The sequence below is a fragment of the Okibacterium sp. AC114 genome (assembly GCF_979253355.1).
In genome coordinates this window covers 2731918-2957944 of sequence record NZ_CEEDBR010000001.1, presented here as the reverse complement: position 1 = coordinate 2957944, position 226027 = coordinate 2731918, and the positions used below count along the sequence as shown (strand labels likewise).

The window sequence follows — 226027 nt, the reverse complement described above, 5'->3', positions numbered from 1 at the left end:
GACCGCCACGGACCAGTCAGCGGCGGCCGTGCGCTCGGCCCGCGAGACCGCCCGCCTGAACGGCGTCGCCGACCGCGTGGAGGTGGTGCGCGACGACGCCCTCGTCTCTCAACCCGACGCGTCGGCCGACCTGATCGTGCTGAACCCGCCGTTCCACGTGGGCTCGACGGTGCACGCGGGCATCGCGCTCAAACTCTTCGCCGACGCATCCCGCGTGCTGAAACCCGGCGGCGAGCTCTGGACGGTCTGGAACACCCACCTCGGCTACCGCCCGGCCCTCGAACGCCTCGTCGGCCCCACGGAGCAGCGCGGCCGCAACACCAAGTTCACGGTCACGCGCTCGCGCGCGGTCGGTGAGCGAGCCTAACCGGAAGACCGCGCACGGCCGGTCGAAACCCTGCCCGCCACGGCGAACATGGTAAGAACTACTGTGTTCTCCCTCTCTCATCGCGTGCGCCTGCTGATCGGTCTTCTGGGTTCCCTGGCCGTTCTCGCGGGCTCGATGGGGGTCGGATGGCTCGCTCCCGCCTCGGTGCTGCGCACCCTGCCGCTCTTCGATCTCGTGCGCACGTCGCGCACCGCCGTCGTGCTCTGCACGTTCCTCCTTGCCGCGGGGCTGCTGCTGCTTCTCTTCGCGTGGCTGTCGCTCGGGCTCGCCCTGCGGCCGAATGCCCGCACGCGCGGCCGCGCGAACGCGCCCAGCCCCCTCCGCCAGGTCGTCGCATCCACCATCGTCTGGGCGGCACCGCTGATCGTCGCACTGCCGCTGTTCAGCCGCGACATGTTCGCCTACCTCGGGCAGGGCCGCATCCTCATCGCGGGCCTCGACCCCTACACCGACACCATGGCCGATGTGCCGGGCTGGTTCGAGGCGGGCGTCGACATCAAGTGGGCCGAGACGGTCACGCCCTACGGCCCGCTGTTCGTGTTGTTGGCGCGCATCGTGGTGGTCGCGACATCCTGGTTGCCCATGGAGGCGGCGCTCATCGGTGTGCGGCTGCTGGCCGTGGCGGGCTTGGCCATGATCGCGTATTACGGATGGCGCATCGCCCAACTGCGTGGTTTCAACGAGGCCGCGGTGCTCTGGGCCGTGGCGTGCAGCCCGCTCGTGCTGATGAACTTCGTGCTCGCCGGCCACAACGACGCGCTCATGCTGGGTCTCATCGTCGCGGGCGTCTACTGGGCGATGCGCGACCGGCCGATTCTCGCGACCGTGTTGGTGACGGCCGCCATCGGCATCAAACCGATCGCCATGATCGCGCTGCCCATCATCGGCATCATTTGGGCGGGGTCGACCGCAACGTGGGGCGCGCTCATCCGCCGTTGGGCCGCCGTCGCCGGGCTCGCACTCGTGGGCCTCTTGGGGCTGGGCCTCGGGCTGGGCGTGGGCATCGGCTGGGTGGCCGGCCTCGGAACCCCCATCGAGATCGGCTCGTGGTACTCGATTCCGCGCATCGTGTCGCTGTTCGCGCGCGACTTCGGCCCGGGACTGGGGCTCGACGGCGATGTGGCGCGCACGGCCGTGGTGCGAATCTTCCTCTTCCTCGGATGCCTCGTCGCCGCCTACCTGGTCACGGTGAAGCGTCGCTCCGACCCGCTCTGGTTGCTCGCCGGCGTCTTCTCGGCGCTCGTGCTGTTCTCGCCGCTGCAGCACCCCTGGTACGGCCTGTGGCTCATCACGCTCTTCGGCATCGCGGGCCTCGGTCGCGCGTGGCAGGTGCGCCTCCTCATCTATGTCACCGCGTTCCTCATGTTCGTCGGCATCTCGGGGGAGCAGGTCGATCTCATCGAGAGACTGCGGGCGGATGCATCCATCCCCATCGTCTATGGCTGGATCGGTGTGATCGGCATCGTGTTGATCGTCGCGGCGTTCGAGTTCGAGCTGTTCCGGCGCTACACGCGACCGGGTCTGCCGCTGCCCATGCTGGCGCGTGCGACACCGGTCGGCTCGGATGGGGATGCGGATGCGGCTGCGGCGGGAACGCAACCCGGTCGCGCCGTTCCGCCGACCGTGCAAAGCTGAAGACATGGATTTTGCCACGCCCGACCTCGACACCGAACAGGGTGTCGACCTGGCCTCGGCGCTCTCGCGGCCGTGGCAGGTCGTGGTGTGGAACGACCCGGTCAACCTGATGTCCTACGTCTCCTACGTGTTCCGCAGCTATTTCGGCTACAGCCGGGAGCAGGCCGAGGCCCTCATGCTGGCCGTGCACAACGACGGCCGCGCGGTCGTGGCCACGGGCAACCGTGAAGAGATGGAACGTCACGTCGAGGCGCTGCACGACTTCGGCCTGTGGGCGACGCTGTCGCGGGTCGAGGAGTGAAGGGTTTCAGCGCCCTCGCCGACGGGCTGCTCGCGGCCGAGTTGACGCCGGGCGAGGTCATGTTGCTGGCCGACCTGGGCATGCAGTTCCGGTCGCTGCTCGAGGCCGTCAGCGAGCGGGCTCGGGATGACTCGGGCGACGGTTTTCACGAAGACGAAGCGGCGCGCATCCTGGGGTCGCGGGGCTGGGGTTCCGGATCGGCGGGCTCGAATGGCGCGGCCCGCGCAGACGATGAAGCTGGCGCGGACGGTGCAGATGGTTCGGCGGGTGCATATGGTTCTGCCGACGCCGACGCCGACGCCGACGCCGACGCCGACGCCGACGCGGATTCCGGCACATTCTTCGACCCCGACGCCGAATTCGGCGACGATGACGGCCGCATCTTCGCGGATGTCTCCGAGGGGGACCTCGACCCGGTGTGGGACGACCCGGCCGTGCGGCGACTCTTTCCCGACGCCTACCCGGAGGACCCCGAGGCATCCGTCGACTTCCGGCGCTACACGATCGAGGCTTCGACCGATCGCAAGCTGCAGAACGTGGAAGACCTGATCGCGTCGCTCGTGAACGGGCGCGACCCTGAGGCGATCGCGGCGACCCTGTCGGGCGCCGACGATGTGCTCGTGCGGCTGAACCCGGCGCAGGTGCAGGCGTGGATTCGCTCGCTGACCGACCTGCGGCTGACGCTCGCCGCGCGCCTCGGCATCGAGGAAGACGGCGACGAGCCCGAGCCGACCGACGAAGACGCCGCGGCGATCTTCGACATCTACGACTGGCTGGGCTGGGTGCAGGACTCGCTGGTCACGGCGCTCTCTGAGAGCCTGCCGGCCTGACTCGGCCCCACGAAAACAGGGGCCCGGCGAGCACTGATGCCCGGCAAGCCCCTGTGGCGTCATGAGCCCTGCGGCTCAGACATCCGATTACATGTCGCGGTAGCGCTTGGCCTCGGCGAGCTTCGGGTGGACCTCTTCGGCCGTCATGGGCACACCGTAGGAGGGGGTGTCGCGCTGGAAGCGCCATCCCTCGGCCAGCGGGCCCGCGTCGACGACGTCGAAGCCGAGCTTCTCGATGAAGGTCACGACGCTCGCCTTGGAGTCCTCGTCGTCGCCCGCGATGGGCAGCGCGCGGCGGTCGTCGGCGTCGGCCGGACGGGCGTCGGCGGTGAGGTCGGCGGCCGCGATGTTGTTGAACGCCTTGACGACGTAGCTGCCGGGCAGGAGCTTCTGCAGCATCTCGGAGACGGTCGTCGACTCGTCGTCGAGCTCGGCGATGTTGCCGTCGCGCTGCGGGTAGTAGTTGTTGGTGTCGATCACGATCTTGCCCTCGAGCTGCTCGACGGGCACCTGGTCGATGGCCTTCAGAGGGATGGTGACCACGGCGATGTCGGCGGCCTCTGCGGCCTCGATCGGGGTGGCCGCGCGGGCGTTGTCGCCCAATTCGTGGATGAGGTCGCTGAGCGTGTCGGGGGTGCGCGAGTTGCTGATCACGATGTCGTAGCCGTTGGCCGCAGCGAGGCGGGCGAGCTGGGAACCGATGTTGCCTGCGCCGATAAGTCCGAGAGTAGTCATGTGGGGTGCAACACGGATGTCGCGCAGGGTGTTCCCGCTAGGCTGGCGAGGTCTTCCGGAGGTTCTCGATGCACATTCTGATCGTCACCGATCAACACGCCGATTCACTCGGGGGCGTGCAGGTCTCCATCCGGTTGCAGAAGCGTTTTCTCGAGTGGGCGGGGCACACCGTCACGGTCGTGGCGCCGCGCATGCATCGCCAGCATCCGGGCGATGCGGGTTATCTCGACCTGCCGTCGGTGCCCGTGACGGTCGATCGCGAATACTCGCTTACGCTGCCCGGGCGCGGCACCGACCGATTCATCGACGCGCGCATCCCGGCCCACGCGCCCGTCGATCTGGTGCATGTGCAGGGCGACTTCTGGGGCGCGTTGATCGGCTATCGCTTCGCCGAGCGGCACGGGCTGCCGGTGGTGCACACCATGCACAACCACATGGAGTTCGGCATCGAACAGGTGGTGCCGTTCCCGCGCCTCGCGATTCGGGGGCTGCTGTGGTGGCAGCACCGGGTGTTGCGCAAGCGGTCGACCCTGGCGCCGTCGGCGTGGAGCTATCTCAACGAGTTGGCGTTGCGGGCGGATGCCGTGACCGCGCCGTCCGGCCACTTCGCGCGGTTGCTCGAGCAGAAGGGTGTGGCCCCGCACGTCGAGGTCATCTGGAACGGCGTCGACGACGAGGTCGTGGAGCAGGTGTTGGCGCGGCGTGTTGAAGGCGAAGCGGCGGGGTCGGCCGGATCCGAGCCCGAGCCCGAGGCTGAGCCCGAGTCCGAGCTCGCCGGCGCGGCTGCGGTCGTCGGGGCGCTCGTCTCCCCGCGGGAGCGCCGCCCGGTGTTCTTGTGGACCGGGCGCATGAGTGCCGAGAAGCGTTTGATGGAGTTCCTCGAGGCCGTGCGGCTGGCCGATGCGGATGCCGAGTACCGCCTCTACGGCGGCGGGCTGCTGCTCGCCAAGGCGCGTGCGTTCGTCGAGCGGGCCGAGGCGGCGGGTCTGCGCTCGACCGTGCAGTTCATGGGCAAGGTGCCCTACGCCGATTCGCTCGCGGGCATCCGAGCGGCCGACGCGCTCGTGCAGACGTCGATCGGTTTCGAGACGCAGGGCATGACGGTCTTCGAGGCCGCCGCCGTGGGAACGCCCTCGATCGTGAGCGACCCCAACATCGCGGGCGAACTGCCCCCGGGCGTGTTCCGGCAGCCGCGGGATGGTTCGGTGCGCGCGCTCGCCGATGCGCTGGTGGCTGCGGCAGCCGACATCCGCTCGGGTTCGTGGCCCACGATCGTGCCGGCCGAGGCCATCGAGTTCCGCCAGAGCTACCAGACGGGCCGGATGCTGCGCCTCTACGAATCCGTTCTCCACAGTCGCTGATCCCGCGATCTCTCCACAAACCGCTCTCCCGCCCCCGCGGCAACCTCCCGTCGAGATAACTTGAGCCTCTCGGACTCAGGTTTTCTTCGCGGCGCTACCATTCTCGGTCGTCGCGAGGTAAAATTGAGTCACAACGACTCAACTTATCTCTGGGAGGAGATCAACCACATGCAAGCTGGGCAGATGCCGCCGCAGGAAGACCAGAAGAGCGCGCTCGAGCAATATGGCGTCAATCTCACCGACGTCGCGGCATCCGGCAAGCTCGACCCCGTCATCGGGCGAGACGCCGAGATCCGGCGCGTCAGCCAGGTGCTCACGCGGCGCACCAAGAACAACCCCGTGCTCATCGGTGAGCCCGGCGTGGGCAAGACGGCCGTGGTCGAGGGCCTCGCGCAGCGCATCGTCGCGGGCGACGTGGCCGACTCACTCAAGGGCAAGCAGATCGTCTCGCTCGACCTGGCCGCGCTCGTGGCCGGCGCGAAATACCGCGGCGAGTTCGAAGAGCGCCTCAAGGCCGTGCTGAAAGAGATCAACGACGCCGACGGCCAGATCATCACGTTCATCGACGAGCTGCACACGCTCATGGGCGCCGGCGCGGGCGAGGGCTCGGTCGCCGCCGCCAACATGCTGAAGCCGATGCTGGCCCGCGGTGAGCTGCGGCTCATCGGCGCCACCACGCTCGACGAATACCGCGAATACATCGAGAAAGACGCCGCCATGGAGCGACGCTTCCAGCAGGTCTTCGTGGGTGAGCCTTCGGTCATCGACACCGTCGCCATCCTGCGCGGTCTCAAGGAGCGCTACGAGGCGCACCACAAGGTGACGATCGCCGACTCGGCGCTCATCTCGGCGGCCTCGCTGTCCAATCGCTACATCCCGGCCCGCCAGCTGCCCGACAAGGCCATCGACCTCATCGACGAGGCCGCGAGCCGGCTGCGCATGGAGATCGACTCGGCGCCCGTCGAGATCGACGAGCTGCGCCGCAGCGTCGACCGGCTGAAGCTCGAAGAACTCGCGCTCAAGAAGGAGAAAGACGAGGCATCGAAGCAGCGCCTCGAAACGCTGCGCGACGACCTACGCACGCGCGAAGCCGAGCTGCTCGAACTCGAGGCGCGGTGGGATCGCGAGCGGTCGCAGCTCAACCGCGTAGGTGAGCTGAAAGAGAAGCTCGATGCCGCGCGCATCAAGGCCGACCGGGCTCAACGCGAGGGCAACCTCGAGCAGGCGTCGCGCCTGCTCTACGGCGAGATCCCCGTCATCCAGCGCGAGCTGGCCGAAGCCGAGCTGGTCGAGAACACCGAGCCGCGCATGGTCAACGACCAGGTCACCAGCGAAGACATCGCGGCCGTCATCGCCGCGTGGACGGGCATCCCCGTCGGCCGCCTGCTGCAGGGCGAGACCGAGAAGTTGCTGCACCTCGAACAAGAGCTCGCCAAGCGATTGATCGGGCAGAAGCGTGCCGTGCGGTCGGTGTCCGACGCCGTGCGCCGCACGCGCGCCGGCATCTCCGACCCCGATCGGCCCACCGGGTCGTTCCTGTTCCTCGGGCCCACCGGTGTGGGCAAGACCGAACTGGCGAAGGCGCTCGCCGAGTTCCTCTTCGACGACGAGAAAGCGCTCGTGCGCATCGACATGTCCGAATACGGCGAGAAGCACTCCGTGTCGCGGCTCGTCGGTGCCCCTCCGGGATACATCGGCTACGAGGCGGGCGGCCAGCTCACCGAGGCCGTGCGTCGCCGCCCCTACTCGGTGGTGCTGCTCGACGAGGTCGAGAAGGCACACCCCGAGGTGTTCGACATCCTGCTGCAGGTGCTCGACGACGGTCGGCTCACCGACGGTCAGGGTCGCACGGTCGACTTCCGCAACACCATCCTGATCCTGACGTCGAACCTCGGCTCGCAGTTCCTCGTCGACCCGACGCTCGACCCGGCCGCGAAAGAGGAGGCCGTGCAGCAGATGGTGCGCCAGGCCTTCAAACCCGAATTCGTCAACCGACTCGACGACATCGTCGTGTTCCAGACGCTCAGCGAAGAAGACCTCGGCCAGATCGTCGAGCTCTACATCGAGCGTTTGCAGCGCCGCCTCGGCGAACGCCGGCTCGAGCTCGCCGTCACCCCCGACGCGCGTAGCTGGCTGGCCGAGCGCGGCTACGACCCCATCTACGGGGCCCGGCCGCTGCGACGCCTCATGCAGAACGAGATCGACGACCGGCTCGCCACGGGCATCCTCGCCGGCCAGATCCGCGACGGCGACACCGTGCGCGTCGACCTCGACCCGGTCGCCGACGCCCTCACCGTCTCGGCGGTCGCGCCCGAAACGGTCGGCTAGTCGGAGGAACGGCGGCGTCATCCCCCACGGGAGACGCCGCCGTTCTGCTTACCGTGTCGACGACTCTTTCCGGCACGCACCGCAGGGCGTGGACTCTGCCGAGGCGTGCCCTGCCCGAGCCACACCGTCTCGCGGCGGAAGTCAGACCGTGCCGCGGCGGACGACCGAGGTGGGCACGAGCGAGCCGTCGAGCGAGACGTCCTCGCCGCGCAGCTGGGCGAGCAGCACCTCGGCGGCACGCTGGCCCACCGCGGCGGCCGGCTGGTGCACGGTCGTCAGAGGGGGATGGCAGCGCAGCGCCCACGCCGAATCATCGAAACCGACGAGCGACACATCGTCGGGAACGCGGCGCCCCGACACCCGCAGCGCCTCGAGGGCACCCGCGGCCACGGCATCCGATGCGGCGAACACGCCGTCGATCGACGGGTCGCGGCCGAGCAACACGCTCATGCCCTCGAAACCGTCGTCGTAAGAGTAGAGGGGGACGTCGACCACGAGGGAGTCGTCGAAACGGTCGCCCAGGGCATCCCGAAAACCGGCGAGGCGGTCGGAGCCCGAGTCGCGGTCGAGCGCCGCGGCGATCATGCCGATGCGACGACGGCCTCGGCCCACGAGTTCGGCCGTGACATCCGCCGCGGCCTTGCGGTTGTCGATGCCGACGAAGGGGAGGGCGCGCAGATCGGGCGGGTGGCCGACGAATGTGGCGGGCAGGCCCAAGCGCTCGATGACGCGCGTGATCGGGTCGTTCTCGCGCGCCGACACCATGATGACGCCGTCGACGAAACCGCCCGAGAGGTAGCGCGTGATGCGGTCGGTGTCGCGCTCCGAATCGACGACCAGGCACACGAGCTGATGGTCGGCCTCGCTCAGGGCTTCGTTTGCACCCAGCAGGATGTTGCCGATGTTGGGGTCGTCGACGAACAGGCTATGCGGTTCGTGAACCACGAAACCGACGGCCTGCGTGCGCTGCATGACCAGGTTGCGGGCCGCCGTGTTGGGCACATAGCCGACCTTGGCGATCGCCGACTCGATGGCCTCGCGCGCCTCGGCCGAGACATATCGTTCACCGTTGACGACGCGGCTGACTGTGCCGCGAGACACCCCCGCCTCGATCGCGACATCGTGAATCGTCGCGCGTTTGCGGCGAATCGGCGGGGTGCTCACGGCTCCACCCTAGCGCGGGGGTCGAGCCGCCTGGCCGACACGGTCAGCGCAGCATCCGATCGGCCGTGCGCAGCGACAGGGCCATCTGAACGAGGCCCGGGTTGGCGCTGAGGGCGCTCGGGAACGTCGAGTTGTCCGAGATCCAGAGGTTCGGGATGTCGTGGCTGCGACCGTCGCCGTCGATGACGCCCTCGGCGGGGTCGGCACTCATGCGGCACGTTCCGAGCGTGTGCGCGGTGCGGGCGAGAACTCGCGTGTCGAGGGCCCCGGCCGCCTCGAGGATGCGGGTCATCGTCGCCGTGGCGTGCTCGTCGATGGCCTTCTCGTTGTCACCCGGCGTGAACGACACGATGGCGCGGGGAACACCCCAGTCATCCCGCTCGTCCGACAAAATGAGGCGGTTGTCCTCGGAGGGCAGGCACTCGGCGTTGATGCCGATACCCGCCGAGTAACGGGAGGCATGCAATGCATCGACCAGCTCGTCGCCCCACAGGCCGCCGCCGCGCACGAGCGAGGTGGCATAGGTGAGTGGCATGGCGCCGAGGCTCTGGATGAGGTAGCCGCCCGCGAAGTCCGCGTCGGACGGGCGTACGAAGTCCTCGCTGATCAGGGCGGACGGGTAGCCGCGATAACCGCGAACCTGCTCCTCGAAACGGCCCCACACCTGCACCGCGCCGTGGGCCAGGAAGTTGCGCCCCACCTGTCCGCTCGAGTTGGCGAGGCCCGTGTTCAGCAGCAGCCGCGGCGTCTCGATGCCGCCGCCCGCGAGCACGAGGGTGGCGCAGCGCTGACGGTGTTCGCGACCATCCTGGCGGTAGACGACGGCCGACACGCGGCCGAGTGCGTCGAGTTCGATGCCGTGCACCATGGCGTCGGGCCGGATCTCGGCGCCGTTCGCGACGGCGGCCGGCAGGTAGGTGATGGCCGTCGTCGCCTTGGTGCCGTAGCGCTCGCCCTGGTGAATCGACCCCAGGTTGTTGCTCGCGGCCCGGGCCCCGAAGTGCGGCTGGTCGCGCTCGCGGCTCAGGATGGCGGCGGGTGCATCGGTGGCGCGGATTCCGAGTCGCTCGCAGCCGATGGCGACGAGATCGGCGGAGGCGTTGCGGTCGACGGGCGGCTCGAGGTATTCGCGCTCGGCATCCCACGGGTAGGGCGTGGGGCCGGAGACGCCGATGACCCGCTCGACCTCGGCGAGATAACCGGTCAGTTCGGCGGGATCGACGGGCCAGTCCTTGCCCTCACCCGTCTCGGTGTGCAGCGCCAGATCGCGCGGGTCGGGGCGCGGCGTGAAAGCGCCCCAGTGCAGGGTGCTGCCACCCACGCCGAAACCGCTGTTGTTGGGGCCGAACGCCGTCGGGGTGTCGCCGCCGCTCAGACGCTCCGACATCCAGTTGATGCGGGGCGCCTCGACCTCGTCGTTGGTGTAGGCGTTGGGGTCGAAGTTGGGTCCGGCCTCCAGCGCCACGACGCGCAGCCCGCGTTCGGCCAGGCGGGCCAGCAGGGGTGCGCCGCCCGCTCCGGTTCCGACCACGACCACGTCGACGACGTCGTCCTCGGCATAGGTGCGCATGTCGGTGAGGTTCATGCGGCGTTCTCCGTATCGGGGGTTTCGGATGAATCAGAGGTGCTGGCCGAGCGGGATGGCGCCACGTCGGCGTCGGTGTCGGCGTTCTCAGTGTTGCCGACCTTGCCGACCTCGCCGAGATCGCCCAGGTCGGCGGGTTCCCACGGGTCGCGTCGGCCGGCCGCGAGGGCGACATAGCCGGCGGGTTCGGCGTGATCGCCACTTGTCGCGAAACCGTCATAACCCACACGCGCGAGCGAGGCCGGATGCGCGAGCCAGAGCCGCGTCAGATCGTTGCGCACGTCTTCGAACCAGCGGCGCACGATGTCGCCCTCCCACGGCCCGCCGCTGATGCCGTCGCCGTCGATGATGCCGCGGATGAGGTCATCCTGCTCGGCTGCGGCGTGCGGCCACACATCGGCCAGGGCGCTGAGACCCAAGCGGTAGGCGGTCGGGTCGTCGGGCAGTTTCGCGGGGCGCCACCCGTCGGTGCGGCCGTCGGCCAGGTCGCGGTCGATGCGCGCTGCGAGGTCGATATGACCCGCCCCGTTTTGCGGCAACAACCGGTCGGCGAGCGAGCGCAACGTGTCGAGCTGCCGCGGCGTGAGGGCGCGCGGCCGGTAGTCGGGGTCGTCGGCGAGCATGCGGCGCGCGAGCAGTCCGCGGGCTTCGCGGCCCGTGCGGCCCGACGCGATCACGAGACCCCAATCGCGAGGAACCGTCGGGGATGCCGCGGCCACACCCTCCCAGAGGCGCACCACTTCGGCCGCCACCTCGGCGGGTCGTTCGTAAGGCAGCAGATGCCCGGTGTGGGCTAGCGACACGAACCGTGCCCGCGGGTAGACGTGTGCGACGAGACGGGACTGCGCGAGCGAACCCAGGTCGTCGTCATCCTCGCCGCCCAGCACGGTCACGGGCAGGTCGAGCGTGCCGACCTCGGCCGAGACGTCTTCGCGGCTGCCCTCGTCGAGCCAGCGGCGCCAGGACAGCGCGGATGTCTGGCGCACCTGTTCGATGGCCCGGCTCTCGTCGACGCCCGACAGAGCCGTCGCCACATTCTGCCCGACGAACTCGCGGGCAGCGGCCTCGTCGAGGGGGCCGTCGGCCGCCCACGCGAGCATCTCGGCGCGCTTGTCGTCGTCCATCGGTTCGGGCGTCGGCGGCGACGGTGCGAGCAGCACGGCGCCGGCGAGGCCGAAGACCTCGGCGCTGCCGTCGAGGGCCCGGGCCGCCACGAGGGCCGCGATCTTGCCGCCCATGCTGTGGGCGACGAGCATCCAGGGGCCCCCGTCGATCTCGGCCTCGATGGTCGCCACCGCGGCGTCGACCTGAGCGGATACCGAACCGTCGTCGGCGTCGGGAGCAGAGCCCTGCCCGGGAAGGTCGATTCCGACGACGCGGAAACGGTCGCCGAGTGCGGCGGCCAGAGGCGCAGCGGCGGCCGCGCTGAAACCGAGGCCGGGCAGGAAGAAGACGGTGCAGTCGTGATCGAGGTCGTTCGCGCCCGCGGTCACGGCGTGACCATGCCGCCGTTGACGTTCAGCGTCTCGCCCGAGACGTAGCTCGACTCGGCCGAGGCCAGGAACACATAGGCGGGCGCGAGCTCGGCCGGCTGGCCGGAACGCTGGTAGGTGCTCTCGTCGTCGAACGCCTTCATCTGCTCGTCCGAAACACCGCCCGACACCTGCAACGCGGTCCAGACGGGCCCGGGGGCCACGACGTTCACGCGGATGCCGCGCGGCGCGAGCTGCTGCGACAGGCCCTTCGAGAAGTTGTTGATGGCGGCCTTCGTGGCCGCGTAGTCGAGGCGGTCGGGGGCGGGCTTGTAGGCCTCGAGCGACGCCGTGTTGACGATGCTGGCGCCGGCGGGCAGGTGGGGGAGCGCCGCCTTGGTGAGCCAGAAGTTGGCGAACACGTTGGTGCGGAACGTCTGCTCGAACTGCTCGTCGCTCAGGTCTTCGAGCCGGTCGACGGCCACCTGCTTGCCGGCATTGTTGACGAGGATGTCGAGGCCGCCGAGCACGCTCACGGTCTCGTTGATGATGGCCCGGCAGCGGGCGGGATCGCTGATGTCGGCGGCGATCGCGTGACCGGTCTGGCCGGCCTCCTCGATCAGGGCGAGGATGTGGTCGGCGTCTTCCTGTTCGGCGGGCAGGTGCACGATCACGACATCCGCCCCCTCGCGCGCGAAGGCGATCGCAACCGCGCCGCCGATGCCCGAGTCGCCGCCCGTGATGAGCGCTTTGCGACCCGCGAGTCGGCCGCTGCCGCGGTAGGTCTTCTCGCCCAGATCGGGCACGGGCGTCATCTGCGCCTGCACGCCGGGCTCGGGCTGGTGCTGCACCGGCGGCTCGACGCGGCCGTAGCGTTCGACGGGGTTTCCGAAGGTGTACTGATCGCCAGAAGTCATACCTTCACACTAGGTTTCGTCGCCCGGCTGTGCCGGGCCTTGCGCTTCGCCCCGACGAGTATTAGCACCCGCGTAGAGTGGGGATGTCGTCACCACATCTTCGACGACCCTCTTCTTCCCCCACCGCTCCGGCCGATACCGGCCCCGGTGGGCTGCGCAATGGGGCGCCCCGACACGTTAATCACGGCCCCTCGCGAGGTGCCCCAGCATGAAGGAGCCGCAATGGCTATCACCCAGAAAAAGTCCCCGTCAGACGCCAACCGTTATCGGCCAGAGCCGTCCGTGCTCACAGCCCTGAAGACGCCCCGCATCCTGACGCGCGAGGTGCTCGCCGGCCTCGTCGTCGCGCTGGCCCTCATCCCCGAGGCGATCTCGTTCTCGATCATCGCGGGCGTCGACCCGCGCGTCGGACTCTTCTCCTCGTTCGTCATGGCGGTGTCTATCGCGTTCCTCGGCGGACGCCCCGCCATGATCACGGCGGCCACGGGTGCCGTCGCGCTCGTCATCGCGCCCGTCGCCCGCGATTACGGCATGGACTACTTCATCGCCACGGTCATCCTGGCCGGCATCTTCCAGGTGCTGCTCGCGGTGCTCGGCGTGGCCAAGCTCATGAGGTTCATTCCGCGCAGCGTCATGGTCGGCTTCGTCAACGCGCTAGCCATCCTCATCTTCACGGCGCAGGTTCCGCACCTGATCGGCGTGCCGTGGCTCGTCTACCCGCTCGTGGCGATCGGCCTCGTCATCCTGGTGTTCCTGCCGCGCCTGACCAAGGTGGTGCCAGCCCCGCTCGTCGCGATCGTGCTGCTCACGGTGGCCACGGTCGTCACCGCGCTCAACGTTCCGACGGTCGGCGACCAGGGCGAGTTGCCGCGCAGCCTGCCGTCGCTCTTCATCCCCAACGTGCCGCTCACGGGCGAGACGTTCGCGATCATCGCGCCCTACGCGCTCGCCATGGCCCTCGTCGGTCTGCTCGAATCGCTCATGACCGCCAAGCTCGTGGATGACGTGACCGACACGCACTCCCGCAAGACCCGCGAGGCCTGGGGTCAGGGCGTGTCGAACATGCTGTCGGGCGTCTTCGGAGGCATGGGCGGCTGCGCCATGATCGGCCAGACCATGATCAACGTGAAGGCGTCGGGCGCCCGCACGCGCATCTCGACGTTCCTCGCGGGCGTGTTCTTGCTCATCCTCGTCGTGGTGTTCGGCGACATCGTGGCCGTCATCCCGATGGCCGCGCTCGTGGCCGTCATGATCATGGTGTCGGTGGGCACGTTCGACTGGCACAGCATCAAGCCGTCTACGCTGAAGGCCCTGCCCAAGAGCGAGACGCTCGTCATGGTCGTGACGGTGGCCGTCGTCGTCATCACGCACAACCTGGCTATCGGCGTCATCGTGGGCGTGCTGGCGGCCATGGTGTTGTTCGCGCGGCGGGTGGCCCACTTCGCAACCGTGACGCGCGACATCCGCGAGGTCGATTCGGATGCGGGCAGCCACACGTTCGGCGCCGAAGCCGACGCTCGCTCGGGCGCCTCGTCCGCCACGGCGTATTATCGCGTCGAGGGTGAGCTCTTCTTCGCCTCGAGCAACGACCTCACGACCCAGTTCGAGTACGCCGACGACCCCGACCGCGTGATCATCGACATGTCGGGATCGCACATCTGGGATGCCTCGACCGTCGCCGCACTCGACGCCATCATCAGCAAATACGAGCGCCACGGCAAGACGGCGACCATCACGGGCCTCAACGAGGCGAGTACCTCGCTGCGCACGCGCCTGGCGGGCAACCTCGGCGGCGGTCACTAACCCCTGGCGCCGTTCGCCTCGATGTGGCCTAGTCGACGGATTTCGCGGCCGAGCGGGCTCGCGCCCGCGCCTTGATCTCGAGGATGACGTCGGTCTTGGCGTCGGCGTAGGCGTTCATGTCGTCCCACTGCTGCGACATGAGGGCGCGCTTCGTGCTCTCGTAGAGCGCGCGGTCGGCGGTGTCGGAGCGCAGATGATTGCGCAACAGCAGGTATTCGTCGATGGCCGCGTTGCCGCGTTCGTAGATGTGCACATGCACATCGCGTTCCGGGGTGCGCACCATCCGATGCCCGGGTTCCCGCACGCGCAGCGCGTAACCGGCCGCCAGCAGGGCGTCGAGGTAGTCCTCCTCGGCCGTGATGTCGGCGACGGCTACGACGATGTCGACGATGGGTTTCGCCGCCAGGCCGGGCACGGAGGTCGAGCCGATGTGGGCGATGTCGACGGATGCGGGGGTGAGGGCATCCGCGATGCGCCGGCGGTGCTGCTCGAAGATCTCGGGCCAGCGCTCGTCGTAGTCGTGCAGGCCCACGCGCAGGGCCTCGGGGCCGCCCACGAGCTCGAGGTCGGAGACATCCGCCCGACGAGGGCCCGAGCTCGGGCGAGTGCCTGATTCGCCCGTCATTCAGCGTGCCTCGTGCTCGCGCAGCGCCGCAACGATCTCGTCAAGGTAATCGTCGACCTGATTCTGGTCGTAGCCGGTACGGAACTTCGTCGGACTGAAACGCGAAACGACGACCTCCTCCCCGCTGATGGGGTCCACCGAGCGGCGCCGTTCATAGCCGGCGAGCGTCTCGCGCACGCGGTCCATCAACTCGTCGACTTCAGTGGGCTCGTAGCCCTCGCGCCACCGCGTCGTGCCGAACTTCTTGGCCGCGACATCCTCTGAACGCATGCATCCCCCTCTGGTCTTCCTCGATCCTGCCACGCGATGAGCGGAATGAGCGGGATGAGCGGAACGAGCGCCATCACCGAGGCGGGCGCGGTGCGGGCGCGGGCGCCGGGCCACACCGGTTCGATGCCCCTCGGCGGAGGCCGCTCCACCTGCCGGTGGAGGCGACGCGCGCGACGCGTCACTAGCGTCGAAGCATGGGGATCAACGACGACCGAGCGGGCCACGATCCGCGGCACGAAACCGCCATCGAGGTGCGTGCGCTGACCAAGAATTTCGGCGACACCGAGGTGGTGCGCGGCGTGGACCTCTCGATCGCGCGCGGCGAGGTGTTCGGCATCCTGGGGCCCAACGGTGCCGGCAAGACCACGACCATCGACTGCCTCGCCGGCCTCAGCGCCGCCACATCGGGCTCGGTGCGCGTGCTGGGCCTCGACCCCGTCGCCGACCGGGCCGCCTTCACCGCCCGGGTTGCCGTTCAACCGCAGGCAGCCAGCCTCTTCGACCACCTCACCGTGGCCGAGACGCTGCGCCTGTTCGCGTCCTTTCACGAGCGCCCCGCCGCCCTCGAACCCCTCCTCGCCGAGGTTGGTCTGACGGCCGATCAGAGCATCCGCGCCAAGCATCTCTCGGGCGGGCAGACGCGTCGACTTCTGCTGGCCGTCGCCCTCGTCGGCGACCCCGAGCTCGTCATCCTCGACGAACCGGCCGCGGGCCTCGACCCGAGCGCGCGCCTGCACCTGTGGTCGACCATCCGGGCTCTGCGTGACCGCGGCGTCACGGTTCTGCTGACCACGCACGACATGGAGGAGGCCACGGCCCTGTGCGACCGGGTGGCCATCCTGGTGCGCGGCGAGATCGTCGCGTCGGGTTCGCCGGCCGACCTCGTGCGTCAGAGCGCGGGCGAGAGCACGGTGCGCTTCGTGGTGGCGGCGGGCACCGACCTGGGCCCGGTCGAGCGGATGGAGGGGGCCAACGCGGTGTCGTCCGAGAACGTGGCTGGCGGCATCCGTGTCGTCGTGAAAACGGATGACCCGGACGGCCTGTTGCGCGCCATCACCTTCACTCCGGGGCTGCAGGCGCGCGAGTTCGCTGTGCACCGCAGCTCGTTGCAGGACCTGTTCGTCGAGCTCGCCGAGAACGGATCGGCCGGCCCCGCGCCGATCCACACCGCGTCGACCCATGCCGAGGGGAGCGCCGAATGAGCGCCGTCACGCCGCCCACCGCCCGCCCGCGTGCCGCCCAACCCGCGCGCCGATCGCCCTTTGTCGAGGTGAGCCGCGCGAGCGCCCTCGAGCTGCTGCGCAACGGCAAGATCGTGGCATCCATGATGTTCATGTTCGGGTTCTTCCTGCTGCTGATCGTGTGGCTCGACGCGGTGCTGGCCGACAGTCCGGATGTCCCGGGCGGCGACTATCTGCGCCTCAACCTGGCCACCTGCATCGTCGTCGGCTATCTCGCCATCGCCATCACGGGAACGACCGTGCCCCTCGTCGCCCTGCGCGAACGCGGAACCCTGCGCCTGCTCGGCACCACACCGCTCAAACGGCTCACGTTCCTGCTGGCGCAAACCCCCGCCCGTTTCGCGCTCGGAGCCGCCGAGGCCGTCGTCATCCTGGCGATCGCCATCGCGCGCGGCTACCTCGACCCGATGCAGACGCTGCGGCTCAGCGTCACGCTGCTGCTCGGCCTCGTCATGCTGTTCTCGTTCGGCTACCTGCTGGCGTCGCGGTTGCGCAATGCCGAGGTGGCGAACCAGTTCACGGGGCTCATCCCCATTATTGTGCTGCTGACGTCGGGCACCGTGTTCCCGCCGTCGCTCTTTCCCGACTGGCTGGTGCCCGTGCTGAACGCCATCCCCACGGCCTGGTTCATCCAAGCGGCCGGCGCCGACCTGTCGGGGTACACGCCCTTCGCGAGCATCTACGTGCTGTGGGGGCTCATGGCCGCGGCCACGGTCGTCGCGACTCTGCTCGCGGCTCGACTGTTCCGCTGGGACATTCGCGAGCGGTGAGGCCCGTGGGCCGGCGGAGGCCCGGAGGCGGGGGAGCGCGGGGGCTCGCCGGCAGGTTGCGCGGCCTGATCCAGCGCGCCCGTCAGCGGGCGGGGCGGTCGTAGCGCGCGGCGTAGGGGCTGCCGGGGAAGGCGGCGAAAACGAGGAGCGCGAGGCCGCCGATCGTGGGCACGAGGCCCAGCAGCACGAACCATCCGGACAGGTTGAGGTCGTGCAGTCGGCGCACGTTCAGAGCGAGGTTCGGGATGAGCGTGCCCAGCAGGTAGAGAACGACGATGAAGCCCGTGAGGCCGGCCGGGAACGTGATCTTCTCGCTGACCTCGCCGTACTGGTCGATGCCGGCGGTGAGCCGCTGCAGCACGACGGCGAGGATGGGGCCACCGATCAGGACGACCACGTTGAGCAGCGCGATCCACCAGTACTCGCTGCGGCTCGATCGTCCCGCGAAGGTGGCATAGCGGGCGAAGAAGCGCCCGATCGCAACACCCGGAGATGCGCCGGGTCGGGGCGCGTCACCGGGGCGTCCCGGCGGAATGGGCGCAGGCCCGGGTGCGGGGGCGCCGGCGGTGGTGGCGGGGTATGCGGGGTAGGTCACGGCGAGTCCTTCTGGTCGTTCGAGTCGGGCGGGTCGTGTCTCGAGACTAGGTCGGGTCGCCGACGGGAGCGATGGGGAGAAGTGCCCGCCGGGTGAGGACGAGTCCCGTCACGCCGAGCACGACGGAGGCGAGCGTGACGAGCGCGAGCGGCAGGAATGAGGGTTCTTCGCCGGGCATCTGGGCGCTGAGCCAGCCGAAGAGGATGGCGCCCGACAGGACGACGGAGGGCAGCAGCCACCGGGCGAGGTCGCGGGGGACGCCGCGGCGGAACACACGCGGGTTGCTCAGGGCGCCGGCGATCGCGGCGGCGAGACCGAGCACGGAGCCGAGGCCGCCGAGCACGAACACGGCGAGCGTTACCGCGGCTGCCGTCTGCTGCTCGGGTGTGCGCGTCTGTTCCGTGTTCGGGCGGTCGAACGTGCCGGCTGGGAAGTCGAGGGTTGCTCCCGCATCGTCATCCGTGAGCTCGGAGGGATAGCCCGACTCGCCATTTCGCCACAGGTCGAGTGCGTGCGTTTGGATGCCCTCCGCCTCCGAGGATTCCTCGACAGAGGGAACCTTCGTGCCGGGCGTCGCCTCGAACTCGCCGAAGGGGATGACCGCGTCGCCGGGGGCGCCGGAGGTGTCGGATGACGCGATGCCCGAGGTGTTCCAGCCACCGGAGGTCTGCTCGGCGGCGAGTTCGTCGGGCACGCGCAGCTCGAGCCGCAGCGGAGAGGGAGCGGGGTCGCCGCCCCAGTTCGCGTCGTTCGCCCATCCGGTCAAGAGCGCGCCCCACGCCATCCGATCGACCGCTATGCCTGAGGAATCTTCGGCAGCCACGATCGGTGACGTGAGGGCGTATTCGATGCGGATGTCGTGAGTTCCTGTCAGCACCTGGGAGAGCTCGGTGGCGAGCAGGAGGGTGTCGGCATCCGGGGTCACGGAGAACTTCGCGGGCTCGCCATCGACCTTCACGCTCGACACCTCGAGGCCCAGGTCATAGCCGTCGAGGCTGCTGCGCCATTGCTGGGCGAATTGGGGCACGCGGGCGCCTTCGTCGCCGAACGACACCGAGACCTCCTCGGTCACCGCGAGTCGGGCACCCCCGTCATCCGTGCGCGTGAGTTCGGCGACCGCCTCGAGGGACTGCACCTTCGTGTAGAGCGTGCCGGGCACGTCGCCGCTGTAGGACCGATACTCGACGGGGCCGGGGTAGGGGTTCGGCAGCACGGCGACGGCAACGATCGAACCGGCCACGAGGAGCAGCGAGAGGCCACGAATGGCCGTGCGGGCGCCCGCCGAGAGGGATGATGCCGACGAGAAGTCGCCCCGGGATTCGCGCGAGCGGGCCGTCTCGCCGATGCTGCCCTCGATGAGCGCACTGACGCGCTTGCCCGCCTGGCGCGGCGGGCCGAACAGCACGGCGTAGGGCAGGAGCCGGTCGCCGATGGGCCCGCGGGCGGTGAGCTGCGTGCGCTCGGAGTACACGCCCACGCCGCGCAGGTGCTGCTTGACCAGGGCGCCGCGCCGGGTGAGGGGCCGCGCCGACAGGGCGATGACCAGCACGAACACCGCGAGCACAGAGGACAGAACGACGAAGGCCACGGGCCACCACACCACCGAGAGCGTCGCTTGATAGGAGAGCTGCCGCAGCAGACCCCACTGCACCACCGTGAGCGCGAGCGGGGCCGCGATGAAGAGGTCGCGCACGAACCCGCGGGGGGTGCGGCGCAGGCCCATCGTCAGCTGGGTGCGGCGTTCCGTGGCGACGGCCGATCGCAACAGCGCAAGAGGGAGGTCGCCGATGGTGCCGGTGCCCCGGGCGACGCGGGCGGCGGCGGCAAAACGTGAGGTGCGCTCATCCGAATCGAGCCCGCGCCGTTGGGCGGCGCTGAGTGCTGCCGCGAGCTGCGCCGCACGGGGACGACGCAACACCTGGGCCGCCAGATGTGGGCTGATGCCGGGCGGCGGTTCGTACTGCGCCACGAACCACGGCCGACCGCGCGCGTCACTCCACGCCACGGCGCGCGCGGCGAAGGCGAGCAAGAAGGTCAGGGCGAGGAAGACGAGCGGCGCGATCGGGCCATAGACCTGCACCCAGTAGAGCGGCGTCTGCGGGGGCATCGCAAAGGCGCCGGGCTCGAACGACATCACGAAACCGGCGTGCGCGTGCGGCGGCACGTTCTCGTCCGAGATGAAGCGGTAGGTGACGTCGTCGGGTGAACCCGTCGCCGACTGCGGCTCCGGGTCGAGCCACACGCCGCCCGCCGCCATGAGCCACGTCAGGCTGCTGCGCGGCTGCCGGATGAGCTGCTCGTCCACGTCGCGCGGGATCGTGACCGAGACGTCGAGCCCCGAGAGCCCTTGCGGCCAGGACGGGCCGAAGACATCCCATTTGAGCAGATCGACCGGGCGGCCCGTGTCGGCGTCCGTCGACGAAAAGGCCAGGTCGTGCAGGCTATAGCGCAGCACGAATTCGTGGGTGCCCTGCAGGGTGTCGTCGCCCTCGAGCGTGAGCTGCACCTGGGTGGGCGTGTCCGATCGGCCCACGTCGAGTGTCTTGCCATCCATCGTGGCTGCGATGGCATCCGGTGTGAGGGCATGGCCCTGGTACTGACTCGCGAGAGTGCGCTGGATGCCGCGCTCGCCGCCCGCACCGCCACCCTCGTCGCCCGAGGCATCCGGAAATTGTGCGGTGATGCGCTCTTCGACCTGCACGTCCATGCGGCCGTCGTCGGTGCGCGTGACGCGGTAGTCGGCGGTGAACTGCCGCGCGATCCACGTGTCGGTCACGTTTGAGGCCGACTCGGTGATGTCGTCGAGGGTGAGGGGTTTGTTGATGACCGGCCCCACGAGCAGCACGATGCCGGCGAACGCCACGAGCGCCCAGAACCCGCGCAGGCTGTAGCGCAGCCAGGGGCCGCCCTTCGACCGCAACCAGGCCTCGAGCGCCAGCAGCCACCGCGACAACACGACCCACAACGGGCTGTGTTTCGGGGCCGGGTCGGGGATGCGTTCGTCTGAAGCGTCAGCCCCCGCCGCGTCTGCGGGCGGCTGTGCCGGTTCCTCGGTCGTCACCCTTCGAGTCTGGCACAGCGCTGGGAGCAGGTCGGGCAGCTCAGGCGAACCGGCGCCTCAGGCCGCGCGGCTGTCCGCTCGCTGGGCGGTTCCCGTGCCGGAACGCATCAACGGCGAGCACAAGGTGCCGCAGAGCGCCGCCCACGAGATGGAGACCGCATATTCTCCGAGGCTCAGAAAAAGTGACGAAGCGGATTGGTGAACGCCATTGAGGGGGCTCAGAGACAGCACCATGAACAACACAAACGGCAGGATGACCGTCACCCCCGAGACTGCTCCGGCGAACCAGCTCGGGCGGGTGAAGAGCAGCGGAATCGTGAACATGCCCCCGGCGTAGAAGAGCACGCCGAGCGCGCACCACCCGAGGAGCGGAATGAGCAGCAGGAAGCTCGCGAACAGAGGCGTTCCCGGGCTTCCGTCACCGGCCCAGCCGAAAAGGAGGACATTCCAGACGATCAGCCCGAGCCAGGTCGCCGCGGTCGCTGCCACGGCGAAAACAGACATGTTGACGAGTCGCATGAATTCCCCCTGCGCAATGGTTGCACGCGACTGCTCTATCGAGGGATCGTCGAGCGCGGCCGGTTGCGGGAGAACGTCCGCGCGTGCCGAGGGCTTCTTCTGCTTTAGAGGTCGTCAAAGCCCGACGTTTGATCGTCTTCGGCGCCCTCGCGGGGTTTGGGCGGCCGGAGGTTGCGGGTCTTCTCCCGCATCGATTCCAGTGCCGTCGGATCGTCGAGATCGACGGCCCGGTCGACTGCCGGCGAGGAGAAGAGTTGGCTCGCAGGGCCGAGAAGAAGGCGGGCTTCACCGCGCAAGGCTTCGTCCGAGAGGGCCGGAACGGTCACGAGGTCCGATTTGCCGACGTTGGCCAGGGCGCGCGCATACTCGACGACGGCCGTGCAGATCTCATCTCCCAAGATGACGTATCCGCTCGCGTAGAAGAGCTTCTGCATGGTCTTCGTCCCCCTCCTCGTGACTGGTTCTGAGGACGACGTTAGATGACCCCCCGGCGTGCGCGTCAGGGATTGACCTCACCGAATCCGCCCGCTAGTTTCCGGCCCGGGGCTTCTGTCGGCGGGATCGTTCAGTCCTCGGGGTGCAGGCTCTCGTCGGCCTCGACGACGCGCCACGACGTGAAGTGCACGGTGAGGTCGGCTCGGGATGGCGCGCAGCACATGGGGCCAGCGGTGACCGCCGCGTCGGGGTCGAGGGGTGCGACGCGAACGAGGCGCCAGGCTTCGTCGTCGACGCGGGCACGGATGGTGAGAGCATCCCCGGATCGGCTGGCGCGAATCGTGACGAGCCGTCCATGCCAGCCGGGGATGGGGGAGAGGGACCAGTCGGACATGCCGCGCGTGACGACCGCTCCGAGGCTGTCTTCGCCGTCGCTACGTTCGACGCCGGTCTTGATCCAGGTGGTGTCGTCGACCTTGACGAAGATGCCCGCCTGGTCGAACTGTGCTTCGAAGTCGAGGTGGAACGCGACCTCCATGGCCGAGTTTTGCTCGAATGGCACGAGCAGGGCGTGTTCGGTGTCGTGGATGAAGCCGTAGGACGTGATGCGCCAGGCGTCACTTTCTTCGACGGCGGTCACGCGCATGCCGTCGTCGCCGATATCTACGCGCGCCGGGGGCGTCGTCCAGGTGCCTGCGGTCCAGTCGATATCGGTCATGGCGGATGTCCTCTCCTCAACGCGGCCCGGCCGGCCACGGCCCCAGCGTACACTTGTACACATGATGATCGACCACTTCCCCGGAGATTCCCGCAGCAACTACGAGCGGATGCTCGCCGGTGACGACTACATCGCCGACGACCCCGAGATGGCGCGTCGGGCCGGGCGCGCGGATCGCCTGGCCGACGCCTACTATCGAGCCACGCTCGCGGATGAAGCGGCCGCCCGTCCCCTGCTCGTCGAACTCCTCGGATCGCTCGGCCCCGACGCCGTCGTGAAGCCGCCCCTCTTCGTGGACTACGGCGAGCACATCCACATCGGCGCGCGCACGTTCGTCAACTACAACCTGACGGCCCTCGATGTCGCCGCCATCACCATCGGCGAGGACTGCCAGATCGGCCCGAACGTGCAATTGCTCACTCCGACGCATCCCGTCGAGGCGCAGCCCCGCCGCGACAAGATCGAGGGCGCCAAACCCATCACGATCGGCGACAACGTGTGGCTGGGCGGCGGCGTCATCGTGTGCCCCGGTGTGACCATCGGCTCGGATAGCGTGATCGGCGCCGGATCGGTCGTCACGCGCGACATCCCGGCCGGTGTCGTCGCGGTCGGCAACCCCGCCCGCGTCGTCCGCGCCATCGACGAGTCGCGGTGACGTCGGCAGGCCCTGAGCGGGCCACGCGCCGCACCGACCCGCACCGGCGGGAGCGCGTCATCGAGGCCTGCCTCGACGTCATCGCCGACGTCGGGGTCGACGGCACGACCCACCGTCGTGTGGCCGCCGCGGCCGACGTCCCACTCGGGTCCATGACCTACCATTTCACCGGCATGGACGAGCTCCTGCGCGAAGCGTTCACGCTCTTCGCCGATCAGGTCGCAACGCAGTTCGCGCGCCGCCTGGACAGCGCGACATCCGACGATGAGGCCGAGCGCGCCGTGGTCGACATCATCCTGCACGACACCTTCGGCACCGACCGCGATCTGGTCCTCACCCACGAGCTCTACACGCTCGCGGCTCGCCGACCCGAATACCGCACGATCACGCAAACCTGGATGGCTCGCAGCCGCGCGGCCCTCGAGCGGCACTTCGACCCGTCGACCGCACGCTTGCTCGATGCCCTGATCGAGGGGCTCACCATCCACCGCGCCCTCGACGTGACGCGGCCGGATGATGCACTCGTCGTCGAGGCCGTGCGCCGCATCCTGCGCCCCTGATCGGCCGGGGCACGACAGCAGGGGTTCAGGCTGCGGTCGTGGCGTTGCGGTACTGAGGCTGCGCGCGGAGCAGGATGATCGCCGCGCCCTCGAGGGCCGCGACGGTGATGACCACTGCCGCCACGAGAACCGCCCCCGCGGGGTGCGCGACGGACTGGCCGACGAAAGCCTGATAGGTGAGCAACACGGTTGCCAGTGCATACGCTGCCGCGGCGACGGCCACGATCCGCGTCTGCGTGCCGGGTCTGCGCAGGCGTGGGATGCGCGCGCCGACGACGCTCACGAGCAGGGCGAAGAGCGGGAGGATCTGGAGCGCGTGCATGCCGACGAAGTGCGCGACACGGTAGTCGCCGCCGACGAGACTCCAGCCGAGGATCGGTAGGCCGGGCCCGCCGTCCGCGATACCGACCGCGTGGGCCCCGATGATTCCGGTGGGCTCGGTGAGTTGGCTCGGGGTCGGACCCGTCATGAGGAAGGCTACGCCGATGCCCACGAGCGCTATGGCGGCGCCGGCTCGAACGGCGAGGGTGAGCGCCGGGGTCGGCAGGCGAAGGAAGACGAGCGCCACCGAGGTGAGGAAGGTCGCCAAGTACATGATCGTGATCGAAACGGCCATGATGGCCCAGACGATGACGTGCACGCCATCCGACACGTTGAAGTGGCTCGTCGTGCCGGTCGCCGCGGCCCACACGATGAGCACCTGTTCGATCGCCAGGGTGACGGCGATGACGGTGCCGAGGCGCCGCGCAAACTTCTGCCAGCGCGGCAAGTGGGCGATGAGCCACGCCCAGGTCACGGTGTAGAGCAGGATCGACAACGAGAACTTGAGCGGCTTCGCCCAAGCCGGAGCACCGAGGATGACGCGCGGGTCGAGCCACATTCCCACGAGCGCGATGACGGCGCAGACGGCCATGAGGCCCGCGACCGTCATGAGCGGCGGATGCCAGGCGAAGGCGCGGCGCATGGCCGCGATCAAGGGATGGCCGCTGCTGGGGCCGGAGCCGGAACCGGGGCCGGCCCCGGCGTCGTCGCCCATGGGTGTGAGGGTGACGCGGGTCGTCATGACTGGGCGCCTTCCATGTCGGCGCCGGCGTTCGAAGCATGATCGCTCACCGGGAAGAGGTCGTGCGTCGCGTCCTGCTGCGCGAGGCGACGGAGCCCCGCGAACAGCGGATCGCCGAGCACGGTGCCGACCACCATCAACTCCGCGATCGCGTCGCGCTCCTGGCGGCCGTGCAGCGCGGCGACATCTGCCCGCGCGGCGGTCGCGGCCGCGTTCAGGTAGGCATCGAGGTAGGCGTCGGGGGCATCGAATCCGATCGTGCGAAGCCCGTCCAGCGCCCGGGCGGCCGCCTCGAGGCCGGGGTTGTCCGAGGTCGTGCACCAGCCGGCCGCCGACACGCGCCCCTCGATGCGGTCCCGCGACTCCTGGCTGGCGCCGTTGTCCTGTGATCGACTGCTCGTCATCGCATATTGCGCGGCGGCGAAGACTTCGGCGAGGGGAGCTGCGTCGGCATCGAGCACGGCCAGGATCTGCTTGGTCACGGCCACCGACAGGCCACCGGTCTCCAGGAGCGCGCGAACCAGTCGAACGCGCTCGACGTGTCGCGTGTCGTAGGTGGTCTGGTTGGGCGCGGACTTCTCGCCCGGGGGCAAGAGCCCTTCGCGTTGGTAGTACTTCACGGCCGTCAATGGGACGGAGGCGGCTTGGGCAACTTCGGATATTCGCACTCTCCGATAGTGGCACTATCTATTCAGGGGCACAAGAGGCAATGGGTCTGAACGTGCATGATTGTCAGTTTCTCTCTGCCGTCACCTCGGCCGTGAAACTCTTCGCCGGGCGACCGCAGGCGTCTCGCGATAGCTACTGATCGCCCAGGGCCTCGGCGGCCAGCCGCTGCAGCGCCAGGATGTGGGCGTCGAACGTGTATTGCCCGAGCGGCGTCAGGCTGAGCGTGGTCGTGAGGCGCTTGTCGGTGCGGCTCGAGGAGGTCGACTTCTTCACCGTCACGAAGCCCAGTTCGACGAGGCTGCGGACCGTCTTCGAGAGGTTCGCCTCCGACAACCCGAGCGTGTCTTTCAGAACCGAGAACTCGGCGCTGTCGACGGGGCGCAGCAGGCCGCAGATCCGCAGGCGGTTCGGTGCATGGATCGCTTCGGAGAAGCGCGCGTCATCGGCCACGCCGCAGCTCCCGGTCGAAGGCGCGGTCGTAGGCGCGGCCGCCCAGCCACATCACCAGGAACGCCGCGAGGGCGCTCGCAATGATCCACACGCCGTTCCCGGTGGCGGCAAGGGCGAACGACACCCCGAGCAGCAGCACGATGACGACACCCATGACGATGGCGACGGTCAGGCTGCGCGGTCCAGCCGTGTGGGTGATCGTCACGCCCGTCTTCTTTTGATAGGCCAGCGCGAGAAAGACGATGCCGAGCGAGGCGAACGTGACCAGCAGGGATTGCCAGATCGTCCCGGTGCCGATGGGCGAGCCGATGATCGCTGCGGTCGCCAAGCTGAGAAGCGGGTAGTACCAGCGCGGCGTGGCGACCCGATCGGCTAGGGCCGAACGGTCGGACTGGAGCGCACCCAGCGCCTCGCGAGCATCCCTATTGCGGTCGTCGGCAGGGTAGTGAGAGCCTTCGTAATGACTTTCCATGTTGGAAACCATTTCACATGCCATCCGGTTAAGCAAGAGGGTGGCGAAGTGATGTGGCCCGGCTGAGACTCCGCGCTAGTCAACCGCCGGCCTCATCCAGAACGGCGAGTAGTGGTAGCCATCCGGGTCGTCGAATTGGCGCTGGTACATGAAGGGGTAGTCATCCGTGTCGCCGATGCGGCCGCCCGCGGCCCCTGCACGTTCGATGAGCTCGTCGACGGCCTCCTGGCTGTCCAGGTCGAACGAGACCGTGACTTTGGAGGGGGTTTCGGGCCCGCCGATGAGGTCCTCGGTGGCGCCGACGCTGGCGTACATGGCCCGGCTGCCGAGCATGATGTACTGATCGGGCGCGATCGCGAAGCAGGATGCATCGGGCCCCGACATCTCATCGTTGCGACGCCAGCCGAGGGCCGTGTAGAAAGCGGTCGCGCGTTCGACGCTCTCGACCGGGCACGTGATGAATATGGTCATGCGGCCATGCTGATCTCGGTGGTGCCGCGCGTCAAGGTATTTGTGTGCGCACTACGCCCCGCGGATGCCGACGGCGTCCCAGCCTCAGCCTCGAAGCCGAGGTTTCATGTACTTGAGGACCATGGCCGCGCGGGGGGAGCGCGGGATAGGGTGACTGCATCCCGCCCGGTCGATCGCGCCTGATCGACTGCAACCGTTCGAGGCCGCACGAGCCTCACGGGGTCCTCCCGCCGAAGCTGCCGCCACGGACATCCTCATTTTCACGCCGCCCGCGTGCGGTCAAGAGAGCGCTCACATCGGATGCTTCATGAATCTCACTCCCGTTTCGATCAGAACCCCCGATCAACTCCTTCGCGTCTTCGTCAGCTCCACGTTGCGCGACCTGGCCGAGGAGCGTCAGGCCGTGCGCGGAGCGATCAAACGGATCCCTCGTCTTCTGCGCGGGCATCGGCCTCTCGCTCATCGCCTACGTCCTCTTCTACCTCTACAACGAACGCCGCAGCATCCGTCTGAATCGATGACGTCCTAACGGCAGTTCTGTACAGCTGTCCAGAAAAGGCGTACCATCACCACTATGAGCGCAGTCGCTGGGTCGAACGAGGAACTCCGTCGCACCCTGCAGGGCTCGCTCGATCCCCGCGTCGCCCGCACGCGCATGGCCATTACCGACGCAGTCACCGAGCTCTCGGCGTCCGATGGCGAGATCAGCGTGGCCGCCATCGTCCGCGCCGCCGGCATCAGCCGGGCCAGTTTTTATGCGCACTACTCCGACCTCGACGAGCTGGCAGACGTTCTGCGGCGCGACGCCTTCGTCGCCATCGCCGACCTGTATCAGCGCGACGAGACGCCCGATGCGATGCGCGCCTCCCAAGACCGCCTGGTCGCACATTTCGCCCGAAACCGTGTCCTGTACTCCGCCGTCGGTGCCTTGCCGGTCACCAAAGACGGATACCTGGCCGGGGTGCGGGCCATGGCCGCCGTGATCGAGGACGCGCTGCGCGATCATCCGCAGCGCCCCGAGGGGCTCGAACCCGAGCCGACCGCGCGCTACATCGCCGGTGCCGCATTCGGGCTCTTGGATGCCTGGATCACCGATGAGATCGTGCTCGGCGAGGAGGAGCTAGCGGCCCACCTGACCCGCCTCCTGCCGAGTTGGTTCAGCGGCATTCGCTGAGCCCTGCCCGAAGAAAGGAATACCCATGAAAGCCACCCTGGTTCGAGAAATCGGCGCGGGCTTCGTCACTGAAGACGTCGAGCTCGCAGATCCGGTCGGTCGCGAGGTGCTCATCGACGTCAAGGCGTCGGGGCTCTGCCACACCGACCTCACCTACTCGCGCAACGATCTGGGCAGCCCGCTGCCGATGCTGCTCGGCCACGAGGTCGCCGGCGTCGTCGCCGCTGTGGGCCCCGCCGTCACCGAGTTCTCGGTCGGCGACCACGTCGTCGGCTGTCTCGTGCAGTCGTGCGGAAAATGCGAGGCGTGTCTGACCGGCCGCACGTTCCAGTGCGAGCACCCCGAGGCAACCCTGCGCACCGGTGACGAGCCCGCTCGCGTCATCGACACCCACGGCGCGAAGGTCGAGCAGGTCTTCGGCCTGGGAGGTTTCGCGCAGCAGGCTCTCATCCACGAGAACCAGCTCGTCAAGGTCAGCGACGCCATCCCGTTCGCGCAGGCTGCTCTGCTCGGCTGTGGTGTCGTCACGGGCGCGGGCGCGGTCATCAACACGTCGAACACGCAGGCCGGTGACGCCGTGGTGATCATCGGTGCCGGCGGCGTGGGCTTGAACGCCATCAACGGTGCCCTCATCGCCGGGGCGACCACGATCATCGCGGTCGATGTGGCCGACGACAAGCTCGAGAAGGCCCGCCGTTTCGGTGCGACCCACGTCATCAACTCGACGACGACGGATGCCGTGGCCGAGGTTCTGGCGATCACCGGCCGCGGTGCCGACGCGGCGTTCGACTTCGTGGGCATCCCCGCGGTCACGGCTTCGGGCCTCGAGATGATCCGCCCCGGCGGAGGTCTCTACCTCGTCGGCATCATCGACCCGACCGCCACGCTGCCCCTCCTGACCATCGGGCTCATCGGCACACAGAAGCGCATCCAGGGCGTGTACATGGGCTCGACCACCCCGAAGCACGATATTCCTCTCTATGCGGACCTCTACCTGCAGGGGCGTTTCAACCTCGACGACCTCATGTCGCGAGAGATCGCGCTGACGGACATCGAGGCCGGCTATGAGGAGCTCAAGAACCCCGAGGTGACCCGCGTGGTCATCACGTCGGGCCTGAGCTCTTAGTCGGAGCCAACTGCTCTGGTCTGGTCTAGCGTTCCGTGGCGGGGTGGGCGGGTGACGTGGCGTGCGACTCCGCACCTGCCTGGCCCGCTCGCGGCTCGGCCGGGTGGTAGGCCAGGGGAGACGGTCAGCGCGGCGTTCTTTGCAGGAACGCCGCGAGGCTTTCCGGGGCCTCGCCGGTGATGGTCTCGACGGCGTCGCTCACGGGTGCCATGACATTGCTAGCTACGGCGGTGTAGGTGCTCACCCAAGCGTCAACTTGCCAATCGGGTGCCCCATAGGGCGCTCGCGATGCGTAGGCCTCCTCGATGCTTTCGTCGTAGAAGGTCACGTCTCGCCCGCGGATGCGGCTGATCGTGGCGGCGACGTCGGCGAAGCTCAGCGCCTCGGGGCCGGTGATGTCGTAGGTTCGCCCGGCGTGCGCGGCGGGATCGAGGAGCACCGCGTTAGCCGTGCGGGCGACGTCGGCGCGCGAGACGATGGCGACGCGGCCGGTGCCGCCGGGTCCGCGGATGACGCCGTCTTCGCCGACGAGGGCTTCCATGAAGTCGATGTAGAAGCTGTCACGCAGGAAGGTCCACGACATGCCGGATGCCTTGATGTGTTCCTCGGTGGCGAAGTGGTCGCGGGCGAGGGTGAAGATCGCGTCGGGGGCCGCGGCGACGAACGACGTGTAGACGACGTGACGAACGCCAGCCGAGGCGGCCGCGTCGACGAACGTGCGGTGCTGCTCGAGTCGATCAGCGCTCTCGGACGCGGACACCATGAAGAGGGTCTCGACCCCCTCCAGTGCTTCGGACGCCGCCGAGGCGTCGCCGTAGCTGGAGCGGTGCACGGTGCTTTTGGCCAACTGCGGTGCCTTCGCCGGGTCGCGCACCAGCAGGCGCTGGGGCACGCCGCGATCGGCGAGAGCGTGGGCCACGTATCCGCCGACCACCCCGGTCGAGCCGGTGACCGCCAGTGTTGCCGCAGCCGCATTCGTCTGGGTGTCGCTCACGTGAAGTCCTCCTCGATGGTGACGGCGGATGTCTCGCCGCCCTTAATGGCCGCGGCCTGGTAGCTCAACGGGCCCTTGCAAGCCTCCCGCGTCGGCGAGCGAGGTTCAAGGGCGACCGCCTACGCACTTTCAGGTAAGCGGTGCCTACATCAATGACGTCCCGTATCGGTGGCGTCTCATCGTGAACTTCTGACCGACACGTTGTTCGAGACGTCCCCCAGCCGACTCTCTCCAACTGGGGGATTCGTCTGCGGCCATTCGATACTCTCGAGGCAGATCAGTGTCAGTGTCAGTGTCAGTGTCAGTGTCAGCGTCACCGTCGACAGAGCAGAGGAGCACACCGTGAGTACAAGCCCCGGGCAGATGGACGTGACCTTCACCGCCCCCATCGGGGTCACGGTCAAGGGCGATCTCTGGTCCTGCGTCGAGGTCCCAGGCTCGGTCGAACTGTTCGGCACCGGCAAGTCGGTGAAGGTCGTCGCGACCGTCGACGGGGAGCCGTTGACAGCCGGGCTGATGCCAACCGGTGTCGGTGGGCACATGCTCTCGATCAGTGCGAAGCTGCGGAAGAAGCTCGGCAAGGACCTCGGCGATTCGGTCACCGTTCATCTGACCGAACGTCTCACCTGAACTCCGACCTCCAGCTCGAACGAACGGCCATATTGCCTCGGCCCACAACCTCGGGCTGGGTGGGCACAGGTGCCCATGGTGCGCGAGGTTGCCCGCCGATAGCGTTACTCACCATCATGGACAACATCGGAATCATCCTGCTCGCCGTCCTCATCCTCGTGATGCTGATCGGATGGCCCATCGCGCGGCCCTTCCTCAAACGTCGGGCTAACGCCGCCGGTCGTGAGGCAGGCGAGAAATATGCGGCCGGCAAACTGCCCGGCGTGCTCGAGGCCCTGGGCCGCACGGTCGTCATCCACGCCGACGAGGCCGCCGCGCATCACGTGGTCGACGCGGCCGTGGCGACGATGCCCCGCAAGGCCGGCGCGCACGTCGGCGGCGGCTGGGCGATCAAGTGGGTCGAGAAGGATGACGTCGTCGCGCAGCTCACCACCGAGCCGTCCTCGGGTGCGAGCGTGTTGAGCGTGAGCCGGTTCCGCGACTACCTGGGCTTCCCGCAGGGGGCGAAGGAGTGGACGGCCTTCGCGCGGGCCGTCGAACAGGCCGCTGCGGCATCAGGAATCGCCGTCTCGACCGGCTCCGTCACATTTGCCCGCGGCGCGCGCGTCGACGACAAGAACTGGGTGTGGGCGCCGGGCGCCGGGCGCCCGAGCGTCTGACGGACCACGAGTGGCCGGCGCCGCCCTCATGCGAGTCCGACACGTCGAGTCGTTCTCGTGGGCGGTCAGGCCATGCGTCGCGGCGCAACTTCCTACGCTCTATCTCAGGTTCCCGTCAATCCAGATCTGAATCGCAGCGCGGATGACTTCGGCATTGGCCTGGCCGCCGTATGTCGCCGCAAACCGTGAGTCGGTGACGTAAAGCTGAGCGAGCCCCGCGTACGAGTCCCGATCAGGCTTCCGCCCGTTCCACTGTTCCGTGACCCACTGGTGGTGGCTCCCGACCAGCGCCTGAAATGCATCCGATGCCGGGTCTGTGCCCGCATCGGCCGCCGCCCGCAGCGCAGCATTCACATCCAGGCTGCGTGCATCGCCAGCCCGGCGTTCGTCCTCCGTCATCCGGTCCCGGCGCCGCGCGCTGTCCTCCCATGCGTCGTCGCCCCAGCGCTGTCGCACTTCGGTCTCGTACTGGCTCGGGTCGAAGCCCGCAAACACCTCTTCGATGCTCATCTCTTGTCCTTTCTGCACCGCGTCCAGGGTTTGCCTGACGACGGCGATCTGTTGATTCGTTCGGTCTCGGCGCTCTTCGAGAAGCGCGAGGTGGGAGCGGATCGTCTCGGCCAACGACGCGTCGTCATCAAGCGCAATCGCGATGTCCGCGAGGGGCACATCGAGCGCACGTAACGACAGGATGCGATAAAGCCTCGACAGCTCGGCATCCCCGTAGAACCGATACCCGTTGCTCGCCACACGCGACGGCCGCAGCAACCCGATCTGCTCATAGTGCCGAAGCGTTCGGCTGGTCAGCCCGGTCGCGCGGGCCACATCTTTGATCGGCCAATCCCGCATGCCTGCTCCCTTCTCTCCCATATCTGCAACCATCCCAGTTGACGCAACGGCAGAGTCAAGCGAACCGAGTCAGCAGTAACGAATCAAGGGATGCGCGGGGTTCGGTCCACGCATCCCTGCTCATTCATCGGCGCGGACGCCACATGGCCATCGGTGCGCCTGAAGGCAGGCCCTCGATGATGCCGAGTTCGACGAATCCATGTCGGCGGTAGAGGGCCCGGTTCCGCTCGGTCGATGACTCCAGATACGCGGCATCCCGCGTGTGATCGATGAGTTCCAGGCGGTGTTCGAGAAGGAGGGTGCCCACGCCGAATCCGCGCGCTGCCGACGATACGCCGATTTCGGCCAAGTACCAGTGCGGTAACCGCGGGCGGGGATGCTGCAGAACGGCGCGGTGGCGGAGGGCGGCGATGGATCCTCGGAGGCCGAGGGCCCGGACATAGTTCGGGATCTGCTCGACGGTTGGCAGGATGGGCTCGCGTCCCGTGTGCGGTGCCTCCCAGACCGCGGTACCGACGATCGTGCCCCGTTCGTCGACGGCGACGTCCGTGGATCCGGACTGCAGTGGGCCTGAGCGCAGCATCGCCCAGAACAGGTTCTCCAACCGGCGGCGACGGTCGGGCCCGGCTGGGACGAATGTGGCCATCACGGGGTCGTCGCTGAAGGCTTCCGCCAGCGGGAGTGCCGCGGCCCGCTCGGTGGGATGCGCGCGCCGGATGGTGATGTGGCGAGCCTCGCCGGGGTGGTTCCGGTCGGTGGGGGAGTCGTTGAGAGTGGTCATGGATCGACCATACGGACAAACTCGGCCACTTGGCCAAGTGCGGCATGCGCAACAGGAAAGCCAGGGCAAATGTGGGGCTGTCACACAGACTTGGCCAACTGGCCAACTTGGGTTATGGTCGACGCATGACGACACCCCAAGAACACCGAAGCGTCGAGGAGCGGCGAGAGCAACTGGTCGACGCCGCCCTCGCCGTGATGACCGACGACGGGCTTCCGGCCGTCACCACGCGGGCCGTGACGGCTCGCGCCGGCCTGCCGCACGGTGCATTCCACTATTGCTTCGGCTCGAAGGCGGATCTGTTCCGCGCGGTTCTGGAACGGGAGCTTCGCCGCTCGATGGCGGCTGCTTTCGCCGTGGAGATCGACTCGCCGGCTGTCACCGCGAAGATCACGGCCGGCATCCGAGCGAATCTCGACCTTGTTCGGGCGCGACCAGACGCGGCCCTCGCGCTCACCGAGCTCATCTCGTTGGCGCGGCGCGACCCCGCGCTGCATGACCTCGCCCGGTGGGAACACGATTCCTACCTCCAAGAGGTCACCGCCAACGTGGAAGCGTGGTCGTCGGCACACGGCATCTCGTGGCGCAGGCCCGTGGTTCAGGTGTCCCGGGTGTTCATCGCCGTTTCCGAGGGCATCACCTCGTCGTGGCTCAGCGACCGGGATGATGCGGCGGCCGAGCAATCGATCGCTGTCGCAGCGGATACTCTCGCCACCCTGGCAGAGGAGGACGCAGCATGAAGTGGATCTATCTCGGCGCCGCGATCCTGTCCGAGGTTACGGCCGCGCTGTCTATGCAGGCCGCCGTCGATCAGCCGGGTTGGTATGCGCTCGTCGTCGCCGGATACCTCGCGTCCTTCGCGCTCCTCATCCGGGTGCTGCGTTCCGGCATGGCGATCGGCGTGGCTTACGGCATCTGGGGCGCCTCGGGTGTTGCGCTGACCGCTGTGATGGCGGCGGTTCTGTTCGGTCAGGCCCTCACACCGGTCATGCTCGGCGGCATCGCGCTCATCGCAGCCGGCGTGCTCCTCGTCGAAATCGGATCACAGCGGGCCCTCGCGGCGCGCGGAAAGGCGGCACGCTGATGGGCTGGCTCCTGCTCGCAATCGCGATCCTCACCGAGGTATTCGCCACGATCAGCCTCAAACTCGCAACCGACGGCAAGAAGCGCTGGTACATCGCCGTCGTCTCGGGATATCTCGTCGCCTTCTCGCTGCTCGCGGTCGCGCTCACCCTCGGCCTACCGATCGGCATCGCCTACGGCGTCTGGGCCGCAACGGGGGTCGCGCTGACCGCGATCCTCGGACGCGTCTTATTCAAGGACCCGCTGACGGGCACGATGCTCGCGGGTATCGGCCTCATTATCGCCGGCGTGTTCCTGGTCGAACTCGGCCACTAAACATCAGAGGGTTGTCATTCCTCCATCGACTCGGAAGAGGCTTCCGGTGGCGAACGACGATTCGTCGCTGGCGAGGTAGACCATGATTCCCTCGACGTCGGCCGCCGAGCCGGCCCGGCCGAGGGGGATGCGCGAGATGATCGAGCGTCGCGAATCGGTGTCCGTCGAGATCGCCGAGACCAGGGGGGTTTCCGTGTAACCGGGCACGACGGTATTCACCCGGATGCCGTCCGCTGCGTAGGCGGCCGCGACCGTCCGTGCCAGTCCGTGGATGCCCGCTTTGGAGGCGCTGTAGGCCGTGAAGTCCGCACCCTCGCCGTTGAGGCCGGTCGGCGAACCGGTCAGGATGATCGAGCCTCCCCGGCCGCGCATGGCACGCACGGCGTGTTTGACCGTGAGAAAGGTGCCGGTCAGGTTGGTGTCGATCGTGCGGCGCCAGGCCTCGAGATCGAGGTCGGCGATGGGGGCGTCGCGGCCGAAGAGTTGCACGCCGGCGTTGGCGACGACGACGTCGACCGTGAGTCCGCGGGCCGCGATGTCGGCGAAGGCCCGCTCGATGCTCGCTTCCGCTGTGATGTCGAGCTCGAGGGGAAAAGCTTCCGGATGCTTGTCGGCGGCCGTTCGTGCGGCGTCGATGTTCAGGTCGGAGAAGGCGACGGTCGCACCCTCGTGAGCAAACCTTGATGCGATGGCGAGGCCGATGCCCGACGCCGCGCCGGTGACCAGTATTGTCTTGCCGTCAAGTCTGACGCCCATGGTGGATCTCCTGCTCTAGTTGTTCCTTGATGAGGTTCATGCGTTCACTCCGCTCGCTGGCGGAATGTGCGTATCGCGGGTGTTCGGCCACGGTGAGACGAGGTGCGAAGGATTCGTCGAGTGCCGCGTTCCGGGCGGTTTCGAACAGATCCATGAGGTAGCGCTCGTCATGGATGACTCTTGACAGGCGCCCGATCAGGGACTCTGTGACGAGAGCGCGAAGTTTCAGGGCGGAGAGGTCTTGCCGTCGATAGTCGCTCGGCGATTCGGGCCAGCCGTATTTGTGGCGCACTCCCCGCATGACCTCCCGCAGGGCGCGCAGTTCCTCGCGCTTATCGTCGATCGTCTCTGAGATGTCGTCGCGCAAAAACTGCACGGTGTCTGTCACCGAGAATGCGGTGCCGGCGACCGGTCCCGTGAACGCCTGCATGATGAGCCGGTTCTTGGCGCGCATGCGCAACCCGGCGGCCACGATCATTAGGCCTTCCTCGCTCAGGTCGTCGGCACGCCGACGTGTGCGGGCCGACGGGCCGAAGAGTCTGCCTCGGGGGATGGTCGTGCCTCCCGTTCGTGTCAGGGACGGGTTTCGGCCGGCCGACTCAGCGAGGGCGTCAGCGACTCCAGGAAGCGGCGCAGCAGGGCTGCACTCTGCACTGATTCGCGGTCGTAGAGCCATTGAAGCTGCAATCCATCGCTCAGAGCGATGAACATCGCCGCCAGCTCCTGGTCGGTGAGACCGCTTTCGAGCTGCCCCATGCGCCGAAGCTCGCCGAACGACCGTTCGGCGAATTCTCGAACCAGTTCATAGCGTTGCCGGTAGTGCGTGTGGGCCGGATGGTCCGCCGAAGCGGCCTCGGCGGAGATCATGCTGTGCAATTCGACGATCGCGGGGTCGAGGCTGTCGGATTCCACGATCGCCACCATCGCGAGAAGCACGTCGGACCCGGCGACAAGGGGTATGCGGGCGGTGTTCTCGGCCTCACGCTTCTCGAGCACCGCCGCGAGCAACTCGGCTTTGGACGCGAAATGGTGCACGAGGCCTCGCTCGCTGATGCCGGCGCGTTCCGCGACTTCCTTCATCGTCGCAGCCGCGAAACCGGATGCGGCGAAGACAATCGCCGATGCTTCGAGAATGCGCTGTCGGACCTGTGCGGTCTTGGCGTAAGGTCCTCGCGGGCGAGGTGTGGTCGGTGCGGACGTCGTCATCATGCTCCCCAATATGCTGGCGCGAACAAAAATACCATCACAGCGCGATTTTGTGCTAACTTCATCGAAAGTCGCGCAGAAGCGGCATATTCATGCTGTCGATCGAGGAGGATCGGATGTCGAGCAACCACTCCGAAGAGCCGTCGGGCTCAACCGAGGAATCACAAGGAACCACCCAGGTGACCGACCGATCGGGCCGCAAACCGACGCGCGCCGAGCGCAAGGCGGACACGAGTCCGGTCATCACCGAACCGCAGACGCAGGGCATGTCACTGCAGTACCTGCGCGGACGTCCCCTGGTCACGTACAGCGTTCTCTTCGCGGCCGGGCTCGCCGCGACATCCGCGATCTTCAGCGGTGTCGGTGGAGTAGTCATTCCGAACCACATTCAGGAACTCGCGTTCAGCAGCTGGTTCACGGGGGCCGACGCCGGCACCAACCTGCAAGACCTCACGGCTCTCAAGGCGGCCGTCGACGCCGGCACGGCGACGGCGACCACCGATCAGACCCGCCTCCTCGGCATCCTCGGCCAATTCGAGGTCGCCCGGGCCTCGGCGTCATCGATCCTGAGCTCGCTGTCGGTCGTCCTCATCGCGTTCGTCGCGCCGATCATCGGTGTGCTGTCCGACCGCACGCGGTCGCGATTCGGCCGCCGAGCACCCTGGATCCTCTTCGGTGGGGTGGCGGGTTCCGCCCTCCTTCTCCTCATGCCTTTCGTGCCCACGCTCGCACTGCTCGTCACGCTCTACATCGTGATCTCCGTGGTGCTGAACTTCGCTCAGGGACCGCTCAACACCACGCTCGCCGACCGGATCCCCGAGCAGCGACGCGGTGGAGCGTCATCGGCCGGGTCCATCGGCAACTTCCTGGGCGGACTCGTCGGAACCATCGGTGCCAGCGTGCTTTTCCCCATTTTCGGTCTCGGCACCTATGCGGTCTTCGCCGTGCTGCCCGTGCTGTTCCTCGGCATGTTCGTCGTCATTCTTCGAGACCGCTCGTCGCTCACCCTGAATGTCCCCAAGAAGAGCTCGAAGATGACGCTCAGCGGGTTCCTCATCCCGCTGCGCACGCCCGACTTCCGGTGGGTCTGGATCTCGCGTGCCTTCCTCATGTTCGGATGGACCCTGTCCTCCGCCCTCGGCTTCTTCATGATGCAGAGCTACATCCGCCCGGCGCTCAGCCAGGCCGAAGCCACGTCGATTCTTCCGCTCATGTCGCTCGCCGGTCTGCCCGCGACGATGATCGCCATCGCCGTGGTCGGCAAACTTTCCGACAAGTTCGGGCGCCGCAAGCCGTTCGTCATGATCGCGTCGGTGCTCATGGCCCTGTCGATGCTCGTGCCGTTCGTCTGGCCGAGCCTGCCCGCGCTGTTCATCCAGTCGATCTTGACGAGCCTGGCCTTCGGCATCTTCCTGCCCATCGACCAAGCGCTCTTCATCGAGGTGCTGCCCGACCGTGAGAACTCTGCCGGGCGCGACCTCGGCATGGCCGGCATCGCCACCAACGTCGGGCAGGCGCTCGGCCCGATCATCGCGGGAGGTGTGGTCGCGGCGACCGGCTCCTATCAATTGATCTGGCCGATCGCGTTCGTCCTCGCCCTGGTGGCCGGGCTCGCGATCATCCCGGTCAAGGGCGCCAAGTAGCACCGAGATCCCGCACCGACCAGCGCCCGGATGTCCGGCCGCCACACATACGCAACCGAGGAGTACGACCATGAGCACCACCCAGACGACGGCAATCACCGACCTGAGCGTCGAGGAGCAGATCTCCCTGACCACGGGCGAGGGTTTCTGGCGCACCACGCCCGTCGGCGACATCCCGTCGATCATGATGACCGACGGCCCGCACGGGCTGCGCAAACAGCTGGATGCGACGGACAACCTCGGCATCGCGTCGAGCGTGCCGGCCACCTGCTTCCCGCCCGCCGTCGGGCTCGGTCAGACCTGGGACCGCGATCTCGCGCGTCGCATCGGTGAGGCCGTGGCCGACGAGGCTCAGGCCGCCGACGTGGCCATCGTGCTGGGGCCGGGCATCAACATCAAGCGGGACCCGCGGTGCGGGCGCAACTTCGAGTACTTCTCCGAGGACCCGCACGTGAGCGGCGAGCTCGGAACGGCCTGGGTGCGCGGTTTGCAGGGTCGTGGCGTCGGCGCATCGCTCAAGCACTTCGCGTTGAACAATCAGGAGCATGACCGGATGCGCATCAGCTCCGACGTCGACGCACGCACCATGCGCGAGATCTACCTCCGTGCCTTCGAACGCGTCGTGCGCGACGCGCAGCCCTGGACGGTGATGTGCTCCTACAACCGGATCAACGGCGTGCATGCGGGACAGAACCACTGGCTTCTCACCGAGGTGCTGCGCGACGACTGGGGCTTCGAGGGTGCCGTCATCAGCGACTGGGGCGCGGTCGTCGACAAGGTCGCCTCGGTCGAGGCAGGCCTCGATCTGCAGATGCCCGGGCCGGACGCCGACGCCGATGCAGCGGTCGCCGCGGCTGTCGAGGACGGCCGACTCGACGCTTCAGCGCTCGAGCGGGCCGCCCGCAAGATGGCTCGCGTCGCGCAGCTCGGCGCCGAGGGCCACCGTGCCGATGCGGTCTTCGACGTGGACGCGCACCACGCACTGGCCCGCGAGGCGGGCCGAGCCGCTGTCGTACTCCTCAAAAACGACAACGACCTTCTCCCTCTTCCGACGACGGGCTCGATCGCCGTCATCGGCGAATTCGCCTCGTCACCGCGTTACCAGGGCGGCGGAAGCTCGCACGTGAACCCCACGCGCGTCGACGTGCCCCTCGACGAGATCCGGGCGCTCGCTCCCTCGGCCGACGTCACCTATGCGCAGGGTTTCCGCACCCGCGGTGAACACGACGACACCCTGCTCGACGAAGCGGTCACAGCGGCCGGCCGGGCTGATCGGGCCGTCGTGTTCCTGGGCCTGAGCGCCCACCAGGAGTCCGAGGGCTTCGATCGCGACGACATCGATCTGCCCCAGGAGCAGCTCGACCTCCTGTCCGCGGTTCTGGGCGTGCAGCCCAACACGGTCGTCGTCCTCTCGCACGGCGGCGTCGTGCGACTGGCCGAGGTGACGGCCGCGCCGGCCGTGCTCGACGGTGCGCTCCTCGGTCAAGCCGGCGGAGGTGCCATCGCCGACATCCTCTTCGGCGAGGCCAACCCGTCCGGGCGGTTGACCGAGACGGTTCCGGAACGCATTCAGGATGTCCCCGCGTGGATGTCGTTCCCGGGCGAGCGCGGAAGCGTCCGCTACGCGGAAGGCCTGTTCGTCGGCTACCGCTGGTACGACGCACGTGACCTCTCGGTGACCTACCCCTTCGGACACGGCCTGAGCTACACCTCGTTCGACTACTCCGACCTCGTGGTGCGCGACGCCCGCGACGGCCTCTCCGTCAACGTCACGGTGACCAACACCGGCAGCCGGGATGGGCGCGAGATCGTTCAGGTCTACACGGGCCTCGCCGCATCCTCCGTCGCCCGACCGGTCAACGAACTCCGTGCATTCGCCGCCGTCGACGTGCCCGCCGGTGAGAGCCGCACCGTCGAGATGACCATCCGCCGCGACGATCTCGCCGTCTGGGACACGCGCGTCGACCGCTTCACCGTCGAGCAGGGCGAATACGCCGTGCGGGTGGGCTCCTCGAGCCGCGACATCCGTCTCGAGACCGTCGTGGAGGTCGACGGCGACGACGTCTTCATCCCGCTGACGATGGAGAGCTCCTTCCTCGAGGTCACCGAACACCCGGTCGCCGGACCGCTGTTCATGCAGAAGATGGTTGAAGCGGGCCTGGGTGGCGGAGATCAGGCCGATCAGGGCGGAGACGAGCTCGGAATGGATGTCGCGAAGATGGCCGCGTCCATCCCCGTCGGCCGCTACCTGGGCCAAGGACAGACGGGCCTGACGCGCGAGTTCGTCGAGCAGGTCCTCGCCGAGGCGAACCGCCGCTAGTCTTCGACCAAGGAATCACCGTGACCCTCTCCCCGAACGCCCGATTCATCGGTGCCGCCGCGCCCTCGGACGCCGGCGCTCCGGCCCCCTACCTGCGTCGAGAATTCGTCGTCCGGCCCGGCTTGAAACGAGCCGTCCTGACCGTTTCCGCGCTCGGAATCGTCGTGCCCATGCTCAACGGCGAACGCGTCGGGACGGAGGTCCTCGCCCCGGGCTGGACCTCCTACCGTCACCGTATGGGAGCTCGTGAGCACGACGTGACGGCCCGCCTGCACGCGGGGCCGAACGCCGTGGGGGCGGTCGTGGGCGAGGGCTGGGCCGTCGGCCGGCTCGGGTGGGAAAACACGCGCCACAACTGGTCGGATCGGCCGGCGCTGCTCCTCTCGCTGACCCTCGAGTACGACGACGGCTCCATCGAACACATCGTGAGCGACGAGTCATTCCGCATCGGTGAGGGCGCCACCCGAGCGCACGGTCTCTACGACGGCGAGCACCACGACGCCCGTGCCGAACCGGCCGGGTGGTCCCGTCCCGGTTTCGATGATTCCGCGTGGGATGTCGCGCACACCGTCGACTGGCCGGTCGAGGTCGTGCAGGTCGACGCGGCGCCGCCGATCGAACGCATCGAGGAGCGCGCACCGAGCAGCATCCGGCGCCTGGAGTCCGGCCGCCACCTCGTCGACTTCGGCCAGAACTTCTCGGGATGGCTGCGCATCCGCGTACAGGGGGATGCCGGTCGCACCGTCGTCCTCCGCTTCGCCGAATTGCTGACGCCGTCCGGGGACCTCGAACCGGACACGAACCGGACCGCCGAGGCGACGGACTCCTACACCCTCGCCGGCAGCGGCGTCGAAGTGTGGGAGCCCGAGTTCACCATCCACGGTTTCCGTTATGTCGAGATCGAGGGGTGGCCCGGCGACATCGAAGAGGGAGACGTCACCGGGGTCGTGGTGCACAGCGCCATGACGCGCACCGGGTGGTTCGAGACCTCCGACCCGATGGTGAACCGCCTGCACGACAACGCGTTCTGGTCGATGCGCAGCAACTTCGTCGGCGTTCCCACCGACTGCCCCCAGCGCGACGAACGGTTCGGCTGGACGGGTGACCTCAACGCGTTCGCGCCCACCGCGGGACTCTTCTACGACGTGCGAGGAGTGCTGCGTTCCTGGCTGAGCGACCTTGCCGCCGAGCAGCTCGAAAAGGGCTATGTGCCGTGGGCTGTACCCGATGTCCTGCCCACACCCTCGGCCCCCACCGCGATCTGGAGCGACGTCGCGATCAGCCTGCCGTGGTCCCTCTACCAGGAATACGGTGACGTCGAGATTCTGCGGGACAGCTACGACTCGATGACGACATTCATGCGTCAGGTCGAGGCGCAACTCGACTCCACCGGCCTGTGGAGCAGCGGCTTCCAGTTCGGCGATTGGCTCGACCCCGACGCCCCCTACGACGAGCCCGCCGACGGGAAGACGGACCGCCACCTGGTGGCCACGGCATTCCTCTGCCGAACGACCCGAGAGCTCGCCGACACCGCTGCGCTCCTGGGCCACGACGAGGATGCGCGACGCTTCGACGCCCTCGCCACGCGCGTGCGGGACGCGTTCCGGCGAGAATACGTGACGGCGTCGGGTCGTGTGATCGCCGAGACCGTGACGGCCTATGCCCTGATCATCTGCTTCGGCATCCTCGAACCCGGACAGCTCGACAAGGCGGGCGATCGCCTGGTCGCCCTGGTAGCCAAATCGGGTTTCCACATCACGACGGGCTTCGCCGGCACCCCATATGTCACCGAAGCGCTGACGCGGACGGGCCATATCGAGGAGGCCTACCTGCTCCTTCTGCAGAAGGAATCCCCGTCCTTCCTCTATCCGGTGACGCTCGGCGCCACCACCACCTGGGAACGCTGGGACTCGCTGCTTTCCGACGGGTCGTTGAAGGGCCGGGGGATGACCTCGCTCAACCACTATGCGCTCGGGGCGATCGTCACCTGGCTCTACACCACGACGGCGGGCATTCGACGGCTCGAGCCGGGCTATCGCCGGGTGCTCCTGCAACCCCGGCCCGGGGGAGGGCTCACGCACGCTCACGCGTCACACGACACCGTGCACGGACGTCTGAGCGTGGGCTGGCGCATCGACGGCGACGACATGACCGTCACGGCGTCCATACCCTCCGGGGTCGACGCCGAGATCGTCCTTCCCCGGCACCCCGACGATGCCCGGGAGACGTTGACGGCGGGCGAGCACAGCTGGACGTACACGGTGCCCGGCCTGAGCACGCCAACGGTGCACACCTTCGAGACGCCGCTCGCTGAGATCGCCGCCGATCGACCCACCTGGTACCGGGTGTCCGAGATCCTCGAACGGCACTTCCCGGGCATGGCCATCGACCCCGCCCAGCCCGAAGCGGGCGCACTCAGCCTCGACGCGTTGCTGGCATACATCCCGACCGCCACCGACGACGTGCGGATCGAGCTGCACGCGGCCCTCGGCGACACCGCCGCCCCCTGAACGGACCGGCACACCACACCGCACACCAGCGGCACACCACACACTGACGCTCGCGGCCAGCCGTCGAGCAGGCGCTTGCAGGCAAAGGAGACAACCGTGAAGAAGACATCCCTCAACGCTGGATGGCAGGTCCGCGAGAAGGTCAACCCGTTCGACGAGGCGTCCTCCCCGGCGGCCGCCTACGTCGACGTCGCCATCCCTCACGACGCTCTCATCGCCCGCGACCGGCAGCCGGAGGGGCGCGGAGCCAACGCCTACTTCCCGAGCGCCACCGTGCAATACCGGCGCAGCCTCGAGGTGCCGGCCGACGCGGGCGACGACCGGTTCGTCATCGAGTTCGAGGGCGTCTATCGCGACGCGATCGTCACCGTGAACGGGGCTTTCGCGGGCCAACGTCCCTCCGGGTACGCGGGCTTCACCATCGACGCGACCCCCTATCTGCACGTGGGCGACGACAACGAGATCGTCGTCGAAGCTCGCGCGCACGAAGACTCGCGCTGGTACACGGGCGCGGGCATCTACCGCGACACGTGGCTGCTGCGCGGAGGCGCCACACACATCGTCCCGAACGGCGTCGCGATCACGACCCCCGATGTCGCTGATGACCTCGCCGTCATCGAGGTGGCCGCCACCATCGCCACGACATCCGCCCGCCTGCAATCCGTTCACGTGGACGTCGAAGTGCGTGCGGAAAGTGGCGCGGTCGTCGCCACGGGGACGGTGCCGGCAACGGCCTCACCCGATGAGCCGCTCGCGGTGAGGCAACGGCTCTACGTGGCCCAGCCGGAACGGTGGAGCGCCGAACACCCTCGGCTCTACACCGCGGTCATCTCGCTGCGGCACGACGACGCGGTCATGGAGGAAGAGACGGTCGCCTTCGGCATCCGCACCCTGCAGCTCGACCCCCACAACGGCCTCCGGGTGAACGGCGAGACCGTGAAGCTGCGCGGCACGTGCCTGCACCACGACAACGGCATCCTCGGCGCGGCGACCTTCGCCGACGCCGAGGAGCGACGCGTGCGGATCCTCAAGGAGGCCGGTTTCAACGCCATCCGCTCCGCGCACAACCCCATCAGCCGAGCGCTGCTCGACGCCTGCGATCGCCTCGGCATGTACGTCATGGACGAGTCCTTCGACATGTGGACCTCGACCAAGTCCGGGTTCGACTATGCCCTCGCCTTCCCGACCTGGTGGCAGGCCGACATCCGTTCCATGGTGGAGAAGGACCGCAACCATCCATCGGTCATCATGTACTGCATCGGTAACGAGATCCCCGAGACGGGCTCGCCAGCGGGTGGCATCACGGGGCGCAAACTGGCAGAAGAGATTCGCCGGCTCGACCCCACCCGGTATGTGACCAACGGCATCAACGGGCTGCTCGCGGTCATGGGAGACCTCAAGCGTTTGTCGGCCGAGCACGGCCCGGGCGGGGCCATGGAGGCCATGGGAATCAACACGATGATGGCCGGCGCCGTCGACTACTTCAATGCTGTCGGCAGTTCGGATCTGGTCAGCGAGAAGACCGCCGAAAGCTTCGGACTGCTGGATGTCGCGGGCATGAACTACCTGGACGGCCGCTACGAACGCGACGCCGAGTTGTTTCCCAACCGTCTCATCGTCGGCAGCGAAACCTACCCGGCCAACATCGACCGCAACTGGGCGCTCGTCGAACGACTGCCCCACGTGATCGGCGACTTCACCTGGACCGGCTGGGACTATCTCGGCGAGGTGGGAATCGGTCGTTCTTCGGACACGCCCGGCGAAGACCTCTCCGCGCCCTATCCGTGGATCGCGGCCTGGTGCGGTGACGTCGACATCACGGGACACCGCCGCCCGTTCTCCTACTACCGCGAGATCGTCTTCGGGCTGCGTCGTGAACCGTATATCGCTGTGCTGCGCCCCGGCGTCACAGCCACGGGCCCGTACTCGAGCGCGTGGGCGTGGAGCGACAGCGTGTCGAGCTGGAGTTGGAACACGCAGGCGGGCACGAGCCTCGTCGTCGAGGTGTACAGCGATGCGGACGAGGTCGAACTCACTCTCAACGGGCGGTCCATCGGCCGAGTGCCGGCTGGCGCCGAGAACCGGTTCCGCGCGGTGTTCACCGTGCCCTACGAGGCCGGCCAGCTGATCGCCGTCGCCCATCGCAACGGCGAAGAAGCGGAACGCTTCACTCTGCGATCGGCGGAAGGGTCCGCACACATCACGACACGCCTCGAGGATGCGTCGGAGGCGCACACCGCCGACGGCCTTCATTTCGTCGCGATCGAGCTGAGCGACGGCCAGGACGTGATCGTCGTCGGGCAGGACGCGATGGTGAAGGTGGCGGTCAGTGGACCCGGCGAACTCCAGGCTCTCGGTAGCGCCGATCCGCAGACGAGCAACTCCTACGCGAACGATCGAGTACGCACCTTCGGCGGTCGCGCCCTCGCGATCATCCGCCGCACGGGCCCCGGGGCCATCTCCGTGGCCGTCTCGTCGGACACCCTCGCCGAATCCGTGCACGAGATCCCCGCCCGCTGACGGCACCCGTCTCCGCCCCCTCTCCGCCCCGGCTCCTACAGAAAGACGACCCACCATGGATGTAGCTTCGATGATCCCGCATGCCCCCGACGACGCCCCGATCCTCGTCACTTTCGCCCCGACGATCGACTACGACATCGACGACATCGACGGCGGATTGTTCATGCTCGACCGTGCGTTCGGCGGCGTCGTCTCGGCTCCCTTCTCGAAGGAGATGGACCCGACCATCCCCGGGTCGGTGCTCCTCGACGGGGAACCGATCGACTTCGTCCTCCGTCAAGCCGACTTCGGTCAGGTCCGCCCCTGGCTCCTGGGTGCCAAGGTCGCAACGCGGCTGCACGAGTACGGCACCGAGCACACACTGCACGTCGAGGGTTTCACGGACATCTATGGCAACCGCATGGAACCCCGCGATCTCGTCGTGACGACCCTTCCTCGAACAACAGCGCAACCGGAATTCGCAGAACACGAGCGCATCGCTCAGCGCATCGCCGAAGACGGCATCGTGCTGCTGAAGAACCTGCGCGGCGCGCTGCCCCTCGCGCCGGGGCGACTCAACATCTTCGGCAGCGCGCTGCACGCCTTCCGCACGTCGGTCGTCGGGGCCGGAAAGATCAACGCGCGCTACATCGTCGGCCTGCGCCGGGCCATCCAGGAGCACGAGCACTTCTCGCTGAACGAAGAGCTGGCGGAGTACTCCCGCCTCTGGGGCGACCTCGTGCCGCCACTCGACATGCTGCAGCGCGCAAAAGAGGGGTCCGACGTCGGGATCGTGGTGCTCACCCGCGCTTCGGGCGAGAACACCGACAACGGGTCGGGCGAGGGCGAGTATTCGCTCACCGCCGACGAAGAGACGCTGATCGAGACGGTGTCCCGCACGTTCGCCCGCACGGTCGTCGTCCTCAACACCCCCTATCCCATCGACGTGCAGTTCGTCAGCCGGCACGGCATCGACGCGCTCGTCCTCGCCGGGGTCGGCGGGATGCTGGCGGGCCCGGCTCTGCTCAACGTGCTGAGCGGTGCCGTCAACCCGTCCGGTCGTCTGCCGGATACGTGGGCCCTGGATTACACGGACATCCCGGCGAGCCGGAACTTCTACGACTGCTCGACCGATGGTGACCGCTTGGCCGGCAACGACCCGGTCTGGATCGACACCGTGTACGAGGAGGGCATCTACGTCGGCTATCGCTATTTCTCGACCTTCGGCGTCGACGTCGCCTTCCCGTTCGGCCACGGCCTGAGCTACACGAGCTTCGACATCAGCCGCATCTCGGTCACGGCACCTCCGCTGACGGGTGATGGTCTCGGTCGCATGAGCGCTGAGGCGACGGTGCGCAACACGGGCGCGGTCGCGGGGCGCGAGGTCGTCCAGGCCTACGTCTCGAAGCCCGGCGGCACCCTCGAGCAGCCCGCGATCGAGCTCGTCGGCTTCGAGAAGACCGCGCTGCTCGAGCCGGGTTCGGCCGAGACCGTGTCGTTCGACATCCCGTCGTCGGCCCTGGCCAGCTGGGATGAGAGCGCAGCGGCTTACGTGGCATTCCCGGGTGAATACATCGTCTCGGTGGGGCGCTCCTCGGCCGAGTTGACCGAGGCCGCGCGATTCACGCTGGATGCCCCCGTCACCGTTCGTTCCGCGCAGCACCGCATGCTTCCCGCCCAGCCGGTCACGGTGCTCTCGCACCACGACCCGCGCGGCACGTTCCCGACCGGCGCAGCGTCGGGCGTCCGGCCAGAAGCGACCGGATTCGCCCCCGGTCGAATCAGCCACGAGCGCGGCGCGGATCGCCTCGCCTCCGACCTGGGCTCGGCACAGGCAGCCGCGGGTGGCACCACCAGCGAGTCCCACCGCGTCAGCTTCCGCGACGTCGTCTCGGATGCGATGACGGCCGAGGCATTCGTCGCGTCGCTCACGGTCCCCGAACTCGCGCGACTCGTGGTCTGCGGGCAGGACGGCTGGGGGATGGAGGGCACCGGGGTCGCCGGGGTCGTCGCGCAGCTGCCCGGGCGCGACATCCCCCTGTTCCAGGTCGCCGACGGCAACTCCGGCGTCAACATGCGCACCCCCAACATCGGCATGCCCACCACGGTCGTTCTGGCATCGACATTCGACCGCCGACTCGCCGAGGACATGGGGCGGGTCATCGGAGAGGAGGCGCAGGCGTTCGACGTCAACCTCATCCTGGCCCCCGCGCTCAACCTGCATCGCAATCCGCTGAACGGTCGGCACCCCGAGTACTTCTCTGAGGACCCCCTGCTCGCCGGCTCGCTGGCCGGAGCCTATGCCCGGGGCCTCGAATCCGCCGGCGTGGGCGCGTGCTACAAGCACCTGGCGGCCAACAACGCCGAATCGGCGCGCAAACGGAACCAGTCGATCATCCCCGAACGCGCGCTGCGAGAGCTCTACCTGCGCGCCTTCGAGGTCGCGATCGACACGTATCCCGCTGCATCCGTCATGACCGCCTACAACGCGATCAACGGAGTTCCGACCGCCGCCGACCCCGAACTGATCCGCGGCTTCCTCCGCGACGAGCTCGGCTACGAGGGTGCAGTGATGACGGACTGGAGCACCTATGACACGTGCGATGTCGTCGAGATGATGATCGGCGGCAACAACTGGATCACGCCGGGAGGCGCCGACGACACCTATACCGCTCAGATCGTCGACGCCGTCGAATCGGGCCGGCTCTCGGCCGCCACCCTGCGGGACAACGCCGCGCACCTCGTGCGGCTCGTGACGGCGCTCACGAAGGCCGGACAGTGACCACGTCGCTGCGGACGAGGACCATCGTCTCGGCCGATCCCGAACTGGACGACCTCAATTCGATGATCCGGCTCATGCTCTACACCAACGAGATCGACATCGAGGGTCTGATCTATGCAAGCAGTCGTTACCACTGGAAAGGCGACGGTCAGGGCACAGCCTGTCTCCGGCCCGAGCGTGAGTATTCGACGCCGCAGACCTCGTGGCGGTGGGCGCCGGGCGAACGCTTCATCGACGACGTGGTCGACGCATACGAAGCCGTCCACGCGAACCTCGTCGTGCACGATCCCCGCTACCCGCACCCCGACGCGTTGCGTGGGGTGATCGCCGAGGGAAACGTCGCTTTCGAAGGCGACGTCTCACAGGTGACCCCGGGTTCGACGCTCATCGAGAAGGCGCTGCTCGCGGACGATCCTCGTCCGCTTCACCTGCAGGTGTGGGCCGGCACGAGCACTATCGCGCGCGCTCTGATGTCGATCGAAGAGCGGTTCGGGGGCACCGAGGAGTGGCCCGACATCCGCGATCGTGTGTCCCGCACGGCTCGCATCACGAAGTTCGACTCACAAGACGACACCTATGACGAATACATCCGGCCGCGCTGGCCCGACATCATGGTCACGGACGTCAAAACCTGGACGTGGGGTTACTCGGCGCGGCACCTCGTCCTGCCCACGGACCGTCATCTGCTCGGCGCCGAGTGGATGCGCGACAACGTGACGAGTGTGGGCCCCCTCGGCGCCCTCTATCGCACGTGGGGCGATGGCCGGCGCATGGTCGACGGTGATCCGACGGACTATTTCCACCTCTCCGGGCTCACCGCGGACGAGTTGGCCGCCCAGGGATTCCAGGTGTGGACCGACCCGCAGCCCGCCGGCGAATGGGTCTCGGAAGGCGATTCGACGAACCTGCTCCACCTCCTTCCCGACGGGCTGAGGAGCGCCGAGCACCCCGCTTTCGGAGGCTGGGGTGGGCGGGCCGAGCGCACCGCGGCGCCCTCGAACGAGTGGAGCGTCGAGCGGAGCGCCGACCGTGCACCAGATGGAAGCGCCCCTCCCGAATATTCGGTGACGCGCTGGTTTGCCGAGGCGCAGACCGACTTCGCCACTCGTCTGCGCTGGTCGGTGACCCCCCGATTCGACGACGCGCCCCACCATCCGAAGCTGTCGATATCTCCGGGCTGTGACCTCACGGTGCGGCCGGGGCAGGTCGTCGAACTGGGCGGGCGCGTCGAGTCGGCTCGCGATCACACCGACGTGACCTGGTGGGTGTACAACGAGGCCGGCACCGTGGCGGCTGATGTCGCCGTGTCTACCGACGAGGGGGAACGGACTACGCTCACCGTGCCGGCATCCGCTCGTCCCGGTGACACCATCCATGTCATCGTTCAAGCCACCGCGGCAATCGGTGGGCCGACGGCCTTCCGGCGGATCATTCTGACGGTCGGGGAGGGCTCGCCGGCAAGTTCGTGATCCTAGATCTCTCGGATCACACGGGCGGGGTTGCCGACCGCCACCACATTCGCGGGGATGTCTCGCGTGACGACCGACCCGGCGCCGATGACGCTGTTGTCGCCGATGGTCACGCCGGGGCAGACGGTGACTCCACCGCCCAGCCACACGTTGTTGCCCAGGGTGATCGGCTGAGCCGCCTCGAGCTTGTCGCGGCGCGGCCCGGGCTCGATGGGGTGGGTCGGCGTGAGCAACTGCACGTTCGGCCCGATCAGGCAGTCGTCGCCGATGGTGATCTCGACCACGTCGAGCGCGGTCAGGTTGTAGTTGGCGAAGGAGCGGGCGCCCAGGTGGATATTCGATCCGAAGTCGACAAAGAACGGCGGCTTGATAGACGATTCCTCGCCGATCGACCCGAGTAGCTCGGTGAGGATGCCGGGCGCCCGGCCGTCATCGGCGAGGAACGCCTTCTGGTATTCGTCCGTCAGGCGCACGGCCCGGTGTGCGAGTTGCGCGATCTCGGGGTCGTCAGCGATGTACAGATCGCCAGCGAGCATGCGCTCTCGCTGAGAACGGGGGTCGCCTGCAAAGAAATCGTCAGTCATGTGTACAAACGTACACGAGCTAGATCACTTCGTCGCCGGGGATGTCGGAGGCGCCGGCCGTGAGAGACGCGCTCTCCCATGTGGTGCAGGTCCAGCGATCGTCCGATAGCTCGAGCTCGACGACGCCGGTGTTTCCGAGCTGCCGACGGGCGATGAAGTCGCGGTCGAGGTTCTCGGCGCGCGCGCCGGCCCAGGCGCGGATCGCGGCACCGTGGGAAACGACCACCGCCGTGCGCGCACCCGTCTCGCGGATCGACGAAACCGCGGAGTCGAACGCGTGGAAGAACTCGTGCCCGTCCGGCCCGCCGGTAACGCGCAAACCCCGGTCGCCGCCCACCCAGCCCAGAACGACGCGGTGATACTCCGCACGAGCCTCCTCGTCGTTCCGGCCTTCATAGACGCCGGCCCTGATCTCGGCGAGTCCGTCGAGGACGTGTTCGTCGAGACCGCTCAGGCGCAGGAAGGGCGCGATCGTCTCCCGAGTCCGGGCGAGCGGAGAACGGAACACGGCATCGACATTTTCCTCGACGAGCCGCGAGGCCAACACATCCGCCTGCCCACGCCCCTCGCGAGTGAGCGAGGGGCCGGGCGGCACGGTGTCGAGTCGACCGTCGACGTTCGGGGGGATCTCTCCGTGCCTCACAAGTAGCATGCGCATAGTGCGACGATAGGACACGTCGGCCATCAGATCACGGACTGCCCGCTATCCGATGGCAGGATCACGCCGTTGAGGTTGATCGCGTCGTCGCTGAGGACGAAGGTGATCGCCGCAGCCACGCGTGCTGCCTCCACGGGCGCGGGCGCGAGGGCCAGTACGGGAAGGATGCGCTCACGGCCGAGCGCGGAGGCGAACGACGCCTGGATGTTCGTGACCGTGCTCCCCGGAGCGACACAGTTCACTCGGATGCCGCTCGGTCCGTACATGAACGCGGAACTCTTCGTCATGCCGACGACGGCGTGTTTCGCCGCGGTGTAGGCGAGTCCGGCCGAGGAGCCCCTGAGTGCGGCCTCCGAGGCGATGTTCACGACAGAACCGCGCCCGGCCGCGAGCATCAGAGGCAGGACGGCACGGGTGAGGGTGAAGAGGCCGGTGACGTTGATTCGGAAGACCCGCTCCCACACTTCGTCGCTCACCTCGTGGAGGGGGGTCATGTCGTCCATGATCCCGGCCACGTTGGCCAGGCCGTCGATGCGCCCGCCCGCTGCGTCCACGATCCGCTGCACATCGGCGGGGTTCGAGATGTCACCGGCGACGGGCACGAGATCCAGCTGGGGGTTTTCTTCCGCGAGGGCGTTCAGGCGGTCGGCGCTGATGTCGGCGGCGATGACGCGCCCTCCTTCTTTAGCGATTCTCAGCGCGGTGGAACGCCCGATGCCTGAGCCGGCTCCCGTGACGATCACGGTGTGTCCGGCGAATCTGTCGGCGACGATCTTCTCTTCCCAGCTCTGCTGCACCGGTCCTGGTGCGGCCTGTGCGGGGATCTCGACGGCCGTGCCTCCGACAGAGGCGACGAGCGCCGCAATGATCTCAGGCGTGATCGCGCCACTGCTGAGCGGAACGAGTTCCGCGAGTGTGAGCTGAACGGCCCCGTCGAAGGCGCCGGGTGCTGCTCCCGTCTGGCGAAGAAGCTGCTGCAGGGCTTCGGCGCCGGCGGGGTCGGCGAGCCATTCGCCGATGGTGGAGTGCGCGGAGAGTTCGGACTGGGTCATGACGCTACTTTCTGTCGAGGAGTGGTGCTGCGGAGGTTCTGGATGTGTGGGGTCAGTCCTGATCCGTGAGGGTCAGTTGCCACTCCCATTCGTAGGAATCACCCGTCAGGCGGAATGCGTGAGCGGTGTCCGGGCCGAGGGCGCCCGTGCCGAGCCCTCGGTGCGCGACGTCGAGGTGCACGACCGTGCTGGAGCTTGTCGGCAATTCCCACCAATGTGGTGCCGCTTCGAGTTGGCCGGGCGTGTAGCGCGAAACGTTGACCTGCAGGGGCGTCGAGTGGCGGGTGAGAACGGCGCGGCGCGCACCCGACAGGTGGAGTTCTGAGACGTCGCCTCGCCCGCCGTTCTCCTGGGGTGGCATGTACGTCACGGCGAGGTCGTCGATGTCGCTCTCCCATCGCCCCAGGCGCGCTGCGCTCCGTCGGTCGGGGTAGTTCTCGACCGGACCGAGGCCGATCCAGGATGCGCGCTGGAAACCGTCGACCAGGGTGAACGTGACCCCGACGCGCAAGCCGTCTGTCGTGCCCTCGGGGAGCTGCACGTTTTCGTGGAAGACGAAGGAGTTCGATGCGACCGCAGAGATGCGCTGGGTGTGGGTGACGGTGTCGCCGAATGCCGACGCGTAGGTGGTTGTCACGGTCTTCCGCTGAGCGTCTTCTATGATCTGCACGTCGACGGGTTCGAGGGCGAAGAACCCCGAGCGCACGAAGCGCTCGTCCAGCGGGGTCGCCTTGTCGTTATCGGTGAGCGCACGCCACAGGCACAGGTGAGGCCCGACCTGCAGGAGTGGGTGTTGCACGCGTCCGCCCTCGTCGAGCGGGGCCATGAACTCGGGGTGCGGTTGCGGCAGGGCCACGGGCATGACGGGCGCTTCGATTTGATGGGCTGCCAGGACCGTGCCGGCCTCGGCCCAGGAGGTCGATTCCTCGAGCGACGCGGTCAGTGTCACGCCGAGCAGGTCATCGGCGGCGAGTGCTGCGCGGATGGTCGCCGGAAGCTCGATGACCGCCTCTGTGCTCGCCGCTGCGGCACCGGCGACGGGCGCGGTTGCGAGGGTGCCGCTCTGTGCGTCTACGGACACCTCGAACGCGAAACGGTCGAGGTCGGCGAAAGATTGCCGATTGCGGATGCGCAGAACGCCGCGCGAGACATCCTGCCAGGTGGAGATGACCCGGACCGGTGCGCACACCTCCCGCACCTCGAGCATCGCGGGTTTGGGAGTCCTGTCGGCGAAGGCGATGCCGTTGAGCATGACGTCTCCGTCGTTCGGCCCGTCACCGAAATCGTCTCCGGACTTGTACCGGCCATCCCCCTCGGGATCGAGGGCGTGATCGAGGTACTGCCAGATGAAACCGCCCTGAAGGCCGGGCAGCGAGTCGAACAATTCCCAGTACCGCGCGAACCCGCCCGTGCTGTTTCCCTGGGAGTAGGCGTACTCGGAGAGGATCAGCGGCCGATCGCTTCGCGGGTCGGCGGAGTAGGACTCCAGGCTGCGGATCGACGGGTACATGGGGCAGGCGATATCGCTGGCTGCGTGCCCGCCGTGCCAGTTCTTCGACACGGCACCCTCGTATTGCACGGGCCGGGTGGGGTCGAATCGTCGCACCCAGGCGGCGACCGCATCGTGGTTGGCGCCGTAACCCGTTTCGTTTCCGAGGGACCAGGAGATGATGCTCGGATGATTGCGATCTCGAAGCACCATTCGCGAGACGCGTTCTGTGAAGGCGGGAAGGTAGAGGGGGTCCTCGCTCACCGTGTCCATGAATGCGTGACCTTCGATGTCGGCTTCATCGACGACATACAGGCCGAACCTGTCGCACAGGTCGAGCACGGCCGGATCGTTGGGGTAGTGGGAGGTGCGGATGGCGTTGACGTTGAAGCGTTTGAGCTGTGCCAGTTCCTGCGCCATCTCGTCGTGCGTCAACACGCGCCCGGTTCGCGGATGTACGTCGTGCCGGTTGACGCCCTGGATCAGGATTCGGGCGCCGTTCACGAGAAGATCCCGACCCACGACTTCGACGCGCCGGAAGCCCACCGAGACGCGAGTGCTGTCGACGACGCCGTCCGCGGAATCGATGAGCTCGACGAGAACTTCCTCGAGGTGGGGGGTCTCGGCCGACCACGGTTCCACATCCAGCTCGTCGAGGCGGTATTCGACGGTGCCGGGTGCGGGACGATGCGACAGATAGGTTTGCGTGATCATGTCGGCCGCCGCCGCCCACTCTTCGGGGATCTCGGCGCCGGACGGGATATCGCTGAAGAACTCCATCGCGTCCGGGGGGATGAGAGGCTCGGGTCGGACGCTGCGATCGACGCGTCGGGTCGACTCGGTCGTGTTGATCGTGGCATGTTCTGCGGACGCCGCGATCTCGAGAACCTCGCTGGTGCCGAGCGCGGTGATGCGGATGCGGTGAGCAGGCGCCGCCGCGTCCAGGTGTCCGGTCGTGGAGGCCACGACGGAGAGCGTGCCGGAACGAGTGTGAGGATCGAAGTCCGCCACCACCTGAACGTCGGTTAGTCGAACCTTCGGGACGACGAACAGCGACACCGAACGGGACAGCCCCGACTGCCACCAGTGGTCCTGGTCCTCGAGGTAGGTCTGCGAGCTCCACTTCGATACAGCCAGGACCAGCGAGTTCTCTCCGGCGTGAAGGTGACCACTGATATCGAAGTCCGCGGCCAGATGCGAGTCGCTACTGGTGCCCACAAGCGTTCCGTTGACGAAGACGCGGAGGAACCCTTCGGCTGCTCCGACGTGCAGGATGAGCGCGCCATCGGAGACGTCAGGTGCCGTGAAGCTCCTGCGATACACGCCGACCGGGTTGCGGGAGGGCACGGTGGGCGGTGTCTCGGGGAACGGCATCCGGACGTTCAGGTATTGAGGCGGGTCGGTCGGGTCGGTCATGGTCCAGAGGCTCGGCACGGTGACCGGTGACCAGGTTTCGGCGAGTGGAGCAGCAGCGCTCGAAAGCAGCTGAAACTCCCACGTGCCGTCCAAGACGGTGTGTGGTTCACGGCGGAGAGCGCTCATCGGGAGGCGACCGACGGACTGGAACCCCGAAAAATCGTCAGGCAGGGAACTGAGAAGTGTGCTGTCCATAGCTGCGTTAACTCCGTCGTCAGTGTGCGCGCGTTCGAGCAGTGATCGCGTCAAAGTCGCGCCGTAGTGCGACTTTCACCTCGAACGTAGCAGAATTCGCGGAGTAACGGCATATTCAGTCGGCAGCTGGAGACGACTTTGAGCACTACATGCGGGTGAGGAAAACCGCCGACGTCTAAGGGACCCGCTCCGACCTGGACTGGGTCATCGTTCGTCCGGGCCTGCTCCGCGACGACGTGGGTACCGGTCTCGTGACGGCTGGCCCCGCCACCGAGTCCTCATCGAGTCGTACTCGAGGGAGGCGGGGCGGTCGAGTTGGCCGCAGCAAAGACCACTTGCGTGATGAGTCCGCCACGCGGGCGCGCCGTCATGATGAGTTCTGCCTTGTGAGCATCGACAATGCTCGAAACGATTGCGAGCCCGAGGCCACTTCCGGACCTACGGCTCGTGCGCTCCTCCAGTCGGGTGAATGGTTGCGTCAACAACGTCAGGTCGTCGAGGTCTATCCGTGACCCATCGTTCTCGATCGCGAAAACTGTTGACGTTCCGCCGTGCAGTGTCACGGCCAGCGAACCACCGACATCGTTGTGGACGATCGCGTTCCTGATCAGGTTGGTGACCAATTGGCGCAACAGTGCATCGTGTCCTCGCACCGTGACGTCATCCAGATTGAGATGCAGCCGGACGCGGCGCTCGGATATCTCCGGCTCGAGAAGCGCGATCGTATCCGCGACGACCGCCCGAAGTTCAACATCGGCGATCGCGAACTCGTTTTCCGCGGCGGCAAGATCGAGAAGGGCTCCAGTAATTCCGATCATGCGGTCGTTCAGCTGGAGGAGGCGAGTGAGAACGCGCGTGGTCTCGTCATCCTTCGGTGTTTTCATCGCCACTTGCATCATGGTGCGCGATGCTGCCAGAGGGGTCCGCAATTCGTGGGAGGCGTTTGCCGCGAAACGTGATCCGTTGGCGAATCCGGTCTCCAGCCGCTCCAGCAGCTGCGCGACGACGTTTTCGAGGTCACGCTGCTCGTCTCGTGTGGCCGCAGGTGCGATGGTGTTTCCCGGATGACGTGCGTTCCAATGATCGACGTGCGCGAGAGACTCTCGCGTCGTCGTCAACGTCCAATGGGTCACGAACCAGCCAGCCAGGCCGATCAGAAGCGCGAGAAGAAACGCGAGGGGAATAGCGATTTGAAGGAAGGAGCCTGCCCCTTCCGATGGGAAGGAAGGGTCATACAGGTAGCCGCCAGATGTCGCGTCGTAACGTTGCGAACCACCGGCTTGCGCGATGGCGACATACGCGATCGAGAGCAGGATAGCTTCCGCCGCCAACGTTCCAACGCCCCAAATCGCTCCATTGAGAAGCGGGGGAGATACGGTCGAACGAGCGCTCCTCATGCGGGAAACTCCCGGTCTGAAAGTCGATATCCGACACCCGCCACGGTATGGATGACTGCTGGTTCACCGAGCTTCTTTCGCAGCGTCGAAACCGTCACCCGGATCACGTTTGTGAAGGGGTCGGCGTTCTCGTCCCACGCCTTTTCGAGAAGACGTTCCGCACTGACAACGCCGCCCTGCGATCGCATGAGCACCTCGAGCACAGCGAACTCCTTCTTCGTGAGGTGAAGATATCGACCGGACCGATACGCCTCTCGGCGGAATGTGTCGACGATGACATCTCCCAGCTCCATGACCGGAGGCTGTGCAGGTGCGCTCCGCCGGTAAAGGGCCCTCACGCGCGCCACCAACTCGTCGAACTCGAACGGTTTCGTGAGATAGTCGTCGGCGCCCAGTGCCAATCCGCCCACACGTTCTGTCAGCGTCCCCGACGCCGTCAACATCAAGATCCGCGGAGGCATTTCTCGTTCCACCAGCCGCTGGCAGACAACGTCGCCGTGAACACGCGGGACATCACGGTCGAGCACCACAACGTCATAGTCAACAAGTTCAGCTGCGTCCAAAGCTTGCTGGCCATCTGAGGCGAGATCTGACGCGATCGCCTCTTGCTTGAAGCCAGTCTGTATGGCCTCGGCGAGGTAAAGCTCGTCTTCCACGATCAGCACTCTCATTTTGGTCCGGCCTTTCGTTTGAAGGTCAACTTCACCACACCTGATGTCTGTTGAGCGTAAAGAGCAGAGCTCACGCTCCCATTACCGGGAACACGGTGTCATCGAAGAGACCAAAGGACTCTGATGACTTCTCAGCTGTACGTCACCGACGCCCCGCCGCAACGGCCTCCGCTTCACCTCCCATCGCTCGTCGGGCTGAGGGCCCTCGCTGCTGGCATGGTATTTATCTATCACTTGCGAAACATGTCGTACTTCACTGGTGTACCGCAGGACGTACTCACGGGCGTTTTTGGTGCCGGATCCTCGGCGGTATCTCTGTTCTTCGTTCTGTCCGGTTTCGTCCTCGCCTGGTCGCACGTCGCTGGCGCCGCGATCACAACAACGTGGTGGCGACGTTTCGTGCGGATCTATCCACTCCACATTGTCGGTCTGATGGCGGCGGCTGGGGTGGGCGCGACTGTGTACCCGTCCATCCAAACGAACGACGCTCACGCGCTCCTCGCGAATGCTGGTCTGGTCAGCGCATGGCGCGCTGACTGGTGGCAGGCAGGCAACCCGGTCAGCTGGTCGCTCGTGTGCGAGGCGTTCTTCTACCTTCTGTTCCCTTTTCTCATACGGGGAGTTCAGCGCCTCAGCACATTTGGCGTTGTCGCCATCACGATGATCAGTCTCGTCGCGACCTGGTGTGTTCCGTTCCTCTTGGCCGATCTCCTCCCGGAGATCAGCGCCTACAGCAATCCGGCGAGCCGGCTTCCGGAGTTCATTTTCGGTATCGGATTCGCGACCCTCATGCGTCACCACGGATGGGTGGGGCCCCGCTTGATCGTCGCGGCCCCCGTTGCGATCCTCGGCTACACGGTCGCATCACTGAACACGCAATCACCGCTCAGTGCTGCCGCGTTCACGCTCGTCGGGTTCGGCTTGCTCATCGCGGCTCTCGCTCGACGAGACCTCGAGCACAAGCAGGGCGTTCTATCGACCAGGGCGTTCGTCGTCGCCGGCAAAGCGTCGTTCGCGTTCTACGTCTTACATCTGCTCTGCTTACAAGCCGTCCTCGGCACTTTTCCCGGTGTCCGCGCCGATCTCCTCACCGCCCTGGCGGGCACAGCACTCGCGGCATTCGCGGCGGGGGCACTTGCGCTGGCACTTCACTATGGTGTCGAATCACCGATCGTGAAGGTCTTGAGCGGGCGCCACTGGCTGTCTCCATCCGGCTCGCGAGCTAGCGGTCGACCCATGCGCGCTGTGAGGAGCGGATCCGGGAACACTGAGGCGCAGCAGAGTTCGTCGAGACTCCATTTCGCCACCCACTCGAGTGAGGCCACCCCTGCGTCGACGGTCAACGGCAGCCAGACGGCCGGGGACGTGACCAGTGACGCTGGGGTCCAGCGATCTCCGATGTAGATGAACCGATTGCCCCTGGCCGTTTCGACCGGGAGAACGACGCTCACTTGCGATTCGAAGGTACGCGAACCCTCCGGGGCGAACCGCCGCCACGGCGTCCATGGTCCTGTGAGGGCGGGCGCGGTCGTATAGCTGTTGTCGTTGTGATTCCAACCGGTGAGGCTGGACCCGAAGAGGTAGTAGAGCCCGCCGTGTGCAATGAGGGAGGGGGACTCGAGACCAGAAGTCGCCGGGTCACCCGTGAGTGTTGTAACGACGCCGTCGATACCCAGGTAGTCAGGAGTGAGTCGGTAGATATGCAGGCCCTGGTCTCTGTCTTCTGAGAGCAGGAACCCGACACCGTCCTCTTGGAATACTCCGATGTCGCGACTCAGATTACCCAGCGGCCGCTCGCTGCCCAGATACTCGTAAGGCCCAATGGGGGACCTGGCAATGGCGAACCCGACCCGGGCTTCGGCGTAGTCGAGTGAGTCGATGTGCAACGCCATAACGAAGTAACCAGCCGGATGGGCTAGCACTTTCGGGCGTTCGATGATCCGGTTGTGTGCGAGGTCGCCACGCCCCGTTCCCAGCGAGATCCCCTCGAATCGCCACTGCGCGAGGTCTTCCGATGAATAGCAGGAGATTCCGGCGAAGCGGTCGCCCTCCCTCTTGTCCTCACCCCATGCAAAATATCGCCCGTCACTCTTCAGGATGCCGATCCCATGAAGCTGGGCGACTTCGCCGCGGTGGTCTCTAAAAACGGTACCCGGCACGATGGCGGCGTTCACGTCGTTCCACTCAGCCACGTGAGAATGCGCCCGATGACATCGCGGTGCTCGTCGACGTCGTATGACGCGGTGTCGTGCCCGTAAGCGTCGTAGGCGGAGCGGACACCACCTCTGTCCTGCAGCCAGATCGATGGATGCCGCGGGTTCTGCGGTGCGTCGTCGCCGTGGTGGCCGTACAGAATGGTCCTCGCCGGCGCATCCTGTCTGAGGTCGAGGTAACGTTCGTCCTCGAGCTCGAATGGAACGAGTGCGCCGATCGGTGAGCTGGATTCATACGCCGGCAGGGGCACGGCTTGAAATGTGCCGTAGTCGGGATGCCAGGACGTGCCGGGCACCCACCGCGCGCCGACGGCGGCAGCCCACGCCGAGGAGTCCGGGAACGATGACGCGGCGGCGTGCGCGGCGAATATAGGTCGCGTTTGGAGCAAGCGAGTGAGACCGGCGGTCGCGGCACCTGTGGCCGGTGACGCTGCCCCATCTCGGGGTCTGCCCAAATCGGCAATCACGAGATCTGGAAGCGGCCCGACGGCCAGCGCCGCGAGGGCGTCGTCTACATCGTCAGCCCTCGTCACCGACATGCCGCGCAGCCTGGCGATATCAGCGAGGGCATCACTGGTGCGGGCGAAGGGATGCCAGGGGTCCGCATATCTTCCAGAGCCCGACAACAGCAACACGGTGGGGGAGTCAGTCACGCACGACCCCAGGCGTCGATGAACGGAGAAGCGGATAACCCTCCAGGACAACGTAACGTCCGTCGGAGCGGTCGTGCTCGGCCAGCGAGAACGCCGCCTCGGCTGCTTCGATCCACGGCAGGTGCATCGTGGAGAGCGGCGGGTCGATGTCCCTCAAAGCGGGAATGTCGTCGCATCCGGCCACAGCAAGATCGGGTCCGATCGCGATCCCGGCTTCGCGCAGTCTCACGCAGGCCCCAATCGCCATCGCATCATTGACGCAGAACACGGCTTCGACGCTGGGCCGGCGCAGTAATTCTCCGGCGGCCCGATAACCACCGTCATGGTTGAAGTCCTGCCAGATGACTCGATCCGGCTGAAGCTCGATGCCGTGCTCTTTCAGGCCATCACGGAATCCGCTCACCCGATGAGGAGAGAGGAGGCCGTGTCCACCGCCCGCAAACACGGCGAATTCGCGGTATCCGACGCCGACCAGCGCCTGCGCCATGTCGGATCCGGCCTTGTGATCGTCGACGACCACGCTGTCGAACGGTGTTCCGCTGATGCCGATCATCACGACGCGTGAACCTTCGCTCTCGGCTCGTTCGAGCTCGTCGACCAGCTCGCTCACACCCTCATCTTCGGGCGCTTCCGTTCCGACGACGACGATGACGGATGCTCGCTGCCCACGGAGCTGTCGAACGGCACGCGTTGTGCGCTCGACATCGGCGATGGTTGTGATCGCGGTCGACACAAGGAGGTCCCGGTCCGCTGCCGCGCGAAAAACACCCGCGGTCACGGGGTTCTGATAGTCCTCAGGGATGCTTCCGACAATGAGACCGACCGATTGAGACCGCCCGAGTGCCATCGCCTGAGCGGCGAGATTGGGTGCGTATCCGAGGCGCAGTGCCACGTCGCGCACGCGGGCCTGGGTTGCTGCGCCCACCTTCGACGGCGTTCCGTTCAGAGTGCGCGATGCCGTTGACACAGAGACGCCGGCCTCGCGCGCGACATCCTCGAGGGTGACCATTCGTCGCGCGGTCATCGGTGCTCCCTTACTGTTCGCGGGTGAACCGAATGTTCGGCTCGCCTTCACTTTATGGCGCCAAGAGTCACCCCGGTGCGCCAGAAGCGCTGCATGCTGATGAGCACGACCGCGAGCGGAATGATGGAGATGAGCGCGCCGGTGAGGGTGAGGGCTGTCAGGTCGACGAAAGATTGGTCTTTGTCGACAAACCAGCTGTAGAGGCCGACGCCGATCGTCCACTTCTCAGAGCCGCGGAGCATGGTGAGGGGGAGGAAGAAATTGTTCCAGTTGGTCACGAAGAGCAGGATGAACACGGTGGCGGCCCCCGTGCGCATCATGGGCAAAACGATCTGTACGAAGATTCGAAACTCGCCCGCGCCGTCGATGCGTGCGGCCTCGAGAAGCTCGTCGGGCACTGTGCCGTCGACGTAGACCTTTGCGAGGTAGGCGCCGAACGGCGAGATGAAGAGCGGAATGAGTACAGCCCAAACCGTGTCGACGAGGCCGATCTGCGAGAACAGCAGAAATAGGGGAACTGTGATGAGGGTGCTGGGGACGAGGAATGAGCCGATCACGACGGCCAGTCCGAGCCCACGGCCGGGATAGGTGAATTTCGAGAGGGAGTACCCGACCGCGATCGAGATGATGGTGCAGACGATAGCGCCACCACCGGCGTAGAGCAGGGTGTTTCCCAACCACCGGAGGAAGATGCTGTTGTTGTACGTGAAAAGTTGGGTCAGATTGTCGAAGAGGTTGAATTCGCCGAACCAGAGGCCGTTCGTGTTGTAGAGGTCGCGACGATTCTTCGTTGCGTTGACGATCAACCACCACACGGGTGCAACGGAGTAGATGGCGAAGAGCACCAGCCCCACCGTGACAAGAAGTTGTCCGCGGCGGCGGGGCGCCTTGTTGTGCGGAACGGCGGAAGGTTCGCCCACGCCGTGATCCGAGTGCCGAGTTTTTTCGGGCAGAAGCGCGGTCATCAGTTGGCCTTCCGGTTGGTCAATTTGAAGAATCCGAAGGAGAAGATTCCGATGACCGCCGCAAGTACGACGGACAGGGCGGCGGCGTAGTTGTAGTTGTTACTCGTGAAGGCCTGGAAGTAAATGGACATGATCGGCGTGAAGTCTTTGGTCACGGTCTGTGGGGAAGCGCCTCGGAACAGGAGTGGCTCGTTGAAGACCTGGAGCATTCCGATGATCGAGATCAGGCCGGTGAGCACGAGAGAGCCGCGAATGCTTGGAATCTTGATGGACCAGGCGATTCGAAAACCCCCGGCGCCGTCCATGGTGGCTGCTTCGAGAACTGAGCGGTCAACCCCTCGCAAGGCGCTGTACATGATGAGCATGTTGAAGCCCAGCACCATCCACACGATGAGGTTGCCAATCGAAACCCACAGAAGTTCCGGGCTGAAGAAGTTGATATCCGCACCGACGAGGTCTCCGGCCGCCGTCAACGGTCCGGTGCGCGGGCTGTAGAGATATACCCAGATGAGCGTGGCCACGATCGCGGGCACCATATACGGCACCAGCAGCAGCGAGCGGAAGAGGCCTCCGCGTTTCTCGCTCGTAACGGCATCGAGCAACAGCGCCGCTGACAGACTCAGGCCGAGCGAGATGGGAATTTGAATCAGAGCGAAGAGCGCCACCCGCACCATCGAGCCCCAGAAGGCCGCGTCTCCGAAGGCCCTCGCGTAGTTATCCAAGCCTGCGAACACCGTGGTCGACTCGGTGAGCCCGAGCCCACCGTCGCCTTTCACAGCGAAGAGGCTTTGACCGACCGCATAAGCGATCGGCAAGACAAAGACGAAGGCGAAGCCGAGGAAGAAGGGGGCGGCTAGCAATGCGCCCGAACGATTCTGGCTCGGGCGCCAGAGCCCTCGTTTGGTGCGGGTGGCGCTGTTCACTGTCATGGATTCGTGTTACTCGCTTACCTTGAGGTTCTTCGATGTGAGGTCATTCACGGTCCACTCCTGCATGTGTTCGAGCACCTGCTGCACCGTGACCTCCTTCGTCAGTGCCTTGGCCCACCAGGTCGCCAGCTCTTCAAGGGCGGGCCCCTGGTTCGGGCCGTCCTTCATCGAACGGCTTGTGTCGACCGCATTCTGGATGACTTCCGGCGCGGCGGCCTTCGCATCGCCCAGAAGGTTCGCCGGAAGGAGAGCGTCGATGTAGCCCGACGGGTCTGCCACGACCGGGAAGGTTGCCGAGCCGTCGACGGTGTCGGCCAAAAGCTTCACCGCATCGGGATCGGTCGCCAACCAGCGCGCGAACTTCGTTGCAGCCTCTGGGTGCTCGGTCGTCGAGGTCACGCCATATGCGTTGTAGTAGCTCGGTGACACCAGCTCCGAAGCGCCTTCGAACGTCGGGTAAGGAGCGAGCGCCCAGTCCCCGACCGAGCTCGCGAAGTTCTGCTCGTAGACCGGCAACTGCCAGGTCGATGTTGTGAACTGGGAGAGCTTGCCCGAGCTGAAGAACTGCATCAAAGCATCGAATTCGATGTAGGTGTAGTTGCCGGAAATGTTGTCGTCGATAACCGTCTGCACCAGTTCGCCTGCTGCAAGTGATTCGGGCGACGTGAATCCGACCTTCCAGGCATCCCCTTCGGACTCCCACCACTCGGCTCCGGCCTGCGTTGCCCAGTCGCGAAGGTAGGACGGGTCTTCGCCCGGGAAGTTGAAGCTCTTGATCTCGCCCCCGGCACCCATCGTGACAGCTTGTTCAACGGCTTCCGGCCAGGAAGTCGGCGCGGAGAGTCCGAACTCCGCGAATGTCTTGGTGTTGATGGCGTTGAACGTGGGGTTTGTTCCATAGGGAACACCGGCTACGACGTCGCCGACATGCACAAAGTCGAAGGCACCCTGCGCGAACGCCTTGTCGTCGTTGTCGTACCACTGAGAGATGTCCTGCGTGACACCTTCGACAAGGAACGAAACCGACTGTCCCCGCGGTATCTGGAACAAATCCGGTGCGTTCTTGGCCGCGACAGCGTTCTGGATCGCGGTGGTGATGTCCGCGTCGCCGCCCTGCTCCACGTACGTGACCTGCGCGTCCGGGTTCTCGGTATTCCAGAGGTCGACCTGCGCCTGCTGGCCCTTCGTGTTACCCCAGAAGGTCAAAGCAACCTTCTCGCCGTCTGAGCCTGGCGTCTCGGATGAGCTGCATGCTGTGAATGTCAGTGCCATCCCGATCGCGACTGCGCCGGCGACCCACTTAATGCGACTTGCCATCTTCTCTCCCTTGATGAAGGTGCCCCACATCGTTGTGTAGAGCAAGCGCTCTCACCATAAAGTCCCTTCTTGGTTCGAGTCAAGCTAAATATGAGGTTTGATGGAAAGGACAGCGCTTGCGCGATTTGCACGCAGTAGGGCAAAGTGGAATCCATCATTCGATTCAGTGAGGAACTCAGTGACCCCCAGCAGTCTTGACGTGCCCGTAATCCTTGTCCATGGTTGGGCAGGCTCAGCACGGTCGTGGGATTCCGTCTTTCCCGCTCTCCGCGCCGAGGGGTTCGAGAATGTCGTCGCGGTGAAGTTGCCCGGATCACCGGGGGCGACGGGGCATTCGGATTTCACCGTGCGCGCTGCAGCCGACGACGTCGCCCGTGTGGCGGCGGAGTCCGAGCGCCCACCTCTGCTTGTCGGTCATTCGATGGGAGCCCAGATCACTCTTTTAGTGCACCAGATCATGGGCGCTGCCCTGGCCGGCGAGATCGTCATCGACCCTGCCTATGGATCGGATTCGACGCCGGCAGAAAATGCCTCATGGGCCGATCGCATCGAGATAGGCGGGCACGAGGTCGTCCGTGAATTCTTCCAGAGTGCTGTCGGGCACCGTATGCCGCTGCCCGATCGCAAGCGAGTCCTCGACGATGTCGCAGCAACGCCGGCCGACGTTATTGCCCGGTATCTCCGTTCCGAGTACGCACAAGCTGATTCGATCGGTCTCCGGGCGCGGACGGAGGAGGCGGTGAAGCGGCGAACCCGTCCCGTGCTCGCTGTGCATTCCACCCCGTCGGCGGCGGAGCGCGAGTCCAGGCTGTGGTCACCCGAAGGCTCCCGCGTGGAGGTGTGGGAGGGGCACGGGCACTATCTTCATCTGGAAGATCCGAAGAGGTTTGCCCGTTCCGTCGCCGCGTGGAGCGACGCGAGAGTCACGACATGACGAATTACGCCATCCTTCTCGGCTCATCGCTCCTGGCCGAGAAGCTGTTCGGTGAAGACCTGGATGCGTTCGCAAACGTTCCTGCACATCGCGTTGCGCCAGTAGCAACGTCTGTCGCCGAGCTTGACGCGCAGGCCGCGCTTACCGACATCGAGGTTCTGGTGACCGGATGGGGGACACCCTCGCTCACCCATGATGATCTGGCATCAATGCCGTCACTGCGGGCCCTCATCCACGCCGGTGGCGTCGCCTCAACTCTTCTGCCTCCCCACACTGAACGGCAGGTCGAACTCTCATCCGCGGCTGACATCAACGGCGTCCCCGTGGCCGAGTACACGCTTGCCATGATTCTGCTCGCAAACAAGCGGGTTTTCGCTTCGCAACAGCTGTACCGCAGCATACGCGGGCACATCGATCGCGAAGAAACCTACTCGGACGCGGGCAACTTCGGTCAAGTGGTGGGAATCGTCGGAGCATCGCGAATCGGTCGGCGCGTGATCGAGTTGCTGCGCCCCTTCGATGTGCGTGTGCTCGTCTTCGACCCATATCTTTCCGACGCTGATGCCGCGTCGCTCGGCGTGGACAAAGCCAGCCTCGAGCATGTGCTTGCAGAAAGCCAGGTCGTCAGTCTGCACGCTCCCGTCACTCCCGAGACCGAGTCGATGATCGGTGCCGAGCAGCTCGCCTCCCTTTCTTCGGGCGCCACCCTGATCAACACCGCACGCGGTGCACTCGTAGACATGGAGGCACTCACCGCCGAACTGACGTCGGGCCGATTGTCGGCGATCCTTGACGTAACGGACCCCGAGGAACCGATTCCTTCGCGCTCGGTCCTGTGGGATCTGCCGAACGTGGTCCTGACACCACACGTAGCAGGCTCTATGGGGACGGAACTACGCCGTCTGGGCAATCATGTCGCTGCGGAGCTCATGAGGTACGCGAAGGGGGAGCCATTCAATACCCCCGAGCGGAGATGAACCGAGGTTGTTTTCCGCTGTGCCGTGCTGTGCTGCTGGTCGGACCCGATCTGATCCAATCAGCGGTGTTCAAGAACGAACGTGCGCAGCAAGCCGTGCCATCCCGAGCCATCGAGATCGTCTGCGCGGACGCCGACGAATAATCCGGTGAAACGCAGCCCGTCTCCGTAATCGTCCGAGAGCTTCCACGCCGGGAGGGGGTCGCCGATTCGTCGAGGCTCCGAGTCGTCGACGGCGTAGGAGAAGGTGGCCGCGTCCCCTTGCACCGAAACGAGCAGGCGTACCGGGCCATCCTGAATTGCGGCGACCGACATCAAGGTGGTTGTGCCGCCGATTCGGCTTGTGAGTCTGACGACCCGGCCGAGCTCGGAGTCGCGCGTGACCGCGAGCGCAAACCATCCTCGCGTGTCGTACCAGAGGGTCAGGGCCATCGATTGGCGAAATGTAGGTGGGTCTGCCTCGACGATGGCCTCGGCGCGCATCGCGTGCTCAGTGACGCGCTGCCCAATGAGGCTTTGATTGAACAGGGATGCCGCCGACTCGCCGCCGAGTAGGCGCAAACCGGACCCGGGCGCCGGCCTCGCGAATGTCGACGCCTGCCGAAGCGAGCTCCACCGACGCCGGTCGATATCGTGGCCTCGCCAAAACTCGTCGATGATAGTTACAGGGGAGGCAGCCGGACCCTCGAGTTCTCCCGTAGCCTCGCCGTCTACCGAGAAAAGCGTGAAGGCGTGATGGCCTCCACCAGCGAGACGAGGCCAGCCGTCGGAGTCCAGTCGCATGCGTTGGAGGCAGGTCTCCCGACCCAGAGTGCTGTACCTGTGCCCCTCATGCAGAACGGGCCGGGCCGCAAGGTGAACGAGTACTAGCTCGCCGTTGGGGCCGTAGATCAACTCGCCGTGACCCGCTTTCTGGAGGGTCAGGCCGGGCGCGTCCCGCGAGGTGAGCACCGCGGACGCCGGGTCCCGCTGATAGGGGCCGGTCAGAATTGTCGATTGCGCGGCCGTGATGCCGTGGTTCCATCCGGTCCCCCCTTCCGCAAGGGTCAAGAGGTAGGTGCCGTCGATCTTGTAGAGGTTCGGGCCCTCAACAAGTCCTGGGGATTGAAAGATGACGTGTGATTCGCCGGACATCTTCTGCGCATCGACGAGAAACTCTTCGAGGACGATACCGGAGAAGCTCGGTTTGTCGGGTCTGTGATCCCAGCGAACCCCGACGAGCCAATGCCGGCCGTCATCGTCGTGGAAGAAAGAGAAGTCGAAGCCGCGGGAACCGAGAAAAACGGGCTGTGTCCACGGCCCATCGATCGAGTCGCTGGTTGTGAGGTAGTTTTTCGCGTCGAGGTCGTCGCCGTCCATCGTGTGGACCACCGAGTAGGCCAACCAAATGCGGTTGTCCACCACGGTGATGCTGGGGGCCCAGATGCCGCCCGAGTCGGGAATGCCGGCGAGGTCGAGGCCCACCCCTTCGTCGAGAGCGTGGCCAGCCGTCGTCCACTGCAGCAGGTCGGGTGAGCGGTGCAGGCGGATTCCGGGGAACCATTCGAATGTGCTCGTCGCAATGACGTATTCGCCCTGGAAGGTCGTAATCGACGGGTCGGGGTTGAATCCGCGGAGAACCGGGTTTTCAACCGTCGTGTCGTTGCCGCCATCGTTCGACATCCCGTTACCGCCCTCGTTGTGTGGAAGGTGGCGCCCCAGCCATCCCTCTATGATTGGACAACGCTATCCAATTCAGACGAAGGAGTCGACCTCATGAATTCGATCCACAGTGAAGCGGCCGTTCGCGAAGCGAAAAAACTCGGACTGACTCTGAGCATCGCTGAGGATCACCCGGTCTCCATTGCCGGGTTATTCGGCTGTCCGGGCTTTGGTCGGCAGGGCGTCGTTATGGTCGAAGTGTTCACGCTTCGAGAGCAGCGGGCCCGGACGAGTCAGGCGTATGTGCGGAGCGCGGTGGGGGAGCGCCTGCGATTCGAGGGGTTCGAAACGGGGGGTGCTGAGGGCTCGAGAACTCTCACGCTGATTCAGCGAGACTCCGACAGCGGGCTCGTCGTGCGCACTCAGCTCACGAGATTCGGTTCCGTTCCTGCGATAACGGTTATGAACACGATCAAGAATGAATCTGCCGCTCCCGTGACCATCACGATGCTCAGCTCCTTGTTGGTCGGAATTGGATCGAGTGAGAGTGACCTTGCAGAGACGACGTTGGCTCTCGGCGAGAGCGAGTGGTTGGCTGAGGGTCGATGGACCGAGCGGCCACTCAGGGAACTCCTCCCGTACCTGAACCTCGGCTTCCACGGCCAAGACGGGCGGGGTCGTTTCGCGCGAACGAGCCACGGCGCCTGGTCGACGGGCGAGCATATTCCCGCCGGGGTCGTCACTCGACATGATGATGGCACGGCGATGGCGTGGCAGATCGAAACAAGCGGGGCTTGGCACCACGAGATCAGCCAAGGCGCGGCGGGAGCGGTTCTCGGCCTGTTCGGACCGACGGATGCGGAGCACAGCTTCGCCCATGAGCTGGCGCCGGGCGCCTCATTCGAGAGCGTCCCTGCCACTGTCGCGGTCGCCGCTGGCGGGCGCGATGCCGCGATCGGTGCCCTCACGCAGTATCGGCGCGCTATTAGGCTGGCCCGACCCGCCGACGACGCTTTGCCGATCATCTACAACGACTTCATGAACACGCTGATGGGTGAACCCTCGACGGAGAGGCTACTGCCACTCATCGACGGCGCAGCGCGCGCGGGCGCGGAGCTTTTCTGCATCGACGCGGGGTGGTTCGCCGACCCGGCAATCGGCGACTGGTGGTCGGCAATCGGGGAATGGCGGGAAGCGAAGTCCCGATTCAGCGACGGCCTCGGCTCGGTCATCGACGCCATCCACGCCGCCGGCATGCGCAGCGGGCTCTGGCTCGAACCGGAGATCGTCGGCGCTATCAGTCCAGCCGCCACCGAACTGCCGGACGAAGCCTTCTTTCAACGCCAGGGCGTGCGCGTGCGGGAACACGACCGATTCCACCTCGACTTCCGCCATCCCGCAGCGCGGGCCCACCTCGACCGGACAGTGGACCACCTCGTCGGCAACTATGGGGTGAGCTATTTCAAACTCGACTACAACATCAACCCTGGTGTCGGAACCGACGTCGAGGGAACATGGCCGGGGGATGGTCTCCTCGGGCACACCCGCGCTTTCCGGGACTGGCTGATCGGCGCGCAGGAGCGCCACCCGGGAGTGCTGTTCGAAAACTGCAGCTCAGGCGCCATGCGGATGGATTCTTCGTTGGTCGCGGTGAGCCACCTTCAATCGACCAGTGACCAGCAGGACTACCGTCTGTACCCTCCGATCGCCGCGTCGGCACCGGTATCGATGCCACCGGAGCGGTGCGGAAACTGGGCATACCCCGCAGCGGGATGGAGTGAGGAAGAGACCGCGTTCTCTCTCGTCGCGGGAATCATGGGGCGTCTGTATCTATCCGGGTTCCTCACCGAGCTCGACGAGGAACAATTCGCTCTCGTTCAGGCTGCCGTGAACGTCCACCAGCACCTTCGAGACGACATTGCGGCGTCGCTGCCGTTCTACCCGACGGGTCTTCCCGGCTGGAGCGACGACGTCCTGTCCCTCGGCCTGCGACTCAGTGATGGCAGCGTGCTCGTTGCTATCTGGTCCCGCGGGGATGCCGGGTCAAACCTCACCTTGGATTTGCCTTGTGGTCAAACGTGGGCGGCAGAGCAGGTTTTCCCGCCGGTTGCTTCTCACCGGGAATGGGGAGTGACCTCGACGGAGGGCCAACCGGTCGTGGAGGTGACGGCGGGCGTTTCGGCACGGATCTTGCGTTTCCGTGTGAGCTAGCCTGGGAGCTGCCCATATCTGAGAGGGGGCGCCGTGGCCGACAGTTCTCGTCCGATCGGTGATCGACCCTCCCGTCCGCCCACTTTGTCCGATGTGGCGCAGGCAGCCGGGGTGTCGCTCATCACGGCATCGCGCATTCTCAATCCCGGTGTGCGTGGCGCCAGCAGCGGCTCAGAGGAACGTCGTCGCAAGGTTCATGAAGCCGCAACTGCACTGGGCTACGCCGTCAATCCGGCGGCCCAAGCGATCGCCGTGGGCGCGGCCCGCACCGTCGCGTTGATCGTCAGTGACATCCGAGACTTCGGATCGGCGACGATCATGGCCGGTGTGATGGCTGCAGCAGAGAGCCATGGTATGTCGGTTGCCGTGCGCACCACCCATGACGATCCGGCCCGCGAGCTGGAGATCGTGCGGACCCTGCGGGGGGAACGCCACCGCGGCGTCATCGTCGCGACGAGCCGCACGACCGATGAACCCCGTGAGGCGAGACTGAGCCGGGAATTGAGACGTCTCGAAGCCAGCGGTGCACGAGTTGTCATCATCGGAGACAGCCAACTGCCGTTCGCGCAAGTGACCGTCGACACCGTGTCGGCCGCTGCGGAGTTCGCCAACCGGCTCGCCGTTACTCATCGACGAATTGCTATCCTGGCCGGCCCGGAGGGAGAAGTGACGTCGATGGAGCGGGTCGCAGGCTTCGAAGCCGGACTCGAAACGGCCGGCGTCACGCCTGTGGCGGTCCTGCATCAGGAGTTCTCGCGCGATGGCGGCTACTCTGCCGTGCACGAGCTGTCGTCCCGACTGGGCGAGGTCGACCTCATCGCAGCAATGAGCGATGCCATGGCGGTCGGAGCGATCGCCGCGCTGAACGAGCATGGCTTTCGAGTCCCCGACGATATGACGGTATCCGGTTTTGACAACGTCCCCCTGCTGGCCGACCTCGTCCCAGGTTTCAGCACCGTTGCCATGCCGCTCGAGAAGTTCGGGGAAGCCTGCTTGCAGCTTGTTCTCGAGCAGGGCTCGGATGGCGGGGCCACGAAAACGGTGAGGCTTCCGGCCGAAGTTATCGTGCGCCCGAAGCCTCACCGCTCCCGTTAGCCTGAGGGACTAATCGGCCGTTCCGAAGAGGCGCAGCTCGGCGATATTGATCCAGTCGGTGCTGCTGACACGCAGATACCGGAACCCGGTGCTCGGGGTGGCGGAAGTGAGGCGTTGCCACGCCAACGTCCCGGTCGCATTCGGTGTGATCCGCGTCCACGTGTTCAGGTCATTCGATCCTTGGAGGTATGTGCTTCCAGCGCGACTGATGCCGTTGCCGTCCTGACGGACAAGGAGCTCCGCACGGTTCACCGTTGCTGTCTTGCCGGCGCCCAGATCGAGGATCAGGTAGAACTGACCGCCAACCGGGCCCACATCCGTGAACGTGCCGACCGAGCGGTCGAACAGCTTGGCAATGTGACTGTCCTTCGTCGGTTCCCGTGAGTTCGTGGGTGAAATGGCGACCGCCTGAGAAGCGAGACCGGTGATCAGGCCCTCATCGCGCGTCAGGTAGACGCTCGACGCATCCGTTGTGCGATTCGTTCCGGGGCCGGCTGCACCGGCCGCGTCGACGTAGCCGATCCGGAAATCGACCTTCTTGTTCGCCGCCCACGCTTCGTCGACGACCGTGGAAGCCGTCCAGGTGAGACCGTCGTTGCTGGCACCCGCGACCACGGAGCCCTCGATCGTCACCGACGTCGCTCTGACCGAGGTCGCGGTACTGAATGACACGGTAACTGTGTCACCGGGCACCGCGAGGTTCTGCAGTGCGTTCGAACTCGCCATGCTCACGCCTCTGATGGCGGTTGCCGGCGGTGGGGTGTGCTCACCGTAGAGGCGGAGTTCAGCGATATTGATCCAGTTGTTGTTGGAGATGCGTACATACCGGAACGGAGCGCTCGGGGTGACCGTGAGGTTCTGCCAGCCCATGGTCGCGGCAGCCGACGGGGTGATCTTGGACCACGTCTTGAGATCGTTCGATCCCTGAAGAGAGAGACCCGATGCTCGCCCAGGGCCGAATGCGTCCTGGCGGACCAGGATCTCGGCCCGGGTGAGGGCGAAAGACGCCTGCTCGCCGGTGTCGAGGGTGATGGCGTACTGGCCGTTCACCGGACCCACATCGCTGAACGTGCTCGGATTGCTGTCGAACATTTTCGCGACGTGCGGTGTGGTCGAGGGAGACGGTTCTCCGTCGAGGGTGACGGCGGTCACCTTCGAGGCGGCGTCAGGAATGAACCCCGTCTCGTCGGCGAGATACAGCGAGGTGCCGTCAGTGGTGACCACCAGTGCATCCGCCCTCACTCCCGCAGAGGTCGCGTAGTCCACTGTGAAAGCGACCTGACGGCCGAATTCACCGGTCTGGGGCAACACCCGGCTTGCCGTCCAGTCCCGAGGGCCGCCCGTCACCTGCGCGGGCCCGCCTTCGATCGACACCTGGACATCGGTGATGTCATCGGTGCTGGTGAATGCCACGGTCACGGTGTCGCCGTTCGCCGCTCGACCCGGCAGCGGATGAGATGAAGTGATGGTTGCGGTGGAGATTGCGTTCACGACTTCGGAGCGAACACCATCGATGTGCAGCTCGGAGAGGCTGAAGATTCCCGGGTAGTTCGGGTCGGTCGGAACTCCGGGGTCGTCGACCTGCACTTTGAAGAACCGGTACGGGGTCGACACTTCCGCATCGATCACGGCCAGTCGTTCCAGAGCGTCCGTATTCGTGGTGGGAGTGTCCGTCAGTCGTGCCCACACGACGTTGTCGTTGGAGCCGTAGACGTTCGCTCCCTGCGAGCGGTTACCGAACCCGATCCGCGCCTGCAGCTCGAATGCGGAAGCGATCACGCGGTAGCCCGCACCGAAATCGATCGTGACCGACGGGGTGAAGAGGTCGCCGGAGAAGGTGGCGTTGTCGTCGTCGGAGAGGTTCCCGATCACGTCTCCTCCGAGCGATGACGTGGAGATCTTCGCGTAATCGAGAGTCCCATCGGCTCGCACCGGGTTCAACAGGGCTAGCTGTTCTACCCGTTCCTGCACAACAGTGAGGGCCCGTTCGAACTCGTCAGCGCTGGCACCGGGGATCAACGCTTCGGCGGCGGTGACCGCGGAATCGCAGGAAGCCAGAGTGTCGCTCGTGTACTCAGCGTCGGCATCGAATCCGTCCTGAGCCAGCGTGATCGCGTCGGCCCGGTTCGCCGCGACGCGAAGACTCACCGCCAGGGCTGTGTCGGTCGTTCCGTCGCTGGTTTGCGCGACGAAGGCGCGGTCACCGACCTCGCTGGGCCGGGGTGTCCATGAGAACGCGCCGGTCCGCTTGTCCAGCGTCGACCGCTTCGGGGCGCCGACTGCCGTGTACGAGAGAGCATCGCCGCCGGCGTCGATCGCCGCCAGGTCGGCAGTGATCGCGCTGCCGACGACGCCGATGATCGTCGTCGCCGCTCCCTGCGTGAACCGCGGCGGGGTCAGTTGCGCGGGGGCGAGAAGGTTGACGAAATCGAAGTCGAGCTTCTTGCCTTTTCCGACAACGGTGTAGAACGCGATGTTGTTGTCGCCCATAGCTGACAACGGCACCACGTGAGTGTCCATGTCGTAGGTGATGTATCGCCACTGCCCGTCCGTGTTCGGGATGGTCAGGACCTGATAGGGGTTTCCGTCGAGCTTGCTGCGAATCTCGAGGGTTGCGGTGTCAGTCGTGCGCACCATGACTCCGACGGGGGAGTAGGAGCTTCGGGGCCCGTACGACATCGACCGCATTGAGATCGTGGTCCCATCGCGTGACGGATTTACGCGAAGGAAGGTGCGGTCACCTTCGGTCACGATCTTGGAGCGTTTGTCGATGGCTGCACCTTTGGTTTCGAACTGCAGGTTCGAGTCCGCCGGGGCCGGGGGAGTAGCGCCTGCGATGTCGGTCGGGAGGGAAAGCCAGTACTCGGCTCCAGGGTCGGTGCCACCCCAGAAGCTCCGAAGCCCATTGTCGCCGACCCCCGTGCCGATTTCGGCGCTGTTGCCGTTGTAGAACAAAGCGCCGTCAGCTTGCCGGTGTTGCTCGGCAATATAGGGAGCGACCTTCTCGACGTTCACACCGCGGTCCGTGTAAATCGTGTAGAGCTCGTTCAACGAGTTCGACCAGCGGCCGCGATACCACTGGGACAGTTTCGTCTCTCCACCCGATGTGTCCACCCACGGCACGTCGTGGCCCATCATGAAACCCGTGAAGACGTCGGCGCCCTTGAGGAGCCGGTTGTCGAGGAACCGGTAAGGGTCGACAGCCTTCTTTCCCGTGGAAGGTGCACCTGTGGTCGGATCGAGTTTGGTTCCTTGTGCGTCCACGAGTCGGGCCAGCGTGGTGAGGACGTTGACGTCGCCGCCAGAGTGAGCCTGGTCCCGCCCCATCTCTGTGTGCTGCACGAAGCTGTACCCGTACGAGTTGAGGGGGTCGGCTTTCTTGATCAACCGGAACATGGAGGCGAGGGCGCCGTTGGTGCTCTGGTCGGGGGCGCTGGCGTTGACAGTGAACCATTCGACTGCTTCGTCGTAGCGCGCGCGGTTGTCGGTGAAGATGTATCCGGCCATGGCGCCGGTTATCGGAAACGTGTGTTGGTTGAAGTAGTGGGTGTTGTCGTGCAGGAACGTCTCCGTCGCCGGCACGATCAAGTTCGTGGTCAAGGCATCCGTGTCGGCTTGCGACCACTCGAGTGGGTAGGCGCCCGTGCTGGGCACGACGCTCGTCGATCGCAGCAGTTCGGCGGCCGCTGTCATGCGGTAGAGGGGTACGCCTGTGTGAATGTGCGAGTCGGGGAACTTCGCGAAAGCACTCGGATCGAGGTGGCTCCAGACGCGAACGATCTTGAGCGCATTTTCTCGGTAGACGGGGTCGCCCGTGAACAGGTACATCAGTGACTGCGTGTAGGCCCCAAGTGAGTCGGGGACGAACTTGCTGTTTACCGTTTGGCTGTCGAATGCGGTCGAGGCCGGCACCCCGTCGCCCGTTCCCTGGTTCGCCGGGGTGAGCGTGCGAGAGGCATAACTCGTCATCGCCATGGCGTCGAAGTAACTGGCCCACGGCTCAGTGCGCTGCTGCACTGCGGTCTGCGCCGTGAGCAGGGATTCAGCGGTTACGCCGATACCCGGATGATGCATCCCCTCCGGACCCGTCGAAGTGAGGATCTCGACCAGCGGTGGGGTCGCCGCGGCGTGCGCCGACGGCGCGTCGCTTGTCGTCACAATCCCCGCCGACAGGATGCCTGCCGCCGCCGTGACTGCGACCCATCGTCGTAGTGAAAACCGTCGTCGTTGCACTCTCATCGTTTCTCCTTCATCGCAGAACCGCCCTGGACAGCGCTATCCGAAATGGAGTCTTCCACGGGATCGCAGCAAATGCAATCACTGTGCGCAGTGCCAGCCGAAAGACGCGCCCTGGTCGGTCTTGCTACTGTGAGGTGACCTGGTGTTGGTGAGTTCAGTGACTTCGACGACCGATTCGGAAAGGCTCTGGCAATGCGCAACACGGCACGGGGGGCCTCCCACCTCGACCCACGACCTGTCACGCTCTCCGACGTGGCTGCGCACGCCGGGGTGTCACTCGCCACGGCGTCGCGAGTGATCAACGGAAGCACGCGCACCGTCCGCCCCGAGCTCGAGGCCCGGGTGAAAGAGGCGGCCGAACATCTCGGCTATGTCGTCGACGCGCGTGCTCAGGCGATGGCTCTCGGCTCCGCTCAGACAGTGGCGCTGATCGTCGGCGATATCTCGGATCCCTATTTCGCCGGCATCGCGGCCGGGTTGACCGCGGCCGCCGAGGGGCTCGGCATCATGGTCACTCTCATCGCCACGGGCATGGATCCCGATGCAGAAATTCGCGCTGTCACTGCCCTTCGGTCGCAGCGGCCCCGCGCGATCGTGCTCGCGGGCAGTAGGCGCGATGACCCTCAGCGGGGCAGGCACCTCGTCCGTGAACTGACCGCCTATGCCGGGCGCGGAGGCCGGGTGGCGTTCGTCGGGTCGCGCCCGGTCGACGCTCCGTCTGATGGCGACGGCTCCTGGGGTGTCGTCGAGGTTGAGAACCGGAAGGGCGCGCGAGATCTGGCCAGCGCCTTGGTCGGCAGGGGGTACAGGCAGTTCGTCGTCCTGACTGGGCCCGTCGACTTGGCCACTCCCGGCGAGCGGGTGAAGGGCTTCGTCGAGGGGCTCGGAGCCGACGTGGCGATGGCTGTGGAACCGACCCTGATCGCAAGCGATCTCACTCGGGATGGCGCCTACGGCGCCATGCAACTGCTTCTCGCCGACCGCATCGAGCCGGAGACCTGCGTATTCGCCGTAACCGACGCCATGGCACTTGGCGCCCTGACGGCCATCCGGGATCATGGCCTCGTGCCGGGGCAGGACGTCGCGGTCGCTGGGTTCGACGACATTGCGCTGTTGCGAGACGTCGTCCCCAGCCTGACGACTGTCGGCATCTCCCTGCGCGAGATCGGAGCGCGAGCCCTGGCCGCCGCATTGGGTGCAACTGACGACGTCGGTGCAATCGATGAGCAGGTGCTCGCGGGCGCCGTGGCTGCGAACGTGCACGTTCGGGACAGTACGCCCGCCATCTGAATCGAGCTGAAGAACCCGCCCCCGAATAGCGCACGACCGCGCACGGCCGGATAAGTCGAGCTGACCCTCGGCTCGGTCGGCTCGGAGCCGGCTCTTGTGTCGCAGTATGCCGTCCGTTACTGTCATGGAAAGCGCTTTCCAACGGAGGGCCCCGACGATTGGACCCCGATGTCATCGCAGACTCTTCGCATCATCATGAATGGCGTGACTGGCCGAATGGGGTACCGCCAACATCTCGTGAGGTCGATCCTCGCGATCCGAGACGACGGTGGCATCCTGCTGGCGAACGGCGACCGCATCCACGTCGAGCCCATCCTGGTCGGGCGCAACGCGGACAAGCTGGCCGAGCTTGCTGCCCTGCACGGAATCGCCGAATACACCACAGACCTCGACGCTGCCCTGGCCGACGAGACGGCGACGATCTACTTCGACGCCCAGGTCACCAGCGCCCGCAAAGATGCCATTCTTCGCGCGATCGCCGCCGGTAAACACATCTACACCGAAAAGCCGATCGCAAACTCGGTCGCCGACGGGCTCGAGCTCGTCGCGGCAGCCGACGAAGCAGGCGTGATCAACGGCGTTGTGCACGACAAGCTGTATCTTCCGGGGCTCCTCAAGCTCAAGCGTCTGATCGACTCCGGGTTCTTCGGACGCATTCTCAGTGTGCGCGGTGAGTTCGGCTACTGGGTGTTCGAAGGCGATTTTCTTCCGGCGCAGCGACCGAGCTGGAACTACCGCGCCGAAGACGGGGGCGGCATGACACTCGACATGTACTGCCATTGGAACTACGTGCTCGAGAACCTGTTCGGCAGGGTCGAGGCCGTGAGCAGCAAGGCGGTCACACACATCCACGAGCGGTGGGACGAGCAGGGCCAGAGCTACACGGCAACGGCGGATGACGCCGCATACGGCATCTTCGAGCTCGAGGGCGACATCATCGCGCAGATCAACTCGAGCTGGGCCGTTCGGGTCGATCGCGGCGAGCTCGTCGAGTTCCAAGTCGACGGCACGCTCGGCTCTGCCGTCGCAGGTCTCTTCGGCTGCAAAGTGCAGCCGCGAGTGAACACCCCGAAACCCGTTTGGAATCCCGACCTCCCTACCGACCAGGACTTCACGACCCAGTGGAGTCAGATTCCCGACAATCAGGCGTTCACGAACGGTTTCCGGGCGCAGTGGGAGCAGTACCTGCAGGATGTCGTGGTCGGCCGGCCGCATCCGTATGACCTGGCAGCAGGTGTACGCGGTCTGCAGCTGGTGGATGCCGGCTTGCTCTCGTCGGCCGAGGGGCGACGCATCGAGATCGAGCAGGTCGCGCAGTGAGTCCCGCTACCGATCGCGCGCGCATTTCCCTCCCGACCACCGACGGGTGGCGCGAGGTCGAATTGAACACGCCGAGGGACTGGGTGGCACATCCTGAACCTTTCTCTTCGCGGGTTGCCTTCGCGGCGGCTCATGTCGTCGCCGACCCGCGCGGGAACAACGTGCCGGGGGCTCGAGCGGCCATTGACTGGGATGCGACTCTCGCCATACGTCGGGGCCTGTTCGAATATGGTTTCGGCGTGGCAGAGGCCATGGACACGGCGCAGCGCAACATGGGTCTCGACTGGTCGGCTGTGAAGGAACTCGTGTCGCGTAGCGCCGTCCAGGCCGCTGACTTCGGTGCCCGCATCGCATCGGGGGTCGGCACGGATCAATTGCCGGATGCCGCCTCTGCAACGACTTCCGTGACGCTCGAGCAGGTGCGGAACGCCTACCTGGAACAGCTCGAGTTCGTCGAGGGAACCGGCTCGCAGGCCATCGTGATGGCCTCTCGCCATCTCGCCCGAGCGGCGGGATCGGCGGAAGATTACCTCGAGGTCTATGACTACGTCCTCGGCCAGGCATCCCGCCCGGTCGTGGTGCACTGGCTCGGCGAGGCGTTCGACCCACAATTAGCGGGCTACTGGGGATCAAGCGATATCCCTGTTGCGACCTCCACCTTCCTGGAACTCGTGACTGCGCACGCCGCGAAGATCGACGGAGTGAAGGTGTCGTTGCTGTCGGCCGAGCATGAGATCGGGCTTCGTCGTGCGCTCCCGGAAGGAGTCCGCATGTACACGGGCGACGATTTCAACTACCCCCAGCTGATCCGCGGCGACGATCACGGGCACTCGGACGCACTACTCGGGGCATTCGCCGCGATCGCTCCCGCAGCATCCGCCGCCCTCACCGCACTCGACGAGGGCGACGTCCTCGGGTACGACACGGAGATGGCGCCGACGCTCGAGCTCTCGCGCCACCTCTTCGAGACGCCGACCTTTCACTACAAGGTGGGAATCTCGTTCATGGGATGGCTTACCGGCGCACAGAAGGGGTTCCAGATGGTCGGCGGCTTACAGTCGGCACGGAGCCTTCCGCATCTCGCACGAATCTTCGAGCTCGCCAACGACGCGCGCCTGTTGCCCGATCCGCACCTGGCCGCGCACCGTCTCGGACTCGTCACCGAAACGCTGGGTGCCAGCCGATGATCGAGGTCGACGTTCCGAGTGGACGAGCGGCCGCGGTAGCTACACCGCAACCGGGTGACCCTCGTCTCGCGCGACTCTCGTTGAATCAGCGCACCACCGCGAACTGGAGCCTGCGTCAGGCCATCGATGGCAGCGTCGCCGCCGGACTCGGCGCTATCGGCGTGTGGCGCGAGCCGCTCGCCGAGGTCGGACTCGCAACCGCTGCGCGATGGATCGCCGACTCGGGTCTGCGCGTGTCCTCCGTCTGTCGTGGTGGTTTCTTCACGGTGATCGACCCGGCCGCCCGTCGCGCGGCACACGACGAGAACCTGCGCGCCCTGGATGAAGCGGCCGCTCTCGGCGCATCTACACTCGTGCTCGTGCCGGGCGGGCTCCCGGATGCTTCGAGAGATCTCATCGGGGCCAGAAGCCGAGTGGCCGAGGCGATCGCCGAGCTCACACCTGCGGCGAAGCAGCGTGGTGTCGTACTGGGCATCGAGCCCATGAACCCGATCTTCGCCGCCGATCGCGGGGTCGTCTCGACCCTCGGCCAGGCTCTCGATATCGCCGAGCAGTTCGCCAGCGACGAAGTCGGAGTCATTGTCGACACGTTCCACCTCTGGTGGGAGCCCGGGGTGGAGACGCAGATCGCACGAGCGGGCGCGGGGAATCGAATCGTCAGCTATCAGGTGTGCGATTGGATCACGCCGCTTCCGGCAGACACGCTTCTTTCCCGGGGCATGATGGGCGACGGGCACATCGATTTCCCCCATTTCACACGCACCGTTGCCGCCGCGGGGTATGCCGGCGATGTGGAGGTCGAGATTTTCAACGCGGATGTCTGGGCTGCTTCAGGTGCCGACACCGTGGCCACAATGGCTCGCCGGTATGTCGAGCTCGTGCAGCCATGGCTCGAGGGAAAGCGTGGATAGTGCTCGGCCGAGAGTAGGAGTCAGGCGAGGGTCCGTGGACCTGGCGCGAGAGTAAGGTTGCGGGGTGCAACAGCAACTGAGCGGGATTCGGATGTCGGATGGCACCGTCATCTCGTACACCGTCTTCGACGGCGCCGGCCCAGCTGTCGTGATCCTGCATGGCCTCGCCGGAAGCAGCCGGGAGTTCGCCCCCACAGCCGAAGCGTTGCCGGGCCGCAAGGTGATCCTCATCGACCAGCGCGGTCACGGTCGCAGCACGCGGGTGCCGGCGGACGCATCCCGGGCGGCCTTCGTTGCCGACGTCGCGCGAGTCATCGAGGCCGAATCATCCGAGCCGGTCGATCTCGTCGGCCAGTCGATGGGCGCCCACACGGCCATGCTCGTCGCGGCCGCGCACCCGCACCTCATCCGCAAACTGGTGCTTTTCGAGGGCAACGAGGGCGGCGGTTCACCGGACGAGCACGCGGCCCTCGCACAGTTCTTCCACTCGTGGCAGGTCCCCTTCGCCACCCGCGAGCAGGCCCAGCAGTCTCTCGGCGGCGGCCCCCTCGCCCAGGCCTGGGCCGCAGACCTCGAAGCCCGCCCCGACGGCCTCCACCCCCGCTTCGACCCGGATGTCATGGCCCAAACAATCCGCCACCTGGCAACTCCCCGCTGGGAAGAGTGGACGCGCGTCCTCGCCCCCACCCTCGTCATCTACGCCGACGGCGGCATGTTCACGGAAGAACAAGAAGCTCGCTTCGTTGCCGGCCGAGCGGACGTCCAGCGGGTCGACCTCGTCGGAGCGTCCCACGACGCGCACCTCGACGCCTTCGACCAATGGATAGACGCGCTCGCCACTTTCATCTTCGAACGGTAGGTGTTCGACTCGTGCTCTCCACCGAGGCGTAGCGTCAGAAACAGTAGAGGGCGCGGGGCAGCTCGTGAACCCCTCCTTGACCCTTTATTCAGCTCCCCACTTCAGCTTCCTGTACTGCTTCGATAGCTTGCTGGCGCTGATACCGGCGTAGATAGCGGCAGGCACGCAGAACGCAAGAACTGCCCCCCAAACAATCCACGCCGTTGCTGATGCATCGCTCCTCAACGCTGACGCCAAGAAAGCTCCTTGAAGGAAGAAGCAGGCGACCATCACGAATATGTATACCCGGATGCGACTCGTCAAACGCTCGGTGCTGGCCATAGTTACTAGGGTGCAGCAAAGCGACCGGGTTCGCCATGACGAGCCCCAACTGGGGCTTCGGTCTGCACGCGGATAGGGCCCGAACCCTTCAGTGCGGCTGTGGGCAAGAGGTACGCGGGTCGCGCCACAGCGTCAGCAAGGGGAGGCGCTATCGAACAGGTCAGGCGTGAAAACGGCGCAGCGGTGACGCTGGTTTCACGAACCGCTCGCGCCGTGCTGTCACGTCTCGAGTAGGTTTGTGAGTCGCTGACCCCAGGATGGGTATTTCGCCGGCGCTGTCCGTCGAAAAGCGTCTGCGGTTTCAAGCAGCTTCAGCGTCATGAGCGCATGAAGTTCTGGGTCGTCGGGGTTGAGACGGCGGCCTTGGCCTTCTTGAAAAGCTGGCCATCCTGTTTCAAACGCGTTCGGGGTATGCGTGCGCACGAGCCAGATCCACCAGGCGGTGTCGAGTAGGGGGTGAGCGCGCCGAGCGTCTTCGAAATCTAGAAGGCCCGTTACGCGGCTGCCCTGAACCATTACGTTCTGTGGGCCGAAATCCCCGTGCGCGAAGATCAGCTCCGACGTCGGCACGTGCGGCGCATCGCGTATGACCGCACGGGCCGAAGAGAAGACCGACTCTGAAACGTGCGGCCGCAGGTGGGCGAGCCACGGTTCGGCGTGATCTCTCAGTGCATCGGTCGAGTCCCACGGACTAGCAGGAAGCGCGGAGTGAGGAACTGTCCGGAATTCGGCTGCTAGGCGGCCCATGTCGAGAGCGATATCAAGCCATGCCGCACCGGCGAGGTCTGGTCCAGCTGCGACATATGCGTTCTCTCCTTCGAGAAAATTGAATGCTGCCCAATCGTCGCCGCGAGCGATTAGCCTCGGCACGCTCAGCGCGGCGCCGAGTTGAGGCGTTTCTGCAACCAGGCGAGCGGCTAGGAGTCGAAGGTCAGCGGGACCGCGTTCGGGATAGTGCTGGATCACAACCCGACGTCCGTCGGTGAGCTCGGCGATGACGGTGTGGTTCTTGTTTCCCCACGGCGCCGCGCGTTCGCTCGTAATGGGCGAACCAAGCGCGATCCCGATATCCGCTGACATGAAGCCATTCAAACCGATCGCCGCCTTCGCTGCGCATTGTCCGATAGGGGATCCTTCACCGGACACGCTTCTCACCGAGTGGGATCCGCCTTCTGGCGTGTCCGTATACCCCGTCCGATATTATGTGTTGGATGGGTACCTCAACCGGAACAACTTAGGAGGCCGCGGTGCTGATCGGTTATGCGCGCGTATCGACGGATGAACAGGACACCACGGCGCAGACGAACGCGCTGCGCGCCCTTGGCGTCGACGCTGACAGGATCTACGTCGACCAGGGCCTCACCGGGCGTAATCGGAACCGGCCGGCCCTGACCGCTGCACTGTCGGCCTGTCGGCAAGGTGACACGTTCATCGTGACGAAGCTTGACCGGCTTGCTCGGTCGATGCCGGATGCTCGAGATATCGCCGATGAGCTGGCACGCGGGGGAGTACGCCTCAGTATCGGAGGCGAGAGCTACGACCCAACATCCCCTACGGGGCGGTTGTTCTTCAATGTGTTGGCGATGATGGCTGAGTTTGAATCGGACCTCATTCGTGCGCGAACTAGGGAAGGCATGGCAGTAGCTAAAGCTAAGGGACGACTCAAAGGCCGTGCGCCAAAATTGACGGCTCGTCAAGAAGCACATGCTCTCGCGCTGATTGATAGCGGCGACCACACCATGGGGGAGGTGGCTTCGCTGTTTGGTGTTTCTCGCGGAACGCTGTATCGAGCGCGTGATCGCCGGGTTGCCCGCGGAGATCGAACGGCAATCGTCGCTCTTCCACGCGTCGAGGGGGAGTGAGCTGTGGTGAGTCGACGGACATCGCCGGCTGATATTCGATCGCTGGCACCGGGGGAGGTGTTTGTGTTCGGTTCGAATGCCGAAGGGTTACACGGCGGCGACGCTGCACGGTTCGCCTATGAGAACTTCGGTGCGATCTGGGGCCAGGGCACAGGCCCTCAAGGTGACTCTTTCGGAATCAACACGATGTCGGGCATGAACCACATGATGGCCAGTATCGCGTCCTTCCTTGCTTACGCCCGAGCGCACCGGGACCAGACGTTCCTCGTCACCGAGATCGGATGCGGGATCGCCGGGTACACGCCCGATCAAGTCGCGCCGCTCTTCGCGCACGCGGGACCGAACGTGGCCCTGCCGCAACGCTTCATCGATGTGTTGTGACTCCGTTCAGTAGTTCGGCCGAATCCAATCGGTGATCGGCTTGAACGTGAAGGATTCCGGTCTGATGAGCGGGACGTTGACACGAACATTGGTGAGGATCGTGATCTCGCCCAGGTTCACCATTCGACTCGCGATGCCGGTTCGCTTGTCGATGGCCAGCGTGGGCCGAGTGGCCGGGTCGTCGGTGTGCTCGAAAGTGATCACCGAAGAGTGCTGTCCGATGTCCTGCGCCAGGATTGGGTAGAAGCTCGAATGGCCGCCCCACATGTGCAGGTGCCGCGGATCGAGCATCTGCATCTCGGATGGCATTCCGCGAGGGTAGTCGACCTCGATATCCGGGTCAGATGACCGGAAAACCCCGTCGGAGTAGCTGCGAGCCTGACCGCCGGCGACGTCACGGAAGTAGTACCAGCTCTCGTTCACCCGATCGAGTTCCGCATAGAACTGATAATGAACCGAGGGGCTTTCCTGCCTAACACCTCGAACCCGCACTGTTCGATAAGTCGGCAACGCGGCTACCTCCCGCAGGACGTCGTCAGTGTCAGTGCGGTCGAGAATCGTGTTCAGTTTCATGACTCCACTCTGCCTCACGGTGGGCGAACACACGATGGGCGAGGTAGCAGACATCTTCTGGGTGTCGCAAGGCACCCTGTATCGCGCCCGCGATCGTCGATCAGCTCGCGGTGACACGACAGCTGTTGGTTTACTCGGATGCCAGTGACTGGGTTGTGGGGTGCGGCCCGGGCGGGTCTGCGTGTTAGTGCGAGTTCGCAGCGTGCGTATGCAGTGCTGACGGATGGGGCCGAAAGCGACGGTCTCCAGGCCGTCAGTAAGAACGTGTACGTCCTTCAACGGTGACCTGTGGGGAGCGACCGGCATTGAGTGTTCAAGCTGAAGCCGACTTGGAAGATTCAGGGTCATAACTGCTGAGTCACGATTCCTCGCGGAGCAACTGCTTCCAGCAAAGTTCACGTCGGCGCGGCTGGGCACGAGACGGCGCGGTCCTAGGCGCCTATGAGGGGAGAGCGGAGCTGTTTCTTGCAAACCACCCGAATAGTTATCCCCGCCGCTAGAAGCGCTGTACCGAGTGGTAGCGCCGCCTCCCGCACAATGCGTAGCGCTAGATCGACGAGAACGCGGATTGTTTGTCCCTGACTCGTTGCTCCCGTATTCATCAGATCGAGGACTGCGGGCAGCGAAACTATGACAAGTACACCGACAGCTATCACGGCAATGCCGCTACCAATTAGCTTGTTGGCGGATGCGTTTTGTTCATGGTTCATGCGCTCATATTCGCAGGTACCAAGTACGAAGTGGCGACGATCCACGAATCAGGGAAGGGCGTCACAGCGCTTGGTGAAAGGCGAATGACGTTCACTTCGCTGTCTCGCAACACACTTCGCATATACCGATTCCGTCAGACACTTGCGAGACATAGCGATAGGAATTGTGTGGGGCGGATGTCCGCGGCGCGAGATTCGGGTGCGGGGGAGTGGTGAGACGTCTCGTAAGCCTAGCTTTGTGAGACGACAGGGCACCGAGCTTCAAGCAGGGCAATTACGGTTGCCGCTGCGGCGCTTATCATGGCGGTGACCTAAACACCATGCCTGACAGGCTGATGACCGACAGGGATCACGGTTGCGGGATGAGGAATGCCGCTACTGCGACGACGGCCGCGATCAGTACGGCGAGTGCTGTGATGAGTATCGCCCTGCGTTGGTCTTTGCGACGGTACTCGGCTTCGTGCACGGTCTCCTGCGTGCCGATATCGCCGAAGTTGAACAGCCCCTTGGTTCCGAAGTAGACGCAGAAGTGAAACGCCGCCTGAAGGAATCCGTTCGCGGTGAGCATGACAGGAATGGCGACCGGCAGGCGCACCCACGCGGGCCATTCGAGGGCGAAGACCACGATGAGAAACACCACGGACACCGCAAGTCCGATGTAGCCGGATGTGCGTCGTTGTCGGATTTCTGCGGGACCGATGTTGCACACACCGGGCTTGTAGACGTTGGCGGAACTCATGACCCCAGTCTCGACGGTATCGCTACGGTGCGCATCGGCGGCAGGTAGGGGCAGTTGCTCATTCGGCTCTTCCAGCGGAAGGCGTTGAGTCGATCTGGTCGAGTTCAGGGCGTGTCGAGGTGGCAGATTCAGACGGCGTGGACAAGATATCCAGCGTGTCGTCCGTGGGGGTGTCGAGGGTTGCCCGGAGGGGTGTTTCCTTGATGAAGATCACCAGGATGAGGCCGGCGATGAGCATAGGGATCAGCATCGCGAAGACGGGGGTGAGGGCGTCGTTGTAGGCGCCGACGATGACGTCGCGGATCTGGTCGGGCAGCGCGTTGACGGCAGCAGGGGTGAAGGAGTTCGTGTCCCCGCCCGTGCCGGCTGGAAGCCTGTCGGCGAGCAGGCTGGTCAGGCGTGAGGTGAACAGTGCGCCGACGATGGCTCCGCCGAGGGATGCGCCGATCTCGCGGAAGAAGTTGTTGGCGGCGGTGGCGGTGCCGACCTGGGAGTCGGGGAAGGAGTTCTGCACGATCAGCACGAAGATCTGCATACCGAGGCCGATGCCTGCGCCCATGATGAACAGGTAGCTCAGCAGCAGCCACAAGGGAGTTTCGAGGGTGAGGGTCGACAGCAGCAGCAGTCCGATCGCGATGACGATCATGCTCGCGATCGGCATCCACTTATAGCGGCCCGTCTTGGACGCGATCACTCCCGTGCTGATGATGGTGATCATCAGCCCCGCGATCATCGAGAGCAGCAAGAGGCCGGAGGTCGTGGCGTCCACGCCGGCGGCCATCTGCAGGTAAGTGGGCATGTACGCCAGGGCACCGAACATGGCGACGCCGATGAACAGTCCGGCTGCGGTGGCGAGCACGAAGTTGCGGCTCTTAAACAGGGGGAGCGGGATGATCGGGTCACTCGCGCGGTATTCCGCGGACACGAACAGCCCGGTGAAGAGTACGGCCGTCACGATGAGGGTGATGATTGTCGGGGAGACCCACTCGTGCTCGGTCCCGCCCCAGGAAGCGACGAGGATGATCGCGGTGACGGCGATCGCCAGGGTCAGAGTTCCCCACACGTCGAACGTGAATTTTGTCTTGTGCTTGGGGATCTTCAGGAAGATGACGGCGAGGATGATCGCGGCCACACCGAGGGGGATGTTGATCCAGAATGCCCACCGCCAACCGATGCCCCCAGTGAACCAGCCTCCGAGCAGGGGTCCAACGATCGCGGAAATGCCGAACACGGATCCCAGGACGCCCATGTACTTCGAGCGCTCACGGACCGGGACGACGTCGGCGATGATCGCCTGGGAGAGGAGCATGAGGCCTCCCCCGCCGATGCCTTGCACCGCTCGACCGATGATCAGCCAGGTCATGTCCTGTGCCAGGCCGCCGACGACTGAACCGATGAGGAAGATACCCAGCCCAGCGATGAACAGGCCCTTGCGACCGATCAGGTCGCCGAGTTTGCCGTAGACGGGCATCATGATCGTCGCCGCAAGCAGATACGCGGTCGTCACCCAGAGCATGTGGTCCACACCGTGCAACTCGCCGACGATCGTGGGCAGCGCGGTGGAGAAGATCGTCTGCTCCAGCGACGCCAGCAGCATCGCGACGAGGAGCCCGGCGAAGACAAGCAGGATGCGGCGCTTGTCCGTCGGCGGCTGGGCTGAGTGGAGTTCCGGGGTGGCGGCGGCAGTCGATTGAGTCACCATTCCATACTCACCGGGGGAGTTCGGGAGCGCGTCCCACGGATGCGGCATCTTCACGTACTGCGAACGCAGTACGTCCGCGTCAGCTGTGGGTGGTGAGGAGTCCGGATTCGTAGGCCAGGATCACAAGCTGGGCGCGGTCGTGGGCGTGCACTTTCGTCATGATCCGGTTCACATGGGTTTTCGCCGTGTGCGGAGAGATGACGAGTTCGTCAGCGATGTCTTGGTTGGATCGGCCCTGGGCGACCATCAGGAGTACTTCCTGCTCACGCTCTGTCAAAGCGGCCAAGACCGGTGAAACTTGTGCCGGTTCCGGTGGTGTTGCGGGGGCGGTGATGAAGCGGTCGATGAGGGCACGGGTAGCCAGCGGCGAAAGGAGAGCGTCGCCGGCGTGAACGGAACGGACTGCACGAACGATCTCGTCGGGTTCTGCTCCCTTGCCGATGAACCCGCTCGCACCGGCACGCAAAGCGGCGATCAGGTATTCGTCTTCTTCGAAGGTGGTCAGGATCAGTATCCGCGTGTCTACCAGCTCGGGTGAGGCGCAGATCTGTGCGGTGGCGGCGATCCCGTCGAGTTCCGGCATCCGGATGTCCATCACGATCACATCAGGTCTCAGCGTTTCTGCGAGGGCAACCGCTTCCCGTCCGTCGACAGCTTGTCCAAGCACGTCGATGTCATCCTGGGCCGTGAGAATGTCGATCACCGCCTGACGAATCATTGGCTGATCGTCCACAACGAGCACGGTCGTCATCGCGTTCCTTCCCGCACTAGTGGCAGTCGAGCTTCCACTTTCCAGCCAGCCGTTGCCGGTCCCGCGCTGACGGTCCCTCGAACGGACGCCACCCGCTCACGCAGTCCGACCAGGCCCAGGCCGGAGCTCGCCAACGGTTGACTGGGGTCGACGCCGTCATGCATGGGGTTCGTGACCGTGACGGTGACCTCGTCCGCGTTGACGTGAACGAGGACGTGGGCGCGGCCCTCGGCACCGTGCTTGTGGGCATTGGTGAGCGCTTCTTGCGCGACACGATAGGCGACCAGCGAGACCGCGCCCGTGACCTGATCCAGATCGCCTTCGATACGTGTGTGCACGTCCAATCCGGACGCGGCGAACTGCCCCACCAGCTCATCAAGGCGGTCGAGTCCTGCTTGCGGAGTTGGGCCCCCGTCACCGTTGCCGTCGGCGCGCAGCATAGCCATGAGGTCTCCGATCTCACCGAGCACCGTGCGGGCAGCCGCCCGAATCGTGGCCAGTGATTCTTTCGCTTTCTCCGGGCGCGCATCCACGGACGAGGTCGCGACGCCGGCATTCAAGCTGATGACGGCGATCTGGTGGGCGACCGCGTCGTGTAGATCGCGGGCGATGCGCAGTCGTTCTTCGCTGACCTGTCGGCGGGCCTCAGCATCCCGCGTCTGCACGGCACGCTCAGCACGTTCGTTGAGCGCTGCAATGTAGGCCCGCTGGGAGCGGGCGGCGTCACCGGCAGCACCGGCGAAGGCGACGATCAACCCGAACTGGAAGGCGCGCGGATCGAACTCAGTCGTGAGCGAATGCAGCTGGGCCAGCAGGACAATGGCGAGAATCGCACATCCGGCGATGATCACCGCCCGCCGGCGTGGCCCCAGAGAAGACACCTGGAACATTGCCAGGCCGACGGCGATCGCCAGCCCAGGCGAGAGGGTGCCAAGTGCAGCCGCCGCACCGAACACGGCCAGCAACACGGACAACACCAAGCGCGGCCACCGCCGTCGCCACGGCAGAATCGCGATCGGCAGCAGAACCAGGGCGGTCGCGACGGGCCCCTCCGGCTGAAGGTCGGGGAACGGGGTCGGCATGAACGCGGAGACCACCAGGATCGCACTCACGATCACATCAGGCACCCACCCCGGAGCCCGCGGACGCGGGTCCGCGGGGATCGCAGGTAGATCAATGGATCGTGTGGGCACCCCTCCAGTGTGCCCGCTGAAGCCGAGAACGCCATCCACCCACCGCGGTACCTCGCATACCACGAACGCAGTACGTGAAGTGTCTGCGGCTGCGGGACGCGCCATCGCCGCTAACCGGCGACTCTTGAGGAGTACCGAATCATGAACGGAGCCCTCTGATGCCCACCCCGATCCTGCAAGTCACTGACGTGCACAAATCCTACGGCCGCGGCCCCAACCGCTTCGACGCCCTCAAGGGCGTCAGCTTCGACATTCAGGAAGGCGAATCGGTCGCGATCATCGGCAAGAGCGGCTCAGGGAAATCGACCCTCATGCATGTGCTCGCGCTGCTCGACGCACCCGACACCGGCCGCATCCTTCTGGAAGGCGCCGACACCGAGAGCCTGCGCGGCGGCAAGCTGAACAAGACCCGCAACAAGACGTTCGGGTTCGTGTTCCAGCAGTTCTTCCTCACCGGCAACAACACTGTTCTCGAGAACGTCATCCTCCCTCTGAAGATCGCGGGCGTCGGTAGTGGCGAACGCAAGCGACGTGGCATCGCCGCGCTCGAGCAGCTCGACCTCGCCGACAAGGCCAAAAACAAGGCCGTCAACCTCTCCGGCGGCCAGAAGCAACGCGCCGTGATCGCACGGGCCTTGGTGAACAACCCGCGGATCATCTTCGCCGACGAACCCACCGGCAATCTCGACACCACCACCGGTGGCGTGGTGGAAGACATCCTCTTCACCCTCAACCGAGAGCACGGCATCACCCTCATCATCGTCACCCACGACGAGGACCTCGCAGCTCGCTGCGACCGCCGCATCGTCATCCGTGACGGTCAGATCATCGAAGACACCAACACGAAAGAAGCTGCGGCATGAAAACGACCGACCTGATCGGCACCGCCGTCGCCAACACCTTCCGTTCCAAGACCCGCACGATCCTCACGATCCTCGCAATCTTCGTCGGCGCGTTCACCCTCACCCTCACCAGCGGTCTCGGCACCGGCATCAACAACTACATCGACGACACCATCTCCGGCGTCGGTGCACCCGACGCGATGACCGTCACCAAAACCGACGAAAGCGCCACCGCGGGACCTCCCGGAGCATCCAGCGAACCCCGAGAGTATGACCCGGACGCCATCTCCGGCGGCTTCCCGGGCATGACCGTCATCACCCTCACTCCCGCCGACATCACCACCATCAAAAACACCGACGGTGTGCTCAGCGTCGACGCAATCCGCACCATCACCCCCGACTACATCCAGGCAGGTGATGGCACCAAGTTTGTCGCGACCATCGGCAGTCTCGTCCCCGGACAGAGCACCGTCCTGGCCGACGGCACCGAACCCGACCCCGATGCCACCACACTCCAGGTCGCTCTGCCCGTCGCCTACGTCGAGCCGCTCGGCTTCAGCAGCAACACCGACGCCATCGGCAGCACCGTCTCCCTCGCTATCACGGACGCCGAACGCACCCAGCACACCATCGACGCGGAAATCGTCGGCGTGACCGAGGCCGGTCTTGCCAGCCCCACCGGGTCCAGCATCCTTGTGAACACGGCCCTTAGCGACGCCCTGTTCAACGCCCAAACAACCGGGCTCCCCTCGGAGCAGGCTGACCGGTACGCGTCCGCGACCGTCTGGTTCAGCCCCGCCGCCACCGACGACGAGATCCAGGCGCTCAAGGACCGGCTCGCCGATGAGGGCTTCACCGGGAGTACGATCGCCGACCAGCTCGGCACGTTCACCGCTGTTGTGGACGGCATTGTCCTCGTCCTCAACGCGTTCGCGATCATCGCGCTCCTCGCCGCCGCATTCGGAATCGTGAACACCCTCTACATGTCCGTCCAGGAACGCACCCGCGAGATCGGGCTCATGAAAGCCATGGGCATGGGATCAGGGCGCATCTTCACCCTCTTCAGCCTCGAAGCCGCGTTCCTCGGATTCCTCGGCAGCGCCATCGGAGCTGGCATCGCCATCGTCGCCGGCACGGGCCTGAGCAGCATCCTCTCCGGAGGCCTGCTCTCAGACCTCCCAGGACTCACACTGATCGCGTTCGACCCCGTCGCGATCATCAGCATCATTGTCCTCGTCATGGTCATCGCGTTCCTCGCTGGCACCCTCCCCGCCGCACGTGCCGCGAAAGCAGACCCCGTCGAATCCCTCCGATACGAATAAGAACGCCGACCCATGCAACTGACCTCCCTCACCCACGTCAACACCACCACAGATGAGGCAGGCGGATCCCTGCTCTCCTTCACGGCGAACCACCCGTTTGTTCATAAGGCGGGACAGTTCGGCCTCTGGTTCTGTGGCGGCGCCTTGCGCCCCTTCAGCATTGCGTCCGCACCTCGCGACGAGTTCGTCCAGCTGGGAACCCACCTGCACAACGGATCCGCGATCAAACGCGGCCTCACCGCGCTCCGCCCCGGAGACCGCGCCCGCCTCCTCGCACCCTTCGGGAACGTGGCACCGCCGGACGACGGACGACCGATCGTGTTCGTCGCCCAGGGAATCGGCATCACCGTCGCCCGCTCCCTCCTCCGCGAACCCTCCACCCGAAGGCGCCACCTCATCCACGTCGGCCGTCCGTACTTCCAGGACGAACTCACCTCGCTCACCGACACCGCCAGCTACCCGTGGGACCGGGACACGTTCGCTACCGCCCTCAGTGTGAGTCTCAGCAATACTCCCGACGCTCATTGGGTCATCACCGGAAGCACCCCATTTGTCAAAACAACCGCTTCGACCCTGCGGGAATATGGGGTCCATGGTGACCATGTTCACACGGACGGATTTCTCGGCCTGCCCGACCAGAGCTAGGAACACCGGATGCGCACCATCGACCAGTACTCTGGGCTCGCGCGCAGAAACAGGGTCGCCATGAAGCACGCTTGTCATCGGACCAAGTGAATCGCAGGCGAGCACGCAAACGCGGACTTGATAAGCGTTGGCACAATCCGTACACCGGCTCGTACCCGGAGGGGTAGCTGCTGTCGGTCGGTATATCGAGGCTGGCTGCGCCATCGTCATTACAGACAAAACGGGCGGTTCGGGGGCTTCGATCTCCGGCAAGAGCGGGGGCTGATTGATGAAACGCTCATCGGTTCAAAGGCATGAATCCGGGTCTCGTGAGAAAAGAAGCACCCCTGCTGCCGCTTTTCGGAATCGGATTGATCCTCGCAGGGCACCTGCACGCCCGGCTAGCAAATCTATTGATAGCAATAGATGTCAGACGACACCGAATGAGATTTCCCCATTGATGATCTTCGGCCCGGTGACCTGTGTACGCCACCAATAGGTGGATAGCTACCTCGCTCCGAGTGGTTGGGGCCGAAGCCTGCATATGTAGGAATAGCCAAATCGTAGAGGGCGGGGAGGTTTAGGTGGGACCAACTTTTGTCTGTTCATCGCGTGTGCAGTTATGAGCTTGCGGCCTCGATGGCCAAGACGGCCCCCGGCTGGCCGCGCTTTACGGTCAGGCCCGGTAGGTCTCTGGGTGATAGCCGACCCGCTTGTCCAGGTGTCTCGCAACCTTTTTGTCTCGGGACCGATACTCAAAAAGGGGTTGCCTATCACGTGGCCGGCCTGCTGTATGAGCGCGAAGGCAAAGCAACGGTGCAGTCCTGGTTCCAGGGCATGAACCCGCAGCTGGACGACAATGCGCCGGCGCGTCTTCTGCGCGAGATCGTTTCGAAGCATCACGTTTATAAGATCTCTACAGTGCGGTATCCCACGAGAAACAACGCGCCCGGGGGATACCGGTAAATTGATCGCGCTCGTCGTGGTGGCGCAGTGGGTGAAGAGCGACGAGAAGTCGGCGAAACGCTACGACCGACGCGCCGAGCGGGATGGAGACGCGGAGCTCGTCGCGTACAACTCCCGGCTGCGGCGCCTCGGCGATGACGATCAGGGCTGAATAATCACGACCTTGCCGGAGCCGCTCTCGGCCACGGTGTGCGCCTCGACGATGTCGGCGAGGGGGAATTCGTGATCGACGCGCGGCGTGTAGAGGCCCTTCTCGCCGAGCGCGGCGGCGTATCGGAGGAGCGCCGAATCGTTGCGAGCGTCCACCTTGCGGAGGCCCAGTCGCGCAGCCCCCTGATCGTCGATGACCGTGACGACGCGCGACGGGTCCCCGACGATCGCGAGCAGATCCGGTAGCGAGTTCGACGGTGCGGAATGGAGCGCTGCGTGGACCCCGTCGGGTGCCAGCTGGCGCACCCGATCGGCGAGACCCGCTCCATAGGTGGTCGGGTGGATGCCGAGCGATTCGAGGTAAGCGTGGTTGCTCGGGCGACCCGTGCCGATGACGGTGGCGCCGGACGCGACAGCGAACGCGGCCGCGGCGCTGCCGACGGCACCAGAAGCGCCTTCGATGAGCAGGGTGCGCCCGTTCAGGTCTCCGAGGGTTTCGAGGGCCGCCGCCGCTGTCGCCGATGCGAGCCCGGCCGCCGCGGCCTGAGCCGCCGACCAGCCGCTCGGCACGTCGGCCCAGGCCGTGAGCACCGCGAATTCGCCCGTCGTGTCGCTGATCCCGCCGAGGCCGAAGACGCGGTCGCCGATGTGTGCGCCTGACACCCCCTGACCGACCTCGTCGATGATGCCGACGGCGTCGCGGCCGGGGATCGCGGGCAGGGTGAGAGGCAGGAACTGCTGCAGGTGGCCGGCGCGCAGGATGACGTCGATCGGGTTCACGCTGGTGGCCAGCACCCGGACACGAATGGAACCGTCACCCGCATGAGGTTCGGGCGCATCGTCGACGAGGAGAACGTCGGGGGAGCCGTACGTGTGAAAGCGCGCAGCAAGCATCGGATCAGACCTTTCGAGGGGGAGTGCAGCAAATGCTTGCTGTGGAAAGTAACGCTAACCCGGATTCCTTTCCGTGGCAAGTATCGGTATCGTGGTGTCGTGACCACCTCAGATCGCCTCTCGCCTCAGCAGGATCGCACCTGGTCGTTGTTCGTCGGCGTCATGATGTGGTTGCCCGCCGAACTCGATACGTATCTCGAACAGGCCGCGGATCTCAGTCATGCCGAGTTCGGCGTGCTTCGCTGCTTGGCTCTGGGGGAGGACCGTGAGATCCACATGAGCCGGTTGGCCGCCACGGCCAGTGTGACGCCGTCCCATCTGTCGAGAATCGTCGGGCGTCTCGAGAAACGAGAACTTCTCGCTCGAAGTGCCGATCCGACAGATGCGCGCAAGACGTTCGCGAGGCTTACGCCGGCGGGCGACCGGCTGCTGGCCGACGTCGAACCCGGATATGTGGCCGAGGTGCGTTCCCGGGTGTTCGACCTGCTCGGCGATCAGCAGCTGGATCAGCTCGAAGATCTCGCCGAAGCCATCCTGACGCCGCTGCGGGGAGAATGTGTCGACCTGTTGCCGCCTCGGTCGGCCCGCTGATTCCCTCCGCGACTTCGCTCACTGAGTTCGCCGGGCGGGGAGGGCTCGAAACAGCTTTGTTGACATAATAACCATTCTCGGCCTGGTGGCTTAGTGACAGGCGGGTTCCGTGCCCTCAATCGATGTTCAGATCGTGCCTGAACGGCTGGCTAACCTCGTAAACGCCCCAACCGTTCCCTGCTTGCATGTCCCCCATGTTGACACTCAATAAGAGATCTGCGTACTCTGTGTACGTTCACAGACTCTCAACGAGGAGTTGTCACTCCGTAATCTGTGCACGTTCACAGGACGCCGACGCGAGTCGGGGCGGAAGGATTCATGAGCACGCAGCATCCAGCATCAGGCGCACGGCCGGTGTTCTCGCACGACGGCATCGCGTTCGGCTGCGACTACAACCCCGAGCAGTGGGACCGATCGGTCTGGCGCGAAGACGTCGACCTGATGCGCGAGGCCGGCGTCGACCTCGTGGCCCTCAACATCTTCGGCTGGTCGCACATCGAACCGCGCCCGGGGGAGTACGACTTCGACGGGCTCGACGAGATTCTCGACCTGTTGCACGCCGCCGGCATCCGCGTGAACCTGGGCACGGGCACCGCCTCGGCCCCGCCGTGGTTGACCGCCCGGCACCCCGAGATCCTGCCGCAGGTCGAAGACGGCACCACACGCTTTCCGGGTGGACGCCAGGCGTGGTGCCCGTCATCCGCTGTGTTCCGCCGCTATGCGCTCGAGCTGGTCGAGAAGGTCGCCGAGCGCTATGGCCAGCACCCCGCCGTCGAGCTGTGGCACGTGTCGAACGAGCTCGGCTGCCACAACGCCCTCTGCTACGACGACGAAAGCGCCGAAGCGTTCCGCGGCTGGCTGCGCGCCCGCTACACAACGATCGAACGCCTCAACACCGCGTGGGGCACCTCGTTCTGGAGCCAGCAGTACAGCGACTTCGCCGAGATCCTGCCCCCGCGCCTGACGCTGTCGAGCCGCAACCCGAGCCAGGTCATCGACTTCCACCGCTTCTCGTCCGACGAACTGCTCGGTTATTACCGAGCCGAGCTCGAGGTGCTGCGCCGCCACAGCAGCGTGCCCGTCACGACCAACTTCATGGTCACCGCCCACATCCGCAACCTGGACTACTGGCAGTGGGCGCCCGAGATGGATGTCATCGCCAACGACCACTACCTCGACAACCGTCTCGCCGACCCCACCGCCGAGCTGTCGTTCGCCGCCGACCTGACCCGCGGCCTCGCACAGGGCGGACCCTGGGTGCTCATGGAACAGTCGACCGGCGCCGTCAATTGGCAGCCGCACAACCTGGCCAAGGCCCCCGGCGAGATGACCCGCAACTCGCTCACCCACGTGGCGAAGGGCGCCGACGCGGTGTGCTTCTTCCAGTGGCGGGCGTCGCTGCAGGGCTCGGAGAAGTTCCACTCGGCGCTGCTGCCCCACGCCGGAACCGACAGCGACCTGTGGCGCGAAGTGGTCGACCTCGGCCACACCCTCGACCGCCTCGACGAGATCACCGGCACGCGCGTGCAGGCCGACGTGGCCATGCTGTTCAGCTGGGAGAACTGGTGGGCCGCCGACGGCGAAAGCCGCCCGAGCCACGGCGTCGACTACCTCTCGCAGGTGCACGCCGCCCACGCCTCGCTGCGCCGCCTCGGCCACACCGTCGACCTGGTTCGCCCCGGCGCCGACCTCTCGGCCTACAAACTCGTCATCGTGCCGTCGCTCTACCTGGTTCGGGATGCCGAAGCCGAGGTCGTCTCGAACTACGTCGCCGCGGGCGGCCACGTCGTCCTCACGTTCTTCAGCGGAATCGTCGACGAGGAAGACCGGGTGCGCGCCGGCGGCTACCCGGGCGCGTTCCGCGAGCTGCTCGGCATCAACGTCGAAGAGTTCGCACCCGTTCTGCCGGGGCAGCGGCTGACGCTCGCCTCGGGGATGACCGCGACCGCCTGGTCCGAGCGCGTGCGAGCCCGCGGCGCCGAGGTTCTCGACACGTTCGCCGACGGGCCGTCAGCCGGAAGGCCCGCCCTCACGCGCAACGTCGTCGCCAGCAACAGCAGCAGCGACAGCGCAAACACCCCCGGCGTCGCCCGCTACCTCGCCACGAGCCTCGACCCCGACGCGCTCGACGCCGTGCTGCGCGACGCCGCGGCCGAAGCATCCGCCCGCCCCCAGGGGGACGAGCGCGAACCCGGGCTCGAGGTCATCCGCCGCGCCACCGCCGGCCACGCTGCAACCGCCAACACGGCCGCAGGCGACGCCCCGCGCAGCTACCTCTTCCTCATCAACCACTCGGCGCACGACGTCGAGACGCCGGCCCGGGGCCTCGACCTCGTCACCGGCGACACCGTCGACAACATCGCACGCGTGCCAGCCGGCGCCGTGCGCGTGATCAGAGAGGACCCCGCGCGATGAGCGTCAGTGTCGAAACAGCGGCGGTGAGCGCTCCCCGGCGCCGCGTGCGCCCGCCCAAACTGGTCGTGCAACACAAGAAGGCGATTGCGATCTTCATCGCACCCTTCGCCGTGCTGTTCGCCCTGTTCTACCTCGTGCCCATCGGCTATGCCGTCTACCAGTCGCTGCTCGTCATCCAGCGCGACGGCACCTTCGGCCAGGCGCGCGAGGTGTTCGGCGGGTTCGCGCAATACGTGCAGGTGTTCCAAAACGGACCCTTCTGGCAGTCCGTCGGCCGCGTGCTGCTGTTCGGCGCCGTGCAGGTGCCCGTCATGCTGGGCCTCGCCCTGCTGTTCGCGCTGCTGCTCGACTCGCCCATCCTGCGCGGCAAACGCTTCTTCCGCCTCGCGTTCTTCGTGCCCTACGCCGTGCCCGGCGTCATCGCGGCCATCATGTGGGGTTTCCTCTACTCGCCCAACCTGTCGCCCTTCACCGCGGTCACGCAGAACATCGACTTCCTGTCGGCCGACCTCGTGCTGTGGGCCATCGCCAACGTGGTCACGTGGGTGTTCGTGGGCTACAACATGCTCATCATCTACTCGTCGCTGCTCAGCATCCCGACCGAGATCTATGAGGCCGCCCGCCTCGACGGTGCCGGCCAGATGCGCATCGCCTGGTCGATCAAGATCCCGCTCGTGATGCCCGCCATCGTGCTCACCGCGATCTTCTCGATCATCGGAACGCTGCAGCTGCTCGCCGAACCGCAGGTGTTCCGCACCTTCAGCTCGGCCGTGTCGAGCACGTTCACCCCGAACCTCACGGTCTACACGACGTCGGCGATTCCCAACGTCAACCTCGCGGCCGCGTTCTCGGTCGTGCTGGCGCTGGCCACCTTCATCCTGTCGTTCGGTTTCCTCAAGTTCACGCAGCGAAAGGACGACAAATGAGCGCCATCCTGTCTTCCCCGGCCAACGGTTCGCCCGACTCGAATCAGGCGTCGGATGTCGCGCCCACCTCACGCATCCGTCGCGGCGGTCGCGGCCAGGCGGGTGGCGGTCACGGTCACCAGGGCCCCGCCGGCTCTGACACGACCCGGGCCCGCGGCCCCCGCGAGAGCCCCCTGTCGCGCGCCGGAGCCCTGATCGTGATGCTCGTCTTCACGCTCTACTTCCTCATTCCGATCTGGTGGCTGTTCATCGCCTCGACCAAGTCGGCGCCGCAGTTCGGCAACACGCCCGCCCTGTGGTTCGCGGACTTCAACCTGTTCGAGAACATCGGCCAGCTCATCGCCTACCGCGACGGCGTCTACCTGAAATGGATGCTGAACTCCGTGCTCTACGCGGGCCTCGGTGCCCTGCTCGGCACGCTGTTCGCGGCCATGTGCGGCTACGCGCTCGCCAAATACCGCTTCCCCGGCCGCGACGCCATCTTCAACGTCGTGCTCGGCGGAGTGCTCGTGCCCGCGACCGCCCTGGCGCTGCCGCTGTTCCTCATCTTCAGCCAGGTGGGGCTCACCAATACGTTCTGGTCGGTCTTCCTGCCGTCGCTCGTCAGCCCGTTCGGCGTGTACCTGACCCGCATCTTCGCGGCGTCGAGCGTGCCCGACGAGTTGCTCGAGGCATCCCGACTGGATGGTGCCGGCGAGATCCGCACCTTCTTCACCATCTCGGTGCGGCTCATGTTCCCGGCCCTCGTGACCGTGTTCCTGTTCCAGTTCGTGGCCATCTGGAACAACTTCTTCCTGCCGCTCATCATGCTGCGCGACGAGACCCTGTTCCCCGTGACGCTCGGGCTCTACGCCTGGAACTCGCAGGTGAACCAGATTCCCGAACTGCGCCTCTATGTGCTGGTCGGTGCGTTCCTCTCGATCATCCCGCTCGTCATCACCTTCCTGCTGCTGCAGCGGTTCTGGCGTTCGGGTCTCGGTGCCGGGTCGGTCAAGTAGCGCCCGCCCGCGGCATCCCCACTTCTTCACCCCCCCCCCGGCATCACCTTCACTTTCACTTTCACCTTCACCCAACAGATCCACGCACACCCACAGAAACGGAACAGCATGAACCTCAAGAGAACAGCGGTCGCCGCAGCGGTGCTTTCGGCCGTCGTTTTGAGCGGCTGCTCGTCGACCACCGGCAGTGAGGGCAGCGACGCTGCAGCCTGCACGCCGGCCGACGGAAAAGTCGAGCTCAGCTTCACCTCCTGGATTCCCGGCATCGAAGACGCCGTGGATGTCTGGAACAAGGCGAACCCCGACATCCAGGTCGCCGTGCAGACGGGCCCCAACGGCAACAGCGGCACCTACCAGAACTTCTTCAACCAGCTGAAGGCCGGCAACGCGCCCGACCTCGGCCAGATCGAATACGACGCGCTGCCCAACTTCCGCGTGCAGAACGGCCTCATGGACCTCGGCGCCTGCGAAGACGTGATGGCGTCGAAGGACAAATTCGTCGACTGGACCTGGGGTCAGGTCTCGCTCGGCGAAACCGACTCGGTCTACGCGATCCCGCAGGACTCGGGCCCCATGGCCATGTTCTACCGCGCCGACCTGTTCGAGCAGAACGGCATCGCCATCCCCACCACGTGGGAGGAATACAAGGAAGCCGCCAAGAAGGTGCGCGCCACCGGCAGCTACATCACCAACTTCTCGCAGGGCGACATCAACCAGTTCGCCGGATTCGTGTGGCAGGCCGGCGGCAGCTGGTTCCAGAACGACGGCACCGACTGGACCGTCGACCTGACCGACGACGCCTCCAAGAAGGTGGCCGACTACTGGCAGGAACTCATCGACGAAGACCTCGTCTCCACCGTTCCCGCCTGGACCACCGAATGGGACAACGCCTACAACACGGGCGCCGCCTGGAGCTGGAACTCCGCCGTCTGGGGCGCCAACTCCATCGCCTCGGGTGCACCCGACACCGCGGGCAAGTGGTCTGTCGCTCAGGCCCCTCAGTGGGAAGCCGGCGACAAGGCTGCCGGCAACTGGGGCGGCTCGTCGACGGCCGTCTTCACGGGCTCGGAGCACCCCTACGAGGCCGCGAAGTTCGCGCTCTGGCTCAACACCTCTGAAGAGGCCCTCACCATGCTGAACGAGTCGGCGAACATCTACCCCGCCACCAAGGACGGCCTCAACCTGCCGATCCTGAAGGAAGGCGTCGAGTTCTACGGCAACCAGCCGATCTACGATGTGTTTGCCGACGCCTCCGCCGAGGTCTCGAAGGACTTCGCCTGGGGTCCGACCATGACGCAGACCTACAACGACGTGTCGGATGGCTTCAAGTCCGCCGTCTCGGGCGACGGAACCCTGTTCAACGCACTCAAGAAGGGCCAGTCGGCGACCGTCGACGCGCTGAAGGCCCAGTCCATCCCCGTCAAGGAGTAGTTGCACCGTGATTCACCACCTTCGCGCCGCGGGCGTCAGCCTGATCGTCGATGCCCGCGGCGCGAAGGTGCCCTCGATTCTGCACTGGGGGGCGGATGTCGGCGAGCTCGACTCCTCTGCCCTCGACAGCCTGGCCGGGGCCCTGGTTGCCGCCGTGCCGCCCTCGTCGATCGACGAGCCGCCTCGCCTGAGCCTCGTGCCCACCCTGTTCGACGGCTGGAGCGGGCGGCCGGGGCTCGAGGTTCACCGGGTCGGCGGGCTTGCAGGCCCCGGAGCTTCTGAGGCTTCCGCGCGCTCCGCGCCCTCTGTGTCGCGGCCGCTCGCGTTGCGCCTCGTCGCGACCGATGACTCGGTCGCTGATGCCGCTGCTAGCACTGCCGACGCTGACGCTGATGCCGCTACTTCTGCTGGCGCGCCGAACTCGCTTTCTTCACAAACCCTCGTCTTCACGCTCGCGGATGCCGCAGCCGACGTCACCGTGACGGTCACGCTCGAGCTCACCCCCGAGGGCGTCCTGCGCCTGCGCCACCGCGTACGGAACGACGCATCCTCACCTCTTGCCGTCGACAGCGTCGCCGCAGCCCTGCCGCTGCCCGACCGCGCCCGAGAACTCCTCGACTTCACGGGCCTCTGGACCCACGAACGCACCCCGCAGCGCCACACCCTCGGCCAGGGCATCTGGAGCCGCGAACACCGCCACGGCCGCCCGGGCCACGACGACGCGTTCCTCTTCGCGGCCGGCACCCCGGGCTTCACGTTCCGCACGGGCGAGGTCTGGGCCACCCACCTGGCGTGGAGCGGCGACAAGGTGCTGTGGGCCGAACGCTCGCCGCTCGGGGCATCCGTCTCGGGCAGCGGCGAACTGCTCGCACCCGGCGACATCGTGCTCGCGGATGGTGAGCAGTACGAGTCCCCGTGGACCGTCGCCGTCTACTCGGCCGCCGGTCTCGACGGTGTGTCGGCCCGCCTGCACCCCTGGATCCGCTCGTGGAGCAGCATCCGCCGCCCCCGCCCCGTCGTCTTGAACACGTGGGAGGCCGTCTACTTCGACCACGACCTGCCCACCCTGCTGACCCTCGTCGACCAGGCCGCGCGCGTGGGCGTGGAACGTTTCGTGCTCGACGACGGCTGGTTCGAGGGGCGCACCGACGACCGCCGGGCCCTCGGCGACTGGTTCGTCGACGCCGCGCGCTGGCCCGACGGGCTGTCCCCGCTCATCGACGCCGTGCGCGCGCAGGGCATGGACTTCGGTCTGTGGGTGGAGCCCGAAATGGTGAACCACGACTCGGATGTCGCGCGCAAACATCCCGACTGGATTCTCGGTCACGCGGATGCCCCGACCTGGCGTTTCCAGCGCGTGCTCGACCTGTCGAACCCCGAGGCCTTCGCCTACATTCTGGGCCGCCTCGACGCGCTGCTCGGCGAATACGACATCGCGTTCCTCAAGTGGGACCACAACCGCGACCTGCTCGGCGGCTCGGCCCACCGGCAGACCGCCGCGTTCTACCGCCTGCTCGACGCCGTGCGCGCGGCCCACCCGCACGTCGAGATCGAGTCGTGCGCGTCGGGCGGTGCGCGCATCGACCTGGGCGTGCTCGAACGCGTCGAACGCGTGTGGACGAGCGACACCAACGACCCGCTCGAGCGCCAGGCCATCCAGCGTTACACCTCGCTCGTCATCCCGCCCGAATACCTCGGCGGGCACCTGGGGGCGGCGCAATCGCACACCACCTGGCGCACCTCGGACCTGGAGTTCCGGCTGGTCACGGCCCTCTTCGGCAGCGCCGGCATCGAGTGGAACCTGAACGAGGCCTCACCCGCCGAGCTCGACACCATCGCCGCCTGGATCGACACCTACAAGCGCCTGCGCGGGCTGCTGCACACGGGCGCCGTCGTGCGATCGGATGCCTCAGACCCCGCGTTGCACGCCCACGGCGTCGTCTCCCGCGACCAGACGTCCGCGCTCTTCGCCCACGTCTCCCTGGCCGCCCCGCGCACCGCGGTGCCGTCGCCGCTCCGCCTGCCGGGCCTCGACCCCGACCGCCTCTACCGCGTGCGCCCGCTCACGCTCGGGGCCGCTCCGCGCGCCATCCAGGATGCCCCGCCCGCCTGGATCGCGGCCGGCGAAACCGTGCTCTCGGGCCGTATCCTCGCCGAAATCGGCCTGGCCGTGCCGCTCCTCGCGCCCGAACAGGCGCAACTCTTCACGGCCGACGCGGTCTAACGCGCTCTAGTGCATACCGCTCGGGGAGAGGTACCCATCGCGAGCATGCCTCGCGTTCGATAGCGTTATCTCGCCAAGAACATCCGAATTACCCGAGGGGGACCCCATGAGGGAACGACGCACCAAGACCACCGCACTCATCGCCGGCTTCGCTATCGCCGGCTTCCTGCTGTCCGGCTGTGCCGGCGGCCAGAGCAAGGCCGACGCGTGCAAGGAGCTCGAGAGCGGCATTCAGCAGCTGCAGACCGAGCTGACCGAGAGCTCCTCGAGCCTCGCCACCGACCCCGCCGCCGCGTCCGACGCGATCAGCGAGCTGGCCGACACCTTCAGCGACAACGCCGAGAAGGTCACCAACGACGAGGTCAAGCCGACCGCCGACAAGGCAGAGAAGGCCATCTCGGCCATGTCTGACGAGTTCGAGAAGTACGCCGACGACCCGACCTCGGCCGACGTCAACGCTCTGACCGAGAGCGCCACCGACGTGCAGACCACCTTCACCGACCTCGGCAAGGTCTGCAACTAAGTCTCACCACGCAGCACAAAAGGGGGGTCGCCTACGGGCGACCCCCCTTTCGCATGCCACGGGCACCTGCGCAAATGACGCGTCAGCGGACGAGGCGGACCTCGGTGATCTCCTCGCCCAGGAAGGGCTGCGTCTGGCGGGCGCCGTCGGGCGTGAAGCCGTTGCGGGCGTAGAAGCGGTGCGCGCGGGGGTTGTCCTCGGCCACCCAGAGGAACGCGGGCTGCTCGCCGAGCACGGCGTCGAAGAGCTGCTGGCCGATGCCCGTGCCGTGGAAGGCGTGCAGCACATAGGTGAAGTACAGCTCGGAGCGGTCGGTGATCTCGGGGTCGCGGCTGGGGCCCGAACCCGAGAAGCCGACGATCACGCCGTCGACGAGGGCGGCGTAGAGGCAGCGGCCGTCGCCGAGCGACGAGTAGTGCGTCCACAGCTCGGCCATGCGGCGCGGTGAGACGGCCCGCAGCGCTTCGTCGCTGATCAGGTGGTCATAGGTTTCGTGCCAGCAGGTGGCGTGCACACGCCCGAGTGATTCGGCGTCGACGTCGCGAACCGGGCGAACAACAGCATCGATGGTGGTGTTCATAGTCGGGAGACTACCCCCGGCTGTGCGGACCCTCAAAATCGCGGATGCCCCGGCCGAAATCATCCGGTCGGGGCATCGCGTCGTGCGGGGTGACGAGTGGTCTACTCGTTGACGAGGACGATCTCGTCGAGTGCCTTGCGCTCGCGGGGGGCAACCTCGCGTTCGCGCAGCTTGTCCTCGAGCGTGTCGGGGCTGGCCACGTGGCCGATGGCCGACACGGTCAGGATCTGGTGGTTGGGCCCCAGGTCGAATGCCTCGGCCAGCTCATCCTTCTTGAAGCCGCCCATCTGGTGCACGTGCAGGCCGTCGTGGTGGGCCTGGATGCTGAGGTGCGCCATGGACTGGCCCAGGTCGTAGATGGCCCAGGGCAGCGGTTTGCCGTCGGCGTCGGTGACCTCGGCGACGGCCACGATGAGCGCGCCCGCGTTGCCGGCCCACGCCTTGTTGAAGCCCATGAGGCTCGCGGCGATGGTGTCGAAGGTGTCGGAGCCGCGGCGGCCGATGATGAAACGCCAGGGCTGCGTGTTGGCGGCGCTCGGCGACCAGCGAGCGGCCTCGAGGGCGGCGGTGAGCGTCTGCTCGTCGATGGTGGCGGTGGCGTCGAAGGCGCGCGGGCTCCAGCGGTCCGAGAGGACGTCGAGAATGGGAACGCTCGTGTCAGCGGTGCGGGCAGAGGTGGTGATGTCGGTCATCCGTGCTCTTTCGTCGTGGTTCTGGGGAGGTGTGTCTGAGCGTCGCCGTTGACAACGTATGTAAACGCATGGATGCGGCGACTATTCCGGATGCGGGGCGAGAGGCTCTCGGCATCCGGCGCCCGTCTGTTGGACTACTCGTTGTCGGGCTACTCGGACTTCTGCGTGAGGATGTGGAACGGCACCGTCAGCGGGAAGCGGTAGACCTCGCCGCGCGACGAGCGCACGCCGCCCAGGATGAGGGCGACGAGGTTGACGACGTTCCACACGACGATGAGGAGGACAGTGAAGAGCGGGGGTGAGACGAAACCGCCGCCGCCGAAGGTCGCGAGCACGAGGAAGTGCGCGACGAACGCCACGATCTGGCCGAGCAGGTAGGTGATCTGCCAATTCATGGCGTTGCGGGCGTTGCCGGCCGAGAGGGGGCCGCGGTGGCGCACGGTCGACCAGACGATGAGCGTGGCGATGATCGAGAAGAACGGCGAGAGGTAGAAGAAGCCGAAGAGCGAGACCAGGCCGATGAGCCAGACGAGCTGACCGCCGGACTTGTCGGCGCCGCGGTCGGGGCCGCCGTAGTTGGGGGCGCCGAAAGCGGGCTGGCCGTAGCCCGGCTGGCCGTAAGGCTGCTGTCCGTAGCCGGGCTGACCGTAGCCGTGCTGACCGTATTCGGGCTGGCCATAGCCGTTCTGGCCATAACCGGGCTGCCCGAAAACGGGCGGGGCGTAGGAAGGCTGACCGAAGCCCGACTGGTCATAAGCAGGCTGGTCGTAGGCAGGCTGGTCGTGGCCCCCGTAGGCGCCCGACTGCCCCTCGGCGGAATCCTGCGACGGGTTCTGCTCGGCGAACGGCACGGGCGGGCCGTACGGTGACGGCGACTGGGACTCCGGCTGGGACTGCGGCTGGCCGTACGGCGACGGCTGCTGCGTCTCGTGCCCGGGGTGCTGGGCGGGCGTCGGCTGGTCGGCGGGGGTTCCGTCGGGGTTCGTCATGCGAGGCATCCTCACTGTCATCGTCGAAGGCGGTGGCTGTCTATCGAGTATCCGTCCATCCTGTCAGAGCCGTCGATGGGGAGTTCTTTCGCTAGCGGGCGGCCCGGGTGGCGGCTACGATCGCTTCGATGCGGGCGGGTGTCGACTCCTCCTGCAGGCTCGTGGTGTCGCCGAGCGGCCGGCCGTCGCTGATGTCTCCCAGCAACCGGCGCATGATCTTGCCCGAGCGGGTCTTCGGCAGGTCGGGCACGATCACGACATCCCGCGGTTTGGCGATGGGCCCGATGGCCTGCGCCACATACGCCCGCAGCACCTCGCGCAGTGCGTCGGCCTGTTGCACCCAATAGGTGTCGTCGGCGCCCGAGGCATCCTGGGGCAGCGACGACGGGATGACATAGGCCGCGATCGCCTGCCCCGTGATTGGGTCGCTCACCCCCACCACACCGGCTTCGCCGACGGCCGGATGCGCGACGAGCGCCGATTCGATCTCGATGGTCGACAGGCGGTGTCCCGAAACGTTGATGACGTCGTCGACGCGGCCGAGCACCCAGATGTCGCCGTCCGCATCCCATTTGGCGCCGTCGCCCGAGAAGAAGTAGCCCTGCTTCCAGTACTTCGCCCAGTAGGAGTCGCGGTAGCGTTCGGGGTTGCCCCAGACGGTGCGCGCGAGGCCGGGCCCCGGGCGGTCGACGACGAGGTAGCCGCCCGAACCGTAGGGCACGCGCTCGCCGTCCTCGTCCACGATGAGCGTCGAGATGCCGGGCAGCGCGCGGTTGGCCGAACCGGGTTTCAGGGTCGAGACACCCGGCAGCGGCGCCATGGTCGCGGCCCCCGTCTCGGACTGCCACCACGTATCAACGATGGGCGCCTCGCCGCGGCCGATACGGGTGTGGAACCACATCCAGGCCTCGGGGTTGATGGCCTCGCCCACGGTGCCGAGAATGCGGATGCTCGACAGGTCGAACTCGGCCGGCGGCCCGTCGGGGAACCACGTGCTGAGTGTGCGGATGAGCGTGGGCGCTGTGTAATAGGTGGTCACGCCGTAACGCTCGATGATCTCGAAGTGGCGCGTGCGGCTCGGGGTGTTGGGCGTGCCCTCATAGATCACCTGCGTGAGGCCGTTCGAGAGCGGGCCATAGATCTCGTAGGTATGCGCCGTGACCCACGCGAGGTCGGCCGTGCACCAGTGCACATCGTCGGGTTTGGCGTCGAAGATGGCCCAGTGGGTGAAGGAAGCCTGGGTGAGATAGCCGCCCGAGGTGTGCACGAGGCCCTTGGGTTTTCCCGTGGTGCCCGAGGTGTAGATGATGAACAGCGGCGTCTCGGCGTCGAAGTAGTCGGGGTCGTGCACCTCGCTCGCGGCGTCGACGGTGTCGTGCCACCAGACGTCCCGGCCATCGGTCCAGGGGATATCGTCGCCCGTGCGTTTGACGACGAGTACATGTTCGATGCTCTCGACGCCCGCGACGGCCTGGTCGGCGTTGTCCTTGACGGCCACGGCCTTGCCCCGGCGGAACTGGCCGTCGGTCGTGATGAGCAGCTTGGCGCGCGTGTCCTCCACGCGGAACCGCAGGGCCTCGGCCGAGAACCCGCCGAACACGAGCGAGTGGATGGCGCCGATGCGGGCCACGGCGAGCGTCGCGATGATGGTCTCGAGAATGACGGGCAGGTAGATGACCACGCGGTCGCCCACGCCGATGCCGAGGTCGGTGAGCGCGTTGGCGGCCTTCGAGACCTCGCGCTGCAACTCGGCATAGGTGAGGCTGCGTCGGTCGCCGGGCTCGCCTTCGAAGTGCACGGCCACCTTGTCGCCCAGGCCGTTCTGCACGTGCCGGTCGACGCAGTTGACGGCAACGTTGAGTCGCCCGCCCGCGAACCAGGTGGTTTCGGGCACCGAGAGGGCGCCGGATGCGTCGGGCGCGGCGGGTTTCCAGGTGTGCACGCTCTGCCACGGGGTGTGCCAGTCGAGCCGCGCGGCCTGTTCGGCCCAGAACGCGTCGGGGTCGGCATCCGCTCGTGCCCACCAGGAGGCGTCGACGTTGGCGCTCGCCGCGATGGCCGCGGGGGCGGGGTAGGCGCGCGTCTCGTCGAGCAGGTTCGCGATCGTCGGGTGCGTGGCGTCGGCGGTCGTCGCGGTGTTCGGGCGGCCCGGCGCGCTCGAGTCAGGCGTGGCGTCGGCGGATGCGGGGGCGAGGTCGTCGGGCATGCTTCCAGGTTATGCGGGCGCGGAGTGCGGTGTGCGGCCGAGTGAAACGCTCGTTCACACGACGGGGGTAGTGTGGCCCGATGGCTACTCTCGGCACTGCCCTCGACACCGCCGATTGGCGTTTCCGCATCTTCGAGCTCTACGCCGACGTGCGACGCGTCGCGGCGACAGACCCGGCGGCCGCGCACCGCAACTGGCGTGACCGGCGCGACGAGCTCTTCGCCACGCATCCGGCCTCACCTCTGCTGCCCGAAGATGCCGAGACGTTCTCGGGTCTACCCGTCGCCGACTACGACGCGTCGTGGCGTTTCGAGGTGGATGTTGCACCCGTCGACGAGGGCCGTGACATCGCCGTCCCCACGGGCACCGACGGCGTCGTCGGCTTCACGCTCATCGGCGCGGCCGAGCTGCCGGGCGACCGCGGTTCGCTCGCCGTCTGGAAGCACGCGGGCTACGGCGGCGGCCTCTTCGTCCCCGTCAAAGACCGCCTCGCCGGTGCCGATGGTGGCACCTACGGCGGCGGCCGCTACCTGCTCGACACCATCAAGGGCGCGCACCTCGGCGCATCCTGGGCCTCGGATGCCGCAACGCCCGACAACGGCGCGGGTGCGGGTCGCCTCGTGCTCGACCTCAACTTCGCCTACAACCCGTCCTGTGCGTACGACCCCGCCTGGGCCTGCCCGCTCGCGCAGCAAGAGAACACGCTGCCCGTCGAGGTGCCGGTCGGCGAGACGTACCCGGTTTCGCGCGCGCACTGACGCGGCGTCCGCCCGTTGGTCTCGTTCCCACGGAACGACCTCGGTCTCTTGCGTCCCGGCTGTCCGTCGTTTATCGTAAACAAACGGCCCAGTCGGTTTCCGTTTGGGAACCACTGATGGGGGCCCAGATCGACACCCTCGGGGGAGGATGTCGGCTCGGGGGCGTCGGCGCGCATCTCTGCATGATGCACGCCGACGCCCGGCCGACCGATCATGCACGTCTGCGCGCCGGGGCTCGCCGCTGATCCTCAGATCGAGGGCGGGGCCCCGTCTCCGTGCACGAGCCGCGGGACGGCGAGCAGGTGGTCGCGGCTGTCGGGGCAGCCGATGGCGGCGAAGATGATGTCCCACATGTTGGTGATGCGGTTGTCGAGGCGGGCCCAGTCGTCGAAGACGGCCGACACCATCTGGGTGCCCGTGAACGATTCGACGACGAAGCGCGCGATGCTGTCGACCTCGATGCGGGGTGACACGTCGCCTTCGGCGATGGCCTTGCGCAGGTGTTCGGCGCTCTGCGCGATCCAGAACTCGTAGGGCGCGCGAGCGTGCTCGGGAAAGTAGCCGGCCGATTCGGTGCTGAGCCGGATGCCGGCCTGAACGATCGGCAGCGTGCGCAGCTGCTGGGCGAACGTGTGGGTGAGTCGCACGAGGCCCTCGGCACCCGGCATGTAGTCGCTCAGCAGGCGGGCGCCGGCGTCGACGCACAGTTGGTGCTGCTGCAGGATGAGTTCGAGCGCCAGGGCATGCTTCGACTCGAAGTGGAAGTAGAGGGCCCCCTGTGTGACGCCCGCCTCGGTGATGATCTCGCTGAGTTTGGCGCTGGCATAGCTCGATCGGGCGAACACCACGCCGGCGGCTTCGACGATCGCTTGTCGCGTCGCGCGAGCGCGTTCCTGTTTGGGCATGGGGTCCTCCGGCCTATCGGGGACAGGATACCTCCGGGGGCTATGAAGGGTGACCCCCTTGTGACGGGCCCTTCCCAGGTTGGCGGGATGCTGCACGTCAGGTTCGCACCTGCGCAACGGGGCGGCTGCGCAAATCTCCCGGACAGACCTGTTTTCGCTCGAACCGGTAACCCATCCCGGGGTGGCCCGGATTGGGGATACTGGAGAGGCGGGTTCCGGCGCTATCGGCGCGTCCTGCGCGCGGGCCGCGACGAGCCCACGGTCCGGGCGCGCCCGTCCTGGCGCCCGCCCTGGAGCCCGACTTGACGCCCGACTTGACGCCCGGCCTGACGCCCGAACAGGCGCTAGAGGGCCTCGCCCGGAATGGGGTGACCGACGAGGTGCGACGCGGGCGCGACACCGGCAGCCGGCGCGGCAGCCAAGGCTGCGCAGATCGCCTCGACGAAGCTGTCGATGTCGGCCTCGGTGGTGTCGAAGGCGCACATCCACCGCACCTCGCCCGTCGCCGCATCCCAGTCGTAGAAGCGGAAGGACTCACGCAGGGTGTCGGCGACACCGGGGGGCAGAACGGCGAAGACGGCGTTGGCCTCGGTCGGCTGGCTGAAGCCGAGACCGGGGGCCTGCCCGGCCGCGATGCGTTCTTCGAGCGCGGAACGCAGGCGCACGGCCATGGCGTTGGCGTGGCTGGCCGAGCGGTGCCAGAGGTCGCCCTCGAGCAGTGCGATCAGCTGCGCCGACAGGAAGCGCATCTTCGAGGCGAGCTGCATGTTGAGCTTGCGCAGGTAGACGAGACCCTGCGTGGCGGCCGGGTTGAGTGACACGACGGCCTCGCCGAACATGAGGCCGTTCTTGGTGCCGCCGAACGAGAGCACGTCGACCCCCGCGTCGGTCGTGAAGGCGCGGAACGGCAGGCCGAGGGCCGCGGCCGCGTTGGACAGCCGGGCGCCGTCGAGGTGCAGCGACATGCCGTGGGCATGGGCGTGGTCGGCGATGGCGCGGATCTCGTCGGGCGTGTAGAGCGTGCCGAGCTCGGTGCTCTGCGTGATGGAAACGACGAGCGGCTGCGCGCGGTGCTCGTCGCCCCAGCCCCAGGCCTCGCGGTCGATCAGCTCGGGTGTGAGCTTGCCGTCGGGGGAGGGCACGCCCAAGATCTTGATGCCGCCGACGCGCTCGGGCGCCCCACCCTCGTCGACGTTGATGTGGGCCGTGGTGGCGGCGATGACGGCACCCCAGCGCGGCAGCATCGACTGGATGCCGACCACGTTGGCGCCCGTGCCGTTGAACACGGGGAACACCTCGGCCTGCTCGCCGAAGTGGCCGCGGAAGATCTCGGTCAGGCGCTCGCTGTACTGGTCGCCGCCGTAGGCAACCTGGTGCCCGCCGTTGGCCCGGGCGATGGCCTCGATGACCTCGGGGTGCACCCCCGCGTAGTTGTCACTGGCGAAGTTGCGGACATCGGAATCATGCAGTGGAAGGCTCACACCCCTAATCTCGCACAGAGCGGCCGCCCCGCGCATCCTGGCCGAAAACTGTGGATGAACGGGGCGGCCGCTGCCTGGGGAGAACGAACGCGTCAGCCGCGCAACGCCTCACCGAGCTTCACGCGCGCCCCCGTGCGCAGAAGCGAGTTGCTGTACATCTTCGAGCCGAGCAGGAGCACGACGACCGTGGTCACGGCGAGGATCGCGAGCGAGAGCAGCGGCTCCCACCACTCCGCCGTTCCGAGGAACAGACGCACCGGCATACCGACGGGCGCCGAGAAGGGGATGTAGGACATGATCGCCAACACGGTCGGGTTGTCGTTGAAGAAGATGACCGCGAAGTAGGGCAGCATGACGAGCATCGTGACGGGCATGGTCGTCGATCCGACATCTTCTTGGCGCGAGACCAGGGCGGCCGTCGCGGCGAAGAGCGCGGCAAGCAGCACGAAGCCGATGACGAAGAAGATCACGAACCACACGATGGGGGCGCCGAGACCGGTCAGCAGATCGCTCTGCCCGGTCACCGTCAAGCCCACGATGGCGATCACCGCTATGAGCGCGATCTGGGCGAAGGCGAGGATGCTGTTGCCGAGCACCTTGCCGGCCAGCAACGCGCGCACCGGGATGGCCGACATGAGGATCTCGACCACGCGGGTCTGCTTCTCTTCCACCACGCTCTGCGCGATGGTCGAACCGAACGTCATGGCCGACGAGAAGAAGACGAGGCCGAACGCGATGGCGACGAGATAGCCGAGGAATCCGGCATCCGCGCCCTGGTCGAGCAGTACGACCTTGGGCGACGTACTCAGCGCCTGCACGACCGACGTCGGTGCCGAATCGGTGGCCACGACCTCGAAGAGCAGCGGCGAGTCACCGGAACGGTCGGGCAGGATGGCGGCCTCGACGTCGCCGTCGCGCACGAGCTTCTCGGCGGCCTGCTCGTCGTCGACCACGGTCACGTCGAACGATTTCGCGGCGGCGGCCGGGATGACCTCGCTCGTGGCATCGACGACCGCCACCTTCGTGGTCTCGCTGCCGGCCGAGTTGGCCGAGAACCCAGCGAACAGGATGGAACCCAGGATGATCACGAGCAGCAGGGCCGACGAGATGAGGAACGCCTTGCTGCGCAGGCGGGCGCGGATCTCGCGCTCGGAGACGAGCCACACGCTCGACGCGAAACCGGGGGCCTGCGGGGCGGCGGGCCGAGCCGATGCGGGGCTCGACGCGGATGATGTGCCGCGCGAGGACGGCGACGACGGGGAGGGCGAGGTGCGGGTGCTCATCGGATGACCTCTCGGAAGATGTGGGCGAGCGACGGGCGCTGCGGGTGGAAGGTGGTGACGGCGCCGGCCTCGACCGCGCGTCGCAGCACGAGCTGCGCGGTTTCGTCGGTGTCGGCGTCGAAGAGTGCGTAGCCGCCGTCGAATTCGACGACGTCGACGCCCGGCAGGCCGCGGATCCAGCCGATGTCTGTGCCGGCCTGCAGCTCGAAGCGGCGCGTGGCGTGCTTCTCGCGCAGCGCCTCGCGCGACCCCGAGGCGCGGATCTCGCCGTTGGCGATGATGACGAGGTCGTCACAGAGGCGTTCGACGATATCGAGTTGGTGCGAGGAGAAGAGCACGGGCACGCCGGCATCCGCTCGCTCTTTGAGCACACCGACGACGACGTCGACGGCCAGCGGGTCGAGGCCCGAGAACGGCTCATCGAGCACGAGCAGATCGGGTTGGTGCACGAGGGCCGCAGCGATCTGGGCGCGCTGCTGGTTGCCGAGCGACAGCGATTCGAGCGTGTCGTTGGCGCGCTCCTCAAGGCCGAGCGACTCGAGCAGTTCTCGCGTGTTCTGCGTGGCGCGCGACGACGAGAAGCCGTGCAGGCGGGCCAGGTAGACGAGCTGCTCCTCGACCTTCATCTTGGGGTAGAGGCCGCGTTCTTCGGGCATGTAGCCGAAGCGGTGGCGGTCACCGGCCGTGAGCGATTTGCCGTCTTTCGTGACGGTGCCGCCGTCGGCCGACAGAACGCCGAGGATGATGCGCATGGTCGTGGTCTTGCCGGCACCGTTGCCGCCGACGAAACCGGTCATGCGGCCGGGCTGCACCGTGAACGACACGTCGTGCAACACCTGCCGGTCGCCGTATGAGCGGGTGATGTTCTCTAGCTGAAGCACGCTGGCTCCTCCGATTCTCTGCGTGATTACAAGCTAGAGCGGGGGAGAGGTCGCGGGCATCAGCCGCGGGGCGGGTTCTCGCGTCTCCGCCTGGCGGGGGAGGGCGCGGAATCCGAGGCTCAGGCGTCGGAGACGGCGTAGCCGCTGCGGAACGCCCACACGATGGCCTGGATGCGGTCCCGCACGCCCAGCTTGGCGAAAATGCTCGACACATGGGTTTTGACCGTGGCCTCGCCGACGTAAAGCTTCGAGGCGATCTCCTGGTTCGAGAGGCCATCGGCGAGCAGCGCGAAGACGTCGCGCTCGCGCTCGGTGAGCAGGGCGTAAGCCGCGCGCTCGGCGTCGTTCGGGCCGCTGTGTGTCGCGGGGACGGCGTCGTGACCACGGGGCTGGTCGGGCAGGGCACCCGGCGCGGCGCTGAGGCCCGACGTGGCGGGCGACGACGGCTGCGACATCCGCCCGGCCGTCGCACCGAAGCGGGCGATCACGCGTTTCGTCACGGTGGGCGACAGCAGCGCCTCGCCGCTCGCGACCACCCGCACGGCCTCGATCAGTTGCTCGGGCGACGAGTTCTTCAGCAGGAACCCGCTCGCGCCCGCCGCCAGTGCCTCGAAGAGGTAGTCGTCGCGGTCGAAGGTCGTGAGAATCAGGACGGCAGCGCCGATCGACGGGTCGCCCGTGATCGCGCGCGTGGCGTCGAGCCCGTTCATGCCGGGCATCTGCACGTCCATGCAGATGACGTCGGGCGCGAGGGATGCCGCGGCCACGATCGCCTCGGCCCCCGAACCCGCCTCGCCGACCACCTCGATACCGGGCTGGGCGCCGAGGATGATGCGGAAGCCCGCGCGCAGCAGCTCCTGGTCGTCGACCAGCAACACCCGGATCGCCCCGGTCGGGCCAGCGTCACCAGCGTCACCCGCGCCACCCGCGCCTGCGCCTGCGCCTGCGTGCGTGCTGCCATACGTCGAATCGGTCATGCCGACGCCATCCGTTCGTGAGAGTCGTTCGGGCCCGTGAGCCGCTCGTCGAGAGAAACGGGGATGCGCGCCCGCACGAGGTAACCGCCGCGGGGCCGAGGCCCCAATTCGAGCGTTCCTCCGGTTGCACGCACGCGTTCCTGCATGCCCACGTGCCCGAGCCCCGTGCCCGTGCGGGCACCCCGCCGCCTCGACGGCGAAGCCACGGCGAGCGAGCCACTGTTGGTGATCTCGATCTCCACGGCGTCGTCGAGGTAGCGCAGCCGCACATCGGCCCGAGTATCCGGCCCGCCGTACTTGCGGGCGTTCGTCAGGCCCTCCTGCACGACCCGATACAGGGTCAGCGACACCAACTTCGGCAGAGGCCGCGGTTGGCCGATCGTCTCGAAGCGCGTCGGCACACCCGCCTGGGTCGAGGCCTCACACAACGCGGGCAACCGGTCGACGCTCACGGTCGAGGCGGCGTCGACGTCGGTTTCGGCCGCACTCTCGGCCTCGGCGTCGGGCTCCCGCAGCGTGCCGAGAATGCCGCGCAACTCGTCGATCGCCGACCGGGCGTTGTCCTCCACGACCCCCAGAGCAGCTCGAGCGGCCACCGGATCGAGGTCCAGCACGGTGCGAGCCGCCCCCGCCTGCACGCCCATCACCGACACGTGGTGCGCCACCACATCGTGCAGTTCGCGCGCAATGCGCAGACGCTCGAGCGATACGGCCTGACGAGCCGAGCGGATGCGCTCACGATCGAGTAGCGCCGTGCGGTGTTCGAGCACGGCACGTTCCTTCGCGCCATCCCACGCCCGATTGCCGAAGTACCAGGCCGCGCCGAAGTAGAGGATGTTCGTGAGGATCTGGATGAGCAGGTAGGCCACGAGCGGCGAGAAGAGCCCGGCGCGCGAGAAACCCGGCATGGCGTCGGGGTCGGTGGTGGCCAGGAACATCGAGATCAGCAGCCACACGAGCATGACGAACACGATCACGATGCGCACGACGAACGCGCGGCGGCGGTCCGACGTCCAGGCGCCCACCGAGTAGAGCGACAGGAACAGGGCGATGTTGCAGAAGAGCAGCTCGCTGACGTGCAGCTGTCCGATCACGATGAACGCGGCCGAGAGGACGAGCGCGACCGAGGCGGGCCACACGCGCCGGAGCGCGAGCGGCAGGGTGATCAGCGCCAGGGTCAGGATGCTGATGCCGAGGTCGGCGGGATCGTCATAGAACCCGGCGACCGTGTAGAGCATGAGGCTCAGAATGGAGCCGACGAAGAGGCCAGCGGCGAGGACCAGGTCGGTGCGGCGCTCGCCGAGGGTGGGAGCCGGGCGGGTCCATCCCGGTTCGTCGGGGTCGAGGAAGGCGGCGCCGGTCATGCTTCTAACGTAGCCGCCGCCCGGCCGCGGGGCCTCCGTCGCCCGAGGGAGGCTCACGAATTCGGCGGACACCTCCCCCGCGAGATCAGCGATCGCGAGACGGGCAACTTTCCGTGCCAGACGGCCGGGCGGTTCTCGAGGGCCGGCGCAGCACTCAGGCCGCTTCGGCCTGCCGGTCGAGCGTCAGCGCTAGGCGCCGAAGGCACGCTTCTTGTTCGCGTCGCGGTAGGCCTTCGCGATGGAAAGGGTGGCCCGGGCGCCGATGGCCGTGTTCGCCGAGTCTTCTCGGTCCCGCTTCGCTCCCTGAGGGGTGCCGTGCTTGCGCAGGGCGTCGAACGATTTGGAGGACTTCTTGGCCGCCTTCTTCGTCGAGGTGGCGGTCTCGTTCGACCACCGGACGACGCGCGAGCCGAGGGCATAGACGACTCCGGCGATCACGGTCAGGGTCAGAAATTTCTTGAACGTCATGGTTTCTCCTGGCAGATGGGTAACGGAGCGGAGGGCGAAAAGACCGTGTCCCTTCGCCCCCTCGGTCGTGCAGCGCGCTGGCTAGCGCAGGCTCTTGACCTTCTTGTTCGCGGCCTTCTCGGCCTTGGCCAGCTCCTTCTTGGCGCGGGCGCGGGCCTTCTTCACCTGCGGGTCGTTCCAGAACTTCTTGACCGACTTGGAGATCTGCTTGTAACGGGCACGACCCGCCTTGGCTCCCAGCACGTAGGCGAAGAAAGCGATGATGAGGATGAAAATGAACTTGGGGCGCATTGGTCCGGTCTCCTTGAGGTCGTCTCGGCGAGTGTGCTCGGCGAATGTGCTGGGCGCGTCGTTTCTCCGACGGTATCGAATCCGTCTCGGGAACGGCAGAGGGTGGCGCGGCCTTGCGGCACGGGTGTACGAGGCGTAACGTACCCGGCCCGGCGCGCCACCCGCTTCCGTCTAGTGCAGCCCCTTCGTCGACGCGATCACGGGCGCCATCTTCTTGCCCAGCGCCTCATAGAACATCGACAGCGGAAATTCGTCGTCGAGCACGGCATCCGTGTAGCCCTTCGGCGGCCCCTGCAGCACCTCGTCGGGCAGCCCGCGCGCCCACGCCGATGCCGGATGCGGGGCCAGCGTCGCCGAGATCAGTTCGTGCGCGGCCAGCCAGTGCGCCACCTTCGGCCGGTCGATCGAACGCCAATACAACTCGTTGATCGCGTCGCTGAGCGCCACGACGACGGCGGGCACGGCATCCCAATCGAAGGCCAGGCGCGTGTCGGTCCAGTGCAGCACGCCGCGCTGGTGCAGCCAGGCGAAGAGCAGCTGCCCGCCGAGGCCGTCGTAGTTGCGCACGCGGTCGCCCGTCAACGGGAAACGGAACAACCGGTCGAACAGGATGGCGTATTGCACGAGGCCGGCCATGCGCAGCGTCGTGCGCTCGATGTCGCTGAGCGACGAGTCGTCGCGCGCGCCGAGTGCCGCCTGGACGGCCACCGATTCGCGGAAGGCCGTCAGATCGCAGCGCAACTCCTCGAGCGAGTAGAGGAAGTAGGGCATGCGCTGTTTGATCATGAACGGGTCGAACGGCAGGTCCCCGCGCATATGCGTGCGGTCGTGGATCAGGTCCCACATCACGAACGTATGCTCGGCCAGCTGCTGGTCGGCCAGGAGCGCCGCGGCCTCGTCGGGCAGGTCGAGGCGCGTGATGCTCGCGGCCTCGGTGACGACGCGACGGAATCGAGCGGCCTCGCGGTCGGCGAAGATGGCACCCCATGTGAACGTCGGCACCTCGCGCATGGCGACGGTCTCGGGGAAGAGCACGGCCGAGTTGGTGTCGTAACCGGGCGTGAAGTCGAGGAAGCGGATCGGAACGAACAGCTTGTTCTCGTAGTCACCGGCCTCGAGATCGTGCACGAACTCGGGCCAAATGGTCTCGACGAGCACGGCCTCGACGAACCGGTTGGTGCTGCCGTTCTGCGTGTACATGGGGAACACGACGAGGTGGGCGAGCCCGTCGACGCGATTCTGCTGCGGCTGGAAGGCGCGTAGCGAGTCGAGGAAGTCGGGCACGCCGAAACCGCCATCGGCCCACCGCTCGAAGTCGAGGTCGACGAGTCGCAGGTAGTCGGCGTCGTGCTCGAACGACGGCGCTAGCTCGCGGATGCTGTCGCGCAGCGTCTGCACGAGTCGGGCGGCTTCGGGGTGGTGTGTCGTGTCGCCCGCCTCGCCGATCGAGCCGTCACGCAGCTGCAACTCCTGCAACCGCGTGGCCGCGCGCTTCAGGTTCTGCCACGCGGGCGTCTCGACGAGGGCGCGGTTCGCGCGCGTCGCGGGGGAAGCCTGCGAGAGGAGTTCGTCTTCCACGACCTCCGGTTCGCCGACGACGGCTGCGGTGTGCGCAGGTGTGCTGTTTTCGGACATGGTGAACCTCCTTCGCGAGATCGAGCGTGTGGCTCAACGCTAACGAAGAAGACGCGCTTTTCGGTTGCGTCTTTCAGCGAAAAGGTGTGCGCAGACGGCAAACGGCGCGCGAAATCATCCGCAAAACCGGTCCTTCACGCAAGTGGCCCCGAACGGGTCACGCCCAGCGCTTGTTGACCCAGCGTTCGAGCAGGCCGACCAGGGCATCCGTGAGCTTGCCGATGACGGCGAGCAGGATGATGGCGAGGAAGATGCGGTCGATGCGCCCGTTGTTCTGCGAATCGATCAGCAGGAAGCCGAGCCCCATCGACGAGGCGATCAACTCGGCGGCCACGAGGAACAGCCACGACTGGGCGAGCGCCAGGCGCAGACCCGAGATGACCGAGGGCAGCACGGCCGGCAGCTGGATGGTGGTGAAGAGCTTCACGCCGCGCAGCCCGAACGCGCGCCCGGCCTCGACGAGGTTGCGGTCGACGTGCCGCAGCGCCGCCGAGATGGTCGTGTAGACGGGGAAGAACGCGCCGATGACGATCAGGGTGATCTTCGACTCTTCGCCGATCTTCAGCCAGAGGATGAGCAGCGGAATCCACGCCAACGACGGCACCGCGCGGATGGCGCCGAGGGTGGGGGCCACGAGGATGTCGGCGAGGCGTGAGAGCCCCACGACGGCGCCCAGGATGATTCCGAGCACGGCGCCGATCGCGAAACCGATGAGCACGCGCTGCAACGAGATGGCCATGTACTGGCCGAGCAGGCCGCGCTGGATGAGGTCGATGCCCGCGTTCCAGACCATGGCGGGCGAGGGCAGCTGCGACACGGGCACGAGGCCGAGCGATGTCGACAGCTGCCACGCCACCAGGATCAGGATGGGCAGGATGCTGCCGCCGACGATGACGAACCACGTGCGGCGCGTGAGCGGCCGGCGCCCGCGAGCGGAGTCGGCCCGGCGGTCGCTGGCCTCGCTGCGGGCCGCGACTTCGGGGCGCACGCGCGTGGCGGCCGGAGTCGCGTATTCAGCGGCGGGCGGCACCACGCCGACCGCGCCGCGGCGCACCTGTTCGCTGTTCGTCAGCTGGTCGTTGTCAGACATCGAATCCTCTGCGTTCGAAGGGCGGGGCGAGTGCGGGCGGGCAGGCCGGGCTGCGGCGTGCGGTGTCGTTACTTCGAGCCGACGGCGTCCGGGTCGGCCTTCTCGGCGAACTCGGGGTCGAGCAGCGACGACAGGGCGTCGTCGATCTGCTTCTGGTCGGGCACGTCGCCGGATTCGACGAAGATCGGTCCGATGATCTTGAGCACCTTCTCCTGCGCGCTGCCGGGAACGTTGTCGACGTCGAGGTTGGAACGTTCGGTGATGACCTTGGTGGCCACGGCCGAGTCGAGGCCCGCGACATCCGCGAGGATCTGGGCGGTCTCGTCGGGGTTCTCGGCGGCCCAGGCTCGGGCGTGCTCGTAGGTGTCGACGACGGTCTGCGCCACGTCGGGCTTGGCGTCGAGGAACGTCTCGGTGGCGTTGAGGAAGCCGTAGCTGTTGAAGTCGACGTTGCGGTAGATGAGCTTCGCTCCCGCTTCTTCGGCGCCAGCCATGATCGGGTCGAGGCCGGCCCAGGCGTCGACCGAGCCGTTCTGCAGGGCGGCCCAGCCGTCGGCGTGCTGCAGGTTCTCGATGGTGACATCGCTGGCCGAGAGGCCGTTCTCCTCGAGCGCCTGCAGGAGGAAGAAGTAGGGGTCGGTGCCCTTGGTGGCGGCGATCTTCTTGCCCTTGAGCTGCTCGACCGACGTGATGTCGGAGTTCGGGCCGACCGCGAGGGCCGACCATTCGGGCTGCGAGAAGATGTCGATGGTCTTGATGGGCGAACCGTTCGAGCGGGCGAGCAGCGCGGCCGAACCGGCGGTCGATCCCACGTCGATGGCGTTGGCGCGCAGGGCCTCGTTGGCCTTGTTCGAACCCGCCGACTGCACCCAGTTGACCGTGATGTCCTGGTCTTCGAGGGCGTCCTCGAGCCATCCCTGGTCCTTGATCACGAGCGACAGCGGGTTGTAGGTGGCGAAGTCGATGTTGAGCGTGCCGCCCTCGGTCTTCGTGTCGGACGAGGCCTGGTCGTTGTCGGAGCCGGCGCTCGGGTTCTGGGTTTCGCCGGCGACGCAGCCGGAGAGCAGCAGGGCGGCGGTGGCAGCGCCCGCGACGACGGCGGCGATGCTGAGACGTTTCTTGCGCATGGGGGTCCTTCTGGGCTGATGGTGCAGGAGGGCGGTGGGGGAGGGGTGGAACGGAAGAGTGGGTCGGGCCGGATGCGTCAGCGGCGGGTGTGCCGGTCGATGCCGAGTCCGTCGAGCAGGCGTCCGCGCAACTCGGCCAGGTCGGCCGATCCGCGGTCGCGGGGGCGTTCGCCCGGCACGGTGAGGGTCTCGACGATGGTCGAACCGTCGCGTCCGTCTTCGCGGCCGAGCAGGATGACCCGGTCGGCCAGTTGCAGCGCTTCGTCGACGTCGTGGGTGACGAGCAGCACGGTGGTGGGGGCGGCGCGGTGGATGTCGAGCAGCAGGTCCTGCATCTTCAACCGGGTCAGCGCGTCCAACGCCCCGAAGGGTTCGTCGAGCAGCAACACCCCGGGATTGCGGGCGAGCGCGCGGGCCAGAGACGTGCGCTGCGCCATGCCGCCCGAAATCTCGCGGGGGCGGTGCCCGGCGAATTCGCCGAGGCCGACCAGGTCGATGAGGGTGGCGACGCGTTCGGCGCCGGCCTTCTTGTCGGTGCCGGGCGGCAGGCCGATGGCCACGTTGTCGGTGACGCTGCGCCAGGGGAGCAGGCGGGGCTCCTGGAAGCCGATGGCCGTGCGTCCGTCGGTGCCCGCGACGGGTTGGTCGTCGATCAATGCGCCACCGGTCGACGCGGTGTCGAGGCCGCCCGCGATGCGCAGGAGCGTGGACTTGCCGCATCCGCTCGTGCCCAGGATGGCGACGACTTCGCCGGGCGCGATCGTGAGGTCGATGTCGCGCAACACGGTGCGTTCGCCCGAGGCCGGGGTGGCGACATCCGCCGACGCGGCCGCGCGGCCACGCTTCTTCTCGACCGGAAAGCTGCGGCTGAGCCCGTCGAAACGCACCGAGAACGCCGTATTGGCAGCGGTGGTGGGTGTGGGGGTGGCCATGTTTCAACGCTACCCAGGGCCTCGCGCAGATGTTTCGCCGCCTGTCACACGACGTAACAGACCCGGGCCGACCAATAAGATTTGCCCTCCCGCGCGACACGCCGGGCGGAGGGCGTCGAAATCTCAGTTTTTGCGGAGGCGTGGCATGCTGGCCGTCTGCGAAAGGACGACCCCCATGACGCATTCCCCCGACGCCGATCGTTCCCCCTCGGCCCCGGCCGACACCGCGGCCGATCTTCCGGACTACCAGCCGAACTCGAGCTTCGACGCCGAGCAGGCCGGCTACCAGAAGAATCTGAAGTCGCGTCAGTTGCAGATGATCGCCATCGGTGGCGCCATCGGCACGGGGCTGTTCATGGGCGCGGGCGGCCGGCTCGCCATCGCCGGCCCGTCGCTCGTCATCGTCTACGCCGTGTGTGGCGTGTTCGCGTTCTTCATCCTGCGCGCGCTCGGCGAGCTGGTGCTGCACCGTCCGTCGTCCGGGTCGTTCGTGTCCTATGCGCGCGAGTTCTTCGGTGAGAAGGCCGCCTTCGTGGCCGGATGGATGTACTTCCTCAACTGGGCCATGACGGCCATCGTCGATGTCACGGCCGTGGCGCTCTATGCGCAGTTCTGGTCGATGTTCACGGTCGTGCCGCAGTGGCTGCTCGCGCTCATCGCGCTCGTCGTGGTGCTCGGCGTGAACCTCGTGTCGGTCAAGGTCTTCGGTGAGCTGGAGTTCTGGTTCGCGCTCATCAAGGTCGTCGCGCTCGTGGCGTTCCTCGGCATCGGAACCGTGTTCCTCGCGGCCGGCTGGCCCACCGAGGAGGGTGTCACGGGCGTCGCGATGCTGGCGGACAACGGCGGTTTCTTCCCCACGGGCCTGCTGCCCGGCGTCATCACGGTGACGGGTGTGCTCTTCGCCTACGCCTCGATCGAGCTCGTGGGAACGGCGGCCGGCGAGACAGCCAACCCCGAGAAGGTCATGCCGCGCGCCATCAACTCGGTCGTGTTCCGCATCGCCGTGTTCTACGTGGGCTCGATCCTGCTGCTCTCGCTGCTGCTGCCCTACGACACCTACAAGGCGGGTCAGAGCCCGTTCGTCACGTTCTTCTCGCACCTCGGCAACCCCGAGACGGGCGAGATCGCCGGGTCGATCATGAACTTCGTGGTGCTCACGGCGGCGCTCTCGAGCCTGAACGCCGGCCTCTACTCGACGGGCCGCATCCTGCACTCGATGGGCATGTCCGGCGCGGCGCCGAAATTCACCACGCGCATGAACAAGGCGGGTGTGCCCTACGGCGGCATCATGCTCACGGTCGTCATCGCGCTGTTCGGCATCGCCCTCAACGCCTTCGTCCCCGAGGAAGCCTTCGAAATCGTGCTCAACGTGGCCGCGCTCGGCATCATCAGCACGTGGGCCATGATCGTGATCTGCCAGATGCAATTGCAGCGCTGGGCGGCTCAGGGTCGCCTGAAGCGGCCGTCGTTCCGGATGCCGGGGGCGCCCGTCACGTCGTGGATCACGCTCGTCTTCCTCGCCGTCGTGCTCGTGCTCATGGCCTTCGACTGGCCGACGGGAACCCTCACGGTCTCGTCGCTCGTGCTCATCATCCCGGCCCTCATCGTCGGCTGGCATTTCGCCAAGCCGCGCGTGCTCGAAATCGCCAAGGCGCGCGACGGCCACACGGGTGCGTTCCCGGCCGTGGCCAACCGCTCACCCATCGGCGGCGGCCCCGCGTCCGGCGACGGCGACCCGTCGGACCGCCGCCCCGGCCGCTGAGCATCCTGAGTCGATCGACGGAGGGCTCGGCGGGTAGCTAGCGCGCCGAGGGCCTCAGCTCAGCTGAGTGGCCCACGGACGCATGAGCGTCTCGAACGGAAATCGGGAGCTCAGCGCAGCTGCGCGGCCCATGAGCTGACGAGGGTGGCGAAGGCATCGCGGTGTTCGAGGATCTGGTCGGATGAGCCGAAGGTGACGTCGGCTCGGTTGCGGTCAGCCCAGCGCAACAGGCCCGCCGGGGCATCCACGATGATCTCGGGATGCTCGGGCTTCGGTTTCGCGCCCGTGTGCAGAATCACCTGAACCGCCGTCGGCCGCCGAAAGTTGAAGGTCGCGAAGTCGTCGACGGTCGCGAAGTTCGGGGCCTTCCACTTCAGCGTCTCGACGACGCCGGGCGCGGCATCGAGGAGCGCCGCGCGCAAGCCACGGGCCGACTCGGCCATCGGATGCTCGAGCCCCGCCCAATACTCGTCCGCCGCAGCGTCGCTTCTACCCATGTCTCAGTATGGCGCTGCCATGCTCTCGCTGCCCGAGGAATTTCTGCGTCAGACCGCCGAGCTGCCGAACAGTTAGCGGTCAGGTCGTCAGGCCTAAAGCTCCGGCTCGTCGATGGGCGTCGCCGTGCCCGTCACGGTGACGCCGCCGGCGACAGGGATGTCGACCGTCAGCAGGCTGGGCAATCCCACGTGCCGCCCTTGCCGCACCAACACGCGGGCCGGCGTCGTCACGGCACCGAGCGACCGCAGGTAGCCGCCGAGGGACGCCGCGGCCGAACCGGTCGCCGGGTCTTCGGTGATGGCCCCGACGGGGAACAGGTTGCGCGCCTCGATCTCGAGGTGGGCGGGCGGCGTGTCGCCTCCGGCATCCGAATCGGGCACGTGGATGACCGTGACGGTGCCCGCCCAGCCCCGCGCGTCCATGAGCGCCCGCATGGCGGCCGGGTCGAACGTGAACGCGTCGAAGCGCTCGAGCTCGCGGAGGGCGACGACCGGATGCCAGTTGCCCGCGAACGATTCGCGAACGGGGAAGCGGGTGTCGAGGTCATCCCGCTCGATGCCAAGAAGTGAGAGCAGCTCATCGGTGGTGGAGCCGTCGAGCTCGCGCACCTCGGGTTCGACACTCGTGAACGCGGCGGTGACCGAGCCGTCGGCCCCCGTCGAGGTCTCGATGCGCACATCGCCCGCGGCCGTGCCGAACACGTAGGTGCCCACACCATCCCGCTCGGCGAGGGCGACGGCCGTGGCGATGGTGGCGTGGCCGCAGAAGGGAACCTCGGCTCCGGGCGAGAAGTAGCGGAGGCGCACGTGCCGCTGGTCGCCGCCCACCGCGTGCTCCACGACGAAGGCCGTCTCGGCGTATCCCACGCGGCGCGCGATGGCCTGCATGGTCTCGCCGTCGAGGGGGCGTGCGTCGAGCACGACACCGGCGGGGTTGCCCCCGGGGTTTCCATCGGCGAAGGCGCTCAGGCGCAGCACGTCAGCGGTCATCCTCCCAGTCTGGCGAGGGCCATGCTCCCCGGGCAAGAGGCCAAGTCGCCACTGCCGGTCAGCGCGATCCTGCCCTATGCTCACCGCATGGCCGAATCGATTCAGGATGCTCAGAACCGGGTTCTCGCGCTCAACAGCGACGACCGCCCCTTCCTCTACGAACCCACCGCCGTCGGCATCCACGCCACGTGGAAGTACGCCGACCAGAAGTGGCTCGGGTTCTTCGGCGCGGGCGTGCGCCAGGGGTCGTACGACCTCTACGTGACGCTCGACCCCGACGATGGCACATGGGAATTCGACGAAACCTCGGCGGATGCCGAGGCCACCGTCAATTCCGACGGGCTGCACGGCGAGAAGAAGTGGCAGAGCGGCTCGCAGAAGTCGTTCACGCTCAACAAGAGTTTCGCGCCCCTCGCCGAGTCGAAGGACCGCCAGGGCACGCACACGGGCCAGTTCTTCGGCTATCGCTTCGACACAGACGAGATCAAGCAGCCCCTCATCGACGCCCTGACGGCGGCGGGCTACTCCCGCAAGAAGGGCTTCTTCGGCAAGCTCTTCGGCGGTTGAGACCGGGCGGCGCGGTGGCCGCTTCACGGTGACCCCGAAGTGGTCACAATCCGTTTGCGCGCGCTGCCGCGAACACGGGATGAAGAAAAAGTCGACGAATTTCGTGATGAAACCCGTCGACCACCCGTCTTATCCGTGTACGTAACCCGATTCGTGAAAGGGGCTCACCATGAGCGCAGCAGACAAGATCAAGAACGCCGCTGAAGAACTCGCAGGCAAGGCCAAAGAAGCCGTTGGCAACGCGACCAACAACGACAAGCTCGTCGCCGAGGGCAAGGCCGACCAGACCAAGGCCAACGTCAAGCAGACCGGCGAAGACGTGAAAGACGTCTTCAAGAACTAGTCGCCTAGGCTTACCGGCTCTCGCCGATAACGAGGGGCCCTCGGGCCGTTCTCGCTATCGCGTGCGAGCCGCTGGCGTGGGCGCAGATGCCCGCAGAGCGCAGCGATAAGACACGAAGCGGCCCACCCTCGGGTGAGCCGCTTCGTGGTCTGCGACCTGAGGACCGCCGCGCCGTTCGGGCGCAGTGCCGGGCTACTTCTTGATGAACTCGAGAATGTCCTGGTCGAGCTCGGTCTGGTAGGCGCCGTAGATGCCGTGCGGAGCGCCCGAGTAGACCTTCAGGGTGCCGTCCTTGACGAGCTTGATCGTCTTCTCGGCGGCCGCGGCGATGGGCACGATCTGATCGTCGTCACCGTGCGCGATAAAGATCGGCACATCGAGCGCCTTGAGGTCTTCGGTGAAGTCGGTCTCGGAGAACGCCTTCACGCAGTCGTAGGCCGCGGCGAGGTTGACGAGCATGCCCTGGCGCCAGAAATCATCCTTGGCCCCCTGAGAAACGGAGCTGCCCTCGCGGTTGGCGCCGAAGAAGGACTCGGTCAGGTCCTGGTAGAACTGCGAGGCATCCTCGAGCACGCCGGCGCGAATGCCGTCGAACACCTCGATGGGCGTGCCCTCGGGGTTGTCGTCGGTCTTCACCATGAGGGGCGGAACGGCACCGGCCGTGATGACCTTCACCACGCGACCCTCACCGTGCTGGGCCGCGTAACGCACGACCTCTCCACCGCCGGTCGAGTGGCCGATGACGACGAGATCGTGCAGGTCGAGGGCCTCCACCAGTTCGGCGAGATCCTGAGCGTAGGTGTCCATGTCGTTGCCCGTGTAGGTCTTCGACGAGCGTCCGTGGCCGCGGCGGTCGTGCGCGATCGCGCGGTAGCCGGCATCGGCCAAGACCTTCAGCTCCTTTTGCCAGGCGTCCGACGACAGCGGCCAGCCGTGGCTAAGCAGCACGGGCTGACCCGAGCCCTGTTCGGTGTAATAGATCTGGGTTCCATCGGTGGTGGTGATGTAAGGCATGCGTGTTGTCCCTCTCGCGAGCCGGAAAGTTTCGGTCATGCCGAACCTACGGCGAAGCAGGTCCCGAGCGATACAGCGCGCAGTCGATACCTGTTCCGTCACCTGTCCAAGGAACAATCGACCGCCCTGTCCAGCGTCTTTTCTGCGGTGCCGTTTTTCTTCCACAATGATGCAGAGAGAGCATCGCCCGATCAGAGAGGGAGTCGATGAATCTGCAGGAGCTTGTCGACGAGCTGTCCCTCGCGCTCGGGCGGTCCGTGGTGATCGGCGACCGCGAATTCCGGCCCCTCGCGGCCAGCCCGCAGGGCGACGACATCGATGACATCCGCACCAACAGCCTGCTGCGGCGAGCCCTTGCGCCCGAGCCGCGCAAGTACCTCGAAAGCGAGGGCGTGCTGCAGGCGACCAAGCCCGTCGTCGTCTCGTTCGCGCCGTTCGGAACCCACGCCCGGCTCGTCGTGCCCATCCGCGACGAGGACTCGCTCCTGGCCATGATGTCCATCATCGTGGGCGGGTTGCCCGCGCTCACCCAAGCCCAGCACGCCGCCATCGACGCCTCGGTGCTGCTCGCCCGGCACCTGCTCGCCGAGAACCCCCGCGCCGCAACCTCGCTGCGCGCCGCCGTCATGGGCCGCCTCATCTCGGCCGATGCCGTCGAGCGCCGCGCCGCGTTCGCCGAGGCGCTGCGCAAGAACTGGCTCGAACGCGGCCGCAACACCGTCGTGCGAGCCGTCGCCGTCGATCCGGGCGTCGGCCCCATCCAGCGCGTGGCGTTCGGCCGGCATGTCGGAGCCCTCAGCGGTCCGAACATCGGCTTCCTCGGCGATCGGGACGGCAAACTGCTCTTCGTCGGGCGGGCCACCGACAACGACGTGGCCGACCGCATCATCCCGGCCGAAGCATCCAAGCTGGCGATCGCCATCCACTCGATCGGCTCGGCACACCACTCGCGCGACCACGACGACCTGGGCGCCGCCGCCGATCAGGCAGCGCTCGCGGCCGACCTCGCGGGCGCCATCAAACCGGGCGTCACCCGGGCCGACATCAGCGAGCTCGGCGCCTGGACGATGCTGGCCGCCATCCAGGCCGACCGCTCACAACTGGAGACCTTCTCGCCCGCTGCCCACGCGCTCACGACAGGCGGCGGCGATCCGCTGCAACGCGAAACCGTCGAAACCTATCTGGATGTCGGGGGTCGAGCGCGCGACGCCTGCGAACGCCTGCACATCCACCGCACCACGCTCTACTACCGCCTCGACAACATGCCCGCGCCCGTCAAGGCCGCGCTCGACGACGGCATCAGCCGCAGCTCGCTGCACCTCGCGCTCAAACTGGTGCGCTATTGGGAGGCGACGGGTCGCTTCTAGCGCTGGCCCGACGCGCGCAGGCTCTTCAGCTCGTCGAGTGTGCCGCGGAACACGTTGAGGTCGATGTAGTCCTCGTCGCCCTCATAACCGGGCAGTTTCTCGCGGTTCGAGTACTGCCACAGGTCCCAGGCACGCCCGTCGGGCAGCGTCGGGGGCGTCACGACCGAGCGGATCCAGACGGGGTTCTCGGCGTAGCCGTCGCGCAGATACGAGTCGTAGTAATCGGCCGTGGCATAGAGGATGGGCGGAGCGCCGTAGTGCGCCTCGAGGTCGGCCAGCAGGGGGTCGAGGATGTCTCGAACCTGTTGTTTCGTCGGCATCGTCGCGCAATAGTCGGCGTAGCACTCGACATCCACCACGACGGGCAGCGCGCCGGTCTCGTTGGGCACCGTGGCGATGATGTTGTCGGCCTGCGTCGTGCCCGGGCTGTCGAAACTGAGGAAATGGTAGGCGCCGACGAGCAGATCGGTCTGACGCGCCTCCTCCCAGTTCTCGGCGAATTGCGAGTCCTGGCTGCCCGAGCCCTCGGTCGCCTTGATGAACGCGAAGTCGATGTCCTGGTCGGCCAGCGTGTCCCAGTCGATGTCGCCCTGATAGACGCTCACGTCCACGCCCCGCACGGCATACCCGGCGGCGAAGAAACGATTGGGCCACAGCACGCCCGTGGCCACGAGCAGAGCACAGAGGCCGGCGGCGACCACGACGGATGCCGCGGCGATCGCCCAGCGCATCCATCCCCGTCGTCGCGTCGTCACCCCACCAACCTAGCCGGATGACTGGACGTGCCGGATGCGCGAGCTCGCCGCATGAGTGAGTCGCGCTCGAGTCAGCCGAAGATCATCGGGCGGTCTTCGTCCTCGCCGTCGAGCGCCAGGTCGACGAGCACCGGCACGTGGTCGCTGGGCGAGTCGCCCTTGCGCTCGTTGCGGTGGATCGAGGCATCCGTCACGAGTTCGGCGAACGCGGGTGAACCCATGATGAAGTCGATGCGCATGCCCTCGTTGCGGGGGAAGCGCAGCTGCTTGTAGTCCCAGAACGTGAAGCCCTCTGGCACGATCGGGCGCACGACGTCGACCATGCCGACGGCCTCGAAGGCGTGGAACGCGTCGCGCTCGGGACCCGAGATGTGAGTGCTGCCCGGGCCGAACGACGGGTCGCCCATATCGCTGTCGTAGGGGGCCACGTTCCAGTCGCCCATGAGCGCGAGCGGCAGCGTTTCGTCGGCCAGCCACGCCTGCGTGTCTTCGCGCAAGGCGTTCAGCCACTGCAGCTTGTACTCGTAGTGCGGGTCGTCGACGCCGCGGCCGTTCGGAACGTAGAGGCTCCACACGCGCACGCCGTCGACCGTCGCGCCGATCGCGCGCGCCTCGAGCGGGTTGCCGTCGGGGTCGAGCACGGGGGTCGTCTTGGTGGCGTTGGCTTTGCCGAAACCGGGCATGCCCGCGAACGAGGTGGCGATGTCATCCATGGGCAGGCGGCTGGCGATGGCCACGCCGTTCCACTGGTTGAGGCCGTGAGTGACGACCTCGTAACCCGCCTCGGTGAAGGGGTCGTGCGGGAACTGGTCGTCACGGCACTTGATCTCTTGCATGGCCAGGACGTCGACGTCTTCGCGGACCATCCAGTCGACGACGCGGCCCACACGGGTGCGAATGGAGTTGACGTTCCAGGTGGCGATGCGCATGCCGACAATGCTATCCGGGCCCGTCGTGTGGACGTTCCGGGCCCGTTCACCCGTAAACTGTCGTCTTGTGACGGATGCGCGCCAACAACTCATCGAATTCATCTCGGCCGAGGCAGTCTTCCACGGAGACTTCACCCTGACGAGCGGCAAGAAGGCCACGTACTACGTCGACCTTCGCAAGGTGAGCCTCGACCACCGTGTCGCTCCGCTGATCGGACAGGTCATGATCGACCTGATCGCCCAGGTTCCGGATGTCTTCGCCGTCGGCGGCCTGACCATGGGCGCCGACCCCGTCGCCGCCGCGATTCTGCACCAGGGTGCTGCACGCGGCCTCACCTACGACGCGTTCGTCGTGCGTAAGGAACCCAAGGACCACGGCCGCGGCAAGCAGGTCGAAGGCCCCGATCTCGCCGGCAAGCGCGTCATCGTCCTCGAGGACACCTCGACGACGGGCGGTTCGCCGCTGAAGGCCGCCGAGGCGCTCGAGAAGGTCGGCGCCATCGTCGTCGGCGTCGCCGTCGTCGTCGACCGCAACACGGGTGCCCGCGAGATCATCGAGAAAGCCGGCTACCCCTACTTCGCCGCCATCGGGCTGGCAGATCTGGGCCTGGAGTAACCGTGGCCGACGAGCGACGGCGGGGCGGCGAGCCCGAACGGAACGACGGCGATGAGGCCCGTGACCGCGACGCCGTCGAGGGCGCGCCCGGCACGCACCCCGATGAGCCGCCCGTCGAGACGGCGGGACTGCCGCTCGGAACCGAATGGTTGCTCGGGCAGCTCGACGAGGACGATGACGACGACGCCGACGCTGACGATGCTGCGGATGAGGTGAGCGACGGTTCGTCCGGCGCGCCGCGCTCGGCGCGGTCTGGGTCTGACGTCGATGCCGATGCCCCGGCCCCGTCCGGTGTGCGTGGTTCCGTGCGCAAGGCCGAGGAGCAGCTCATGTCGTGGCTGGGCGCGAGCCCCGACCGCGAGGGTGAGAAGGCCTCCCAAGCTCCGGATGCCTCGGGCACCGAGGATGTCGACACGGGTCCCATGCCCGTCATGCCCGCTTTCGGCACGCCCGCCGGTGGAATCCCCGCGTCGCCCTCGACCGAACATCTGTTCCGGGCGCCCGCGAACCCGGCCGATCGTAACGAGACCCCTGAACTGTCGCCGTGGTGGCGTGCCCGACCGGGTGCGCAGCCGGATGCCGGCGCGTCGGAGCAGGGTTCGAGCGAAGGCGCCACGGATGCCTACCCCAGCGAGGAAGGGTCGTCGCGGTCCAGCACCGCGACGTATGCCGGAGCGCTCGGGCTCGACGGACTGCGCGGATCGCGCGGGGCGGCGGATGATGCGACCGCTGGTAGCGAGAACCCTGAGGACGAGAGTGCTCGCGACGAGAGCGCTCATGACGAAGCCGCCGGTGACGTCCCGGCCACTCGGCGCGAGTTGCGCACGGAACGGATGCCCGTTGTCGCCGATGAGTCGGGCGCCGATGACGAGTTGCCGGCCGACGAGCTGGATGACACCGATCTGATCGACGTGCCGGCCGCCGACGACGAGCCTTACGCGCCGCGGCGTGCGACGTTCACGCCGCCGCCCAGCGAGGCCGCCGTGCCCGAATGGGCTCGCGATGACGATGGCGATGGCGATGACGTCGACAACTCCGCCGCCCATAACTCCGCCGCCGACACCGAGGCCGCCGACACCGAGGCCGACGACACCGAGCTCGAGGACGATGGAAATGCCGACGCCGAGGGTGCGGGCGACCCGGTCGTTGCGCCGCGCTCCTCGCTGCGGCATCCGCAAGCCCTCAGTTTCACGCCCGAGGAGTTGGCCGCCGTGCGCGGTGAACGCCCCTACGAGGCTGCTTCCGCCGATTCGTCGTCCGCTGCGGCCGAGGCGCCCGGAGTCGACGAGAAGTCGTCGAACGAGAACTCCGCTTCGGGACGCGATGATGTGGACGAGCGTGACGCGGACGGTCGCGTCGGTGGCCACGCGCAAGATTTCCTGACCGAAGACCTCGGCGAGGTTCCCTTCTCGTGGGAGCTCAGCCGCAACGACGAGCTCGATCCGCGCGTGCATGCGCGCCGCGAGGCCGCCCGCGTGGCCGAAGAAGAGCGCGTCGCCGAGGCCGAGCGGGCCGACGCAGAAGCCGAGCGCGCCGCGGAAGCTGAACGAGCGGCAGAAGCCGAGCGCGCCGCGGAAGCCGAACGAGCCGCGGAAGCAGAACGTGCGGCTGAGGCCGAGCGTCAGGCAGGAGCCGACCGTGCCGCCGAGGTCGCCCGCGTCGCCGAGGAGAAGCATGCCGCCGAGGTCGAGCGGCAGGCCGAACTGCGGCGCGCTGCCGACGCCGAGACGGCTCGAGCGGCCGCCGCCGAACACGAGGCGGCCCTGGAACGACAGCTCGCCGCCATGCGGGAGCGCGAAGCTGCGAGCGGTACGGCTGCAGCCGCCGGCGCCGCTGGAGTTGCTGCCGCAGCCGCTGCCGCCGCCGGATCGGGCACGGATTCGCGCTCGGCATCCGTCGACGCCCCCACGGAGGCGATGGACTTCTCGGAGCTGCAATTCGCATCGCGCAACGACGACCGCGAACCGGCCTCCAACTCGAACGACACTCAGGTTTCGAGCGACAGTCACGGCGACGCGAAGACCGACACCGACTCGTGGTCGCTCTTCGGCGATGACGATTCGGATGCCCGAGAGGGCGGCGAGACGGATGCGGACGGGCGACCTCGCGCCGAGGCATCCGACCGACCGGCCGACGGCGACGATGCGACCGTGGTGCTGCCCGTCGCCGACTCGGAAGCCCCCTTCGGCGGCGACGTCAACCAGCCCGGTCGACCGGACAACGCGCCGACGCAGCTTCTCGGCACCGCCGGAGCGGCCACCGCGGCGGACCGAGCCCGCGAATCGACGAGCCCCGTGCGCGACGCTTCGGCCGGTGCCGCCGGTGCCGGCAGCACGCGCCCGCCCGCTGGTGGCACTGCAGCGGCGAAGCTTCCGCGCCCCCTGATTCTGGTCGCCGGGGCACTCGTCCTGGTGCTGATCCTCGTCGGACTGTTCTTCCTGGGCACGCGCATCCCCGGGCTGGTAGCCGGGCCCGCGACCGTGCCGACCGCGACCCCGACCGCGAGCCCCGCGGCATCCGAGACCCCGACGGCCACGGCCGAGCCTGCACCCGAGCCGACGCCCGAGGCTCCTGCGGCCCCGGCTGCCGGACCGCTCGCGCCGGGAACCTACGACTGGAAGCTGCTGGCCGGCGGCGAATGCCTCGAGCCCTACACGAACCCGTGGGCCGAAGAATTCACCGTGGTCGACTGCGCAACTCCCCACGCCGCCCAGATGGTGAAGAAAGCTCCTGTGTCGGAAGACCCGGCAGCCGCGTTCCCCGGCGAAGCGGCCATCGCGGGCCAGATCTCGTTGCTGTGCAGCGCGCCTGGCGTGCTCGACCTGGCTGCGGCAGGCGCCCTCAACGACGTGCAGGTACAGGGCAGCTACCCGGTCACGGCCGAGCAATGGGCCGCGGGCGAGCGCAGCTACTACTGCTTCGTCAGCCGGTCGAGCGCCCAGCCCATCACGGGGTCTCTCGCCGGAAGCTGATCACCACAGCCTCAGTGACCGAGCGCCATCCGGATGCCGAGCGCGAGCATGACGACCGCGATGAGTGCGTCGAGAACGCGCCAAGACGACGGTTTGGCGAAGAACGGTCGCAACAGTCGCGCGCCGAAACCCAGCAGTGTGAACCACGTGAAGCTCGCGAGCACCGCGCCCGCCGCCCACCACCAGCGTTCGGCCTCGCCCTGCTGATTCGCCACCGACCCGAGCAGCAGCACGGTGTCGAGATAGACGTGCGGATTGAGCCACGTGAGCGCCAGTGCCGTGAAGACCGCCGCACGCAGCGAGATGCGCGGTGACGCGGCACCCGGCTCGAGCGCCTTCGGCTTGACCGCGCGCCAGGCGGCGAAAAGTCCGTAGGCGATGAGGAAGACCGAACCCAGCACCCGGATGATGACGAGCGCCACGGGGGCCGCCTCGATGACCGCGCCGATGCCGAGCACGCCCACGACGATGAGCACGGCATCCGAGATCGCGCAGATGGCGACGACAGCGGCGACGAGGCCGTTGCGACCGGTGAGGCCGAGCTTCAGGAGGAAGGCGTTCTGCGCGCCGATCGCGACGATGAGCGCGAGGCCCGTGCCGAAACCCAGCAGGGCGGGGAGGAGGGTGGTGGAGAAGGTCACATCGCTACGGTACGGTCGACGGCCCATGCAGTACAGCTAAAGCTTCTTCGTCCCCGTAAGCTGCGCTTATGATCGCATTCACGCCTGAACAGCTCAGCACGCTGAGTACGATCCTCGACGAGGGCACGTTCGAGGGTGCCGCGCGGCGCCTGCACGTGACGGCGTCGGCGGTCTCGCAGCGCATCAAGGCCATGGAGCTCACCGCGGGCCAGATCCTGGTCGAGCGGTCGAACCCCGTTCGACTGACGGCCGCGGGCGACGTCGTGCTGCGCTACGCCCGGCAGGTCGAGCTGCTGCAGCAGGACACGGCGCGCGAACTCGGTCGGGCTGCATCCGATGGCGGCGTCGTCACCCTGCCCGTCGCGGTCAACGCCGACAGCCTGGCCACGTGGTTTCTCGAGGCGGCAGCCCGATTGCACGACGAGACCGGGGTTGCGGCCGTGTTCGACATCCATCGCGACGATCAAGACCACACGGCCGAGCTGCTGCGCTCGGGGGCCGTCATGGCGGCGGTGACCTCGGCCTCACAGGCGGTGCAGGGATGCTCGGTCACATCGCTCGGCCGCATGCGATATCGCGCGGTCTGCAGCCCGTCGTTCGCGCGGCGGTTTCTCGACGAACACGCCTCGGTCGAATCGCTCGGGTCGGGCCCCGTCGTCAACTTCGACCGCAAAGACCAGATCCAGCGCCAGTTCTACCGCGAATGCACGGGCCGCTCGCTGCGTTCACCGCGCCACTACGTGCCCACGTCGGCCGACTATGCGCGCGCGGTCGTCTTCGGAATGGGGTGGGGGATGCTGCCCGAACAGCAGTGCGCGGCCGAGATCGACCAGGGGGTGCTGCTCGACCTGGCGCCCGAGCATCCGATCGACATCGCTTTGTATTGGCAGCGGTGGAACCTGGCCTCACCGACACTCGACGCCGTCTCGAGCGTCGTCGAGAGTGTGGCGCGCGAGCAGCTGCGCTGAGACGGGACTTGAGCCTGAGCTAGGACGCGGGAACGGTCGAGCTGCCCTCGAAGTCGTCGGACTCGACCGGATCTTTATCGAGCAGGTCGATCACGCCGCCCAGGATCTCATCGGGGCGGAACGGGTAGCGGTCGATCTCGGCCTGGTCGCTGATGCCCGTGAGCACGAGGATGGTGTGCAGCCCGGCCTCGATGCCCGCCACCACGTCGGTGTCCATGCGGTCGCCGATCATTCCCGTGTTCTCGGAGTGCGCGCCGATGCGATTGAGCGCCGAGCGGAACATCATGGGGTTGGGCTTGCCCACCACATAGGGCTCCTTGCCCGTTGCCTTGGTGATGAGGGCCGCGATTGCGCCCGTCGCGGGCAGCACGCCGTCGGCGCTCGGACCCGTGGCGTCGGGGTTGGTGACGATGAAGCGGGCGCCCTTGATGATGAGGCGGATGGCCTTCGTGATGGCCTCGAACGAGTAGTTGCGGGTCTCGCCGACGACCACGTAGTCGGGGTCGGTCTCGGTCATGATGAACCCGGCCTCGTGCAGCGCGGTCGTGATGCCGGCCTCACCGATGACGAATGCCGAACCGCCCGGCACCTGGTTCTTGAGGAAATCGGCGGTGGCGAGAGCGGAGGTCCAGATGAACTCTTCGGGCACCTCGAGGCCCGACTGACGCAGGCGTGCGCTGAGGTCGCGCGGCGTGAAGATCGAGTTGTTGGTCAGCACGAGGTAGGGCTTGCCCTGGTCACGCCACTGCTGCAGCAGCTCGGCGGCGCCGGGCAGCGCACGGTTCTCATGGACGAGAACGCCGTCCATGTCGGTCAACCAGCATTCGACGTCTTCGCGACGAGTGTTCATTGCGACCTCTTTCTGTCCGTGGCCAGTTTAGAGGTTCGGGGTGACAAGGCGAGGGGATGTCTGTGCTCCCACGATCCTCGCCGCAAACGTTCACGCCGCTCCGAGGTGGCCCGCCCGACGCGGTGATTGAATGAGGGGGATGTCTGACCACTACGTGCCGCCCGCTTCCGCCTCTGCCGCCCCCGCATCCTCTGGGTCGCCGAATCCGTCTGGGCGACGTTTCGATTCGGGCTCGGCGCCCCGCTTCGAGCCGCCGAGCGGACCGGTCGAGGGCTGGAACGACGGCGCCGTCGTGCGTGCGACGGGCATCCCCTATGCCGAAGCCGAGCGCTTCGAGCGGCCGCGGCCGGTGCCCGACCGCGCGGCCGGTGACGTGCTGCGCGCCACCGAGTGGTCGCACGCTTCGCCCCAGCCCTACAACGCGTTCCTCGAGCAGGTGCTCGGTGCGACGCCCGACCGGCACCCGAGTGAGCACTGCAAGCATCTGTCCGTCACGATGCCGGGCGATCTGGAGCCGGACGAGGCCGTGCCCGTCATGGTCTGGATCCACGGCGGCTCCTATGCCAACGGTGCCGGCGACCTGCCCGTGATGGATCCGGCGGCCCTTGTGGCCGAGCAACGTGTCGTCGTCGTGACCGTGACGTATCGCCTCGGCATCCTCGGCTTTCTCGGCGACGGCACCGACGGCCGGCCCGCCAACCTCGGCCTGCTCGACATGCTCGAGGCGTTCCGCTGGGTGCGGCGCAACATCGCGGCGTTCGGCGGAGACCCGGCGCGCGTCACGGCGTTCGGGCAATCGGCGGGCGCGGATGCCGTGGCTCACCTTCTTGCCGTGCCCGAGGCATCCTCACTGTTCTCGCGGGCGATCATCCAGAGTGCACCCCTCGGGCTCGCGCGAGGTCGTGCCCGCATGACCTCCCTCATGGCCGAAGCCGCCGCGGAGGTCACACCCGAGACGCCCGTCGACAAGGTCGTCGCCCTGTCGGCCAAGCTGCAACGCATCGCGGCGCCGTTCGGGCTCAAGGGCGGCATGCCTTTCAGCACCCAATACGGTTTCGAGCCGCTGCCCGCCGAGCGCAACATCGAGCGGGCCTGGAACGAAGCGGCACCGCGCGTGAACGTGCTCATCGGGCACACGTCGGAGGAGGGCCGACTCTTCGTGCCCAACCTGCCCAAGCTGAAGCCGTGGGTGGGGCTGCCGGTCGTGGGCCCCGTCATCCAGCGCATCATTGTCGGCCTGGCCACCTGGCTGGTCTACGGGCGCACCGATGCGCGCTTCGCCCGGCGTCACGCGCGGGCGGGCGGCCGCGTGCACAGCTACGTCGTGTCGTGGAAGGCGCCCGGCAACCCCTTCGGGGCGGCGCACATGATCGACCTGCCCCTGCTCTTCGGCGACGAGGCGGCCTGGCGCGACGCGGCCCTCGTCGCGGGCGCCACCCGTCAAGAGATCGAGGCCAACGGCACCATCCTGCGTCAACTGTGGGGCGACTTCGCGCGCGGTGACGCCCTCGCCGAGCGAGGCCGCGTCCCCGGCCTGATCGCCTACCGCCGCGTCGGCTGATCGAAGCTCTTCACGCTCTTCACGCGACTGAGCTCATCGGCAGCTTCGCGTGACTTATGGCCGTGTCAGTTGATGGACCCGCTGCGTAGAAACACCCAAGAGCGTTCCGGCGTCGCTGAGGGTGATGCCCGCATCGCGCAGTTGGGCCACCGCCTGCCGTCGCAACACTGCCGCCTCGGATGCTTGCCGCCGGGCTGCTGCTTCCGCTTCCTCGGCCGCACGCCAGGCATCTTGCGCGGATGCGGGGACGACCACGTCGATGCTCACGTGAACGTCTTCGATGCGGCGATCAAGCCAGCCCGCTACGACCTCGCGCGCCGCCTCGTCGATCTCGCGCAGCGTGCGGGCCTGCCCACCCGTGTTGAGCTCGGGGATCTCGATGAACCACCACTTGCCCTGGCGGGTAGCCGTCCCGCGGTAGATGTGTTCTGTGTCGGCCTTGCTCATCGTTTTCTCCTTCATCGCCACTTCTCCGGCGCGTTCGGTACGACGTTCATGATCTGCCGCACGATGCCCGGCGCCACGGTCTTGTGGTGCGGCACGGTCACCCGCAGGGTCTCGTCGGCAGACACCCATGTCTCGTGGCTGCCCGTCGTCCGTTTCTTATGCCACTGACTCCGCCGAAGAAACTTCTCGACCTCGCGATACTTGACTGCCCTGACCATGCGGCAAATCTAGGGCCTCTTGAGGGCGTATCTAGAGCCTATAGAAATCTGTGGAGAGAAAGCAAGAAAGCGCCCTGGGGAGAACGGCTCGCGCGCGAGCGACTTCCCCGCGAACGAACCAACCGATCAGCGGAGCGGGCGCCTACCGCGCCGCGAGGCGGGGGATGAGCGCGTCGAGGTGCGCGGCCGTGTCTTCCCAGCCCTCGACCGCGATGCACTCGACGCCCAGCGCCTTCACGGGGTAGTCGTTGCCGCCCTCGTCGAGGCGATCGCCCACGAAGAGCATGTCGTCGAGCGGCGTGTGCGCCAGCTCGACCAGTTTGTTCATGCCGTAGGCCTTGTCGATGCCGCGGCGCGTGATGTCGACCGACGTCGAACCGCCCGAACGCACCTCGAGGTCGGGCAGCTCGGCCTGCACGGCTTCACGCAGCGACTCCTTCTTCGAACCCGTCGGGTCCCACGCCTGCTTGGCGGCCACGGGTGCCTGCTGGCCGAGCGCCGAGAACGTGATCTGCGACCCGCGGTCCTCGAGAATCGGGCCCCAGACCTCGGTCTCCCACAGACCCAAACGGCGGGCGGATGCTTCGACGGCCGCCAGCGCGCGCGACTTCTCGTCGTCGCTCAGGTTGTGGGCATAGATCTGCGCCCAGGTGCCGTCGACGTAACGGTAGTACTGCGTGCCGCACGTGGGCATCAGGTGCAGCTTCGCGAGCCGCTCCGGGTTGGCGCCCTCGAGGCGGTCGACGACCTGGTTCTGGAACTGCGTGAAGTTGCCGCCCGAGATGATGCACACCTCGACCTGGTCGAGCAGGCTCAGGAGCAGCTCAGACATCCGCGGGTCGATGGCTGTTTTCGACGGCGCGAGGGTGTCGTCGAGGTCGAAGGCCACGAGGCGGGGGAGAGAGGTCACGAGGGCCGCTTTCTGTCGGGAGGGGCGGTAGCTCACCGCCAGCCGATGCTACCAAAACGGCGTGTGCATCCCCGAGCGGTAGATTTGGCGGATGCCTGACGAAACGCCGAATCCGACGAACGAGTTGTCGACCAACGGCGTGGGCCCGTGGGTGGGCGAGTGGCCCGTCGAGGAGTGGTACGACCCTGAGCTGCTCGAGCGCGGCGACACCCGCAACGTGATCGACCGCTACCGCTACTGGACGATGGACGCGATCGTGGCCGACCTCGACCGGCACCGGCATCCGTTTCACGTCGCCATCGAGAACTGGCAGCACGATATGAACATCGGCTCGATCGTGCGCAGCGCCAACGCGTTCGCGGCCGACACCGTGCACATCGTGGGTCGTCGCCGCTGGAACAAGCGTGGCGCCATGGTCACCGACCGTTATCAGCACGTCGAATACCACGCGGATGTCGCGGGCCTCGTCGCCTGGGCCCGCGAGCAGTCGATGCCCATCATCGCCATCGACAACGTGCCCGGCTCGGTCATCATCGAGACGTTCGCCTTTCCCGAGCGCTGCCTCCTCCTCTTCGGACAGGAGGGCCCTGGCCTCTCCGATGAGGCCATAGCGGCCGCCGATGCCGTCGTCGAGATCAGCCAGTTCGGCTCCACCCGCTCGATCAACGCCTCGGCCGCCGCCGCGGTCACCATGCACGCCTGGATCCTGCAACACGTCACCTTCGGCGCCTGACATGTCGGTCTCGTTCGTGTGCACGACCGATTCGGTGCTCGCGCCCGAGCGCCTTTTCGACCTGTCGCTCGACATCGGCGCGCACACGTCGTCGATGCAACGATCCCGGGAGCGGGCCGTCGCGGGCGTCACGTCGGGCCTCATCGGTCTGGGCGAGGAGGTCACGTGGCGCGCCTGGCATTTCGGCGTGCCCATCCGCATGACCAGCCGGATCACGGCATTCGACCGCCCGCGATCGTTCGTCGATGAACAGAAGCGTGGACCGTTCCTCTACTTCCGCCACGAGCACCGTTTCGAACCTCGGTCGGACGGCGGGGGCACGCGCATGACCGACCACGTCTCGTTCGCGGCCCCCTTCGGCCCCCTCGGCCGTCTCGTCGAGAAGCTCGTCCTGGCCCGCTACCTCGAGCGCCTCATTCGCCAGCGCAACGATTACCTCCAGTCCCTCTCCGCGTAGCGCGCGCCCGCCTGAGTAGTCCGGGCACGGGCTGCTGCGCAGCGGCGCTAGCCGATGAGGCTCGGCTGCAGGTCGCGCAGTGTGCGGAAGTGGGTCATGCGGGTGACCCCGATGGCGGCCACCACGAGCGCCCCGACAAGTACGAGAGCGAGCAGGATGGCGTCGTGCCCGGCCGCCGCCGCATCGCCGCCGTACATGAGCTGCCGGATGCCGTCGACCGCGAAGCCCATGGGCAGGAAGTGGTGCAACCACGCGAGCGGCTCGGGCAGGGTCTGCCACGGGAACGTGCCGCCGGCGGTCACCAGCTGCAGCACCATGAGCACGAGCCCGAGGAACTGCCCCACACTGCCCAGCCAGATGTTCAGCGCCAGGATGATCGCGGTGAATGTCAGCGACGCGAGCACCATCATGCCGTAGGTGCCGATCGGGTTCTGAATCTCGAAGTGCAGCGCCCCGGCCAACACGCCGAACAGGGCGACCATCTGGATGGCTCCGAGGGCGCCGGGTGTGATCCAGCCGGCCAGCGTCACCTTGATGGGCGAGTGCAGCGCCGTGATGGCGCGCCGCGACACGGGTTTCACGATGAGGAACAGGGCATAGATGCCGATCCACGCGGCGAGCGACACGAAGAAGGGCGCGAGCCCGGCGCCATAGGTTCCCGCCGAGGTGACGGCCGTGTTCTTGAGTGTCACCGGGTCGGCGATGTTCTTCGCCTGGGCGTCGCGTTGCGCATCCGTGTTGTCGGGGATCTGCGAGACACCGCTCGACAGCCCGTCTTCGAGTGTCTGCAACCCGTCGCGCAGCGTCACGAGACCGCTGGCGAGCGATTGGGCGCCGTCGTTGGCCTGGCTCGCTCCATCGGCCAGCTGGCTCGAGCCGGATGCGGCCTGCCCGATGCCCTGCACGAGCGCCGGCGAAGCATCCGCCAACGCTTGCGCACCCGTGGCCACCTGCTGCGCGCCCGACGCCAGCGTGTTGAGCTGCCCGGCCGCTGCCTGCACCTGTTGGTTGCCCGACGTGATGCGCTGCCCGAGGGGGTCGAGGCCCGCGAGCACCCGGTCGATCTGCGCCTGGTCGAGCCCGAGGTCGACGAGGTCTTGTTGGATGCGGGCGCGCGCGGCGGGCACTTCGTCCGCGATCTGCTGGGTGACCCCGGCGACCTGGGTGCCGTAGCCCGCGATCTTCTGGTTTCCGGCGGCCACCTGGGCGGCTCCGGACGCCAGCTGCGCGCTCTGGGCGGGCAGCGACGCGGACTTCGACTGCAACTCGGCCAGGCCGTCGCGCAGCGTGGCGCTTCCCGTGGCGAGCTGCGCCGTGCCGTCGGCGAGCTGCGCCGATCCGTCGACCGCCGTGTTGGCGCCGTCGAGCAGCTTCTGCGTGCCGTCGACCGCGTCGACGAGGTTCACGCGCACCTCGGCCAAACCATCTAGGAACGTGTTGGCGGCCTTCTCGTTGACGGTCTTCACGATGGAGGTCTGGATCGTCTTGACGGCCTGCTCGCCGATGGTCGACGCGAGGTAGCTGTTGGCGTCGTTCGTGGTGAGCAGCACCTCGGCCTGGCGCGGGTTGTCGCTGTCGGAGGACGTGAGCGATTGCGAGAAGTTGCTCGGCAGAGTGACCGAGAAGTCGTAGGCGCCGTTCTTCACGCCCACGGCCGCGTTCTTGGCGCTGACACGGTGCCACTGAAAGCTGCCGTCTTCGATCAGCTGGTCGGCCACGTCGTCGCCGAAGTTGGTGGTGGCGCCGTTGTCGTCGGCACCGGTGTCGCTGACGACGAGCGCCACGGGCACCTGGTCGAGCTTGGAGTAGGGGTCTTGGTTGGCCCACAGGTAGAGGCCGCCATAGATGATGGGAACGCACATGAGCGCCACGAGGGCGAGGCGGGCCATCTTGGTGGACCAGAGGCGGGCGAGCTCGGCTCGCACCATGGCAAAGATCTTCACGCCGGGTTCTCCGAAGTTTCGTCGGTGGTGCCGAAGAGGGGCACGGTGTCGGCGGGCACGGTGCTCGACACTTTCTGGGTGGTGTTCGCGTCGATGGCGGTGGCCGCCGCGTCGCCCGCGATGACGAGTACGGCATAGCCGCGCGCCGCCAGCTGCCGGGCCACACGCCACCAGTCGAGCGGATTGCCGCCGTGGCGGTCGGGCGAGACGATGACGAGCGCGCCGACGCCCTGGCGCAGGATGGCCAGCTCGGTGAGCAGGCGCACGCGGGTGGTGGGTTCGAGGGTGGCCATCGTGATGCGCGACAGCTCCTGCCAGCCGTGTTCGGCGAGCCAGCGGCTGACGGCTATGGGGTGGTCGGGGCGGCCGGCGAACATGAGCTCTTCGGCCGTGACCCCCGCGACGGTGGCGTTGCTGTTGGGCTCGCAGACATCCGGTGCGTCGATAAGCGCGATCTCGGCCCGCATGCGCTTGGTGTCGGGCGTGCCGTCGATCGTCACGCTGCCGGTTTCGGGCTTCATGCGACCGGATGCGATGAGCCCCAACACCGTGGGACGCTGCGCCGTCTCGGCGCGCGAGAACGTGGCGCTGCCCGTCTGGAACGACAGTGAGGTCGCAGGAAGCGAAGATGCATCCCGACCTTTTGTCACGTCTAGGAGTTCGACTCTCATGCGTTCACCAATCCGTTGCGCAGGGTTTCTTCGACCACAAGCCCGGCTTCCTGCCATCCGAGTCCGGCGCCGCTCAGGCCCGCGAGCATGACCAGTCGCGCGGCGTGGTCGTCGTCGATGCCCGAGCGGGTGGCCTCGGCCAAAACCGTGAGGGCGGCGTCTTCGACGAGTCGCGCGACGACGGCGGGTGGGATGTCGCGCCGCAGTTGCCCCCGCGACACGCCGTCCTCGATCACATCGCGCAGAGTGCGTCGGATGGGGGCCAGTGCGGCGGCCACGGTGGACCGGTAGGGCCCGCGCACGGCCAGGTCGGCCATGACACGCACATGCGACACGGAGGCCCAGAGCCGCGCGCCGATGGTGGCGATCGCGACGCGGCTGTCGTCGGTGTCGACGGTGCCGATGCTCTGGGCGATGCGCGCCGCGCCGGCTTCGACGACCGTGAGCACCAGGTCTTCGCGCGTGGCGAAGTGCCCGTAGACGGCGCGACGGGACAGGCCGGCGCCTGCGGCGATGGCGTCGAGGCTCGCATCGGGGTCGTGTCGCAACTCGGCCATGGCGGCGTCGATGAGGGCCGCACGGTTGCGGGTGGCGTCGCGGCGCGCTGGTCGGTCGGGGGTGGGTGTGGTCACGACATCCATCGTACGATCTTGCACAGCGGTGTGCAAGATAAGCGAGCCGTGAGATTCGACAAAAAACAGTTAGCCAGCTGCGTACATCATGACGACTTGTTTCGCCAGGGGATTCTCGGCGGTGGATATTGGCCCGACTTGTGCCTACGCTAAACATCTACCGGCTAGGTGGAGCGAGAGATTCTCTTATCGCTCACTCTGCACGCCCCGGATTGTGTCGCCCCTTCTGGCCGGTGTCGTACGTACCAAGTAGACACGGAACACGCACCGCTTCCGCACCGCGTGTTCACGGCGCATGAATGCCCTCGCGTTCAGCCAGAAAGGCACGGCAGTCATGATCCGCTTCGATGGCGTCACCAAACGTTTTCCCGATGGCACGCTCGCGGTCGACGACTTCTCGCTCGACATCCCCTCGCGCAAGACCACGGTCTTCGTCGGCTCGTCCGGCTGCGGCAAGACGACGATCCTGCGCATGATCAACCGCATGGTCGACCCCTCCGGCGGCCGCATCGTCATCGACGACGAAGACATCTCCACGCTCAACCCGGTCAAGCTGCGCCGCCGCATCGGCTACGTCATGCAGAACTCGGGGCTGCTGCCGCACCGCACGGTCATCGACAATGTGGCCACCGTGCCGCTGCTCGAGGGCGTGAAGAAGAAACAGGCACACGACGCCGCCCTCGCTCTCATGGACACGGTCGGACTCGACCGCTCGCTCGCCACGCGCTACCCCAGCCAGCTCTCGGGCGGTCAGCAGCAGCGCGTGGGCGTGGCCCGCGGCCTCGCCATCGACCCCAACATCATGCTCATGGACGAGCCCTTCGGGGCCGTCGACCCGCTCGTGCGGGCCGAGCTGCAGCAAGAGCTGCTGCGCATCCAGCGCGATCTCGCCAAGACCATCGTCTTCGTCACGCACGACATCGACGAGGCCCTGCTGCTCGGCGACCAGATCGTGATCCTCGAAAAGGGCGCGCACATCGCGCAAGCGGGAACGGCCGAGCAGATCCTGGCCAACCCCGCGAGCGAGTTCGTGGCCAGCTTCGTGGGTTCCGACCGCGGGTCGCGCGCCCTGCACATCAAGAACGTGGACGGCAAGCAGGTCGTCGTCGACGGCACGGGCCGGCTCACCGGAATCCTCAGCGACGGCGGTGGCCCCTCATGACCTGGATCTTCGCCAATATCGAGCAGATCGTCATGCTCACGCGGGACCACATCCTGCTGAGCATCCCGCCGATCCTGCTCGGGTTCATACTGGCCGTTCCGATCGGCTACATCGCGCACCGCTACCGCGTCTCCCGCGGCGTGCTGCTCACGGTCTCGGGTCTGCTCTACACGATCCCGTCGCTCGCGCTCGTCGTGGCCATGCCGGCCATCCTGGGCACCAAGATCCTCGACCCGCTCAACCTCATCGCCACGCTCACGATCTATGCGATCGCGCTCATGGTGCGCACGGCGACGGATGCCTTCGACTCCGTCTCGCCCGATGTGCGCCAATCCGCGACCGCCATGGGTTACGGCCCGTGGAGCCGCTTCTGGAAGGTGGAGCTGCCGCTCGCCGGTCCCGTGCTGCTCGCCGGCCTGCGGGTCGTCTCGGCCAGCACCGTCAGCCTCGTCACGCTCGGTGCCCTCGTCGGCCTGTCGGGCCTCGGCTACCTCTTCACCGACGGCTATCAGCGCAGCTTCGCCACCGAGATCTTCACGGGCGTGGTGTTGACGGTCGTCATCGCCGTGGTGTTCGACCTGCTGCTCATCCTGCTCGGCCGCGTCGTGTTGCCGTGGGCCAAGATCGAGGCCGTGGCCCGCACGGGTGACCGCGCTCCGCGCCGACGCAAGGCGGTGACCGCGTGAACGCCATCAGCGACGCCATCGCCTGGATTCTCGACCCCGAGCACTGGACGGGTCCGAGCGGCATCCCCACCCGCCTCGCCGAGCACCTCGCCTACACGGGCCTCACCATTCTCATCGCGGGCGTCATCGCCATCGGCCTCGGCCTTTACATCGGCCACACCGGGCGGTTCCGCGGCACCTCCGTCATCGTTACGGGTGCCCTGCGCGCGCTGCCCACGCTCGGTCTGCTCGTCTACCTCGCGGTGGCCTTCGGGTTCGGCATCGCGCAGGCCATCATCCCGTCGATCATCGTGCTCGTCGTGCTGGCCATCCCGCCGATCCTCGCGGGCACCTACTCGGGCATCGAGGCCGTCGATCCGAAAACCGTGGATGCCGCGCGCGCCATGGGCATGACCGAATGGCAGATCCTTGCCAAGGTCGAGATCCCGCTCGCCCTGCCGCTCATCGTGGGAGGCCTGCGCTCGGGTGTGCTGCAGGTCGTCTCGACCGCCACGGTTGCCGCCTACCTCTCTCTCGGTGGCCTCGGCCGGTTCATCTTCGACGGCCTGCCCGTCAGGGACTACACGCAGGTGCTCGTCGGCGCGCTCCTCGTCACCCTTCTCGCTCTCGTCCTCGACGGCCTGCTCGTGCTCGTGCAGCGACTCGTCGTCCCGGCAGGGGTCCGGGCAATCCGGTCCCGTGTTCCGCAACGAACCGCCAAGGGCGCCAGCGCCCAGGCGGCGTTGACGCCCTCCAGCTAGCCCCACTCCACAGCGTTCTATTGCACTCCGATTGCACCACCCTTGTCATCCGACAGTAAGGAAAGCAGCATGTTCTCATCACGACGTGGCCGCCTGGCCGTCGCGGCTCTCGCCGCCGGCGCGGTCCTCTCCCTCGCAGCCTGCTCGAGCGGCGACCCGCTCGACAACTCCACCTCGGGTTCCGGTTCGTCCGGTTCGGCCGACTCGATCACCATCGGTGCCGGCTCGTTCGCCGAGTCCGAGATCATCGCCCAGATCTACACGCAGGCCCTCGAGGCCGAAGGCGTGACGGTCACGTTCGCCGGCCAGATCGGCCAGCGCGACGTCTACCTCAAGGCCCTCGAAGACGGCTCGATCGACCTCATCCCCGACTACAGCGGAAACCTGCTGCAGTTCTACGACGCCGAGACCACCGCCAAGACGTCCGAAGAGGTCTACGCCGCCATCGGTGACGCCCTGCCCGAGGGCATCGAGGTGCTCGACCAGGCCGAGGCCCAGGATGCCGACAGCTACAACGTGACCAAGGAGTTCAGCGAGAAGAACGGCATCACGAGCCTCGCCGACCTCAAGGACTACGACGGCACGCTCGCCATCGGCGCCAACCCCGAGTTCGCCGACCGCCCGTACGGCCCCAAGGGTCTGACCGAGGTCTACGGCGTTCCGGCCGACAAGCTCACCTTCACGCCCGTCTCGGACGGCGGCGGACCGCTGACGGCCAAGGCCCTCATCGACGGCACCGTGCAGCTCGCCGACATCTACAGCACCACGCCCTCCATCAAGGAGAACGGCTTCGTCACGCTCGAAGACCCCGAGAACCTGATCCTGCCGCAGAACATCCTGCCGCTGATCTCGTCCGACAAGGCCAGCGACAAGGTGAAGGATGTGCTGAACAAGGTCTCGGCCGAGCTCACGACCGACGACCTGATCGACCTCAACACCCTCAACCAGGGCGACCAGAAGCTCTCGCCCGAGAAGGTGGCCAAGGACTGGCTGACCGAAAAGGGTCTGATCTAGCCTGCACCACGCCGCTCTGCAACTGAGCGGATGTCTCGACCGGGAACCCGGCGCCGTCACGGCGCCGGGTTCTTCGCGTTCCGGGGCTGTGGGCGGTCCGGCGCCGGGCCCCTCGACGAGTTCCACGGCGGGCGCCGCGACAGCCTCCGAGAGCGCTCAGATTCCCGGCCGCCTCAGCACCCCCGTTGGTAGGATCGAGTGTGACCGGAAACAACTTGATGCCCCAGCCCGAGGTTCTCCTTCCCGCCGAGCCCGAGGTCGTCGGTGCACTCGCCGCGGCCGCCGAGTCCGAGAACCCGATCGTCGCCCTCACCAACGTCGTGGCGCAGCATCCGTCGTCGTCGCTCGCCTGGGCCGTCTTGGCGGTCGAGAAATTCGACCCGATGAACCCGCTCGAAAGCTACGCCTATGCGCGCGTCGGCTACCACCGCGGGCTCGATTCGCTGCGCAAGGCCGGCTGGCGGGGGCAGGGCCCGATCCCGTGGTCGCACGAGCCCAACCGCGGCGTGCTGCGCTCGCTCTACGCCCTGCGCGCCGCCGCCGAGGCCATCGGCGAGACCGAAGAGGTCGAGCGCCTGACCGAATTCCTGCGCGGGGCCGACGAGACCGCCGCCGCCCAGATCGAGACCGAGGGCGAGCCGCGCACGCCTCCGCCCGCCACCGAGGCCTTCTTCATCCGCGGCCTAGACTGATCAGAGCACCACGCGATTCCCGGCCCGGCCGGGAATCCGAGTTCGGCAGCATCAGCCGGCTCATATTCGAAGCATCCCGACCGGAAGGGCATCATTCGTTATGCCAGCAATCGTTCTCATCGGCGCCCAGTGGGGCGACGAAGGAAAAGGTAAGGCCACCGATCTTCTGGGGTCGCGCGTCGACTACGTGGTCAAGTTCAACGGCGGCAACAACGCCGGCCACACGGTCGTCGTCGGCAACGAAAAATACGCGCTGCACCTGCTGCCCTCCGGCATCCTGACCGAGGGTGTCACGCCCGTCATCGCCAACGGTGTCGTCGTCGACCTCGAGGTGCTCTTCCACGAGCTCGAGGCGCTGAGCGCGCGCGGTGTGGATGTCTCGAAGCTGCAGGTCTCGGCCAACGCCCACGTCATCACGCAGTACCACCGCACGCTCGACAAGGTCACCGAACGCTTCCTCGGCAAGCGCCAGATCGGCACGACGGGCCGCGGCATCGGGCCGGCCTACGCCGACAAGATCAACCGCGTGGGCATCCGCATCCAGGACCTGTTCGACGAGAACATCCTGCGGCAAAAGGTCGAGGGTGCCCTCGACATGAAGAACCACATGCTGGTCAAGATCTACAACCGGCGCGCCATCCACGTCGACGAGATCGTCGACGACCTGCTGTCCTACGCCGAGCGCCTGCGCCCCATGGTGAAAGACACCGTGCTCGAGCTCAACCGCGCGCTCGACGACGACAAGACCGTGCTGTTCGAGGGTGGCCAGGCCACCATGCTCGACATCGACCACGGCACCTACCCGTTCGTCACATCGTCCAACGCCACGTCGGGTGGCGCCGTGACCGGTTCGGGCGTCGCGCCCAACCGCATCGACCGCGTCATCGCCGTCGTCAAGGCCTACACCACGCGCGTCGGCGCCGGTCCGTTCCCCACCGAACTCTTCGACGAGTCGGGCGAGTTCCTGCGCTCGGCCGGTTTCGAGTTCGGCACCACGACGGGCCGCCCGCGCCGCACCGGGTGGTACGACGCGCCCATCGCCCGCTACACGGCGCGCATCAACGGCGTCACCGACTTCGTGCTCACCAAGCTCGACGTGCTCACGGGCCTCGACGAGATCCCCGTGTGCGTGGCCTACGAGGTCGACGGCGTGCGCCACGACGAGGTCCCCGTCTCGCAGTCCGACTTCCACCACGCCAAGCCCATCTACGAGATCTTCCCCGGCTGGAAAGAAGACATCACGGGCGCCCGCACGTTCGACGACCTGCCGAAGAACGCTCAGGACTACGTGCTGGCGATCGAGGGCATGTCGGGTTCGCGCATCTCTGCGATCGGCGTCGGGCCCGGCCGCGACGCGATCGTCGTGCGTCACGACCTCATCGACTAGAACGCGGGCTGCGCGGACTGCGCGCAACTCCACAACGAGCTCGAAGGACTCGGCCACCCGGCCGGGTCCTTCGGCCGTTAACCGCGCAGTGCGCGCCGCGCCATGATCCTGTTCGCGATGAGCAGGGTCGCCGCGACGGCCACGACGGCGTCGCTGAAGAAGACGAAGCGGTCGAATACGCGCTGCACCTCTGTCTCGGCCATGTGCACAGTATGGCGTCGCGCCGGCCCGCGGCCCACCCCGACTGGCAGACTGGGGCCATGAGCGATGTGAACGGCGAAGACGCGAGTGTTCCTTCCTATTGGTTGGGTGCCTATACGCCCGATTCGCAGGGCAATGCGCGGGGCGTGAGCGTTCTGCGGCAGCAACCCGACGGCACCCTGAGGCACGCGCCCACGGTGTCGCTCGATTCGCCGTCGTTCCTGGCCAGGCATCCCTCGACCGATGTCGTCTATGCGGCACTCGAGGGCATCGGCGCCGTCCAGGTGCTCGAACGCCGCGGCGTCGACGGCCTCGTGCCGGTCGGCGACCCCATCGAGGTGGGCGAGGCGGTGTGTCACCTGCACGTCACCCCCGATGGCGGGATGCTGGTGGCCAGCTGTTACGGCGACGGCCGCCTCGTCACCATCCCCCTCGCCCCGACCGGCCGCCCCTCCGGCCGTCCCGTCGAGGCCGCGGCATCCATCGACCCCTACGCCGACCCGTTTGCGGGCTCGGCGCTCGAGGCCAGTGGTTTCGGCGAGAGCGCCCTCACGGACTTCTCGCTCGCGCAGCAGGTGCTCGAAGCCATGCCCGTACGACAGTCGCGCGCCCACGCCTCCCTCACGCTGCCCGACGGTCGCATCGTGTCGACCGACCTCGGGCACGACGCCGTGCGCGTCTGGCGGCGCACGGCAAACGGAGCCGGCCTCACGCTCGACGACACCATCATGTTGCCGTTCGGCGTCGGCCCGCGCCACCTCGCCTGGCACGTGAGCGGCCACCTCTTCGTCGTCACCGAGTACTCGAACGAGATCTTCGTGCTCGCGCCGCGCGATCGGGGACGCCTACGCGTCGTGCGTTCGAAGCTCGCCACGGCCGACTCGCTCGAGGACGGCGACAACGCCTCGGAGTTGCAGATCGCCGGGCCCGACGCCGACCGCCTCTACGTCGCGATCCGCGGCACCAACCGGCTGAGCACCCTACGCATCGGCGGCGACGGCGCCGATCTCTCACCCCTCGCCGACGTCGAGACGCGCGGCAAGCATCCCCGCCACTTCCGCGTCGCCGGTGACCTCGTGCACATCGCCAACCAGCTGTCCGACGAGGTCACGTCGTTCCGCCTCGACGCGCGCGGCATCCCCTCGCAGTTCCTCGGCGCCACCGAGGCCCCCTCGCCCACCTACCTCCTCCCGGTCCCCACCGCCGGTTAGGGTGGAGGCATGACCGCGAGAGTGCCCGAGCCGGCCGTGCATGTCGGCCGTTTCGTTCGGATCGAACCGCTGACCGAGGCGGATTTCGGCGAGTTGTACGAGGCCATCGGGCACCCGGAGGTGTTCGCCGGAGGGTATGGCGGCGGGCCCGAAGGTCTGCCCGACGACATCGACGGGTTCCGGCGTTTCGCGGCCAGCTATTTCAGCACGGCGGGCGGCAACCAGCCCTACGTGGTGCGGCTGCACGGTGGTGCCGACGACGGGCGTGTGGTGGGGACATCCACGCTGGGGGATTTCGACCTGCCGAGCGAACACGCGCACCTGGGCTGGACCGCCTACGACCCGCGCGTGTGGGGAACGGCCGTCAACGTCGACACGAAGCTGCTCATGCTGGCGCTCGCGTTCGACAACGGGTTCGGCCGCGTGAAGATCCAGGCGGATGAACGGAACGCCCGTTCGCGCGCCGCCATCGCCAAACTGGGCGCCACGTTCGAGGGCCTCGTGCGCCGGGACAAACGCCGCGCCGACGGCACCTGGCGGACCACGGCGCTGTTCTCGATCATCGTCGAGGAGTGGCCAGAGGTGCGCGCGTCGTTGCAGGCCCGGCTCGACACCTATCCGGCACCCGTCGTCACAGCGGGGGAGACCGCCGAACGCGCCTGACCCCGTAGTGCCGCCGCGCAGCCAGCTGCGTGGTCCGAACGGATGACCCCGGTTCGCCCCCGTGCCCGATGTGCCGAAACCTCGCCGCCGCGAGGCTGGATACATGACACAACCACTGCTCAGCGCACACAACCTCGTGAAGTCCTATGGCACCACGCAGGCCCTCGACGGGGTGAGCCTGGCCATCGGCGCCGGCGAATCCGTCGCCATCATGGGTGCATCCGGTTCGGGTAAGACCACCCTGCTGCACACCCTCGCCGGCATCATCACGCCGGATGGTGGGCAGGTCGTCTTTCAGGGCCCGGCCTCGCCCGTCGAGGTGTCGGCCCTCTCCGAAACCGAGCGCTCCCGGCTGCGCCGCGAATCCTTCGGCTTCGTGTTCCAGCAGGGACTCCTCATCCCCGAACTCACGGCCGTCGAGAACGTCGCCGTTCCGCTCATGCTGTCGGGCTACCCGCGGCGCGAGGCAGAGGCCCGCGCCCAGCACTGGTTGCAGGCGCTCGGCCTGGCCGGCATGGAGGCACGTCGCCCCGGCGAGTTGTCGGGCGGTCAGGCGCAGCGCGTGGCCATCGCCCGCGCGCAGGTCACCGGTGCCACCGTGGTCTTCGCCGATGAGCCTACCGGCGCGCTCGACTCCAACACCTCGGTGGATGTCTTGAACGCCCTCCTCGGATCGACCGTCAGCCAGGGCCACACGCTCGTGATGGTGACGCACGACGAGGGAGTTGCCGCGCGGTGTTCGCGCGTCATCCGTGTGCGCGACGGACGCATCGTGAGCGACAGCGCCTCGACCCCGGCACCGGGCAACCCGGGCGGCCACGCCAACGCCGGCGTCCAGGCCGGCCACCGCGGTGCACCGCAGAGCCAGCAGCACACGCAGCAGACCCACCAGACCCAGCAGTTCAGCCAGAACCCCTACAACCCGCAGGGGCAGCAGGCGCCGTCGGGCGCACAGAAAGAGGTTCGACCCATGTTCTATGGAGACGGCTGGGGCGTGGCCTCGGCGGCAACACTTCCGGCGGACGAGATGCCCGCCTCGCAGATCCAGGTTCCGGCGAACGTTCCGCGCGGCTACCCCCTGCAGCCGGGTACCTCCGGATACCCGCAGCAGGCCGCCCCCTACGGTTACCCGCAGCAGCCCCAGGGCCGCCCGCACCACAACGGTGGGCAGCACCGATGAGTGTCGCCGCCCCGTTCACGCCTCCGCGCGCCGCCGCAACGTCGTCGCGCGCACCGGGCCGCCCCTCCATTGTGAAACTGACCTGGCTGCTCGGCCGCCCCAGCGCGCAGAGTGCCGCGACCCTCATCTTGCCGGGTGTCGCCTTCGCCGTGACGACCGCCCTCATCCTCATCGTCTTGGGCGGCGTGCTCATGTTCTGGCGGTGGACGATCGCCGACGCGATCACCTACCAGGCGCTCAGCATGCTCGCCCTGGCGCTGCTGATCGTGCCGCTGTTGTCGCTCGGCGGTTCGGCGGCACGCCTGTCGGCCCGGCGGCGCGACGACCGGCTCGCCACGCTGCGACTGCTCGGGGCCACGCCCGGTGTGGTCGTGCGCATGACGGTGCTCGAATCATCCCTCGTGGCCGTCGCGGGCGCGCTCGTCGGCGTCGTGCTCTATGTCGCGCTCATGCCCCTCGTGGGACTCGTGCACTTCGCCGGCCGGGCGATCGGTGCGGGCGAACTGTGGGTCGGCTTCGGCCCGCTCGCCCTGGTCGTCGTCGCCATCGCGGCGCTCGCCGCCGTCAGCGCCGCGGTGGGCCTGCGCGCCGTCGCCATCTCGCCGCTCGGTGTGCGCACGCGCCAGAACGCGCCCAAGACGGGATGGATCGCGCCCGTCGCCGGAATCGTCATCGTCGTCGCGGCCTTCGCCGGTCTCAACCTGCTCGGCGCCATCACCGAGGAGGCGGGCGGCATCATCACGATGATCTTCGTGCTCGCCGGCTGCTTCGGCGTCGCCGTCGCGGCACTCAACCTGATCGGCCCGTTCGCGATCCGGGTGATGGCCCGCATCCAGCTGCGCACGGCGCGCACGGCCGAGAAGCTCATCGCGGCTCGAGGCATCCTCGAATCGCCGAAGGCCGCCTGGCGGCTGTGTTCGGGGCTGGCGATGACGAGCTTCGTCGCCGTCGTGGCGGGCACGGGCGTGTCCTTCGCGGGGGACGCCGGTGGCGACCCGATCCTCACCGATATGCGCACGGGAATCGTCATGACCCTCGTGATCTCGTTCGTGATGGTCGCCTGTTCGATCGGCGTGAGCCAGGCCGCCGCGGTGCTCGACCGCCGCGACCTCTACGTGAGCCTCGATCGGCTCGGCATGCCGCGGCCCACGGTCGAGACGGCCCGTCGCCGTCAGGTGATGTTGCCCGTGCTGCTCGTTTCGCTGGGATCGGCGATTCTCGGAGGCATCCTCGTCTTCCCGCTCGTCGGCCTGGCGCTCATCATCGCGCCGGCCTCGCTCGCCCTCATCGCGGCGTCGTTCGTGCTCGGCATCGCGCTCGTGTGGTTGGCGTTGCGGTCGACCCGGCCCGTGCTCACACGCGTGCTGCGCGAACCCGAGCGGGTCTAGCGCGGATAAGCCCGGCCGGGTGGTGAGCGGATGTCGCGTCAGGGGTGTCGGCGCATGCGCCCGCCCGGCCGAAGAACAGGTGTCGCGGGTGAACGGTCTCTGGGGAGGGGCCGACACCCGCGACATCCTGTGTGCGGACGCCCGGTGTCGAGGGTAGATTTGGGCAATGGTCGACACCGAGGCGCGCGCGCAACTGAACAGCCTGAGGCAGAGCATCGACAACATCGATGCGGCCCTGATCCACCTGCTTGCCGAGCGGTTCAAGTGCACGCAGACCGTCGGCCGGTTGAAGGCCGAGCACGGTCTGCCGGCCGCCGACCCCGACCGCGAGAGCCGCCAGATCGGCCGCTTGAAGGCGCTCGCCGAAGACGCGCAGCTCGATCCCGCGTTCGCCGAGAAATGGTTCAACTTCGTGGTCGCCGAGGTCATCCATCACCATGAGCAGATCGCGTCGCAGGTCGAGGATTCCTCAGGGTCTGAGCCGCGCGCATGAGCTGGGACCCGCGGCGCATCCCGTCGCAGACCGGCAAAGTCTTCGCCATCACGGGCGGCAACGGCGGGCTCGGGTTCTTCACGGCGTTCCAGCTGGCCGAGGCCGGGGCATCCGTCATTCTGTGCTGCCGCAATCGCGAGCGAGCGGAGGCGGCGGCCACAGCCATCCGCCGCCGCCTGCCCGCGGCCGACGTCAGCATCGTCATCCTCGACGTCTCCTCGCTCGAATCCGTGCGCACGGCGGGTGCCGAACTGGGCGCGCTGCCCCGGCTCGACGGACTGATCGAGAACGCGGGCCTCGTCCACTTTCCGCGCGAACGCAGCGAAACCGAGGACGGTTTCGAACTGGTGCTCGCGACCAACTTCCTGGGCCACTTCGCGCTCGTCGAGCACGTACTGCCCGCGCTCGAGCGCACGCCCGGCTCGCGCATCGTCACGCTCGGCAGCCTGGCGACCGAGATCACGGGCCTGCACCTCGACGACCTGCAGCTCACGAAGAAGTACTCGGGCTGGCAGGCCTACGGGCAGTCCAAGATCCTGATGAGCGTCTTCGGTTACGAGCTCGACCGTCGGCTGGGGCTCGCGGGCAGCGGCGTGCGGGCGCTCGTCGCCCACCCGGGCTACGCGATCACGGGCCGCAGCCCCATCGTCCCCGGCGTTTCCGAGCCCTCGTTCGGCCAGCGTTTCGCCGACAACCTGCAGGGTCTCTGGGCCCAGGGCAAAGACCGCGGCGCCTGGCCCATCGTGCGCGCGGCGGCCGACCCCGAGGCCTTCGACTATTCGAGCCGAGACACGGATGTCGCGCCCGCCCCGGTCTTCTACGGCCCGCGTTTCCGCGTGAAGGGCGCCCCGATCCACGCTAAGCCGGCCGACTCGACGACGGGCCCCTACGTGGGTCGCGCCGTCTGGACCGAGGCGCGAGCCCTCACGGGCGCCGACTACCTCGACGTCTAGCGGGCTGAGGCGCCGTCGGCGTCTAGCGGGCACCAGCGTCTGTGAGGTCTAACGCGCGTTGACTCTTTCGAGCAACGCCTAGCGGGCATGGCGATGCCGGGAGCCGTCGGCGGACCGACGACACCCGGGCGATCGCTGCGGGTGTACTGCTTTAGCGGCGTGCGCCCATCCGGCGACGGCTGATCGCGGCGAGGGCGAGGCCCAGCACCAGGAGCAGGGCCGTCAGGCCGAGGATGGGAGCGGTGGTGTCGACGCCCGTGTCGGCCAGAGCCGAGGCGTCGGTGCCGTTGGTGCCGGCCTTCGAGGTTGCGAGAGCCTGCGCCTGACCGGTCACGGCCACCGAGCCGGTGACGGTGGTGTCATCGGTGCCGTCGACGGGGGTCGTCGGCGTGGTGGGTGTGGTCGGCGTGGTGGGGTCCGTCGGGTCCGTGGGGTCGACCGGGGTGGTCGGGTCCGTGGGGTCCGTGGGGTCCGTCGGGGTGGTGGGGTCGGTCGGGTCCGTCGGGGTGGTCGGCGTCGTGGGGGTGGTGGGCGTCGTCACCGTGGTGTCGCCGCCTTCCGTCTCGCTGTCGCCGATCACCGAGATGGCGTTGCCGCCGATCGTCACGGGGATGTCGATCCCCGGGATGATCTGGTTGCCGCCGAGGATGCCGTCGTTGCCGCCGGTCGTGCCGGTGCCGTTGCCCGTTCCGCCGGTCACCGTGGTGCCCGAGTCGGTCGAGGTTGTGTCTCCGACGACGGAGATGGCGTTGCCGCCGACCGTGACGGGGAGGGTGACGCCGGGGATGATCTGGTTGCCGCCGGCGACGCTGTCGTTACCGGTGGTGGTGCTGCCGGTGCCGGTCGAGCCGGTGCCGGTTCCCGTGGCTACATCCGTGCTGGTGCCGGAGGTCTCCGAGTCGCCGAGGCCGGAGATGGCGTTGCCGCCGACCGTGACGGGGAGGGAGACACCGGGGATGAGCTGGTTGCCGCCGGCGACGCTGTCGTCACCGTTCGTGGTAGAGCCGGTTCCGGTTCCGGTGCCGGTGGTTCCGGTGCCGGAGGTGACATCGGTGTCCGAGTCGGTGGACTCGGAGTCGCCGAGGCCCGAGATGGCGTTGCCGCCGACCGTGACGGGGAGGGTGACGCCCGGGATGACCTGGTTGCCGCCCGCGATGCCATCCTCGCCGGTGGTGGTGCTGCCGGTGCCCGAACCGGTGCCGGTGCCGGAGGTGCTGCCCGTGGTGGTGTCGCTCGAGGCGCTGTCGCCGACGACCGAGATGGCGTTGCCGCCGACGGTCACGGGAACGGAGACGCCCGGAACGATCTGGTTGCCGCCGAGGATGCCGTCGTCACCGGTGGTGGTGGAGCCGGAACCGTTCGACGTGCCCGCTGAGTCGCCCGAGGTGACGTCGGTGCCCGAGTCGGTGGACTCGGAGTCGCCGACCACGGAGATGGCGTTGCCGCCGACCGTGACGGGGAGGTTCAGGTCGACAAGACCCTGGTTGCCGCCGAGCAGCGAGTCGCTGCCATCCGTGGTCGGAGCCGGAGCCGGAGCCGGAGCCGGTGCGGGAGCGGGAGCCGGAGCCGGTGCGGGAGCCGGAGCCGGAGCCGGAGCAGGTGCCGGTGCGACCGCGGTGCCCGAATCGCTCGAGGACGAGTCGCCCACGACCGAGATCGAGTTGCCGCCGACCGTCACGGGCACGTTGACCGAGACGAGGGCCTGGTTGCCACCCACCGCGCTGTCGGTGCCGGACGTGGTGCCGCTGGGAGCTGCGGGGGCCGGCGACGTGCCGGTCGAGGCATCCGAGGATGAGCTGTCGCCCAGCACCGAGATGCCGTTGCCGCCCAGCGAGATGGGCAGGTTGACCGAGATGCCGGCCTGGTTGCCCGAGATGAGGCCGTCCTCGCCGGACGTGCCGTCTGCGGCGTGGGCCGCGGTGGTGCCGAGGAGGGACAGGCCCCCGATGGCGAGGGCGCAGTAGAGCCCTCTCTTGACGTTGATGTTCATGATCCTTGCACTCCAAATGATTGAGAAATGGTGCCCCGAGTGGGGCGGATGGTCGCGTGCCACGCGCTCAGAGGCGTGGCCGGACCGGCTCAATCAGGTGTGACGTCGGATTCGAAGACGGGCGACGACGGGAGGTCGTCGGAGACCGAGGTGTGGGACACCAGGCCGAGGAGGTGGGCCTGGAAGAGGTAGTCGGCGCTGTCGAGGGCGGTGCCCGCGCCGGGGCCACCGGACGAACCGCTCGAACCCGAACCGGAGCCGTTGCCGTTGGCGGGCGCGGCGGGGCCGAACGGGGCGTCGGGGCCGCCGAAGGGTGAGCCGCCGAGCGGGGATTCGGACGGGGCGGAGTCGGTGGCGACAGCGCCAGCGGCGGAAGAAGTGGGGGAGCCGATGCCCGTGCCGGTGCCCGCGAACGGGATGGCCGGGAGGGACGAGCCCGCCGGGCCGAATGCCGGGGAGAGGGCGAGGGCCGCGTCGGCGGCGGTGGCACGCAGCTCGGCGACGGCGGCTGCGGCGGGGGAAGCATCCTGTCCGCCGAGGTCGGGGAGAACGCCGTCGACGATGTCGCCGCCGGGAAGACCGGGGAGGCCGGGAACGACGCCGCCGGTGCCGGGCGTGGTGCCGGGGATGCTGCCGTCGACGATGGTGTCGGTGCCACCGACGACGGTGCCGAGCGAGCCGTCGACGGTGCCGGTGATCGGGTCGGTGATGCCCTGGACCGGGTTGCTGCCGACGATGTCGCTGACGACGGGAGAGGTGACGATGTCGCCGACGACGGGAAGCTCGGTGACGACCGTGTCGACGGTCTGCGCGACGGGCTTCACGATCTGGGTCACGGGCTTCTGCGCCACGACATCCGAAACCGTGTCGGTCACGGCGGGAACGACGGCGACGACCTCGCGGACGGGGGCCGGAGCGTGCTGGACGACGGGGGCCACGACCTTCTCGGTGACCTGCGAAACCGTGTTGGTCGCACCCGAGACGACCTGGTTGACGGGCTGTTCGACGGCTCCGACGACCCCTGAGACGAGGTTGCCGACGAGGCCGGGCTTCGAGTCGGGCGGCGTGGACGAGTCGGCGGCGTGGGCCGACGAGGTGCCGAAGAAGAAGAGTGCGAGCATCCACCCGAATGTGACGGCCGAACTCAGCAGGAGGATTCGGGCCAGGCGGGATGCGCGGGCGGGGCGCTCGATGACTGACGCAAGCCGAGGGCCGTTCGGAGTGTTTCCCTCCCGAACGGGTACCTGATCTGCAGTTAGCGTCATCGCATTCACCCCCCAAAGGTGTGACCAGGACATTACGCCGAAGTTTTGCTCACGTCTAGCCCCCAAGGCCCCCTCGAATCTGAGTATTCGCCGAGAGTAGTGTGTCTGTCGGCCACCCGGGCCAGGAAGTGAAGGCGACGATGACTGAGACGAAACTGGGCACGATCACGACGAGCATCCCGTTCCGGATGGACCGATTGCCGTGGGCCAGATGGCATTGGATGATCGTGATCGGGCTCGGCACCGTCTGGATTCTCGACGGCCTCGAGGTGACCATCATCGGCGCCATCGGAAGCCGGCTGACTGACCCAGAAGCGGGGCTCGGTTTGAGTGCATCCGATATCGGTTTGGCGGCCGCCATCTATGTCGCCGGGGCCTGCATCGGCTCACTCTTCTTCGGCTATCTGACCGACCGGTTCGGGCGCAAGAAACTGTTCCTCATCACCCTCGGCGTCTACCTCCTGGCGACCGTCGCGACGGCTTTCTCGTTCAACCCGATCTTCTTCTTCATCTGCCGTTTCTTCACCGGTGCCGGCATCGGCGGCGAGTACGCGGCGATCAACTCGGCCATCGACGAACTCATCCCGGCGCGCCGCCGCGGACTCGTCGATCTGGCCATCAACGGCTCCTACTGGCTGGGTGCCGCATTCGGTGCCGTGGTGTCGGTGCTGCTGCTCAACGAGAACTTCTTCGCGGCCGATATCGGATGGCGGCTGGCGTTCGGTTTGGGCGCCGTGCTGGGTGTCGTCATCCTGCTGGTTCGTCGCAACGTGCCCGAGTCGCCGCGCTGGATGTTCATCCACGGCCACGACAAGGACGCCGAGAAACTCGTCGGCGAGATCGAAACCGAGATCGAAAAAGAGACCGGCGAGAAGCTCGAGACCGTCGACAAGACGCTCGAAATCCGCCAACGCAAATCCACCGGATTCGGAGAGATCGCCAAGGTTGCGATCACCAAATACCCGAAACGGTTTGTGCTCGGCCTCTCGCTGTTCACCGGTCAGGCTTTCCTCTACAACGCGGTGTTCTTCACGTACTCGCTCGTGCTCACGCAGCTGCTCGACGTGCCCGACGACGTGGCGCCCTGGTCGCTCGTGCCCATCGCGCTCGGCAACTTCGCCGGCCCGCTCATCCTCGGCCGGTTCTTCGACAGCATCGGGCGCAAGGTGATGATCTCGGTGTCGTACATCGGATCGGGTGTGCTGCTCGTGGTCACGGCCATGCTCTTCAGCAACGAGGTTCTGGATGCAACCACGCTCACCATTGCCTGGGTCATCGTGTTCTTCTTCGCCTCGTCCGGTGCCAGTGCCGCCTACCTGACCGTGTCAGAGATCTTCCCGATGGAGACCCGGGCCATGGCCATCGCGTTCTTCTACGCGCTCGGCACGGGCCTCGGCGGCATCGTCGGACCGATCCTGTTCGGTCGCCTCGTCGAGGACTCGATCCAGGCGGTGGCCGTGGGCTACTACATCGGAGCCGGCCTCATGATCGCGGCGGGTCTCGTCGAAGTGTTCATCGGTGTCGAGGCCGCGGGCAAGTCGCTCGAGGACATCGCCGAACCGCTGAGCGCGAGCGAAGGCTCGTCCGAGAACGCGAAGAGTTAGGCAGGTCGCGTCGCGTGCTGACTGCTCCGTGCTGACTGCTCCGTGCTGACCGCCCGAGTGCTGGGCGCCCCGGCATTCGCACGGGGCTCGAACCGGAACCGATAGCTGACGAGACGACGGATGCCCCGAGCCCATGTGGCTCGGGGCATCCGTTCGTCACGCCCGGGGGCGCGCGATGATCAGCTGTAGAACGGCGCCGCTGATCAGACGGTCGCCGGGGTTCGGGCGCCGGCGCGGGCCGACGACGGTTCGGGGGCCGATGCCTCGCCGAGGGCCCGCAGCTGCGCCGCCGACACGCTGCGGCGTCGGGCGATCGCGAGCGTGGTGACGACGAGCGAGAGCAGCAGCCAGAGCACGATGCCCGTGATGCCCGCGACCACGCCGCCGGTCTCGAGGGCCATGGCGCGCAGGGCGTTGAGCGCCGGGTGCACGGGCGTGTACTCGAACACCGTATCGAGCAGATCGGGCACCGTCGCGATGATGCCCGTCGCCAGGGTGACGAGCGTGACAATCATCGAGATGAAGCGACCGAACCCGCCGAAGACGGCGATGAGCGCCTGGTTGGCGGCGGCGAAGGCGGCCCCCGCGACCATGGCGATGGCCGCGAAACCGATCCACTCGGGCGCGTCAAGCTTCAGCGCGGGCTGCATCACGGCCGAGACCAGCAGGCCCTGCAGAATGCCGACGAGTCCGGCGGGCAGCCACGTGCGCACGGCCAGGCTGAGCGACGAGCGCGTCGACGACAGAACGGCCGAGGGGATGGCGCGCAACACGATGAACGTTGCCAGCGCGCCCAGCCACAGCGCGAGAACGGCGTAGAACGGCATGCTCGTGGTGCCGAAGAGCGCGTTCGCCTCGGCGCCGTCGGTCGTGACGGGCTGGCTCACCACCTTGGCAAGGTTGTCGCGGTCGGACTCGCTGTAGCTCGGGATGGACTGCACGGCCGTGTCGAGGCCGTCGGCCAGCGTGTGCGTGCTGTCGGCGAGGGTTTTCGACCCGTCGGCGAGGCCCGTGGCGCCCGTGCCCAGCTGGGTGACGCCGTCGGCGAGGGTCGTGAGCCCCGTCGACAGTCCGGAGGCGCCCGTCGAGAGCTGTGCGGTGCCGTTGGCGAGCTGCGTCGAACCGGCGGCGAGCTGCTGGATGCCGGAGGCGAGCTGCGGGGCGGTGCCTGCGAAGCCCTGGATCTGGGTCGCCGCGGTCTGAGCGCCGTCGGCGAGAGGCTGTACGCCGCCGACCAGCTGCTGGTACTGCGGTGAACCGTAGAGGGCGGTCACGCCCTGCGCCACACCCTGGCAGGCCTGCTCGGCCCCGGGTCCTCCCGAGGTGCACAGAGCGGCAGCCTGCGACAGTTTGCCCAGCTGCTCGTTCAATCCGCCGGTGCCGGCGATACCCGTCGCCACGCCCTGCACACCGTCGGCGAGGGTCTGCGAGCCGGTGGCGATGGCCTGGATGCCCGCGGGCAACTGTCCGACCTGGGTCGCCGCGGCGTTCAGCCCGTTGGCTAATTGCTGCGCACCCGTATTGGTCTGAGCGGCGCCCGAGGCCAGCTGCGAGGCCCCCGACGTGAGCTGCGGCATGCCGGCCGCGAGCTGGTTCACGCCGTCGGCGAGCTGCACGGCACCGTCGCGCAACGAGTCGGTTCCCGTGGCGAGCTGCTGCGCGCCATCGGCCGCCTGACCGAGCTGCGTGCCGAGCGTGTTGAAGCCCACGTAGACGTTCTGCAGGTAGCTCGTGGTGAGGCCGTTTCCGACGAGGTTCGCGGCCGTCGACGAGATGGTCTGCGTGATCGCGTCGTCGACGAGGCGGCTCTGTTTCGAGGTGGCCACGTCGATGGTGGCCTGCTCGGCGTCGGCCGCGTCGCCGCCGAACGAGGTCGCGGCCTTCGAGAAGTTCTTCGGGATGGTGACGACGGCCACGTATTTGCCCGAGGTCAGACCCTCGCGCGCCTCGTCGGCGTCGGTGATCTTCCAGGCGTAGTTGGTGTCGCTCGTGTTGTCGTTGGCGGCGGCCTTCGAGGTGCCGTCTTCGCCCGCATCGGACGAGGCGCCACCGTCGACCAGTCCGGCCGAGAGCTGGCGACCGAGCGGCACCGTCTGCCCCTCGACCTGCACGGGTTCGTCTTCGTTCACGATCGCCGCGGTGACCTGGTCGAGCCGGTCCTGCGGGTTGAAGAGGGCCCACACGAGGATGCCGGCCACGACGAGCGGCACCAGGACGATGCCGATCAGCGACAGCACGGTGATGCGCTTCGAGGAACGCGCGCGTTCGAGGCGGGTGAGGATGCTCATGCGGGGACCTCCGCGGTGTTCGTGGTGCGGGTGCGAGATGTTTCGAGGGAAAGGTCGACGAACCCGTCGCCGGCCGGGATCGCGTCGGACAGCGGCCATTCTTCGACGGTGCCGACGGCCAGGGTGAGGGTGGCGTCGCGACGGGCGGCGGATGCCTGAGCCTCACTCAGCTCGACGAACACCTGCTTGCGCGCGGCGTGGTCGGTGAGCCGGTCGATGCCGTCGATGACGAGGAGCGCGGGCTGCTCGTCGACGATGTCACGGATGCGGCCGACGGCGTCGACCGAGTCGTCGACCGTGAGGAAGGCGACGCGCGAGCGGATGGTGGTGGCGCGGATTGGTGACACCAGGCCGGCCACCTTGAGCGTGCCCTGGTCGGGTTTGGCGCGCCCCGAGATGGTGAGCAACAGTGCGCGCACCGCGGCGGGGTGTTCGCCGTGCACGACGAGCGTGTGGCCGACGGGGAGCACGAAGCTGAGGTCGTGGAAGAGGGCGTGTTCGGCGTTGGCGCTCGGTTTCAGGCCGATGCGGTCGGCGACCACGACATCCGTGCTGCCGGGGGCCGGCCAGTTGGCCAGGTCGAGCTCGCGCTGCAGACCCTCACCTTCCACGTCGAACGACGGCAGGGCGCGGTCGAGCCACTTGGGCAGCCACCAGGCGCGTTCGCCCAGCAGGGCGAGCACGGCGGGCACGAGCGTCATGCGCACGATGAACGCGTCGACGAAAACGCCGACCGCGAGGCCCAGGGCGATGGGTTTGATCGACGTGTCGCCCTCGGGCACGAAGGCCGCGAAGACGGCGAACATGATGACGGCGGCGGCCGTGACGACCTTGGCCGAACCCACGAAGCCCGTCGTGACGGCCTTGCGCGCATCCTTGCCGTGCACGTAGTCCTCCCGCATACGGGCCACGAGGAACACCTCGTAGTCCATCGCGAGACCGAACAGCACGCCCATCAGGATGATCGGCATGAAGCTGATGACGGGGCCCGTCTGTTCCACATGCAACGCCTCGCCGAACCATCCCCATTCGAAGACCGCGGCCACGGCACCGAACGACGCGATGACGCTGAGCAGGTAGCCGAGCGTGGCCTTGATGGGCACCCAGATCGAGCGGAACACCATGGTGAGCAGGATGAGCGAGAGGCCGACGACCAGGATGCCGAAGGGCAGCAGAGCTGCGCCCAGGCGGTCGGAGACGTCGATGCCCGCGGCGGTGGTTCCCGTGACGGCCAGGTCGACGCCGTACTTGTCCTCGAAGTGGTCGTGCTGGGCGCGCAGGTCGGCGACGAGGTCCTTGGTGGACTGCGAGTCGGGCCCACCCGTCGGCACGACCTGGATGATACCCGTGTCGGCCGTCTCGTTGGGGGTGGCGAGCGGCACCGAGTCGACGCCGTCCATGTCGCGGATCTCGTCGGCGATGTCGTTCATGAGGCCGACGGGGTCGGTGCTCGTGACGATCGAACCGGTCACGATGAGCGGGCCGTTCTTGCCCTCGCCGAAGTTCTCGCCGATGAGGTCGTAGGCCTGGCGTGCGCTGGAGGACGCGGGCAGCGAACCGGCGTCGGGCAGGCCGAGGCGCAGCTGCAGGGCGGGCACGGCCGCGAGGCCGAGGATGCCGACGACCAGCACGATCGTGAGCAGCGGGAAGCGTGTGACGGCGCGCACCCAGCCGTTGAAGAACTTGTTCTGGTGGTGCACGGCCTGGTCGCTGGGGCCCGGGGCGGGCGGCGGCGCGATGGCGGGGCGGCTCTGCTCGGCCTGCGTGAGCGGCGAGCCGGCCGGGCGGGCGGATGTCGCGGCGGGCGGCGTCGTGATGGCGGCCGCGTGGGCGCCCGAACGCCCGTGCGTGGTCTGCACGGTGTCGCCGTCGACATCGGCGAAGAGGTTCTCGAGCAGGACCGGCTCGGAGTCGACGCGCGAGGCGGCGGCGGCCGAGACGGGGCCGGACGATGCGGCCGGCGTGGTCGAGTCGGCGCCGCCGTCTGCTGCGTGGGTGCCGACGGTCGTGTCGCTCGAGCCCGCGCGCGTCGAGGAATCGTCGGCGGCGACATCCGCTCGATCGGTGCCGCGTGAACCTGCCCCCGCCTCTGCGTTGGCCTTGGCCTGCTTGCGCAGGGCGCGACGGTTGGGGTTGATGCGGCCCTTGGCGAAACCGAGCAGGGCCGGGATGAGCGTGAGCGAGATGCACACGGCCAGGGCGACGGCCACGGCGGCCGCGGTGCCCATGGTGGTGAGGAACGGGATGCCCGCCACGCTCAGCCCCAGCAGGGCGATGACGACCGTGAGGCCGGCGAAGATGACGGCTGAACCGGCGGTGGCCACGGCACGCGCCGCGGACTCTTCGGGCTGCATGCCCTGCCGCAACTGGTCTTGATGCCTCGAGATGATGAAGAGGGCGTAGTCGATGCCGACGGCGAGCCCGAGCATGAGCGCGAGCAGCGGGGTGGTCGACGAGATGGGGCCGAAGATGGTGGCCACGAAGATGAGGGCGATCGAGATGCCGACGCCCAGAATGGCGCTGAGGAGCGGCATGCCGGCGGCGAGGAACGAGCCGAAGGTGAGCACGAGCACGACGAGCGCGACGATGAGGCCGACGGCTTCGGTGATGGTGACGGTCGGCAGCTCGGTGGCGAAGAGCGACCCGCCGAGCGTGGCTTTCGCGCCCTGGGGGAGAGCCTCGTTGAGCTCGTCGGTGATCTTCTCGAGATCGGACTTGGCGGTTGCCGTGACCTCGGACTGACCGACATCCATCTGCACCGAAATGAGCGCGGCTCGGTCGTTGTCGGCGATGGCCCCCGCCGCGTTCTCGCCGAAGGGGTCGGTGGCGGCGGCGACCTGCTCGCTGTCACCCAGGTCGTCGACGGCCGTCTTCACGGCGTCTTGCACGTCTTGGTCGCTGATGTCGTCGCCGTCTGGCACCGTCACGATGATCTGCGCCGACGCGCCGCTCACCTGCGGGAACGTGCTCGACAGCGTGTCGAGGGCCTCTTGCGACTCGGTGCCCGGAATGGAGAACGCGTTGTCGGTGCCCTGGTTGAAGAGCGCCGCGCTGCCGCCCGCGAGGGCCAGCACGGCGATCCACAGCACGAGGACGAGCTTGCGGCTGCGGTACGACCAGCGGCCGAGGGCATAGAGCAGAGAGGACACGTGGTTCTCCTTTGGGGACGGAAAAGTTACGATACAACGACGTATCCAATACACGAATGTATTCGATACAATCGTGTATCGCAAACGTTCGTTCGCGGTGTCAGGAAGGATTCAGGATGACGACCCAGCCCGTAGACGTGGAACCCGCTGTCGAATCCGCTCGCCGCCAGAAGACGCGCGAACGCCTCATGGATGCCGCCTTCGATGTCTTCGCCGAACAGGGTGTGCACGCCGCATCCATCGAGGCCGTCACCGAACGCGCCGGCTTTACACGCGGTGCCTTCTACTCCAACTTCGCGAGCAAGGAGGAGCTCTTCTTCGCTCTGGCTGAGCGCGAGAACAGCGTGCGCCTCGATCGCCTGCAGGAGGGGATCGACATCATCTTCCCCACGCTCGGCACACCGGTCGAGTCCCTTGACATCGAGGCGGTCGCCGAAATCGTCGACCGTTTCATGCTGCTGCAACCCAACGACCGGCACTGGTGCATCGTCGAGTCCGAGTTCCGGACGCTCGCCTTGCGCAGCCCCGAGGTCGCCGCGCGCTACATCGACTACGAGACCCGCATCGACACGCGTCTCGCCCGCCTGCTCGAAGACGCCGTCGGCACGGTCGGCCTGCGCTTCACGATCGACTCGCTGCAGGCCACGCGCATCATCACGACTCTCGCCCAGCAGGCCACCTACGACGCCATCCTCGCCGGCCCGGATGTCGCCACCGACGACCTGGCCCGCGCAAACGCGCGTCGCGTCCTCCCCGCCGTCCTCCTCGGCCTCACCGAGCCCGTCGCCTGACCGGGAGCGTTCGTCGCAACGCCGTGAGGTGCGGCATCCGGATGCTTCTTAACGGAGAAGGCCCCGACCAGATGGTCGGGGCCTTCTCTGAATGAGCGAGTGGATTTAGCCGACGGTCGGGCCGAAGAGCGCGGGCAGCGTGGCACGGTGCGTGCTGCGCAGCTCGTCGACGGTGAGCGTGAACTGGTCCTGGATCTCGAGGGACGCGGGCGTGCCGGCATCCGCCTTGACCGTGACACCGATGCGCAGGACGGGGTAGCCGCGCCCCTCGCACAGGCCGCGGAACTTGACGTCGTCTTCGCGGGGAACCGACACGATGACGCGACCGGTGGACTCGGAGAAGAGCGCCGTCGAGGCGTCGACACCGTCGCGGTCCATGATCTCGCCCAGCCAGACGCGCGCGCCCACACCGAAACGCATGACGCTCTCGGCGAGGGCCTGCGCGAGGCCGCCATCGGCGAGGTCGTGCGCCGAACCGATGAGGGCCGACTGCGCGCCAGCGTGCAGCAGACCGGCGAGGTCCTTCTCGGCCTGCAGGTCGACGCGCGGGGGCAGTCCGCCCAGGTGGCCGTGGATGGTGCCGGCCCAGGCCGAACCGCTCAGCTCGTTGGCCGTGACACCCAGCAGGTAGATGTTGTCGCCCTCGTCTTGCCAGCCGCTCGGAACGCGGCGAGCGACGTCGTCGATCACGCCGAGCACGCCCACGACGGGCGTCGGGAAGATGGGCACGTCACCGGTCTGGTTGTAGAACGACACGTTGCCGCCCGTGACGGGGATGCCGAGCTCGAGGCAGCCGTCGCTGAGGCCCTCGACGGCCTCGGAGAACTGCCACATGACCTCGGGGTTCTCGGGGCTGCCGAAGTTGAGGCAGTCGGTGACGGCCGCGGGAACGGCCCCCGTGACGGCCACGTTGCGGTAGGCCTCGGCCAGGGCCAGGCGCGCGCCCTGTCGGGGGTCGAGCTGGCAGTAACGGCCGTTGGCGTCGGTGGCGATGGAGAAGCCGAGACCCGATTCTTCGTCGACGCGGATCATGCCGGCGTCGTCGGGGAAGGCCAGGGCCGTGTTGCCGAGCACGTAGTAGTCGTACTGGTTGGTGATCCAGCTCTTGTCGGCGAGGTTGGCCGAACCGAGCAGCTTCAGGAACTGTTCGCGCAGCGTGGCCGGATCGGTGGGGCGGGGGAGCGCCTCGGCCGTGTCGGCCTGGAGTGCGTCGATCCACGTGGGGTAGGCGACGGGACGGTCGTAGACGGGGCCGTCGACCGCGACCGTGCGGGGGTCGACGTTGACGATCTCTTCGCCGTGCCAGTCGATGACGAGGCGGCCGGTGTCGGTGACCTCGCCGAGGACGCTGGTCTCGACATCCCACTTCTTGACGACCTCGAGGAAAGCGTCGAGCTTCGACGGCTCGACGACGGCCATCATGCGCTCCTGCGACTCGGACATGAGGATCTCTTCGGCGGTGAGCGTGGGGTCGCGCAGCAGCACCTTCTCGAGCTGGATGTACATTCCGCCGTCGCCATTCGAGGCGAGCTCACTCGTGGCGCAGCTGATACCGGCCGCGCCGAGGTCTTGGATGCCCTCGACGAGCTTCTCGCGGTAGAGCTCGAGGCAGCACTCGATGAGCACCTTCTCGGCGAACGGGTCGCCCACCTGCACGGCGGGGCGCTTGGTGGGGCCGCCGTCGGCGAATGTGTCGGAGGCGAGGATGGAGGCGCCGCCGATGCCGTCACCACCCGTGCGGGCGCCGAAGAGGACGACCTTGTTGCCCACGCCGGTCGCGTTGGCGAGGTGCAGGTCTTCGTGCCGCAGCACGCCCACCGAGAGCGCATTGACGAGCGGGTTGCCCTGATATACCGGGTCGAAGTAGGTCTCGCCGCCGATGTTGGGCAGGCCCAGGCAGTTGCCGTAGAACGAGATGCCGGAGGTCACACCGTGCACGACGCGCGCCGTGTCGGGGTGCTCGGGCGAACCGAAGCGCAGCTGATCCATGACGGCGACCGGGCGCGCACCCATCGAGATGATGTCGCGCACGATGCCGCCGACACCCGTTGCCGCACCCTGGAAGGGCTCGATGTAGGAGGGGTGGTTGTGGCTCTCGACCTTGAAGGTGACGGCCCAGCCCTCGCCGACGTCGACGACGCCCGCGTTCTCGCCCATGCCGACCATGAGGTTCTTGGTCATCTCGGGGGTGACCTTCTGGCCGAACTGGCGCAGGTACTTCTTCGAGGACTTGTAGGAGCAGTGCTCGCTCCACATGACCGAGTACATGGCGAGCTCACCCGAGGTGGGGCGGCGGCCGAGGATCTCTTTGATCGAGGCGTATTCGTCGGGCTTCAGGCCGAGGGCAGCGTAAGGCTGTTCCTTCTCGGGCGTCGACGCAGCGTTCTGCACGGTGTCGGCAACGTGCATGCGGGCTGGTGTGGTGGTGTCGGTCACGGGGAAGGGACTCCTAGGCAAGAGAGTGGATGCCGGACGCCTCCCATTCTAGGTGAGCGACACGTCCCTCCCAGACGCCGTACACGTGCTTGTCATCTTGGTTTGGAAGAATGCGCGGATGGCTTCGAGCAGAGCGGTTTCCTCCCCGCGCGCGCGTGCCGGGCGATCCGGTGCTGCCGCGTCGTCCACCATCCCCCGGGTCAAAACGCCCCCCGGTCAAACGGCCGGTCAGAAGAAGCGAGCGTCGGATGGCGTGGGCCGCCGTCGTGCGCCCGCAAAACTTGTTCGCCCCGCCGCTTCGGCCCGAGGAACAGGTCGCGGTGCGGCTGGCGGACGCGGGGCAGCGGGTGGCCGCGGTGCATCGGGCGGCGCAGGAGGTGCGCGCCCCGGCTCCAACGGGCGGCGCCCACCCCGTCCTCGCGGAGGCAGCCGTCGTCTGTCGCGCACGACCATAGCCGTTCTCGTGGTGGTCGGGCTCATGGTCACGGGCATCGGCGGGCTGACGGCCGCCTACTTCTGGGCGGCATCCGGCATCACGTCGTCGATGCTGGCGCAGCCTCCGGCGCCGCTGTCGACACTCGACCTGTACACGCCCGAACAGCGGGCAAACGCCGAGACGATCATCGACGTGGCATCCGCTCAGGGTTTGGGCGATGACGCCGCGACCATCGGGGTCATGACCGCCATGGGCGAGTCGGGGCTGCGCACGATCGACTATGGCGACCTGGCCGGGCCCGATTCGCGCGGGCTTTTTCAGCAGCGCGACAACGGGCACTGGGGCACGCTCGAGCAGCGCATGGACCCCGTGCACTCGTCGGGCATGTTTTTCCGCGACCTGCAGAAGGTGCCCGGATGGCAGGCGCTGCGCCCCACCGAGGCCGCGCATGCCGTTCAGCTCAACGCCGATAGCGAGCATTACACCAAGTTCTATGGGCCGGCTCGGGCCCTCGTGGTGGCGATTCTGGATGAGCGGGCGGGACGTTCCACGCCGACGCCGACGATCCTGCCGACCGAGGCACCCGTCTCGTAGCTCTCTCCGACGGCCTCGGCACTTCGGCGCGTTGCGGACCTTCGCTCGCCCGGCCCAGCCCGTAGCGTCAGTCCATGCTCCCAGCCGGGAAAACGCCGACAGCCCCTCGCCAGGAGTGCTTCGGCGGGCCACGATGGGACGATGATCTCCCGCGATTTGGCGCTCGAACTCCGCCAGGCGGGCCTGGTGTGGCATCCCGCATCCGGCGACCGCTTCCAGATCGACCTGCCCGATTCTGCCGAGTTCCAGAGCGAGGCCGACGTTTTCACGGTCAGCGATATGACCATCGAGGCGCATCACTACCCGGGCGGAACCGTGCTGGGCTTCAACGGCACGACCGAGTGGGCGCTCGACTCGGTGTCGATCGCCGACGCGCTGTGGCTGCCCCGCGAGGACCAGTTGCGCGAACTGCTGCGGGCCACGTTCCGGGCTCTGCGTCGCACGGTCGACGCGTTCGAGGTGGAAATCGAGTTCCGCGGCGAACGCTCGGTGTTCGAGCATCCCGAACCGGCCGAAGCCTACGGCCGCGCCCTCCTCGCCTTCATCGGCGCCTCGGTCTGACGCCGCCCCGCGGCGGGTGCGGTTCGCGTTCAGACCCCGGCTAGGTGAGGCCCGCGAGCGAGTTTGAGTGAGGAGTTCACGAACACGGCGGCAGCGACAAACAAGATGCCGCAACATAACCAGGCGATGCCCGGCGCTACGGGCTCAGGCCGCTGAGTGATCAATCCGAATCCGACCAACGCGAGATATGCCGCGGCCACGTAGCCCGCGAGAGGTTTCTCGGTCATGCGCCAAATGGGTCGGCGGCTCCGGACATCCTCGCTCGGCCCGCGGAAGGTTCGTGAGCAGAAGCTGACGAACAGCACGACCAAAACGGTCATCACGAGCGAACCCACGTTGTAGCCGCTGATTGTTATTGCGAGAAACCCGATCGCTGGGAAGAGGGCTCCGCATCCGACGACGAGCCCTATCTTCGCGGATGGCGATGTGATCCTGATCGACATAGTCTGTTCCTCCTGCTGCCTGAGGATCAGTGAACTAGAGGGCAGTGGGCCCACACAATGGCTCCGCGGCAGGTTGAGTAGTGCGATCGGAAAGATGAGTAGATGGCGCGGATGTGAGCGTCGAATTGCCCCGGACCTGAGTAATAGGGGAGCTGGAACGAGCCACAAAGAAGTGAGAGTGAGTACCGCCGTCTGAGTAGCCGAAGAGGGGAGGGAGCGGTCAGCCGCCGCTCGACGTTTCTCGGCGGCGGGTGCGGAGCTTGAGGAGGAGGTCGATGGCGAGGCCGAGGGCGATTGCGACCACGATGGAGACGATGACGGCGACGACGGGGCCGCCCGGAACGAGGAGGCCGACGACGGCGCCGACGACGCTCTGGTAGGCGGCCCAGGCCGTCGCCGCGATGGCTGCGACGCCGAGGTAGCGGGCGGGGGAGAGGCCAGAGGCTCCGGCCGTGAGGTTGACCGCCAGGCGCGCAAAGGGGATGAAGCGGGCCGTGAAGACCACGACTGCCGTGTTGCCGTGCAGGCGGCCGCGAGCCCAGGTAAACGCGGATTGGACGCGGCGCCCTCGCATCCAGGCCCAGCGGTCGAGGCCGACGCGGCGGCCGATGAGGAAACAGGCGGCGTCGCCTAGGAAGGCGGCGAGGGCGGCGACCAGGATGACGGCGAGAACAGGTGGTGTGCCCGTCGAGGCGCCGAGGGCGGCGGCCGCCGTGACGACGGTTTCGCCCGGCAGGATGACGAGGAACGCGTCGCCCAGCACGAGGACGAACAGCGCGGCGAGAAGCCAGGGGCTGCCGGCGAGTGCGTTGATCACGTCGTCCACGCCGGCCAGGGTGGCACGCCAGGGTGAACGCGGTCGGAACGAGGGGCGTCGAAGCGGATGCTGTCACTCAGCGGGCTGGCCCACCGGCCGATCGGGAGAACCGCGGGTGACCCGTCGTCGTGCATTCGGTGAACAGCCGACGAAGAATGGCGTGATCCGGCCCCAAAACGGGTGGGGGAGAGCATCCTGAAGACATGAAGGTCGCGCTGATCGCCGAGTCTTTCCTCCCCCACATGAACGGGGTCACCAACTCCGTTCTGCAAGTCCTCGCCCACCTCGCCGCCGACGGACACGAAACCCTGGTGATCGCGCCCGAGACGCCCGCGCGGCTGACGCCCGGCGCGTCGCAAGCCCCGGCAACCGGCATCGCCGAGTCGCTCGCCGCGCACACGCGCCTGTTGCGCTCGCTGCCGCTGCCCTCCTATCCGCAGGTGCGCGTGGTGTTCGCCACGACGGCTCGCCTCACGGGAATCCTGCGTGAGTTCTCGCCCGACGTGGTGCACCTGGCGTCGCCGTTCGTGCTCGGCTGGCAGGGCGTGTGTGCGGCCGACGCGCTGCGCATCCCGACCGTCGCCATCTATCAGACCGATGTGGTGGCTTACACGGCCAAATACGGGATGCCGCAGGCCACCACGTTCGCGGCCGGCCACGTCACGCGCCTCCACCGACGAGCAACCCTCACGTTGGCCCCGTCCTCCTCGTCGATCGCGCAACTCGAGTCGCTGGGCGTCGACCGCCTACGTCGCTGGGGCCGAGGGGTCGACGCCGAACGGTTCCGGCCCGAGCGCCGCAGCGACGCCTGGCGTGAGCGTGTCGCCCCCGGCGAACTCATCGTCGGCTACGTGGGTCGCCTCGCCCCCGAGAAGCAGGTCGAGGATCTGCGCGCGCTCGCCGACCTGCCGGGGGCCCGCCTCGTCGTCGTCGGCGACGGCCCCTCGCGCGCGGCCCTGCAGCGCCTCATCCCCGACGCCGTCTTCCTCGGCCACCTGTCGGGCGACGCGCTCGGCGAGGCCGTGGCCAGCTTCGACGTGTTCGTGCACCCGGGCGAGAGCGAGACGTTCGGGCAGACCATCCAGGAGGCGCTCTCGAGCGGGGTTCCCGTCGTGGCGACGGGTCGCGGCGGTCCCGTCGACCTCGTGCGATCGAGCGTGGATGGCTGGCTGTATCGCCCCGGGGACCTCGACGATCTGCGCGCCCGTGTCGCCGACCTGCTGGGCGATGCGGCCAAGCGCCGCGCTTTCGCCTCCGCCGCCCGCGAGAGCGTCCGCGAGCGCACCTGGCAGGCCCTGACCCGTCAACTGGTGGCTCACTACGAGGAGGCGCGCCTGCTGCGTCCCATCGACGACGCGTTGCTCGCCCGCGCATCCACCCGCCCCTCGGCGCCCGCCGCCCGATCGGATGCCGCAGCCCCACCCCGCTGGTCGCGCTTCGTGGCGCTCGGCGACTCGTTGACCGAGGGCCTGTGCGACACCTCGCGCATGCCGGCCGGAACCTATCGCGGCTGGGCGGACCGGCTCGCGCAACTGCTCGCGAACACCGCCGCAGGTCCCTTCCGCTACGCCAACCTGGCGGTGCGCAGTCGGGGCATCCGCGACCTGCTCGAGGAGCAGCTGCCCGCGGCGCTCGCCCTCAAACCCGATCTCGTCTCGGTGTTCATGGGGTCGAACGACCTCGTGTCGCCCGCCGCCGACCCGGTGCGTCTCGCGGCCGACATCGCCTCGGCCGTCACGCGTTTGCGCGAGGCGGGCTGCGACGTCCTGCTGGTGACGCCCTTTCTCCCGCGTCGTCGGGCCGCGCGCCTGCTCGCCCCGCGGTTCGCGGCCTTCAACTCCGAGCTGCGGCGCATTGCGGCCGAGACGGGCGCCATCCTGCTCGACGTCGAATCCCATCCGGCCATCGGCGCCATCGACCTGTGGGCTGATGACCGCGTGCACCTGCGCTCGAGTGGGCACCGTTTCCTGGCCTACCGCGCCGCCGAGATGTTGGGCGTGCCCGACGCCGAGGCGCTCGGTGGGCTCGACGCCGCCCTGCACGCCGACGACGAGGAGCCGCCCGTCGGCACGTGGTTCTCGCGCGATGTCGCGCCCTGGGCCCTGCGGCGCCTGCGCGGTCGCACAGCGGGCGACGGGCTCTCGGCCAAACACACCGACTACGTCATCCTGCCGACGAAGGATGGCCGGTCACGCATCGCCTCCGAGCGCAGCGACGTCTAAGCCCGGCGGGGTGCTGCCGGCCCTGCGAAACCGGTCAGGCGAGCGAATGAGCGGCCAAGCGTTCGACGCGCACGTCCGCGGTCTGCCGATCGCGGGGTCGCTCGACGCGTCAGCCGCCGACCGACGAGCCTCCGCCGACGGCCGAGCCGAAGCCCGACTTGCCCGACGACCCGAAGCCGCCCTTGAGCGGCGCGCGCTGGCCGGTGGTCGCACCGGCGGGCGCGGGGGTGACGACATCCGATTGCAGTTTCGAACCCGGCGCCGCGAAACCACCCGATGGCACATTGGCCCACCCGGCGACGGCGGGTGAGTTCCACCGCGAACCCGCGAACAGGATGGGGCCGAGCCAGAGGTGGCTGTAGTGGCCTTGCGGGTAGGCATCCGAGGATTCGCACAGGTCTTCGGGGCTGTCGGCGATGGTCTCGCCCTGGCTCTCGAGCTGCTGGATCTGCGCCGTCACATCGGCGATGCACGCCTCCTTCGAGTCGTACATGGGCCGCTCGGCGTTCTCGGGCATGACGTACTTCTCGCCGTCGGCACCCTCCAGCACGATGCCCTCTTCGGTGGGCGCGCAGCCAGACAGCGCCAGCACGGCGCCCGCGATCGACACGACGGCGACCCCGCGTTGGGCCCGCTCGGTGCGCGCGATTCCCGACAACGACGGCCCGGATGACGGAACCGATCTCATGAGGTCTCCTCGATGTAGTGCGGCAGGAACTCGGCCAGGTCGCCCGTGATGGGCCCGCTCGTCTCGCGCATGTCGATGCCGGCGGGTGTCTCGCCGACGATCCAGCTGCCGATCACCGCCGTCTTGCCGGGGATGTGGGCGAAGGTGGCACGCTCTTGAAAAACGAATCCCTCGTCACCGTACGCGCCCGTCGCGGATGCTTCCACCCCGCCCTCCGCGTCGAACACCGTCACGTTCGCGCCCTCGCGCCCGAGCCGCGGCTTCGACACGTAGGAACGTCCGGCCAGGGCATCCGGCGTGGTGAAAGCGGGCAAAAGGTTGGGGTGGTCGGGGAAGAGTTCCCACAGCACCACGAGCAGCTGCTTGTTGCTGAGCAAGAGTTTCCAGGCGGGCTCGACCCACTGCGTCGTGCCGCGGCTGACGGTAAGAAATCCTCCGAATTGTTCGGTGATCATCCACTCCCACGGGTAGAGCTTGAAGATCTGCTTGACGGGAACGTCGTCGCCGTCGAGGAAGCGCTGGCTGTCGACATCCCAGCGCAGATCCTCCATGAAGACGAGCTTGGGTTCGAAACCGGCGGCCTTCACTGTCTCGGCCATGTAGGCGACCGTGTCGAAGTCTTCGACGATGAGCGCGCCGTCGCCCGAGTCGTGCAGCGAGGCCAGGTGCAACAGCGCGCCCGGCGCCAGACCCCAGCGCGCCTGCCGCACGTGCTCCCACTGTTCGATGAGCAACTCGTGCAGACCGTTGAACTGGTCGGTGCCCGCCGGAAGCTGCCCCGCGGCCTTCACATCGTCGAGCCACTGCCACTGCGCCGCGGCGCTCTCGACCAGGGATGTCGGAGTGTCCGCGTTGAATTCGAGCAGCTTCACGCCGCCAGCCCCGTCGTAGGCGAGGTCGAAACGCCCGTAGACGGTGGGATCGTCGTCGTCCCATGAGGCGCGCACGAGCTCGTGATAGCGACCCGGGATGCCGAATTCCTCGAAGCGGCCCTGCCGGACGATGTGTTCGACGGCATCCATGCAGCGGTCGAAGAGCTCCTTCGTGGCGCTCTCGAGCAGCTCGATCTCGGGCATGGTGAAGGCGTAGGCCGCCGTCTCGTTCCAGTACGGCCGGCCGCCCTCCGATTCGAGGTCGTAGAAACTGAAGCCCACCTCGTCGCAGCGTTCACGCCACGCGGGTCGGGGCGTCTGAGGAATTCGCCGCATAGCCGCCGATTCTACGTCGCGCGGGTGACCGGCGGCTGCGTCCTCCGCGGGAACGCACGGCCGCCGTCGGTCAGCGCGGTCCTGCGTCGGCCGAGCCGAGCCCCGACGTCTCGCCATCGGCCGCCGACGACGGTTGCTTCGGCGCCGGCGCCGGCGCCTTGCGCTTCTTCAACTTCAGCGCCTGTGCCTCGACGAAGTAGTACGTGAGCGCCGACAACCCGATGGTCACGACGAACACGATCGCCAGGTTGCCGAAGAACCCGGGCAACGTGTCGGGCAGAGCCAGCCCGTTCACCTGCATGAACCGGATGACCGGCAGATGCCACAGGTAGATGCTGAACGACACGAGGCCGAACCATCCGAGCCCGCGCGAACTGAACAGGCGGCCCGCCCACCCCGGATGCCCCGCCGACCGCGGCGTCGCCGCCAACAGCAGCACGGCACCCGACGCGATCGCCACGAGGCTCGACGAGAACGGTCCCGTCATATCGGTCGTCGCGAGCACGAGCGCGCCGACGCCCACGAGCGCCGCGGCCCAGCGCCAGCGGTTGAGGCGCTTGAGCGAGATGCGCCCCGACTCGGCATAGATGAAGATGATGGCCGCGATCATGCCGTAGGCGAAGAGATCGCCGTGCACGAGGATGCTGCGCGCCACCACGGTCGTCCAGTTGGCACCCCACTCGAAGCCGAGCTTCTCGGAGCCGTCCATGCCGGCCTCGCTCGACAGCATCCACAATTTTCCGGCGATGCCCAGAACGGCGAAGAACGCGGCCGGCAGGATGCTGCCCACCAACGGGTGCACGAAGCGCCGCGCGAGCCAGGCGGCGCCGAACGCGAGCAGCGGCATGAGCACGTAGAAGGCGACCTCGACGCCGAGGGTCCAGGCGACCTCGAGCCCCGAACGCACCGTGCGCGGGAAGTAGCCCTGCAGCAGCACGGCGTTCAGCAGGGTGTCGCCCGCGTCGAGGCGACCGAACTCGGCGCTCTGGCCGTCGACCGGGCGGGGCAGATAGGCCACCTGCAGCACGATGCTCGAGAACAGCAGCACCACGATGTAGGCCGGGAAGATGCGGATGACCCGGTTGAGCAGGTAGCGGGCCGTGCCGAAGTGTTCGCGCCCGTCGAGGAGCGCCGCCACGAACGGGCGGAAGAGCAGGAACCCCGACAGGGTGAAGAAGAGCGTGAGGCCGTGGCTGAGGAACGACACCTCGCCGAGCGGCCACACGTCGGCGCTCGACCGGTTGAGGTTGCGCTGCACGTGGTAGACGAGCACGGCCAGGGCGGCCAGACCGCGTAGGCCCTCGATGCCGGTCAGCCGGCGCGCCCACTCGGGGCGGCCGCCGGCCGGCCGGGGCACCTGCGTGTCGGTCGTCACGCGGTCGATCCGGTGAGGGCTAAACCGTCTGCAGCGCGCGAATGGCGCTCGTGAAGAAGCGCAGGCCGTCGATGCCGGAACGCATGGCCAGCGTGGTGTCGGGGCCGAAACCGGCCTCGATGGCGTGTTCGGGGTGGGGCATGAGGCCCACCACGTTGCCGCGCTCGTTGGTGATGCCCGCGATATCGCGCAGCGAACCGTTGGGGTTGATGCCGCCGTAGCGGAACACGACGCGGCCTTCGCCCTCGAGGCGGTCGAGCTCGGTCTGCGAGGCGATGAAACCGCCCTCGGCGTTCTTCAGCGGGATGACGATCTCTTCGCCCCGCTCGAAGTCCGTCGTCCAGGCGGTGTCGGCGTTCTCGACGACGATGGTCTGGTCGCGGCGGATGAACGAGCCGTGGTCGTTGCGGATGAGGCCGCCGGGCAGCAGGTGCGCCTCGGTGAGCATCTGGAAGCCGTTGCAGATGCCGAGCACGGGTACGCCACGCTCGGCTGCGTCGATGACCTCGGACATGATGGGCGCGTGCGAGGCGATGGCGCCGGCGCGCAGGTAGTCGCCGTAGCTGAAACCACCGGGCAGCACGATGGCGTCGACGTTTTGCAGGTCGTGGTCGCCGTGCCAGAGCGCGACGGGCTCGGCGCCGGCCATGCGCACGGCGCGCTGGGCGTCGCGGTCGTCGAGCGAGCCGGGGAAGGTGATGACACCGATGCGCATGGGGTTAAGCTCCCGCGGGCGCAACGACGGCGTCTTCGGCCACGTAGATCTTCACCACGTCTTCGATCACCTGGTTGCTGAACATGTCGTCGGCCAGGGCGCGCACCTCGGCGAGCGTGGCCTCGGTCACCTCGCCCTCGACGGTGAGTTCGAAACGCTTGCCGATGCGCACACCGGTGAACTCGTTCTTGCCGAGCCGGTGCAGTGCGCCGGCGACGGCTTTTCCTTGCGGGTCGAGCAGTTCGGCCTTGGGCATGACCTCGACGACGATTGTGGGCACCTGTGACTCCCGGGTGTCAGGGGGATGGATGCGCCCAGTCTACCCGCTGCGTCCGCGCTGCGCCCCCGCGCCTCCGTCCCCCGTTTCGGCAGCGCGCCTCAGTGCCCGACGCCCGCCCGCAGGTCCTTGCGCAGGATCTTGCCGGAGGAGGATTTGGGGATGACGTCGATGAATTCGACGCGGCGCACCTTCTCGTGCGGCGCAACGTTGGCGGCCACGAAGTCCATGACCTCGGCGTCGGTGAGCGCCGCATCCGGCTGCCGCACCACGAAGGCCTTCGGGATCTCCTGCCCGTCGTCGTCGGGAACCCCGATCACGGCCGCATCGGCGATCTTCGGATGGCTGAGAAGCACGGCCTCGAGCACGGCCGGCGCCACCTGATACCCCTTGTACTTGATGAGTTCTTTCAACCGGTCGACGATCGTGTAGATGCCGTTCTCGTCCACCGACGCGATGTCGCCCGTGTGCAACCAGCCGTCCGCGTCGAGGGCTTCGCTCGTGGCCTCGGGGTTGTTCAGATAGCCCTTCATCACCTGGGGCCCGCGGATGAGCAGCTCGCCGGGCGTCGACGGGCCGGAATCGGTGGCCGCGACATCCGCGCCCGTTTCGGGGTCGACGAGGCGCGCCTCGGTGGCTGTCAGGGGGAGCCCGATGGCGCTGCGGTCGATGTCGGTGCGGTCGGTGGGCACGGCGTGCGTCACAGGGCTGGTCTCGGTCATGCCGTAGCCCTGGCAGACGATGCAGTCGAGGCGGTCCTGCACGCTGCGGGCCAGGGCACCGTCGAGTGGGGCCGCGCCCGAGAAGATGACCTGCACGCTCGACAGGTCGAACTGGTCGACGAGCGGATGTTTCGCCAACGCCACGGCGATGGGCGGCGCCACGAACACCCACGTGCACCTCGTGTCTTGCACGATGCGCAGAAACTCGGGCAGGTCGAATTTCGGCACCGTCACGAGCGAGGCCCGCTGCAGCAGTGCGTAGTTGAGCAAAACGGTCATGCCGTAGATGTGGAAGAACGGCAGCACGGCGAGCACCCGGTCGTCGCGGCCGAGGCTGATGTGCGTCTGCGATTGCAGGATGTTGGCGACCAGGTTGCGGTGGGTCAGCATGACGCCCTTGGGCTTGCCGGTCGTGCCCGACGAGTAGGGCAGCACGGCGAGGTGCTCGGCGGGGTCGAACCGCACGTCGGGTGCCTCGCGTCCCTCGGCGAGCAGGTCGGCGAGCGAGATGTGTCCGTCGGCTCCGTCGATCACGATGACCTGCGCTTTGGGGATGCCCACCTCGACGGCGGCCACGGCGGCGTGCGGCAACAGGGCCGAGACGGTGAAGAGCCAGTGGGCGTCGGCATCCCGCAGCTGGTTGGCGACCTCGCGTGCGGTGTAGAGCGAGTTGATGGTGGTGGCGGTCGCACCCGCGCGCAGGATGCCGTGAAAAACGGTGGCGAAGACGGGCACGTTGGGGCACAGCACACCCACGACGCTGCCGACCCGGATGCCGCGTGCCGCGAGTGCGCCGGCCGTCAGGTCGATCTGCCGCACGAGTTGCCCGTAGCTGGTCTCGGCACCCGAGGGTCCGTCGATGATGGCCGTAGCCGCGAGTTCGTCTTCGGTGAGGTCGCCGAACAAGACGTCGTAGATGGAGGCGTCGGGTATGACGAAGTCGTCGGCGGATGCGGGGGCGGCGTGGCGGCCGCGCGGCCGCTCGGTCGGGATCGGTGCGCTCATGTCGATCTCCTGTGATCGATGAGGTCGACTCGTGTTCGGGTGGGTCGACGGACTGCCGCGAAGGGTGCGGGAACCGACGTCGTCGTCGGTCTGTGGCTATTTCACCCGGGCGAGGCGAGAACGACAACCCCTTGCGCGAGATTCGCAGGCGGAACTGTGCTGCGGCGTGCTTCTTTTAGCGGCCGGCCGCGACGATGAAGCGCACACCTTCGGTGAAGGACTGGGATTCGAACGGCGTGGCCACGCGCACCGAGTGGGCCTCCCAGCTCACGGCGTCGGCGTCCCAGGAGCGTTTGATCCAGCCCGCGAGCGACGAACCGGGCTCTTCGATGATCGTCCAGCGGCTGGCGCTGACGCGACTGATGTGCGTTTCGACGCCGTCCACGTCGATCGTCCGTGTCTCGCCCACTTCGAGTTGCTCATCGTCGAAAGTATTCATCTCTTCGAGAATAGCGGGGCGGGCTTCGGCGGGCAGGTCTTTCATCCCTGTTCCTCATTAACTGGACGAGGCCGAGCGAGTGGCTCGGCCCGTCGGTGGTGCTGTGGTGCTGTGGTGCTGTTACGCGCCGACGGTCTCGCGGGCGGCGCGGGTGCGGCGTGCGACCGGAGCCGCGGTGGGGGCGGCGGCGGGTGCCCCGGAGGAGCGCGTCAGGCGGGCCGCCGGGATCGTGGCCTGCGTCGCGGTGGGGCTCTGCTCCGAACCCTCGGGAACGTTGGTCGGGCGCGGCTCGGGGATGACCTGCAGGCCGCCCGTGCTGTTGGCGCTGTGCAGCAGCTGCTCGACCCAGATGCGGTTGATGACGGGCTTCTTGCTGCCCGAGAACTTGAACTGGATGGGCACGGCGGGGTGCAACCAGACGGTGGAACGGCCGCTGCCCTCATAGGACGGGGTCTCCCACGACAGCGTGTGCGGCTCGTTGCGACGCAGCTTGGTGATGATGGCGATCTGCAGGTGGGCGAGCAGGCGGTCTTCGAAGGTGATGTTGGAGCCATCCGCGCCGTAAATGAGTGTTCCCATGGTCGTTCTCCTTCAGAATGTGAGACGCCGAGTTCTCCGTGCGTCTAGTAGCTAGTCTAACTAGCTAAATAGTCACGGACGCAACGAAGAGACGAAAGTTCACCTGCCGGATACCTCGGATTGCCCGGCTCGTGCGGGCGAAAACCCAGGCGGCGGGGCTATTCGACCGAGTCGATCGCTGCGCGCATATCTTCCAGAAAGCGCATAACGGTGACGGCGTCTTGCGGGGGGAGGGAGTCGGCGACCTCGATCAGTCGCGTGTGCATGGTGCCGAGCGTCGCGCGCACCTCACTGTCGGATTCGACGGTGGGGACGATGATGAGCGCTCGACGGTCGGTGGGGTGCGGCACTCGCTCGACGTGTCCGGATTTGGCCAGCCGATCGATCAAGATCGTGGTGCTCGCGGACGAGATGTTCAGATGTGCCGCCAGCTCTTTCGGGCTGACGGTCTTGCCGGCCCGCTGCTGCTGCAGCAGGTATTGCACGGCGACGAGATCGGTCTCGCCCATGCCCATGGCGGAACGTGTGCGGCGGCGCAGGGCACTCTCGGATGAGCGGTAGAGACGCAATGCGTTGAGGACGTCGACCCCGCGAGGGCTCGCGTCATCGTCGGAGTACCAATACCCCGTCGACTCGCGTGTCTCTTCTCGCCGCATAACCCAACCCTAGACGATCTAGTTACAAGACGCCCTATGCAAATGAGGGCTACCTAACTCTTCCGTGCATCCACGCTCTGTGCGGGGGAGCTCGAACGACCCGTTTCGCCGGCCGTGCCGGGCTCGTGCAGAGTGCGCAGGACGGCAACCGCATCGTGGTGCCAGCGACGCGCCAGCGGAACGACGGCGGTGAACATGGCGGCCTCGTGATTGGCGCCCTGATACTGCACGGCATGGGCCTCGACCCCGGCACGCCGCAAGGCCGCGGCATAGGCCTGGCCGTCGGCGCGGAGGGCGTCGTACTCCGAGGTGAAGACGTAGGCCGGTGGCAGGCCGCTCAGGTCGTCGGCCAGAAGAGGCGATGCGTAGCGCTCGCGATCGCGTGAGCGGTCGCCGAGATAGGTCTGAGGAACCGAGGTCAGCTCGCGCCGGGCCAGGAACGTGGGGATGCCCATGGCGCGGATGGGGGCCAGGTCGATATGGCTGCCGGTGAGATCGGTGACGGGCACCTCGAGCAGCTGCAGGGCGAGCGGATGCGCCATCCGATCGTGGTTCATCAGGGCCGTCGCCGCGGCGATGTTGCCCCCGGCCGAGGTGCCGTTCAGGGCGATGCGCGCGGCGTCGATGCCCAGGTCGTCGGCATTCTCCACGAGCCAGGCGAGCGTGGCATAGCCCTGCTCGACGGGCGTGGGGTAGCGCCACTCGGGAGCGCGCGAGTAGTCGACCGCGACGTGGGCGACACCGGAATCACGCGTCCGCAAACGGTAGGAGGCGTCGACGCTCGTCCAGTCGATGCCGCCCAGCTGGAAGGATCCGCCGAAGAAGGTGATGACGGCGGGAATGCGGGGGGCCGCGTCATCCGGCCGGTAGATGCGCACGCGCACGTCGGGGTAGCCCGGCACGACGACGGTGTGGTCGTCGGAGGCGAGCTCGGGGGCGGGCCAGCCGACCTTCTTATAGAGCTTGGTGTCCCATTTCTGCGCGTTTCGGTACTTCCAGGCCGCGGTCTTGTGCAGCTCCTTCTTCTCGCGCTCGCGGGCGCGCTGTGCCTCGCGGTCGACGGGTGTGTCCGTCGGCGCGCCGGTGGGGGTGGAGGGTGCAGCGGCCCGGCGGGCCTTCGGGGGTTCCGTCGGGTTGCCCACGCTGTCCGCTCCGAAGAGGAAGGTCGCCGAGGCCGACGGGGGAGTGGGGCCGGCCGGTGCCGGAGGCACGGCGAAGGGCAGGATGTCGCGCACCGCGTCGACGATCTGCGCGCGCACCCCGGCGAACGTGTCGACGCGTTTGGCGCGGAGCATCTCGTCGAAGTAGGGATCGAGTGGCATGGTCGTCCTTCCCGTTCGGAGCACCGGTCTGGCGTCCGGACAGCCTACCGACGGCCGCGCACGGGAGGAACGTCCTTGCGTGGCGGCGCCGAGAGTGCTGCGCATGTCTTAGTGTTCGACGTACCCCGAATACCTTTTTACCCGCCTGCCTTTCGGAGCATGATGCCCCTTCTCGAACCGCAACCGACCCTGCGTGGACGCTTCCGGGTGTTCTATCGCACGCAGCTGCCCTTCGCGCTGGGCGCGCTCGGCCTGCTCATCGCCGTGGCCGTCATCCTGCCCTACACGCTCAACGTGCCCATCCTGCTCATCGGCTTCGTGATCGCCGGCGTCGCCACGGTGGCCGCCCTCGTGGTGCCGTGGGAGAAGTTCAACCCGCACTGGATGCTGTTCGTGCCGGCCCTCGACCTGGTCGCGGTGGCCTTCATGCGGGACATCCTGCTGCCGTTCGTGCCGTCGACGGGCCTGTTGTGTGTCTTCCCCCTGCTCTGGATCGCCTACGGGTTCCGCAGCTGGGCGGCCGTCGTCGCCGTCGCGGGCACCCTCTTCATCGTCGTGTTCCCGTTCTTCGCGTCGGGGGCATTGCCGCGCACGCCACTCGAGTGGCTGAACATCGTCATGCTTCCCACCATCGCTATCGGCATCACGGCGACCGTCAACGTGGCGGCGGCGCAATTGCGGCGGGCTCAGGCGGCCGTCGCGACGCGCGGGCGCGAGGTGAACCGCACGCTGCGCCGGTCGCAGGATGCCGAGGCGCTGTCTACCGCGATCCTCGAAACCGTGAACGCGGGCGTCGCCTTCTACGACGCCGAAGGCAAGCTGTCCCGCTCCAACCCGCGAGCCGCCGAGATGACCGAGCGGTCGGGTTTCCGAGCCGACGTTCCGCCCTACGCCGGCCCCGAGGCACGCGAGGCCGACCGGGTGACGCTCATCCCGCTCGACCAGCAGGTCATCCCGAGAGCGTTGCGGGGCGACCTGATCAAGAACCACCTGGAATGGCTGGGGCCGGAGGGTGACCAGATCGCGATCCTCGTGACATCCGATCAGGTGCGCCGGCCCAACGGTGAGCTGCTCGGAACGGTCGTGGTGGGACACGATGTGACGGCGCTCGCCGAGGCCGTGAACCTGCGCGAAGAGTTTCTGGCCACGGTGTCGCACGAACTGCGCACGCCGCTCGCATCCATTCTGGGGTTCCTCGAGTTGGTCGAGGAGGAGATCGATTCCGAGGCGCTGGGGGTCGACGAATACACGGCCGTGATCCGACGCAACGCGGAAGAGCTGCTGAGGCGCGTGACCGAACTTCTCTCGGTGTCGGATGGTCGCATGACGATGCTGCTGACCGACATCTCGCCCGCCGAGGTGGTGCGGCAGTCGGTGCACAAGCTGGGGCCTATGGCGCGGTCGAAGGACATCCGCTTAACGCAGACCATTGCGGGCGACATTCGCCTGCAGGGCGACGCTCACCGGCTCGAGCAGGCCATCGACAACCTTATTTCGAACGCCGTGAAGTACTCACCCGCCGGATCGATCGTGCGCGTGGGCTTCGGTTTCGACGACGCCGAGGCGCGCATCACGGTGTCGGACGACGGGCGCGGCATGAACCGCGAAGAGGTGCGGCAGTCGACCGAGAAGTTCTACCGCGCCCAGGGCGTGCGGGACGACGCGGTGCAGGGTGTGGGCATCGGCCTGTCCATCGTCAAGGCGATCGTCGAGAGCCACGGCGGGCGCATCGAGATCGAGAGCACCCCGGGCCGGGGCACCACGGTCGCCCTGGTGCTGCCGAGGTAACAGGCTCGTCAGCTGGCGCGTCGGCTCTCGAGGACGGCGTTGACCCGCTGCAGCAATTCGGCCGTTGAACAGGGCTTTGACAAGAACGCATCGACGCCGGCGCCGTAAGCGACCTCGGCATCGGCCGGCGACGTCTTGGCCGTCAGCATGAGCACGGGCGTGCGCTCGAGGGCGGGATCGTTGCGGATGGCCGTGCACACGTCGATGCCCGACAGGCCCGGCATCATCCAGTCGACGATCACGACATCGGGGTGGATGGCGGTGACGGCCGCGAGCCCCGAGGCGCCGTCGGCCTCGCGCGACACGTCGTGGCCGGCCTTCTTCAGGCGGATGCTGAGAAGCGTGGCCAGGTCGCGGTCGTCTTCGACGATCAGCACGTTTGCCATCAGTGTTCCCCCGAGCGATTAGTTAGGTCTTCTAAGGTTACCGGGCCGCCTCAGTAATATGTGACTCCAGAGTTGGAGGAAGGCGACGCCTGTACCCCCAGCCCGGGTGGGGTGGTGCGGCGTGCGCGCAGGATTGCGGCATCCAGAACGCCGACGATGAGGGCGGCGACGGCGTAGAACACGAGGTCGAGTGGCGCGAACGTGGTCCCGAGGATGAGGCGCGAGAGCGGCACGGTTTCGGCGAGCGCGGCCGGCAGCGCGGTCAGCTGCAGCAACTCGACGGCGGCGGAGAGGAGGAATGCGGCGGCTGCGCCGGTCCAAGGGCGGAGGCGCGGGGCGATCAGCAGGATGACGACCGCGATGAGGGCCGTGTAGAGGGCGTCGGCGAGGGCATCCGCGAAGAAGCCGGTCAGGAGGTAGTGCGTGGCGAGGCCCGAGGCGAAGATGGCCGCCGCGGTGAGGATGAGGGGTGTGCGCCGGCGTCGGCGGGTCGGTAGCAGGAGTGTGGCCGAGGCGCGAGGTGGATCGCCGACGGGTGTGCTCGGATGCGGGGCGCTGGCGTGGCTCGTCATGCGCTCACGGTACGGCGGATGGCTCGACAGGACATCCGTCTGCGGTGCCATCAGTGCGTTCGTGCCTGCAAGCGTGCGTGCGTGCGGGGTCGGGTCAGGCCGGCGGAAGGGCGTCCTCGGGTTGCTGCGCGTCGACGAAGACGGCCGCGGTCCACAGGTGCAGTGTGGCGTAGCCGCGCCAGGGGCGCCAGGGTTCGGCCAGGCGGATGGCTTCCGCCGGCGTCTTCGCATCGAGAGCGCGCCTCAGGATCAGGTCTCCCGAGGGGAAAGCATCGTCGTCGCGCAGGCAGCGTAGCGCCACGTAGTCCGCGGTCCACGGGCCGATACCTTTCACGGCGAGGAGGCGGCGCCGGGCGTCGACGTGGTCGACGTGCGGGGCGAGTTCGAGGCCGTCGGCGAGCACGCGCGCGAGCGATTGCAGGGCGGCGACGCGGCTGCGCGTGATGCCGAGGGCCGCGCGCAGATCCTCGGTGTGGGCGTCGGCGACGGCGGCCGGGTCGGGGGACGACCGGAACCCCAGCGCGTTCACCGGTGAGAGCGTGGCGACGAGCCGGCCCTGAAAAGTGCGGGCGGCGGCCAGCGAGACCTGCTGCCCGAGCACCGTGAAGAGCGCGGTCTCGGCGCCGTTGACCGATCCCGGGATGCGCAAACCGGGGCGGGCGGCCACGAGCGGTCCGAGTCGGCCGTCGCGACCGAGGTCGGCGGCGATGCGCTCCGAGTCGGCATCGAGGTCGAGCCAGCGGCGCAGCAGCGCGACGACGGCATCGCGGTCGTCATCGTGCGAGAGCCGCAACCGGACGCTGAGGGATGAGGAACCCGCCGGCTCACCCCGCTCGTCGGGCCAGAAGACCGTGGCGACGGCAGGTCCGTGCGGTCCGTCGAGCGAGCGTGTCGTCGTGCCGGCCGCCTGGTCGACGACATCGAGCCCGGCCACGACATGCGCGTCGAGGAAGCGTCGCAGCGATCGCACATCCAGCGGCCCGTCGATGGGGAGGAAGGCGTCGACCTCGACGGGAGCAGTCATGTCACGATTCTCGCGCACTGAGGGCAGAACCCCTCGTCCGATACCCTGGAGCCGCCGGGGGGCTGCCGAATCCTCGGCTGTGAACGACGAGGGGACGGATGACGAACGCAGGCGCACCCCCTCACGAGCCCGGTTCCGACGCCGCGGGTGTTTCCCAGACGAGACCGACCGATCCCGCCGCGCGGGTTTCGACGGCGAACTCCAGCGTCGCCATGAGCGCAACGCCCGTGGCCCCGTTCGAGCCGGCGGGCGCCCGCTCCCTCTCGACCGCGCGGTGGACCCTCGCGCTCGCCCTGTTCCTCGTCCTGTCCTTCGGGCTCGCCTGGTTCGTCGCCGCTCCGCTCTGGATCGACGGCGGCCTCGCCAACCCCTTCGCGCCGCAACTGGCCATCGCCATGATGCTCACCCCGACCATGGCCGTCGGGGTCGTCATCGCCACGGTCGACCGGGGCCGCAGGCCGTTGCGTCGTCTCGGCCTCTGGCCGCTCACGCCCGCACCCCGCTTCCTGGGCTACTGCGCCATCGCACTGTTCGGCACCATCGCCCTCGTTTTCGCGTTACTGCCCGTCGGCGCCCTCTTCGGCGTCTATCCCGCCGACTTCGTCACCTTCTCGGGCTTCCGCGAGCTCATCGAGCAGTCCATCGCGCGGGCCGGTCTCACGGGCGACGCCGCAGCACTGCCCGCCCCGATCGCCCTGCTCGTCGCCGCCCAATTTCTCAACGTGCTGATCGGCGCCCTGCTCAATGTGCTCCCCGCCCTCGGCGAAGAACTCGGGTGGCGCGGATGGCTGCTGCCGCACCTCCTGCGCCTCGGCCTCGTGCCCGCGCTGCTTCTCTCGGGCCTCATCTGGGGCCTCTGGCATGCGCCCCTCATCCTGCTCGGCTACAACTATCCCGGCGCGCCCGGCTGGCTCGCGCTCCTCCTCATGGTCGGCGTCTGCACGGTGACGGGTGCCGTGTTCGGCTGGTTGCGGTTGCGCTCAGAGTCGGTGTGGCCCGCCGCCATCGCCCACGGCGCCTTCAACGCGGCCGCGGGGCTCTCGATCGTCTTCGTGGCGAGCGGTGAGGAGGTCGACACCGTGCACGCGGGCATTCTCGGCTGGTCCGGATGGCTGGTGCCGCTTGTGCTCGTCGTCGTGCTCGCCGCGACCGGGCAGTTCCGACCGTCGGCCGCCTGGGCCGAACGAGCCGGGCGATCACGCATGTTCGTGAGCTGAGATCATCCGCCCTCTGTCGCGCAAAAGCTGAACCTTCGCGGCCCGTTCACCTGCCGGTTACCGAGCGGCCAGGGCATCGACCCCGCCGCTACCTACTGTCGGAGATCTGGGGGCGCCGCCGTCGCAGTTGGCACCGGCATCCGACACAACCGAGGGAGGGCGAACGGATGTCGCACACCATCGTCGCCGCGAACAGCACCGACGTCTTGATCAAGCCGGCGCCCGTGGCCATGGTGTGGACGGGCGCCGGTTCGTCCCTCGCCGAGATCGCCGTTCCGGGGGTGGCGCTGGCAGAAGGGGATCTGCTGGTCGCCGTGGAACTCGCGACCGTGTCGGGTGCCGATGTGCGGGCTGTCGCCGAGGCGACGGGTGCACCGCTCGTCTTGGGTCACGAACAGGTCGGCCGCATCGTGGCGATGGGTGGCGCCCCCGGCTCAGACGGCGTGTCCATCTCGGGCGGGCGGGCCATCGCGGCCGACGGCCGGGAACTCGTCGTGGGCATGCGCGTGGTGTGGGCCGAGACCGTTGCCTGCCGCACGTGCAGCCGCTGCCTGGCCGACGCGCCGCGGGACTGCACCCGGCCCTCACGTTACGGGCACGATCGCGTGCACCGCGGGTGGGAGCTCTCGGGCGGATTCGCGAGCCACGTTCAGGTCTTGGCGGGCACGGCCGTCGCCATCGTCGACGAGACGACGCCCGCGACCGTTCTGGCGCCGACTCCCGGGGCCGTCGCTCGCGCGGCCGCTGCCCTGCGCACCGCCGCCACCCTCCGTTTACTCTCCGTCGGCCGATCGGGCCCCAGCTGCGGGCTCGACGGCCGCACCGTGCTCGTCGCGGGCGCCGGGATGATGGGCCTCGCGGCCGCCGCCCTCGCCGCCGAGGCCGGCGCAATCGTCATCGTGTCGGAGCCGGACGAGGCGCGCCGCCAGTTGGCGCTCGACTTCGGGGCGACCGCCGTCGCCGACCCGTCGCTCGGTCGCCGGGCACCCGGCGGCCTCGGCTGGGCGCTCAACGAATTGGCCATCGCGGGCCGCGAACCCGTCAGCGTGGCCATCGAGACCTCCGGCGCGCTAGCCGCCGTGGATGGGGCCCGCGCGGTGCTCGTCGACGGGGGCGTGCTCGTGCTCGCGGGGGCCGCAGATGCCACGGGCAGCCCGCCTTCGACCGAGAGCCTGGCCGCGGGCGGCGACATCGCGCCGGCCGCGCTCGTGCGGCACCGCCACACGGTCGCCGGTCTGCACGACTACCTTCCCGAAGATCTGTTGCGAGCGGTCGAATTCGCACGGATGGCGTGGCACCGGCATCCTTTCGCCGCCCTGGTCGGCGACACCCTCCCCCTCGCCCGAGCAAATGACGCGCTCGAGCTCGCCGCGGCGGGCACCCACGTGCGCGTCGGCCTAGCCCCCTAAGCGCGCCTAGCGCCGAGCGCCCAGCGCTCGGACCCCAGGGTCAGCGCGCGGGAACCGCAATCCCGGGCACAAGACAGGGCGGGAGCTCGAAAGCATCCCGCCCTGTCGTCCGCTGACTCTCACGCACCTGATTGCGCGTGCTGCCTCTCTTTCTCGGCGGCACGAAGGGCGCCGGTATGCCAAAACGCCGTCCACACGCGTTGCCAGTAGGACTGTCCAGAGACGAGCGGGTTGTCTTTCCACCGCGAGCCACCGGTCAGAGCGCTCGCAACGGCTGCGGACGCTCCGAAGAGGACGCTCGCGAGCACTCCTGCTCCTCCCGAGGTCAACACGAGCACCGCAACAGCGAGAAGGACGAACACCGCGGCCTGCGCCAGCCCGTCACCTCGAGGCGTCGATGTGATCGAAAGAAGGACACCGATACCTAATCCGGCGCATACGACGCACACGAACATAAGGGGTTCAGACATTCTCGGCTCGTCTTTCGATTTCGAAGGGGACGTTCATCGGCAGTCCCCGTCTCTATAACGCCACACGAGCGGGGCGGGTGCAACGGAAAGGAAAATGCATTCCCGATTGCCGTTGGCGATCGACGCCTGTGAAAAGAAATATGCGCCGTAGGCTCCGCAGAGTACGGCGAGCTGCGGCGCGCGTTTAGCGAGAGCCGCGCAGGCTCCCGTGATCCCGCCCGCGTTCGCGAATGAGCGCGTTTCTGCTTTATTGAATTTCGCACCGTACGCCGCGAGATGCCATGTCCACTTGGGGTCGGCGACGACAGGGTAGATAGCGTCTTGCGAGGGCCGAACTACCTGCACGACTTCGACGTCTCTAACCTCGTAGAGGGTTTCCACGGGATGTCCTGCTCCATCTACCGCCCAAGCATCGTCGAATAGCGCGTATCCTCCCGCGGGGCCGTCGGGACCGACGATCGCAATTTTTCCGTCAGGAAGAGTCAACGGGGAGTATCCATCGGGAAACGTGTAGGTGTACTCGTTGGAAGAGTTCCCTTCAGGGATGACGGTCTGAATGCGTGTGCTGCCGTCATCGAGCACTTGAACCGCGGCGTCGGGACCGCCATCCGTTGACGAAAACACGACGGTGCCATCCGCCGTGACCCGCGGGTCGGCGAGGGAAAGTTCTGACGGGAGGCTTACCCCGAAGTCAGGGACGGTCCCAGGTGCGGACGCAGAGGTCGTGATGAACTCCGTGGGATCTCGCGGAATCTGAATCTCGCCCTGTGCGGTCTTGACTTCCAAATGGTCACCCTCATCAGCAGGGGCCACAACCTCGCCCTGATCGGGAGCTACCCCCCGAATGGTCGCTGCAATGCCTTCGGCGGCGGGTGCAGGCGGCGTTGCCGCGCCGATCGAAGACAAAGCCATGCAGAGTATGAGTCCAGTGGCGAGCAGACGTGGTTCACGGTTCATCATTGAGCGCTCCATCCTGTGGTGGTCGTTGAAAACACCGCAAGGCTAGGAGCGCGATCTCAGGTGCCGCAATCTCAAGATTTCAATAGCCCGGAATGACGCGCCTCTTTCGGCGTGTCGCGATCGGGCACACGACAGGGCGGGAGCTCGAAAGCATCCCGCCCTGTGGGGTGTGGCCCGGCCGCCACCTGTATCACCGAGCGTGGCCGGGCCCGTGCGGCGACCTACTGGAGGGCATCCTTGACGGCCGTCTTGGCCTTCGAGAGGAGTCCGCCCGGGTCGGGCATGGTGCCGTAGAGCGTGGGGTCCGGCGTGGTGGGCGGCGGCATGGGGACACTCGACGTGGGGCCGTCGTGGTAGGTGAACTCGCCGTGGCCGTCGGGTGTGGGGCCCGAAGCCCATGAGCCTTCCTTGGCGGCCTGGCCGTCCGAGAAGTTGAGGTACTGGTAGGACACGTCGCGCTCCTCCTTGTCGATGGGGAACTTGTTCGGCACCGGCAGCATTTCGAGGCCGTCGGTCTCGAGTTCCTTCGCGGCCGTGATCCACTGGTTCTGGTGCATCGTGTCACGGGCCAGCAGGAACGACAGCAGGCTCTTCACGCCCGAGTCGTCGGTCATGTTGTAGAGGCGGGCGACCTGCAGGCGGCCCTGCATCTCGGCGTTGGCGTTGGCCGTGAAGTCGGCGAGCATGTTGCCTGATGCCGTGATGTAGCTGCCCTGCCAGGGGTTGCCGTTGCTGTCGACCGGGCGTGCACCGGCGCCGGCGACGATGGCGTGCTGCACGTCGGTTCCGCCGATGACGGCCGCGAGCGTCGGGTCGTTCTTGACGGCGCGCTCGGTTTCTTCGGCGGGGGCCTTCTCGAGCAGCTGGGCGATCATGATGGCGAGCATCTCCACGTGGCCCATCTCCTCGGCACCGATGCCGTAGAGCAGGTCGCGGTACTTGCCGGGAATGTGCGAGTTCCACGCCTGGAAGCCGTACTGCATCGCGACGGTGATTTCACCGTACTGACCTCCCAGCACCTCCTGGAGTTTGCGGGCGAAAAGCGCGTCTGGCTTATCGGGGGTGGCGCTGTGCTGCAGTTCTTGACGGTGAAAAAACATCTACATTCACTCCTTCACTGATCCGTCGCGCGGCTTGAGTGGGCGGGCGGAATGCCCTGGTGGCTGCGCGTTGGACCCCACGTTAGGGGGGTGCCGGAATCGTCAAAAGAGGGGCGACAAATCGAAGTGACGTGTCTTAGAATCGCGGGTTTCGGTGTGGGGGAGATGCGTTGAAGCGGCGCAGGATGCGGCGCCACGGCAGCTCGTCGGGCCAGTGCGAGCGCAGCGTATGCATGCCCCGGTCGAAGCGTGTGGCGAGCGACGACATACTGCGGAACGGTCGCGCCGAGATGCGCATGTCGACGGTGGGGACGAAGCGCACGGGCCAGAGCGGGTCGAGGTGCAGCGAGACATCCATGTCGTCGTGCAGGTGGGAGTCATGGCGGTGCACGTCGCCGCTGATGCTGGCCCAGGCATCCGCCCTGATGGCGCAGTTCGAGCCGAACAGGGGTGGGCGTCCGAGCGCCAGGCCGACGAGCGCGAAGTAGGCGCCGAGATAGGCGAAAGCGCCGACGTAGCGCAGGGGTGCCGGCCCGTCGTGGAAGGCGGCCGGACCCGTCACGGCGGCCGGTTGTGGTTCGCGCAGCATGGCCTCTTCGACGCGTTCGAGCCAGCGCTCGCCGGGCACGCAATCGGCGTCGAGGCGCGCGAGGATGCTGCCCGTCGCGGCATCGAAACCGGCCGAGGATGCCGCCGGGATTCCGCGGCGGGATTCGCTGACGACGCGCGCGCCGAATTGCCGGGCCACGGCGGCGCTGTCGTCGACCGACCCGTTGTCGACGACCACGATTTCGTCGGGCGGTCGCGTCTGGGCCAGGAGGGCAGTGAGGCACGTGCGCAGGTGTTCGGCGTCATCGAGCACGGGGATGACGACGGACACGGTGGATGGCGGGAGGGGATCTGTCATCGTCCTCGAACTGTAGAGGACGCACCCCGCCGTGTCCTCCCCCTGGACAGGTCGCCGCCGGGGCCGTATGGAGGGTGCGGTCGGTGCCGACGGACCGCGTCGCGCAAGCGTCGCCGCCGACATCCGGGGCGTCTGTCGGCGGCGGCCGTTAAGCTTCACAGATGAGTCGCACACCCGCACGCCGTCAAGAACCCGCCCCGATCAGCCGCGACGCCCTCCTCGCCCTCGAGCCGGATGACCTCGACGAGGCGTTGTACAAACGCTCGGGTCTGCCCGGTCAGCGCGCCAATGTGGCGTTGCTCGACATGGCCTCCGAGGCGCTCCCGCTCGACGAGCTGCGACGCCTGTCGGGTTCGCGCGAGGAATACCTCGCCATGGTCGGTGCCGCGGGTGTCGCCCGAGCTTTCGGTGGCCCGCACGACCTCGCCGAAGAACTGGCGAAAGATCTCGATGCGCTCGCCGCCGACCCCCGTTGGCGCGTGCGCGATGCCGTGGCCCGAGGTTTGCAGAAGGGTGCCGACGAGCACGTCGAACCCGTTCTCGGCCTGGTCGAGGGGTGGGCCGATTCGGGCGATATCGTGCTCGTGCGCACGGCCGTCGAAACCGTCTGCGAGCCGCGGGTGCTCGAGAACGCCGCCGCCCGCCAGGTGGCCGTGCACGCGTGTGAGCGCGCCATGGCCCTGCTCGCGCAGGTCGACGGGCCGCTCGGCGCCGAGGAGCGTTCACTCGCGGCCACCATGTCCTACGCGTGGAGCATCATCGTGCTGGCCGACCCCGACGAGGTGCTGCCGCTCTGGCACGCGCTCGAGCAGGACCCGTCGCCCGTGGTGCAGCGCATCGTCAGCGACAATGTGACGAAGACTCCGCTCGGGCGTCTTCTCGACGAGCGCGGTTAGGCTTTTCGCATGGCGGTCACGCAGGCGCACGAGGGTGTTTTCAAGCATCCGACTTACCCCGGTTTGTACGTCGTCGATCCGGCCCAGGCGCACACCCCGGCCCGTGCAGAGCTGTCGCTCGAGGCGCTGAGGGAGGCTGCCGCCGCGCGCAAGAGCAGCCGGCGTGTGCGAACCATCGTCATCTTCGTGATCACGCTCGTGGCCGTTTTCGCGATCTTGAGCGCCATCGGCTACAACACGTTCTCGAGCATCTTCATCGCGATCGGCGCGGGCATCGTGGTCGATTCCATCCTGTTGCCGCTGCTCTACCGCCCCGGCCAGACGGTGCCGGCCGACGATGTCATCGAGTCGGGGGCAGCGCTCAGCCTGCAGAGCCTCGACGGCTACGGCGTGCCCGTCGGCGACTCGACGCCCTGGTCGACACTGTGGCAGCTCGCCTCGGCCTACGCCGTCGTCGACGACGAGGAAGCCGCGCTCGACGACCTCGAATACTGGAAGTGGCAGGCCGACGCGGCTTCGGGCAGCCACGACGCATCCGTGCCGCGTGGCGCGGCCCGTCGCTCCGAGGATGGCGACGAACCCGGAGCGGAAGCCGTCACCGAAGCGGATGTCGACCGCCAACGTCTGCGCCGCGACCTCGCGCTCGCCGAAGCCGACTCCCTCGCGACGCGCCTCGGCTACCCACCCGCGCCGCGCACGCCGGGCCACCCGCATCCGCTCACCGAAACGCGGCCGGGCGACGACCTCGTCTGATCCGTCGGCATCGGCGTCGGCGCCGGCGCGGCCTGAACCGGCCTAGCGGGCCTGGGCGACGAGTTCGGCGCGTGAGCGGGCGCCGGCCTTGCGCAGCAGGTTCGAGACGTGGAACTTGACCGTGTTGTCGCTGATGCCGAGCGTGCGGGCGATGTCTTTGTTGCGTGACCCCGAGGCGAGAAGGCGCAGGACCTCGCGTTCGCGCGGGCTGAGGGTCACGGCATCCGTCAGATGATCGGGCTCGGCCGGCGGATCGAGGGGGAGGGCGATCGAGAGCTCGGAACCCCAGCCGGGCGTCGACGCCACGTTGAGCTTGCCGTCGAGGGCCGTGACCCGCTCGGCGATGGGCCGCAGCGAATCGTCGTGGGCCGTGAGCTCGCCGCGGCCGTCGTCACGGATGCCGATGAGCAGATTGAGGCCGTCGCAATCCCACTGGATGCGCACTCGACGTGTCACCCCCGTGTCAACGAACGCCAGCACGGCGCTGCGCACGATGGCGCGCGCGGCATGCGCGACCTCACCGGGCAGGGCTCGACCCGTGACGGGTGGCTCGACGAATTGCACGTCGAGGTCGCCGAATCGAGCGAGCGGGCGGAGATCGGCCTGAAGGCGCGCGAACGCACCGACGACGGGTTCGAGCATGGCCTCGCGCTGCTCGTCGGTCGCCACGCGGATCTGCACGAGCGCGGCGGCCGCGACATCGATGGCCATGGTGCGCGCGGCCGTGTCGGAGAGGCGGCTCGAGCGCAGGATCGCCAGGATCGACTCGAGCGCGAGGGCCTGCCGGTCGGCCTGCTCGGCGGCCGTGTGCGCGTGCTCGAGGAGCAGCTCGCGCGTGGCGAGTTCGGCGGGGGCGGGCTCGGTCTCCATGCCACCCACCCTACTCTCGCGACCCACCCTGTCTGAATGGGTAGGTCGAACGGTTCGAACGGGTGGCCGCACGCGCGAGCCGCCCCTCGCAGACTGGAGGCATGCCCGCAGACTCCGACACCGAATCGACCGCTCTGGCCGCCATCATGGCCGAACTCGACGCCCTCGCCGAGAACATCGACGACGGCCAGCTCGACGAGGTGGCGACCCTGCTCTCGCAGGCGGACCGCGTGTTCGTCCAGGGCGCCGGCCGCTCGGGCTTCGCGCTGCAGATGACGGCCATGCGCCTCATGCACCTCGGCCTGACGGTGTTCGTCGTCGGCGAGACCACGACGCCCGCCATCCGCGAGGGTGACGTTTTGCTCGCCGCCAGCGGGTCTGGCACCACCGGCAGCGTCGTGAACGCCGCCGAGACGGCGCGTTCGGTTTCGGCGCGCATCGCGGCCATCACGACGGCGGCCGACTCGCCGCTCGCCGACCTCGCCGACGTCACGGTCGTCGTCCCCGCCGCCACCAAGCTCGACCGATCCGGCACCGCCTCGGCGCAATACGCCGGCAGCCTGTTCGAGCAGTCGGTGGTGCTGATCGGCGACGCCGTGTTCCACCAGCTGTGGAAGGCGTCGGGCCTCACGGCGGACGACATCTGGCCACGCCACGCAAACCTCGAGTAGGGCTCACGCTTCTCGCTCCTCCATCCATCGACACCCGTCAAGGAAGAACACAATGAAACTGCAATTCGCCATGGACACCCTCACGACCGACGCCGCCCTCGAACTGGCCGCCGCCGCCGCACCCCACGTCGACATCATCGAGCTCGGCACCCCGCTCATCAAGAGCGCCGGCCTCAGCGCCATCACGGCCATCAAGGACGCGCACCCCGACAAGATCGTCTTCGCCGACCTCAAGACGATGGATGCCGGTGAGCTCGAAGCCGACATCGCCTTCCAGGCCGGAGCCGACCTCGTGACCGTTCTCGGTGTCGCGGGCGACAGCACCATCGTCGGAGCCGTCAAGGCTGCCACGAAGCACGGCAAGGGCATCGTCGTCGACCTCATCGGTGTCGCCGACAAGTCCGCGCGTGCCAAGGAGGTCGTCGCCCTCGGCGCCCAGTTCGTCGAGATGCACGCGGGCCTCGACGAGCAGGCCGAGGATGGCTTCACGTTCGGCACGCTGCTGACCGACGGAAAGTCCTCGGGTGTGCCGTTCTCGGTCGCCGGCGGAATCACCGTCGACACCATCGAGTCGGTGCAGGAGTCGGGTGCCGACGTCGCCGTCGCCGGCAGCGCGATCTACAGCGCCCCCGACGTCGGAGCGGCCGCAGCGGCACTGCGCGCCAAGATCAAGTAGGTCGTCAGTCGGCGAGACAGATCGTCGTCAAGATCACATCGGGGCCCGGGCGGGCGTAGGAGTAGAAATCCAGCCAGTCCGCCTGGGCAACGAATTGGTTGCCCACCTCCGACGCCGAGTCGGCCTCGGAGGCGATCCCCTTCGATTCCCAATAGGCGCGCACGCCGTCGAGATCGTCGGTCGCCGTCGGGAGCCGTTCCTCGCCCTCGGGCACGAGGGGTAGGCCGTCAGCGTCGACCAAGAGTTCGGCCGAGAACGAGTAGCTCCAGCTGGTGCCGGGTTGCGAATTCTCGAGCGTGCACTCCTCGGCCAAAGCCCGCACCGGCAAGCCATTCGGGGAGAACGAATTGTCGGGATCGCCGCCGAGGATCTCGACCGTGCGATCACCCAGCTCGGTGAGCTCGGATGCCGCGCCGCCGTTCGAGAAGTGAGTCTCGGCGGCGGTGGGCGGCTGAGCTTTCGACACCACCTCTTCGATCGCCTGAGGGATCTGGAAGCCGAGCAGGATCAGGTTCGAGGGCACCGCGAAGACGAGCACGATTATCGATGCGACGAGCGCGATGCGCGAGAACCGCGGGTCGCGTCGCAGGCCCCGCACGGTCACGATGAGCACCACGAGCGGGATGCCGACACCGATCGCCGCCCCGACCAGAAACCAGATGAGCAGCACGACGTCGTCGGAGTCGCCGCCCGCCCCGCTGAAGTCGCGAGCCAGCAACGCCGAGAACTGGACGATCCAGCCGACGAGCAGCCCCACCGGCATGAAGATCGCCGCGATAACGCCTCCGGCCCGCCCCGGCGTGAACGATGGCTGCGTTTCGGAACGCGAATCTGCGTGTTGTCCTACGTCGCTCACGGTGCGCCCCTCGCTGTTGACCTGCTCACATCATTCCGGTGTCACCGGCACAGAGCGAATTGACATGGCGCCCTTGCGCTCGTTCTCGCGGGACACTCTCCAATCGCGGCATTCGGGTCGAGACGTCTTAAAGCAAGTGGGTTGCCAGGACATGGGGTGCGTCGTCTACTGGCTAGATGGAAATGATCTACTACGCGAATGACACAATTCGCACCGGCACAGAGATCTCGCGGGCGGTCCTCGCCTACGCGGGTGCGCTTGCACGAAGAAAGTCGTCGGCAACGATAGATATCCCGGTCCGCCGCGCCGACGGGACCGTGGGCCGCGCCAACCTGCTTCTCGGCCCGGCCAGTCAGCTCGTCGCCGAAACATACGCCGACGACGCCACCGAAATCGAGGATGCGGAACTCGTCGAGACGCTGAACGCCGAGATCAGAAATCTGGGTGGCGGGAGCGGCCGTCCCTTCGACGAATGGGATGTCGAGCAGGGCGACCACGAGTTGCCCTGATGATTCCTTGCCAAGTCAATCCCTGAGCAAATGTATTGCGCTAATTGGACAAGGCGAGGAGGGTGGAAGGTACACCTAACGGAAAGACGCCATGGGAAAACTCACTTATGACGCATCGCTCGTGATCGATTTCGATGATCGGACTCTGGCTCACCTGCAGATCGTCATCACCGCAAAGCTCCGCCGCCGCGAATCCTTCATCTTCAGCTGGCGCGACGACGCCGACGTCGGAGATGGTCGCACCACCGTCTGGCTCGACCCGACGATCTCTCTTGTCTACAAATTCCTCGGCGGGCGTCCGCCGCAAATCAACAAGGCCTGGATCGAAGCGCTGACCGCCACAGCGAACTCGCCCGGCGGCCTCCACCTTGTCAAAGAACCCCTGGTCTAAGGAACACACCATATGCGACGTGTCGACATCACCTACGGCGGAACCACTTACTCGCTGCCCCGCACCACGGTCGACGAGGTGAAACGAACGATAGAGGATGCGTTCGCAGCCACGGGCCCGCAGTGGATGACCGTGAACTTCGGCGAGGGCAAACCGCAGCCGGTCGAGATCCTCATCAACTCGCAGGTGTCCATCGCGCTTTCGCAGGTCTCGACCGAGGACGATGAGCGACCCGATGTGCCCCACGAGGACTACGGAACGCTTCCGCAGACGAGCGCGAGCAAGGCCGACGCCGATACGGGCGCCGGCGACTACGAGCACGACCACTAGCCGCCGGACTCGCGGGTGAAGCCCCGTTGCGCCCTCTGCGACAGGCCTGATTCGGCGATGTGGTGTGTCAAGACCCTCTCACCCGCCGTGCCCTCGTAGTCGAGGATCGTGTAGCTGCCGCACGAGATGTTCGCGCGGGGCGCTCCGAGCGTGTCGACGAGTTCCTCGCCCCAGGCCGAACGGTCGTCGAGGACCAGATAGGACACCCGGCCGCCGTCATAGTCGGCGAGATTCACCATCCACGGCCGGGCGTTCAGGTATTCGTCGATTTGCAGCAGGTGCACGTTCGGCGCGCCATAGGTCTTCAGCCCGCGGATGGCCCAGAACTGGCCGGCGCCCGTGAGCGTGCGCCCGGCCAGCCACCCCTCGAGACAGGCCGCGCCGGGCAGGTGCGCGCGCGACACCGACGCGGCGACCGCGGAGCCCGCGCCCACGATGCCGCCGAGCAGCAGGACCACGAGTAGCAGGCCGAGGGCGGCGGGGCGCTGCTTCGGCGTCGGGGTCTGCTTCGGCGAGGGGGTCGGATGATCGGGCGCAGAGGCGGTCGGTTGTGCGCGGTCACGTCGCGCGAGAGTCAGAGCCGGTCCCGCAAGAAGTCGTGCGCGGGGCTGGCCGGCTCGCATCTTCTCGCGCACCGTGTCGAGACACAAGCCGATGAGCGCTGGCAGGACAAGCAGCGGTGCGAAGGCGAGCGGTTGCAGATAGCGCGTCGCGTTTGTGCCGACGAGAACGGAGCCCACGGCGACCGCCAGGACCGTGACGGCGGCGAGCAGGAAGAGGAGTTGGCGGCGCAGGGGGAGCTGCGGCATCCGGAGCGCGGCGAGGCCGGCCACGAGCGTGACACTGCCGAGGGCGGACAATAGGACGAGTTCGATGACGCCCGTCGGGCGCGAGAACATATCGGCAATCGCGGCGCCGTAGAACCGCAGGGGCGTGAGGATGTCTCCGATGTGCAGGTAGTTGGCCGGGTCCATCGAGAGGTACGGGGCGAGCGGTTTGCGCAGGAGCACGCCGCCGAAGCATCCGGCGATGAGGACCACCGACGGAACGAGGGCCGTGCGCCACCCGATGCGGCCGAGGCCCGCCAGGCCGAGCAGCGTGACCACGGCGGGCGCGGCCGTCCAGACGCCGTAGAGCGGGTTCGACGTCACGCTCACGACAGTGAGGATGCCGAGCGCCACCAGCAGTGCCCCCCGATGGCCCGACGCGGCCGAGGCCGGGGAGACGTTCGGCGGTGCGGGCCGCGCTGGTCCATCGGACGCATCCGGCGCTACGGACGGGGTGGTCTCGGTCGGCGCGTCACGGGCGACCATCCGTGCGAGCAACCAGGCAGCCGCCAACATGGCGAGAACGGTGGGGTAGTAATAGGTGGTCGTCGCGAGCAGCGAGAAGAGTTCGAAGGAGTCGGCGTTGGTGGTCGATTCGAGCAGGGTCGCGGCGAGCGGGACGGCGAACGTGACGAGACTCACCGCCACGACGAACCGCCGGCCGCGCCCGGGAAGGCTCAGCCCGGCGATCAGCCGGATCAACGCGTAGAGCGCGACGAAGTTGAGAATCGCGTTGACGGTGAGCGCGTCGAACGGGTTCGCGGTGAGGAACGCCAACACGAGGTAGACCGGGATCTCGATGAGGAAGACGGTCGTCGACATCGCCCATTCAAACGGCTGCCCGGCCTGCAGCGAGCGTTCGAAGAGCGGCAGGATGACCGAGTCGCCGTCGAAGAACAGCAGCCAGGAGCGCTGCGTCGACAGCAGGTGCAACACCGCGAGCAGGGTGAGGAGCAGGGCCGCGAGCACGCCGAGCAGGTCGATCGCCCACGGGGACCGCAAGCGGCGCCGCGCGCCCCGATCATCCCCGCCGTGTGTCACGGTCACACACTAGGGGGCCGGGGCCTCTCAAAGCTGCGAAGTTGCGGCGCGAACGCCTAGACGGCTGCGGTGCCCGTCGTGACGAAGAGCCGATTGTTCCACGGGTCGTCGAAGCTCACGGTGCGCCCGTCGTCCTGACGCTCGACACGGTAGTGCGCCAGGCGCTCGCCGAGGGCCCCGAGTGCGTTGCCGTCGGGCACGACGATGTCGACGCGGCCGAGGCCGAGCGCGGGCATGCGTGGACCGGCACCGCGAGAGTTCCACACGTTCATGGCCATGTGGTGGTGGTAACCGCCCGCCGACACGAAGACGGCCGTGTTGCCGACGGCGGCCGTCTGGTCGAAGCCGAGCGTGTCGACGTAGAAGCTGCGGGCGGTCGCGACATCCCCCACCGAGAGGTGGATGTGGCCCACGCGGGCGCCGCCGAAGAGCGTCTCGTCGCCCGGCGCGTCGGCGGCCTCGTCGGTGAGGTGGTCGGCGAGGTATTGGTTGGGGTCGAGGAAGATCGTGTCCATCTCGACCTGGCCGTGCACCCAGCTCCAGTCGCTGCGGTCGCGGTCCCAATAGAGTTCGACGCCGTTGCCCTCGGGGTCGGTGAAGTAGAAGGCCTGGCTGACCAGGTGGTCGGCGCTGCCCGTGAAGGTTCCGGGCGCGTGGCGGGCCACCGAGTAGAGGGATGCCGCGAGGGCGGCCTGCGTGTCGAACAGGATGGCGGTGTGGAACAGCCCGGCCGAACCGCTGGGTGCGTGCGCCAGGGCGGGGGAGTGCTCGAGGATCACGACGGGCGTGGTGCCGCGGCCGAGCGTGACGGTGTGACGGTCGGCGCTGAGCACGCGCAACGTGACGGCGTCCCGGTAGTAGGCGGTCATGCCATCCAGGTCGGCCACGAGCAGCGTCACGGGGCCCATCGCGGTATCGGCGGCGAGCTTGTCGCCGGGCACGGGCACGGTCGCCTCAAACGTATTCATATTCATGAAAACGGATGTCGCGCCCGCGGCATTCCCGATCAGGCCCGCGGCTCGGACGACCCGTCCCGCAACGCACCTGACGCGGCCTTCTCGGCCAGCCCCACGCGCGAGTGACGGCGGCTGTACGCGAAGTAGATGATGAGGCCGAGTGCCAGCCACGCCGCGAACCGCACCCACGTGAGCGTGGTGAGCCCCAACATGAGCCACAGGCAGAGCGCGGCCGACAGGATCGGCAGGAACGGCGACAGGGGCACCTTGAAGGCGCGCGGCAGGTCGGGCTGCTTCTTGCGCAGCACGACGACGCCGATGCTGACCAGCACGAACGCCGACAGGGTGCCGATGTTGATCATCTCTTCGAGCACGCCGACATCGGTGAAGCCCGCGATGACGGCCACGAGGGCGCCGACGATGATCTGCGTGCGGATGGGCGTCTTGCTCTTCGACGACGTCTTGCTCAGCCATCCGGGCAGCAGGCCGTCGCGGCTCATGGCGAAGATCACGCGCGCGAGGCCGAGCAGCAGCACCATGATGACGGTCGTGAGGCCCACGAGGATGCCGACCGAGATGATGCCGGCGGCCCAGTCGGCGCCGACGGCCGTGAAAGCCGTGCTGAGCGAGGGATCGTCGGCTTCGGCGAGGGTCGTGTATGGCACCATGCCCGTGAGCACGAGCGTGACGCCGATGTAGAGCACGGTGACGATGGCGAGGCCCGCGAAGATTCCGCGCGGCAGGTTCTTCTGCGGGTTGCGCACCTCTTCGGCGCTCGTGGCCACCACGTCGAAGCCGATGAAGGCGAAGAAGACGAGGGATGCTCCGGCGATGAGTCCGAAGAAACCGTATTGTGCGGGCTGCGCACCCGTCGCGAAGGCGAAGAGCGATTGCGTCCAGACATCCGCTGCGCCGCCCTCGGTGGGAACGGCCGGCGGGATGAACGGCGAGTAGTTCTCGGGCCGGATGAAGAACGCACCCACGACGATGACGAACAGCACGATCGCGATCTTGATAATCGTGAACACCGAGCTGACGCGCGACGACAGCTGCGTGCCGATGGCCAACAAGGTGGTGAAGATGGCGACGATGATGAAGGCGCCCCAGCTGATCTGCACGCCGAAGACGTCGAGCGTCTTGGGCACGTCCCAACCCAGGATGGCGAAGACGTCGGCCAGGTAGATGCCCCAGTACTTGGCGATCACGGCCGCCGCGGTGAGCATCTCGAGGATCAGGTCCCAGCCGATGATCCAGGCGAGCAGCTCGCCGAGTGTTGCGTAGGTGAAGGTGTAGGCCGACCCGGCGACGGGCACGGCCGAGGCGAACTCGGCGTAACACATAATCGCGAGCGCACACGTGATGGCCGCGAAGACGAACGCGATGGTGACCGACGGGCCCGCATAGTTGGCCGCGGCCTTGGCGCCGACCGAGAAGATTCCGGCACCCACGGCGACCGCGACGCCCATGAGCGCGAGGTCGACGGGTCCGAGCGAGCGCTTCAGGCTCTGGCCCTCGAGCTTGCTGTCGGCCAAGGATTCTTCGACACTCTTCGTGCGCCAGATGCTCATGGTGGATCTCCCGATGGTGCGTCCGCCCGTGCGGCGGGGACTATCGAGGATGGCAGATGCCTCAGGTTCCTGGCAATCCGTGTGACGGTTCGCCGCGCCGGTGCGGCCGGAGAGATGTCTGCTCGGCCGCACACTCAGCCAGCCAGCTAGTCGGCGACGTCGCCCGCGCGCAGCAGATCGGCCTCGAGGCTGCGCACGATCGGCAGAACCTTCTCGCCGAACTGTTCGACCTCCTCGATGAAGTGCAGGAAGCCGAGCAGCATGAGGTCGACGCCGCGCTTCTTGTAGTCGACGATGCGCGTGGCCACCTGTTCGGCGTCGCCGATGAGCCGCGTGCGGAAGCCGTCGTTGTATTGCACGAGGTCGTCGAACGACGAGTCGGCCCACATGCCCTTCTTGTCGCCCGTGGAGGCTCCCGCCTGCTGCACGGAGGCGCGGAAGGCCTCGACCGATTTCACGTCGGCGTGCGCGATGATCTCGCGCAGCTGTTCGCGGGCCTCGGCCTCGCTGTCGCGCACGATGGTGAACCCGTTCAAGCCGAAGCGCACCGCCCGGTTGTGCGCCCGTGCGACAGCCGTCACATCGTCATACTGCTCGGTGAAACCGTCGAAGTCCTTGCCGTTCGAGAAGTACCAATCGGCGTGGGCGCCACCGTTGAACCGGGCCGCCGTCGAGTTGCCGCCCTGGAAGATCTCGGGATGCGGTCGCCCCTCGACCGGGTAGGGCCCTGGCCGCAGGCTGAACCCGTGCGAGCGGTAGAAGTCGCCGTTGAAGTCGAACTCCTCCGTCGTCCACAGCCCCCGCAGCATCTCGATGAATTCAGCGGACCGCCGGTAGCGTTCGTCGTGTTCGAGCCAGGGCAGGCCCAGGTCGGTGTACTCGTTCTTGAACCATCCCGACACGACGTTGACGGCCGCGCGGCCCTTCGAGAACTGGTCGGCCGTGAGGATGAACTTCGCGAGCACGGCGGGCTGCCAGAAGCCCGGGTGCACGGCGGCGATGACCTTGAGCTTCTCGGTGGCGAGCAGCAGGGCGAGGCTCATGCTGGTCGACTCGTGTTGTTGCGCGGCGCCGTAGCTCGACGCGTATCGCACCTGGCTGAGCGCGTATTCGAAGCCCACGCGCTCGGCCGTCTGCGCGAGTTTCACGTTGTAGTCGTAGTCCCACGACGTGCGCTGCTCGATGGTCGAGACGACGAGGCCGCCCGAGACGTTGGGCACCCAGTAGGCGAATTTGAGCGGTTCGGCGGAGGGCAGTGTGCGGATGTCGGTCATCGAAACTCCTCGGAATGCGGATGGACTGCCCCCACGCTAAGGACCCACCCTGGAGACCGGTTCGAAATCCCGAACTGTGACGAAGAATGACGGGATGAGCGCCGCTCAGCAGCGCCGCAGCTCGTGACCCTCGGCGCCCGCGGGCACGAGGTCCCGGTCGCGGATGACGGTGGATGCGGGCAGCTGCGGGTCGTTGCACACCTCGGCGACGGTGCCGCCCAGGTCATCCGTGTATTCGATGTCGATCACGCGGTCGCCGTAGACGTCGGTGTAGACCTCGCACTCGTCGTACCGCTGGCATTCCTCGGCCACCGCGAAGTCGAAGCCGATCTCGCTGCGCCCGCGGTCGCCGAGCTCGGCCGTGTTCTTCTGGCCCGCGTCGAGACCGTTCTCGTGCGCCAGCCCGACGAGCAGCGTCGCGAGCGCTTCGGCGTCGGCCACGTCGAGCGCGCCATCCGATCGCGTGTAGGAGTCGAGGTTGTCGAACTCGACCGCCTGATAACCGTCGGATGCGCAGTGCCCCACGACCGCGGTCAACTGACGCGCGATGCCCTCACGTTTCTCCGCCGTCGAACTGTCGAGGACGCGCTCGTCCGGCCACCCCGGGTCGAACACCTCGGCGCCCGACGCATCGTGCAGGATCAGCTCGTCGGGCCACTCGGCGCCCGGCTGCGTCTGGAACCCGTTGACGTAACATATCGAGTACACCCCCGGCGCGGGCATTTCGGCGCTGTCGCGCACGACGATCCCGACCCCGGCGTCGGGTTCGTACGGGCCCCCGAGCTGATAGTCGACGGCTGCGCCGGCCGGCCAATCGACAATGACCTGCCCGGGCGTCTGCTGCACGAACGAGCCGGAATACTCGGTGGTCACGCCGGAGCTCGCCGGGTTCGACGACGCGCAGCCGGCGAGAACCGCGAGGCCCACCGCGAGCACGCCCACCCTGCCGAGGCTGCCGAGCGGTCGCGACGCCTTCGTGTGGGCGCGGCGCGGGGCGGGCAAGGTGGATCGAGTCATCTGGCCAGGATGACACACGGAGACGACGCGCTGAGATGAGGCCGGCAGGAGGCGTGACGATAGACACCCTCGCCGTGTTCGCTCAGAGACGCGCGCGACGATGCCCGCAGAGGGCGCGGACGACGGGTGGAGCAACGCAGAAGCGCGCAGACATCCGAGGATGCCCGCGCGCTTCGCGAGGTGCTGCAGGGGGTTAGCGGTTGCCGTCCACCGAACGCTTGTCGCCCGCGTCAGGCGCCGTGCCCGGCTGCACACCGGACTCGGTGGGGTGAGCCGGCTTGGCCGAGCCCTCGACCGGTGCACCGGCGGCGTGCGCGGTGGAAGCATCCGGGGCCCCGACCTTGGCGGTCTGCGCCGCCTGACCGCGCGTCTTCCGCAGGCTGAGCACGGTGGCCACGGCGATGGTCAGGCCGATGAACACGAGCGAGAACCAGATGGGGATCTCGGGCGCCCACTCGACGTGCTCGCCGCCGTTGATGAAGGGCAGTTCGTTCACGTGCAGGGCGTGCAGCACGAGCTTCACACCGATGAACGCGAGGATGACGGCCAGCCCCTGGGCCAGGTAGACGAGACGCTCGAGCAGCCCACCGATGAGGAAGTACAGCTGACGCAGACCCATGAGGGCGAACGCGTTGGCCGTGAACACGATGTAGGCCTCGCTCGTGAGGCCGTAGATGGCGGGGATCGAGTCGACGGCGAACACCAGGTCGACGAAACCGATGGCGATGATCGTCAGCAGCATGGGCGTGAAGAAACGCTTGCCGTCGATCTTCACGGTGATGCGGTCACGGTGGTAGTCGTTCGTGAGCGGCAGGATGCGGCGGGCGAACGAGATCATCTTGCCGTTGGCGGGGTCGCTCTCGTGGTTGCTGAACGCCTGGCGGTAGGCCAGGAAGAGCAGCAGCGCGCCGAAGATGTAGAAGATCCAGGAGTAGTTCTCGATCAGGCCGGCGCCCACGGCGATGAAGATGCCGCGCAGAATGAGGGCGATGATGATGCCGATCATCAGCACCTTCTGCTGGTAGGCCTTCGGCACCGCGAAGCCCGTCATGATGATCAGGAACACGAAGAGGTTGTCGATCGACAGGGCCTTCTCGGTGAGGTAGCCGGCGAAGTACTCGCCACCGAAGCTCCAGCCGGAGAAGATGCCGATGCCCACGCCGAAGATGAGGGCCAGGCCGATGTAGAAGGCCGACCAGCGGGCGGATTCGCCGATGGAGGGCTCGTGCGGTTTGCGCACGTGGGCGAAGAATTCGTACACGAAGAAGGCGATGGTCACCGCGATGGTGATCAGCCAGATGGTGGGGGTCACGTTCACGTGAGGCTCCAAGGGGTCGACGAAATAGGATCCAAAGTCTCATCCGCCATCGCGTGGATTGCGCGTGTGATGGCCGTTGCTCCGGGACGCGGCTATGGGTCCGTACTGACGAAGCTTCCGTTGGTGGATTACTCCCCTTGCGGAGGAAAAAGTACCCTCCGAACCTGAGGAAACCATGTATTTGGATGGAATCAGCAGCGCTCGGTGGCACCATTCGCGTCGGCGAGAGCCCGGGCGGTCGAGGCGAGCACCGCGCGGAATGCGACCGTGGCCGGGTGTTCGGCGCCCGAGTGCCGCACCGAGGTGAAGATCGTGCGGCGCGGAGCGTCGTGCAGATCGATGAGGCGGCACGACGTGTCGCGGCCCGTCCAGACGAGATCGGGCATGAGTGCGACGGCGTTTCCCGATTCGATGAGACGGATCTGGGCCTGCAGGTCGGCCGTCTGATAGCGAACATCGGGTTCGAAGCCGGCCCGGCGGCAGAGCTGTTCGGCGAAGTGGCGCGACGCCGTGCCGTGCGGCTCCATTACCCAGGCCAGGTCGGCGGCATCCTCGATGCGGTCGACGGTGTGCAGCTGGCGGCTCTCGGGTGGCGCGGCCAGGCGGATGGCGTCGGTCGTCAGCTGTTGGCGGTCGAGGTCGGGCCAGAGCGGCGCGGCGTGGGCGGGGTATTGTTCGGCCACCACCATGTCGTAGTCGCGCGCCCAGGTCTCGGAGAGCGCGGTCTCGGGTTCGCGCTGCGTCATCTCGACGCGGACATCCGGATGCTGCGTGCGCATGGTGTTGAGTGCGTCGGGCATGAGCGCCAGAGCCGCCGACTGGAACACGGCCACGCGCACCGTGCCGCTCGCGCGATCTCGGGCCCCGCGCAGCTGCCCCTCGGCGCGTTCGAGGATGTCGAGCAGCTCGGCCGTGTGCGCCACGAGCATCTCGGCCTCGGGGGTGAGCTGCACGCGGCGACCCACCTTGCGCAACAACTCGACGCCCGTCTCCTGCTCGAGGATGGAGAGCTGCTGAGACACCGTCGAGGGGCTGAAATTGAGCGCCGCGGCGACATCGGCGAGGGTGCCGCGGATGCTCAGTTCGCGCAGCAGGCGCAATCGTCGCACGTCGAGCATCCGACCCCTTTCATTCTTCGGAAATCCTAATGGATACCGCTCGAAAAGAGTTGCTATTCATAACGGGAGCGCGACCGCATACTGAACTCACCCCCACCTCCTCAGGCGACGCCCGACCGGCGCCGTCTCCGCGTAAAGGACAGTCAATGACCGACGTCACCGAGAACCGCTCCGCTCCGGCCCCCGAACCCGCGCGTGAGGATGCCTCAGCCAGCGCTTCCGCTGCCGCCGACACATCGTTCGAGCAGGAGTTCACCGGGCTCTCCGACGAGGCCATCGCACTCGTGCGCCGCTGGCTCACCGCCGCCGACGACCAGCCCGTCGACGCCTCGGCGCAACAGCTCGCGGGCGTGCTGAAAGACCCCAACGGCCTCGACTTCACGGTCGGCTTCGTCGACGGTGTCGTTCGGCCAGAAGACCTCACCGTCGCGGCGCGCAACCTCGCCCGCCTGGCCCCCAAGGTGCCCGCGTTCCTGCCGGTGCCCATGCGCGCGGCCGTGCGCCTCGGCGGCATCGCAGCGCCCATCCTGCCGGGTGTCGTCATCCCCATCGCCCGCAAGGTGCTGCGCCAGATGGTGAGCCACCTCATCGTCGACGCCACCGACCAGAAGCTCGGCGCGGCCATCGCCAAGATCAAAAGCGACGACGTGCGCCTGAACGTCAACCTGCTGGGCGAGGCCGTCCTCGGCCAGAAAGAAGCATCCCGCCGCCTCGCGGGAACCCACGCCCTGCTCGCGCGCGACGACGTCGACTACGTGTCGATCAAGGTGTCCTCCACGGTCAACCCGCACTCGCCGTGGGCGTTCGACGAGGATGTCGACCACGTCGTCGAGAGCCTGACACCCCTGTTCGAGCGTGCCGCCGCAGCATCCACGCCCAAGTTCATCAACCTCGACATGGAGGAGTACAAGGACCTCGACCTCACGATCGCGGTCTTCACGCGCATCCTCGACAAGCCCGAGTTCCACGACCTCGAGGCCGGCATCGTGCTGCAGGCCTACCTGCCCGACGCACTTTCGGCCATGATTCGCCTGCAGGAGTGGGCCGCAGCCCGCCGCGCCACCGGGGGCGCTGCCATCAAGGTGCGCATCGTCAAGGGCGCCAACCTGCCCATGGAACAGGTCGAGGCGTCGCTGCACGACTGGCCGCTCGCCACGTGGGGCAGCAAACAGGACAGCGACACCAACTACAAGCGCGTCGTCGACTACGCTCTGCACCCCGACCGCGTGAAGAACGTGCGCATCGGCGTGGCCGGGCACAACCTCTTCGACATCGCCTTCGCCTGGCTGCTCGCCGGTCGCCGGGGTGCGCGCGACGGTATCGAATTCGAGATGCTGCTCGGCATGGCGCAGGGCCAGGCCGCGGCCGTGAAGAAGGATGTCGGCAGCCTCCTGCTCTACACGCCCGTCGTGCACCCGCAAGAGTTCGACGTGGCCATCGCCTACCTCATCCGCCGCCTCGAAGAGGGCGCCTCGTCGTCGAACTTCATGTCTGCCGTGTTCGAGCTGTCGGCCAACGAGGAACTGTTCGAGCGCGAGAAGAACCGCTTCCTGGCCTCGCTCGCCGACTTCGACCGCGCCGTGCCCGGGCCGAACCGCACGCAGAACCGCCAGCTGCCCGCCGCCCCCGCGCCCTCCGACACGTTCGAGAACACGCCCGACACCGACCCGTCGCTGCCCGCCAACCGGGAGTGGGCCCGCGACATTTTGTCGCGCGTCGCCGACACGCGGCTCGGGCTCGACACCCTCGAGGCATCCACCGTCACGACGAAAAAGGCGCTGGCCGAGCGCATCAAGACGGCCACGCAGGCCGCCGGTGACTGGGCCGCACGGGGCGGCGACGGCCGCGCCGAACTGCTGCACCGCGTGGGTGACGTGCTCGAACAGAACCGAGCGCGCCTCATCGAGGTGATGGCCGCCGAAACCGGCAAGACCGTCGACCAGGCCGACCCCGAGATCTCGGAAGCCATCGACTTCGCCCACTTCTACGCCGAGCAGGCGCGCGAACTCGACCGCGTCGACGGCGCCACCTTCGTGCCCGCGCGCCTGACGGTCGTTGCCCCGCCGTGGAACTTCCCCGTGGCGATTCCCGCCGGGTCGGCGCTCGCCGCGTTGGCCGCGGGGTCGTCGGTGATCATGAAGCCTGCGCCCCAGGCATCCCGTTGCGGTGCCGTGCTGGCCGACGCGCTGTGGGAGGCCGGCATCCCCGCCGACGTCTTCCAGCTCGTGCAGGTCGACGAGGGCGCCCTCGGCCGCGAGCTCGTCGCGCACCCGAGCGTCGACCGCGTTATTTTGACCGGCGGCTACGAGACGGCCGAGCTGTTCCGCTCGTTCCGCCACGACCTGCCCCTGCTGGCCGAGACCAGCGGCAAGAACGCCATCATCGTCGCCCCGAGCGCCGACATCGACCTCGCCGTGAAGGATGTCGTGAACTCGGCGTTCGGTCACGCCGGCCAGAAGTGCTCGGCCGCGTCGCTCGTCATCCTCGTCGGCTCGGTCGCCCGCTCGCGCCGGTTCCACGACCAGCTCGTCGACGCCGTATCGTCGCTCACGGTCGGCTACCCGACCGATGCGACCACGCAGATGGGCCCCGTCATCGAACCCGCCGCGGGCAAGCTGCTCTCGGGTCTCACCGAACTGGGCGCGGGCGAAAGCTGGCTCGTGCAGCCGCAGAAACTCGACGACACCGGGCGTCTGTGGAGCCCCGGCATCCGTGACGGTGTGCGCCGCGGCTCGACGTTCCACAAGACCGAGTACTTCGGCCCCATCCTCGGCATCATGACGGCCGCAACGCTCGACGAGGCCATCGCCATGCAGAACGAGGTCGACTACGGCCTGACGGCGGGGCTGCACTCGCTCGACCCCGCCGACCTCGAGGTGTGGCTGTCGGATGTCGCGGCCGGAAACCTCTACATCAACCGCGGCATCACGGGCGCCATCGTGCGTCGTCAGCCGTTCGGCGGCTGGAAGAAGTCGGCCGTGGGCCCCGGCACCAAGGCCGGCGGACCGAACTACCTCATCGGGCTGGGCTCCTGGCAGTCGGACACGTCGTCCGCGTCGACGCCCGTCACCAACCCGGATGTCGTGGCGCTGCGTGACGCGGCCCTCGCGTCCGGCGCGCTCGACGCCACCTCCGGCATCCCCGCCATCGACCGCCTCGAGCGCTCGCTCGCGAGCGACGCCGAAGCGTGGGCGACCCGCTTCGGAACCGCGACCGATGTCTCGGGGCTCAGCGCCGAACGCAACGTGTTCCGCTACCTGCCGCGTCACACCGCCATCCGCCTGTCGGAGGGGGAGTCTCTCGCCGATCTCGTGCGCGTCGTGGCGGCGGCCTTCGCGGCCGGTGCGCGCCCCACGGTTTCGGTGCCCGAGGCGTTGCCCGCACGCATCCGGTCGGTTCTCGAGGCACGTGACCTGCGCGTGACGGTCGAATCGGATGAGGCGTTCCTCACGCGCGCCGGCCGCAGCCGCGCCGACCGCGTGCGCCTCATCGGCGGCTCGATGTCGGCTCTGGCCGCCGCGACGGGCGGTCGTCCCGACCTCGGCATCTATGGCAACCCGGTCACCGAGTCGGGCCGCGTCGAGCTGCTGCCGTTCCTGCAGGAGCAGGCCGTCAGCATCACGGCGCACCGCTTCGGCACACCCAACGCGCTGTCCGAGGGCCTCATCTAGCCGGCGCGCTCGGCAGCGCGCGCCGCTGCATCATCCGGCCCTCGGCTCTGCGGATTCACCCCGCGGATCCGAGGGCCGGTCTGGGTTCGCGGGGTGGCGGTTTCAGGCCGTCGGGCCCGTGACGGGCCAGACGTAGTCGAGGTCGGGCGGCACGTCGGGAAAGAGGGGCGCGTAGAACTCCGGATACTTGCGCAGCAGGTTCGAGCGGTGCGAGATCATGATCGACTCGTCGGCGAGCCAGGGCGGGCGCTCGAACGTTTCGGCGATGTAGGCGTCGAGGTCGGCGGGGGAGGTGGCGAGGTCATCCAGCGTCTTCTCGAGGCACGTGTCGCCGAAACCGCGGCGCACCCACTCGGCGCACGTCGCCTCCTGATAGTCCATGAGGGCGGCTCGATAACCCCGCCACATGCGCGTGACGGGGTGGTTCTGCCATCCGTAGGTCGGGATGGTGAGGGCGCGCATGATCTGCAGGGTCTCGACGCGCTGTTTGCCGAGGCGGCGGTCGTCGAGCACGCGGGCGCTCTCGTCGAAGTCGGCGAAGGGCACGAAGGTTTGCATGGGTCCTCGGTTCTTGCACAGCAGGCGCAGGCACACGGCAGAGAAAAACCCCCGCCTCCCGGAGTGTTCTCCGAATGACGGGGGCGATGGTGGGTGGGCGCCCTACTCGGGTGAACCGCCCGAGACGGTGTCGGCCTGAGGCTCGTCGTCGTTGCCATCGGTGCCCGTGCCGTCGGGCAGGTTGTCGGTCTTCTGCGTCTCCTCGTCGGACACGTTGGTCGAACCGTTGGAATCTTCCTCTGGGGTCTCGATCTTGTCGCTCATGACTCCAACCTACGCCCGGTGCGGATGCTCTGCAGGGGCTTTCATCGCGTGCAACGGTGAGCGTAGAATCGCTCGCCCTCGCCCCGCGGTCGACTCCGGGGGCCTACTCCGGTGGGTGCAGTCGCGGGCGGAATGTCCCCCTCACGGACGATTGTGGCCCGTATGGTCGCCCTGTCAGCATGGAATCTCCGCCACAGTCAGGACATCCGCATGATTGAAGCCCGTTCGCTCACGAAACAGTACGGCGATAAGACCGCCGTCAACGACGTGAGTTTCACCGTCCAATCCGGCAAGGTCACGGGGTTCCTCGGGCCCAACGGCGCCGGCAAGTCCACCACCATGCGCATGATCGTGGGGCTCGACCGCCCGACGAGCGGCTCCGTGACGGTGGACGGCAAGCCCTACGCCGACTACCCGGCTCCGCTGCACGAGGTCGGTGTGCTGCTCGATGCCAAGGCCGTGCACACGGGCCGCAGCGCCTACAACCACCTCCGCGCCATGGCGGCAACCCACGGCATCCCCACGTCGCGTGTGAACGAGGTCATCGAGATGACGGGTCTCACGGGCGTGGCCAAGAAACGCGTCGGCGGCTTCTCGCTCGGCATGGGGCAGCGCCTCGGCATCGCGGCGGCCCTGCTGGGCGACCCGCGCGTGCTCATTCTCGACGAGCCCGTCAACGGCCTCGACCCCGAGGGTGTGCTGTGGGTGCGCCAGCTGGTGCGCTACCTGGCCGCCGAGGGGCGCACGGTGCTGCTGTCGTCGCACCTCATGAGCGAGATGGCGCAGACCGCCGATCACCTGATCGTGTTGGGCCGGGGCCGCGTGATTGCGGATGCTCCCATCGCCGACATCCTGGCCGGTGACCAGACCGCGGCCGTGCAGGTGAAGAGCCCTCGGCTCGACGAGTTGGCAGCAGCCCTCGTGGCGCTCGGCCGGCCGAACGTCGCGCTCGCGCCCGTCTCTCCCGGAACCGCGTCGGTGACGGGCCTGACCGCCGAGCTCATCGGTGACACGGCAGCCGCCAACGGCATCGCGCTGCACGAACTGACCCCGACCTCCGCGTCGCTCGAGGACGTGTTCATGCGCCTCACGCAAGACGAGGTCGAGTATCGTACCGGCGCGGGCGAACAGGGCTCCATGCCATCCGGTGCCCACGCCGCCGCACCGTCCGCTTCCGCGTCCGCTTCCGCTTCTTCCGCTTCCGACGCCCAGGAGGCGACCCGATGAGCACGACATCCGCCCCCAGCCGTTCCCACGCTGGCGCCCCCGCACCCGCACAGCGTGGAAAGCTCAACTTCGGCGGTCTGCTCGTCTCCGAGTGGATCAAGCTGACGACCGTGCGCTCGACCGTGTGGTCGCTCGCCGTCCTCGTGCTGATCAGCGTTGGCCTCGGCCTGCTGATCGCCACCTTCCTGGAGGCGGGGGATGCCGGTGGCCCCGGTGGCCCCGGCGGCCCGGGTAGCCCGGCAGATGCTGCCGCTGCCGCCGCCACCGACTGGGCCCTTACCTCGGCAACCGCCGGCATGGCGATGGCCTCGCTCGTGGCCGCCATCCTCGGCGCTCTCAACATCACGAGCGAGTACTCGACCGGCATGATCCGCTCTTCGCTCGCCGCCGTGCCGAAGCGCCTGCCCGTGCTGTTCGCCAAGGCCGTCGTGCTGGCGCTCGTCACGTTCGGCGTGGGCCTCATCACGCTCTTCGGCACCTACCTCATCGTCACGCCCATCCTCGAAGGCAAGGGTTTCGAGGCTCATCTCGACGACCCGCAGACCGTCATCGCCCTCATCGGTGGCGCAGCCTATCTCGCCATCGTGGCCGTGTTCTCGCTGGGCCTCGGCACGATCATCCGCAGCGGTGCCGGCGCGATCGCGGCCGCCGTCGGCGTTCTGCTCATCCTGCCGCCGCTCTTCATGCTGGTGCCGCTCAAATGGCTGCAAGACCTCTACCCCTACCTGCTCTCGAGTGCGGGCGGGCAGATGCACACCATCCCCAACGGGTCGACGGATGTCGAGGGCTGGGTCGCCGTCATCGTCAGCGTCGCTTGGGCCGCCGTGTCGCTGGCCATTGCGGCCGTGATGTTGAAGCGTCGCGACGCGTAACGGCGCCTAGCCTTCCACCTCGACGAGGATGAGGGGCAGCTCGTCGAGCAGTTCGCGAGCGAGGAACCCGAGGGGGCCGACGCGCACCGAGAGCCGGTCGCCGGCTGCCGCGTGCGCATGAGACGCCCAGACGGCGGCCTGCGCCGGTTCGGACCCGCGGGCGCACAGGCCCGTGATCGCTCCGGCGAGAACGTCGCCCGAGCCGGAGGTGCCGAGGCCGCTGTGGCCCGTGCCCGACTGCCACACGCGGCCGTCCGGGTGGGCGATGACGTTGTGGCACGAGACGACGGCGCGGTAGCGGTGCGCGATGGCGAGGGTGTCGGCGACGAGATCGGTGTCGGCATCGTCGTCGGAATCTCGCTCGAGCAGGCGGTCGGCTTCGCTCGTGTTGGGCGTGAGGACGAGCCGGTTCGCGAAGGTCTGCGCGATCTCCTCGACTTTCGGCAGCACGCCGAGTGCGTAAGCATCCAGGGCCAGGATGGTGTCGTCTCCGAGCAGGCCGGGAAGCTCGCGCAGCAGCGCTTCGGCTTCGTCGGCGTCGTCGAGGCCCGGGCCCACGAGCACGACGTCGGCCGAGGAGAGGTCGTCGGCGATGTCTTTCACCGAGGCGCCGGCGACGTGGCCGCCGTCGGTTTCGGCCAGCGGGGCGACGCCCGATTCGGGCACGGCAACGGCGACGTGCGGTGCGACCGATCCCGCGACGGCGAGCGTGAGCCGTCCGGCGCCGACGCGCAGGGCGGCGAGTCCCGCCAGTTGCGCGGCCCCGGGGGAGCGGAGCGCGCCGCCCACGACGACGACCTGCCCGCGGCCGTACTTCGAGTCGCCGCCACCCGGCAGGGTCCACTCGCGCAGCAGGTTGGGTGTGATGACGGTCGGCGTGGGCGTGGCATCTGTGTGGTCTGCCGAGGTCGTGTCGGTGTCGCTCATGCTGTTCCTCCGATGACGGCCGCCTCGGGCGACCCTTCGCTGCGGGTGTCGTCGCGCTCGCCCGAGTGGTGGGTGACGGGTGCGCCGGCGCGTTCGAGGTGGGTGGTGTCCGAGAAGGCGTCGAGCTGCCAGGGCTCGCCGGGGGCGCCGCGGCTGATGCGGGTCAGCGACGCGTTCTTGACCGAGTGCGATGACGCGAATTCGAGCAGCTCGGCTTCGTCCCAGTCCAGGCACACGTAGAGCAGCAGCATGACGATGGAGTCGTGAGCGACGATCACACCGAGGCTCTTCGACCCGGTGTCGTGCGCATCGTCCTCGATGTCGCGCAGCACGCTGCGCAGCCGCAGGGCCAGGTCGGCCCACGATTCGCCGCCGGGCGGTCGGTAGGAGAACTTGCCGAGCCAGTCGCGGCGCTCTTCTTCTTCGGGATGCCGCGTCTGCACGCCGTGGCGCGTGAGCAGGTCGAGGATGCCGAGCTCGCGGTCGCGCAGACGCTCGTCCCGTCGCGGCGACAGCGGCAGCTGCGCAGCATCAAGCGCCAGCTCGAGGGTCTCGCGGGCGCGCAGATAAGTTGACACCCAGAGCCGGGTGCTGTCGAGGCGCAGACGCTCGTCGTTGTCGGCGAAGACCGAGCCGAGCGCGGCCGCCTGCCGTTCTCCGTCCTCGGAGAGGGGAACGTCGGCGTCGCGCATCTCGATGTGGATGACTTCGGCGCCCTCCGCTTCGGCAGCGCTCGCGGCCCGGTTGGCGATGCTCTCGCCGTGGCGGATGAGCCAGAGTTCTGTGGCAGCCATGCTTTCAGGCTATCCAGCCACTGCCGCCAGACAAGTGGTTGACGTGTTGTGCGCCGACCTCTATCGGGAGGCGCTCGCGGCACCCGTCAGAAGCGTGAGGATGTCCTGGTAGCGCTCGGTCGTGCGCGCGACGATATCGGCGGGCAGCTCGGGCGGCGTGCCCGTCTGGTCCCAGTTGGCGGCCAGCCAGTCGCGCACGATCTGCTTGTCGAACGAGGCCATGCGCTCGGCCGGGGTTCCGCCGGATGCCCACGCCTCGGCATCCCAATAGCGGGATGAGTCGGAGGTGAGCACCTCGTCGGCCAGGACGATTTCGCCCGTGTGGGGGTCGCGGCCGAATTCGAACTTGGTGTCGGCGAGGATGACGCCGGCGGGCTCGGCGAGGGCTGAGGCGCGGCGGTAGATCGACAGGGAGAGGTCGCGCAGGGCCGCGGCATCGTCGGCGCCGATGAGTTCGACGACGCGCTCGAAGCTGATGTTCTCGTCGTGTTCGCCGAGCGGTGCCTTGTAGGCGGGGGTGAAGAGCGGCTCGGGCAGCCGGTCGCCGTTCTGCAGGCCGGCGGGCAGGGGGATGCCGCACACGCTCTGGTCGGCCTCGTACTCTTTCCAGCCGGAGCCGGTCAGGTAGCCGCGCACCACGCATTCGACGGGGAACATGTCGAGCTTCTTGACGAGCATGCTGCGCCCGACGACCTCGGCGGGGATGATCTCGCGCACGGTGGACGGATCGCTGGCGGCGTCATCCGAGGTCAGTTCGTGATCGGCCACGAGATGGTTGGGCACATCGGCCAGCTGGTCGAACCACCACAGGCTCAGCGTGGTGAGCAGCTCACCTTTGCCGGGGATGGCGGGCGACAACACGTGGTCGAAGGCGCTGACCCGGTCGCTGGCGACGACGAGCATGCGGCCGGCGGCCCCGTCGGTGCGCCCGGCGGCGGGCTCGTACAGGTCGCGCACTTTGCCGGAGTAGACGTGGGTGAAGCCGGGCAGTTCGAGGTAATCGCTCACACGCCCATTATCGCGGAGTCTGTGTGCTCATCGATGCGTGTTGTTGCCCGCTAGATTGGCTCACAGCAAGGTTTTCGGGGAGGGCGCGTGCGCCCGCACGAGGGGGGTTCGCATGTCGATGGGTTCGCGCGATGGTCTGCAGCCGGATGATTCCGGAGCGCCCGACGTCGGCACGAGCGGCGGGAGCCCGGAGGCGCCTTCCTCGAGGCGCCGGGTCTGGTTGCTCGTCGGCGGGATCGTGGCGGCGGTCGTGATCGTCTCGCTCGTCGTGGTGTTCTTCCTCACCCGACCGGGCGGCGATCCCGTTTCCGCTCCGACATCCTCTGCCCCCGCGTCGTCGACCGCGGTTCCGACCGCGTCGCCCACCGCCCCGGCCTCGGCGACGTCCAGCTCGGCCCCCGTCGAACCGGCGGCGCCTGTCGCCCTGCCGACCGATTGCTACGAGATCTTCGACCAGGCCTATCTCGACACCTATGGTTCGGCCGAACTGAACAGCCCCCTGCTCGATCCGGTCATTTCGCGCATCCCCGATATCGAGGCGCTTCGCGCGAGCTTGCCGGGTATCGACTGCCGCTGGGGTGGCCCGACCGAGGGTGGCACGGCGAGTTCCGTCAACGCGGTCACGCCGGCGCAGCAGGATGATGCGATCGCGCTCGCCGTCGCGAACGGGGCTTCGTGCGAAGCCTGGGAGCAGGGCACGAAATGCCGCATCTTCGAGCGGCTGGACGAGTGGTACACCGCCGAAGAGTATTTCTTCCGTGACGGCCTGTGGGTGTCCACCTGGCTTGCCGGCACGATCGGTGACGAGAACACGATCACCGAAGAGATGACGTCCTCGATCGAGTCGACGCTCTGGCCCTGACCGGGGCGTCAAACCCGACCACGGTTCGCGCCACCTCTCTGTGAGGCCGCCCGAGCGCGAGGCCGCTGCGCCCGTTGCGCGGCCTATTCCGTCACGCGGCGACCTCCGCCACACAGCTGCTTCCACGCGGCCCCGGCTTCGGCGGCGGTTGTGCGGCGTATCGCTTGAGGCAGCGACCTCCGTGACAGAGCGGCTTCCATGCGGCCCCGGCTTCGGTGGCGGTTGTGCGGCGTATTCCTTTAGGCGGCGACCTCCATGGCACAGCGGCTTTCATGTGGCCCCGGCTTCGGTGGTGGTTGTGCGGCGTATTCCTTTAGGCGGCGACCTCCGTGACAGAGCGGCTTTCATGAGGCCCCGGCTTCGGTGGTGGTTGTGCGGCGTATTCCTTTAGGCGGCGACCTCCGTGACAGAGCGGCTTTCATGAGGCCCCGGCTTCGGTGGTGGTTGTGCGGCGTATTCCTTTAGGCGGCGACCTCCGTGACAGAGCGGCTTTCATGAGGCCCCGGCTTCGGTGGCGGTTGTGCGGCGTATTCCTTTAGGCGGCGACCTCCATGGCACAGCGGCTTTCATGAGGCCCCGGCTTCGGTGGCGGTTGTGCGGCGTATTCCTTTAGGCGGCGACCTCCATGGCACAGCGGCTTCCATGAGGCCCCCGCATCGGCGGCGGTTGCGCTACCGAGGCGCGGAGGGTGGTGCCAGCTCGGTGGGTGCCGCTGCGGCGATGAGCTTGTGCAGCGTGGAGCGCAGGCCGTCGAGTTCGTCTAGCGTCATGCCCAGTTCTCCGACGATGGTGGTCGGGATGCCTTCGGCCTTCGATCGCAGCTCCCGCCCCGCGTCGCTCAGCGTGATGTCGAGAACGCGTTCGTCGTGCGTGGAGCGCCGGCGCTGAACAAGCCCGGCTGCTTCCAAGCGCTTGAGCAAGGGGGACAGCGTGGCCGGCTCGAGCTGCAGCACCTGCCCGAGCTCTTTCACTGAGCGCGGCTCGTTCTCCCATAGCGCGAGCATCACCAGATATTGAGGATGCGTCAGCCCGAGCGGTTCGAGCACGGGCCGGTACAGCGCCAACACGCTGCGCGACGCAACGGCCAATGCGAAGCAGACCTGATTCTCGAGCGCGAGCACATCGGCCTCGGCGGGCAGCTTTTCGGTGCCTGCCGCGGTCTGCGCCGTTGCGTGCGTTCGTTCAGCTGTCGACATCCGAGCATCCTCCGCATTTAGTATGTACACTAATCATTATGGCACGAAGCAAAAAGAAGCGTCTGACGGTGAAGGAAGCCGGCGGTATAACCGGCTGGCTCACCGCCACGCTGCTGCCCTATTTGGGCCCGCCGCCCCTCGGTGACCGCAACGAGCCGCAGGCACCCTCATCTGTCGACAACCCGTGCCCGATCTGCGGTGCGCCCATGTCCGAGCACCGCGTCGACCGCTCGGGCGAACGCACGCAGCTCTACTGCCCGACCGCGCCCACCCCTTAGCGCTACAGCGGGTCTCGGAAGGCCCGCTTCGCCGCACCGTCTCGCGGTCCCGCCGCCCGCCGCCCGCCACGTCCAGTCCGGCGAGGCATCCTCTTCCATGCGTCCCCCCTTGATGCGGCGCCTCCTTGCACCGCCTCCCTTCGCGTCGTCGGCCGCTCTCCGCGCCGCGTCGAGCCGTTGGTCGCGTCTCCGCGCTACGCCGTGCCGTTGGTCGCGTGTCCGCGCCACGTCGCGTCGTCGGTCGCCTCTCTGCGCCACGCCGTGCCGTTGGTCGCGTTTCTGCGCAGCGTCGCGCCGTCGGTTGCGTCTCCGCGCAGCGTCGTGCCGTTGGTCACCTCTCTGCGCCACGTTGCCTCGACCCGTACCACCTCGCCTCGAGGTGCGTCGTACCCCGTCGTCTCGCTGCACGCAGCTTCGTCGTGGCACGCCTCCTCGCGGCCCGCCACTTCGCCGCGCGTTGCTGCAGTTGGCGAGACCGCAGCGGCGTTCGAGCGCCGCATCGTGTCATTCGGATGTCGTTGTGGATGCGGAAGCGCCCGATCAACCTCCGCGCGGCCCGGGCTTGCACTTCCTTCTTGGTTTGAGCTATTCCAGGCGGTATATTCCAGGTGGACTATTCCAGATGGAATAGTCCACCTGGAATAGTGGAAACGCAGAAAGAATGTGCCTGTCGCCGAGACGACGATGAGGGCGGTGACGATATGAAGCGACGGAAACAGGGCGAAGGCCTCGGTATGCCAATGATCCGCGTTGCGGCCCTCGGGTTTCTCGCGGAACGACCGATGCATGCCTATGAGATGTATCAGCTGGCCCTGAAGCGCGGCGAGGATCGCGTCGTCAACGTCAGCCCAGGATCTCTTTACCGAGCGGTGTACGCGCTGGAAGACCGCGGGTACGCGGCCGAATTCGAAACATTCCGTGAAGGTCCGAGACCGGAGCGGACCACATTCGAAATCACTCAGGCCGGACGGGAAGCCTTCGAGCGCGAACTGCAGCACATGGTAGAAGTGCCTGCCGAGGAGTATCCCGAATACATCCTCGCGATATCTGGGATGCATGCGCTCGCGGCCGATGTCGTTCACGAAGCCGTCACGCGACGCAATCGTCACCTGGCCGCCGAGATCGAAGCCATCGACGAAGCCACCAGGGAGTCCGAGGAGCGAGGCGTGCCCGAGATGTACGTCCTGCACCGCCAGTTCCGTCGGCACATGATCTGCGCCGAGATCGACTGGAACGAGCAGCTCCTGGCCAGGCTCGACGCCCGAGACATCCCCTGGCACGACGACCGCAGCCCCGAAGAGCGCGCTCGCAACGGACCCGCCTCGCCGCACGTGGGCACGAGAAGCGGTCGGCGTCGAATGGCAGCGGGGGACGCATCCGGGCGGCGTTTTCGTTCAGACAACGTTCCTGAGCCGCCGCTCGAAGAAACAGCGACGGCTCGTGGAACGCTCGATAGGGCCTCGCACGAGCGCCGGGTAAGCGGCGTGGCCATCGGAGAAGACACCCGAGAACCTGAAACGAACCCGGCCGGCGCAACCCGGGACTGGACTGCCGAACTCGAGGAACGCGCGCAGCGTGAAGAAGCGGCGCGAGCATGGCTCCGCTCAATGGCCCGAACGCCTGACGCCGAACCCACGAACTAATGCGCCACGGGACGGCGGCACCGAGAACGTCCCACCAAACTCTGCCTAGAAGCATCCCCACCCCACCCGGGCCAGCCTGACGCTGAGCCCACGCATCCTGAGGACACCGTGGAAACCATCGCAAAACCGTGGCCGGCACTCTGGTCACTCGTCATCGGATTCTTCATGATCCTGATCGACACCACCATCGTCTCGGTCGCCAACCCCGCCATCATGCGCGGGCTCGGCGCCGACCTCAACGCCGTGCTCTGGGTGACCAGCGCCTACCTGCTCGCCTACGCCGTGCCGCTTCTCATCACCGGGCGGCTCGGGGACCGGTTCGGGCCGAAAAACCTCTACCTCGGCGGGCTCGTGATCTTCACGCTCGCCTCCGCCTGGTGCGGATTCGCCGGCAGCATCGAGATGCTCATCGTGGCCCGCGTGTTCCAGGGACTCGGCGCATCGCTCATGACCCCGCAGACCATGGCCGTCATCACGCGCATCTTCCCGCCCGACCGCCGGGGCGCCGCCATGGGACTCTGGGGAGCCACCGCCGGTGTCGCCACGCTCGTCGGCCCCATCCTCGGCGGCGTGCTCGTCGACGGGTTCGGTTGGGAATGGATCTTCTTCGTCAACGTGCCCATCGGCATCGTCGCATTCGTGCTCGCCGCGCGCCTCGTGCCGTCCCTCGAAAAGCACCCGCACAAATTCGACATCCTGGGCGTCGTGCTCTCGGCCGTCGGCCTGTTCCTGCTCGTGTTCGGCATTCAGGAAGGTGAGGCCTACAACTGGGGAACCATCGCGGGGCCCATCACCGTCTGGGGCCTCATCGTCGCAGGCATCGTCGTTCTGATCGGCTTCGTCGTCTGGCAGCGCTACAACCGCGGCGAACCGCTCCTGCCGCTGAAGCTGTTCCGCGACCGCAACTTCTCGCTCGCCAACGGCGCCATCACCACCGTCGGCTTCACGATCACGAGCATGAGCCTGCCGCTCATCTTCTTCTACCAGACCGTGCTCGGCCTGACGCCCACCCAATCGGCGCTCATGATGGTGCCCATGGCCGTCATCTCGGGCGTGCTCGCACCCGTCGCCGGCAAACTCATCGACCGCTACAACCCCCGCTACATCGCCGTCACCGGCATGCTGCTGCTGGCCGTCGCGCTCGTCTGGTACTCGCTGCTGCTCACACCCGACCGCCCCATCTGGATGTTCCTGCTGCCGAGCGCCGTCCTCGGCCTCGCCAACGCCGGCATCTGGGGCCCGCTCTCGACGACCGCCACGCGCAACCTGCCGCCGCAGCTCGCCGGCGCCGGCTCGGGCGTCTACAACACCACGCGGCAGATCGGTGCCGTGCTCGGAAGCGCGTCGATCTCCGCGCTCATGCAGGCCCGCATCAGCGCCGAACTCGGGGGCGGAGCATCCGGAGCCGCACCCGGTGGCGAGACGCCCACGACCGGCGGCGAACTGCCCGAGGCGCTGCACGCCGGGTTCACCGCGGCGATGGCTCAGGCCCTGCTGCTGCCCGCCGCCGTCGCGCTCATCGGGGCCGTCATCGTCGTGTTCTTCGCCAAGCCGAAACCGCCCCAGTGGGGTCCGCGGGCCCAGGCTGCGCCGGGTGACGCCGCAGCGACCGCAGACGCCGCAGAGGAAACGCAGACGACGCGGCCGTAGCGGGGAACCGGGGCTGAGGCATCCGGTTAGGGTGTGACGATGGCGAAGAAACGTATCGAGGTGCGCGCAACCACGGCCGACGACTGGCAGCAGGTGCGCGCACTGCGGCTCGAGATGCTCGCCGACACCCCCATCGCGTTCGGCGAGACCCTCGAGGCCGCGCAGCGCGTCACCGAGGCCGGATGGCGCGAGCGCGGCCGCCGCGGAACCAACCCGCACAGCACGGCCCTCGTCGCCATCGACCTCGACACCGGAGCCTGGGCCGGCATCATGGGTGGCTACGTGGACGACGCCGTCGGGTCGAAACCGCTGCTCGTCGGCGTGTACGTCTCACCCGCCTATCGCGGCAAGAACTCTCACGTCACCGACCTGCTGCTCGCGGGCGTCGAAGAGTGGGCGCGGGGCGAAGGCGACGAGCTGCTGCTGCATGTGCACGAGAGCAACCCGCGCGCCATCGCCGCCTACGAGCGACGAGGATTTCACGCGACGGGTGTCACCGTGCCCTACGTGCTCGACCCCAGCACTCGCGAACTCGAGATGCGCAAACGCCTGCGCTGATCGCATCCCCGCGTCGGCCGAAGCTTCGCGGCGCTCAACCCCAGGGGATCGAGCCGACGAGAACGCCGACCACGAGCATGACGACCGAGACGATGGCGGCTCGCCAGAGGACCTTCTTGTGGTGGTCGCCGAGGTTGACGTTGGCGAGCGAGACGAGCAGCAGGATGGCGGGAACCAGGGGCGACTGCAGGTGCACGGGCTGACCCGTGATCGACGCGCGAGCCATCTCGACCGGGTCGATGCCGAAGTTCGCGGCGCTCTGCGATAGAACGGGCAGGATGCCGAAGTAGAACGCGTCGTTCGACATGAAGAACGTCATCGGGATGCTGAGCAGGCCCGTGATGACCGCCAGGAACGGTCCCATCGACGCCGGGATGACCTCGACCAACCAGTTCGCCATGGCGTCGACCATGCCCGTGCCGTCGAGCACGCCGATCAGCACGCCGGCGGCCAGAACCATCGACACGACGCCGACGACGCTCGGGGCGTGCGCCACGATCTCGGACGCCTGGCTCTTCATCTTGGGGAAGTTCACGAGCAGTGCGATGGCCGAACCGATCATGAAGACGTAGAACAGCGGCACCAGGTCGAGCACCAGGAGCGTCATGACCGCGAGCGTCAGCGCCAGGTTGAACCAGATGAGCTTGGGGCGCAGCGTGGAGCGGTCGGCGTCGAGCATGGTGTCCGACATGGCAGTCGCGATGGGCTGCGTGATGACCGCGACGCCCGAGGCGTCGACGGTGGCGGGGGAGCCTCCCGGGGAGGAGGCGGCGACGCCCGAGCTCGAACCGGTGCCGGCGGAGCCGAAGCGGCCGCGAGAGCCGGCGAGACCGGAACCGGAACCCGGGGTCGCGTCGTCCGTGTCGGTGGTGCCACGGGCACGGCCGAATGTGGTGCCCGCGAGCGTGCCGTCGGTGCCCAGAGCGCTGCCGTCGGCGTCGAAACGGCCGAGGCGCTTGCGCTCGGCGAGCCCGAGCATCCACGCGAAGAGGAAGACGATGACGAGACCCGCGATGAGCGAGGGGATCATGGGGACGAAGATGTCGCTGGCGTCGACCTTGAGGGCCGCGGCGGCGCGAACCGTGGGACCGCCCCATGGCACGATGTTGAGCGTGCCGTTGGCGAGACCGGCCACGCACGTGAGCACGACCGGGCTCATGCCGAGACGCAGGTAGATGGGCAGCAGAGCCGCCGTCGTGACGATGAACGTGGTCGAACCGTCGCCGTCGAGCGAGACGGCGCCGGCGAGGAGAGCTGTGCCGACGACGATCTTGGCCGGGTCGTTGCCGGCGACCTTCAAGATGAAGCGCACGAGCGGGTCGAACAGCCCGACGTCGATCATGATGCCGAAATAGATGATCGCGAACATGAGCAGGGCGGCCGTGGGCGCGAGTTTGCCGACGGATTCCATGACCATGTCGCCGAGCCCCAGGCCCGCGCCGGCGAAGAGACCGAAGATGGTGGGAACGAGGATGAGGGCCACGACGGGCGTGAGCTTCTTGGTCATGATGAGCACCATGAAGGTGACGATCATGGCGAAACCGAGAATGACGAGAGACACACTGACTCCTTTGTCTGTTTTGTCTGCGGAATGGTGCGCCGCCCCCAGAGGCTCGCAGACGCGGCATCCGCTGTCTCGCTTTGCCTCGTTTAGGAGAAAGCACGCATAAAACCGGTTTTGCGCATTGTGCTCATGAGGCCGACGGGGGCCCGTCTGGATACCCTGAAGGGCGACGAGGCGAAGGAGGTCGCATGCCGAGCACATCCGCAACGCGCACACCTCGCGCACCCCGCGCACCGCGAACACCCCGCGCACCGCTGCGCTTCGTCACGCAGGTGTTCATCCTGCAGGTGGCCGTCGTGCTCGCCACCGTGGCCATCTCGGCCGGCGTCTTCGTGTGGGTGGGCACGGGCCAGCTGGTGCGCGAGGCCGAGGCGACCGCGCTGGCCATCGCCCGCAGCGTGGCCGAAGACCCCGATGTGCGGTCCGACGTTGCCGAGTGGTCGGCCGATCCGGGCACGCCGTCCGCGGCAGAGCTCGCGAACGGTCCGCTCGAGACCGTGGCCGAGAACGTGCGCGTCAGGACCGGCGCGTTGTTCGTCGTCATCACCGACGATCAGGGCATCAGGCTCGCGCATCCGAACCCCGACGAGCTCGGCGAGACCGTGAGCACGAGCCCCGACGTGGCTCTCGCCGGACGCGAGGATGTCTCCTGGGAACGCGGCACGCTCGGCGACTCCGCGCGCGCCAAGGTGCCCGTGCTGGCGCCCGGAGCGGCCCCCGGTTCGACCGACGACGTGGTGGGCGAGATCAGCGTGGGCTTCGCGGCCTCCACGGTGTTCGACACGCTGGGCAACGAGATCGCACCCGTCGTGATCGGGGCGTTGGCGGCCCTGGGCGTCGGTGTGGCGGCATCCATTCTGATTCGGCGTCGGCTGCGTCGGCTGACCCTCGGCCTGCAACCGGAGGAGTTGCGGGCACTCGTGCAAGATCAGGAGGCCGTGCTCTCGGGCGTGGGTGAGGGCGTGATCGGCCTGGGCCCCGACGACCGCATCACGGTGTGCAACGACCAGGCGGCCCGGCTGCTAGGGGTCTCGGATGCCGTGGGCCACACGCTCGACGACCTGCACCTGCCCGCCGACTTCCGCGCGCTCGTGCGGGGCAACGGCACCGAACAACAACTGCTGCTGAACGGCCGCGTGGTCTTCATCGACGTGCGCACCGTGTCGCGCGACGGAGCCCACCTCGGCCGCGTCGTGATCGTGCGCGACCGCACCGACGTCGAGGCGCTCAGCCGCAAACTCGACGCCGTGAACGCCATGACGACCGCGCTGCGCGTGCAACGCCACGAGTTCGCCAACCGCCTGCACGCCATCTCGGGCCTCATCGCCACGGGGGAGCACGACCAGGCCGAGCGCTATCTGGCGGATGTGCTGAACCACGGTCCGCTCAAATACCCCGTCGAGCACGCCGACCGCCTGACCGAGCCCTATCTGCAGGCGTTCCTGGGGGCGAAAGGTGTCGAAGCCTCCGAGAAGGGAGTGCTGCTCACGATCGGCGCCGAGACGCTGGTGACGGGTCACGTGGTCGCCGCCGAGGACGTGACGACCGTGCTCGGCAACCTCATCGACAATGCCGTCGCGGCGGCCGTGATGGGGCGCACCACACCGGCGTGGGTGGAGATCGAGGTGCTGGATGACGGGGGCGACCTCTATCTGTCGGTGATGGACTCCGGGAACGGGGTCGATGCCCTGGAGGAGGACGGCGACCGCGCAGAGCCCGACCCTGACGCCGTGCACGGTCTCGGCTTCGGGCTGCCACTCTCCCGCGACATCGCCCGGCGCAGTGGCGGGGACCTCTGGCTCGCCTCGCGCGGTGTGCCCGGCGAACACGGCGCGGTCTTCTGCGTGCGCATGCCCGGGGCCGTCGAGCCCGCCCGCCCCGACAACTCGAGCGAAGGAACACCGTGAGCGCAGCATCCGATGATCTCGTCGTCCTGGTCGTCGA

The 226027-nt window shown here is 67.4% G+C and carries 208 protein-coding genes and 3 pseudogenes (2 of these 211 running past the window's edge); 96 read left to right on the top strand and 115 right to left on the bottom strand.

Annotated elements, in window-relative coordinates:
* The 4 genes from ACZ6IE_RS13700 to ACZ6IE_RS13685 form a co-directional block, all read left to right on the top strand.
* A protein-coding gene (locus ACZ6IE_RS13700) for a class I SAM-dependent methyltransferase (RefSeq protein WP_464608418.1) crosses the window boundary here: on the top strand, window positions 1-367 show its end. The gene continues 845 nt to the left of window position 1, outside the view; 367 of the gene's 1212 nt are visible here — the last part of the coding sequence; its start codon lies beyond the left edge, outside the window; the stop codon is at window positions 365-367.
* 63 nt (window positions 368-430) lie between these two features.
* Window positions 431-2023, top strand: a complete 1593-nt coding sequence (gene mptB, locus ACZ6IE_RS13695) for a polyprenol phosphomannose-dependent alpha 1,6 mannosyltransferase MptB (protein WP_464608417.1) — start codon at window positions 431-433, stop codon at window positions 2021-2023.
* A 4-nt stretch (window positions 2024-2027) separates the two neighbouring features.
* Complete coding sequence (gene clpS / locus ACZ6IE_RS13690) at window positions 2028-2324, top strand: ATP-dependent Clp protease adapter ClpS (protein ID WP_079728797.1); 297 nt, start codon at window positions 2028-2030, stop codon at window positions 2322-2324.
* Window positions 2294-3154 (top strand): DUF2017 family protein, encoded by an 861-nt coding sequence (locus ACZ6IE_RS13685; protein WP_464608416.1) that lies wholly within the window; start codon window positions 2294-2296, stop codon window positions 3152-3154. The genes clpS and ACZ6IE_RS13685 overlap by 31 nt, the downstream gene beginning before the upstream one ends.
* An 87-nt stretch (window positions 3155-3241) precedes the next feature.
* Here ACZ6IE_RS13685 and ACZ6IE_RS13680 read toward each other — a convergent pair whose 3' ends face one another.
* The gene (locus ACZ6IE_RS13680) at window positions 3242-3889 is read right to left on the bottom strand and encodes an NADPH-dependent F420 reductase (RefSeq protein ID WP_077054719.1); all 648 of its coding nucleotides are present in this window, start codon (window positions 3887-3889) and stop codon (window positions 3242-3244) included.
* A gap of 68 nt (window positions 3890-3957) precedes the next feature.
* Between ACZ6IE_RS13680 and ACZ6IE_RS13675 the strand changes: the two genes are divergently transcribed.
* Both ACZ6IE_RS13675 and ACZ6IE_RS13670 read left to right on the top strand, forming a co-directional pair.
* The gene (locus tag ACZ6IE_RS13675; protein ID WP_464608415.1) at window positions 3958-5250 is read left to right on the top strand and encodes a glycosyltransferase; all 1293 of its coding nucleotides are present in this window, start codon (window positions 3958-3960) and stop codon (window positions 5248-5250) included.
* Between the two features lie 168 nt (window positions 5251-5418).
* Window positions 5419-7578 carry an ATP-dependent Clp protease ATP-binding subunit gene (locus ACZ6IE_RS13670; protein ID WP_464608414.1) on the top strand — a complete coding sequence of 720 codons (2160 nt, stop codon included), beginning with the start codon at window positions 5419-5421 and terminating at the stop codon, window positions 7576-7578.
* Window positions 7579-7719: 141 nt separating this feature from the next.
* On the opposite strand, the gene ACZ6IE_RS13665 is transcribed toward ACZ6IE_RS13670, so the two are convergent.
* Genes ACZ6IE_RS13665 through ACZ6IE_RS13650 form a run of 4 tightly spaced genes read right to left on the bottom strand, consistent with a single transcriptional unit; the run spans window position 7720 to window position 12716 of the window.
* Complete coding sequence (locus ACZ6IE_RS13665; protein WP_464608413.1) at window positions 7720-8742, bottom strand: LacI family DNA-binding transcriptional regulator; 1023 nt, start codon at window positions 8740-8742, stop codon at window positions 7720-7722.
* Window positions 8743-8785: 43 nt separating this feature from the next.
* A complete protein-coding gene (locus ACZ6IE_RS13660; RefSeq protein ID WP_464608412.1) occupies window positions 8786-10327 on the bottom strand; it encodes a GMC family oxidoreductase in 1542 nt (513 codons plus the stop codon).
* Window positions 10324-11820: an alpha/beta hydrolase gene (locus tag ACZ6IE_RS13655; RefSeq protein WP_464608411.1), complete on the bottom strand. Its 1497-nt coding sequence runs from the start codon at window positions 11818-11820 to the stop codon at window positions 10324-10326. The genes ACZ6IE_RS13660 and ACZ6IE_RS13655 overlap by 4 nt, the downstream gene beginning before the upstream one ends.
* The gene (locus ACZ6IE_RS13650) at window positions 11817-12716 is read right to left on the bottom strand and encodes an SDR family oxidoreductase (RefSeq protein ID WP_464608410.1); all 900 of its coding nucleotides are present in this window, start codon (window positions 12714-12716) and stop codon (window positions 11817-11819) included. Before ACZ6IE_RS13650 ends, ACZ6IE_RS13655 begins: the two co-directional genes overlap by 4 nt.
* A 222-nt stretch (window positions 12717-12938) precedes the next feature.
* On the opposite strand from ACZ6IE_RS13650, the gene ACZ6IE_RS13645 reads away from it, so the two are divergent.
* A complete protein-coding gene (locus tag ACZ6IE_RS13645) occupies window positions 12939-14519 on the top strand; it encodes a SulP family inorganic anion transporter (RefSeq protein WP_464608409.1) in 1581 nt (526 codons plus the stop codon).
* Window positions 14520-14547: 28 nt separating this feature from the next.
* Here the strand turns inward: ACZ6IE_RS13645 and ACZ6IE_RS13640 are convergent, their stop codons facing one another.
* Together ACZ6IE_RS13640 and ACZ6IE_RS13635 are read right to left on the bottom strand one after the other, a co-directional pair.
* Window positions 14548-15144, bottom strand: coding sequence for a GrpB family protein (locus ACZ6IE_RS13640; RefSeq protein WP_464608408.1), 597 nt, complete (start codon window positions 15142-15144; stop codon window positions 14548-14550).
* 18 nt (window positions 15145-15162) lie between these two features.
* Window positions 15163-15330, bottom strand: a pseudogene (locus tag ACZ6IE_RS13635) (DivIVA domain-containing protein); the annotation flags it as partial.
* A 278-nt stretch (window positions 15331-15608) separates the two neighbouring features.
* Between ACZ6IE_RS13635 and ACZ6IE_RS13630 the strand changes: the two are divergent.
* Window positions 15609-16616, top strand: coding sequence for an ABC transporter ATP-binding protein (locus tag ACZ6IE_RS13630; RefSeq protein WP_464608407.1), 1008 nt, complete (start codon window positions 15609-15611; stop codon window positions 16614-16616).
* Window positions 16613-17425 (top strand): ABC transporter permease, encoded by an 813-nt coding sequence (locus ACZ6IE_RS13625; protein WP_464608406.1) that lies wholly within the window; start codon window positions 16613-16615, stop codon window positions 17423-17425. The genes ACZ6IE_RS13630 and ACZ6IE_RS13625 overlap by 4 nt, the downstream gene beginning before the upstream one ends.
* Before the next feature lie 82 nt (window positions 17426-17507).
* Here ACZ6IE_RS13625 and ACZ6IE_RS13620 read toward each other — a convergent pair whose 3' ends face one another.
* The 5 genes from ACZ6IE_RS13620 to ACZ6IE_RS13600 all read right to left on the bottom strand — a co-directional run bounded on the left by ACZ6IE_RS13620 (window position 17508) and on the right by ACZ6IE_RS13600 (window position 22753).
* Window positions 17508-18020, bottom strand: a complete 513-nt coding sequence (locus ACZ6IE_RS13620; protein ID WP_464608405.1) for a DUF805 domain-containing protein — start codon at window positions 18018-18020, stop codon at window positions 17508-17510.
* 46 nt (window positions 18021-18066) lie between these two features.
* Complete coding sequence (locus ACZ6IE_RS13615; RefSeq protein ID WP_464608404.1) at window positions 18067-21081, bottom strand: DUF2207 domain-containing protein; 3015 nt, start codon at window positions 21079-21081, stop codon at window positions 18067-18069.
* A 57-nt stretch (window positions 21082-21138) separates the two neighbouring features.
* Complete coding sequence (locus tag ACZ6IE_RS13610) at window positions 21139-21600, bottom strand: hypothetical protein (RefSeq protein WP_464608403.1); 462 nt, start codon at window positions 21598-21600, stop codon at window positions 21139-21141.
* A 104-nt stretch (window positions 21601-21704) separates the two neighbouring features.
* Window positions 21705-22034, bottom strand: a complete 330-nt coding sequence (locus ACZ6IE_RS13605; protein ID WP_464608402.1) for a hypothetical protein — start codon at window positions 22032-22034, stop codon at window positions 21705-21707.
* 131 nt (window positions 22035-22165) lie between these two features.
* Entirely contained in the window at window positions 22166-22753 is a 588-nt protein-coding gene (locus ACZ6IE_RS13600; RefSeq protein WP_464608401.1) for a DUF1349 domain-containing protein, read from the bottom strand.
* Between the two features lie 61 nt (window positions 22754-22814).
* Here ACZ6IE_RS13600 and ACZ6IE_RS13595 point away from each other — a divergent pair, with 61 nt between their 5' ends.
* Together ACZ6IE_RS13595 and ACZ6IE_RS13590 are read left to right on the top strand one after the other, a co-directional pair.
* Window positions 22815-23408, top strand: coding sequence for a sugar O-acetyltransferase (locus ACZ6IE_RS13595; RefSeq protein WP_464608400.1), 594 nt, complete (start codon window positions 22815-22817; stop codon window positions 23406-23408).
* The gene (locus ACZ6IE_RS13590; protein ID WP_464608399.1) at window positions 23405-23968 is read left to right on the top strand and encodes a TetR/AcrR family transcriptional regulator; all 564 of its coding nucleotides are present in this window, start codon (window positions 23405-23407) and stop codon (window positions 23966-23968) included. The genes ACZ6IE_RS13595 and ACZ6IE_RS13590 overlap by 4 nt, the downstream gene beginning before the upstream one ends.
* Before the next feature lie 25 nt (window positions 23969-23993).
* Here ACZ6IE_RS13590 and ACZ6IE_RS13585 read toward each other — a convergent pair whose 3' ends face one another.
* The 5 genes from ACZ6IE_RS13585 to ACZ6IE_RS13565 all read right to left on the bottom strand — a co-directional run bounded on the left by ACZ6IE_RS13585 (window position 23994) and on the right by ACZ6IE_RS13565 (window position 27093).
* Window positions 23994-25031, bottom strand: a complete 1038-nt coding sequence (locus ACZ6IE_RS13585; protein ID WP_464608398.1) for a hypothetical protein — start codon at window positions 25029-25031, stop codon at window positions 23994-23996.
* Window positions 25028-25699 carry a MerR family transcriptional regulator gene (locus tag ACZ6IE_RS13580; protein ID WP_464608397.1) on the bottom strand — a complete coding sequence of 224 codons (672 nt, stop codon included), beginning with the start codon at window positions 25697-25699 and terminating at the stop codon, window positions 25028-25030. The genes ACZ6IE_RS13585 and ACZ6IE_RS13580 overlap by 4 nt, the downstream gene beginning before the upstream one ends.
* Before the next feature lie 133 nt (window positions 25700-25832).
* Window positions 25833-26150, bottom strand: coding sequence for a transcriptional regulator (locus ACZ6IE_RS13575; RefSeq protein ID WP_464608396.1), 318 nt, complete (start codon window positions 26148-26150; stop codon window positions 25833-25835).
* Window positions 26140-26622, bottom strand: a complete 483-nt coding sequence (locus tag ACZ6IE_RS13570; RefSeq protein ID WP_464608395.1) for a hypothetical protein — start codon at window positions 26620-26622, stop codon at window positions 26140-26142. Before ACZ6IE_RS13570 ends, ACZ6IE_RS13575 begins: the two co-directional genes overlap by 11 nt.
* A gap of 75 nt (window positions 26623-26697) precedes the next feature.
* The gene (locus tag ACZ6IE_RS13565; protein ID WP_464608394.1) at window positions 26698-27093 is read right to left on the bottom strand and encodes a VOC family protein; all 396 of its coding nucleotides are present in this window, start codon (window positions 27091-27093) and stop codon (window positions 26698-26700) included.
* A 574-nt stretch (window positions 27094-27667) separates the two neighbouring features.
* On the opposite strand from ACZ6IE_RS13565, the gene ACZ6IE_RS13560 reads away from it, so the two are divergent.
* Both ACZ6IE_RS13560 and ACZ6IE_RS13555 read left to right on the top strand, forming a co-directional pair.
* A complete protein-coding gene (locus tag ACZ6IE_RS13560; protein WP_464608393.1) occupies window positions 27668-28267 on the top strand; it encodes a TetR/AcrR family transcriptional regulator in 600 nt (199 codons plus the stop codon).
* A gap of 25 nt (window positions 28268-28292) precedes the next feature.
* Window positions 28293-29393: a zinc-binding dehydrogenase gene (locus ACZ6IE_RS13555; protein ID WP_464608392.1), complete on the top strand. Its 1101-nt coding sequence runs from the start codon at window positions 28293-28295 to the stop codon at window positions 29391-29393.
* Window positions 29394-29517: 124 nt separating this feature from the next.
* On the opposite strand, the gene ACZ6IE_RS13550 is transcribed toward ACZ6IE_RS13555, so the two are convergent.
* A complete protein-coding gene (locus ACZ6IE_RS13550; protein WP_464608391.1) occupies window positions 29518-30387 on the bottom strand; it encodes an SDR family oxidoreductase in 870 nt (289 codons plus the stop codon).
* Window positions 30388-30750: 363 nt separating this feature from the next.
* Between ACZ6IE_RS13550 and ACZ6IE_RS13545 the strand changes: the two genes are divergently transcribed.
* Window positions 30751-31017 (top strand): DUF1905 domain-containing protein, encoded by a 267-nt coding sequence (locus ACZ6IE_RS13545; protein ID WP_077055556.1) that lies wholly within the window; start codon window positions 30751-30753, stop codon window positions 31015-31017.
* A gap of 116 nt (window positions 31018-31133) precedes the next feature.
* The gene (locus tag ACZ6IE_RS13540) at window positions 31134-31676 is read left to right on the top strand and encodes a hypothetical protein (protein WP_464608390.1); all 543 of its coding nucleotides are present in this window, start codon (window positions 31134-31136) and stop codon (window positions 31674-31676) included.
* A 99-nt stretch (window positions 31677-31775) separates the two neighbouring features.
* On the opposite strand, the gene ACZ6IE_RS13535 is transcribed toward ACZ6IE_RS13540, so the two are convergent.
* Together ACZ6IE_RS13535 and ACZ6IE_RS13530 are read right to left on the bottom strand one after the other, a co-directional pair.
* Window positions 31776-32525, bottom strand: coding sequence for a MerR family transcriptional regulator (locus ACZ6IE_RS13535; RefSeq protein WP_464608389.1), 750 nt, complete (start codon window positions 32523-32525; stop codon window positions 31776-31778).
* A 124-nt stretch (window positions 32526-32649) separates the two neighbouring features.
* A complete protein-coding gene (locus ACZ6IE_RS13530; RefSeq protein WP_464608388.1) occupies window positions 32650-33306 on the bottom strand; it encodes a GNAT family N-acetyltransferase in 657 nt (218 codons plus the stop codon).
* 125 nt (window positions 33307-33431) lie between these two features.
* Between ACZ6IE_RS13530 and ACZ6IE_RS13525 the strand changes: the two genes are divergently transcribed.
* Genes ACZ6IE_RS13525 through ACZ6IE_RS13515 form a run of 3 tightly spaced genes read left to right on the top strand, consistent with a single transcriptional unit; the run spans window position 33432 to window position 34704 of the window.
* Window positions 33432-34046 (top strand): TetR/AcrR family transcriptional regulator, encoded by a 615-nt coding sequence (locus tag ACZ6IE_RS13525; protein ID WP_464608387.1) that lies wholly within the window; start codon window positions 33432-33434, stop codon window positions 34044-34046.
* Complete coding sequence (locus ACZ6IE_RS13520; protein WP_077054766.1) at window positions 34043-34390, top strand: DMT family transporter; 348 nt, start codon at window positions 34043-34045, stop codon at window positions 34388-34390. The genes ACZ6IE_RS13525 and ACZ6IE_RS13520 overlap by 4 nt, the downstream gene beginning before the upstream one ends.
* A complete protein-coding gene (locus ACZ6IE_RS13515; protein ID WP_464608386.1) occupies window positions 34390-34704 on the top strand; it encodes a DMT family transporter in 315 nt (104 codons plus the stop codon). Before ACZ6IE_RS13520 ends, ACZ6IE_RS13515 begins: the two co-directional genes overlap by 1 nt.
* A 3-nt stretch (window positions 34705-34707) precedes the next feature.
* On the opposite strand, the gene ACZ6IE_RS13510 is transcribed toward ACZ6IE_RS13515, so the two are convergent.
* The 3 genes from ACZ6IE_RS13510 to ACZ6IE_RS13500 form a co-directional block, all read right to left on the bottom strand.
* Window positions 34708-35460: an SDR family NAD(P)-dependent oxidoreductase gene (locus ACZ6IE_RS13510; protein ID WP_464608385.1), complete on the bottom strand. Its 753-nt coding sequence runs from the start codon at window positions 35458-35460 to the stop codon at window positions 34708-34710.
* On the bottom strand, window positions 35444-35938 hold the full coding sequence (locus ACZ6IE_RS13505) for a hypothetical protein (protein ID WP_464608384.1): 495 nt from the start codon (window positions 35936-35938) through the stop codon (window positions 35444-35446). Before ACZ6IE_RS13505 ends, ACZ6IE_RS13510 begins: the two co-directional genes overlap by 17 nt.
* A 95-nt stretch (window positions 35939-36033) precedes the next feature.
* Window positions 36034-36666, bottom strand: coding sequence for a TetR/AcrR family transcriptional regulator (locus ACZ6IE_RS13500; protein ID WP_464608640.1), 633 nt, complete (start codon window positions 36664-36666; stop codon window positions 36034-36036).
* A gap of 116 nt (window positions 36667-36782) precedes the next feature.
* On the opposite strand from ACZ6IE_RS13500, the gene ACZ6IE_RS13495 reads away from it, so the two are divergent.
* The 6 genes from ACZ6IE_RS13495 to ACZ6IE_RS13470 all read left to right on the top strand — a co-directional run bounded on the left by ACZ6IE_RS13495 (window position 36783) and on the right by ACZ6IE_RS13470 (window position 49889).
* Complete coding sequence (locus ACZ6IE_RS13495) at window positions 36783-38309, top strand: MFS transporter (RefSeq protein ID WP_464608383.1); 1527 nt, start codon at window positions 36783-36785, stop codon at window positions 38307-38309.
* 70 nt (window positions 38310-38379) lie between these two features.
* Window positions 38380-40629 (top strand): glycoside hydrolase family 3 C-terminal domain-containing protein, encoded by a 2250-nt coding sequence (locus ACZ6IE_RS13490; protein ID WP_464608382.1) that lies wholly within the window; start codon window positions 38380-38382, stop codon window positions 40627-40629.
* 20 nt (window positions 40630-40649) lie between these two features.
* Window positions 40650-43139 carry an alpha-L-rhamnosidase gene (locus ACZ6IE_RS13485; RefSeq protein WP_464608381.1) on the top strand — a complete coding sequence of 830 codons (2490 nt, stop codon included), beginning with the start codon at window positions 40650-40652 and terminating at the stop codon, window positions 43137-43139.
* Window positions 43140-43235: 96 nt separating this feature from the next.
* Window positions 43236-45659, top strand: coding sequence for a glycoside hydrolase family 2 TIM barrel-domain containing protein (locus tag ACZ6IE_RS13480; RefSeq protein ID WP_464608380.1), 2424 nt, complete (start codon window positions 43236-43238; stop codon window positions 45657-45659).
* A gap of 55 nt (window positions 45660-45714) precedes the next feature.
* Entirely contained in the window at window positions 45715-48420 is a 2706-nt protein-coding gene (locus tag ACZ6IE_RS13475; RefSeq protein WP_464608379.1) for a beta-glucosidase, read from the top strand.
* On the top strand, window positions 48417-49889 hold the full coding sequence (locus ACZ6IE_RS13470) for a DUF1593 domain-containing protein (RefSeq protein WP_464608378.1): 1473 nt from the start codon (window positions 48417-48419) through the stop codon (window positions 49887-49889). Before ACZ6IE_RS13475 ends, ACZ6IE_RS13470 begins: the two co-directional genes overlap by 4 nt.
* Window positions 49890-49891: 2 nt before the next feature.
* Here ACZ6IE_RS13470 and ACZ6IE_RS13465 read toward each other — a convergent pair whose 3' ends face one another.
* The 6 genes from ACZ6IE_RS13465 to ACZ6IE_RS13440 all read right to left on the bottom strand — a co-directional run bounded on the left by ACZ6IE_RS13465 (window position 49892) and on the right by ACZ6IE_RS13440 (window position 57351).
* Window positions 49892-50473 (bottom strand): sugar O-acetyltransferase, encoded by a 582-nt coding sequence (locus ACZ6IE_RS13465; RefSeq protein ID WP_464608377.1) that lies wholly within the window; start codon window positions 50471-50473, stop codon window positions 49892-49894.
* A 19-nt stretch (window positions 50474-50492) separates the two neighbouring features.
* Complete coding sequence (locus ACZ6IE_RS13460; protein WP_464608376.1) at window positions 50493-51131, bottom strand: histidine phosphatase family protein; 639 nt, start codon at window positions 51129-51131, stop codon at window positions 50493-50495.
* Between the two features lie 26 nt (window positions 51132-51157).
* Complete coding sequence (locus ACZ6IE_RS13455) at window positions 51158-52183, bottom strand: SDR family NAD(P)-dependent oxidoreductase (RefSeq protein ID WP_464608375.1); 1026 nt, start codon at window positions 52181-52183, stop codon at window positions 51158-51160.
* 52 nt (window positions 52184-52235) lie between these two features.
* On the bottom strand, window positions 52236-55214 hold the full coding sequence (locus tag ACZ6IE_RS13450; protein ID WP_464608374.1) for a glycoside hydrolase family 2 TIM barrel-domain containing protein: 2979 nt from the start codon (window positions 55212-55214) through the stop codon (window positions 52236-52238).
* 347 nt (window positions 55215-55561) lie between these two features.
* The gene (locus ACZ6IE_RS13445; protein ID WP_464608373.1) at window positions 55562-56680 is read right to left on the bottom strand and encodes a sensor histidine kinase; all 1119 of its coding nucleotides are present in this window, start codon (window positions 56678-56680) and stop codon (window positions 55562-55564) included.
* The gene (locus ACZ6IE_RS13440) at window positions 56677-57351 is read right to left on the bottom strand and encodes a response regulator transcription factor (RefSeq protein WP_464608372.1); all 675 of its coding nucleotides are present in this window, start codon (window positions 57349-57351) and stop codon (window positions 56677-56679) included. The genes ACZ6IE_RS13445 and ACZ6IE_RS13440 overlap by 4 nt, the downstream gene beginning before the upstream one ends.
* A 123-nt stretch (window positions 57352-57474) precedes the next feature.
* On the opposite strand from ACZ6IE_RS13440, the gene ACZ6IE_RS13435 reads away from it, so the two are divergent.
* Window positions 57475-58755: an acyltransferase family protein gene (locus ACZ6IE_RS13435; protein ID WP_464608371.1), complete on the top strand. Its 1281-nt coding sequence runs from the start codon at window positions 57475-57477 to the stop codon at window positions 58753-58755.
* 101 nt (window positions 58756-58856) lie between these two features.
* Here ACZ6IE_RS13435 and ACZ6IE_RS13430 read toward each other — a convergent pair.
* The 6 genes and pseudogenes from ACZ6IE_RS13430 to ACZ6IE_RS13405 all read right to left on the bottom strand — a co-directional run.
* Window positions 58857-59510: pseudogene (locus tag ACZ6IE_RS13430) on the bottom strand (family 43 glycosylhydrolase); the annotation flags it as partial.
* Between the two features lie 11 nt (window positions 59511-59521).
* Window positions 59522-59953, bottom strand: a complete 432-nt coding sequence (locus ACZ6IE_RS13425; protein ID WP_464608370.1) for a ThuA domain-containing protein — start codon at window positions 59951-59953, stop codon at window positions 59522-59524.
* Window positions 59954-60209: 256 nt separating this feature from the next.
* A complete protein-coding gene (locus ACZ6IE_RS13420) occupies window positions 60210-61241 on the bottom strand; it encodes a LacI family DNA-binding transcriptional regulator (RefSeq protein WP_464608369.1) in 1032 nt (343 codons plus the stop codon).
* Window positions 61242-61288: 47 nt separating this feature from the next.
* Entirely contained in the window at window positions 61289-62161 is an 873-nt protein-coding gene (locus ACZ6IE_RS13415) for a carbohydrate ABC transporter permease (RefSeq protein WP_464608368.1), read from the bottom strand.
* A 44-nt stretch (window positions 62162-62205) separates the two neighbouring features.
* Window positions 62206-63135 (bottom strand): carbohydrate ABC transporter permease, encoded by a 930-nt coding sequence (locus ACZ6IE_RS13410; RefSeq protein ID WP_464608367.1) that lies wholly within the window; start codon window positions 63133-63135, stop codon window positions 62206-62208.
* A gap of 9 nt (window positions 63136-63144) precedes the next feature.
* Window positions 63145-64497: an ABC transporter substrate-binding protein gene (locus ACZ6IE_RS13405; RefSeq protein ID WP_464608366.1), complete on the bottom strand. Its 1353-nt coding sequence runs from the start codon at window positions 64495-64497 to the stop codon at window positions 63145-63147.
* 133 nt (window positions 64498-64630) lie between these two features.
* Here ACZ6IE_RS13405 and ACZ6IE_RS13400 point away from each other — a divergent pair, with 133 nt between their 5' ends.
* Together ACZ6IE_RS13400 and ACZ6IE_RS13395 are read left to right on the top strand one after the other, a co-directional pair.
* Entirely contained in the window at window positions 64631-65386 is a 756-nt protein-coding gene (locus ACZ6IE_RS13400; protein ID WP_464608365.1) for an alpha/beta fold hydrolase, read from the top strand.
* Entirely contained in the window at window positions 65383-66363 is a 981-nt protein-coding gene (locus ACZ6IE_RS13395; protein ID WP_464608364.1) for a hydroxyacid dehydrogenase, read from the top strand. Before ACZ6IE_RS13400 ends, ACZ6IE_RS13395 begins: the two co-directional genes overlap by 4 nt.
* A gap of 59 nt (window positions 66364-66422) precedes the next feature.
* On the opposite strand, the gene ACZ6IE_RS13390 is transcribed toward ACZ6IE_RS13395, so the two are convergent.
* Complete coding sequence (locus ACZ6IE_RS13390; protein ID WP_464608363.1) at window positions 66423-68024, bottom strand: glycoside hydrolase family 43 protein; 1602 nt, start codon at window positions 68022-68024, stop codon at window positions 66423-66425.
* A gap of 93 nt (window positions 68025-68117) precedes the next feature.
* Between ACZ6IE_RS13390 and ACZ6IE_RS13385 the strand changes: the two genes are divergently transcribed.
* Window positions 68118-70214 (top strand): glycoside hydrolase family 36 protein, encoded by a 2097-nt coding sequence (locus ACZ6IE_RS13385; protein ID WP_464608362.1) that lies wholly within the window; start codon window positions 68118-68120, stop codon window positions 70212-70214.
* Between the two features lie 33 nt (window positions 70215-70247).
* Window positions 70248-71309, top strand: a complete 1062-nt coding sequence (locus ACZ6IE_RS13380; protein ID WP_464608361.1) for a LacI family DNA-binding transcriptional regulator — start codon at window positions 70248-70250, stop codon at window positions 71307-71309.
* Between the two features lie 9 nt (window positions 71310-71318).
* On the opposite strand, the gene ACZ6IE_RS13375 is transcribed toward ACZ6IE_RS13380, so the two are convergent.
* The gene (locus tag ACZ6IE_RS13375) at window positions 71319-74324 is read right to left on the bottom strand and encodes a discoidin domain-containing protein (RefSeq protein ID WP_464608360.1); all 3006 of its coding nucleotides are present in this window, start codon (window positions 74322-74324) and stop codon (window positions 71319-71321) included.
* Between the two features lie 1416 nt (window positions 74325-75740).
* On the opposite strand from ACZ6IE_RS13375, the gene ACZ6IE_RS13370 reads away from it, so the two are divergent.
* The 5 genes from ACZ6IE_RS13370 (at window position 75741) to ACZ6IE_RS13350 (ending at window position 81115) form a co-directional block, all read left to right on the top strand.
* On the top strand, window positions 75741-76838 hold the full coding sequence (locus ACZ6IE_RS13370; RefSeq protein WP_464608359.1) for a LacI family DNA-binding transcriptional regulator: 1098 nt from the start codon (window positions 75741-75743) through the stop codon (window positions 76836-76838).
* A gap of 168 nt (window positions 76839-77006) precedes the next feature.
* Window positions 77007-78158 carry a Gfo/Idh/MocA family protein gene (locus tag ACZ6IE_RS13365; protein WP_464608358.1) on the top strand — a complete coding sequence of 384 codons (1152 nt, stop codon included), beginning with the start codon at window positions 77007-77009 and terminating at the stop codon, window positions 78156-78158.
* A 23-nt stretch (window positions 78159-78181) separates the two neighbouring features.
* Window positions 78182-79345, top strand: coding sequence for a dihydrodipicolinate synthase family protein (locus tag ACZ6IE_RS13360; protein ID WP_464608639.1), 1164 nt, complete (start codon window positions 78182-78184; stop codon window positions 79343-79345).
* An 80-nt stretch (window positions 79346-79425) separates the two neighbouring features.
* Window positions 79426-80256 carry a sugar phosphate isomerase/epimerase family protein gene (locus ACZ6IE_RS13355; RefSeq protein ID WP_464608357.1) on the top strand — a complete coding sequence of 277 codons (831 nt, stop codon included), beginning with the start codon at window positions 79426-79428 and terminating at the stop codon, window positions 80254-80256.
* Window positions 80257-80320: 64 nt separating this feature from the next.
* On the top strand, window positions 80321-81115 hold the full coding sequence (locus ACZ6IE_RS13350; RefSeq protein WP_464608356.1) for an alpha/beta fold hydrolase: 795 nt from the start codon (window positions 80321-80323) through the stop codon (window positions 81113-81115).
* 540 nt (window positions 81116-81655) lie between these two features.
* Here ACZ6IE_RS13350 and ACZ6IE_RS13345 read toward each other — a convergent pair.
* Window positions 81656-82516, bottom strand: a complete 861-nt coding sequence (locus ACZ6IE_RS13345) for a phosphotransferase family protein (RefSeq protein ID WP_464608355.1) — start codon at window positions 82514-82516, stop codon at window positions 81656-81658.
* Window positions 82517-82683: 167 nt separating this feature from the next.
* Here ACZ6IE_RS13345 and ACZ6IE_RS13340 point away from each other — a divergent pair, with 167 nt between their 5' ends.
* Window positions 82684-83298, top strand: a complete 615-nt coding sequence (locus ACZ6IE_RS13340) for a recombinase family protein (RefSeq protein WP_464608354.1) — start codon at window positions 82684-82686, stop codon at window positions 83296-83298.
* A 3-nt stretch (window positions 83299-83301) separates the two neighbouring features.
* Window positions 83302-83679 (top strand): A1S_2505 family phage non-structural protein, encoded by a 378-nt coding sequence (locus ACZ6IE_RS13335; RefSeq protein ID WP_464608353.1) that lies wholly within the window; start codon window positions 83302-83304, stop codon window positions 83677-83679.
* A 6-nt stretch (window positions 83680-83685) separates the two neighbouring features.
* On the opposite strand, the gene ACZ6IE_RS13330 is transcribed toward ACZ6IE_RS13335, so the two are convergent.
* The 5 genes from ACZ6IE_RS13330 to ACZ6IE_RS13310 form a co-directional block, all read right to left on the bottom strand.
* The gene (locus ACZ6IE_RS13330; protein ID WP_464608352.1) at window positions 83686-84252 is read right to left on the bottom strand and encodes a hypothetical protein; all 567 of its coding nucleotides are present in this window, start codon (window positions 84250-84252) and stop codon (window positions 83686-83688) included.
* 1059 nt (window positions 84253-85311) lie between these two features.
* A complete protein-coding gene (locus ACZ6IE_RS13325; RefSeq protein ID WP_464608351.1) occupies window positions 85312-85701 on the bottom strand; it encodes a hypothetical protein in 390 nt (129 codons plus the stop codon).
* A gap of 58 nt (window positions 85702-85759) precedes the next feature.
* The gene (locus ACZ6IE_RS13320; protein ID WP_464608350.1) at window positions 85760-87400 is read right to left on the bottom strand and encodes an MDR family MFS transporter; all 1641 of its coding nucleotides are present in this window, start codon (window positions 87398-87400) and stop codon (window positions 85760-85762) included.
* Window positions 87401-87482: 82 nt separating this feature from the next.
* Entirely contained in the window at window positions 87483-88154 is a 672-nt protein-coding gene (locus ACZ6IE_RS13315; RefSeq protein ID WP_464608349.1) for a response regulator transcription factor, read from the bottom strand.
* Complete coding sequence (locus ACZ6IE_RS13310) at window positions 88151-89266, bottom strand: sensor histidine kinase (RefSeq protein ID WP_464608348.1); 1116 nt, start codon at window positions 89264-89266, stop codon at window positions 88151-88153. Before ACZ6IE_RS13310 ends, ACZ6IE_RS13315 begins: the two co-directional genes overlap by 4 nt.
* A 239-nt stretch (window positions 89267-89505) precedes the next feature.
* On the opposite strand from ACZ6IE_RS13310, the gene ACZ6IE_RS13305 reads away from it, so the two are divergent.
* The 5 genes from ACZ6IE_RS13305 (at window position 89506) to ACZ6IE_RS13285 (ending at window position 93252) form a co-directional block, all read left to right on the top strand.
* On the top strand, window positions 89506-90210 hold the full coding sequence (locus ACZ6IE_RS13305; RefSeq protein WP_464608347.1) for an ABC transporter ATP-binding protein: 705 nt from the start codon (window positions 89506-89508) through the stop codon (window positions 90208-90210).
* A complete protein-coding gene (locus ACZ6IE_RS13300) occupies window positions 90207-91511 on the top strand; it encodes an ABC transporter permease (RefSeq protein WP_464608346.1) in 1305 nt (434 codons plus the stop codon). The genes ACZ6IE_RS13305 and ACZ6IE_RS13300 overlap by 4 nt, the downstream gene beginning before the upstream one ends.
* Before the next feature lie 12 nt (window positions 91512-91523).
* Complete coding sequence (locus ACZ6IE_RS13295) at window positions 91524-92156, top strand: FAD-dependent oxidoreductase (RefSeq protein ID WP_464608345.1); 633 nt, start codon at window positions 91524-91526, stop codon at window positions 92154-92156.
* Window positions 92157-92912: 756 nt separating this feature from the next.
* On the top strand, window positions 92913-93101 hold the full coding sequence (locus tag ACZ6IE_RS13290; protein WP_464608344.1) for a hypothetical protein: 189 nt from the start codon (window positions 92913-92915) through the stop codon (window positions 93099-93101).
* A 1-nt stretch (window position 93102) separates the two neighbouring features.
* Window positions 93103-93252, top strand: coding sequence for a hypothetical protein (locus ACZ6IE_RS13285; protein ID WP_464608343.1), 150 nt, complete (start codon window positions 93103-93105; stop codon window positions 93250-93252).
* Here the strand turns inward: ACZ6IE_RS13285 and ACZ6IE_RS13280 are convergent.
* Entirely contained in the window at window positions 93243-94145 is a 903-nt protein-coding gene (locus tag ACZ6IE_RS13280; RefSeq protein WP_464608342.1) for an NADP-dependent oxidoreductase, read from the bottom strand. The two genes, ACZ6IE_RS13285 and ACZ6IE_RS13280, sit on opposite strands and share 10 nt — an antisense overlap.
* Between ACZ6IE_RS13280 and ACZ6IE_RS13275 the strand changes: the two genes are divergently transcribed.
* The 7 genes from ACZ6IE_RS13275 (at window position 94074) to ACZ6IE_RS13245 (ending at window position 103253) form a co-directional block, all read left to right on the top strand.
* Window positions 94074-94736 (top strand): MarR family winged helix-turn-helix transcriptional regulator, encoded by a 663-nt coding sequence (locus tag ACZ6IE_RS13275; RefSeq protein ID WP_464608341.1) that lies wholly within the window; start codon window positions 94074-94076, stop codon window positions 94734-94736. The two genes, ACZ6IE_RS13280 and ACZ6IE_RS13275, sit on opposite strands and share 72 nt — an antisense overlap.
* A 318-nt stretch (window positions 94737-95054) precedes the next feature.
* Complete coding sequence (locus ACZ6IE_RS13270) at window positions 95055-97151, top strand: beta-galactosidase (RefSeq protein WP_464608340.1); 2097 nt, start codon at window positions 95055-95057, stop codon at window positions 97149-97151.
* Window positions 97148-98077, top strand: coding sequence for a carbohydrate ABC transporter permease (locus tag ACZ6IE_RS13265; RefSeq protein ID WP_079728730.1), 930 nt, complete (start codon window positions 97148-97150; stop codon window positions 98075-98077). The genes ACZ6IE_RS13270 and ACZ6IE_RS13265 overlap by 4 nt, the downstream gene beginning before the upstream one ends.
* Before the next feature lie 200 nt (window positions 98078-98277).
* Entirely contained in the window at window positions 98278-99075 is a 798-nt protein-coding gene (locus ACZ6IE_RS13260) for a carbohydrate ABC transporter permease (RefSeq protein ID WP_407668769.1), read from the top strand.
* 108 nt (window positions 99076-99183) lie between these two features.
* A complete protein-coding gene (locus ACZ6IE_RS13255; protein ID WP_464608339.1) occupies window positions 99184-100506 on the top strand; it encodes an ABC transporter substrate-binding protein in 1323 nt (440 codons plus the stop codon).
* A 7-nt stretch (window positions 100507-100513) separates the two neighbouring features.
* Complete coding sequence (locus tag ACZ6IE_RS13250) at window positions 100514-102730, top strand: alpha-galactosidase (protein ID WP_464608338.1); 2217 nt, start codon at window positions 100514-100516, stop codon at window positions 102728-102730.
* A 106-nt stretch (window positions 102731-102836) separates the two neighbouring features.
* Complete coding sequence (locus ACZ6IE_RS13245; protein ID WP_077054780.1) at window positions 102837-103253, top strand: hypothetical protein; 417 nt, start codon at window positions 102837-102839, stop codon at window positions 103251-103253.
* An 82-nt stretch (window positions 103254-103335) separates the two neighbouring features.
* Here ACZ6IE_RS13245 and ACZ6IE_RS13240 read toward each other — a convergent pair whose 3' ends face one another.
* The 4 genes from ACZ6IE_RS13240 to acs form a co-directional block, all read right to left on the bottom strand.
* On the bottom strand, window positions 103336-103833 hold the full coding sequence (locus tag ACZ6IE_RS13240; RefSeq protein WP_464608337.1) for an N-acetyltransferase family protein: 498 nt from the start codon (window positions 103831-103833) through the stop codon (window positions 103336-103338).
* Window positions 103834-103934: 101 nt separating this feature from the next.
* Complete coding sequence (locus tag ACZ6IE_RS13235; protein WP_464608336.1) at window positions 103935-104525, bottom strand: nitroreductase family protein; 591 nt, start codon at window positions 104523-104525, stop codon at window positions 103935-103937.
* A 149-nt stretch (window positions 104526-104674) separates the two neighbouring features.
* Window positions 104675-105514: a DUF4870 domain-containing protein gene (locus ACZ6IE_RS13230; protein WP_464608335.1), complete on the bottom strand. Its 840-nt coding sequence runs from the start codon at window positions 105512-105514 to the stop codon at window positions 104675-104677.
* Between the two features lie 91 nt (window positions 105515-105605).
* On the bottom strand, window positions 105606-107720 hold the full coding sequence (gene acs, locus ACZ6IE_RS13225; RefSeq protein WP_464608334.1) for an acetate--CoA ligase: 2115 nt from the start codon (window positions 107718-107720) through the stop codon (window positions 105606-105608).
* An 80-nt stretch (window positions 107721-107800) separates the two neighbouring features.
* Here acs and ACZ6IE_RS13220 point away from each other — a divergent pair, with 80 nt between their 5' ends.
* The gene (locus ACZ6IE_RS13220) at window positions 107801-108478 is read left to right on the top strand and encodes a DUF1684 domain-containing protein (RefSeq protein WP_464608333.1); all 678 of its coding nucleotides are present in this window, start codon (window positions 107801-107803) and stop codon (window positions 108476-108478) included.
* Window positions 108479-108726: 248 nt separating this feature from the next.
* On the opposite strand, the gene ACZ6IE_RS13215 is transcribed toward ACZ6IE_RS13220, so the two are convergent.
* The 12 genes from ACZ6IE_RS13215 to ACZ6IE_RS13160 form a co-directional block, all read right to left on the bottom strand.
* Complete coding sequence (locus ACZ6IE_RS13215) at window positions 108727-109383, bottom strand: ScbR family autoregulator-binding transcription factor (protein WP_464608332.1); 657 nt, start codon at window positions 109381-109383, stop codon at window positions 108727-108729.
* 344 nt (window positions 109384-109727) lie between these two features.
* Window positions 109728-110864, bottom strand: coding sequence for a threonine aldolase family protein (locus tag ACZ6IE_RS13210; RefSeq protein WP_238592189.1), 1137 nt, complete (start codon window positions 110862-110864; stop codon window positions 109728-109730).
* 92 nt (window positions 110865-110956) lie between these two features.
* A complete protein-coding gene (locus ACZ6IE_RS13205) occupies window positions 110957-112147 on the bottom strand; it encodes an ABC transporter permease (protein ID WP_464608331.1) in 1191 nt (396 codons plus the stop codon).
* Window positions 112144-113028 carry an ABC transporter ATP-binding protein gene (locus ACZ6IE_RS13200; protein WP_464608330.1) on the bottom strand — a complete coding sequence of 295 codons (885 nt, stop codon included), beginning with the start codon at window positions 113026-113028 and terminating at the stop codon, window positions 112144-112146. Before ACZ6IE_RS13200 ends, ACZ6IE_RS13205 begins: the two co-directional genes overlap by 4 nt.
* A gap of 119 nt (window positions 113029-113147) precedes the next feature.
* Window positions 113148-114005: a response regulator gene (locus ACZ6IE_RS13195; protein ID WP_464608329.1), complete on the bottom strand. Its 858-nt coding sequence runs from the start codon at window positions 114003-114005 to the stop codon at window positions 113148-113150.
* Entirely contained in the window at window positions 114002-115369 is a 1368-nt protein-coding gene (locus ACZ6IE_RS13190; RefSeq protein ID WP_464608328.1) for a sensor histidine kinase, read from the bottom strand. The genes ACZ6IE_RS13195 and ACZ6IE_RS13190 overlap by 4 nt, the downstream gene beginning before the upstream one ends.
* A 189-nt stretch (window positions 115370-115558) precedes the next feature.
* Window positions 115559-115837, bottom strand: coding sequence for a hypothetical protein (locus tag ACZ6IE_RS13185; RefSeq protein ID WP_464608327.1), 279 nt, complete (start codon window positions 115835-115837; stop codon window positions 115559-115561).
* 81 nt (window positions 115838-115918) lie between these two features.
* Entirely contained in the window at window positions 115919-116128 is a 210-nt protein-coding gene (locus ACZ6IE_RS13180; protein WP_077054791.1) for a hypothetical protein, read from the bottom strand.
* Window positions 116129-116299: 171 nt separating this feature from the next.
* Window positions 116300-117763 (bottom strand): DUF6421 family protein, encoded by a 1464-nt coding sequence (locus ACZ6IE_RS13175; RefSeq protein WP_464608326.1) that lies wholly within the window; start codon window positions 117761-117763, stop codon window positions 116300-116302.
* A gap of 157 nt (window positions 117764-117920) precedes the next feature.
* Window positions 117921-118853, bottom strand: a complete 933-nt coding sequence (locus ACZ6IE_RS13170; protein ID WP_464608325.1) for an ABC transporter permease — start codon at window positions 118851-118853, stop codon at window positions 117921-117923.
* A 68-nt stretch (window positions 118854-118921) separates the two neighbouring features.
* Complete coding sequence (locus ACZ6IE_RS13165) at window positions 118922-119980, bottom strand: aliphatic sulfonate ABC transporter substrate-binding protein (RefSeq protein WP_077054793.1); 1059 nt, start codon at window positions 119978-119980, stop codon at window positions 118922-118924.
* 77 nt (window positions 119981-120057) lie between these two features.
* Window positions 120058-120912, bottom strand: a complete 855-nt coding sequence (locus ACZ6IE_RS13160; RefSeq protein WP_464608324.1) for an ABC transporter ATP-binding protein — start codon at window positions 120910-120912, stop codon at window positions 120058-120060.
* Window positions 120913-121087: 175 nt separating this feature from the next.
* Here ACZ6IE_RS13160 and ACZ6IE_RS13155 point away from each other — a divergent pair, with 175 nt between their 5' ends.
* Window positions 121088-122674, top strand: coding sequence for an amino acid permease (locus ACZ6IE_RS13155; RefSeq protein ID WP_464608323.1), 1587 nt, complete (start codon window positions 121088-121090; stop codon window positions 122672-122674).
* A 110-nt stretch (window positions 122675-122784) separates the two neighbouring features.
* Here ACZ6IE_RS13155 and ACZ6IE_RS13150 read toward each other — a convergent pair whose 3' ends face one another.
* Both ACZ6IE_RS13150 and ACZ6IE_RS13145 read right to left on the bottom strand, forming a co-directional pair.
* A complete protein-coding gene (locus tag ACZ6IE_RS13150; RefSeq protein ID WP_464608322.1) occupies window positions 122785-123171 on the bottom strand; it encodes a DUF1801 domain-containing protein in 387 nt (128 codons plus the stop codon).
* Window positions 123172-123264: 93 nt separating this feature from the next.
* Window positions 123265-124161, bottom strand: coding sequence for a PhzF family phenazine biosynthesis protein (locus ACZ6IE_RS13145; RefSeq protein WP_464608321.1), 897 nt, complete (start codon window positions 124159-124161; stop codon window positions 123265-123267).
* An 87-nt stretch (window positions 124162-124248) separates the two neighbouring features.
* On the opposite strand from ACZ6IE_RS13145, the gene ACZ6IE_RS13140 reads away from it, so the two are divergent.
* Both ACZ6IE_RS13140 and ACZ6IE_RS13135 read left to right on the top strand, forming a co-directional pair.
* Window positions 124249-124728, top strand: a complete 480-nt coding sequence (locus ACZ6IE_RS13140; RefSeq protein WP_077054798.1) for a hypothetical protein — start codon at window positions 124249-124251, stop codon at window positions 124726-124728.
* Between the two features lie 169 nt (window positions 124729-124897).
* The gene (locus tag ACZ6IE_RS13135) at window positions 124898-125071 is read left to right on the top strand and encodes a CsbD family protein (RefSeq protein ID WP_077054799.1); all 174 of its coding nucleotides are present in this window, start codon (window positions 124898-124900) and stop codon (window positions 125069-125071) included.
* 192 nt (window positions 125072-125263) lie between these two features.
* Here the strand turns inward: ACZ6IE_RS13135 and ACZ6IE_RS13130 are convergent, their stop codons facing one another.
* Window positions 125264-126085, bottom strand: a complete 822-nt coding sequence (locus ACZ6IE_RS13130; protein WP_464608320.1) for an alpha/beta fold hydrolase — start codon at window positions 126083-126085, stop codon at window positions 125264-125266.
* Between the two features lie 206 nt (window positions 126086-126291).
* On the opposite strand from ACZ6IE_RS13130, the gene ACZ6IE_RS13125 reads away from it, so the two are divergent.
* Window positions 126292-127452 (top strand): helix-turn-helix domain-containing protein, encoded by a 1161-nt coding sequence (locus ACZ6IE_RS13125; protein ID WP_464608319.1) that lies wholly within the window; start codon window positions 126292-126294, stop codon window positions 127450-127452.
* Here the strand turns inward: ACZ6IE_RS13125 and ACZ6IE_RS13120 are convergent.
* Window positions 127449-128207 (bottom strand): GH25 family lysozyme, encoded by a 759-nt coding sequence (locus ACZ6IE_RS13120; RefSeq protein ID WP_464608318.1) that lies wholly within the window; start codon window positions 128205-128207, stop codon window positions 127449-127451. The two genes, ACZ6IE_RS13125 and ACZ6IE_RS13120, sit on opposite strands and share 4 nt — an antisense overlap.
* Before the next feature lie 71 nt (window positions 128208-128278).
* Window positions 128279-129136, bottom strand: coding sequence for an exodeoxyribonuclease III (locus ACZ6IE_RS13115; RefSeq protein WP_464608317.1), 858 nt, complete (start codon window positions 129134-129136; stop codon window positions 128279-128281).
* Between the two features lie 67 nt (window positions 129137-129203).
* Here ACZ6IE_RS13115 and pyrE point away from each other — a divergent pair, with 67 nt between their 5' ends.
* On the top strand, window positions 129204-129752 hold the full coding sequence (pyrE, locus tag ACZ6IE_RS13110; protein WP_464608316.1) for an orotate phosphoribosyltransferase: 549 nt from the start codon (window positions 129204-129206) through the stop codon (window positions 129750-129752).
* A 2-nt stretch (window positions 129753-129754) separates the two neighbouring features.
* Window positions 129755-132724 carry a hypothetical protein gene (locus tag ACZ6IE_RS13105; RefSeq protein WP_464608315.1) on the top strand — a complete coding sequence of 990 codons (2970 nt, stop codon included), beginning with the start codon at window positions 129755-129757 and terminating at the stop codon, window positions 132722-132724.
* An 11-nt stretch (window positions 132725-132735) separates the two neighbouring features.
* Here the strand turns inward: ACZ6IE_RS13105 and ACZ6IE_RS13100 are convergent, their stop codons facing one another.
* Window positions 132736-133365, bottom strand: a complete 630-nt coding sequence (locus ACZ6IE_RS13100) for a LysE/ArgO family amino acid transporter (protein WP_464608314.1) — start codon at window positions 133363-133365, stop codon at window positions 132736-132738.
* Window positions 133366-133433: 68 nt separating this feature from the next.
* Between ACZ6IE_RS13100 and ACZ6IE_RS13095 the strand changes: the two genes are divergently transcribed.
* Window positions 133434-134333, top strand: coding sequence for a LysR family transcriptional regulator ArgP (locus ACZ6IE_RS13095; protein WP_464608313.1), 900 nt, complete (start codon window positions 133434-133436; stop codon window positions 134331-134333).
* A 19-nt stretch (window positions 134334-134352) separates the two neighbouring features.
* On the opposite strand, the gene ACZ6IE_RS13090 is transcribed toward ACZ6IE_RS13095, so the two are convergent.
* A complete protein-coding gene (locus tag ACZ6IE_RS13090) occupies window positions 134353-135183 on the bottom strand; it encodes an HAD-IIA family hydrolase (protein ID WP_077054807.1) in 831 nt (276 codons plus the stop codon).
* 139 nt (window positions 135184-135322) lie between these two features.
* Here ACZ6IE_RS13090 and ACZ6IE_RS13085 point away from each other — a divergent pair, with 139 nt between their 5' ends.
* Window positions 135323-136744: a carboxylesterase family protein gene (locus tag ACZ6IE_RS13085; RefSeq protein WP_464608312.1), complete on the top strand. Its 1422-nt coding sequence runs from the start codon at window positions 135323-135325 to the stop codon at window positions 136742-136744.
* A gap of 54 nt (window positions 136745-136798) precedes the next feature.
* Here the strand turns inward: ACZ6IE_RS13085 and ACZ6IE_RS13080 are convergent, their stop codons facing one another.
* From ACZ6IE_RS13080 to ACZ6IE_RS13070, 3 genes are all read right to left on the bottom strand, one after another.
* Window positions 136799-137191 (bottom strand): antitoxin HicB, encoded by a 393-nt coding sequence (locus ACZ6IE_RS13080; protein WP_464608311.1) that lies wholly within the window; start codon window positions 137189-137191, stop codon window positions 136799-136801.
* 11 nt (window positions 137192-137202) lie between these two features.
* Window positions 137203-137409 carry a type II toxin-antitoxin system HicA family toxin gene (locus ACZ6IE_RS13075; RefSeq protein WP_464608310.1) on the bottom strand — a complete coding sequence of 69 codons (207 nt, stop codon included), beginning with the start codon at window positions 137407-137409 and terminating at the stop codon, window positions 137203-137205.
* 142 nt (window positions 137410-137551) lie between these two features.
* Window positions 137552-138319 (bottom strand): HAD-IIB family hydrolase, encoded by a 768-nt coding sequence (locus ACZ6IE_RS13070; protein WP_464608309.1) that lies wholly within the window; start codon window positions 138317-138319, stop codon window positions 137552-137554.
* Between the two features lie 91 nt (window positions 138320-138410).
* On the opposite strand from ACZ6IE_RS13070, the gene ACZ6IE_RS13065 reads away from it, so the two are divergent.
* Window positions 138411-139052, top strand: coding sequence for a TrmH family RNA methyltransferase (locus tag ACZ6IE_RS13065; protein ID WP_464608308.1), 642 nt, complete (start codon window positions 138411-138413; stop codon window positions 139050-139052).
* Window position 139053: 1 nt separating this feature from the next.
* Window positions 139054-139509 (top strand): SRPBCC family protein, encoded by a 456-nt coding sequence (locus ACZ6IE_RS13060; protein ID WP_464608307.1) that lies wholly within the window; start codon window positions 139054-139056, stop codon window positions 139507-139509.
* A gap of 47 nt (window positions 139510-139556) precedes the next feature.
* On the opposite strand, the gene ACZ6IE_RS13055 is transcribed toward ACZ6IE_RS13060, so the two are convergent.
* The 3 genes from ACZ6IE_RS13055 to ACZ6IE_RS13045 are packed head-to-tail and all read right to left on the bottom strand — an operon-like array spanning window position 139557 to window position 142764.
* Window positions 139557-141452: a YhgE/Pip family protein gene (locus ACZ6IE_RS13055; RefSeq protein ID WP_464608306.1), complete on the bottom strand. Its 1896-nt coding sequence runs from the start codon at window positions 141450-141452 to the stop codon at window positions 139557-139559.
* Complete coding sequence (locus tag ACZ6IE_RS13050; protein WP_464608305.1) at window positions 141449-142102, bottom strand: hypothetical protein; 654 nt, start codon at window positions 142100-142102, stop codon at window positions 141449-141451. The genes ACZ6IE_RS13055 and ACZ6IE_RS13050 overlap by 4 nt, the downstream gene beginning before the upstream one ends.
* A 17-nt stretch (window positions 142103-142119) precedes the next feature.
* Window positions 142120-142764 (bottom strand): TetR/AcrR family transcriptional regulator, encoded by a 645-nt coding sequence (locus ACZ6IE_RS13045; protein ID WP_464608304.1) that lies wholly within the window; start codon window positions 142762-142764, stop codon window positions 142120-142122.
* Window positions 142765-143089: 325 nt separating this feature from the next.
* Here ACZ6IE_RS13045 and ACZ6IE_RS13040 point away from each other — a divergent pair, with 325 nt between their 5' ends.
* The 6 genes from ACZ6IE_RS13040 (at window position 143090) to ACZ6IE_RS13015 (ending at window position 148436) form a co-directional block, all read left to right on the top strand.
* Window positions 143090-143917 carry an ABC transporter ATP-binding protein gene (locus tag ACZ6IE_RS13040; RefSeq protein WP_077054816.1) on the top strand — a complete coding sequence of 276 codons (828 nt, stop codon included), beginning with the start codon at window positions 143090-143092 and terminating at the stop codon, window positions 143915-143917.
* On the top strand, window positions 143914-144603 hold the full coding sequence (locus ACZ6IE_RS13035) for an ABC transporter permease (RefSeq protein WP_464608303.1): 690 nt from the start codon (window positions 143914-143916) through the stop codon (window positions 144601-144603). The genes ACZ6IE_RS13040 and ACZ6IE_RS13035 overlap by 4 nt, the downstream gene beginning before the upstream one ends.
* Window positions 144600-145343 (top strand): ABC transporter permease, encoded by a 744-nt coding sequence (locus ACZ6IE_RS13030; protein ID WP_464608302.1) that lies wholly within the window; start codon window positions 144600-144602, stop codon window positions 145341-145343. Before ACZ6IE_RS13035 ends, ACZ6IE_RS13030 begins: the two co-directional genes overlap by 4 nt.
* A gap of 69 nt (window positions 145344-145412) precedes the next feature.
* Entirely contained in the window at window positions 145413-146357 is a 945-nt protein-coding gene (locus tag ACZ6IE_RS13025; protein ID WP_464608301.1) for an ABC transporter substrate-binding protein, read from the top strand.
* Between the two features lie 200 nt (window positions 146358-146557).
* Entirely contained in the window at window positions 146558-147049 is a 492-nt protein-coding gene (locus tag ACZ6IE_RS13020; protein WP_077054820.1) for a DUF3151 domain-containing protein, read from the top strand.
* A 100-nt stretch (window positions 147050-147149) separates the two neighbouring features.
* Complete coding sequence (locus ACZ6IE_RS13015; protein WP_079728685.1) at window positions 147150-148436, top strand: adenylosuccinate synthase; 1287 nt, start codon at window positions 147150-147152, stop codon at window positions 148434-148436.
* A gap of 77 nt (window positions 148437-148513) precedes the next feature.
* On the opposite strand, the gene ACZ6IE_RS13010 is transcribed toward ACZ6IE_RS13015, so the two are convergent.
* A complete protein-coding gene (locus ACZ6IE_RS13010) occupies window positions 148514-148639 on the bottom strand; it encodes a hypothetical protein (RefSeq protein ID WP_464608300.1) in 126 nt (41 codons plus the stop codon).
* A 57-nt stretch (window positions 148640-148696) separates the two neighbouring features.
* Between ACZ6IE_RS13010 and ACZ6IE_RS13005 the strand changes: the two genes are divergently transcribed.
* The 6 genes and pseudogenes from ACZ6IE_RS13005 (at window position 148697) to ACZ6IE_RS12980 (ending at window position 154525) form a co-directional block, all read left to right on the top strand.
* Window positions 148697-149848, top strand: coding sequence for a lactonase family protein (locus ACZ6IE_RS13005; RefSeq protein WP_464608299.1), 1152 nt, complete (start codon window positions 148697-148699; stop codon window positions 149846-149848).
* A 9-nt stretch (window positions 149849-149857) separates the two neighbouring features.
* On the top strand, window positions 149858-150511 hold the full coding sequence (locus ACZ6IE_RS13000; RefSeq protein ID WP_464608298.1) for a GNAT family N-acetyltransferase: 654 nt from the start codon (window positions 149858-149860) through the stop codon (window positions 150509-150511).
* 103 nt (window positions 150512-150614) lie between these two features.
* Window positions 150615-151301: pseudogene (locus tag ACZ6IE_RS12995) on the top strand (ABC transporter ATP-binding protein); the annotation flags it as partial.
* A 386-nt stretch (window positions 151302-151687) separates the two neighbouring features.
* Entirely contained in the window at window positions 151688-153079 is a 1392-nt protein-coding gene (locus ACZ6IE_RS12990; protein ID WP_464608297.1) for an FtsX-like permease family protein, read from the top strand.
* A gap of 166 nt (window positions 153080-153245) precedes the next feature.
* On the top strand, window positions 153246-153572 hold the full coding sequence (locus tag ACZ6IE_RS12985; RefSeq protein ID WP_077054825.1) for a chorismate mutase: 327 nt from the start codon (window positions 153246-153248) through the stop codon (window positions 153570-153572).
* On the top strand, window positions 153569-154525 hold the full coding sequence (locus ACZ6IE_RS12980) for an SDR family NAD(P)-dependent oxidoreductase (protein ID WP_464608296.1): 957 nt from the start codon (window positions 153569-153571) through the stop codon (window positions 154523-154525). Before ACZ6IE_RS12985 ends, ACZ6IE_RS12980 begins: the two co-directional genes overlap by 4 nt.
* Window positions 154526-154676: 151 nt before the next feature.
* Here ACZ6IE_RS12980 and ACZ6IE_RS12975 read toward each other — a convergent pair whose 3' ends face one another.
* Window positions 154677-156515, bottom strand: coding sequence for a chaplin family protein (locus ACZ6IE_RS12975; protein WP_464608295.1), 1839 nt, complete (start codon window positions 156513-156515; stop codon window positions 154677-154679).
* A gap of 89 nt (window positions 156516-156604) precedes the next feature.
* Entirely contained in the window at window positions 156605-157636 is a 1032-nt protein-coding gene (locus ACZ6IE_RS12970) for a hypothetical protein (protein ID WP_464608294.1), read from the bottom strand.
* Window positions 157637-157920: 284 nt separating this feature from the next.
* Here ACZ6IE_RS12970 and ACZ6IE_RS12965 point away from each other — a divergent pair, with 284 nt between their 5' ends.
* Window positions 157921-159384, top strand: a complete 1464-nt coding sequence (locus ACZ6IE_RS12965) for an MFS transporter (RefSeq protein ID WP_464608293.1) — start codon at window positions 157921-157923, stop codon at window positions 159382-159384.
* Window positions 159385-159587: 203 nt separating this feature from the next.
* Here the strand turns inward: ACZ6IE_RS12965 and ACZ6IE_RS12960 are convergent, their stop codons facing one another.
* A complete protein-coding gene (locus ACZ6IE_RS12960; RefSeq protein WP_464608292.1) occupies window positions 159588-161672 on the bottom strand; it encodes a YhgE/Pip domain-containing protein in 2085 nt (694 codons plus the stop codon).
* Entirely contained in the window at window positions 161669-164821 is a 3153-nt protein-coding gene (locus ACZ6IE_RS12955; RefSeq protein WP_464608291.1) for an MMPL family transporter, read from the bottom strand. Before ACZ6IE_RS12955 ends, ACZ6IE_RS12960 begins: the two co-directional genes overlap by 4 nt.
* A 116-nt stretch (window positions 164822-164937) precedes the next feature.
* Between ACZ6IE_RS12955 and ACZ6IE_RS12950 the strand changes: the two genes are divergently transcribed.
* Window positions 164938-165612, top strand: a complete 675-nt coding sequence (locus ACZ6IE_RS12950) for a TetR/AcrR family transcriptional regulator (protein ID WP_077054831.1) — start codon at window positions 164938-164940, stop codon at window positions 165610-165612.
* Window positions 165613-165717: 105 nt separating this feature from the next.
* Here ACZ6IE_RS12950 and purL read toward each other — a convergent pair whose 3' ends face one another.
* Complete coding sequence (gene purL, locus ACZ6IE_RS12945) at window positions 165718-168021, bottom strand: phosphoribosylformylglycinamidine synthase subunit PurL (protein ID WP_083710160.1); 2304 nt, start codon at window positions 168019-168021, stop codon at window positions 165718-165720.
* Between the two features lie 490 nt (window positions 168022-168511).
* On the opposite strand from purL, the gene ACZ6IE_RS12940 reads away from it, so the two are divergent.
* Complete coding sequence (locus ACZ6IE_RS12940; protein ID WP_464608290.1) at window positions 168512-169078, top strand: transglycosylase SLT domain-containing protein; 567 nt, start codon at window positions 168512-168514, stop codon at window positions 169076-169078.
* Window positions 169079-169219: 141 nt separating this feature from the next.
* On the top strand, window positions 169220-169639 hold the full coding sequence (locus tag ACZ6IE_RS12935) for a pilus assembly protein CpaE (protein ID WP_464608289.1): 420 nt from the start codon (window positions 169220-169222) through the stop codon (window positions 169637-169639).
* Window positions 169640-169668: 29 nt separating this feature from the next.
* On the opposite strand, the gene ACZ6IE_RS12930 is transcribed toward ACZ6IE_RS12935, so the two are convergent.
* Together ACZ6IE_RS12930 and ACZ6IE_RS12925 are read right to left on the bottom strand one after the other, a co-directional pair.
* Window positions 169669-170082, bottom strand: coding sequence for a hypothetical protein (locus ACZ6IE_RS12930; protein ID WP_464608288.1), 414 nt, complete (start codon window positions 170080-170082; stop codon window positions 169669-169671).
* Window positions 170083-170302: 220 nt separating this feature from the next.
* Window positions 170303-170908: a DedA family protein gene (locus ACZ6IE_RS12925; RefSeq protein WP_464608287.1), complete on the bottom strand. Its 606-nt coding sequence runs from the start codon at window positions 170906-170908 to the stop codon at window positions 170303-170305.
* Between the two features lie 194 nt (window positions 170909-171102).
* On the opposite strand from ACZ6IE_RS12925, the gene ACZ6IE_RS12920 reads away from it, so the two are divergent.
* Window positions 171103-173121 carry a GDSL-type esterase/lipase family protein gene (locus ACZ6IE_RS12920; RefSeq protein ID WP_464608286.1) on the top strand — a complete coding sequence of 673 codons (2019 nt, stop codon included), beginning with the start codon at window positions 171103-171105 and terminating at the stop codon, window positions 173119-173121.
* 109 nt (window positions 173122-173230) lie between these two features.
* On the opposite strand, the gene ACZ6IE_RS12915 is transcribed toward ACZ6IE_RS12920, so the two are convergent.
* The 10 genes from ACZ6IE_RS12915 to ACZ6IE_RS12870 form a co-directional block, all read right to left on the bottom strand.
* Window positions 173231-173809 (bottom strand): hypothetical protein, encoded by a 579-nt coding sequence (locus ACZ6IE_RS12915; protein WP_077054840.1) that lies wholly within the window; start codon window positions 173807-173809, stop codon window positions 173231-173233.
* The gene (locus ACZ6IE_RS12910) at window positions 173806-175017 is read right to left on the bottom strand and encodes a glutathionylspermidine synthase family protein (protein WP_464608285.1); all 1212 of its coding nucleotides are present in this window, start codon (window positions 175015-175017) and stop codon (window positions 173806-173808) included. Before ACZ6IE_RS12910 ends, ACZ6IE_RS12915 begins: the two co-directional genes overlap by 4 nt.
* A gap of 70 nt (window positions 175018-175087) precedes the next feature.
* Window positions 175088-176392 (bottom strand): acyltransferase family protein, encoded by a 1305-nt coding sequence (locus ACZ6IE_RS12905; protein ID WP_464608284.1) that lies wholly within the window; start codon window positions 176390-176392, stop codon window positions 175088-175090.
* A 19-nt stretch (window positions 176393-176411) separates the two neighbouring features.
* Window positions 176412-177107 (bottom strand): phosphoribosylformylglycinamidine synthase subunit PurQ, encoded by a 696-nt coding sequence (gene purQ / locus ACZ6IE_RS12900; protein WP_464608283.1) that lies wholly within the window; start codon window positions 177105-177107, stop codon window positions 176412-176414.
* A gap of 4 nt (window positions 177108-177111) precedes the next feature.
* Entirely contained in the window at window positions 177112-177387 is a 276-nt protein-coding gene (purS, locus tag ACZ6IE_RS12895) for a phosphoribosylformylglycinamidine synthase subunit PurS (RefSeq protein WP_077054843.1), read from the bottom strand.
* 98 nt (window positions 177388-177485) lie between these two features.
* Complete coding sequence (locus tag ACZ6IE_RS12890; RefSeq protein ID WP_464608282.1) at window positions 177486-179111, bottom strand: AMP-binding protein; 1626 nt, start codon at window positions 179109-179111, stop codon at window positions 177486-177488.
* Window positions 179112-179286: 175 nt separating this feature from the next.
* Window positions 179287-179595 carry a hypothetical protein gene (locus tag ACZ6IE_RS12885; protein WP_464608281.1) on the bottom strand — a complete coding sequence of 103 codons (309 nt, stop codon included), beginning with the start codon at window positions 179593-179595 and terminating at the stop codon, window positions 179287-179289.
* Window positions 179596-179670: 75 nt separating this feature from the next.
* Entirely contained in the window at window positions 179671-180129 is a 459-nt protein-coding gene (locus tag ACZ6IE_RS12880) for a DUF7882 family protein (RefSeq protein ID WP_464608280.1), read from the bottom strand.
* A gap of 158 nt (window positions 180130-180287) precedes the next feature.
* Window positions 180288-180785, bottom strand: coding sequence for a MarR family winged helix-turn-helix transcriptional regulator (locus tag ACZ6IE_RS12875; RefSeq protein WP_464608279.1), 498 nt, complete (start codon window positions 180783-180785; stop codon window positions 180288-180290).
* Window positions 180786-180838: 53 nt separating this feature from the next.
* Complete coding sequence (locus ACZ6IE_RS12870; protein ID WP_464608278.1) at window positions 180839-182107, bottom strand: alpha/beta hydrolase; 1269 nt, start codon at window positions 182105-182107, stop codon at window positions 180839-180841.
* A gap of 162 nt (window positions 182108-182269) precedes the next feature.
* Here ACZ6IE_RS12870 and ACZ6IE_RS12865 point away from each other — a divergent pair, with 162 nt between their 5' ends.
* Complete coding sequence (locus ACZ6IE_RS12865) at window positions 182270-183895, top strand: sensor histidine kinase (protein ID WP_464608277.1); 1626 nt, start codon at window positions 182270-182272, stop codon at window positions 183893-183895.
* An 8-nt stretch (window positions 183896-183903) separates the two neighbouring features.
* Here ACZ6IE_RS12865 and ACZ6IE_RS12860 read toward each other — a convergent pair whose 3' ends face one another.
* The 3 genes from ACZ6IE_RS12860 to ACZ6IE_RS12850 all read right to left on the bottom strand — a co-directional run bounded on the left by ACZ6IE_RS12860 (window position 183904) and on the right by ACZ6IE_RS12850 (window position 185877).
* A complete protein-coding gene (locus ACZ6IE_RS12860) occupies window positions 183904-184281 on the bottom strand; it encodes a response regulator transcription factor (protein ID WP_077054849.1) in 378 nt (125 codons plus the stop codon).
* A gap of 50 nt (window positions 184282-184331) precedes the next feature.
* Window positions 184332-184853 carry a ribosomal maturation YjgA family protein gene (locus ACZ6IE_RS12855; protein ID WP_464608276.1) on the bottom strand — a complete coding sequence of 174 codons (522 nt, stop codon included), beginning with the start codon at window positions 184851-184853 and terminating at the stop codon, window positions 184332-184334.
* Window positions 184854-184947: 94 nt separating this feature from the next.
* The gene (locus tag ACZ6IE_RS12850; RefSeq protein WP_464608275.1) at window positions 184948-185877 is read right to left on the bottom strand and encodes an AlkA N-terminal domain-containing protein; all 930 of its coding nucleotides are present in this window, start codon (window positions 185875-185877) and stop codon (window positions 184948-184950) included.
* Window positions 185878-186089: 212 nt separating this feature from the next.
* Between ACZ6IE_RS12850 and ACZ6IE_RS12845 the strand changes: the two genes are divergently transcribed.
* Together ACZ6IE_RS12845 and ACZ6IE_RS12840 are read left to right on the top strand one after the other, a co-directional pair.
* Window positions 186090-187094 carry a CPBP family intramembrane glutamic endopeptidase gene (locus ACZ6IE_RS12845; protein WP_464608274.1) on the top strand — a complete coding sequence of 335 codons (1005 nt, stop codon included), beginning with the start codon at window positions 186090-186092 and terminating at the stop codon, window positions 187092-187094.
* Window positions 187095-187261: 167 nt separating this feature from the next.
* A complete protein-coding gene (locus tag ACZ6IE_RS12840) occupies window positions 187262-188503 on the top strand; it encodes a zinc-binding dehydrogenase (RefSeq protein WP_464608273.1) in 1242 nt (413 codons plus the stop codon).
* A gap of 119 nt (window positions 188504-188622) precedes the next feature.
* Here ACZ6IE_RS12840 and ACZ6IE_RS12835 read toward each other — a convergent pair whose 3' ends face one another.
* The 4 genes from ACZ6IE_RS12835 to ACZ6IE_RS12820 all read right to left on the bottom strand — a co-directional run bounded on the left by ACZ6IE_RS12835 (window position 188623) and on the right by ACZ6IE_RS12820 (window position 191940).
* Complete coding sequence (locus ACZ6IE_RS12835; RefSeq protein WP_464608272.1) at window positions 188623-188973, bottom strand: hypothetical protein; 351 nt, start codon at window positions 188971-188973, stop codon at window positions 188623-188625.
* Between the two features lie 33 nt (window positions 188974-189006).
* Entirely contained in the window at window positions 189007-189933 is a 927-nt protein-coding gene (locus ACZ6IE_RS12830; protein WP_464608271.1) for a hypothetical protein, read from the bottom strand.
* 221 nt (window positions 189934-190154) lie between these two features.
* On the bottom strand, window positions 190155-191033 hold the full coding sequence (locus tag ACZ6IE_RS12825; RefSeq protein WP_077054852.1) for a manganese catalase: 879 nt from the start codon (window positions 191031-191033) through the stop codon (window positions 190155-190157).
* Window positions 191034-191169: 136 nt separating this feature from the next.
* Window positions 191170-191940: a glycosyltransferase family 2 protein gene (locus ACZ6IE_RS12820; RefSeq protein ID WP_464608270.1), complete on the bottom strand. Its 771-nt coding sequence runs from the start codon at window positions 191938-191940 to the stop codon at window positions 191170-191172.
* Between the two features lie 161 nt (window positions 191941-192101).
* Here ACZ6IE_RS12820 and ACZ6IE_RS12815 point away from each other — a divergent pair, with 161 nt between their 5' ends.
* Together ACZ6IE_RS12815 and ACZ6IE_RS12810 are read left to right on the top strand one after the other, a co-directional pair.
* On the top strand, window positions 192102-192836 hold the full coding sequence (locus ACZ6IE_RS12815; protein WP_464608269.1) for a hypothetical protein: 735 nt from the start codon (window positions 192102-192104) through the stop codon (window positions 192834-192836).
* Window positions 192837-192845: 9 nt separating this feature from the next.
* Complete coding sequence (locus ACZ6IE_RS12810) at window positions 192846-193589, top strand: hypothetical protein (protein ID WP_464608268.1); 744 nt, start codon at window positions 192846-192848, stop codon at window positions 193587-193589.
* Between the two features lie 42 nt (window positions 193590-193631).
* On the opposite strand, the gene ACZ6IE_RS12805 is transcribed toward ACZ6IE_RS12810, so the two are convergent.
* Entirely contained in the window at window positions 193632-194459 is an 828-nt protein-coding gene (locus tag ACZ6IE_RS12805; protein WP_464608267.1) for a LuxR C-terminal-related transcriptional regulator, read from the bottom strand.
* A gap of 101 nt (window positions 194460-194560) precedes the next feature.
* On the opposite strand from ACZ6IE_RS12805, the gene hxlB reads away from it, so the two are divergent.
* Together hxlB and hxlA are read left to right on the top strand one after the other, a co-directional pair.
* Window positions 194561-195130, top strand: a complete 570-nt coding sequence (gene hxlB, locus ACZ6IE_RS12800; RefSeq protein WP_464608266.1) for a 6-phospho-3-hexuloisomerase — start codon at window positions 194561-194563, stop codon at window positions 195128-195130.
* Between the two features lie 52 nt (window positions 195131-195182).
* Window positions 195183-195806, top strand: a complete 624-nt coding sequence (hxlA, locus tag ACZ6IE_RS12795; protein WP_079728654.1) for a 3-hexulose-6-phosphate synthase — start codon at window positions 195183-195185, stop codon at window positions 195804-195806.
* 4 nt (window positions 195807-195810) lie between these two features.
* On the opposite strand, the gene ACZ6IE_RS12790 is transcribed toward hxlA, so the two are convergent.
* Window positions 195811-196662, bottom strand: a complete 852-nt coding sequence (locus ACZ6IE_RS12790) for a hypothetical protein (RefSeq protein ID WP_464608265.1) — start codon at window positions 196660-196662, stop codon at window positions 195811-195813.
* Window positions 196663-196838: 176 nt separating this feature from the next.
* Between ACZ6IE_RS12790 and ACZ6IE_RS12785 the strand changes: the two genes are divergently transcribed.
* From ACZ6IE_RS12785 to ACZ6IE_RS12775, 3 genes are all read left to right on the top strand, one after another.
* Complete coding sequence (locus ACZ6IE_RS12785; RefSeq protein ID WP_464608264.1) at window positions 196839-197171, top strand: hypothetical protein; 333 nt, start codon at window positions 196839-196841, stop codon at window positions 197169-197171.
* Window positions 197172-197262: 91 nt separating this feature from the next.
* Entirely contained in the window at window positions 197263-197562 is a 300-nt protein-coding gene (locus tag ACZ6IE_RS12780) for a DUF7882 family protein (protein ID WP_077054861.1), read from the top strand.
* A 12-nt stretch (window positions 197563-197574) separates the two neighbouring features.
* Entirely contained in the window at window positions 197575-197892 is a 318-nt protein-coding gene (locus ACZ6IE_RS12775) for a hypothetical protein (RefSeq protein WP_464608263.1), read from the top strand.
* Here the strand turns inward: ACZ6IE_RS12775 and ACZ6IE_RS12770 are convergent.
* The 7 genes from ACZ6IE_RS12770 to ACZ6IE_RS12740 all read right to left on the bottom strand — a co-directional run bounded on the left by ACZ6IE_RS12770 (window position 197889) and on the right by ACZ6IE_RS12740 (window position 207011).
* The gene (locus ACZ6IE_RS12770) at window positions 197889-199760 is read right to left on the bottom strand and encodes a hypothetical protein (protein WP_464608262.1); all 1872 of its coding nucleotides are present in this window, start codon (window positions 199758-199760) and stop codon (window positions 197889-197891) included. The genes ACZ6IE_RS12775 and ACZ6IE_RS12770 overlap by 4 nt on opposite strands.
* Before the next feature lie 56 nt (window positions 199761-199816).
* Complete coding sequence (locus ACZ6IE_RS12765; protein ID WP_464608261.1) at window positions 199817-200728, bottom strand: VOC family protein; 912 nt, start codon at window positions 200726-200728, stop codon at window positions 199817-199819.
* Window positions 200729-200766: 38 nt separating this feature from the next.
* Complete coding sequence (locus ACZ6IE_RS12760) at window positions 200767-202284, bottom strand: amino acid permease (protein ID WP_464608260.1); 1518 nt, start codon at window positions 202282-202284, stop codon at window positions 200767-200769.
* A gap of 146 nt (window positions 202285-202430) precedes the next feature.
* Window positions 202431-203558, bottom strand: a complete 1128-nt coding sequence (gene sfnG / locus ACZ6IE_RS12755; RefSeq protein ID WP_464608259.1) for a dimethylsulfone monooxygenase SfnG — start codon at window positions 203556-203558, stop codon at window positions 202431-202433.
* A gap of 105 nt (window positions 203559-203663) precedes the next feature.
* The gene (locus tag ACZ6IE_RS12750; RefSeq protein ID WP_464608258.1) at window positions 203664-204575 is read right to left on the bottom strand and encodes an endo alpha-1,4 polygalactosaminidase; all 912 of its coding nucleotides are present in this window, start codon (window positions 204573-204575) and stop codon (window positions 203664-203666) included.
* A gap of 193 nt (window positions 204576-204768) precedes the next feature.
* Window positions 204769-205893 carry a TerC family protein gene (locus ACZ6IE_RS12745; protein ID WP_464608257.1) on the bottom strand — a complete coding sequence of 375 codons (1125 nt, stop codon included), beginning with the start codon at window positions 205891-205893 and terminating at the stop codon, window positions 204769-204771.
* Between the two features lie 191 nt (window positions 205894-206084).
* Complete coding sequence (locus tag ACZ6IE_RS12740) at window positions 206085-207011, bottom strand: LysR substrate-binding domain-containing protein (protein WP_464608256.1); 927 nt, start codon at window positions 207009-207011, stop codon at window positions 206085-206087.
* A gap of 146 nt (window positions 207012-207157) precedes the next feature.
* On the opposite strand from ACZ6IE_RS12740, the gene ACZ6IE_RS12735 reads away from it, so the two are divergent.
* Entirely contained in the window at window positions 207158-210682 is a 3525-nt protein-coding gene (locus ACZ6IE_RS12735) for a bifunctional proline dehydrogenase/L-glutamate gamma-semialdehyde dehydrogenase (RefSeq protein ID WP_464608255.1), read from the top strand.
* Between the two features lie 102 nt (window positions 210683-210784).
* Here the strand turns inward: ACZ6IE_RS12735 and ACZ6IE_RS12730 are convergent, their stop codons facing one another.
* Window positions 210785-211240 carry an MSMEG_6728 family protein gene (locus tag ACZ6IE_RS12730; RefSeq protein WP_464608254.1) on the bottom strand — a complete coding sequence of 152 codons (456 nt, stop codon included), beginning with the start codon at window positions 211238-211240 and terminating at the stop codon, window positions 210785-210787.
* Window positions 211241-211342: 102 nt separating this feature from the next.
* Window positions 211343-211504, bottom strand: coding sequence for a hypothetical protein (locus tag ACZ6IE_RS12725; RefSeq protein WP_159449542.1), 162 nt, complete (start codon window positions 211502-211504; stop codon window positions 211343-211345).
* 210 nt (window positions 211505-211714) lie between these two features.
* On the opposite strand from ACZ6IE_RS12725, the gene ACZ6IE_RS12720 reads away from it, so the two are divergent.
* Both ACZ6IE_RS12720 and ACZ6IE_RS12715 read left to right on the top strand, forming a co-directional pair.
* Window positions 211715-212731, top strand: coding sequence for an ABC transporter ATP-binding protein (locus ACZ6IE_RS12720; protein ID WP_464608253.1), 1017 nt, complete (start codon window positions 211715-211717; stop codon window positions 212729-212731).
* Window positions 212728-213603 carry an ABC transporter permease subunit gene (locus ACZ6IE_RS12715; protein WP_464608252.1) on the top strand — a complete coding sequence of 292 codons (876 nt, stop codon included), beginning with the start codon at window positions 212728-212730 and terminating at the stop codon, window positions 213601-213603. Before ACZ6IE_RS12720 ends, ACZ6IE_RS12715 begins: the two co-directional genes overlap by 4 nt.
* Window positions 213604-213609: 6 nt before the next feature.
* On the opposite strand, the gene ACZ6IE_RS12710 is transcribed toward ACZ6IE_RS12715, so the two are convergent.
* From ACZ6IE_RS12710 to ACZ6IE_RS12700, 3 genes are read right to left on the bottom strand one after another with little or no spacing between them, the layout of a single operon-like run.
* Window positions 213610-214530 (bottom strand): NAD(P)H-hydrate dehydratase, encoded by a 921-nt coding sequence (locus ACZ6IE_RS12710; RefSeq protein ID WP_464608251.1) that lies wholly within the window; start codon window positions 214528-214530, stop codon window positions 213610-213612.
* Window positions 214527-215324 carry a histidine phosphatase family protein gene (locus tag ACZ6IE_RS12705; protein WP_464608250.1) on the bottom strand — a complete coding sequence of 266 codons (798 nt, stop codon included), beginning with the start codon at window positions 215322-215324 and terminating at the stop codon, window positions 214527-214529. The genes ACZ6IE_RS12710 and ACZ6IE_RS12705 overlap by 4 nt, the downstream gene beginning before the upstream one ends.
* Window positions 215325-215384: 60 nt before the next feature.
* On the bottom strand, window positions 215385-216332 hold the full coding sequence (locus ACZ6IE_RS12700) for a phosphoribosylaminoimidazolesuccinocarboxamide synthase (protein ID WP_464608249.1): 948 nt from the start codon (window positions 216330-216332) through the stop codon (window positions 215385-215387).
* Between the two features lie 112 nt (window positions 216333-216444).
* Between ACZ6IE_RS12700 and ACZ6IE_RS12695 the strand changes: the two genes are divergently transcribed.
* Entirely contained in the window at window positions 216445-217194 is a 750-nt protein-coding gene (locus ACZ6IE_RS12695; RefSeq protein WP_464608248.1) for a hypothetical protein, read from the top strand.
* A gap of 671 nt (window positions 217195-217865) precedes the next feature.
* Here the strand turns inward: ACZ6IE_RS12695 and ACZ6IE_RS12690 are convergent.
* A complete protein-coding gene (locus ACZ6IE_RS12690; protein ID WP_464608247.1) occupies window positions 217866-218390 on the bottom strand; it encodes a MarR family winged helix-turn-helix transcriptional regulator in 525 nt (174 codons plus the stop codon).
* Window positions 218391-218428: 38 nt separating this feature from the next.
* On the opposite strand from ACZ6IE_RS12690, the gene ACZ6IE_RS12685 reads away from it, so the two are divergent.
* A complete protein-coding gene (locus tag ACZ6IE_RS12685; RefSeq protein WP_464608246.1) occupies window positions 218429-218668 on the top strand; it encodes a hypothetical protein in 240 nt (79 codons plus the stop codon).
* A gap of 194 nt (window positions 218669-218862) precedes the next feature.
* On the opposite strand, the gene ACZ6IE_RS12680 is transcribed toward ACZ6IE_RS12685, so the two are convergent.
* The gene (locus ACZ6IE_RS12680) at window positions 218863-219456 is read right to left on the bottom strand and encodes a hypothetical protein (RefSeq protein WP_464608245.1); all 594 of its coding nucleotides are present in this window, start codon (window positions 219454-219456) and stop codon (window positions 218863-218865) included.
* Here ACZ6IE_RS12680 and ACZ6IE_RS12675 point away from each other — a divergent pair.
* The 3 genes from ACZ6IE_RS12675 (at window position 219451) to ACZ6IE_RS12665 (ending at window position 222519) form a co-directional block, all read left to right on the top strand.
* Window positions 219451-220311: a PadR family transcriptional regulator gene (locus ACZ6IE_RS12675; RefSeq protein ID WP_464608244.1), complete on the top strand. Its 861-nt coding sequence runs from the start codon at window positions 219451-219453 to the stop codon at window positions 220309-220311. The two genes, ACZ6IE_RS12680 and ACZ6IE_RS12675, sit on opposite strands and share 6 nt — an antisense overlap.
* Before the next feature lie 108 nt (window positions 220312-220419).
* A complete protein-coding gene (locus tag ACZ6IE_RS12670; protein WP_464608243.1) occupies window positions 220420-221961 on the top strand; it encodes a DHA2 family efflux MFS transporter permease subunit in 1542 nt (513 codons plus the stop codon).
* A 39-nt stretch (window positions 221962-222000) separates the two neighbouring features.
* Window positions 222001-222519 carry a GNAT family N-acetyltransferase gene (locus ACZ6IE_RS12665; protein ID WP_464608242.1) on the top strand — a complete coding sequence of 173 codons (519 nt, stop codon included), beginning with the start codon at window positions 222001-222003 and terminating at the stop codon, window positions 222517-222519.
* A 34-nt stretch (window positions 222520-222553) separates the two neighbouring features.
* On the opposite strand, the gene ACZ6IE_RS12660 is transcribed toward ACZ6IE_RS12665, so the two are convergent.
* Window positions 222554-224053, bottom strand: coding sequence for a CitMHS family transporter (locus tag ACZ6IE_RS12660; protein WP_464608638.1), 1500 nt, complete (start codon window positions 224051-224053; stop codon window positions 222554-222556).
* 218 nt (window positions 224054-224271) lie between these two features.
* Here ACZ6IE_RS12660 and ACZ6IE_RS12655 point away from each other — a divergent pair, with 218 nt between their 5' ends.
* Window positions 224272-225990 (top strand): sensor histidine kinase, encoded by a 1719-nt coding sequence (locus ACZ6IE_RS12655; RefSeq protein WP_464608241.1) that lies wholly within the window; start codon window positions 224272-224274, stop codon window positions 225988-225990.
* On the top strand, window positions 225987-226027 hold the 5' portion of the coding sequence (locus ACZ6IE_RS12650; protein ID WP_464608240.1) for a response regulator. The gene runs 637 nt beyond the window's last position; the window shows 41 of its 678 coding nt (coding positions 1-41); it begins with the start codon at window positions 225987-225989; its stop codon lies off the right edge, out of view. Before ACZ6IE_RS12655 ends, ACZ6IE_RS12650 begins: the two co-directional genes overlap by 4 nt.

What these genes read in the sequence shown, in the direction of transcription:
- clpS (WP_079728797.1), top strand. Translation starts at nt 2,028, where the DNA reads ATGGATTTTGCCACGCCCGACCTCGACACCGAACAGGGTGTCGACCTG.
- ACZ6IE_RS13680 (WP_077054719.1), bottom strand. Translation starts at nt 3,889, where the DNA reads ATGACTACTCTCGGACTTATCGGCGCAGGCAACATCGGTTCCCAGCTC.
- ACZ6IE_RS13675 (WP_464608415.1), top strand. Translation starts at nt 3,958, where the DNA reads ATGCACATTCTGATCGTCACCGATCAACACGCCGATTCACTCGGGGGC.
- ACZ6IE_RS13670 (WP_464608414.1), top strand. Translation starts at nt 5,419, where the DNA reads ATGCAAGCTGGGCAGATGCCGCCGCAGGAAGACCAGAAGAGCGCGCTC.
- ACZ6IE_RS13660 (WP_464608412.1), bottom strand. Translation starts at nt 10,327, where the DNA reads ATGAACCTCACCGACATGCGCACCTATGCCGAGGACGACGTCGTCGAC.
- ACZ6IE_RS13650 (WP_464608410.1), bottom strand. Translation starts at nt 12,716, where the DNA reads ATGACTTCTGGCGATCAGTACACCTTCGGAAACCCCGTCGAACGCTAC.
- ACZ6IE_RS13645 (WP_464608409.1), top strand. Translation starts at nt 12,939, where the DNA reads ATGGCTATCACCCAGAAAAAGTCCCCGTCAGACGCCAACCGTTATCGG.
- ACZ6IE_RS13640 (WP_464608408.1), bottom strand. Translation starts at nt 15,144, where the DNA reads ATGACGGGCGAATCAGGCACTCGCCCGAGCTCGGGCCCTCGTCGGGCG.
- ACZ6IE_RS13630 (WP_464608407.1), top strand. Translation starts at nt 15,609, where the DNA reads ATGGGGATCAACGACGACCGAGCGGGCCACGATCCGCGGCACGAAACC.
- ACZ6IE_RS13625 (WP_464608406.1), top strand. Translation starts at nt 16,613, where the DNA reads ATGAGCGCCGTCACGCCGCCCACCGCCCGCCCGCGTGCCGCCCAACCC.
- ACZ6IE_RS13610 (WP_464608403.1), bottom strand. Translation starts at nt 21,600, where the DNA reads ATGCGACTCGTCAACATGTCTGTTTTCGCCGTGGCAGCGACCGCGGCG.
- ACZ6IE_RS13605 (WP_464608402.1), bottom strand. Translation starts at nt 22,034, where the DNA reads ATGCAGAAGCTCTTCTACGCGAGCGGATACGTCATCTTGGGAGATGAG.
- ACZ6IE_RS13600 (WP_464608401.1), bottom strand. Translation starts at nt 22,753, where the DNA reads ATGACCGATATCGACTGGACCGCAGGCACCTGGACGACGCCCCCGGCG.
- ACZ6IE_RS13595 (WP_464608400.1), top strand. Translation starts at nt 22,815, where the DNA reads ATGATGATCGACCACTTCCCCGGAGATTCCCGCAGCAACTACGAGCGG.
- ACZ6IE_RS13585 (WP_464608398.1), bottom strand. Translation starts at nt 25,031, where the DNA reads ATGACGACCCGCGTCACCCTCACACCCATGGGCGACGACGCCGGGGCC.
- ACZ6IE_RS13570 (WP_464608395.1), bottom strand. Translation starts at nt 26,622, where the DNA reads ATGGAAAGTCATTACGAAGGCTCTCACTACCCTGCCGACGACCGCAAT.
- ACZ6IE_RS13565 (WP_464608394.1), bottom strand. Translation starts at nt 27,093, where the DNA reads ATGACCATATTCATCACGTGCCCGGTCGAGAGCGTCGAACGCGCGACC.
- ACZ6IE_RS13560 (WP_464608393.1), top strand. Translation starts at nt 27,668, where the DNA reads ATGAGCGCAGTCGCTGGGTCGAACGAGGAACTCCGTCGCACCCTGCAG.
- ACZ6IE_RS13555 (WP_464608392.1), top strand. Translation starts at nt 28,293, where the DNA reads ATGAAAGCCACCCTGGTTCGAGAAATCGGCGCGGGCTTCGTCACTGAA.
- ACZ6IE_RS13545 (WP_077055556.1), top strand. Translation starts at nt 30,751, where the DNA reads ATGGACGTGACCTTCACCGCCCCCATCGGGGTCACGGTCAAGGGCGAT.
- ACZ6IE_RS13540 (WP_464608390.1), top strand. Translation starts at nt 31,134, where the DNA reads ATGGACAACATCGGAATCATCCTGCTCGCCGTCCTCATCCTCGTGATG.
- ACZ6IE_RS13535 (WP_464608389.1), bottom strand. Translation starts at nt 32,525, where the DNA reads ATGCGGGATTGGCCGATCAAAGATGTGGCCCGCGCGACCGGGCTGACC.
- ACZ6IE_RS13530 (WP_464608388.1), bottom strand. Translation starts at nt 33,306, where the DNA reads ATGACCACTCTCAACGACTCCCCCACCGACCGGAACCACCCCGGCGAG.
- ACZ6IE_RS13525 (WP_464608387.1), top strand. Translation starts at nt 33,432, where the DNA reads ATGACGACACCCCAAGAACACCGAAGCGTCGAGGAGCGGCGAGAGCAA.
- ACZ6IE_RS13520 (WP_077054766.1), top strand. Translation starts at nt 34,043, where the DNA reads ATGAAGTGGATCTATCTCGGCGCCGCGATCCTGTCCGAGGTTACGGCC.
- ACZ6IE_RS13515 (WP_464608386.1), top strand. Translation starts at nt 34,390, where the DNA reads ATGGGCTGGCTCCTGCTCGCAATCGCGATCCTCACCGAGGTATTCGCC.
- ACZ6IE_RS13510 (WP_464608385.1), bottom strand. Translation starts at nt 35,460, where the DNA reads ATGGGCGTCAGACTTGACGGCAAGACAATACTGGTCACCGGCGCGGCG.
- ACZ6IE_RS13505 (WP_464608384.1), bottom strand. Translation starts at nt 35,938, where the DNA reads ATGATCGTGGCCGCCGGGTTGCGCATGCGCGCCAAGAACCGGCTCATC.
- ACZ6IE_RS13500 (WP_464608640.1), bottom strand. Translation starts at nt 36,666, where the DNA reads ATGACGACGTCCGCACCGACCACACCTCGCCCGCGAGGACCTTACGCC.
- ACZ6IE_RS13495 (WP_464608383.1), top strand. Translation starts at nt 36,783, where the DNA reads ATGTCGAGCAACCACTCCGAAGAGCCGTCGGGCTCAACCGAGGAATCA.
- ACZ6IE_RS13490 (WP_464608382.1), top strand. Translation starts at nt 38,380, where the DNA reads ATGAGCACCACCCAGACGACGGCAATCACCGACCTGAGCGTCGAGGAG.
- ACZ6IE_RS13475 (WP_464608379.1), top strand. Translation starts at nt 45,715, where the DNA reads ATGGATGTAGCTTCGATGATCCCGCATGCCCCCGACGACGCCCCGATC.
- ACZ6IE_RS13465 (WP_464608377.1), bottom strand. Translation starts at nt 50,473, where the DNA reads ATGACTGACGATTTCTTTGCAGGCGACCCCCGTTCTCAGCGAGAGCGC.
- ACZ6IE_RS13460 (WP_464608376.1), bottom strand. Translation starts at nt 51,131, where the DNA reads ATGCGCATGCTACTTGTGAGGCACGGAGAGATCCCCCCGAACGTCGAC.
- ACZ6IE_RS13455 (WP_464608375.1), bottom strand. Translation starts at nt 52,183, where the DNA reads ATGACCCAGTCCGAACTCTCCGCGCACTCCACCATCGGCGAATGGCTC.
- ACZ6IE_RS13450 (WP_464608374.1), bottom strand. Translation starts at nt 55,214, where the DNA reads ATGAGCGCTCTCCGCCGTGAACCACACACCGTCTTGGACGGCACGTGG.
- ACZ6IE_RS13445 (WP_464608373.1), bottom strand. Translation starts at nt 56,680, where the DNA reads ATGAGGAGCGCTCGTTCGACCGTATCTCCCCCGCTTCTCAATGGAGCG.
- ACZ6IE_RS13440 (WP_464608372.1), bottom strand. Translation starts at nt 57,351, where the DNA reads ATGAGAGTGCTGATCGTGGAAGACGAGCTTTACCTCGCCGAGGCCATA.
- ACZ6IE_RS13435 (WP_464608371.1), top strand. Translation starts at nt 57,475, where the DNA reads ATGACTTCTCAGCTGTACGTCACCGACGCCCCGCCGCAACGGCCTCCG.
- ACZ6IE_RS13420 (WP_464608369.1), bottom strand. Translation starts at nt 61,241, where the DNA reads ATGACCGCGCGACGAATGGTCACCCTCGAGGATGTCGCGCGCGAGGCC.
- ACZ6IE_RS13410 (WP_464608367.1), bottom strand. Translation starts at nt 63,135, where the DNA reads ATGACAGTGAACAGCGCCACCCGCACCAAACGAGGGCTCTGGCGCCCG.
- ACZ6IE_RS13395 (WP_464608364.1), top strand. Translation starts at nt 65,383, where the DNA reads ATGACGAATTACGCCATCCTTCTCGGCTCATCGCTCCTGGCCGAGAAG.
- ACZ6IE_RS13390 (WP_464608363.1), bottom strand. Translation starts at nt 68,024, where the DNA reads ATGTCGAACGATGGCGGCAACGACACGACGGTTGAAAACCCGGTTCTC.
- ACZ6IE_RS13385 (WP_464608362.1), top strand. Translation starts at nt 68,118, where the DNA reads ATGAATTCGATCCACAGTGAAGCGGCCGTTCGCGAAGCGAAAAAACTC.
- ACZ6IE_RS13370 (WP_464608359.1), top strand. Translation starts at nt 75,741, where the DNA reads ATGCGCAACACGGCACGGGGGGCCTCCCACCTCGACCCACGACCTGTC.
- ACZ6IE_RS13365 (WP_464608358.1), top strand. Translation starts at nt 77,007, where the DNA reads ATGTCATCGCAGACTCTTCGCATCATCATGAATGGCGTGACTGGCCGA.
- ACZ6IE_RS13345 (WP_464608355.1), bottom strand. Translation starts at nt 82,516, where the DNA reads ATGTCAGCGGATATCGGGATCGCGCTTGGTTCGCCCATTACGAGCGAA.
- ACZ6IE_RS13330 (WP_464608352.1), bottom strand. Translation starts at nt 84,252, where the DNA reads ATGAAACTGAACACGATTCTCGACCGCACTGACACTGACGACGTCCTG.
- ACZ6IE_RS13325 (WP_464608351.1), bottom strand. Translation starts at nt 85,701, where the DNA reads ATGAGTTCCGCCAACGTCTACAAGCCCGGTGTGTGCAACATCGGTCCC.
- ACZ6IE_RS13315 (WP_464608349.1), bottom strand. Translation starts at nt 88,154, where the DNA reads ATGACGACCGTGCTCGTTGTGGACGATCAGCCAATGATTCGTCAGGCG.
- ACZ6IE_RS13305 (WP_464608347.1), top strand. Translation starts at nt 89,506, where the DNA reads ATGCCCACCCCGATCCTGCAAGTCACTGACGTGCACAAATCCTACGGC.
- ACZ6IE_RS13300 (WP_464608346.1), top strand. Translation starts at nt 90,207, where the DNA reads ATGAAAACGACCGACCTGATCGGCACCGCCGTCGCCAACACCTTCCGT.
- ACZ6IE_RS13295 (WP_464608345.1), top strand. Translation starts at nt 91,524, where the DNA reads ATGCAACTGACCTCCCTCACCCACGTCAACACCACCACAGATGAGGCA.
- ACZ6IE_RS13275 (WP_464608341.1), top strand. Translation starts at nt 94,074, where the DNA reads ATGAGGTTCGGGCGCATCGTCGACGAGGAGAACGTCGGGGGAGCCGTA.
- ACZ6IE_RS13280 (WP_464608342.1), bottom strand. Translation starts at nt 94,145, where the DNA reads ATGCTTGCTGCGCGCTTTCACACGTACGGCTCCCCCGACGTTCTCCTC.
- ACZ6IE_RS13270 (WP_464608340.1), top strand. Translation starts at nt 95,055, where the DNA reads ATGAGCACGCAGCATCCAGCATCAGGCGCACGGCCGGTGTTCTCGCAC.
- ACZ6IE_RS13265 (WP_079728730.1), top strand. Translation starts at nt 97,148, where the DNA reads ATGAGCGTCAGTGTCGAAACAGCGGCGGTGAGCGCTCCCCGGCGCCGC.
- ACZ6IE_RS13260 (WP_407668769.1), top strand. Translation starts at nt 98,278, where the DNA reads ATGCTCGTCTTCACGCTCTACTTCCTCATTCCGATCTGGTGGCTGTTC.
- ACZ6IE_RS13255 (WP_464608339.1), top strand. Translation starts at nt 99,184, where the DNA reads ATGAACCTCAAGAGAACAGCGGTCGCCGCAGCGGTGCTTTCGGCCGTC.
- ACZ6IE_RS13245 (WP_077054780.1), top strand. Translation starts at nt 102,837, where the DNA reads ATGAGGGAACGACGCACCAAGACCACCGCACTCATCGCCGGCTTCGCT.
- ACZ6IE_RS13240 (WP_464608337.1), bottom strand. Translation starts at nt 103,833, where the DNA reads ATGAACACCACCATCGATGCTGTTGTTCGCCCGGTTCGCGACGTCGAC.
- ACZ6IE_RS13235 (WP_464608336.1), bottom strand. Translation starts at nt 104,525, where the DNA reads ATGACCGACATCACCACCTCTGCCCGCACCGCTGACACGAGCGTTCCC.
- ACZ6IE_RS13230 (WP_464608335.1), bottom strand. Translation starts at nt 105,514, where the DNA reads ATGACGAACCCCGACGGAACCCCCGCCGACCAGCCGACGCCCGCCCAG.
- acs (WP_464608334.1), bottom strand. Translation starts at nt 107,720, where the DNA reads ATGCCCGACGACCTCGCCCCCGCATCCGCCGACGCCACGCCTGACTCG.
- ACZ6IE_RS13220 (WP_464608333.1), top strand. Translation starts at nt 107,801, where the DNA reads ATGGCTACTCTCGGCACTGCCCTCGACACCGCCGATTGGCGTTTCCGC.
- ACZ6IE_RS13215 (WP_464608332.1), bottom strand. Translation starts at nt 109,383, where the DNA reads ATGCCCAAACAGGAACGCGCTCGCGCGACGCGACAAGCGATCGTCGAA.
- ACZ6IE_RS13205 (WP_464608331.1), bottom strand. Translation starts at nt 112,147, where the DNA reads ATGAGCACCCGCACCTCGCCCTCCCCGTCGTCGCCGTCCTCGCGCGGC.
- ACZ6IE_RS13195 (WP_464608329.1), bottom strand. Translation starts at nt 114,005, where the DNA reads ATGACCGATTCGACGTATGGCAGCACGCACGCAGGCGCAGGCGCAGGC.
- ACZ6IE_RS13190 (WP_464608328.1), bottom strand. Translation starts at nt 115,369, where the DNA reads ATGACCGGCGCCGCCTTCCTCGACCCCGACGAACCGGGATGGACCCGC.
- ACZ6IE_RS13185 (WP_464608327.1), bottom strand. Translation starts at nt 115,837, where the DNA reads ATGACGTTCAAGAAATTTCTGACCCTGACCGTGATCGCCGGAGTCGTC.
- ACZ6IE_RS13180 (WP_077054791.1), bottom strand. Translation starts at nt 116,128, where the DNA reads ATGCGCCCCAAGTTCATTTTCATCCTCATCATCGCTTTCTTCGCCTAC.
- ACZ6IE_RS13175 (WP_464608326.1), bottom strand. Translation starts at nt 117,763, where the DNA reads ATGTCCGAAAACAGCACACCTGCGCACACCGCAGCCGTCGTCGGCGAA.
- ACZ6IE_RS13170 (WP_464608325.1), bottom strand. Translation starts at nt 118,853, where the DNA reads ATGTCTGACAACGACCAGCTGACGAACAGCGAACAGGTGCGCCGCGGC.
- ACZ6IE_RS13165 (WP_077054793.1), bottom strand. Translation starts at nt 119,980, where the DNA reads ATGCGCAAGAAACGTCTCAGCATCGCCGCCGTCGTCGCGGGCGCTGCC.
- ACZ6IE_RS13160 (WP_464608324.1), bottom strand. Translation starts at nt 120,912, where the DNA reads ATGGCCACCCCCACACCCACCACCGCTGCCAATACGGCGTTCTCGGTG.
- ACZ6IE_RS13155 (WP_464608323.1), top strand. Translation starts at nt 121,088, where the DNA reads ATGACGCATTCCCCCGACGCCGATCGTTCCCCCTCGGCCCCGGCCGAC.
- ACZ6IE_RS13150 (WP_464608322.1), bottom strand. Translation starts at nt 123,171, where the DNA reads ATGGGTAGAAGCGACGCTGCGGCGGACGAGTATTGGGCGGGGCTCGAG.
- ACZ6IE_RS13145 (WP_464608321.1), bottom strand. Translation starts at nt 124,161, where the DNA reads ATGACCGCTGACGTGCTGCGCCTGAGCGCCTTCGCCGATGGAAACCCC.
- ACZ6IE_RS13140 (WP_077054798.1), top strand. Translation starts at nt 124,249, where the DNA reads ATGGCCGAATCGATTCAGGATGCTCAGAACCGGGTTCTCGCGCTCAAC.
- ACZ6IE_RS13135 (WP_077054799.1), top strand. Translation starts at nt 124,898, where the DNA reads ATGAGCGCAGCAGACAAGATCAAGAACGCCGCTGAAGAACTCGCAGGC.
- ACZ6IE_RS13130 (WP_464608320.1), bottom strand. Translation starts at nt 126,085, where the DNA reads ATGCCTTACATCACCACCACCGATGGAACCCAGATCTATTACACCGAA.
- ACZ6IE_RS13125 (WP_464608319.1), top strand. Translation starts at nt 126,292, where the DNA reads ATGAATCTGCAGGAGCTTGTCGACGAGCTGTCCCTCGCGCTCGGGCGG.
- ACZ6IE_RS13115 (WP_464608317.1), bottom strand. Translation starts at nt 129,136, where the DNA reads ATGCGCATCGCCACCTGGAACGTCAACTCCATTCGCACCCGTGTGGGC.
- ACZ6IE_RS13095 (WP_464608313.1), top strand. Translation starts at nt 133,434, where the DNA reads ATGATCGCATTCACGCCTGAACAGCTCAGCACGCTGAGTACGATCCTC.
- ACZ6IE_RS13090 (WP_077054807.1), bottom strand. Translation starts at nt 135,183, where the DNA reads ATGAACACTCGTCGCGAAGACGTCGAATGCTGGTTGACCGACATGGAC.
- ACZ6IE_RS13085 (WP_464608312.1), top strand. Translation starts at nt 135,323, where the DNA reads ATGTCTGACCACTACGTGCCGCCCGCTTCCGCCTCTGCCGCCCCCGCA.
- ACZ6IE_RS13080 (WP_464608311.1), bottom strand. Translation starts at nt 137,191, where the DNA reads ATGAGCAAGGCCGACACAGAACACATCTACCGCGGGACGGCTACCCGC.
- ACZ6IE_RS13075 (WP_464608310.1), bottom strand. Translation starts at nt 137,409, where the DNA reads ATGGTCAGGGCAGTCAAGTATCGCGAGGTCGAGAAGTTTCTTCGGCGG.
- ACZ6IE_RS13065 (WP_464608308.1), top strand. Translation starts at nt 138,411, where the DNA reads ATGCCTGACGAAACGCCGAATCCGACGAACGAGTTGTCGACCAACGGC.
- ACZ6IE_RS13060 (WP_464608307.1), top strand. Translation starts at nt 139,054, where the DNA reads ATGTCGGTCTCGTTCGTGTGCACGACCGATTCGGTGCTCGCGCCCGAG.
- ACZ6IE_RS13045 (WP_464608304.1), bottom strand. Translation starts at nt 142,764, where the DNA reads ATGGATGTCGTGACCACACCCACCCCCGACCGACCAGCGCGCCGCGAC.
- ACZ6IE_RS13040 (WP_077054816.1), top strand. Translation starts at nt 143,090, where the DNA reads ATGATCCGCTTCGATGGCGTCACCAAACGTTTTCCCGATGGCACGCTC.
- ACZ6IE_RS13035 (WP_464608303.1), top strand. Translation starts at nt 143,914, where the DNA reads ATGACCTGGATCTTCGCCAATATCGAGCAGATCGTCATGCTCACGCGG.
- ACZ6IE_RS13025 (WP_464608301.1), top strand. Translation starts at nt 145,413, where the DNA reads ATGTTCTCATCACGACGTGGCCGCCTGGCCGTCGCGGCTCTCGCCGCC.
- ACZ6IE_RS13015 (WP_079728685.1), top strand. Translation starts at nt 147,150, where the DNA reads ATGCCAGCAATCGTTCTCATCGGCGCCCAGTGGGGCGACGAAGGAAAA.
- ACZ6IE_RS13010 (WP_464608300.1), bottom strand. Translation starts at nt 148,639, where the DNA reads ATGGCCGAGACAGAGGTGCAGCGCGTATTCGACCGCTTCGTCTTCTTC.
- ACZ6IE_RS13005 (WP_464608299.1), top strand. Translation starts at nt 148,697, where the DNA reads ATGAGCGATGTGAACGGCGAAGACGCGAGTGTTCCTTCCTATTGGTTG.
- ACZ6IE_RS13000 (WP_464608298.1), top strand. Translation starts at nt 149,858, where the DNA reads ATGACCGCGAGAGTGCCCGAGCCGGCCGTGCATGTCGGCCGTTTCGTT.
- ACZ6IE_RS12990 (WP_464608297.1), top strand. Translation starts at nt 151,688, where the DNA reads ATGAGTGTCGCCGCCCCGTTCACGCCTCCGCGCGCCGCCGCAACGTCG.
- ACZ6IE_RS12985 (WP_077054825.1), top strand. Translation starts at nt 153,246, where the DNA reads ATGGTCGACACCGAGGCGCGCGCGCAACTGAACAGCCTGAGGCAGAGC.
- ACZ6IE_RS12980 (WP_464608296.1), top strand. Translation starts at nt 153,569, where the DNA reads ATGAGCTGGGACCCGCGGCGCATCCCGTCGCAGACCGGCAAAGTCTTC.
- ACZ6IE_RS12975 (WP_464608295.1), bottom strand. Translation starts at nt 156,515, where the DNA reads ATGAACATCAACGTCAAGAGAGGGCTCTACTGCGCCCTCGCCATCGGG.
- ACZ6IE_RS12970 (WP_464608294.1), bottom strand. Translation starts at nt 157,636, where the DNA reads ATGCTCGCACTCTTCTTCTTCGGCACCTCGTCGGCCCACGCCGCCGAC.
- ACZ6IE_RS12965 (WP_464608293.1), top strand. Translation starts at nt 157,921, where the DNA reads ATGACTGAGACGAAACTGGGCACGATCACGACGAGCATCCCGTTCCGG.
- ACZ6IE_RS12960 (WP_464608292.1), bottom strand. Translation starts at nt 161,672, where the DNA reads ATGAGCATCCTCACCCGCCTCGAACGCGCGCGTTCCTCGAAGCGCATC.
- ACZ6IE_RS12950 (WP_077054831.1), top strand. Translation starts at nt 164,938, where the DNA reads ATGACGACCCAGCCCGTAGACGTGGAACCCGCTGTCGAATCCGCTCGC.
- purL (WP_083710160.1), bottom strand. Translation starts at nt 168,021, where the DNA reads ATGCACGTTGCCGACACCGTGCAGAACGCTGCGTCGACGCCCGAGAAG.
- ACZ6IE_RS12935 (WP_464608289.1), top strand. Translation starts at nt 169,220, where the DNA reads ATGATCTCCCGCGATTTGGCGCTCGAACTCCGCCAGGCGGGCCTGGTG.
- ACZ6IE_RS12930 (WP_464608288.1), bottom strand. Translation starts at nt 170,082, where the DNA reads ATGTCGATCAGGATCACATCGCCATCCGCGAAGATAGGGCTCGTCGTC.
- ACZ6IE_RS12920 (WP_464608286.1), top strand. Translation starts at nt 171,103, where the DNA reads ATGAAGGTCGCGCTGATCGCCGAGTCTTTCCTCCCCCACATGAACGGG.
- ACZ6IE_RS12915 (WP_077054840.1), bottom strand. Translation starts at nt 173,809, where the DNA reads ATGAGATCGGTTCCGTCATCCGGGCCGTCGTTGTCGGGAATCGCGCGC.
- ACZ6IE_RS12910 (WP_464608285.1), bottom strand. Translation starts at nt 175,017, where the DNA reads ATGCGGCGAATTCCTCAGACGCCCCGACCCGCGTGGCGTGAACGCTGC.
- purQ (WP_464608283.1), bottom strand. Translation starts at nt 177,107, where the DNA reads ATGCGCATCGGTGTCATCACCTTCCCCGGCTCGCTCGACGACCGCGAC.
- ACZ6IE_RS12890 (WP_464608282.1), bottom strand. Translation starts at nt 179,111, where the DNA reads ATGAGCGCACCGATCCCGACCGAGCGGCCGCGCGGCCGCCACGCCGCC.
- ACZ6IE_RS12885 (WP_464608281.1), bottom strand. Translation starts at nt 179,595, where the DNA reads ATGAAAGACCTGCCCGCCGAAGCCCGCCCCGCTATTCTCGAAGAGATG.
- ACZ6IE_RS12880 (WP_464608280.1), bottom strand. Translation starts at nt 180,129, where the DNA reads ATGGGAACACTCATTTACGGCGCGGATGGCTCCAACATCACCTTCGAA.
- ACZ6IE_RS12875 (WP_464608279.1), bottom strand. Translation starts at nt 180,785, where the DNA reads ATGCGGCGAGAAGAGACACGCGAGTCGACGGGGTATTGGTACTCCGAC.
- ACZ6IE_RS12870 (WP_464608278.1), bottom strand. Translation starts at nt 182,107, where the DNA reads ATGCCACTCGATCCCTACTTCGACGAGATGCTCCGCGCCAAACGCGTC.
- ACZ6IE_RS12865 (WP_464608277.1), top strand. Translation starts at nt 182,270, where the DNA reads ATGCCCCTTCTCGAACCGCAACCGACCCTGCGTGGACGCTTCCGGGTG.
- ACZ6IE_RS12860 (WP_077054849.1), bottom strand. Translation starts at nt 184,281, where the DNA reads ATGGCAAACGTGCTGATCGTCGAAGACGACCGCGACCTGGCCACGCTT.
- ACZ6IE_RS12855 (WP_464608276.1), bottom strand. Translation starts at nt 184,853, where the DNA reads ATGACGAGCCACGCCAGCGCCCCGCATCCGAGCACACCCGTCGGCGAT.
- ACZ6IE_RS12850 (WP_464608275.1), bottom strand. Translation starts at nt 185,877, where the DNA reads ATGACTGCTCCCGTCGAGGTCGACGCCTTCCTCCCCATCGACGGGCCG.
- ACZ6IE_RS12845 (WP_464608274.1), top strand. Translation starts at nt 186,090, where the DNA reads ATGAGCGCAACGCCCGTGGCCCCGTTCGAGCCGGCGGGCGCCCGCTCC.
- ACZ6IE_RS12840 (WP_464608273.1), top strand. Translation starts at nt 187,262, where the DNA reads ATGTCGCACACCATCGTCGCCGCGAACAGCACCGACGTCTTGATCAAG.
- ACZ6IE_RS12835 (WP_464608272.1), bottom strand. Translation starts at nt 188,973, where the DNA reads ATGTCTGAACCCCTTATGTTCGTGTGCGTCGTATGCGCCGGATTAGGT.
- ACZ6IE_RS12830 (WP_464608271.1), bottom strand. Translation starts at nt 189,933, where the DNA reads ATGATGAACCGTGAACCACGTCTGCTCGCCACTGGACTCATACTCTGC.
- ACZ6IE_RS12825 (WP_077054852.1), bottom strand. Translation starts at nt 191,033, where the DNA reads ATGTTTTTTCACCGTCAAGAACTGCAGCACAGCGCCACCCCCGATAAG.
- ACZ6IE_RS12820 (WP_464608270.1), bottom strand. Translation starts at nt 191,940, where the DNA reads ATGACAGATCCCCTCCCGCCATCCACCGTGTCCGTCGTCATCCCCGTG.
- ACZ6IE_RS12815 (WP_464608269.1), top strand. Translation starts at nt 192,102, where the DNA reads ATGAGTCGCACACCCGCACGCCGTCAAGAACCCGCCCCGATCAGCCGC.
- ACZ6IE_RS12810 (WP_464608268.1), top strand. Translation starts at nt 192,846, where the DNA reads ATGGCGGTCACGCAGGCGCACGAGGGTGTTTTCAAGCATCCGACTTAC.
- ACZ6IE_RS12805 (WP_464608267.1), bottom strand. Translation starts at nt 194,459, where the DNA reads ATGGAGACCGAGCCCGCCCCCGCCGAACTCGCCACGCGCGAGCTGCTC.
- hxlB (WP_464608266.1), top strand. Translation starts at nt 194,561, where the DNA reads ATGCCCGCAGACTCCGACACCGAATCGACCGCTCTGGCCGCCATCATG.
- hxlA (WP_079728654.1), top strand. Translation starts at nt 195,183, where the DNA reads ATGAAACTGCAATTCGCCATGGACACCCTCACGACCGACGCCGCCCTC.
- ACZ6IE_RS12785 (WP_464608264.1), top strand. Translation starts at nt 196,839, where the DNA reads ATGGAAATGATCTACTACGCGAATGACACAATTCGCACCGGCACAGAG.
- ACZ6IE_RS12780 (WP_077054861.1), top strand. Translation starts at nt 197,263, where the DNA reads ATGGGAAAACTCACTTATGACGCATCGCTCGTGATCGATTTCGATGAT.
- ACZ6IE_RS12775 (WP_464608263.1), top strand. Translation starts at nt 197,575, where the DNA reads ATGCGACGTGTCGACATCACCTACGGCGGAACCACTTACTCGCTGCCC.
- ACZ6IE_RS12765 (WP_464608261.1), bottom strand. Translation starts at nt 200,728, where the DNA reads ATGAATACGTTTGAGGCGACCGTGCCCGTGCCCGGCGACAAGCTCGCC.
- ACZ6IE_RS12760 (WP_464608260.1), bottom strand. Translation starts at nt 202,284, where the DNA reads ATGAGCATCTGGCGCACGAAGAGTGTCGAAGAATCCTTGGCCGACAGC.
- sfnG (WP_464608259.1), bottom strand. Translation starts at nt 203,558, where the DNA reads ATGACCGACATCCGCACACTGCCCTCCGCCGAACCGCTCAAATTCGCC.
- ACZ6IE_RS12750 (WP_464608258.1), bottom strand. Translation starts at nt 204,575, where the DNA reads ATGACTCGATCCACCTTGCCCGCCCCGCGCCGCGCCCACACGAAGGCG.
- ACZ6IE_RS12740 (WP_464608256.1), bottom strand. Translation starts at nt 207,011, where the DNA reads ATGCTCGACGTGCGACGATTGCGCCTGCTGCGCGAACTGAGCATCCGC.
- ACZ6IE_RS12735 (WP_464608255.1), top strand. Translation starts at nt 207,158, where the DNA reads ATGACCGACGTCACCGAGAACCGCTCCGCTCCGGCCCCCGAACCCGCG.
- ACZ6IE_RS12730 (WP_464608254.1), bottom strand. Translation starts at nt 211,240, where the DNA reads ATGCAAACCTTCGTGCCCTTCGCCGACTTCGACGAGAGCGCCCGCGTG.
- ACZ6IE_RS12725 (WP_159449542.1), bottom strand. Translation starts at nt 211,504, where the DNA reads ATGAGCGACAAGATCGAGACCCCAGAGGAAGATTCCAACGGTTCGACC.
- ACZ6IE_RS12720 (WP_464608253.1), top strand. Translation starts at nt 211,715, where the DNA reads ATGATTGAAGCCCGTTCGCTCACGAAACAGTACGGCGATAAGACCGCC.
- ACZ6IE_RS12715 (WP_464608252.1), top strand. Translation starts at nt 212,728, where the DNA reads ATGAGCACGACATCCGCCCCCAGCCGTTCCCACGCTGGCGCCCCCGCA.
- ACZ6IE_RS12710 (WP_464608251.1), bottom strand. Translation starts at nt 214,530, where the DNA reads ATGAGCGACACCGACACGACCTCGGCAGACCACACAGATGCCACGCCC.
- ACZ6IE_RS12705 (WP_464608250.1), bottom strand. Translation starts at nt 215,324, where the DNA reads ATGGCTGCCACAGAACTCTGGCTCATCCGCCACGGCGAGAGCATCGCC.
- ACZ6IE_RS12695 (WP_464608248.1), top strand. Translation starts at nt 216,445, where the DNA reads ATGTCGATGGGTTCGCGCGATGGTCTGCAGCCGGATGATTCCGGAGCG.
- ACZ6IE_RS12690 (WP_464608247.1), bottom strand. Translation starts at nt 218,390, where the DNA reads ATGTCGACAGCTGAACGAACGCACGCAACGGCGCAGACCGCGGCAGGC.
- ACZ6IE_RS12685 (WP_464608246.1), top strand. Translation starts at nt 218,429, where the DNA reads ATGGCACGAAGCAAAAAGAAGCGTCTGACGGTGAAGGAAGCCGGCGGT.
- ACZ6IE_RS12675 (WP_464608244.1), top strand. Translation starts at nt 219,451, where the DNA reads ATGCATGCCTATGAGATGTATCAGCTGGCCCTGAAGCGCGGCGAGGAT.
- ACZ6IE_RS12680 (WP_464608245.1), bottom strand. Translation starts at nt 219,456, where the DNA reads ATGCATCGGTCGTTCCGCGAGAAACCCGAGGGCCGCAACGCGGATCAT.
- ACZ6IE_RS12665 (WP_464608242.1), top strand. Translation starts at nt 222,001, where the DNA reads ATGGCGAAGAAACGTATCGAGGTGCGCGCAACCACGGCCGACGACTGG.
- ACZ6IE_RS12660 (WP_464608638.1), bottom strand. Translation starts at nt 224,053, where the DNA reads ATGATCGTCACCTTCATGGTGCTCATCATGACCAAGAAGCTCACGCCC.
- ACZ6IE_RS12655 (WP_464608241.1), top strand. Translation starts at nt 224,272, where the DNA reads ATGCCGAGCACATCCGCAACGCGCACACCTCGCGCACCCCGCGCACCG.